The organism is Herbaspirillum sp. SJZ099, assembly GCF_007828355.1.
Taxonomy (GTDB): Bacteria; Pseudomonadota; Gammaproteobacteria; order Burkholderiales; family Burkholderiaceae_D; genus Herbaspirillum.
Genome location: NZ_VIUO01000004.1, coordinates 115,344 through 346,029, shown reverse-complemented (window position 1 = coordinate 346,029; position 230,686 = coordinate 115,344). Strand labels below are relative to the sequence as shown.

The window sequence follows — 230,686 nt, the reverse complement described above, 5'->3', positions numbered from 1 at the left end:
GAAGAAAGAATAGATCCGCGTGTACTGGCCATAGAACAACTGGCGGTTCATCCATTCATAGTCCAGCGCCAATCCTATCGCCTGCCGTACGCGCCGATCCTTGAACTGGTCGCGCCGCAGGTTCATGACAAAACCCTGCATGCCGGCGCCATTGGAATGCCTGAACTCCTTCTTGATGATGCTGCCGTCGCGAAACTGTGGGCCGGTGTAGCTGCGTGCCCAATTCTTGGCGCTGTATTCGACCACCACGTCGAACTCCCCGGCCTTGAAGGCCTGCAGCCGCGCCACATCGTCCGAATAGAAGCGGTAGACGACGCGCTCGAAATTGTAAAAGCCCCGCCGGCTCGGGATCTCGTTGCCCCAATAGCCCGGATTGCGCCGGTAGGTAATGCTGCGGCCGACGTCATAGCTGTCGATCAGATAAGGCCCCGTCGTGATCGGCGGCGTCAACTGGATCTGGTCGAACGGCGTGCCTTGGGCCCATTTCTTTGAAAACACCGGCACGCTGCCCACGACCAGGGGCAGCTCGTGGTTCTTGCTGGCGAAATCGAAACGCACCGTGGCCGCATCGACGACCACGCAGTCCTTCACGTCCGCAAACACCGACTTGAATTGCGGCGCCCCCTTGGCCATCAGCGTATCGAAGGAATACTTGACGTCCCCGGCCGTCACCTTGTCGCCGTTGTTGAACCGCGCTGCCGGGTTCAGGTGGAAAGTCACGGACATGCGGTCTTCCGCCAACCGGATATCGTCGGCCAGCAGACCATAAACGGTCGCCACCTCATCCGCGGAAGCGGTCACCAGCGTTTCGAACATCAGTTCGGACACGCCTGCCGCCGCCACGCCCTTGAGCGAAAACGGGTTGAACTTGTCGAAACTGGTGCGGCGGTCCGGATTGGCGAGATACAGCGTGCCACGCTTGGGCGCGTCCGGGTTGACGTAGTCGAAATGGGTGAAACCGGCGGGATACTTGGGAGTGTCGTAGAGCGAGAAGGCGTGTGCGGCGGCGGCGGGATTGCTGTGGATCAGGACAGCGGCCAGCAGGCAGGAGAAAAGGGGTTTGACCATGCGGTGTTTGTCTGTGCTCTCGGTGGCATTGAGTCGTTTCGCAAGCCGGCGGCAAGCCGCCAACAACAGGCAAGTCCCATGCCCACCCCGCCGGAAACGATTACGTTCGGGGAATTGTAAATAGATGGGCGATTACAGGGAAGCAATTAAAACAATTAAGCAATTGCGCACCGGACCGAGGGAGACAGCCCGATGGCCGCAAGACTGCCCCGGCGCCGCAAAGGTTGCCCCGGTTGCCGCAAGCCCCTACAATCTTGGCCTGTCCCAGCCCGGCGCCCGCGCCGCTACCACCACCGGCCGCAACCGGCGCCCGCCCGACAAGGCGAAAGGCGCCTGCGGCGGACCATACGGAGTCATCATGGCATTTCTGCAAGGCAAAAAAATTCTGATCACCGGCTTGCTGTCCAACCGTTCCATCGCCTACGGCATCGCCGAAGCGTGCAAGCGCGAAGGCGCCGAACTGGCGTTTACCTATGTGGGCGAGCGCTTCAAGGACCGCATCACCAAGTTCGCCGAAGAATTCGACAGCAAGCTGATCTTCGACTGCGACGTCTCCAGCGATGAGCAGATCAATGCCCTGTTCGCCGACCTCGGCAAGTCCTGGAGCCAGCTGGACGGCCTGGTGCACGCCATCGGCTTCGCCCCCAGCGAGGCGATCGCCGGCGACTTCCTGGAAGGTTTCTCGCGCGAAGGCTTCAAGATCGCCCACGACATCTCGGCCTACAGCTTCCCGGCCATGGCCAAGGCCGCCATGCCGCTGCTGTCCCCGAACGCCGCCCTGCTGACCCTGACCTACCTGGGTTCCGAGCGCGTGGTGCCCAACTACAACACCATGGGCCTGGCCAAGGCCTCGCTGGAAGCCTCGGTGCGTTACCTGGCCGAAGCGCTGGGCCCCAAGGGCGTGCGCGTGAACGGCGTGTCGGCCGGCCCGATCAAGACCCTGGCCGCCAGCGGCATCAAAGGCTTCGGCAAGATCCTGGGCGCCGTCGCCGCGACCGCTCCGCTGCGCCGCAATGTGACCATTGAAGACGTCGGCAATGCCTCGGCCTTCCTGCTGTCGGACCTGGCCTCCGGCATCACCGGCGAAATCACCTACGTCGACGGCGGCTTCTCGCGCGTGGTGGGCGGCATCGCCGAATAACCACAGGATATCGGGGCTGGCCAAGAACACCTGATGCCAAACTCGATGTTTTACTGTATGATTCTGCTTGTGCATCGCAATATGCGGTGCGCAAGCGAGTCAGGCAGTGAGAACCTATTCAGTTCAGCGTACTCAAACCGACCGCTTAAGTTAGCTTCGCAAGCCTTACCTGTCAGTAAGACAAGTTTTCAGTAAAAGCCCTCCCGCCTCTGGCATCGTTCAATGATGCCGTCCCGGCGCAAAGCTTTTGTGCCGAAATTTCTTTGTATTTTTTCATAGTCATTTCGTCGGTTGGCGTTGCTTTTTTTCGTTCAGGCCATTGATGCCCGGCGCGCTTGTGCGCGCCTGCCGAATTGTGTCTGACGTTCACATTCACGAAAGAGATTATGACTTTTGAAACACTTGGCCTGAACCCTTCGATCATCAAAGCATTGACCGAGGCAGGCTATACCGTCCCGACCCCCGTCCAGGAAAAAGCCATCCCCGCCGCCATCGAAGGCCAGGATCTGCTGGTGTCCTCGCAGACCGGTTCGGGCAAGACCGCAGCCTTCATGCTGCCGTCGCTGCACAAGCTGGCAGACCTGCCGCAGGCAGCGCCCGCAGCCCGTACCCCCAACCAGGAACGCCAGGCCAACCGTGCCCGCGGCGAGCGTCCGCGCTTCACCCCGGCGCAACCCAAGATGCTGGTGCTGACCCCGACCCGCGAACTGGCCCTGCAAGTGACCACCGCCACCGACAAGTACGGCTCCTACATGCGCCGCGTGCGCGTGGTGTCGATCCTGGGCGGCATGCCTTACCCCAAGCAGATGCAATTGCTGTCGAAGAACCCGGAAATCCTGGTGGCCACGCCGGGCCGCCTGATCGACCACATGGAGTCCGGCAAGATCGACTTCTCGCAACTGCAGATCCTGGTGCTGGACGAAGCCGACCGCATGCTGGACATGGGCTTCATCGACGACATCGAAAAGATCGTCGCCGCCACTCCCGACACGCGCCAGACCATGCTGTTCTCCGCCACGCTGGACGGCGTGGTCGGCAACATGGCCAAGCGCATCACCAACAACCCGCTGACGATCCAGATCGCCGGTTCGGCCACCCGCCATGAAAACATCATGCAGCGCGTGCACTTCGTCGACGACCTGTCGCACAAGAACCGTCTGCTGGATCACCTGCTGCGCGACACCACGATGGACCAGGCCGTGGTGTTCACCGCCACCAAGCGTGACGCCGACACCATCGCCGACCGCCTCAACATCGCCGGCTTCGCAGCCGCCGCGCTGCATGGCGACATGCACCAGGGCGCGCGCAACCGCACCCTCAACGGCATGCGCCGCGGCCAGGTGCGCGTGCTGGTGGCCACCGACGTCGCCGCGCGCGGCATCGACGTACCGGGCATCACTCACGTGTTCAACTACGACCTGCCCAAGTTCGCCGAAGACTATGTGCACCGTATCGGCCGTACCGGCCGCGCCGGCCGCAAGGGTGTGGCGATCTCGCTGGTCAACCACGCCGAAGGCATGCATGTGAAGCGTATCGAACGCTTTACCAAGCAGACCATCCCGGTTGACGTCATCGAAGGCTACGAACCGAAGAAATCGGCTGCCCCGCGCAGCAACACGCGCAAGCCGGGCGGCTGGCGCCCTGGCGATGGCGGCCGCAGCAACGCCGGCGGCGGCAATCGCTTCGGCAACGGCAGCCGCGAAGGCGGCGCGCCCCAGCGTGAAGGCGGTTTCGGCAACCGCGAAGGCCGCAGCTTCGGCGGCGCCAAGCCGCAAGGCAGCGGCCCGCGTCGCGAAGGCAGCGGCGGCGGCTACAAGGGCAACAACGGCGGCGGTTTCCGCTCCGACAGCAACGGCCCGCGCCGTTCCTATGGCGACCGCTGATCGGCCGCTTTAGCCAACAGCAAACAAAAAACCGCTTCAATTGACATTGAAGCGGTTTTTTTTCGTCCTGCCAGGCTTCACGCCTGCCTGATCATCACTCCAGGCACTTGGCTGCCTGCCCCGCTTGCAAGGCGCGTACATTGCCGGCGATCGCATCGGCGGCAGCAGCGACTACCTTCTGCGTCGCCACCACCACATCGCTGATCGCATTCCCGGCCACGGGCTCCGTCACGGCCAGGCGGCACACCGCCGTCTTGCGGTCGTCCGAACGCGTGACGCTCCAACCGAAGCTGGCCCTGACCTGGCCGTTGCGCACCGCATCGAGGTCGCGCAGTTCGACCGCGATGCGGTAACTGACCTGGCCCGGCGGGCGAGCGCTGCGCGAAATGTCGATGGCGTCCAGGCGGCTGGCAATGCCTGCGGCCAGGGCGTCGCGCAATTCATTGTTGAACGGCGAGGACCAGCGGTCCTGCTCCAGCACATCGAGCTTGGCGGCATCGCTGCGCACCACCACTTGCGGGCGCGCCAGGCGTTCCGGCACCGCCACCGGCAGCATCTCGATGAAGGTTTGGGCGCCCGGCGCCGGCCGGGCGTCGACGGCCGACGCAGCCGACGCAGCCGACGCAGCCGATGCCGGCGTTGCCGCCAGCGTGTAGAACTGCGCCGGCGGCGTAGTGCCGCAGGCGGCCAGCAGCATCGCCGCCACCGAGGCGGCGGCCAGGCATTTGATGGGACTGTTTTTGTTCGGGGACATCATGGCTCCTGTTTGCCGCGGATCAGCGATTCCGGGTGCTGTTGCAGGTAATCGGTCAGGACGCGGATCGAAGCCGCGGCGCGCGAAAGCTCCTGCATGGTCTGGCGGATATCCTGCTGCAGCGGGGCGTCGTCGGACAAGGTGCGCTCGGCCGCGTTCAAGGTCTTGCGCGCATCCTTCATGGCCGCCGTCATCTCCGGCGCGATATCGTTGTTGATATGGGCCGCGGTCTGCTCGGCCGTCGCGAGCGTCTTGTTGAGCGTCTTGACGGTGGTCTGCAGATCGCGTCCGATCTCATCGAACGGCACCTTGGACAGCTTGGCGGCGATATCGGCGATCTGGCTTTGGATTTCATCCAGGCTGCCCGGGATCGTGGGCAACTCCACCGGCACCTTGCTGGCATCGATCTGCACCGGCTTGGCCTTGGGGAAGAAATCGATGGCGACATACAGTTGGCCGGTCAGCAGGTTACCGTTGCGCAGTTGCGCGCGCAGGCCGCGCTTGACCAGGAACTTCAGGCGTTCGATATGGGAATACTGGGTATCCGAGATGCCCTGGTTGAACCTGCGGCCCAGGCGATCCGGATAGATCTGCACCATGACAGGCATGCGGAACTCGCCCTTGGCGCGGTCATACTCGATGCCCACGCTCTTGACTTCGCCCAGCACCACGCCGCGGAAGTCCACCGAGGCGCCCGGCTGCAGGCCGCGCAGCGACTGGTCGAAGTACAGCAGCACGGTCTGCGGCACACCATCCGGTTCCTTCATGGCGGTGGCTTCGTCGTCGGCCAGCTGGAACTGCGCCCCTTCCTTGGCCGGCTCGCTCTTCTCCTCCTCATTGCGGTCGCGGAAAGCGATACCGCCCAGCACCACGGTCGACAGCGCCTGCGTGTGCAGCTTGAAGCCGCTGGCGTTGAGTTCCATGTCGAAGCCGCTGGCGTGCCAGAAACGCGAATTGGGCGTGATGAACTTGTCGTAGGGCGAGTCGATGAAAATACGCAGCGTCACGCCGCGCCCGTCGGCATCGAGGTCGTATGCCATGACCTGGCCGACCTTGATGCGGCGGTAAAACACCGGGGAGCCGATGTCGAGCGAACCGAGGTCATCGGCATGCAGCACGAACTGGCGGCCGGAAGCGTCGCGCGTGACGATGGGCGGCTGCTCCAGGCCGACGAACTCCTTCCTGGTGTCGCCCGAAGCGCCGGCGTCGGCGCCGATATAGGCGCCCGACAGCAAGGTGCCCAGTCCCGAAATGCCGGAAGCGGCAATGCGCGGGCGCACCACCCAATAGCGGGTGTCCGCGGCATCGAAGCCCGAGGCTTCCTTGGTCAACTGGATCGAAACCAGCACGTGCGAGCGATCCTCGGCGAGCTTGATCGACTGCACCTGGCCGATGTCCACATCCTTGTACTTGACCTTGGTCTTGCCGGCTTCCAGCCCTTCGGCGGAACGGAAGCTGACGGTGACCACCGGCCCGCGATCGATCAGGATCTTGGCCGCCAGCGTCAGGCCGACGATGGCCGCGACGATGGGCACCAGCCATACCAGCGAAGGGAGCCAGTTGCGCCGACGCACGCGCCTGGGCTGCTGCAGGGCGGGGGTTTCTTGGTGCGGATCAGTCATTGCGTTTCCTGTTTCTTGTTCAATTCATCATCGATGCCCGCTTGCGCCGTCAGCGCCGGATGCTCGTCCTCATCCCAGATCAGGCGCGGGTCGAAGGTCAGCGACGCCAGCATGGTCAGCACCACCACCGCGCCGAAGGCGGCAATGCCGATGCCGGCATGGACATCGGCGAAGCCGTGGATCTTCACCAGGCCTGTGAGCACCGAGACCACGAACACATCCAGCATGGACCAGCGTCCGATGGTCTCGATCACGCGATACAGCTTGGCGCGCTGCGGCCGCTGCCAACTGCTGCGATGGCGCGCGGAAATCACCAGGATGATCAATGCCGCCAGCTTGAACAACGGCACCAGGAAGCTGGCCACGAACACCACCAGCGCCAGCCCCCATTCGCCCGACGTCCAGAAATAGATGACGCCGCTCATGATGGTGTCGCGCTGCTCGTCGAACAGCGTGCGGGTGACCATCACCGGCATCAGGTTGGCGGGGACGTACATGATGCAGGCCGCGATGAGCAGCGCCCAGGTGCGGTTCAGGCTGTCGCGCTTGCGTACGTGCAGCGGCGCGTCGCAGACGCCGCAGCGATCGTCCTGGCGGGCGCCCTCCCACACCGTGCCGCAATGATGGCAGCCGATCACGCCCAGCGCGGCGGCATCCGGCACCCTGGCCGCTGCCTGCGCCGGGAGGTCGCCCGGCAAGGGCAAGGCATCGGAATGCGCGTGGCGGCTCACGAAGAATGCCCTTCTCCGGCCTCGCGCAGCGCCTGCTTGCGCTCGCAGATATGCCAGATGTAGCGCGGATTGAATGACACCACCGCCGTCAGCAGCACGGTCAGCGCGCCGAACGACCATAGCGCCGGGCCCGGGATCACCTCGGCCATGTTGGACAGTTTGATCAGCGCCACCAGCACACCCAGCATGAACACCTCGATCATGCCCCAGGGGCGCGCGGCCTGCATCATGCGCAATAGGAAGACGAATCCGGGCGGACGTTCCAGCCGCGAGGACGGCAGCAGCAGGTAGAACAGCACCAGCATCTGGATCAGCGGGAACAACAAGGTGGTGGCCATCACCAGCAGCGCGACCTCGCTCATGCCATCGCGCGTCAGCGCCGCCACCGCGCCGATCAGCGTGGTATCGCTGGAGAGGCCTTGCAACTCGATGGTAACGATGGGAAAGGCATTGGCGACCACGAACAGGATCAGGGCGCCCACGGTCAGCGGCAACAGCCGCTCCAGGCGGCGGCCGGTATCGCGGTCGAGCTCGGCCTCGCAGCGCAGGCAATACGCCACCTCGCCATGGCCCAGGACGGGCCGGGGATAGACGGCATCGCATTCTTCGCAAACGATCAGGTCCGGACGTTTCTGCATGGAGGAATAGTTCTGTTTTCTCGCTTTTGTGATTTTGTCTTGTGCCGCCGGGCGATGCCGCTTGGCGCTGGGCGCATGCGCCGGCAAGCATGTTGCAGCGCCCCAATAGCCCCATTTTGAGCGAAATCGGCGCATGGCGTTCACTTCCGGCATCATTTACTTCTTGCAAACACGCATCTTAATGACCAGCCGGTAATTAATTAGCGATTCTAGCAACAAATAGTTTGCAGGACGGAACGCATTTACGCTTGCAAAGAAGATAGCGCTTGACAAGCCCGAGGGCAATCTTCTACATTCTTCGAATGACTTCCGCTGCAAAATTCCTCCTGCTACTGAACAGCGCCAGCGCCCTGCTAGCGTTGCTACCAGTGTCGCTACTACTAGCCTCGCGCTAATCCGTTTTTCCGCCGAAGTTCGCTGAGTCCAGGCATCCCGTCCCCGACCACCCGCGAAACGGCACACAAAAATCACTCCGGCAGTACCGAGCAGTACCAACCAGCAGCAACGCGTTTTTCAACGGTTGCCGCAATCATCAAGCGAAGCGATCATGCACTCCAAGCCGATCACCACCTGCACCGCATACGCACCTGCCGCAGTCGGCGCCTGCCTGCGCCCGGAGATCCCGCTTCTGGCTCTATGACGGGTTGCCTGGCCATGCGCGAGTGGCAGCCAGGCAACCCGATCGCCACATCAGACAGCGTTTTAAAGAATTAAAGCATTCCACGAATCACCGAGACCAAAGAGGTTCATCATGATGTTAAACAACCCAGCCGCCAAGTACCGCCCGTTCCCCGCCATCGACCTGCCCGACCGCACCTGGCCCGGCAAGGTCATCGACACCCCGCCGATCTGGATGAGCACCGACCTGCGCGACGGCAACCAGGCCCTGATCGAGCCGATGAACGCCGAACGCAAGCTGCGCTTTTTCGAATTGCTGCTGAAAACCGGCCTGAAGGAAATCGAAGTCGGTTTCCCCTCCGCCTCGCAGACCGACTTCGATTTCGTGCGCAAGCTGATCACCGAGAACCGCATCCCCGACGACGTCACCATCATCGTGCTGACCCAGTCGCGCGAAGAGCTGATCCGCCGCACCGTCGAATCGCTGGAAGGCGCCAAGAAGGCCATCGTCCACCTGTACAACTCGGTGGCCCCGGCGTTCCGCAAGATCGTCTTCAACATGTCGCGCGACGAGATCAAGAACATCGCCGTCACCGGCACCCGCCTGGTCAAGGAACTGACCGATGCCCGCCCGGGCACCGAATGGCGCTTCGAATACTCGCCCGAGTCCTTCAGCACCACCGAACTGGATTTCTCCAAGGACATCTGCGACGCCGTCTGCGAGACCTGGGGCGCCACGCCGAACCGCAAGATCATCCTGAACCTGCCCTCCACCGTCGAGTGCAGCACTCCCAACGTCTACGCCGACCAGATCGAATGGATGTGCCGCAACCTGAAGCACCGCGACAGCGCCATCATTTCGGTGCATCCGCACAATGACCGCGGCACCGCGGTCGCCTCGGCCGAGCTGGCCGTCATGGCCGGCGCCGACCGCGTCGAAGGCTGCCTGTTCGGCAACGGCGAACGCACCGGCAACGTCGACCTGGTGACCCTGGCGCTGAACCTGTACACCCAGGGCGTCAACCCCGGCCTGGACTTTTCCGACATCGACGTGGTGCGCCAGGTGGTCGAAGAATGCAACCAGATCCCGGTGCACCCGCGCCACCCGTACGTCGGCGACCTGGTCTTCACCGCCTTCTCCGGCTCGCACCAGGATGCGATCAAGAAGGGCTTCGCCAAGCAGCAGCCCGACGCCATCTGGGAAGTGCCGTACCTGCCGATCGACCCGGCCGACCTGGGCCGCAGCTACGACGCCGTGATCCGCGTCAACAGCCAGTCCGGCAAGGGCGGCATGGCCTACCTGCTGGAACAGGAATACGGCCTGGCCCTGCCGCGCCGCCTGCAGATCGAATTCTCGCGCGCCATCCAGCGCGAGGCCGACGCCACCGGCAAGGAAATCAACGCCGCCGACATCTACAGCATCTTCACGCGTGAATACCTGGAGCGCACCGAGCCCTACGTCTACCGCGCCCACCGCATGACGGAAGACTCGTCCAAGGCGGAGTCGATCAACATCGAAGTCGACATCGTGCGCAACGGCCAGAACACCACCGTGCGCGGCAGCGGCAACGGCCCGATCGACGCCTTCGTGCATGCGCTGGGCCTGGACATCAAGCTGATGGACTTCCATGAGCACGCCATCGGCGCCGGCGCCGATGCGAAGGCGGCCAGCTACATCGAACTGCGCCTGAACGAAGCGCCGACCGGCTTCGGCGTGGGCATCGACGCCAACATCGTGACCGCTTCCTTCAAGGCGGTGATCAGCGCCATCAACCGCCAGATCGCCATCGGCGAAAGCGCCAACCAGGGCGCTTCCTCGCAAGCCAAGGCAGCCTGACCAAGGAAAACCGCCGGCGATCCCGGCGCAGCTCCCCAATAAGAACGCCGGCCTATCCGCCGGCGTTTTTTCATTTCTGGCCCGCCCGTTTTTCCCGGCCGTTTTATTCAGCCTGCGCGCGCCAGGCGGATACCGCTGGCCTGCCAGCGCGCACAGGCCGGGAAGAAGTTGCGGTAAGTCAGGCGCGCATGATTCAATGGCGTGGCGCTGGAAGACCCCCGCAAGACGTACTGGTTCACCATGAACTTGCCGTTGTACTCGCCCACCGCGCCTGCCGGCGGCACATAGCCGGCATACGGCGCGTAGCTGCTGCTGGTCCATTGCCAGGCCACGCCGAAGAATTCGCGGCCGCAACCCTGCAGGAGGTCGGCGGCGTGCTCCCATTCGGCTTCCGTCAACAGCCGCGCGCCGGCCCAGCGCGCGTAGGCATCGGCCTCGTAATAAGACAGGTGCACGGCGGCGCGATGCGGTTCCAGCGGCTGCAGGCCATACTCGGTGAATTCGCGCCAGTCGCCGGCTGCGTCGCGCTGCCAATAGATCGGATATTCCAGCTTGAGCTGCCGCTTCCACTCCCAGCCTTCGGACAGCCACAGCGACGCATCCCGGTAACCGCCCGCTTCGACGAAGGCACAGTACTCGGCATTGTTCACCAGCCGCGAGGCGCACTGGTAGGCCTCGACGAATTGCCGATGGCGCGGCTTTTCATTGTCGAAACAGAAGCCCGGCCCGTCATGACCGATCTCCACCACTCCGGCCTCGATGTGATGCCAGTCCAGCGGCAACCGGGCCGGTTCGGCAATGCGCAAGGACTCCGGCATTTCCTGATACGCCGGCTGCAAGGGATTGAGGGAGAGCAGATGCTTGATGTCGGTCAGCATCAGCTCCTGATGCTGCTGCTCATGCTGCAAACCGAGTTCCAGCAGTTCCATGAACCCCTCCGGAGGCGCGTGCTCGCCCGCCTCCAGCGCATCGATCAGCAGCAGCATGCGATGGTCGACATCGGCCCGATAGGCCAGCACCTCATCCAGTGCGGGGCGCGTCAACAGGCCGCGTTGCGCACGCGGGAACCTGTCGCCGACGCCTTCGTAATAGGAGTTGTACAGCACGCGGAACTGCGGATGGAAAGCGCGGAAACCCGGCTCGAACCGCTCCAGGATGAAGGTTTCGAAAAACCAGGTGGCATGCGCCAGGTGCCACTTGACCGGGCTGGCATCCGGCATCGACTGCACGCAACAGTCCTCGGCCGACAACGGTTCGGCGATCGCCCGCGATTGCCGGCGCACGCGGCGGAAACGGTCGCTCATGCGGCCGTGCGCTCGGTGGTTCACTTCCTGGATAGCGGCGTCGATTACTGCATCGATGGCGGCCTCCATGGCCGCATCGGCAACTCCGGTTTCATGGCGCATGATGATCCCCCTCAAACATTGGCGCGCACCTGCGCATGGCATACCGCGAACCAGCGCCGCGGGTCGCACCACATCCGGACTTCGCCGAAGCCGGCCTGCTCCAGCAGGTCGCAAATATCCTGCTGCCTGAACTTGTAGCTGTTTTCGGTATGGATGCGCTCCCCCTGGCCGAAGGCGCGGCTCCCGCCATCCCAGCACACGATCAGGTCGCGGCGCGCCTCAAGGTGCATTTCGACCCGCTGCCGCGCGGCGTTGTAGAAGCCCACGTGCTGCCAGTCGCGCGCGTTGAAGTCGGCGCCCAAGAGCCGGTTCACATGGTTGAGCAGATTGAGGTTGAACGCGGCCGTCACTCCCAGCTCATCGTCGTAGGCGGCGTCGAGCACATCGGCATCCTTGACCAGGTCCAGCCCCAGCAACACGCCGCCGGCCTCGCCGGTCTGCAGCGCATGGCGCATGCGGCGCAGAAACGCCAGCGCCTGTTGCGCATCGAAGTTGCCCAGCGATGAGCCCGGATAGAAAAACAGCCGGCGGTCGCGGCCCACGCTCGCCGGCAGCTCCAGGCCGGCGGAGAAATCCAGCGCCACCTCATGCATGGGAATGTCGGGGAATTGCTGCCGCAGCCCGGCCACCGCTGCGCGCAGGAATTCGGCCGAAATGTCGACCGGCACATACTGGCGCGGCTTCAAGACGGGAAACAGCCGGGCCGCCTTGGCGCAATTGCCCGCCCCCAGGTCGATCAGCGTGACGCCGGTACCGATGGCGGCGGCGATGTCATCCGCATGCTGCGCGAAGATGGCCGCCTCGGTGCGGGTGGGATAGTATTCCGGCAGCTCGCAGATGGCTTCGAACAGCTTGCTGCCCAGCGGATCGTAAAGATACTTCGGGGAAATGGCGGCATCTTGCGCCATCAGGCCGGCTTCCAGTTCGGCGCGGATCGCCCGGTCTTCCGGGGCCTGCTGCCGGGGTTGCCGGATCAATCGAGCGAGTTGGGCCAAACTGGTCTCCCTGCCGTGGATGCTGCGTGGATAAGAGGCTGTGCGACGATCCGGATCCGAAGCCATGCAGGCACTGTAGCAGACCCTGCGCTACACTGGCGAGCCGCATTCGAACATGCCAAGCAGGCAATGCGGCTTAAATAGCTGACAAATCATGGCTGGCATATCGGCCGAATATACTTATGAAGCTATCGACTTGGCCGCACCGCAGTGGTTCAACCCGCATCGACGTTTTTCACCCCGGCAAGCTAAAGTGAGCGAACCGGCAAGTTTTCGTTGACTGCCATGCGCGGCCTTGCCGCACCAACAACATACATCCAGAACATGCCAACAACGCCAAGCTCATCCGCCGCCAGCGACACCGCCGACCTTTCCCCCACCGCAAGAAAAAGTACCCTGGCAGCGCTGCGCGGCCTGGCGCCTTTCCTCGCGCCCTACAAGAAGCAGTTCCTGCTGGCCGGCCTGGCGCTGCTGGTGGCCGCCGGCGCCACGCTGGCGGTGCCGTATGCGTTCAAGCAGATGATCGACCTCGGCTTTGGCGCCGCCGGCGACAAGAGCGCTTCCCACATCAACCTGTATTTCCTGGCATTGTTCGGCGTGGCCTGCGTGCTGGGGGTGGCCACGGCGCTGCGCTTTTACATGGTGTCGTGGCTGGGCGAGCGCGTGACGGCCGACCTGCGCCGCGAAGTCTATGCCCATGTGGTGCTGCAAAGCCCGGAGTTCTTCGAAACCACCAAGACCGGCGAAGTGCTCTCGCGCCTGACTACCGACACCACGCTGATCCAGACGCTGGTCGGCACCAGCATCTCGATGGCGCTGCGCAATGCGCTGCTGTTCCTGGGCGGGCTGGCGATGCTGTTCATCACCAGCGCAAGGCTGACTTCCATCATCATCGTCATGCTGGGCGCGGTGGTGCTGCCCATCGTGTTCTACGGCCGCCGCGTGCGCAAGCTCTCGCGCGCCTCGCAGGACCGCGTGGCCGACGCCTCGGCCATGGCCGGCGAGATCCTCAACGCCATGCCGACGGTACAGGCCTTCACCCACGAAGAGATCGAAGCCAAGCGCTTCGGCCACTCGGTCGAACGCGCTTTCGACACCGCCATGGAACGCATCCGCGCCCGCTCGCTGCTGACCGTGGTGGCCATCCTGCTGGTGTTCGGCGCCATCGTGTTCGTGCTGTGGCTGGGCGCGCACTCGGTCATGCAAGGCAGCATGAGCGGCGGCGAACTCGGCCAGTTCATACTGTATGCCTCGCTGGTGGCCGGCTCGCTGGGGGCGCTGTCGGAAGTCATGGGCGACACCCAGCGCGCCGCTGGCGCCACCGAGCGCCTGCTCGACCTGCTGGCGGCGCAGTCGCCGGTGCAATCGGTGCTGCTGCCGGAACGGTTGCCGCCGCGCACCGCCAACGGCGCTGCGCTGGAAATCTCGCACCTCGATTTCCATTACCCGTCCCGTCCGGGCAGCCGTTCGCTCTCGCAACTGTCGCTGCAGATCGCCCCGGGCGAAACGGTCGCGGTGGTCGGCCCCTCCGGCGCCGGCAAGACCACGCTGTTCCAGTTGCTGCTGCGCTTCTACGATCCGCAACAAGGCACGATCAGGCTGGATGGCGTCGACATCCGCCAGCTGACGCTACAGGACCTGCGCGGCGCCATCGGCATCGTGCCGCAAGACACCGTGATCTTCTCCGCCAACGCCATGGAAAACATCCGCTTCGGCCGCCCCGGCGCCAGCGATGCCGAAGTGATCGCCGCGGCCCAGATGGCGGCTGCGCATGAGTTCATCGAACGCCTGCCGGACGGTTACCAAAGCTTCCTCGGCGAACGCGGCGTGCGCCTGTCCGGCGGCCAGCGCCAGCGCATCGCGATCGCCCGCGCACTGCTGAAGAACCCGCCGCTGCTGTTGCTCGATGAAGCCACCAGCGCGCTCGACGCCGAATCCGAACGGCTGGTGCAGGTGGCGCTGGAAGCGGCCATGGTCGGCCGCACCACGCTGGTCATCGCGCACCGCCTGGCGACGGTGCAAAGCGCCGACCGCATCATCGTGCTGGAGCATGGGCATATCGTGGAGACCGGCACCCACGCCGAACTGATCGCCCGCGAGGGACTGTATGCCAGCCTGGCGGCATTGCAGTTCAATGTGCAATGACACATCGGACTCCGGATGTGCCGGGGACGGCTGAAAAGCGTCCATCGGCGCGTTTCCTGAAAATCCAATAGACTGCCAGCTCCAACCCGACATCCCATAAAAAACCAGCCAACAACAGGAGCAATCCGATGAGCAGCAAACTGTTTTCGCCGCTGACCCTGCGCGGCGTCACCCTGCCCAACCGCATCGCGGTCTCGCCGATGTGCCAGTATTCGGCACAGGACGGCTTCGCAAACGACTGGCACCTGGTACACCTGGGCAGCCGCGCCGTCGGCGGCGCCGGCGCCGTGATCATGGAAGCCACCGCGGTGGTGGCCGAAGGCCGCATCACCGCCGCCGACCTGGGCATCTGGAAGGATGAACATATCGCCCCCCTGCAACGCATCACCCGCTTCATCGAGCTGCAAGGTTCGGTACCGGGCGTGCAACTGGCGCACGCCGGCCGCAAAGCCAGCGCCCTGCGCCCCTGGGACGGCGCGCCCGGCAGCGTGCCGGTCGCCGAAGGCGGCTGGCTGCCGGTGGGGCCATCGGCGGTCGCTTTCGACACCGCCTACACCGAACCGCATGCGCTGACCGTCGACGAGATCAAGGGCCTGGTGCAGGCCTTTGCCGATGCCGCCACACGGGCGTACAAGGCCGGCTTCAAGGTGGTCGAGCTGCATGGCGCACACGGCTACCTCGGCCATGAATTCCTCTCTCCTTTCAGCAATCAACGCACCGACCAGTACGGCGGTTCGTTCGAGAACCGCATCCGCTTCCTGCTGGAAGTGACCGCCGCGGTGCGCGCGGCATGGCCTGAAGAGCTGCCGCTGTTGGTCCGCCTGTCGGCCACCGACTGGACCGAAGGCGGCTGGACGCCGGACGAGACGGTGGCGCTGTCGGCCCGCTTGCGCAAACTGGGCGTGGACCTGATCGACGTCTCCAGCGGCGGCAACCTGCCCAGCGCCGCCATCCCGGTCGGCCCCGGCTACCAGACCGAATTTGCCGCGCGCGTGAAGGCCGAAGCCAGGATTGCCACCGGCACCGTGGGCATGATCACCGACGCCACCCAGGCCGAGCATGTGCTGCGCACCGGCCAGGCCGACCTGGTGCTGCTGGCGCGCGAACTGCTGCGCGACCCGTATTGGCCGCTGCATGCGGCCGACCAGTTGCGCGAGAACGTGGCATGGCCGCCGCAATACGTACGGGCGGCATCGAGCAAGACGCCGCTGCGCCCGGATGTGGACTACGGCATCGAACTGGATTGAATTGAATTGAATTGGACTGATCAGCACCTGCCGAAAAAAACCACCGCATCGCGCGGTAATGCCGTTCAGTTAAAGCTGACTCTCGCTCAATCATCAGAGTCCGTTCGAGCTGAGTAGGCCCGCCAGGGCCGTATCGAAGCCAGCGCATCAGCGTTAGCGGTCTTGCCTGCCTTTCGATACGCTGCTGCGCAGCTACTCAGGGCGAACGGAGCCTGGACTCACAAACAAAAATGCCGTTCAGTGCTTCACTGAACGGCATTACCGCATCATGCGGTGTTTTTTATCGCTGCGGCTACCTCATCCGGAGCGGCGGCGCTGGCGGAAATATTCGATGATGCCCGGCAGGATCGACAACACCACAATCCCCACGATCAGCAGGCTCAGGTTCTGCTTGACGATGGGCAGGTTGCCGAAGAAATAGCCGGCGTATGAAAAGCTGGTCACCCAGACGATGCCGCCTACCACGTTGTACATGAAGAACTTGGGATAGGTCATCGCCCCCACTCCGGCCACAAAGGGAGCGAAGGTGCGCACGATGGGCGCGAAGCGGGCGATGATGATGGCCTTGCCGCCGTGCTTCTCGAAGAAGGCATGCGTCTTGTCCAGGTATTCCTTCTTGAAAATCCGCGAGTCCGGATTATCGAACACCTTCACGCCCACCATCTTGCCGATCTGGTAGTTGGTGCTGTCGCCGAGGATGGCGGCCACGATCAGGGTCAGCACCATCAGGTGGATGTCATAGGCGCCGGTCGCGGCCAGCGCGCCGGTCACGAACAGCAGCGAGTCGCCGGGGAGGATGGGCGTGACCACCAGGCCGGTTTCGCAAAAGATGATCAAGAACAGGATCAGGAACAGCCAGGGGCCGTAGGACACTGCCAGTTCCGACAGGTGACGGTCGATGTGAATGATGAAGTCGACAAGAAACAGAAGGATATCCATGACGCCCGGTTGAAGAGAAAAAACGCATTGTACCAACAGCCCGCCGGCGCCCCGCCATTCCTTGTGCCGTGCAGCATCCTCCCTCTCCAACGCCGCGTGCGACGCGGCATCCAGCCCTCCTTCAGGCTTGCAAAGCAGCGCCCACGCAATCTTACGTTTCTTTACCGGCCAGCTCCCGCAAGTTGTCCGCCGACCTTCCGATATCTAAGAACCTGCTCATGATCTCCCGGGGAAATCATGAACAGGTTCTGATGCAAGCGGCCACGATGCAACGCTGCAAAGCGTAGTGCGGCCGTGATGGCGAACCTTCTTTCTTTTCGGAACCACTGGAGCTGACCATGAAAAGCAAACTTCTGAGCATGCTGGACAAGACCCTCGATACCCTGCCGATGACCGGCGCTGCGATTGGGGTGACGATGCTGGCTTGCGTATTTTCGGGCACCTTGCGCGACATCCTGCAGCGCGCCAACCTGGATCTGCTGGCGGCTGCCGTGGCGCTGTTGCCGCTGTCGGCGGTGCTGCTGGCCTTCGGCTACGGCATGCGCGCCGATCCGGCCAGGCTCAAGGAACGCGCCCGGCGCGAGCGGCAACTGGAACGTCGCAAGGCGATGCTGCGCGCCACCTACGACCTCGACAACCGGCCCTGAGGCCAGGGCTTGCATCACTCACAGGAAGCACCGGAAGCATCGGCGGCGTTGCGCTGCCCGTCCGCTTCAATCGGGCAAGCCGTCCCCCGCCAGGATCATTTGCGCGGCGCTCAACAGATCGCCGGAGAGGCCTTCGCGCGCCTTTTCCGGCGAGCCTTCCTGCAAGCCTTTGAGCAGCACCCCGTGATGGAACAACGCCGGCGCCTCGGACAAGCGGCGCGAGCCGGCGCGCAAGTCGAGGTTGATCACCGGCCCCACCTGCAACCACAAACCCTCGATCAGCGCCACCAGCGTCGGCATGCCGGAGCCCTGGTAGGCGGCGAAATGCAGCTCCTTGTTCTGGCGGATGATCACGTCCACGTTGGGGTTCTTGCGGTGCATCTCCACGCACAGGCTGTCGTGCAGTGCCGCCACTTCCTTCAAGCCATCCTTGCCGATGTTAGCGGCGGCATGCTCCACCGCCAGGCCTTCCAGCGCCAGGCGGATCTTCAGCAGCTCGCGGAACTTGTCCTTGGTCATCAGCGGCACGCGCATGGCGCGGTTGGGCAAGATCTCCAGCGCCCCTTCGGCCGCCAGCTGGCGCACCGCCTCGCGCACCGGCATCGGGCTGGTGCCCAGCGCATCGGACAGGCCTTTCAACGTTAGCTTCTGCCCCGGCCGCACCTGGCCGGCCTGGATCAGTTCGCACAAATCCTGGTACACGCGCTCGGAGAGCGTGGCGTGCTGGATCTTGCGCATGTTGGAAAGGTCGGCAAGTAAGGTTGGGTCCATGGCGATACGTGAAAAATTTTCGCGGATTATACAGAGCGCACAGGGGAGACCTGGAAAAGCCTTGCTTGCAGGCCCTCCGGCCGGCGAAGCGGCGCCGTCCCGGATCGCATGCGGCTGCGCTCCCGGTTGACGCCTTCAATTCTATCGAATACATTTGATCACATGTCAAATAAATGACATCAGCAACATAAAAAACGGATCGGCGCGGCAGGATGAGGTTTTCACCCCACATCCCGATACTCATGTCGCAGCGGTGAAGGCCCGAAGGAGATACCCCGCCCGGATAGCCCCCTGCCACGCATGCATGGCAGCGTTACCCATCTCCTCCAGCCCAGCCCGCGACGTGCCTCCCTGCATCGTTGAATCCTGTTGCTGCAACAAGCCGGCGCCAGTCCGGCCGTAACGCTCAAAACAGCAGTTCCCACGAGACACCGGCCCCGGCCGGACCATTAGGAGGATCGCACCATGGAGCAAGACAAGAGCAAAGACAGCAGTATCGCCTCACCCCAACGCCGTACCGTCCTCAAAGCCGGCGCCGCGGCAGTCGGCGCTTCGGCATTGGGTTTTCCGGCGATCGTGAAGGCCCAGTCGGACAAGATCATCATCGGCCACCTGACGCCGCGCACCGGCTTCCTCGGCCCGATGGGCGAGTACGCCGTAATGAGCATCAACCTCGCGGTGGAAGAAGTGAACAAGTCCGGCGGCCTGCTGGGGCGGCAACTGACCTTGATCTCGGAAGACTCGGTCAACCCGCCGACCGCTTCTTCCAAGGCGCAGCGCCTGCTCGAGCGCGACGGCGCGGCGGTGCTGATCGGCGAGATTTCGTCGGCCTCGGCATTGGGCATCGCCCAGGTCGCACAGCGCAACAAGAAGCTGTTCATGAATACCGGCTGCAACTCCGACGAGCTGCGCGGCAAGAGCTGCAACAAGTTCATGTTCCACATCGAGGCGGCCAACTCCACCTATGTCAAAGCCTGCGGCCGCACGCTGCTGCAAAACGGCCTGATCAAGGGCAAGAAGCTGTACGCGCTGACCGCCGACTACGCCTTCGGCCACGACCTGCTGCGCACCGCCAAGATCTTCGTCTCGGCCAACGGCGGCACCATCGCCAACGATGAGCTGGTGCCCACCGACGCCACCGATTTCAGCCCCTATCTGCTCAAGATCCGCCAAGCCAAGCCGGACCTGGTGATCTCCAACCTGGCCGGCAACCAGATCACCAACTTCATCAAGCAATACTCCGAATTCGGCCTGCCCTTCCCCATGTCGGGATTCGGCTTCGACACCGTGGCCGCATGGGGCGCCGGCGCCGACAATTTCGCCGGCACCTGGCCCACCACCTGGCACCACGATGTGGACGCACCCTCGGCCAAGGCCTTCGTCGCCGCCTTCATCAAGAAATACGGCAAGCCGCCCGAGAACCAGGCCTGGGGCGAATACGTGGCCTTCCGCTCAGTGGTGCAGGCGATCACCGAGACCAAGTCGCTCGACACCATGAAGCTCATCGAATACTTCGAAAAGGGCGCGCAGGTCGACGTGCTCAAGGCGCGCAAGGGCACCTACCGCGCCTGGGACCACCAGTTGCTGCAGGAAATGTACACGCTCTCGCCCAAACCCAAGGGCAAGGCAAAAGACCAATGGGATTTCCTGCAATTGGGCGCATCGGTGCCGGGGCCGAACGAATCGCTGGAGGCGATCGCGCCGACAATGCAGGAAAACGCCTGCAAGTTCACCTAAGACAGGCAAAGGCTACTGCGCGCGCCAATCTCGGCGCTGCGATGCTCACCGTACACCGCCACACCAGTACGGCTGTGCCGCTCGCACCGACCTTGGCGCGCCCGCTACGCTTTTCCTGCCTGACGTACGGTCATATGTTGCACGCCTCATCGGAGCATCAATGCAAATCGTTTTCCTGCTGGAACAAATACTCAACGGCCTGCTGGTCGGCGGCTACTACCTGCTGATCGCGCTGGGCCTGTCGCTGATCTTCAGCCTGGGCGGCATCGTCAACCTGGCGCATGGCGCCTTCTACGCCATCGGCGCCTACCTGGCCGTGGAGATCACCAAACACCTCGGCTTCTCCGGCGCACTGCTGATCTCGCCGGTGCTGGTGGCGCTCCTGGGCATCCTGTTCGAACGCTTCCTGCTGCGCCGTTTCTATTCGGCCGATCCGATCCTGGGCCTGCTGCTGACCTTCGGCCTGTCGATGGTGGCCGAACAGCTGATCCGCATCATCTGGGGCGCTTCGCCGCTGCCGGCCTCGATCCCGTCCGCCCTCAAGGGACAGATCATGATCGGCGACTTCATATACTCCAAGTACCGCCTGCTGATGCTGGCCACGGTGCTGGCCGCGCTGGTGCTGATCTGGCTGCTGTTGAACAAGACCTCCTTCGGCCGCGTGGTGCGCGCCGGCGTGCAAAAGCCCGACATGGTGGCGGTGCTGGGCATCAAGCTGCAGCCCTACATGACCGCCATCGTGATGCTGGGCGTGGGCCTGGCGGCCCTGGCCGGCGTGCTGTTCGCGCCGATCTCGGGCGTGCATCCGGCCATGGGCGCCGAGATCATGACCGCCGCCTTCGTGGTGGTGGTGATCGGCGGCCTGGGCAGCTTCTGGGGCGTGGTGCTGGCCGCCGTGCTGGTGGGCGTGGTGCGCGGCATCACCATCCAGTTCTACGCACCGGCCGGCGAAGCCTCGATGTACCTGCTGATGCTGCTGGTGCTGATCTTCCGTCCGCGCGGCCTGTTGGGCGAGCGCATCGAACGTTTTGAATGACAGGCGGATCATGAACAAAAAATACCAACCCTTGCTGATCGGCGCGCTGGCGCTGGTCGTCGTTCCCTTCTTCCTGCAGTTGCTGGGGCTGACCACCACCTCGGCCACCGACGTGGTGATCTACGCCATCGCCGCCATGGGCCTGAACCTGCTGGTGGGCTACACCGGCCTGACCTCGTTCGGCCACGGCGCCTGGTTCGGCGTGGGCGCCTACGCCGCGGCGCTGTCGCAGAAATACTGGTTCCCCGGCCAGATCGTGCTGCCGCTGCTGTTCACCATCGCCTTCATCGCGGTGTGCGCGGCGGTGGTCGGCTTCCTGATCCTGCGCCGGCGCGGCGTCTACTTCTCGCTGCTGACGCTGGCGCTGTCGGCGCTGACCTTCGCCATCGCCTTCCGCTGGACCGAGTTCACCGGTGGCGAATCCGGCCTGGGCGGCGTGGTGCGTCCCGTGGTGGCGGGCATCGACCTCGACCAGTCGGTGTCCTACCTGGTCTTCGTCAGCGCGATTGCCTGGCTGGTGCTGTACTGCCTGCACCGCCTGATCCGCTCGCCCTTCGGCCACACCATCGTGGCCATCCGCGAGAACGAGCAGCGCGCGCGCTTCCAGGGTTACGCCACCATCGTCTACAAGCTGCAGATGTTCATCATCTCGGCCAGCGTGACCGGCCTGGCCGGCGGCCTGCTGGCCTTCCACCACCGCTTCGCCTCGGCCGAGCCGACCTCGGTGGCGTTCTCCGGCGAGTTGCTGGCGATGGTGGTGATCGGCGGCATGCGCAGCTTCCTGGGGCCGGCGCTGGGCGCGCTGTTCTACATCCTGTTCCGCGAATGCCTGTCGATCTGGACCGAGAACTGGCTGCTGTGGTTCGGCCTGGCCTTCGTCGCCTTCATCCTGTTTTCGCCCACCGGCCTGGTCGGCATCTGGCAGCAGGTGCGTCGCCGCTTCCAGCCGCCGCCGGAAGTAGGCGCGGCCATGAGCGCGCGCCAGATCGTCGACGGCCTGCCGCTGCCGGCCTTCCTGCAGCCGCCGGCACAGCAGGGCCTGGTGCTGGAAGCCAAGGACATCGAAATCCGTTTCGGCGGCATCCAGGCGGTCAAGAACGGGCAGATCGCCCTGCATGCCGGCGAGATCCACGCGTTGATCGGCCCCAACGGCGCCGGCAAGACCACCACCTTCAACCTGATCTCCGGCATGTTCGCCCCCAACGGCGGCACCGTGAAACTGAACGGCGAAGAAATCCAGGGCCTGCCGCCCAGCGTGATCTGCCAGCGCGGCCTGGCGCGCTCGTTCCAGATCACCAACCTGTTCAAGGGCCTGTCGATCTACGAAAACCTGCGGCTGTCGCTGCAGGCGCGCCACGCCTCGCGCTACAACATGTGGACCGATATCGACAGCTACCCCGAGATCCACGCCGAGACCGAGGAGCTGATGCGTTTCCTCGGCCTGAAGGGCATCGACGACATCGAAGGCGGCGCGCTCTCCTATGGCGGCCAGCGCCTGGTGGACCTGGGCATTGCGCTCGGCTCCAAGCCGCACGTGCTGCTGATGGACGAACCGCTGGCCGGCCTGGCCGCGGCCGAACGCGAACGCGTGTCGCGCCTGGTGAAGATCATCGCCAGCAATATCCCGGTGCTGATCGTCGAGCACGACATCGACCGCGTGCTCGGCTTCTCGCACAAGGTCACCGTGATGAACCAGGGCAGCGTGCTGATGGCCGGCACGCCCGACGAGGCGCGCGCCGACACCCGCGTGCAGGAGATCTACACCGGCCACGGCACGCCGCCGGTCACCGGCCGCATCGCCGGCGATGCGCAGGAGCGGCCTCAGTTGCTGGCCTTCGAACAGGTCAACGCCTTCTACGGCAAGAGCCACATCCTCAACGACGCCACGCTGGAAGTACGGCAAGGCGAGATCGTGGCGCTGCTGGGCCGCAACGGCGCCGGCAAGTCGACCTTGCTGAAAGCGCTGACCGGCCTGCTCAAACCCGCCTCCGGTTCGATCCGCTACAACGGCCGCGACATCGCCGGTATGAGCGCGCCCGATATCGCGCGCCTGGGCATCGGCTACGTGCCGCAAGGCCGCGGCCTGTTCGCCGGCATGACGGTGGCCGAAAACCTGGCGCTGGGGCGGCTGGCGCGTAAAACCGACAGCAGCGATGGCGTGGCCTGGAGCGAGGAAAAGATCCTGCATTACTTCCCGCGCCTGAAGGAACGCCTGCACACCCATGCCGACTTCCTCTCCGGCGGCGAACAGCAGATGGTGGCGGTGGCGCGCGCCCTGTCGGGCAACGTCAAGCTGCTGCTGCTGGATGAACCGTTCGAAGGCCTGGCGCCGGCCGTGGTGCAGGAACTGTTCACGGTGTTCGACCAGTTGCGGAAAGAGGTTTCCATCGTCATCGTCGAGCACAACCTCGACCTGGTGCTGGCGCTGGCCGACCGCGTGTTCGCGCTGGAGCGCGGCGCGGTGTTCCACACCGGCCCGGCCGAACCGCTGCTGACCGACCTGGCCTATCGCAAGAAAATTCTCTGGCTGTAATTTCCCTTACCGTACAAGGACTCACGCATCATGGATCTGAATCTCAAGGACAAGAAAGTCATCGTCACCGCCGGCGCCCAGGGCATCGGCCTGGCCATCACCGCCGCCTTCGTGGAAGCCGGCGCGCAAGTGCATATCTGCGACGTCAGCGATGCATTCCTCGACGACGCGCGCCAGCAGTTCAAGAACGCCCCGGTCAGCTACAGCCGTACCGACGTCACCGACGAAAAGCAGGTCGACGCCATGTTCGCCGAGCTCTCCGGCAAGTGGAACGGCCGGCTCGACGTGCTGGTCAACAACGCCGGCATCGCCGGCCCGACGCTGCCGGTGGAAGACGTCGACCTGCCGGCCTGGGACCAGACCATCGCCGTCAACCTGACCGGCCCCTTCCTATGCGCGCGCCGCGCGGTGCCGATGCTCAAGAACAACGGCGGCGGCTCCATCGTCAACATCTCCTCGGTCGCCGGCCGCCTGGGATTTGCGCTGCGCACGCCCTACTCCGCCTCCAAGTACGGCGTGATCGGCCTGACCGAAAGCTGGGCCATCGAACTGGGCCCGGACAACATCCGCGTCAACGCGGTGCTGCCGGGCGTGGTGGCCGGCGCCCGCCAGGAGCGCGTGATCGCCGCCAAGGCCGAGGCATTCGGCATCGACCATGAAGAGATGCGCGCACGCGTGCTGTCGAAGGTATCGATGCGCAAGATGGTCACGGCCGAAGACATCGCCAACCAGATCATCTTCATCTGCTCGCCGGCCGGCGCCTCCATCAGCGGGCGCAGCCTGTCGGTATGCGGCAACGTCGAAACCCTCGGCTGAAAGGAAAACCCATGAGCGAGAAAATCGCAGTCATCGGCGCCGGCCTGATCGGCCGCGCCTGGGCCATCGTATTCGCCCGCGCCGGGTTCAGCGTCGCCATCTGGGACGCCATTCCGCAAGCGCTGCAATCCTGCCAGCAACTGCTGCGCGAAAACGTCGCCGACCTGGCCGGGCATGGCCTGATCGATGAAAGCGTCGATACCGTGCTGGCGCGCATCAGCCCGGCCGCGAGCCTGGCCGACGCCTTGCAGGGCGCGGTGCTGGTGCAGGAGAACGTAAAGGAGACGGTAGAGGTCAAGCGCGAGATCTTCACCGAGATGGACCGGCTGGCCGCCCCCGACACCATCCTCACCAGCTCCACCTCATGGATCCCGACCTCGGAATTCTCGGAACACCTGCCGGGCCGCGAACGCGTGCTGGTAGCGCACCCGGTCAATCCGCCCTACCTGGTGCCGCTGGTGGAACTGGCCCCGGCGCCATGGACTTCAGCCAAATCGGTCGAACGCGCGCGCGACATCTACACCCGCGCCGGCCAGTCGCCGGTACTGCTGAAGAAAGAAATCACCGGCTTCCTGCTCAACCGCATCCAGGGCGCGGTGCTGAACGAAGCCTTGAACCTCTACGAAAACGGCTATGCTTCCTCCGAAGACCTGGACAAGGTACTGAAAGACGGCCTCGGCCTGCGCTGGTCCTTCATGGGCCCGTTCGAAACCATCGACCTCAACGCCCCGGAAGGCGTGCTGGACTACGCCAAGCGTTACGGCCATACCTACCGCGACGTTGCCAAGACGCAGCAGCCTAACGAATGGCAAGCGGATACGCTGGCAAAGATCGAGAAGGAAAGGCGCACGGCACTGCCTGCGGAGAAACTCGGCGAGCGTGCGCGCTGGCGCGACAACCGGTTGATGGGATTGGTGGCGCACAAGCGCAAGCAGCCGGGCTGAATGAAAAGATGAATCGTCGTCCAGACGAAAGTCAGGACCCAGCGTCGTTTAACGGCCGCTGCAGTGCGACGAACGCCACTGGGTCCCGGCCTGCGCCGGGACGACGGAAATGGAAGATAGTGATCCTGCCAATCGAAACCGCAGGCGAGCAGCAAGCACCGCGAGGCCGAAGGCGAGCATGCGACAAGGCAAAGCCGAAGGCGAGCCGGACAAGAAGTCCGCTTCTGACCAGCCCCGAAGGGGCTGGGCGGTAGCCTTGTTGGAGCAGTGCTCCAACCCTTTCTTTGCTTACTTTCTTTGGCGAAGCAAAGAAAGTGAGCGGCTGCCGGGCCGCCCCCGGCGCTCCGCTTCGACCGGAGAAAGAAAAGAATCAAGCCAGTACACCGATAAGCAGCAAGATCAGACTCACAAACAAGCGGCATCAAAAATCAGCAACACAACAAACATTCAACAGGAGCACACCACCATGGCCAAACCCCGCAAAGTCATCATCACCTGCGCCGTCACCGGCGCCATCCACACCCCCTCGATGTCACCGTACCTGCCGGTGACCCCCGATGAAATCCGCGACGCCGCCCTGGGCGCGGCCGAAGCCGGCGCCGCCATCGTCCACCTGCACGCACGCGACCCGCAAAACGGAAAACCGACCCAAGACCCCGACGAATTCCGCAAATTCCTCCCCGCCATCAAGGCCAAGTCCAACGTCGTCATCAACCTGACCACCGGCGGCGCGCCGACGATGGGCGTACAGGAACGCCTGCAACCGGCGCTGCAACTGAAACCGGAAGTGGCCTCCCTGAACATGGGCTCGATGAACTTCGGCCTGTATGAAATGCTGGGCCGCTTCAAGGACTTCAAGTACGACTGGGAAAAACCCTACCTGGCCGAGTCCGACGACCGCATCTTCCGCAATACCTTCAAGGACATCGCCTACATCCTTGAGTCCTGCAGCGCCAACCAGACCCGCTTCGAGATCGAGTGCTACGACATCGGCCATCTCTACACCGCGGCCCACTTCATCGACCGCGGCCTGATCAAGCCGCCGTTCCTGATCCAGTCGGTGTTCGGCCTGCGCGGCGGCATCGGCAACGACATGGAAGACGTGATGCACATGAAGCGCACCGCCGACCGCCTGTTCGGCGACGACTATTTCTGGTCGGTGCTGGGCGCCGGCCGCGGCCAGATCCCGATCGCCACCATGTCGGCGGCCATGGGCGGCCACACCCGCGTCGGCCTGGAAGATTCGCTGTGGGACGGCCCGGGTCAACTGGCCAAGAGCAACGCCGACCAGGTCAAGCGCATCCGCACCGTAATCGAGGCGCTGTCGCTGGAAGTGGCCACGCCTGATGATGCGCGTGAAATGCTCAAGCTCAAGGGCGGCAATAACGTGGCGTTCTGAGCGACAGTACCCGCCACAGGAAAAGCCGGCGGCTGCGATAGCCGCCGGCTTTTTCATTACCGTCCGGAAACGGCAGTCTTGATCAACCGGCAACACCGCGCACCGAACCGGAAGCCGACGGCGGCATAGGCTACAATCTCTCCCATCCGATTCAGCCCCGCCGCGTCATTTCCCTGTGCCAATGGCCGGCCTTGCACCGTACCTCCGATGAAACAATACCAAGACCTGATCCAAGACGTCCTCGACAACGGTAGCTGGCAGGAGAACCGCACCGGCATCCGCACCTTGAGCGTGCCGGGCGCCATGATGCGCTTCGACCTGCAAAAGGGTTTCCCGGCCGTCACCACCAAGCGCCTGGCGTTCAAGTCGGTTGTCGGTGAACTGGTGGGCTTCTTGCGCGCCACCCGCAGCGCCGCCACCTTCCGCGAACTGGGCTGCAAGGTGTGGGATCAGAATGCCAACGAAAACGCCGAATGGCTGGCCAACCCTTTCCGCGCAGGCACCGATGACCTCGGCCCCGTGTATGGCGTGCAATGGCGCCAATGGCCAGCCTACAAGGTGATCGACGCCGCCAGGAACGACCAGATCGAAGCGGCGCAACGCAAGGGTTTCGGCATCGTCTCCAGGCTCATCGACAATGGCCAGGACAAGGTCCTGCTATACAAGGCCGTCGACCAGTTGCGCGAATGCCTCGACACCATCGTCAACAACCCGGCCAGCCGCCGCATCCTGTTCCACGGCTGGAATTGCGCGGTGCTGGACGAAGTCGCCCTGCCGGCATGCCACCTGCTTTACCAATTCCTGCCCAACCAGGCGACCAGGGAAATTTCCCTTTGCCTGTACGTGCGCAGCAACGATATCGGCCTTGGCACGCCATTCAACCTGGCCGAAGGCGCCGCCCTGCTGCACCTGGTCGGCCGCCTCACCGGCTACAAGCCGCGCTGGTTCACCTATTTCGTCGGCGATGCCCATATCTACGAGAACCACATCGACATGGTCACCGAGCAGTTGAAGCGCGATCCCTTCCCCGCGCCCAGGCTGGTGATTTCCGACCGTGTCCCCGACTTTGCCGCCACCGGCAAATACCAGCCCGAATGGCTGGAAAAAGTAGAGCCAAGCGATTTCAGCCTGGAAAACTACCAGCACCATGCGCCATTGACCGCGCCGATGGCGGTCTGAAAACCACCGCTGCACAGCAAAACGCCCGGCGTTTCCGAGGAAACGCCGGGCGGCATCATTTCGCCCTGCAATACTGCGCGGCACTACATTATCGGATCGCTTCCTTCAATGCGGCGACCGGCGCGCGCGGCTTGCGACTCAACACCAGCAAGATGGTGACGCTGACCAGCGACATCAGCACCAGCGGCAAAAGCGCGAGCGAATAACTCCCGGTAGCATCCTTGACCCAACCGTAGACGTTGACCATCAGCCCGCCGCCGATCAGGTTGGACACCGCATTGATGCCCGCCAGGCCGGCGGCCGCCGAACCGGTAGCCAGCCAACCGGTCGCCATCGCCCAGAACGGCCCCTTGAAAGAGTACGCGCCGATCAGCACCAGCGACAGCAATATCACTACCGGCGCCAGCGAATGCACTATCGAAGCCAGCCCCATCCCTGCGCCGATGAGCAGCAGCGGAATGGCGGTGTGCCAGCGGCGCTCGCGGGTACGGTCGGAATGACGCCCCCACCAGACCATCAGCACGCACGCGACGGCATACGGAATGGAATTGATGAGACCGATCTGCATCACGTTCAACCCAAAGGACTTGAGCAGCTGCGGTTGCCACACGTTGAGCACCGACCCGGCTGCCGACGCGCAGGAACATACCAAGGCCATGCCCCAGACATGGGGATTGCTGAACAGCTTCCAGAGCGGCACGTGCGCCTTGGCAGTACGCTCCGCAGCCTCTGCCGCCATCGTCCGGGCCAGCCATTCGCGCTGCCGGGCGGTAAGCCAGGCCGCCTGTTCCGGCCGGTCGGTCAGGAAGAACAGGCAGACGATGCCCAACAATACGGTCGGCAAGCCTTCGATGATGAACAGCCAGTGCCAGCCGCGCATTCCGCCGATACCATCCATCTGCAGCAATAGCGCCGACAGCGGCGAAGCGATGAAACTGGCGGCAGGAATCGCCACCATGAACAGCGCCACGATACGGGCGCGGTAGGCCGACGGGATCCAGTAAGTCAGATACAGCACGACGCCCGGAAAGAAGCCGGCTTCCGCTGCCCCCAGGATGAAGCGGACGAAATACAGGGAGTACGGCCCTTGCACCAGCGCGGTACAGGCTGAAATCAGGCCCCAGGTAATCATGATGCGCGCCAGCCATTTCCTGGCGCCAAAGCGCTGCAGCGCCAGGTTGCTGGGGACTTCGAAGATGAAGTACGCGATAAAGAACAGGCTGCCCGCAAACCCGAACATCCTGGATGAAAGGCCGATGTCCTGGTTCATTTGCAGCGCCGCCATACCGATGTTGCCGCGGTCGATGAACGCGAACAAATAGCAGAGCATCAGGAAAGGCAGCAGGCGCCAGGTGACTTTTTTCACCGTCTCCCGTTCCAGCTGCTTTTCATCCGTCACTGTTGTCTCCATGTGTTTTCTCTTCAGGAAAATGGCCGCCGCCTATTCATGACGGCTGGCCTTTGATCATTATGAATCAGGCGAGCGCCTGCTCGGCCTCCACCACCGCCAGCACGTTACTGGCCGCGCTCGTTCCCATGGCGATGTAGGCACGGTCGGATACGCCGCCGATATGGGGGCTGAGAACCACGTTGCCGATGTCTTGCAGCGGATGCGGAGCGGTGAACGGCTCCTGCGCGAAACTGTCCAGCCCGGCGGCACGCAGCTTGCCGCTGTTCAATGCCTCCACCAGCGCCGCTTCGTCAATGAGGCCGCCGCGCGCGGTGTTGACCAGGATGGCGCCGTCCTTCATGCGCGCCAGCGATTGCGCGTTGACCATGCGCTTGTTCTCATCAGTCAGCGGGCAATGCAGGGACAGGACATCCGATTGGGCGAAAACCGTTTCCAGATCGGCCAGCTCGACGCCGGCCGGCGCCTGGCTGGCGAACGGGTCATGGGCGATGACACGCATGCCCAGCGACAAGGCCGTCAGCGCCACCCGACGGCCGATGGCGCCAAGGCCCACCTGGCCGAGGGTGCGCCCCTGGAGCTCGACGCTCTTGTGGGTCGACTTGTCCCAGTGCCCCTGGCGCATGCGGCGATCCAGGCCCGTCACGTTCTTGGCGCAGGCGAAAATCAGCGCCCAGGTATGCTCCGCCACCGCCGGCGCGTTGGCGCCCACCGCCGCCTTCACGGCAATGCCGCGTTCCTGCGCCGCCTTGCTGTCGATGGTGTCGATCCCGGTGCCGTGCTTGGAAATCACACGCAGCGCCTTGCTGGCGTCCATGATGCGGCCGGTAACGCCGCCGTAGCGCACGATGATGGCCACCGGCTGGTGTTGCGCCGACAGCGTCAGCAAGTCGTCCTCGGTCGGCTTGGCGCCGGCGAAGACCAGTTCATAGTCGCGCAGGATGTCGATGGCTTGCGGCGCCAGGTCGGCACCGGTCACCAGCACCACGCCTTTCTTGCCGGCCGCACTCACAGGGTTTCCCCTTCCTGCAGCGCGCCGGCCTTGCGCAGCGCGCTGTCCAGCCAGCCGGGACGCAACGGGCCGCCGGTACGGATTTCGCTCAGGCGCTTGGTCTCGTCCTGTACCTTCTTGGCCGCCGCCGCCAGCAGGGTCGGCGCCTTCTCGCGCTCGACCACGACCACGCCGTCGGCGTCGCCCACGATCAGGTCGCCCGGCTGCACGCTGGCGCCGCCCACCGAGACCGGCCAGTTGACGCGGCCGGCGATGTTCTTGGTGGGGCCGTTAGGATTGGCGCCGACCGCATACACCGGAAAGCCGATTTCACGGATAGCCTCGGTATCGCGCACGGAGCCGAAGATGACGATGCCGGCCATGCCGATGGCCTTGCACTGCGACACCATGATCTCGCCCAGCAGAGCGCAGGTTTCATCGCCCTTGCCGTCGATCACCAGCACGTCGCCCGGTTTGGCGATGGCCATGGCGGCGTGGATCATCAGGTTGTCGCCGGGGCGCACTTCGACGGTCAGCGCCGGGCCGGCCACCCGCATGCTCGGCGACAGCGGGCTGATGCGGCTGCACAGCGTGCCGCGGCGACCGGCGACGTCGGCCAGGATGGAAGCAGGGAATTCGGATGCCTGGGCGACGATGGCGGCATCGACGCGCTCGATGTCGCGGATGAGGTCTGGTTTAGTGGTGCTCATGATGATCCTTTGCTAGGCAATTGCGGGATAGGTTGATGGCTGATGATTGATGATTGATAGTTGGCGTCAGGCGTGCGAATACATCGGCAGACCGGCTGCCGGCACATCGGCGCACAAGATGGAACCGGTCTGGGATTCGGTAATGAACAGGCGCTTGCCGTCCGGGCCGCCGAAGGCCAGGTTGGTGGTCGAGATACCGGCATTGGAGCGGATCCGCAGCAACGGCTCGGCAAACCTGGATAGCCGCCAGATGGAGCCGAAACCGGTGTGGGCGATATACAGGCAGCTCTCGGAATCCAGCGCCAGGCCGTCCGGCCCGGCCATGCCGCCATGCAGGTTGGCGAACACGCCGACCTTGCCCACCACGCCGCTGTTGTGCAACGGGATGCGCCAGATCTGCTGCGCGCGGGTCACCGCCACCAGCAGGTGGTTCAGCGCGGGGTCGTAGACGATGCCGTTCGGGCTGGGGATGGTGTTGATCAGGCAGGTCAACTGGCCTTCGGGAGAAAGGCGATAGACGCGGCCGGTCGGATCCTGCAGGCCGGTCTGCCCCTGGTCGGTGAAGTAGATCTCGCCGGACGGCCCGAACACCAGGTCGTTGACGCCCTTGAAGCCTTCCGAGCCTACCGTTTCCAGCAGCGGCGAGACTGCGCCGGTGTCCGGGTTCAACTGCACCAGCCCGCGCTTGTAGTCGGTGATGACGATGCGGCCGTTCTTGTCGATCTTCAGGCCATTGGGCCAGCCGTCGTACTCGGTGACCAGCTCCCACTCCCCTTCCTGCGAGATGCGGAAGATGCGGCCGTACGGAATGTCGGTGACATACAGGCGGCCCTGGCGATCGAACGACGGTCCCTCCAGGAAGGAATCGATCGGCAGGCCGCCGCGGTTGGCATCGCTCCAGGAATTCTTCCTCGGCTTGCGGAAACTGTCCGGCAGCCGCGTGAAGATCGTCGTTTCAACAGTGGGAGGTGGTGCGAAGAAGCTCATGATCGGTTTGTCCTGACATTTATTTCTCGGTCTTGGCGGGATCGCCCAGCACGAGGGTGATCACCGCCCCCAGCAGCAGCGCCCCGGCCACGAAGATCAACGGATAGGTAAAACCCTGGGTCGCTTCCCGGATGAAACCGATCATCGACGGGCCGACGAAACCGCCCAGGTTGCCGATGGAGACGATCAGCGCCAGCCCGCCTGCCGCCGCGCGGCCGGTGAGAAAGCCGGAGGGAATGGCCCAGAAGGTGGCCTGGAACGAGAGGATGGAAGCCACCGCCACGGTGATGGCCAGCATCTTCAGCAACGGGTCATGCATGAAGGCCGAGATCGCGATCGACGCTGCCGCGATGGCGATCGCACCGGCCACGAAGAACAGGCGCTTGTCGCTGTTGTTGGCCAGCCTGGCCCACAGGGTCATGGCGATGGCGCCGACGATGTAAGGAATGGCGGCGACCAGACCGACCTGATGCGACGGCAAGCCGAACTCCTTGATGATCTGCGGCAGCCACAAGCCGATGCTGAGCGAACCGATGATGCCGCAGAAGTTGGCGCCGGCCAGCGCGAACACGCGCCAGTTGGAGAAGGCGTCGCGCAGCTTGTTGCCGTGGCGCGCAGCCAGGATGTCTTGTTCGGTCGCCAGTTCGGCTTCCAGCCATTGCTGTTCGCGCGGGGTGAGCCAGCGCGCCTTGGACGGACGATCCGGCAGCAAGAACAGGCAGGCCACGCCCAATAAGACCGCCGGCAGCGCCTCCAGCAACAGCAGAACCTGCCAGCCCTTGAAACCCCACAGGCCGTGCAGTTCCATCAACGCACCGGACAGCGGCGAGCCGATGATGTTGGCCACCGGAATGCCGATCAGGAAGAAAGCCGTGGCCTTGCCGCGCCACTGTCCGGGGAACCACTTGGTGAAATAGAGGTAGATGCCGGGCGTGAAACCGGCTTCGGCCATGCCCAGGAAAAAGCGCGCCAGCGCGAAACTCTTGGGGCCGACCACGAAGGCCGTCGCCATGGAGATCAGCCCCCAGGAAATCATGATGCGCGAGATCCACATGCGTGCGCCGAAACGATGCAGCGCCAGGTTGCTGGGAATCTCGAAGAAGAAATAGCCGATGAAGAACAAGCCGGCGCCCAGGCCGAACTGCGACGGCGTCAGGCCCAGGTCCTTGTTCATGGTCAGCGCGGCAAAGCCGACATTGATGCGGTCCAGGTAGCTGACCACATAGCACAGCAGGATGAAGGGAATCAGGCGACGCATCACCTTTTTCATCGTGGACTGTTCGTCGACGGATTGTGTTTCTGCCGCAGATGCGCTGTGCGTCATCAGGACTTCCTGTGCCTGGCTCATTGTGTTTTCCTCAGAAGCGGTAAAGACGCGCAGGGTTATCCGCCAGCAATGCCTTGAGTTGCTCGGCGGAACCGGCCCATTCGGCCATCAGATTCAAGAGGAGCGCATCGTCCGGTTTATGCTTCTCGGTCGGGTGCGGCCAGTCGCTGCCCCACAGTACCTGCGTCGGGGCCGCGCTGATGAGCGCGCGGGCCAGCGGCGCGACGTCGCCATATGCGGGGGCGCCGGCCTTGCTTGCCAGGTAGGCGCCGGACAGCTTGATGTAGGCGCGCTTGTCCTGCATCAGGCCGACGACGAATGCATAGACAGGATGGGAAGCGCTGTCCTGCAATGGAATGCGGGCGAAGTGATCGAACACCACGGGAACCGGCAGGCGCGACAGCATGTCGCGGTTGGCAAGCAGCTCGTCGTTGGACATGTTGACCTGCATGTGCCAGCCCAGGTGCGCCACGCGGCGCGCCAGCGGTTCGATCATGGCCGCGCTGGTCACGGAACCGATGGCCAGGTTGAAGCGCAAGCCCCTGATGCCGGCCTTGTCGAGCCGCGCCAGCTCCGCATCGCTCACGCCGGTATCCAGCACGGCGACACCGCGCGCCGAGGCCCCCAGTTGTTCCAGCGCATCCAGGGTGCAGCGGTTGTCGGTGCCGTAAGCCGAAGGCGTCACTACGACATTGCGCGAGGTTCCCAGCCGCTGCTGCAACCTGCGGTACATCGCCACGGTGGCCGGCGGGTGCAGCAGCTTGGCGCCGGGCGCCCAGGGGAAGCGGTCGTCATAGATATGCATGTGGCAATCGCATGCATCGGCCGGCAACTTGATGGAGATGCGCTCGCTGCCGGCGGAATGGGGAAACGCTTCATCGCTTGCCATTGCGGATGCGCCGGATGCGCCGTATGCGGCTGTGCCCAACCCTGCCGCCAGCGCCGTTGCCCGGCGCAGGAATGCACGACGTGTCTGTACTGTCTCCAACATCTTCGTCTCCATGTTTTTTCCGCGCCGGCGATGAGCCGGTGCATCGTTTGGAGGGCAGTCTACGCGCCGGTTTTTTTAATGTATATTTGCTTTTATTTTGCATTCCATAACTTTCAGGAATGAATCATGGACTATCGCGATCTCAAGTATTTCGAGGTGATTGCCGAGGAAGGACATGTCGGGCGCGCGGCGGAGCGGCTCTACAAGACGCAGCCGGCCCTGACCAAGTGCATCGACCGCCTGGAAGAGCAACTGGGTGCGCCGCTGTTCGAGCGCGCAGGACGGGGAATTCGCCTGACGGCGGTGGGGGCGACGCTGCTGGCGCGATCGCGCCAGATCACGTTGATGATGGACGACACCGCCCGCGAGATCGGCGACTATGCCAATGGACGGGCGGGCAACATCCGGCTGGGATGCATTCCCACCCTTGCCGAGCACATCCTCCCATCGTTCTGCGAAGAACTGCTGCTGGAGGCGAACAAAGTCACCATCGACCTCAAGGTCTCGATGAACGATGCGTTATTGGAAGGCCTCAAGACCGGTGAACTGGATATCGTGCTGGGACCGGTGATCCAGAGCGATGATGTGTTCCAGACCGAGGAGATCATGCATGACCAGATGGTCGTGATGGCCAGCGCGCACCATCCCGTCTTCAAGCGCAAGTGCACGCTGCGCACTCTCCTCGACTATCACTGGGTGCTGCCGGCGCAATCGGTGCTTAGCCGGCAATGGCTGGACAACGTCTTCGACCGCCATCACCTGGCGCGGCCGACCGTGCAAATCACGCCCACCGTACTCAACATGATCATGCCGCTGATCGAGCGCACCAATCTGCTGGGCTTCGCCTCGAAGTTGAACCTGGATGCCGGCCGCGGGAACCTGCGGGAAGTCGTATTGAAAGAAACCACGATGCTCAGGCGCATGGGGGTAACCTATCGCCGCGACATGTACCTGTCTCCGGCGGCCCAGCGCCTTATCGCCATCATCAAGCGTCGCTACGGCGCTGAATGACCAGCAGGTTTCCAGGGTCTGTTTGCGATGCCAATTGCGATGCCAATGCCGGCCCTGCGGCAAAGACAACTTGCTGCTCGGGTGCGCCAGCCAGCTTGAATTGGCTGACGACTTCGGACAAGCGGACGGCCTGCTCCTGCATCGCTTCGGCTGCGGCCGCCGCCTGTTCCACCAGGGCGGCGTTCTGCTGCGTGGCCTGGTCCATCTCGACGATGGCCCGGTTGACCTGGCCGATGCCATCGCTCTGCTCGGCGCTGGCGGCGGTGATCTCGCCGACGATATCGGCCACGTGACGCACGCTGGCGACCACCTGCTCCATCGTGCTGCCGGCCTGGCCCACCAGGGCGCTGCCGGTGCCGACCTTGGCCACCGAGTCGTCGATCAGGCCCTTGATCTCCTTGGCCGCCGCCGCCGAACGCTGGGCCAGCGAGCGCACCTCCGACGCCACCACCGCGAAGCCGCGCCCCTGTTCGCCGGCGCGGGCCGCTTCCACCGCGGCATTCAACGCCAGGATATTGGTCTGGAAAGCGATGCCGTCGATCACGCTGATGATGTCGACGATCTTGCGCGAAGACTCATCGATCGCGCCCATGGTCGAGACCACCTGGCTGACCACGCCGCCGCCCTGCTGCGCCACCGCCGAGGCCGAGGCCGCCAACTGGTTGGCCTGGCGCGCATTGTCGGCGTTCTGGCGCACGGTGGAGGTCAGTTCTTCCATGGCTGACGCGGTTTCCTCCAGCGAACCGGCCTGGCGCTCGGTACGCGCCGACAGGTCGAGGTTACCGCTGGCGATCTCGCGCGAGGCGGTGGAAATGGCGTCGGTGCCGCTGCGTACCTGGCCGACGATGCGCGCCAGGTTGCCGGTCATGGCCTGCAAGGCATGCAGCAGCTTGCCGGTTTCATCGCGGCGCGATGCCATGCGCGCGTCCACTTGCACGGTCAGGTCGCCGGCGGCCACGGTCTCGGCCACGTCGACCGCCCGTTCCAGCGGGCGGGTGATGCCCAGCGCCAGGCGCCAGGCGAACAGCCAGCCCAGCACCAACAGCAACGCGCCCAAGGCCAGCATCAGGTTGCGGCTGTGCTCATAGATCGCCTGGATGTCCCCGGCGATCCGGTCAATGCCTTCCCGCTGTACATTGAGCAATTGCTGCAGCAGGTCGAGGTAGCCCTTGGCCGCCGCATCGTAAGGACCGGCCAGGATCTTCTCGACCTCCTCGACCTGGCCGTCGGCCTTGGCCTTGGAGATGGCGTCGCGGTATTTGATGTAGTCCTTGCGAACGGCCGAGAGTTTGTCGAAGACGGCCTTCTCGGCATCCGAACTCAGGAGCGCCTCGATCGCCTTCTGTTGCCCGCTCGACAACTTGGTTGCGGCAGCGGCATCTTCGGCGAAAAAGGCGGCCAGGCTGGCGTCGGAACTCTTGGCGATTGCCGTGGTGCGGCGCACGCTGGTATGGATGGTGCGGTACCAGTCCGACACCAGGCGCTCCTTGGTCAGCGGCTGCTGCATCATGGCGGCGGTGGCTGCGGCGATGCCATGCAGGCGCCAGATGGAAAAGGCGACCACCACGCAGGCGGCAATCAGGATGAAAGCGAAGCCCAAGGTCAGGCGCCGGCCTATCTTCATATTGGCGAAGTAGCTCATTTTTTCTCCTTCCGGAGTTGTTGATTTTTCATGTCGGGGGAAGAAGCTTGCCGGCCACCGGATCGTGTTGTCGCACCGCCGTTGTGGACCGGCAGCATGGTTCCGATAGCCGCGCCGCCGGCTCTCGCTCTCGTCTCCCCTCTTGCGAAACTGCCACCCGGCGCGCCGGTATTGTGTCCGTGAACGCCTGCCGGCAGATATTCGTATTTCTACCTAGCACGCAGTTCCGAGCAGCCAACGCGCCGGCGTTTCCCGCGCGACCCGCCTATGCTGCGGCAATCGGCCTGCACCAGACGATCGGCCATGAAAAAAGGATGCCATGGCATCCTTTTTTGCATTTTCGTCATTTGACTGGCACAAAATCCTCAATCGTCTGGCTGGCCGGAAAGTGTACGGTAAAGGTGCTGCCCCGATCCGGCACGGACTGGATGTCCAGCACGGCGCGGTGGCGCAACAACACATGACGCACGATCGCCAGGCCCAGGCCGGTGCCCTGGGTTTCGCGCGAGCGGCTCTTGTCGACGCGGTAGAAACGCTCGGTCAGGCGCGAAATATGCTCGGGACTGATGCCGATGCCGGTGTCCTGCACGGAGAAATGCGCGCCCTGTTCGTCGCTTTTCCAGCGCAGCATGATGCGCCCCGACGGCGGCGTGTAGCGCACGGCGTTGGTCACCAGGTTGGTAAAGGCGCTGCGCAGTTCATCGATGTTGCCCTTCAGGTCCGGGCCGTCGACTTCCAGCGTGATGTCGTGCTTGCCGGCCGACAGCGCGCGCGCTTCTTCGGCGATGCCTTCGAGCAGCGGCCGCACCCGCACCACTTCCGAACGCAGCGGGTAATCGATCGATTCCAGCCGGGTCAGGGTCAGCATGTCATCGATCAGGTTTTGCATGCGCTGGCCCTGTTCGGTCATGAGCGTCAGGTGCGCGGCGCGGGTCTCGGGATCGAGCTTGGGCTGGGCCAGGGCGATTTCCAGGAAGCCGTTGATGACCGTCAACGGCGTGCGCAGTTCATGCGAGGCATTGGCCACGAAATCGCGCCGCATCATGTCGATGCGCTCGGACTCGGTGGCGTCATGGGTGACCAGGATCTGGCGGCGGTTCTCGAACGGGATGATCTGCACGATCAGCTTGCGCTCGTGCAGCGTCAGCGTCAGCGGCTGCTCGTAGCGGCCCAGGATGATGTAGTCGATGAAGGCCGGATTGCGGATCAGGTTGGTCACGCGCATGCCCTTGTCGCGCTCCAGCTTCAAGCCCAGGTGCTGCTGCGCGGCCGGATTGCACCATTCGAGGAACAGCACATCGTCCATGATCACCACGCCATCGGGCAACAGGCTCATGGCCTGGCGAAAACGCGCCAGCCACTCGGCAAGTTCGGCCTGGTTCTTTTCGTCGTCCCGGCGCATGCGGTACAGGCGGGCATAAACGTCGGTCCACGCCCCCCAGCCGTCCGGCAGGCGGGACTGGCCGGAATCGTCCAGCCAGCTGGAAAGGCGGAACAGGTAATGCAGGTGGGTCACCATCATCGCCCCCACGCCCAGCACGGCGACGACCAGGCCGGCAATAATGCCGAAGAAGAAACCGACGACTCCCGCTCCGGCCAGGCACAACACCAGGCGCAAAATGGCGGGAATCCAGAACAGCAGTTGTGGACTCATTGAAATCGAAAGAAAGACGTGGAGCGCTGTGCGCTTATTATGGGCCCGATTATGTCACCGGGTCCTATTCTCGCTCTATTTTGTCGACAGCATGTAACCGACGCTGCGCACGGTCTTGATCAGGAATTCCGCATCGCGCAACGCCTTGCGCAGGCGCAGCACGTGCACATCCACCGTGCGCTCTTCAATCACCACATGATCGCCCCACACTCTATCCAATAACTGGCTGCGCGAAAATACCCGGTCCGGGTGGGCCAGGAAGAACTTCAGCAGCTTGTACTCGGCATGGCCGATATCGATCTTGCCGCCCGACAAGGTCACCGAGCAACTGGCCGGATCGAGCGTGATCGGGCCGGCCGACATGATTTCCTGCGCATGTTCGGGGCTCTTGCGGCGCAGCAACGCCTTGATGCGGGCGGTGAGCTCGCGCGGGGAAAACGGCTTGGTGATGTAATCGTCGGCGCCATTGTCGAGGCCGGCGATCTTGTCTTCTTCCATGCTCTTGGCGGTGAGCATGATGACCGACAATTGCTGCAACTGGCGGTCGGCGCGAATGCGCGAAAGCAGGTGCAAGCCGCTGCGGTCGGGCAGCATCCAGTCCAGCAACACCAGTTGCGGCGCGCGGTGCTGGACGAAGTCCCAGGCCGCGGCGGCATTCGACACGACAAAACTGGACCAGCCGGCTTCCTTGAGCGTGAAGGCAATCAGCTCGGCAATCGACGGTTCGTCTTCGACGATCAGGATAGTGGTCATTGGGTCAACGTCTTCTCAAGTTTGCGGGTCTCCCACCGCACTGCGGATTTCCGCGCGGGCCGGCAATTCAGCGGTACTGCTGCCGTTTTTCTCCGCGCGGATCCTGGTACCGCCTGTTCAGTCAGCCGCTTCGTCAACCACCTTGGCCGAACCGACGTCGGTATGGCGGATGTCGACGCCGCCCACCACATACACCACATACTCGGCGATGTTCTTGGCGTGGTCGCCGATGCGCTCGATGGCCTTGGCCACCCACAAGGTGTCGATGGAACCGGAAATGGTGCGCGGATCTTCCATCATGAAGGTGATCAGGCTGCGGGTGATCGAGCGGAAGCCGTGGTCGATGCTGGCGTCCTGCTTGATCAGCTCCAGCGCCTGCTGGTCGTCCAGGCGGGCGAAGGCATCGAGCGCGCTGCGCAGGATGTCGCCGGCCTGTTCGGCGATCATGCTGACCGTCTCGTAGTGATTGATCAGGCCGATGCTGCGCTGGTGCAGGTGGATCGCGGTGCGCGCGATCTTGGTCGCCTCGTCGCCGACGCGCTCGAGGTCGGTGATGATCTTGATGGTCGCCATCACAGTACGCAAGTCGTTGGCGGTCGGCTGGCGGCGCACGATCAGGTGGCTGCAGGCGTCGTCGAGTTCGACTTCCAGGCGATTCACCGCCTCGTCGTCCTTCATCACGCGCTTGGCCACTTCAAGGTTGCCGGTGCGGAAAGCCGAGATCGCATCCTGGAACTGATGCTCGACCAGCCCGCCCATGGCGAGCACCTTCGAACGGATGGCTTCCAGATCGCTGTCGTATTGCTTGGAGGAGTGATCGCCTGTCATGTGACGTTCCTAATTAATATAAAAATATGATGTTCTTACTGCGCTGTTGAATCGTCGGATCGGCGTAGCGAGCGCTTCGAATTCGCGTCGAGAAGCGCAGCCGTACGGATGTACGGTGAGCATCACAGGCGCGAAGTCGGAGCGCGCAGTAGCCGAGACGATGATTCCAACCTAGCCAAAACGACCAGTAATGTAGTCTTGGGTTTCCTTGCGCGCCGGATTCATGAAGATCTGGTCCGTCTCGCCAAACTCCACCAGCTCGCCCAGGTACATGTAGGCGGTGTAGTCCGAGCAACGCGCGGCCTGCTGCATGTTGTGGGTGACGATGGCGATGGTGTAGTCGTTCTTGAGCTCGCCGATCAGCTCCTCCACCTTGGCCGTGGAGATCGGATCCAGCGCCGAGGTCGGCTCGTCCAGCAGCAGCACTTCGGGCTTGACCGCCACGCCGCGCGCGATGCACAGGCGCTGTTGCTGGCCGCCGGAGAGCGACAGGCCGCTCTTGTGCAGCTTGTCTTTCACTTCGCCCCACAGCGCGGCCTTGTTCAGCGCCCATTCGACGCGCTCGTCCATCTCGCCCTTGGGCAGGTTCTCGTACAGGCGGATGCCGAAGGCGATGTTGTCGTAGACCGACATCGGGAACGGGGTCGGCTTCTGGAACACCATGCCGACCTTGGCGCGCAGCATGTTCAGGTCCTGCCCGGCGTCGAGGATGTTGCGGCCGGCGTACACGATCTTGCCCTCGGCGCGCTGGCCGGGGTACAGGTCGTACATGCGGTTGAAGGTGCGCAGCAGGGTCGACTTGCCGCAGCCCGAGGGGCCGATGAAGGCGGTGACCTTGCCTTCGTAGATGTCGAGGTTGATGTTCTTCAGGCCCTGGAATCCGCCGTAGTAAAAGTTCAGCTGCGAGATCTCGATCGTGGACTTCTTGGCCGCAGCGGCGTTGGCGGATGCGGTCGGAGCAGAGTTTGCCATTTGAGCAGTAGTCATGTCGGTCACTTGAAAAATTAGCCGGGGATTTGTTGCTTGAACAGGGTACGGGACAACACGTTGAGCAGCAGCACGCTGAAGGTGATCAGCAGCGCCCCGCCCCAGGCCAGCGAGACCCAGTTGTCGTACGGGCTCATCGCGAACTGGTTGATCACCACCGGCAAGTTGGCGATCGGACGGTTCATGTTGGTGCTGAAGAACTGGTTGTTGAGCGCGGTGAACAGGAGCGGCGCGGTCTCGCCCGAAATGCGGGCCACCGCCAGCAGCACACCGGTCACCACGCCAGCCTTGACGGCGCGCAGGCGCACGATCACGGCCACCTTCCAGCGCGGAGCGCCGAGCGCGAAAGCTGCCTCGCGCAGGCCGCTGGGAACCAGCTTGAGCATGTTGTCGGTGGTGCGCACGATCACCGGAATGGCGATCAGCGAAATGGCGAAGGTGCCGGCCCAGCCCGAGAAGTGCCCGACATTGGCGACGTAGATCGCGTAGATGAACAGGCCGATGACGATGGACGGCGCCGACAGCATGATGTCGGTCACGAAGCGGGTCACCTGGGCCAGCTTGCTCTCTTCGCCGTACTCGGCCAGGTAGACGCCGGCCAGGATGCCGATCGGGGTGCTGATCAGGGTGCTGAGGCCAACCATCAGCAGGCTGCCGACGATGGGGTTGAGCAAACCGCCGCCCTCGCCGCCGGGGCCCGGGGTATTTTCGGTCAGCAGGCCGAAATTGAGCGCGGCCACGCCCTTGACCACCAGCGTCAGCAGGATCCAGGCCAGCACGAACAGGCCCAGGCCCATCGCCAGGAAGGAGAACAGCATGCCGATGCGGTGCTGGAACAGGCGGCGGCGGTACACCGGGTTCATCGCCTCCGGCTTTTCCATGCCGCCGGTTGCGGAAACTTGATTGGTCTGGCTCATTTGGTACCTTCCTTGCGGGCCATGCCCATCAGCATGATCTTGGCCGCGGACAGGACGATGAATGTGATGACGAACAGGATCAGCCCCAGCGCGAACAGCGAGGAGACGTGCAGCTTGCTCGACGCCTCGGCGATTTCATTGGCCAGAGTGGAGGCGATACTGTTGCCGGCGGAGAACAGCGACCAGGACAGGCGGTGCGAGTTGCCGATCACGAAGGTGACGGCCATGGTCTCGCCCAACGCGCGGCCCAGTCCCAGCATGACGCCGCCGACCACACCGGTCTTGGTGTACGGCAGCACCACCTTGCGCACCACTTCCCAGCGGGTGCATCCCAGGCCATAGGCCGACTCCTTGAGCACCGCCGGCACCACTTCGAACACGTCGCGCATGACCGAAGAGATGAACGGGATGATCATCACCGACAGGATCAGGCCGGCGATCAGGATGCCGATGCCCATGGTCGGGCCGGAAAACAGCATGCCCAGGCCGGGGATCTGGCCCAGCGTCGCCTTCAGGAAAGGCTGGCCGTATTCCGAGAACAGCGGCGCAAAGACAAACAGCCCCCACATGCCGTAGATGATGCTGGGCACGCCGGCCAGCAGTTCCACCGCGGTGCCCAGCGGGCGGCGCAGCCTGGCGGGGCAGATCTCGGTCAGGAACAGGGCGATGCCGAAGCTCACCGGGAAAGCGATCAGCAAGGCGATGATCGACGTCGACAAGGTGCCGACGATGGCGATCATGGCGCCGTATTCGTCATTGGTCGGATCCCACTCGACGCGCGTGATGAAGCCCGGGCCGAACGCATGGAAAGCCGGCCAGGCGCCGATGAAAAGGGAAACGATGATGCCGCCCAGCATCAGCAGCACGGTCAGTGCGAAGATGAGCGTCACCTTGTGGAACAGGAAATCTTGCAGGCGCTGCCTGCGCATGACGGCCAACAGCTGCCCGTGCGCGGCCTGCGCGCTTTGAGCATCTGCCGCGGATTTTTTTACTTCGGAATTCGACATAGCCGTAGCGGGGTAATTTGCGCTCATTTTGAATTCACCATGAAAACAGGCCATCGCCGCGAATGCTCTGCTGCCCAGAGTTGCTCGTTCTCGCTTCGATGGCCCATGTGCTTCGTTGAAGGAAGCTTTCTTTTCAGCTTGCCAGCCGTCCTGGCGAGGATGCCTTGCGGCATCCCGTCAAGGGTTCGGCGATAAAGCGATTACCAGATCGCCTTGCCGCTGCTGTCCTTGATGTTGGCTTTCCAGGAATCTTCCACCAGCTTGGTGACCGAAGCCGGCAGCGGGACATAGTCCAGCTCGGATGCCGACTTGGCGCCGTTCTTGAAAGCCCAGTCGAAGAACTTCAGGACTTCCTTGCCCTTGGCGCCATCGCCAGCCTGCTCCTTGTGCAGCAGGATGAAAGTAGCGCTGGAGATCGGCCACGAAGCCTTGCCGGCTGCATCGGTGAAGTCGACGGCGAAGCCCGGGGTCTTGGCCCAGTCGCCGGCGGCGGTAGCGGCCTTGAAGGATTCGTCGTCAGGCGACACGAACACGCCGTCCTTGTTCTTCAGCTGGGTGAAGTTCAGCTTGTTCTTCTTCACGTAAGCGTATTCGACATAGCCGATTGCGCCCTTGACCTTCTGCACGTTGGCGGCGACGCCTTCGTTACCCTTGCCGCCCACGCCGGTGGGCCACTTCACGGCCGTGCCTGCGCCGATCTTGCTCTTGAAGTCTTCGTTGGCCTTCGACAGGTAGCTGGTGAACACGTACGAGGTACCCGATGCATCCGAACGGTAGACCACGGTGATGTCATCGGCCGGCAGCTTCAGGCCCGGGTTCAGGGAGGCGATTTCAGCGGCGTTCCACTTGGTGATCTTGCCGGCGTAGATGTCGCCCAGCACGTGGCCCGACAGCTTCATCTGGCCCGGGGTGATGCCGTCCAGGTTGACAACCGGCACCACGCCGCCGACGACTGCCGGGAATTGGGTCAGGCCGGCTTCGGTCAGTTCTTCCTGCTTCAGGGGAGCGTCCGATGCGCCGAAGTCGACGGTCTTGGCCTTGATCTGCTTGATGCCGCCGCCCGAGCCGATCGACTGGTAGTTCAGGCTGTTGCCGGTAGCCGCCTTGTACAGCTCCGCCCACTTGGCGTAGATCGGATACGGGAAGGAGGCGCCAGCGCCGGTGATTTCTGCTGCATGCACTGCGCCGCTGAATACGATGGTGCCGGCGACGGCGACTGCAACAGACTTAATCAGTTGGTTAAACCCCATTTCTGATACTCCTATGTTTTTGAGAGATTGAGTGTCACTGAGACATCGCGATTGGAAGGATGCCCTTCTGGGACAGGGCGAACTTTAACCAGCAAATGTGACGAGTTTATGACGGAGTCTTGTCATGCAGCCCAGAGCGGGAATTTGTAAAAATCTCGAAATCCGACAACCATCCGGGCAACCGGAAAGCCACCGGAAAAGATGCGCCGATTGCCCTGGCGTCATGAAAAACGCCGTACCGGCGCAGGGTGCCGGCTTGCTGAAAAAACACAGCCGGCGATATCAAAAAGACATTCCTTCGAAAAAATATCTGTGAAGCAATAAATATCATCCCCACCTCAGCGCAATTCTGTGACAAAGGCCTTCGAGAGTTGTCATAAACTCGTCACACATCCTAAATACACTGCCCGGAAAACAAGGATGGACAGGGAACATTGAATGACCAGAAAAGCAAAACCGGAAACCAGAGACCTACCTGAACTTCCTCCCCATACGATTTACCTCAATCGCGAACTGTCGCAGTTGGCATTCAACCGCCGCGTGCTGGCCCAGGCAGAAGATCCCAGCGTGCCGCTGCTGGAACGGCTGCGCTACCTGTGCATCTGCAGCAGCAACCTCGACGAATTCTTCGAAGTGCGCATCGCCAGCCTGCTGGCCAACCGCATCGAGGGCGAAAACATCGATCCGCCCGAACTGCGCGCCGCGCTGGAACACACCAGCGTCGAATGCCACCGCATCGTGGCGCGCCAGTACCAGTTGCTCAACGACGAGATCCTGCCCCAGCTGGCCGCCAACGGCATCCACCTGCTGCGCCACGAAGACCGCAACGAAGCCCAGCGCGCCTGGGTCAAGGGCTATTTCGACCAGAACGTGCGCCCGCTGCTCACGCCCATCGGCCTGGATCCGGCCCACCCGTTCCCGCAGGTGGTCAACAAAAGCCTGAACTTCATCATCGAACTGTCCGGCAAGGACGCCTTCGGGCGCGGCACCGGCGTCGTCATCGTCAAGGCGCCGCGCGTGCTGCCGCGCGTGATCCGCTTGCCCGACCACCTCTCGGCCAAGGGCGCGGCCTCGTTCTGCCTGCTCTCTTCGGTCATCCACGCGCATATCGCCGAACTGTTCCCGGGGCGCGAGATCACCGCGTATTCGCAATTCCGCGTCACCCGCAATAGCGACCTGTGGGTGGACGAAGAAGAAGTGAAGAACCTGCGCCAGGCGCTGGAGACCGAACTGCAAAGTCGGCAATTCGGCGTGGCCGTGCGGCTGGAAGTGGCCAGCAACTGTCCCGAGCACCTGGCTCAGTTCCTGCTGAACCAGTTCAACATCGAGCGCAATCGCCTGTACGCGGTCGAAGGGCCGGTCAACATGGTGCGCCTGGGCGAGATCGCCAACCTGGTCAACCAGCAAGAGCTGCGCTTCCCGCCCTTCTCGCCCACCCTGCCGCACCAGCTGATCAGCGATAACATCTTCCGGGTGCTCGACAAGAAGGACGTGCTGCTGCATCACCCCTTCCAGTCCTTCCAGCCGGTGGTCGACTTCATCCGCACCGCCGCGCACGACCCCGACGTGGTGGCAATCAAGCAGACCATCTACCGCACCGGCATGAACTCGGACCTGATGGAGGCCCTGATCTACGCCGCCCAGCACGGCAAGGAAGTGACGGTGATCGTGGAACTGATGGCGCGCTTCGACGAAGAGGCCAACATCAACTGGGCGGTCAAGCTCGAACAGGCCGGCGCCCAGGTGGTATACGGGGTGGTCGGCCTGAAGACGCACGCCAAGCTGGCGCTGGTGATCCGCCGCGAAGAGCAGGCGCTGCGCTTCTATGCCCACCTGGGCACCGGCAACTACCACCCTACCACCACCAAGTTCTATACCGACTTCGGCCTGCTGACTTCCAACCAGGAACTCACCTCCGAGGTCAACGAGGTCTTCATCCACCTGACCAGCCTGACCAAGCCGCGCCATCTCACGCACCTGTGGCTGGCGCCGTTCTCGCTGCAAAAGGAAATCATCCGCGCCATCCGCAACGAGGCGCAGATCGCGCGCGAAGGCCGGCCGGCGCGCATCATCGCCAAGATGAACGCGCTTCTGGACGAATCGGTGATCCGCGCGCTGTATGCGGCGTCCAGCGACGGCGTGAAGATCGACCTGATCGTGCGCGGCGCCTGCGCGCTGCGTCCGGGCGTGCCGGGCCTGTCGGAACACATCAAGGTACGTTCCATCATCGGCCGCTACCTGGAACACTCGCGCATCTATTACTTCCGCAACGACCTGGCGCACGACGTTTACCTGGCCAGCGCCGACTGGATGAACCGCAACCTGTTCCGCCGCATCGAAGTCGCCTTCCCGGTGCTGGACAAGGCGCTCAAGAAACGCGTGATCACCGAGGGCCTGAACCCGTACCTGAAAGACAACGCCAATGCCTGGCATCTCGATGCCAATGGCGCCTATACCTTGAAAAAGCCACGCAACAAGCAGCATACTTTCAGCGCCCAGCAGCATCTGATGAACACCTTAGGCATTCCGGCCACGTTGCCGGAAGAATGAAGGCCCACAGGCCATACGCTAAACAGACGGGAGCCTGAAATGGATTTGATTTTGTGGCGGCATGCGGAAGCGGAACTGGGCGAGCCCGACGAAGGCCGCGCCCTCACGCCCAAAGGGCACAAGCAGGCCGGCAAGATCGCCGACTGGCTGGATCGCAACCTGCCGGAAAGCTGCCGCATCCTGGTCAGCCCGGCCACCCGCACGCTGCAGACGGTCGAGGCGCTGGGGCGCAAGTACCGGGTACACCCGGAACTGGCGCCGGACAAGTCGGCCGAGGATCTGCTGCGCGCGGCGAACTGGCCCGACAGCCGCGAACCGGTGCTCATCATCGGCCACCAGCCGACCCTGGGCCTGGTAGCTTCGCAGCTGATCTGCGGCCAGCCGCAGGAATGGTCGCTGCGCAAGGCCAACGTCTGGTGGATCGCCCAGCGCGAACGCGGCGACATCACCACCAACTACCTCAAGGCGGTCATCGCGCCGGAACTGATCGCCAGCTCGGGCAAACACCACCCGCGCTGATCCGGCGTCCATCTGACCCGGCGTCCATCCGATTGCCCCGCTGAAGCGCAAAAAAACGGCCCGGTCATCCGACCGGGCCGTTTCGCATGCAGAGGCATCATACCGTCGGCGCTTAAAAGGTCTCCCATTCGTCGCCGTTGTCCGACGCCGGCGCGCTGCGTGCCGGCTTGGCGGCAGGCGCCGCCGCCTTCGGCGCCGGCCTGGGGGCAGGCTTGGCCGGCGGCGTTGCGGCAGGACGCACAAGTTGCGCAGGTTGCGCCTTGGCTGGCGCTGCAGTCACCGCTTGCACCGCATAGGAACGGGAGGATTCGGCGCCGTCGATGCGGAAGATCGACACTTCCTGCATCAGGCTCTGCGCCTGCTGCTCCAGCGCCTTGGCGGCGGCACTGGCCTGTTCCACCAATGCGGCGTTCTGCTGGGTGGCTTCATCCATCTGCGATACCGCGCGCGATACCTGGCCGATGCCGGCGCTCTGTTCGCTGGAGGCGGCCGAAATCTCGCCCATGATGTCGGTCACGCGCTGCACCGCATTGATCACGTCGCTCATGGTGGTGCCGGCCTGGCCGGCCAGTTCCGAACCGGCCTGCACCCGGTCCACCGACAGCATGATCAACTCCTTGATTTCCTTGGCGGCGCTGGAAGAACGTTGCGCCAGCGCGCGCACTTCCGTGGCCACTACCGCAAAGCCGCGGCCCTGTTCGCCGGCGCGCGCCGCCTCCACCGCGGCGTTCAGCGCCAGGATGTTGGTCTGGAACGCAATGCCGTCGATGATACTGACGATGTCGGTAATCTTGGTGGAGCTCTCGCGGATCTCTTCCATGGTCTGCACCACGCGGCCGACCACGGCGTTGCCGTCGGACGCAATGGTCGAGGCGTTGACCGCCAGCGTCGAGGCCTGGCGGGCATTGTCGGCATTGTGCTTGACGGTGCTGGTCAGCTCTTCCATGCTGGAGGCGGTCTCTTCCAGCGAGGCCGCCTGCTGCTCGGTACGGGAAGAAAGGTCGAGGTTGCCCGAGGCGATCTCGCGGGTGGCCGTGGCGATGGCGTCGCTGCCGCTGCGCACCGCGCGCACGGTGCGCGACAGGTTTTCCTGCATCCGCGACAGGCCTTCCAGCAACTGGCCCATTTCGTCCTTCGAATGCACGCGCACTTGCTGGGTCAGGTCGCCGGCGGCGATGGCGTCGAAATGCCGGAGCGCGCGCTGCATCGGTTCAGCGATGGCGCGCCGCAGCGACAGCCAGCTGTACAACGCCAGGATCAGCCCAAGGGCGATGGCCACGATGGAGAAGGTGCGCGACGCCTCATAGCGGCGGGTGGCGGCGGCCAGGCTATGTTCGGCCTGTTCGCTTTCATATTTGCCCAAGGCCCGCCCATCGCCCTGCATGGCGGTGTAGATGGTGCCGACCAGGCGCGCCTGGTCGCCGATCGCCTTGCGGTCGCCGGTCTTGATGGCTTCAGCGAACTTGACCAGCGCATCCTCGGTCTTTTCGATGCCTTCCGAGACCTTCTTCACCAGCACCTTGCCCTCTTCGGTCTGCGGCAGCGCGGTGTACTGGGCCCACCAGTTCAGCGCTTCCTTGCGGCTGTTGGCATCCATGCCGAACATGCGCTCGGCCCAGGCCGGGTCATCGGTCAGCGCGGCCTGGTCCAGCGAGGTGCGCTGGCGGCCGATCCAGATCAGCACATTGTCAGCGGCGACGGTCTTGGGAATGCGTTCTTCGGTGAGTTCGCGGCTGATGCCGACGGCGGCCGACATGCCGAGCAAGCCGGAGGTGCCGATGGCCACCAGCAACAGCGACAGGATAAAAATGGCAATGGCGAGCCGTGCTTTTATGGAAATATTTTTGAAGGACATAAGAGACAGTGTTCCAGTGGATGAGAAAAAACACGGCAAGCCGTGCTACAGCCCAAAGAGCGCATATAACGCACGAAGGACAACCCCTGCTCTCTCAGGACATGATGCTTGAACCTTGCAGGCCTGTTCGCATTCAATCCACGCCTGTCGGCAGTTCCCGGAAGCTTGCTTGCGGATTCGAGGCGAACCGGCTCTGGCTAAACGTGCTCCCCTTGATACAGCAATGCAAAGAGCGCGCCATTGGCTGTTCTATCTTAACGGCAACATTTCAGGAAACTTCAGCTCCCGTCCATCGTCCCTGCCAGAAAAAAAAGCGCCGCAAGCAGAGGCTTGCAGCGCTTTTTACATCCATTGATTCCGATTTAACTTTTTTCACATCGCCGCCGCCCGATGGGCGCCATGGCTTGCCTTTTTGACATGTGAACGAATCAAAACTCTTCGAACTCGTCGTCGCGCACCGCCTGCCCCGGCTTGCGGGCCGGCGCGGCCGGCGGCAAGCCGGCAACCGGCTTGGCTGGCTTGGCGACCACATCGATGGCGGCAGGCGGATTGACCGGACGCATCGGCATGGCGGCCAACGGCGCACTGGCGCCAGGGATTGCTGGCTCCCCCATCTTCAGCTTGAAGATGGCAACCGCCTGGGCCAGCACATCGGACTGCTCCTGCAGGCTTTCGGCCGCCGCCGCGGCCTGTTCCACCAGGGCGGCGTTCTGCTGGGTGATCTCGTCGATCTGCGCGATCGCGTGATTGACCTCGGCGATGCCGGCGCTCTGCTCCTGGCTGGCGGCGGTGATTTCGCCCATGATGTCGGCCACGTGCTTGACCGAGTTCACGATCTCGTTCATGGTCGCGCCGGCTTCATCGACCAGCTTGCCGCCGGCATCGACCTTATCCACCGAATCGCTGATCAAGCCCTTGATTTCCTTGGCCGCGGTCGCCGAACGCTGGGCCAGCGAACGCACTTCCGAGGCCACCACCGCGAAACCTCGCCCCTGCTCGCCGGCACGGGCTGCTTCCACCGCCGCATTCAAGGCCAGGATGTTGGTCTGGAACGCGATGCTGTCGATCACGCCGATGATGTCGACGATCTTGCGCGAGCTTTCCTTGATCGAGCCCATGGTCTCCACCACGTCGCCGACCACCCTGCCGCCCTTGGTGGCGAAATCCGAGGCCGACACCACCAATTGATTGGCCTGGCGCGCATTCTCGGCATTCTGTTGCACGGTCGAGGTCAGTTGCTCCATCGAGCTTGCGGTTTCTTCCAGGCTGGAAGCCTGCGACTCGGTGCGGTTGGACAAGTCGACGTTGCCGCGCGCGATCTCATGCGAGGCCACGGCAATGATGGCCGCGCTTTCCTTCACTTCGTTCAGGGTGGCCGCCAGGTTGGACTGCATCGCCCCCAATGCGTTGACCAGCGTCGCCGCCTCATCGCGGCCCCGGTCACGGAAGTCTTGCGTCAGGTCGCCGCTGGAAATGGTTTCGGCGATATTGCCGGCGCGCTTTAACGGATTGACGATGGAACGGGTGATCACGAAGGTAAAGAAGAATCCCAGCCCCAGCGTCAGCACGCCGATCACCAGCATGCCGATCTGCGCCTTGCGGTAGCTTTCCTTGGCCTCGGCATGGGCGGCATTCATGTCGTCTTGCTGGTAGACCGCCAGCGCAGCCACGCCGGACATCCATTTTTCATGGGCAGGCAAGAAGTCGCTCTTCAGCAATTGCGCCGCATCGAAATAATTGCCGCTGCCGACCTGCCCGCGGATGGTTTCGACGATGGGGAACAGCTTCTTGCGCTCGGCCACCGCCGCATCCAGCAGCTCCTTGCCGCGCCCGCTGCTCGACAGCGAGGTCAGTTGGCCTTCGAAGCCGGCATACGCTTGCAGGATCTTGGTCAGGTGTTCATTCTCGGCCGTGCCTTCGGCGGCGTCGGTAGGCGTGACCACCTTGCGCAGCGCCAGCGCCAGCTGGCTGCCGGCTTCGCGCATGTTCATCGCGGTGGTCATGCCGGCCACCTTCTTGTCGATCACGTATTCGCTGCTGGTTTCCAGTTCGGCCATGCGCCACAAACCGATCAGCAGGATCGCGGTCGCGCACAGCAGAATGAGGCAAAAGCCGAATGCAAGGCGTGTGCCGATCTTGAGATTTTGGATCATGAATGTGTTCTTCCCTGTTAGAACAACCACTGTAGTGCAGGCGCCGCTCCCATGACGGCGCACCGGCGTTCCCTCTTTTCTTCCCCCATGCATGCCGACCTGCATGATTCATGCCTGCCGCCCCACCATCCCGCAGGCGACACGCACCAAGGCATACGACAACAGGCGGCGCGCCGAAACCGGCGCGCCGCACAGCGAACATCTTGTTTTTTCTGAATGATTTGGCCGGAACCCAGCTCAGGCTGGCAATGTGCGCCGTTGCAACTGGCAAGCGGCATATTTTTGTGACGAACCGACGTGCCGCATCTTAGAAGACGCCTCAGCAGCCAGCAAATGCTTTGTCTGCATGCATTTATGTGGCTTTTGCATAGTTTGTTCAATTCGGGGCACGCGCCCCGAATAAGGGCATGCGCCTCATGTCTCCATACAACGCATTGCCGCTTCTGCAATGCCTTCTCGCCAGTGCATCAGAACTCCTCCCAATCATTGGCGCCGCCATTCGCCTTGGCCATCCTGGTCATTTCTGGCGCGTCCGTATATTGCGGCGTCGCCTTGGCAACGGGTTGCGTAGCCGGTTTGGCCGGCGGCGCAATCCACGGAACCGCTTTCAATGCCGGCTTATGCGGCGCAACCACCGCTGCCGGAGGAACCGCCTTGCGCTGCCGGGCTGGCGGAGCCGCCATGGTTGCCGCTTCAGTGTCGACCATCTTGAACACGCTGACCGTATCCCATAACAGCTCGGCCTGCTTCTGCAGGCTTTCCGACGCGGCGGCGGCTTCTTCCACCAGCGCGGCGTTCTGCTGGGTGATGGATTCCATCTGCACGATCGCATCGTTGACCTGGGCGATGCCGGTGCTCTGCTCCTGGCTGGCCGAGGTGATTTCGCTCATGATGCGCGCCACCTGGCGCACCGAGTTCACGATCTCCCCCATGGTGGCGCCGGCCTCATCGACCAGCTTGCCGCCGGTGTCCACCTTTTGCACCGAATCGCCGATCAGCTCCTTGATTTCCTTGGCCGCCGTGGCGCTGCGCTGGGCCAGCGAACGCACTTCCGAGGCCACCACCGCGAAACCGCGGCCCTGCTCGCCGGCGCGGGCCGCCTCCACCGCCGCGTTCAAGGCCAGGATATTGGTCTGGAAGGCGATGCCGTCGATCACGCTGATGATGTCGACGATGCGGCTGGAACTGTCCTTGATGGCCCCCCATGGTCTGCACCACGCTGCCGACCACGTCGCCGCCGCGCACCGCCAGTTGCGAGGCGGAACTGGCCAACTGGTTGGCCTCGCGCGCGTTCTCGGCATTCTGCTGCACGGTAGAGGTCAACTGCTCCATGGCGCTGGCGGTCTCTTCCAGGCTGGAAGCCTGCGATTCGGTGCGGCGCGAGAGGTCGGCGTTGCCGGTGGCGATCTCGCGCGAGGCAATCTGGATGACGTCGATGCTGGAGCGCACATTGCCGACGATGCCGCCCAGGCTGCCGGTCATCTCGTTGAGCGAACCCAGCAACTGCGCCGACTCGTCGCGTCCCTGCGCCTCGCTGCGCGCGGTGAGGTCGCAAGCCGCCACGCGCCTGGCCATGTTCACCGAGTCCTGGATGGGCGCGGTGACCGAACGCGTGATGAGCATGCCGATCCAGGTCGCCGCCAGCGCCAGCAGCAGGATCGAACCCAGTATCATCATCTGGCGGCTGCGCAAGACCTTGTTCTGCTCGCCGAGTTGGGCGGCGAGCACTTCGGTCACCTGCCCGATCGCCTTGAACTGGTCGTCGATCGCAGCGGTGAACGCCTTGAAGTAGGCATCCGCGGCATAAGTCACTTCCTGCGGCAGCAGCACCTGCTCGCGGGCCAGCTTGATGACGCTGTTGCCGCCACGGTTGGCGACGTCGAAAGTCGCGCCCAGTTTTCCTTGCAACGCAGGATTGGCTTCCACCGCCTTGGCAAAGGACTTCTGCGCGGAGTTCAGGCGGTCCTGCGCGCGTTCCAGCATGGCAACCAGTTCCAGGCGGTCTTCGCGCTTGATGTCTTTCCTGATCAGCAAGCCGGCGCCGCGCGCGCGGGCCCGGCCAAGATCCTCTGTCAGGGCGGGCATGGCGATGAAGGCTGCGTTGATCAGTTGGGTACTGTCGAAATCGGGGTCGGTGCTGTATTTGAAATAATCCAGCATCCGCTCGTTGAGCTCGAACAGGCCGGCGACGATCGCACTATGGCCGGCGAAACTGTCGGGGGCCGCGATGCTGTTCCCCGCCACGGCATCGCGTATCCTGACCCAGGCGGCCTGTTGCGCCTTGAAGGCATTTTCGGCCCGGCCATCGTCCCGCATCACCTGATGCAAGCCGTCTGCCAGCGCTTGCAATGCCTGGTCGACTTCCTTCGCCTTGCCTTCCCGGGTCGGCGCCATGGCGGCATCGCCGCTGAGCAGCACGGCCGACATGCCGCGGTGCTGCTGCACCAGTTGCACGCTGCGCAGCAGGCGGCGCACCGGTTCGACGCCTTCGATCTCCATCTTCTTGAAGGCGATCACCCGCTCGGTACTGCTGACAAACAACGCGGTAGGCACGCCGAACAAGACCAGCGCTATCCCGCCCAGCAAAGCAAATTTCTGCCAAAGCATCAGGTTGGCAAGCAAACGTTTCATCACATCCCCCCCAGCAACATGTTGAAAAGTGACCGCTTAGCGGAAGATTGGACATCCCCCCTTTTTTCATCGGAGGGGCTGTGGATGACCAGGCAACCGTTTCAGTTTTAGCAAATTTCGTTCCAATGGCAAGGCCGGCAAGCGCAAAGCCTTGCCTGTAACGGACATTGATGGGGAAGGAAAACCAGGAAGGGGAATGGAGAAGGAAAGCCGCATCCGCGGCCGGCCATACTGCACAAAGGCGACATCGCGCTGCCGTCATCCGTCAAGGGGCGCGAAAGACAGCACGCAAGACGGAATGCAAGACGATTCGTATCGAGCCATCCCAAGAGGCCATCCCGCGCCCCGACCGGCCGATGATCTGGCCGGCCGAAGGCTTCAGCGCGATTCGCGCGCCGGCGCGATGGCGACGGCTACCTTGCCCGGTTCGGAAAGGTGGACATGGCGTACATGGTGCAGGTGCTGCAGGAACTGCTGCGTGGCCGACTCCCATGAACGGCGTTCGGCGTGCGAACGCACCACGTCCTTGTCCAGCCGCAGCGCCTGCAGGCAGGCCTGCCGCAGGTCGTTCTTCAATATCCCGGAGACGCCGTTATCGACCACGTCGATCGGCCCCTCCACCGGATAGGCCGCCACCGGAATGCCGCAGGCCATCGCCTCCAGCAGCACCAGGCCGAAGGTATCGGTCTTGCTGGGGAACACGAAGGCATCGGCGCAATTGTAGTAAGCCGGCAGTTCGTCATGCCCCTTGGCGCCGAGGAAGCGCACCTTGGGATAGCGCTGCGACAGTTCTTCGTACTGCGGGCCGTCGCCCACTACCCACTTGGTGCCGGGCAGGTCCAGCTTGAGGAAGGATTCGATATTCTTTTCCACCGCCACGCGGCCGACGTACAGGAACAGCGGACGCTCGATGCAGGCATGGTCCTCCGCCGACGGCCGGAAGTGCTCGGTATCGACGCCGCGCCCCCATAGCACGACATTGCGGAAGCCCTGCTCCTCCAGCGCCAGTTTCATCGCCGGCGTGGGCGCCATCACTGCCTGCGAACGACCATGGAACCAGCGCAGCAGGCGGTAGGTGATGGCCTTGGGCAGCAGCTTGCGGGCCGCCAGGTATTCCGGGAAGCGGGTGTGGTAGGCGGTGGTGAAGTTGAGCTTGCGGCGCACGCAATAGCGCCGTGCCGCCAGGCCCATCGGGCCTTCGGTGGCGATGTGGATGCAATCGGGCTGGAAGCGTTCGAGCGCCTCGGTGATGCGCGCATAAGGCTGGTAGGCCAGGCGGATCTCCGGATAGGTAGGGCAGGCGAATGTGCGGAAATCGCGTGGCGTGAGCATCAGCACTTCGTGCCCCGCCGCGCGCAGGCAGCGCACGGTGGAGCGCAGGGTGTTGACGACGCCGTTGACCTGCGGCTCGCCGGCGTCGCTGATGATGGCAATGCGCATAGAACGTTGATCCTGGAGGTGCGGTTCAGGCAAGAACCAGGTCCCTGGCCGCGGCCTTGGATTTTCCGGCTTTCTTGAGCTGCATGATTTCCTGCCACGACACCAGGCGCAGCTCGCCGCTGGGTTCTTCGACCAGCGCCGACAGGCTTTCCACCCAGTCGCCGTCGTTGCAGTAGGTGACGCCGCCGATGTCGCGGATTTCCGGCTTGTGGATATGCCCGCAGATGACGCCGTCCAGGCCCTTCTTCCTGGCCTCGTCGGCCAGCGCGTCTTCGAACGAGGAGATGTAGTTGACCGCGTTCTTGACCTTGGACTTCAGGTATTGCGAAAGCGACCAGTAAGGCAGGCCGGCGCGCGCGCGCCAGCTGTTGAACCACTGATTGAACTTGAGGATCATGGTGTAGAGCGAATCGCCGACATAGGCCAGCCACTTGGCGCAGGCGATGACGCCGTCGAAACGATCGCCGTGCAGCACCAGCATGCGGCGGCCGTCGGCGGTGACGTGCACCAGTTCGTCGCGGATCTTGATGCCGCCGAAATCGAGGTCGATGAACTGGCGGATCACCTCATCATGGTTGCCCGGCACGAAGATGACGTTGGTGCCCTTCTTGGCTTTCTTGAGCACCGTCTGCACCACGTTGTTGTGGCTTTGTTCCCAGTACCAGCGGCGCTTCAACTGCCAGCCGTCGATGATGTCGCCGACCAGGTAGAGCGTGTCGGATTCGGTGGCGCGCAAAAACTCCAGCAGGCGCTCGGCCTGGCAGCCCGTGGTGCCGAGGTGGATGTCGGAAATCCAGATGGTGCGAAAGCGCAGCGGATCGCGCTTGTCGTCGCCATCGGCCGCATCGCCGAACAGGCCGTGGGCATCGTCCATGAACTGTTCGCGTGGCTTCATGCGGTCCTCGTTTCCTTCAGGTAGTGGCGGGCGTAGCGGTTGTCCAGCTTGGACAGCGGCAACAGAAGGAAGAAGTCGGCCGAGTGGAAATCGGGATCCCATGCCGGTTCGCCGCATACCCATGCGCCGCTGCGCAGGTAGCCCTTCAACAGCGGCGGCACTTGCGGCTCGTGGCCCGGCTCGCGCTCCTCGATCGGGAACGGCAGGTGCGGCGTGACGCGATAGTCGGGCGGCGCCATGTTCTTTTCGGCGAACGCATGGTACAGCGCGGCGGCGTTATGCCCGCCATCGGCCAGGCTGACGCTGGCGCAGCCCATCAGGTATTCGCAGCGTTCGCGGCGCATGTAGGCGGCCAGGCCGGCCCACAGCATCATGATCACGCTGCCGCTGCGGTAGTCGGGGTGGATGCATGCGCGGCCGGCTTCGGCGATCGCGCCGCGGATGTTGTCCAGGCGGGAGAGGTCGAACTCCTGCTCCGAGTAGAACTTGCCCATGCGACGCGCGCCATGCGGGCTGAGCACGCGGTAGGTGCCGACCACGCTCAGGGTCTTGGAGTCGCGCACGATCAGGTGGTCGCAGTAGTTGTCGAAATCATCCTTGTCGAGGCCTTCGGCGTTGGCGAGCGCCGACAGGTTCATGGCTTCGATGAAGACTTTGTAACGCAAGCGCTGCACTTCACGCACTTCTTCCGGGGTGCTCGCGAGGCTCAAGCTCAGCTTGGAAAAACTCGGGTTGGCATCGGCAGGAATGGTAAGCAGTCTCATGCATCGTCCTTTATAGGTCATGGGATAACGCTGCACAGACTAACGATTGATTATTTCAGCCACATGACGTATGCGCCGACTTTGGCGGCGCAACAACAGCGCCGCGCGCGGCGTTACAATTGCATGACAAAGACGGCGCGGCAGTCGCGGAGGAGAATGGCGTTGGATGCCTGGAACCTGCGCGCCGTCCGGGCTTCGGAGACACAGGGAAGCGCCGGGATACGGCTGCCGGCCGCTGAACTTTGCGGCACAGGCATCATCGAACCGGCATCGTGTCCGGCGCCGCTGCAGGCCCGACCGTCAGTCCGGCGTCAGTTTCGTTTCGCATGTCCATCAACTCGAACCATAAAAGGAAACATATGCTACTCAAGGATAAAGTCGCGCTGATCACCGGTTCGGCCAGCGGCATCGGCAAGGAGATCGCCCAGGAATACGCCAGGCAAGGCGCCAAGGTGGTGATCGCCGACCTCGCGCTGGAGGCCGCCCGCGCCGCCGCCGATGAGATCGTCAAGGCCGGCGGCACCGCCATGGCCGTGGCCATGAACGTCACCGACGAAGCCCAGGTCAACCAGGGCGTGGCAGACGCCGTCGCCGCCTTCGGCGGACTGGACGTGCTGATCAGCAACGCCGGCATCCAGATCATCAGCCCGGTGGTCGATCTCTCGCTGGACAACTGGCGCAAGATGCTGGCGATCCACCTGGACGGCGCTTTCCTGACCACCCGCGCGGCGATGAAGGCGATGGTCAAGCAAGGCCGCGGCGGTTCGATCATCTATATGGGTTCGGTGCATTCGCACGAAGCCTCGCCGCTGAAGGCGCCGTATGTCACCGCCAAGCACGGCCTGCTGGGCCTGGCCAAGGTGGTGGCCAAGGAAGGCGCCAAGGACAAGATCCGCTCCAACGTCATCTGCCCCGGCTTCGTGCGTACCCCGCTGGTGGAAAAGCAGATCCCCGAACAGGCCAAGGAATTCGGCATCAGCGAAGACGACGTGGTCAAGAAGATCATGCTGAAAGACACCGTGGACGGCGAATTCACCACCACCCAGGATGTGGCGCAGACGGCCGTGTTCCTGGCCGCCTTCCCGACCAATGCGCTGACCGGCCAGTCGGTCGTGGTCAGCCACGGCTGGTATATGCAATAAGCCGCCGGCATTACCGGCACCGGCAAGCCGCCCCATGTGGGCGGCTTCGTTTTTCCTGCCAGGCGCTATCGGCTATCATGGCAGCTTCATCCCCCTCCCCGCTATTGCCGGATTGCCATGCCCGCAATTTCATCCGAACCGCTCCGTGCCACCCAGCCGCCGGCCGAACTGCACCTGCGCAGCTACCGCGCCGAGACGCTCACGCACAGCCATGATTTCCCGCAGGTGGTGCTGCCGGTATCGGGACGGATCGCGCTCGACATCGCCGGGCGCCAGGGCATGGCCGACGCCGCCAACGCCGCCTTTGTGGAACCGCACGCCCGGCATGCCACCAGCGCCGCTGGCCTCAACAGCGTCATCATCCTGGATCTGGCGCCGTCGATGCTCACCGCCGAACTGATGGAACGGCTGGCGCCGCGGCCCTTCATGCCGCTGTCGCAGGCGGCCGGCAAGCTGGTCGATTTCATGGCACTGGCGATGGGGCAGCAACACAAGATGGCGCCGGCGCAATTGCAGCATTGGGTGCCGCTGCTGCTGGACACCCTGGCGATGGCGGCGCCACGCCCTCACTCACGGCTGCATGCATTGATGGCGAAGATCGAGGCCGAACCCGGCCTGCCGTGGGCGGTGGCCGACATGGCAGCGGCCGCGGCAATCAGTCCCAGCCGCCTGCATGAATGGTTCCAGCAAGAAATCGCTACCTCGCCCCGCGCCTGGCTGGCCGAAGTCCGCGTGCGCCGCGCCTGCGAACTATTGAGCACGAGCGCCCTGCCCTTGTCCGAAATCGCCCTGCGCTGCGGCTACACCGACCAGAGCGCCCTCTCCCATGCCATGCGCAAGCTGCGCGACACCACGCCTGCCGCCTACCGGCGCGCGGCACACGCCGCGACGGCTTGAGGCTTATTTCACGAAAATGATGCCGACCGGCGTCGGCCCATCGGCCGACTCCCCGGTATCGGCCGGCATGCCGCTGGCATGATCGATACTGAACACATTCACTTTCCCGCTGCGCTGGTTAGCGACCTGCATCCACTTGCGCGAAAAATGGACTCCAAGCAATGGACTCCAAGCCATGGAATCAGCGCAATGGCATCAGAGCTTCTCGGTCTCGCCGCTCTTGGGTTGCCATTTCATCAGGCGCTTCTCGATCACGCCCACGGCCAGGTCGAGCACCAGCGCGAACACCGTCAGCACGACGATGCCGGCGAACACGGTATTGATGTCGAAGGTGCCTTCGGCCTGAAGGATCAGGTAGCCGACGCCGCGCGCCGAGCCCAGGTACTCGCCCACCACGGCGCCGACGAAGGCCAGGCCGATCGAAGTATGCAGGCTGGAGAACACCCACGAGGTGGCCGACGGCAGGTACACCGTGCGCAGCAGCTGGCGCGCGTTGGCGCCCAGCATGCGGGCATTGGCCAGCACCACCGGGCTGACTTCCTTGACGCCCTGGTAGACGTTGAAAAAGACGATGAAGAACACCAGCGTGACCGCCAGCGCCACCTTGGACCAGATGCCCAGGCCGAACCACATGGCGAAGATCGGCGCCAGGATCACGCGCGGCATCGAGTTGGCGGCCTTCACGTAGGGATCGAGGATGGCCGAGGCGGTCGGCGACAGCGCCAGCCACAGGCCGATGCCAAGGCCGGAGACGGTGCCGATGATGAAGGCCAGCACGGTTTCGGTCAGGGTCACCAGCAGGTGCGAATAGATTTCGGCCGGGAAGGACAGCGTGAAGAAGGTGTAGTCGCCGAAGCCCACTTCCAGCGAACCGCTGCCGACCGTGAACCACGCCCAGATGCGCTGCGCGACCTTGATCGGCTCGCCAAAGAAGAAGGCGGTCTGCGGATTGCGGGTGGCGACGTGCCAGACGATGAGCACCACCACCAGCACCAGCAGTTGCCAGAAGCGGATGTTCTTGTGATTCGGTTTCAGGTATTTCCACATGATCGGCGACTTTCTTACGCTGCGCGCTTTTGTTGTTGATAGCCCTTGAGCACTTCATCGCGCAGGACGTTCCAGATCTGCTGGTGCAGTTCCACGAAACGCGGATGCGTGCGGATTTCCGCCACATCGCGCGGGCGCGGCAAGTCGATCTTGAATTCGCCGATCGGATGGGTGCCGGGACCGGCTGCCAGCACGATGACGCGATCGGACATGGCGATCGCCTCGTCCAGGTCGTGGGTGATGAACAGCACCGCCTTCTTCTTGGCGTTCCACAGGTCCAGCACTTCGTTTTCCATCAGCTGGCGGGTCTGGATGTCGAGGGCGGAGAACGGCTCGTCCATCAGGATGATGTCGGGGTCGAGGATCAGCGTCTGCGCCAGCGCCACGCGCTTGCGCATGCCGCCGGAGAGCTGGTGCGGATAGCGGTCGCCGAAACCTTGCAGCCCCACGCGCGCCAACCATTGTTCGCCCAGTTGCTCGGCTTCTTTTTCATCGTGGCCGCGGTATTGCAGGCCCGCGATGACGTTCTGCAAGGCGCTGCGCCAGGGCATCAGCGCCTCGCTCTGGAACATGTAGCCGGCGCGCTTGTTGATGCCGGTCAGCGGTTCGCCGAATATCTTGACGCTGCCCGACGACGGCTGCAGCAGCCCGGCGCCGACATTGAGCAAGGTCGACTTGCCGCAACCGGTCGGGCCGACCACGGAGACGAACTCGCCGGGCGCGATCGCCAGGGTGGTGTTGGCGACCGCGGTGTAGCGCTGCGATCGGTCGTCCTTCGAGATGAAGGTGCAGGTGATGTCGTCGAAAAAGAGTGCTGGGGTCATGACTGATACGGGCTATGTGGCAAACCCGGGTTGATGGATCGTGTGTTGCCTGGTTTTACTGCTGTTCCTGCTTCTTTGGTGCTGCGCTTGCCGACGCATTGCTGCGCAGCCGCTTTCCCTTTTACGCCGCGCCAGATGGACAAATGCCCGTTGCCGGGCATTTGTCGTCCATTCGCGTTGTACGGGAATCAGGCTGTCCTGCGCCTCATTTGTACTTGGCGTTGGCCTTCGCCACGAACGCGTTGGTGAAGGTCTTGGACAGGTCGACCTGCTTGTCGGCCAGCGAAGGTTCGAAGGCCTTCAGCGTGCGCAGCGCGGTGTCCGGGCCGCCCGGCGGGAAATAGCCGTCCGGCGAGATGGCCTGGCGCACCTTCATGAAGGCATCGATGTACAGCGAACGGTCGCCCAGCAGGTAACTTTCCGGCACGGCCTTGATGATGTCGGACGGGCCGGCCTTCTGGATCCACTTCAAGGCACGCACCATGGCGTTGGTCAGGGCCTGGGTGGTGTTCGGGTACTTCTGGATGAAGGCCGCCGGCGCGTACAGGGTGGCGGCCGGCATCGGGCCGCCGAAGACGTCATTGGTGTCTTTCAGGGTGCGGGTGTCGGCGATGACCTTGATCTCGTTGTGCTGTTCCAGCATCGAGATGACCGGGTCCAGGTTGGCGATGGCGTCGATCTGGCCGGAGCGGATCGCCGCGATCGCGCCGGCTGCCGCGCCCACGCCGATGAAGGACACGTCGGTCGGCTTCAGGCCGGCCTTGGCCAGCACGTAGCTGGCCATGATGCTGGTCGAGGAGCCCGGCGCGGTGACGCCGATCTTCTTGCCCTTCAGGTCGGCCACGCTCTTGTAGTTGGGCATGGTCTTGTTGCTGGCGGCCAGCACGATCTGCGGCGCGCGGCCTTGCAGCACGAAGGCCACGATGGGCTGGTTCTTCACCTGCATGTTGATGGTGTGTTCATAGGCGCCCGAGACCACGTCGGCGCTGCCGCCCACCATGGCCTGCAGCGCCTTGGCGCCGCCGGCGAAGTCGGAGATCTCGACCTGCAGGCCTTCATCCTTGAAATAGCCGAGCTGTTCGGCAATGGTCAGCGGCAAGTAATAGAACAGGTTCTTGCCGCCCACCGCGATCGAGACCTTGGGCTTTTCCAGGGCCTGGGCCGAGGCCTCGCCATTGAAAGAAAAATAGCCGGCCAAAAACAGGCCCGCAGCGATTATCAACTGCTTCCAGCTTAATTTCATTATGTCTCCTCCGTGGATTGGTGCTTCGTCTTCGTTCTTGCGGCGTATCAGGCTTGGGCGGGACGCGCGCCGCGCCGTAGCGGCGTCTGCTCGCGCCTCCCTTATTATTGGCCTGGATTTGTCAGATCACGCGCTCCTCGCGCAATCGTTTAATTTGGGCATCATCATACCCCAGCGAACGCAGGATTTCATCGCTGTGCGCGCCCAGCTCCGGACCCAGCCATTTGGTCTGGCCGGGGGTTTCGGACAGCTTGGGGGTGATCGCCGGTAACTTGATCGGGGTGCCGTCGGCGAAACGGTGCTGTTCGAACATGCCGCGCGCCAGGAATTGGGCATCGTCCATCATGTCCCTGACCGAATAGATCTTGCCTGCAGGGACATCGGCCGCCTGCAACGTGGCCAGCGCCTGCTCGATGGTTTGCGTATCGCACCATTGCTGGATCACGGCGTCGATTTCCTCGGTGCGCGGCACGCGGCCGTCGTTGCGCGCCAGGCCGGGATCGTTGGCCATGTCGTCGCGGCCGATGGCGCTCATCAGGCGCTTGAAGATGGCGTCGCCGTTGCCGGCGATGACGATGTTCTTGCCGTCGCCGGTAGTGTAGGTATTGGAAGGCACGATGCCCGGCAACGCGCCGCCGGTGCGCTCGCGCACCACGCCGGCGTGGTCGAACTCGGGCACCATCGATTCCATCATGTTGAACACCGCTTCATACAGCGCCACATCCACCATCTGGCCCTGCCCCGCCACGCAGTCGGCGCCGGATTTTCCGTTCCAGCGGCCGCCGGTGACGTCGCGGTGGCGCAGCGCCATCATGGCGCCGATGACGCCATGCAGCGCGGCAATCGAGTCGCCGATGGAAATACCGATGCGTACCGGCGGACGGTCCGGATGGCCCGACACGTAGCGGATGCCGCCCATCGATTCGCCGATCGCGCCGAAACCGGGCAAATCGCGCAGCGGGCCGGTCTGGCCATAGCCGGACAGGCGCACCATGATGGTGGCGGGGTTGAGTTTTTTCAGCGCCTCATAGCCGAGGTTCCATTTCTCCAGCACGCCGGGGCGGTAGTTCTCGATGATGACATCGGCTTCCAGCGCCAGCTGGCGGGCAATTTCCTGGGCCCGTTCGTCCTTCATGTTGAGAGTGAGGCTTTTCTTGTTGCGCGCCTGCACCGACCACCACAGCGAAGTGCCGTCCTTCAGCACGCGCCACTGGCGCAGCGGGTCGCCGTTCTCGGGCGCCTCGACCTTGATGACATCGGCGCCGAACTCGGCCAGCATGCGCGAGCAGAAAGGGCCGGCAATCAAGGTGCCGAGTTCGAGCACCTTGACGCCTGCCAGCGGGCCGGGACGTGCGGCGTTTTCCTGGTTGGATGCGGTTGTCGTCATTGTTCATGCACCGGATGCTGCGCTCGCGCATGGGGCGCGGTTCCGGTGTTCTCCTCATTTGTCTTATTGCCGGAGCGGGCTCTGCGGCCCGCGTCCATCGTTCGTTCCGTGCCTGTGCGCCGATGTCTGCGCAGACGCAGGCATGTTGCGCCGCCATATTGCCTGACATCGTACGTGCCAGCCGGCAAGCTGCCTATTCTATTGCAGCGGGCAGCCGCTGTCGCGCCTTTCAAGATCTTTTACGGGCGCAAATTTTTCATCAGAAGATCCGTTGCCTGTTGCCCGATCAGGTGCTGCGCCGGTCCAGCATGGCGCGTGCGATGGTGCCCGCATCCACGTATTCCAGCTCGCCGCCGACCGGCACGCCGCGCGCCAGGCGGCTGGCCTTGAGGCCGCGCGTCTTGAGCGTCTCGCTGATGTAGTGGGCGGTGGCTTCGCCTTCATTGGTGAAATTGGTGGCCAGCACCACTTCGGCCACCACGCCGTCGGTGGCGCGGGTGATCAGCTTTTCAAGATGGATGTCGCGCGGGCCGATGCCGTCCAGCGGCGAGAGATGCCCCATGAGCACGAAATACAGTCCCTTGTAGGTGAGCGTCTGCTCGATCATCATCTGGTCGGACGGCGACTCGACCACGCACAGGAGCGTGTGGTCGCGCTGCGGATCCTGGCAGGTTTCACAGATGACTTGCTCGGTGAAGGTATTGCACAGCGCGCAATGGCGGATGGTGTCGAGCGCGTGGGCCAGCGACTTGCTCAGCCCGAGCGCGGCGTCGCGGTCATGCTGCAAGAGATGATAGGCCATGCGCTGCGCGGTCTTGGGGCCGATGCCGGGAAGCTTGCGCAGCGATTCGGTCAGCAGGGTGAGACTGGATGGAGTTTTCAACCTGGATCCTGCAGTTGAATGCGTTCGCCCACACGGGAAACGCTATCGATACTGTCAATGCTTGTTTTGATACGACTCTCCAAATGATAGCAAGCGGTCAACCAGGTTTAATTGCGGTCAACCGAATAGCGGAAGGCTTCCAGCGCCTCCGCCGTCATCGAGGGGACAAATTCGATTATTTCATACTCGGCCACGCCGGCGATGTAAAAGGGATCGAGTTCGATGATCGCCTCCATTTCGGCACGGTCCGATGCATCCGCCAGGATGATACCGCCGGTGCGCGGCACCTTGCGGCCCGACATCAGGAACACGCCGTCCGCATATTGCTGGTTGAGGAATTTCTTGTGCGCGGTCAACAGGCTGTCGATTTCGCTCGCCGGCTTGGTGTACGTGATCGAGATAATGAACATGTTCCCTCCACAATGCGGTTCCTGCCATCCTGCCGGACATCGTTGCGACAACATCCCTGCGCCGGCGCATGCACATCATCGGGCAAGGCGCGCCGGCATGCGCACTTGCCCGGCTGCCAGGCGATCAGAACGGCATCTTGAAGCCCGGGGGCATCGGCATGCCGGCGGTGACGCTGGCCATCTTTTCCTGGCTGGTGGCTTCGGCCTTGCGCACTGCGTCGTTGAACGCGGCGGCGACCAGGTCTTCCAGCATGTCCTTGTCATCGGCCAGCAGCGACGGATCGATGGAAACGCGCTTGACGTCGTTCTTACAGGACATGACGACCTTGACCAGGCCGGCGCCGGACTGGCCTTCGACTTCGATCTGCGCCAGCTGGTCCTGCATTTTCTTCATGTTGTCCTGCATGGCCTGCGCTTGCTTCATCAGACCTGCCAATTGACCTTTCATCATCGCATTGCTCCTTCATCTTTCAATTCACGGAATTCTATCTTGTTTGCCCGCGGCCCCGGCGAATTCGCCGTCGGCCCCGGATCACAAGGGATGTATCGATCCCGGCACAATCGAGGCGCCGAACTCGCGCATCATGGACAGCACGAAGGGATCGTTCTGCATCTTTTGTTCGGCCTTGCGCTGGCGCTCGGCGCGGTCGGCTTCGGCCACCGCGTTGGCGGTGTCGGCCACGGCGCCGATCTCGGTTTCCACGCGCACTTCGCGGTTGAAGCGTTCCGACAGCGCCGCCATCAGCTTTTCCACGCTGCCGGAGGAACGCAGCGTCTCCAGCGGGATACGCAGATGGAAGCAGACATTGCCGCCGGCCAGGCTTTCGCAGCGCACCAGCTCGCTCTGGAACGCCATCTGGTGCACCACCCCGCGCAGCGGCAGGCTGGCGGCCAGGCTGGGCCAGTGGCCGTCCCAACCGAGATCGGCGGCGATACGCAGGGTTTCCTGCTTCTGGGCGGGCGTCGCCGCGGGGCGCTGCGGCGCGGCTGGCACCGCAGGCGGTGCGGGGGCAAAAGCCTCTTCGCTTACGTCTGGCGGGCGGGAGTATTCAGTTTTTTTTTGAGCGTCGATGCCGGCCGGCATCGCATCCTCTTCCCACGGCGGCATGGAATCGAATGGCGGCGGTTCCGGCATGGATGGCGGCATCTCCGGCGCGGCAGATGCCACAGGCGCGGCTGCGGGCGCAGGAGCGGGTACTGGCGCAGCCGGACGCGGTGCAGAGGGCGCCTTGCCATTCTTGCCGATAGACGCGCGCGCGGCCATCAATGCAGCTTCGCGGGCCGAACTCGGCGCGGCGGCGGGGGCCGCGGAGGGTGCGGGTCGCGCTGCCGGCGCCACTGGTGCCGGGGCCACCGGCGCACGGACCACAGGCGCCCTGGTCACCGCCGCTTGTGGCGCGACCAGGGGCGCCGCCTGGCGCGCAGCGGGCGGACGCGGCCCCGGTGCGCCACCGGCTGCCGGTACCGGCGCCGCGGCGTTCGCGCTGACCGGCCGGAAGGCCAGCATGCGCAAAAGCGTCATGGAAAAGCCGGCGTATTCGTCGGGCGCCAGGCCCAGCTCATTGCGGCCATGCACGGCGATCTGGTAGAACAGCTGCACATGCTCGGGACTGAACTGGGACGACAGGCGCAGGATGTCTTCGCGGTTGGGCACATCGTCGGCCAGTGCCGCCGGCACGCTCTGCGCCAGCGCAACCTGGTGCAACAAGGTGCCCAGGTCCTGCAAGGCGGCGTTATAGGACAGGCTGCGCGCGGCCATGTCGTCGGCCACGCCGAGCAGGGCCGCGCCATCTTGCGCCGCCAGGGCGTCGAGGATACGGATCAGGTAGGACTGGTCGAGCGCGCCCAGCATGCCTTGCACCGCTTCCAGCGTGACCTTGCCGGCGGCATAGGCGATCGCCTGGTCGGTCAGCGACAACGCGTCGCGCATGGAGCCGGAAGCGCCTTGCGCAAGCAGGCGCAAGGCCGGCGGGTCGAATTCGATGCCTTCCTGGTTCAGGATGTTGTCGAGGTGGCCGATGATGTGGCCCGGCGGCATCTGCTTCAGGTTGAATTGCAGGCAGCGCGACAACACGGTCACCGGGATCTTTTGCGGGTCGGTGGTGGCCAGGATGAACTTGATGTGCGCGGGCGGCTCCTCCAGCGTCTTCAGCATGGCGTTGAAGGCGTGGTTGGTCAGCATGTGCACTTCGTCGATCATGTAGACCTTGAAGCGGGCATTGGACGGCGCATAGACCGCCTGCTCCAGCAACTGCGCCATTTCGTCGACGCCGCGGTTGGAGGCCGCGTCCATTTCGATGTAGTCGACAAAACGCCCGGCATCGATGGCCACGCAAGCCTCGCACACGCCGCAGGGCGCGGCGGTAATGCCGCCGTTGCCATCCGTGCCGACGCAGTTGAGCGACTTGGCCAGGATGCGCGAAAGCGTGGTCTTGCCCACGCCGCGGGTGCCGGTGAACAGGTAGGCGTGATGCAGCCGCTGTTGCTCCAGCGCATGCGTCAGCGCGCGCACGACGTGCTCCTGGCCTACCAGGGTGTCGAAACTGCGGGGACGGTACTTGCGGGCGAGAACTTGATAGGACATGACGATGGCGGCGGTCGGCTTTTTGGCTCAGGTGGGCATTTTATTCTATTTCGCCGCCGGCATCGCCTTTGACGTGGTCGCGTCCTGAGATGCACGCCAAAAACGGCAATCCCGCCAAAACGGGATTGCCCGGTTGCCCGCGGTTACTTCTTGGCGGTTTCCGCCGGCTTGTCGCCGGCCGGCGCTGCCTTGCCGCCCTTGGCCGGCTGGCCGGAAGCCTCCGGCCTGGACTTGCCATTGACGGTCAGGCCATTGGCCGACAACTTGGCCGCGCTCTTTTCCTTGATGCCCTTGACGCGGTTCTGGAGGTCGTCCCAATCCTTGAAGCTGCCGCCCTTCTGGCGTTCTTCGAGGATACGCTTGGACATGGCCGGCCCGATGCCGCGGATGCCGTCAAGCGCAGCCTGGTCGGCCTTGTTGACGTCCACCTGGGCGAAAGCGAAGCCGGCGGCCATCAAAGCGGTAGCGATGAACAATAGAAATTTCTTCAACATGTCAGGTTCCTTTCAAAATTGAGGTCTGAAAACAAAAGGCAGTTGCACCATGGGATGCAACTGCCTGTGCTAACGTGACCTCAAGACCTGCGTTGACAGAAATATAACGAGAAATGACCGTTGAAAAATCAGCGCCCGATTCAGCCTGCCAGCAACTCATCGCGCGTGACGGTCGCCGTCCCCAGCTTGCCGACGACGATGCCGCCGGCGCGATTGGCCATGGCAACCGCATCGACCAGCGAAGCGCCGGCGCCCAGCATGACCGCCAGCGTGGCGATGACGGTGTCGCCCGCGCCGGAGACGTCGAACACTTCGCGCGCCATGGTCGGGAAATGCTGCACGTCGCCCTCCTGGTACAAGCTCATGCCTTCCTCGGAACGGGTCAGCAGCAATGCCTCCAGGTTGAGCGAAGCGCGCAGGTTCTGGGCGCGCGCGGTGAGGTCTTCTTCGTTTTTCCACTGGCCGACGATGCGCACCAGCTCGGACTTGTTCGGCGTCAGGATGCTGGCGCCCGCGTAGCGCTTGAAATCGTCGCCCTTGGGGTCAACCAGGATGCGCTTGCCCAGCGCGCGCGCGGCGGCGATCATCTCCGCCACGTTGACCAGGCTGCCCTTGGCGTAATCGGAAAAGACGATGACGTCGTAGTTGCCGACCAGCGAATTGAACTGCGTCAGCTTGTCGCGCAGCACGGTGTCGGTGGGCGCTTCCTCGAAGTCGATGCGCACCAGCTGTTGCTGGCGGCCGATCACGCGCAGCTTGACGATGGTGGAGATGGTGGCGTCGCGGTTGAGATGGCTGCTGATGCCCATCTCGCCCAGCATGCCTTCCACCACGCGCGCCGGCTCGTCGTCGCCGGTCACGCCCAAAAGCGCCGTCTGCGCGCTCAGGCTGGCGGTATTGCGCGCCACGTTGGCGGCGCCGCCCAGGCGCTCTTCCTTGCGCTCCACGCGTACCACCGGCACCGGCGCTTCCGGTGAGATGCGGTTGACTTCGCCGAACCAGTAACGGTCCAGCATCACGTCGCCCACGATCAGGATGCGGGCGGAATTCCAGGCTGCTGCGATATCCATGCTCATCTTATTGTCCACGGGTCAGGATGGAACGGCCGATGCCGTAATACTCGATGCCGCTGTCGGCCATCACTTGCGGTTCGAACAGGTTGCGGCCGTCGAAAATCACGGGGTTCTTCAAGGCCGCCTTGACGCGGTCAAAATCGGGGCTGCGGAAGGCCTTCCATTCGGTCACGATGGCCAGCGCATCGGCGCCCTCCAGCGCCGCCATCGGATTGGCCGCGAAGCTGATGCGCTCGAACAGCTTGGCGTCGTCGGCGCAGTCCAGCTTGAGCACGCGCTGCGCTTCCTTCATCGCCACCGGGTCGTACACCGACACGGTCGCGCCGCGGCGCACCAGTTCGCCCACCAGCACGCGCGAGGAGGCTTCGCGCATGTCATCGGTATTGGGCTTGAAAGCCAGGCCCCAGATCGCGAAGCGCTTGCCCGACAGATCTTCGCCGAAACGCTGGACCACCTTCTTGCCCAGCACATGCTTTTGCAGATCGTTGACCTGCTCGACCGCGCGCAGGATCAGCAGATCCTGGCCGTAGTCGCGCGCGGTGCGTTCCAGTGCCTGCACGTCCTTCGGGAAGCAGGAGCCGCCGTAACCGCAGCCGGCATACAGGAAACTGTGGCCGATGCGCGGGTCGGAACCGATGCCGTGGCGCACCGCCTCGATGTCGGCGCCGACCTTGTCGGCCAGGTTGGCCAACTCGTTCATGAACGAGATGCGGGTGGCCAGCATCGCGTTGGCCGCGTACTTGGTGAATTCGGCCGAGCGCACGTCCATCCAGAAGGTGCGCTCGTGGTTGCGGTTGAAGGGGGCGTACAACTTTTTCATCAACGCGTAGGCGCGCTGCCCTTCGGGCGTCTGGTCGTGGCCGATGACAATGCGGTCGGGGCGCATGAAGTCTTCCACCGCCGCGCCTTCTTTCAGGAATTCGGGATTGGAGACCACCGAGAAACTGGCGTCGGACTGGCCGCGCCTGGCCAGCTCATCCGCAATGGCCGCCTTGACGCGGTCGGCAGTGCCGACCGGCACGGTGGACTTGTCGACCACCACCTTGAAGCCATCCATGTAGCGGCCGATGTTGCGGGCTGCCGCCAGCACGTATTGCAGGTCGGCGGAACCGTCTTCATCGGGCGGCGTGCCGACGGCAATGAACTGGATCTCGCCATGCGCCACGCTGGCGGCGATGTCGGTGGAAAACTGCAGGCGGCCGGCGGCGCGGTTGCGCGCCACCACGTCTTCCAGGCCCGGCTCATGGATCGGGATGCCGCCGTTGTTGAGGATATCGACCTTGGATTGGTCGACATCCAGGCAAAACACGTCGTTGCCCAGCTCGGCCAGGCAAGCGCCGGTCACCAGGCCTACGTAGCCGGTGCCGATGATGGTGATTTTCATAGTGGATCCAGATTCAAAAAGTTGGCGTTCTCACGCCTCAGTTCATGACGTTGAGCTCTTCAGTGCGGCGCGGCGGGTAGGTTTCCCAGCGGCTGCAGCCGGGGCACTGCCAGTAGAACTGGCGCGCCTTGAAGCCGCAATGGCTGCACTGGTAGCGGGCCAGCTTCTGGGTATAGCCGTGCACCAGGGTCTTGACCACCGACAGCTCCGGCCGCACGCTCAGCGGCGCGGTCATCATGCGCGCCTCCAGGAACTTGTCCAGGCCCAGCAGCGTTGGGGTGCGGCGCAGTTCTTCGCTGACCAGGTTGTTGGCCGCTTCGACGCCCTCGGCATCGAGCACGGCCTTGAACACCACTTCCAGCAGGTCGATGGAAGGCGCTTCAGCCAGGTAGGCGCGCAGCAGGTTGATGCCTTCCTGCGGGCGGCCGATGGCGATATAGCCGTCCATCAGGCGCTGCGCCACCAACGCCGTATGCGGCACGCTCTGGTGTTCGACCCGGCGCCAGGCTTCCAGCGCGCCTGCGATGTCTCCCTTGGCGCGCAGCGCATCGCCCATCAACATGGTGGCGCGCACGCTCTTGCGGTCGGTGGCCAGGGCCTTGTCCAGCAGCGCGATGGCGGCATCGGCATTGGTGCGCACCAGTTCATCGGCGGCCAGTTCGCAATAGAACTGGGCGATCTCGCGCTGGCGGCCGCCGGCGCCGGTGGCTTGCAGGATCTCGGCGGCGGAAATGGCGCGCGTCCATTCCTTTTCGCGCTGGTAGATTTCCAGCAGCGCGCGGCCGGCCTGGGCGCTGTATTGCGTATCGATGAGCTTGTTGAAGCTCTCTTCAGCGCGATCCAGCAGGCCGGCCTTGAGGTAATCCTGGCCCAGTTCATACAGCGCATGGCCGTGGTGTTCGGCCGGCAGGTCCGGGCGCGCCAGCAGGTTCTGGTGGACGCGGATGGCGCGTTCGGTCTCGCCGCGGCGGCGGAACAGGTTGCCCAATGCGAAATGCAGGTCCACCGTTTCGGGATCGAGCTTGACGATTTCGATGAAGGCGTCGATGGCCTTGTCGGGCTGTTCGTTGAGCAGGAAATTCAGCCCCTTGAAATAGCCGCGCGGCAATGTGCGCGACTCGGACAACAGTTGGTTGATATCAACCCGCGCGGCAATCCATCCCAATCCGAAGAAGACAGGAATACCGAGCAACCACCAGAATTCAAATTCCATGACGAGAGGAGAAAATTAAACCTAGATTCAGCAGTTGAATGCCTTCGCCGGCACCGTGATCGGCGTGCCAGGCAAGGCGCGACGACGCGGCGCACTTAATGTGCGCAAGGAGGAGCAACGCCGCATGGCGCGGCGAGCGCGGTGCCGGAGAAGGCATAGCGCTCTCACCAGCAAGGTGAGCGGTATTGATACAGATAATGCTTGTGTTCATGCGGCTTTCCAAGGGATAGCAAGCGGTCAACTGCTGAATCTAGGTTAAAGGATGTGCTGCGCCGTGATCACGCTGTCGGGCTGCGGCGGCTGCGCCTGGGCCTGAGCGATCTCTTCCTGTTGCTTCTGGATCTGGGTCAGCGCCTTCTTGTAGCGCGCCGCTTCGCGGCGATGGCGGAACACGATGGGCGTCATGGCCAGCACGCCGAGAATGGCGCCGACCACGAAGAACGCGAGCAGGACCAGCACCAGCGGGTCGGTACGCTCATAGCCGAGGAAGAAATGCAGCGTGACTTCCTGGGTATTGCGCAGCGCGAAGAAAAAGAAGCAGACGAACAGGATGGCCGCAATCAACCGGGAGATTATTTTCATGGCGCTTATCCTTTTTTGGGCTGGTCGATAGTATGGGGTGAAGCTTGTTCATGCGCCTTGCGCCGGATCAGGGCGCCTTGCGGCGGTCGCAGGCGTGCATGTCAGAACCTGTTCAAAGAGGTAACGAAATTGTACGTGAAAAAAAACGGCATCCAAAGATGCCGTTCATTTTGTTGATAAGCCTTTACACCCATCCTTCATGAAGTTTCAGGGCCGGGCTGACCAACGGATGTTGCTCAAGTACTGCCTGCGGGACAATGACAGCCGGTTCAATCCTCTCGAATAGGCTGTCCGACCATCGCATCCACGCGCTCGCGCAATTCCTTGCCCGGCTTGAAGTGAGGAACCCGTTTTTCAGGAACCATCACCTTGTCGCCGGACTTGGGATTGCGGCCGATGCGCGGCGGACGGCGATTCAGCGCAAAGCTGCCAAAACCACGGATCTCAATGCGCTGCCCGGTCGCAAGCGCGTCGACCATCGCATCGAGTATGGTTTTGACCGCGTAATCCGCATCCTTTGCAACCAGTTGCGGATAACGCTCAGCCAAGCGGGCAATCAGCTCCGACTTTGTCATGTGGCCCGAAGAATCAGTTCTTGTTATCGAGCTTGGCCTTCAGCAGCGCGCCCAGGCTGGTGGTGCCCGAAGCAGCGTTGGAGTCGGCCGACATCTTCTGCATGGCTTCCTGGGTCTCGGCGTTGTCCTTGGCCTTGATCGACAGCTGGATGCTGCGTGCCTTGCGGTCGATGTTGATGACCAGGGCTTCGACGGCGTCGCCGACCTTCAGGTGGGTACCGGCATCTTCCACGCGGTCGCGGGAGATTTCGGATGCACGCAGGTAGCCTTCGACTTCATCGTTGAGCTGGATCACGGCGCCCTTCGGCTCCACCGACTTGACGGTACCGGTCACGATCGCACCCTTGTCGTTCAGGGCGGCGAAGTTGTTGAACGGGTCGCCTTCCAGTTGCTTCACGCCCAGGGAAACGCGCTCGCGCTCGACGTCGATCGCCAGCACGACAGCTTCCAGTTCGTCGCCCTTCTTGAACTTGCGCACGGCTTCTTCGCCGGCTTCGGTCCAGGACAGGTCGGACAGGTGCACCAGGCCGTCGATGTTGCCGGTCAGGCCGATGAACACGCCGAAGTCGGTGATCGACTTGATCGAACCCTTGACCTTGTCGCCCTTCTTGTGGCTCACGGCGAAGTCGTCCCAAGGATTCGGCTTGCACTGCTTCATGCCCAGGGAGATACGGCGACGCTCTTCGTCGATTTCCAGAACCATGACTTCGACTTCGTCGCCCAGCTGGACAACCTTGTTCGGCGCCACGTTCTTGTTGGTCCAGTCCATTTCGGAGACGTGCACCAGGCCTTCGATGCCTTGCTCGACTTCAACGAACGCACCGTAGTCGGTCAGGTTGGTGACCTTGCCGAACAGGCGGGTGCCTTGCGGGTAGCGACGCGACAGGCCGGTCCACGGATCGTCGCCCAGTTGCTTGACGCCCAGCGAGACGCGGTTCTTTTCCTGATCGTACTTGAGGACCTTGGCGGTGATCTCTTGACCGACCGACAGGACTTCCGACGGGTGACGCACACGACGCCATGCCAGGTCGGTGATGTGCAGCAGGCCATCGATGCCGCCCAGGTCGACGAACGCGCCGTAGTCGGTGATGTTCTTGACGATACCGGTGACGACTGTGCCTTCCTTCAGGGTTTCCATCAGCTTGGCGCGCTCTTCGCCCATCGAGGCTTCGATCACGGCGCGGCGCGACAGCACCACGTTGTTGCGCTTGCGGTCCAGCTTGATGACCTTGAATTCCAGGGTCTTGCCTTCGAACGGGGTGGTGTCCTTGACCGGACGGGTGTCGACCAGCGAACCCGGCAGGAAGGCGCGGATGCCGTTGGTCAGGACAGTCAGGCCGCCCTTGACCTTGCCGTTGACGGTGCCGGTAACGATCTCGCCGGACTCCATCGCCTTTTCCAGCGAGAGCCACGATGCCAGACGCTTGGCCTTGTCGCGCGACAGGATGGTGTCGCCGAAACCGTTTTCCAGCGATTCGATCGCAACGGAGATGAAGTCGCCGACATTGACTTCGACTTCGCCGTTGTCGTTCTTGAATTCTTCAACAGGGATGAAAGCTTCCGACTTCAGGCCGGCGTTGACGATCACGAAGTTGTGGTCGAGACGGACGACTTCTGCGGAGATGACTTCACCCGAACGCATGTCCTGACGCGACAGCGATTCTTCAAACAGAGCAGCAAATTCGCTGGCGGTATCAACACCTGCAGCGATAACGGTAGTGGTAGACATATGAGAAAAAGAAAGATTTTGCCAATATTCGTCGATGCAATCAGACCGCCTTGCACTGCCGCCCTCGTTGCCGGGATGGCATGAAATATTGGGTTAGGTTTATCAACACCCGCCAGACTTTGCATCTGCCGGGCACCAATGGCACTACGGGTACTGCAACTTGCCTCTGCCCCATATGCGCCTGCCATGCCGGTAAATCAAGCGCGACAGTCGCATGCGAGCCGTATTACATGCTTTATTACATGCTTCAATGACCCAGGGCAGCGTACCAACCGAGCACCTGCTGCACCGCTTCATCAGCGGTCATATCCGAGGTATCCAGGTGATATGCGCCTTCCGCAGGCTTCAAAGGCGCCGACGCGCGATTCATGTCGCGTTCGTCCCGCTCCTCCAAATCCCTCGAAAGGTCGTCGATATTAGCAGAAAAACCCTTGTCAATCAATTGCTTATAACGCCGGGATGCGCGCGCCGCCACACTGGCGGTCAAAAACACCTTCAGGCGGGCATTCGGAAAGATCACCGTGCCCATGTCGCGCCCGTCCGCCACCAGGCCGGGCGGCTGGCGAAAGCCCAGTTGCAGGCCGTACAGGGCCTGGCGAACCGTTGTCAATGCCGCAATCTTCGATGCCGTATTGCCGACTTCCTCGGCCCGGATGGCCTGGGTCACATCCTCGTTGGCAAGAAAAATATGGGCGCCGTCGAAATGGCAGTGCAGGTGCTCGGCCGCCTTGGCCAGCGCGTGCTCGTCGTTGAGCGCGATATCGCGCCGCAGGACCGATAGCGCCGTCAGGCGATACAGCGCCCCCGAATCCAGATAATGGAAGCCCAGTTGCTGGGCCACTTTCTGGGCCACGGTGCCCTTGCCGGATGCGGTCGGGCCATCGATGGCGATAACCGGGATTTTTGCCTTTTCCATGCAAACCTGTCTGTGAAAATAATTTACGTCAATAACGGATACAAACCCTTGAAAAGGGTTTATCAGATCAAGGTTTGCTCGGCAATCCTTTGGAAGACCGCGAAGTAGTCCGGAAAGGTCTTGGCCACGCACTTGGGGTCATTGATGCGGATATGGTTGCCGCGGCGCAACACGCCATCCAGCGATGCCAGCGAAAAACACATCGCCATGCGATGGTCGTCATAGGTATCGATAGCGGCCGTGCCGATGGCGGCCGGCGGCGTCACCTTGAGGTAATCCGCGCCCTCCTCCACCTCGGCGCCCAGCTTGCGCAGCTCGATGGCCATGGCCGCCAGACGGTCGGTTTCCTTGACGCGCCAGCTGCCGATGTTGCGCAAGGTGCTGGGGCCATCCGCATACAGCGCGGCCACCGCGATGGTCATGGCGGCGTCGGGAATGTGATTGAAGTCGGCGTCGATGGCTTTCAACGGGCCATTGGCCGACGCCTCGATCCAGTTTTCGCCCATGCTGATGTTCGCCCCCATTTGCTGCAACGCTTCGACGAAACGCACGTCGCCCTGGATGCTGTCGCGACCGACGCCTTCGACGCGGATCGGGCCGCCGGCAATCGCGCCTGCGGCCAGGAAGTAGGAAGCCGAGGAGGCATCGCCCTCGACATGGATGCTGCCCGGGCTGCGGTAATGCTGGCCCGGCTTGACCGTGAACTGCTGCCAGCCCTGGCGCTCGACCTCGACGCCGAAACGGCGCATCAGGTTCAGCGTGATCTCGATATAGGGCTTGGAAATGAGTTCGCCTACCACCTCGACCGACATCGGCTCGTCGCGCGCCATCAAGGGCGCGGCCATCAGCAGCGCCGTCAGGAACTGGCTGGAGACGTTGCCGCGCACCTTCATGCGGTGCGAATTGAGCGTGCCGCGGCGGATATGCAGCGGCGGATAGCCGGGGTTGCCGGTATATTCGATGCGCATGCCGACCGCATTGAGCGCATCGACCAGGTCGCCGATCGGCCGCTCGTGCATGCGCGGCACGCCATGCAGCGTGTAGTCGCCGCCCAGCACCGCCAGCGCCGCCGTCAGCGGACGGATCGCGGTGCCGGCATTGCCCATGAACAGGTCGGCCTGGTGCACCGGCAGCACGCCGTTGACGCCATGCACGATGTAATCCTGGGTGCCCTCGACCTGCTCCCATTTCACGCCCAGCGTCTGCAAGGCCATCAGCATGACCAGCGTGTCGTCGGAGGCCAGCAGGTCGAAAATGCGGGTAGTGCCGCCGGACAACGCCGCCAGCAGCAGGATGCGATTGGAAATGCTCTTGGAGCCCGGCAGCTTGACCGTGCCCTGCACATGCGGCACCGGCGCGAGATCGATATGGCGGGGATAGGAAGGCTGTTTCATCGGGATCGGAAATGAAGGTTGATCGTCACAAGCGCCGCAGGTGCGGCGGATGATGCATTGTAGCCGCGGCGGACGCGACCTCAGGATTCCTTGCGCTCGGCGGCTTCGATGGCCGCGGCCCATTGCAGCCGGGCATGCCGGGCGCTGGCGTAGATCTTCTCCAGCGCGGCACCGTCGCTGTCGGCGATCATCTGCCGCATCGATGTGAGCTGGGCCAGATAGGCATCGACTTCGATCAGCAAGGCGTCGCGGTTGGCCAGCGTGATGTCGCGCCACATTTCCGGCGACGAGCCGGCGATGCGCGTGAAATCGCGGAAACCGCTGGCCGCATACTGGAACAGCGTGGCCGCATGTGGCTTGCCGGCGATGTCGTCGACCAGCGCGAAAGCCAACACATGCGGCAAGTGACTGACCGATGCGAATACCGCGTCATGCTCTTGCGGCGAGAGACGATGGATGAGCGCACCGCAGGCCCGCCAGGCGGCAGCCACGCGTTCGACATCGTCGGCCCGGTTTTCCGGCAAGGCGGTGAGCACCACCTTCTTGCCTACATAAAGGTCGGCCAATGCCGCTTCCGGGCCGTGCATCTCGCGTCCGGCGATCGGGTGGCCCGGCACGAACTGCCCGATCTTGCCGCCCAGCGACTTGCGCGCGGCGGCGACCACGTCGCCTTTGGTGCTGCCGACATCGGTCACGATGGCGCCAGCCGGCAGGTGCGGCGCGATGGCGGCGAGGATGGCTTCCGTCTGCGCAACCGGGGCGGCCAGCAGGATCAGGTCGGCGCCGTCGACGGCGAGCGCCGCATCGGTGGCGACCGTATCGATGATGCCCAGCTCCCGGGCGCGCGCCAGGCTCGCCGGCGAGCGGCCGACGCCGACGATCTGTTCGACTTTACCGGCATGGCGCAACGCCAGCGCGAAGGATCCGCCGATCAGGCCGACGCCGAAAATGACAACCTTTTTGAACACGGCGGACTCAGGCAAGGACGGTTTTCAGGGCGGCGATGAAAGCGGCGTTCTCTTGCGGCAGGCCGATCGAGATGCGCAGCCATTGCGGCAAGCCGTAGTTGCCCACCGGGCGCACGATGATGCCCTTTTTCAGCAAGGCCAGGTTGACCCGCGCCCCGGCGCCGTCGTCCTCGCCGACCTTGACCAGCACGAAGTTGCCGTAGGACGGCACATAGCGCAGGCCCAGTTCGTCGAACGCGGCCGTAAGCTGGCGGTAGCCGGCGCTGTTGATTTCGGCGCTCTTCTGCAGGAAGGCCTTGTCATTGAGGGCGGCCACCGCGGCCGCCTGCGCCAGCGAGTTAACGTTGAACGGCTGGCGGATGCGGTTCATCAGGTCGGTCACCTCCGGCTGCGCGATGGCGAAACCGACGCGCAGGCCGGCCAGGCCATAGGCCTTGGACATGGTGCGCGAGACCACCAGATTCGGGAACTGGCGCACCCATGCCGTCGATTCGTACTGGTGCTCGGCGGCCAGGTATTCGTTGTAGGCTTCGTCCAGCACCACCACCGCCTCGGGCGGCACCGACTTCAGGAACGTTTCCAGTTCAGCGGCAGGCACGAAGGTGCCGGTCGGGTTGTTGGGGTTGGCCAGGTAGACCAGGCGGGTGTCGGCGGCGATCGCTTTGGCCATTGCTGGCAGATCGTGGCCGAAATCCTTGGCCGGCACTTCGATGGCGCGCGCGCCGACCGCCTGCGTGGCCAGCGCATAGACCAGGAAACCGTACTGCGCATACACCACCGACTGGCCCGGCTGCACGAAGGCGTGCGCGGCGATCTCAAGGATATCGTTGCTGCCGTTGCCCAGCGTGATCCAGCTTTGCGGCACATCGTACTTGGCGCTGATGGCGGCCTTCAGTTCGAAACCGTTGGCGTCCGGATAACGGCCCAGTTCGGCCACTGCCTGCTGCATCGCCAGCTTGGCCGACTCGGGCATGCCCAGCGGGTTTTCGTTGGAAGCCAGCTTGACGATGGCGGCCTCGTCCAGGCCGAATTCGCGCGCCACTTCGGCAATCGGCTTGCCGGCCTGGTAGGGCGCGATGGCGCGGACGTAATCGGGTCCTAACTGCGCGGGTGCTAACTGAGCGGGTGCAAATTGTTTGGACATACTGGTCTTTCCGGAAAATAAGGGTGCGCCGCCTGGGCGGCACGATGTTCGTCAATCGTCGTCGGTATCGCTTACAGGCCCAGCGGATACGAGCCCAGCAGCTTGAAGAAAGCCGCGTTCTGCTTCAGCTCGGCCAGCGCCTGCGCGACCTTCTCGTCCTGCTCGTGGCCTTCGAGGTCGACGTAGAAGTAATACTCCCACGCCCCCATGCGCGCCGGGCGCGACTCGAAGCGCGTCATCGACACACCGTGCCTGGCCAGCGGCGCCAGCAGGTTATACACCGCGCCGGCCTTGTTGGGCACCGACAGCACGATGGACGTCTGGTCGCGGCCGGAAGGCGCGGTACGCAGGCGGCCGATGATGGCAAAGCGCGTGCGGTTGTGCGGGTCGTCCTGGATATGGGCATTGACGGTCTGCAAGCTGTATTTCTGCCCGGCGATCTCGCCGGCAATGGCCGCCACGCCTGGGTCTTCGCCTGCCATGCGCGCCGCTTCGGCATTCGACGCCACGGCCTGGCGCTCGATGCCCGGGTAATTCTGGTTGAGCCAGGCGTTGCACTGCGCCAGCGCCTGCGAGTGGGCGCAGATGCGGGTCACGCCGTCCATGCTGCCGCCCTTGGTCATCAGGCTGTGGTGCACCGGAATCGCCACCTCGCCGCTGATGGTCAGCGTCGTCTGCAGCAGCAGGTCCAGCGTGCGGTTGATCACGCCTTCGGAAGAGTTCTCGATCGGCACCACGCCAAAATCGGCGGTGCCGGCCTCGGCGTCGCGGAACACTTCATCGATGGAGACGCAAGGCAGTCCCTCGATCGCGTGGCCAAACTGCTGGTAGACGGCCTGTTCGCTGAACGTGCCGGCCGGGCCGAGATAGGCGACCACCACGCGCTTTTCCAGCGCGCGGCAAGCCGACATCACTTCACGGAAAATGGTCTGGATATCGGCGCCCTGCAAGGGGCCGGGATTGCGCTCGGCCGCGCGGCGCAGCACCTGCGCCTCGCGCTCGGGACGGAACACCGGCGCGTTGGTCTCGGCCTTGACATGGCCCACTTCCTGCGCGACGCGGGCGCGCTGGTTCAGCAGGTCGAGAATCTGCGCATCGATGGCATCGATTTTCTGGCGCAGTGGCAGCAACTTGTCGTCACTCATTTCGCTCTTTCTTGTTCAATGGCTTGCGCCCCGCCCTGCCTTGCACAGGTGACGGCATGGCGCCGCTATCCGGCGGCAGCCATCGCCGCACCGGGAAAGCGGCCCGCCCGCAGGCAAAAATCAGCCGTGCTTGCGTTCGAATTCTTTGAGGTAATCGACCAGGGCCTGTACGCCCTCGATCGGCATCGCGTTGTAGATCGATGCGCGCATGCCGCCGACCGACTTGTGGCCTTTCAGCTGCAGCAGCCCACGCTCCTTGGCGCCGGCGAGGAATGCGTCATTCAGCGACTCGTCGCGCAGGAAGAACGGCACGTTCATCCGCGAACGGCAATCTTTTGCAATACGGTTGCTGTAGAAATCGGTGCCGTCGAGATAGCCGTACAGCAGTTCGGCCTTGACGATGTTGCGCTGTTCCATCGCCGCCACGCCGCCCTGGCGCTTCAACCACTGGAACACCAGGCCGGCGATGTAGATCGCGTAGGTCGGCGGGGTGTTGTACATGGAGTCGTTGTCGGCCACGATCTTCCAGTCGAAGGCCGAGGGACAGATCGGCAGCGCGTGGCCCAGCAGGTCCTCGCGCACGATGACGATGGTCACGCCGGCCGGGCCGATGTTCTTCTGGGCGCCGCCGTAGATGACGCCGTACTTCGACACGTCGACCTCGCGCGACAGGATGTGCGAGGACATGTCGGCCACCAGCGGCGCGCCGTTGGTGTCGACGGCCACATCCGGCGTGTATTGGTATTCGACGCCGTCGATGGTCTCATTGCTGCAGATGTGGACGTAGGCCGCATCCTTCGACAATGCCCAGTCGGCACGCGCCGGGATGCTGGAAAACTTGTGGTCGGCCGACGAAGCGGCGACGTTGACGGTGCAGTAACGGGCCGCCTCCTTGATCGACTTGGTCGACCACGAACCGGTGTTGATGTAGTCGGCCACGCCCGGCGCATGCTGGCCGGCAGGAGAACGCAGCGCCGCCAGGTTCATCGGGATGATGGCGTTCTCGGCGATCGCCCCGCCCTGCAGGAACAGCACCTTGTAGTTCGAGGGCACCGCCAGCAGATCGCGCACATCGGCCAATGCCGCCTCGATGATGGACATGTATTCCTTGCCGCGATGGCTCATCTCCATCACGGACATGCCGCTGCCATGCCAGTCCAGCATTTCATCGGCTGCCTGCTGCAGCACTTCCTTGGGCAATACCGCCGGGCCGGCGGAAAAGTTGTAAACCATATCTGCGATCACAATCAAAAAAGGCGGCTCACCTGATATGAACCGCCTTGCGTTGCAACGTATTACGCGTCTGCGGCTGGTGTTTCGCCACCGGCAGCTTCCGTCCCTTCCGCGCCTTCGGCAGTTTCGCCGCGCTCGTCCTCGACATCCGATTCGACCACGCGCTGCAGGCCCGACAGCTTGGTGCCGTCTTCCACCGCGATCAGGGTCACGCCCTGGGTGGCGCGGCCCATTTCGCGGATCTCAGACACGCGGGTGCGGATCAGCACGCCGCCGGTCGTGATCAGCATGATCTCGTCGGTCGGCTCGACCAGGGTAGCGGCCACGACCTTGCCGTTGCGCTCGCTGGTCTGGATCGCGATCATGCCCTTGGTGCCGCGGCCGTGGCGGGTGTACTCGGTGATCGGGGTACGCTTGCCGAAACCGTTCTCGGTCGCGGTCAGCACCGACTGCTGCTCGTTCTCGGCCACCAGCAGGGCGATGACCTGCTGCGTTTCTTCCAGGTTCATGCCGCGCACGCCGCGCGCGGTGCGGCCCATCGGACGCACGTCGTTCTCGTCGAAGCGCACCGCCTTGCCGGAGTCGGAGAACAGCATCACGTCATGCGCGCCATCGGTCAGCGCGGCGCCGATCAGGAAGTCGCCCTCGTCAAGGTCGACCGCGATGATGCCGGCCTTGCGCGGATTGCTGAAGTCCGACAGCGGGGTCTTCTTGACGGTGCCCAGGCTGGTCGCCATGAACACGTAGCGGTCTTCCGGGAAGGTCCGATTCTCGCCCGACAACGGCAGCACCACGGTGATCTTCTCGCCGTCCTGCAGCGGGAACATGTTGACGATCGGCTTGCCGCGCGAGTTGCGCGAACCCTGCGGCACTTCCCACACCTTCAGCCAGTACAGGCGGCCGCGGTTGGAGAAGCACAGGATGTAGTCGTGCGTATTGGCGATGAAGAGCTGGTCGATCCAGTCGTCATCCTTGGTCGCCATGGCCTGCTTGCCGCGGCCGCCGCGCTTTTGCGCGCGGTATTCGGAGACCGGCTGCGACTTCATGTAACCGGTGTGCGACAGCGTCACGACCATGTCCTGCGGCGTGATCAGGTCTTCCGTGCCGAGGTCGGTGGCATTGAGTTCGATGGTCGAACGGCGCTCGTCCTTGGCGCCGATGCCGTAGTCGTTCTTGCCGGCATTGAGCTCGTCGGTAATGATCGCGGTCACGCGCGCCGGCTTGGACAGGATGTCGAGCAGATCGGCGATCTGCGCCATCACATCCTTGTACTCATTGACGATCTTGTCCTGCTCCAGGCCGGTCAGGCGTTGCAGGCGCATCTGCAGGATTTCCTGGGCCTGCTCGTCGGACAGCTTGTACAGCCCGTCGGACTGGATGCCGTAATGGGCCGGCAGGCTTTCCGGACGGAAGGCCTCGATGCCGCCTTCATTGGTTTCGCCTGCGCGCGCCAGCATCTCGCGCACGGTCGACGAATCCCAGGCGCGCGCCATCAGCTCGGTCTTGGCGATCGGCGGCGTGGGCGCGGCGCGGATGATGGCGATGAAATCGTCGATGTTGGCCAGCGCAACCGCCAGGCCTTCCAGCACGTGGCCACGTTCGCGCGCCTTGCGCAGCTCGAACACGGTACGGCGGGTGACCACCTCGCGGCGGTGCGACAGGAAGCATTCCAGCAGTTGCTTCAGGTTCAGCAGGCGCGGCTGGCCATCGACCAGCGCCACCATGTTCATGCCGAAGGTGTCCTGCAACTGGGTCTGCTTGTACAGGTTGTTGAGCACCACTTCCGGCACTTCGCCGCGCTTCAACTCGATGACCACGCGCATGCCCGACTTGTCGGACTCGTCGCGCATGTCGGAAATGCCTTCCAGCTTCTTGTCGCGCACCAGCTCGGCGATGCGTTCCAGCAGCGCCTTCTTGTTGACCTGGTAGGGCAGCTCGTCGACGATGATGGCGGTACGGCCTTCGCGCCCGAATTCCTCGAAGTGGGTCTTGGCGCGCATGATCACGCGGCCGCGGCCGGTGCGATAACCGTCGCGCACGCCGGAGACGCCGTAGATGATGCCGCCGGTCGGGAAGTCGGGCGCCGGAACCAGCTCGATGAGTTCATCGATGGTGCAGTCGGCATTGCCCAGCAGGTGCAGCGCGGCGTTGATGACTTCGGTGATATTGTGCGGCGGGATGTTGGTGGCCATGCCCACGGCGATGCCGGAGGAGCCGTTGACCAGCAGGTTCGGGATACGCGTCGGCAGGACCGAGGGTTCCTTTTCCTTGCCGTCGTAGTTGGGCACGAAATCGACGGTTTCCTTTTCGATATCGGCCAGCAGTTCGTTGGCGATCTTGTCCAGGCGGCACTCGGTGTAACGCATCGCCGCGGCGCCGTCGCCGTCGATCGAGCCGAAGTTGCCCTGGCCGTCCACCAGCGTGTAGCGCAGCGAGAAATCCTGCGCCATGCGCACCAGCGTGTCATAGATCGAGGCGTCGCCGTGCGGGTGGTACTTGCCCATGACTTCGCCGACCACGCGGGCGCATTTGACGAACGGGCGGTTCCACACGTTGTTCATCTCATGCATCGCGTACAGCACGCGGCGGTGTACCGGCTTCAAGCCGTCGCGCACATCCGGCAGTGCCCGTCCCACGATCACGCTCATGGCGTAATCGAGGTAACTCTTGCGCATCTCTTCTTCGAGGGAAATGGGGATGGTTTCTTTAGCGAATTGATCCATTGGAGAGTCGAAAGATGTTTCCCGGTCTTAAAAAAACCATACCGGGCGGGCCATGCCCTTGGACGTAATCTGAACAGTGCATTCTAGCATGCCGCAGGGCTGAACCACCTGCTTGGGAACCCCGCAGCCGCATACCCGTCATCGCCTCGCGCCATGGATCGGCCGCAACCTGCCCGCTGCGAACGATGGCCTATATATTATTAGCGGCCAGATAGCCTGGAGGACCCGGATTGCCGGCAAAACATTTTCCATAAGACAACATCGCGACGGGAATGAGGCTTCCGGGAGGTTTCTTTGAAATCGGATTCCCTGAACCCTGAAACGGGAGGGATCTGAACCTTCACTCGCATCGATATGGCATGCAAAAGGCAACTTCCATGGTCATGCAAGGATTGGCGAACTACATGAAAAATAAGGATTTTCTTGCTGAAAAGGTGATTTTTTAAGCTCTTCGGCGACAAAAATGCCGCTAAAAAAGCGCGTTGCGCGGAAACAACACAGTCCCAAAAACGTTGTCTGGACCAAATAGCAAGCATCACTCAAGGGCAATCCCTGTGGCAGAATGGCGGCTAAGTTCATCGCATGCCACCTAGGAAACAAGGGGCTGTGACGACCTGAACACATGATATTATTCATTTTTTTGATGTCGTAATCTTGTAGCGCAGTTTATCTGCGGATATCTCACCCGAGAGGAGAAACATGAACAAATTAGCAAAACTCGTCTTCGCTGCTGCGTCCGCAGCCATCGCTCTGTCTGCCACCGCTCAGGAAATCAAGGACATCAAGGTCCGTCCGGGCAGCGCATACCTGCAAGATGGCCGTGACGTCGTTACCCGCAGCGGTTACGGTCTGTGCTGGCAAACCGCCTATGTGAACGGCCCTTGCGAAGAGCCGCCTGCACCGGCACCGGTTGCTGCTGCCGCTCCTGCTGCTCCTGCTGCCGCTCCTGCTGCTCCGACATCCGAAAAAGTGACCTACGCTGCTGACGCGTTCTTCGACTTCGACAAGGCAGTCCTGAAGCCTGCCGGCAAGGCCAAGCTGGACGAGCTGGTCGGCAACCTGAAGGCGATCAACCTGGAAGTCATCATCGCTGTCGGCCACACCGACTCCGTTGGCTCGGTTGCCTACAACCAGAAGCTGTCGGTTCGCCGCGCTGAAGCTGTCAAGGCATACCTGGTTTCCAAGGGTGTCGAAGCCAACCGCGTCTACACTGAAGGCAAGGGCAAGTCGCAACCGGTCGCAGACAACAAGACTGCAGCTGGCCGCGCCAAGAACCGCCGCGTGGAAATCGAAGTTGTGGGTACCCGCAAGTAATCGATTGACGCTACAAGGCCTCAATGAACCCCGCTTCGGCGGGGTTTTTTTATGCCTATTTGATTTCCGGCCATCCGACACCCGCTCCTGTTTCGGCTATCATTGCGCCTATGAATGCGACCAATGCCGACCCCCAAGAACTCCAGAAATTCAGTGAGCTGGCCCACCGCTGGTGGGATCCCGGCTCCGAATTCCGCCCCCTGCACGAGATCAATCCGCTGCGCCTGGAATGGATCAATGCCCGCGCGCCGCTGGCCGGCAAGAAAGTGCTCGATATCGGCTGCGGCGGCGGCATCCTGGCCGAATCGATGGCGGCCAAGGGCGCCAACGTCACCGGCATCGACCTGTCCGACAAGGCCCTGAAGGTTGCCGACCTGCACAGCATGGAATCCGGCGTGCAGGTGCGTTACGAAAAGATCGCCGCGGAAGACATGGCCGCACGCGAACCCGGGCAATTCGATGTCGTCACCTGCATGGAAATGCTGGAACACGTGCCCGATCCGTCTTCCATCGTGCGCGCCTGCGCCACCCTGGTCAAACCCGGTGGCAAGGTATTTTTCTCGACACTCAACCGCAATCCCAAGGCTTACCTGCTGGCGATCATCGGCGCCGAATACCTGCTGCGCATGCTGCCCAAAGGGACCCACGATTACGCCAAGTTCATCACCCCGGCCGAACTGGGGCGATATATCCGCCAGGCGGACCTGGATATCGATGCCTTCAAAGGCATGAGCTACAACCCGATCACCAAGATCTATTCGCTCAACAACGATACCGACGTCAACTATCTGGTCGCCTGCACCCGGCCGCTCGCCTGAACGGCCGCAGCAGTTGCCGGGCGCCGCTGCCCATGCGCGGCGCCCTTCCTCCAACCCCATCCTGTGACGCACCATGCCGCTACGCCCACCGCGCGCCATCCTGTTCGACCTCGACGGCACGCTTGCCGACACCGCCCCCGACCTCGCCGCCGCGGCCAATTTCCTGCGCAGCGAACACGGCCTTGAACCGGCGCCTTACGAAGTGCTGCGCCCTGTCGCATCGGCCGGCGCGCGCGGACTGATCGGCGCCGCGCTGGATATCCACCCCGGCCACGCCGAGTACGAGTCCCTGAAAGTACGCTTCCTGGACCGTTACGAAGCCAACATGGCCGCCCACAGCAAACTGTTCGACAATATCCCCGACATGCTGGCCCAGCTGGAAGCGCGCGGCATCGCCTGGGGCATCGTCACCAACAAGGCCGCCCGCTTTACCGATGCGCTGGTGCCGCAGATCGGCCTGGGGCATGCCGCCTGCGTGGTCTCGGGCGACACCACGCCGCATCCCAAACCGCACCCCGCCCCCCTGCTGGAAGCGGCCAAACGCTTGCAACTGGCGCCGGAGGATTGCTGGTACGTCGGCGATGACTTGCGCGATGTGCAAGCCGGCAAGGCTGCCGGCATGCCCACCGTGGCGGCGGCCTGGGGCTATTGCGGCCACTCCGCACCGGCCTCCTGGGATGCCGACGCGCTGCTGCACGAGCCGCAAAAACTGCTGGAACTGCTGGGGCCTGCGCCGATCTGATTTGCGCAGGGCCGATGGCAAGCCCCGCCCCGTTCAATCGGCTGCCGCGCGCAGCCGATTTGCATTCCGCCACCACGCTTGCTTGCCCCTATTTCGAGATCTATGCTCCACGCTTGCCGATGCCGCATTAGAATGATGCAAGTGGCCAACCATACCGCCACCTGTTCTTCGCACACATAACAAATATCGTTGAACGCACCGGTGCCGCCCGCCTGCTCCTGCGCAGCGCCTTCGCCGCCCGGTTGCATCGAGAAGGAACATCCAGCATGGCAAATCCAGGCATTGCAGCAACCCTCAACAACTGGAAATCGCAGCAGCGCTTGCGCCGCCCGCTCAAATGGCTCGCCTGGATCCTGGTTGTCCTGCTCGCGCTGGCCGCCGCCAGTTGGCTGGCGCTGCCGTCCTTCATCAAAAAGATCGCCATCGAGCAGACCCAGGAAAAGATAGGCCGCAAGCTCGACATCGGCAAAATCGACTTCAACCCGTTCCGGCTGGCGCTGACCGTCTCCGATGTCACGCTCTACGAACCGGACCAGAAAACGCCCTTCTTCGCGGCCAGGAGCCTGCTGGTCAACGCCTCTTCCGCCTCCCTCTTCCGCCTGGCACCGGTACTCGACGAAATCAAGCTGACCGCGCCCGACGTGCACGTGGTACGCCTGGACGCCGAGGGCATCGGCCACTACAACTTCTCCGATATCCTCGAGCGCATCGATGCCATGCCCAAGAGCGATTCGAAGTCGCAGTTCTCGCTGGCCAACGTGCAACTGCAGGACGGCAAGATCCGCTTCGAAGACAAGGTCACCGGCAAAGACATCAACGTCCAGGCGCTGCAGATCGGCCTGCCCTTCATTTCCAACCTGCCCGGCAGCATCGACAGCTCGGTGCAGCCCCAGCTCTCGGCCGACATCAACGGCACGCCCTTTCATCTGCAGGGACGCAGCAAGCCTTTCGCCAGCACCCAGGAATCGACCTTCGCCATCGACATCGACCAGCTCGATGTGGTCAGCTACCTGCCCTTCGTCCCCGTTGCGCTGCCGGTCAAGCTGCAAAGCGCCAAGCTCACGACCAAACTGGACCTGGGCTTCGTCCGCACCGACGGCAAACCCAAGGTGGCACTGAGCGGCGATCTCGCCCTGGAAGACATCTCGGTGCAGGACAAGAGCCAAGCCCAGTTGTTCAAGGCCAAGAAACTGGCCGCCAACATCAAGCAGTTCGATGTGCTCAATGCCAGCGGCGAGATCGCGCAAATCAGCCTGGAAGCGCCGCAAGTGTGGGCAGCGATGAATGCGCGCGGCGACATCAACTGGGTACGGGCGCTGGCCTCGGGCCAAACTGCCAAACCCGCCAAGCCCGCCCAGGCAAGCGATGCGCCGGCGGCGCAAACTCCCGCCCCCAGCGCCGCTGAAAAGAAAGACGCCGCCATCCTCGTCCAGCAACTCAGCGTACGCGACGGCGAAATCAACTGGCGCGACGAAGCCAACGCAGCGCCCGCGCAAAACGTACAACTGAGCCAATTCAGCGTCGACGCGTCCCAACTCTCGACCGACGCCGACGCCAAACCCGCCGCGCTGAAAATCTCCCTGGTCGAGAACGGCCGCGGCAAGCTGGCGTTCGACGGCGACATCGCACCGCTCAAGCCGCAGCTCAACGGCAAGCTGACGCTGGACGGCATCGACATCGCCGGCTACCAGAATTACCTGAACCGCTCGCTGGCAGCCAATGTATCCGGCGCCTTGTCCGGCGCTTCAACGATCCAGTTCCAGGATAAGCAACTCAAGCTGAGCGATACCAGCCTCGACCTCGCCAACCTCAAGCTGGCGCCCAAGGTAAAAAATGCCAACGCCATCACGGTCAAATCGATCGCCTTGCAACAAGCCTCGCTCGACCTGGCCGCGCATCTGGCGCAAGCCGACGCCATCCGCATCAGCGGGCTGAGCGGCGATATCCGGCGCGAAGGCGACGGCAGCTTCAACCTGCAACGGCTGCAGGCGGCAGCCCCTGCCCCCGCCGCCGCGGAGCGCGCACCCGAGCCATCCGGCAACAAGGCGCCGGCCAAGGGAACGCCGCCATCGCCATGGGTGGCGCGCCTGAACACCTTCAGCCTGGCCGACAGCAGCCTCAACTTTGAAGATGCGGCCGCCGGCGCCAAGTCCCGCTTGAAGATCCACGGCATCAACCTGCAAGTGCAGAACCTTTCCAGCAAGCTCGACCGCGACACCAAGTTGAGCCTGCAAGCCCAGTTCGACAAGAGCGGCAAACTCGACATCAACGGCCAGGCCGCGCCGCAGTTAAAGGACATCAACCTCAACCTGGATGCGAAAAGCCTGCCTATCGCCCCCTTCCAGGGCTACTTCGCCAATGCGCTCAACGTCACGCTGACCAGCGGCTTGCTCAGCGCCAAGGGCAAGCTGGCCGTCACGCCGCCGCTGGAGCAGCGGAAGTTCGCGCTCAGCTACAACGGCAGCGCCGCCGTCAACAACCTGCGCATGCAAGACAAGATCACCTCCACCGACTTCCTGCGCTGGCGCGCGCTCGACCTCAGCGGCATCCGCGCCAAGCTGGGCGGCCGTACGCAAATCTCGCTGGACAAGATCGCGCTGACCAACTTCTACGCGCGCACCATCCTGTCCGAGAAAGGCCGTCTGAACCTGCAGGACATCCTGGTGTCCGACGCGCAATCGCAAGGCTCGATCACCAATGCCGACAAGCAGGACAACAAAGAACCCAAGGACACCGCCAGCGCGCCCAAGACCGTCACCTCGGCCGCCCCGGTAACCGCCGCCGCCGATCCGAATGCGCCGATCGTGCGCATCGGGCAAGTCGTGCTGGCCGCCGGCAACATCAACTACACCGACAATTTCGTCAAGCCGAACTACACCGCCAACATGACCGACCTGGCCGGCACCATCGGCGAAATCTCGTCGGAGAAACCGCAACCGGCGCCCGTCAACATCAGCGGCAAGATCGACAACGACGCCCCGTTGCAGATTTCCGGCTCGCTCAATCCGCTGTTCAAGCCCATGTTCCTCGACATCAAGGCCAGCGCCAACGGCGTGCAGTTGCCGCGCCTGACGCCCTACTCGGCCAAATACGCCGGCTACCCGATCACCAAGGGCAAGCTGTCGATGGATGTGCAATACAAGATCGAGAACGACAAACTGGTCGCCGAAAACGACGTGCGCATCGAACAACTCACCTTCGGCGAACGCGTCGACAGCCCCGACGCCACCAAGCTGCCGGTGATGCTGGCGGTTTCGCTGCTCAAGGACCGCAATGGCAACATCAACCTCAACCTGCCGATCTCGGGCTCGCTCTCCGACCCGCAGTTCTCGGTCGGCGGCATCATCTTGCGCGTGTTCGTGAACCTGATCGTCAAGGCCGTCACCTCGCCGTTCGCGCTGATCGGATCGATGTTCAACGGCTCCGACGACATCGGCGAACTGCGGTATATCGAATTCGCTCCCGGCTCGGCCGAGATCACCCCGGAAATCCGCAAGAAGCTTGACGCCCTCGGTTACGTCCTCAACGAACGCCCCGGCATCAAGCTCGACATCACCGGCCGCGTCGATCCCAAGATCGATGACCAGGGCCTGCGCCAGGAAGCCCTGAACCGCCAGATGCGCACCCTCAAGCGCAAGGATCTGATGGACAAGGAAGGCCAACCTGCCGGCGCAGTGCAAATCAGCGATGCCGAGCGCCCCAAGTATCTCGAACGGGTCTACAAGGACGCGAAGTTCAAGAAACCGCGCAACATGATCGGCCTGGCCAAATCGCTGCCGCCGGAAGAAATGCAAAAGTTGATCACCGACAACACGGAAGTCACGCAAGACGACCTGCGCAACCTGGCCCAGCGCCGCGCCGACCAGGTCCGTAATTACCTGCAGGAACAAAGCGTGATCCCCGCCGAACGCATTTTCCTGATCGCCCCCAAACTCAGCGCCGACGGCATCCCGGACAAGGAAGCCACCACCCGGGTCGACCTCGGCATCCAATAAGGCAGGAAACAGCACCGGAAGACTTGATAAAACCGAAAGCGCCCCTACAGTAGGTTATAATTCCCTTTCTGCGTTTCTGCGGGGGCGACTTGGTTTCGACGTGGGTTGCAAAGCAGCGCGGGGCATACCGAGGCCTGATTACCTCGTAAATACAGTCAGAACGTAAATAACTGCTAACGATAACTCGTACGCACTGGCCGCTTAATCGCGGTTAGCTCCACACCATCTCGTCTCTGGGGTGGGCTGGCAACAGCAGTGGAGTCATTTACAGAGAATCGCCTCGGAACGGGTCACTTGAACCGGGGTTAAATCCAAGGTGACTAGCCTTGCCGCAGCGTGTGCGTCCGCGGCGGCCGGGTTAAATCAAATGACAGCACTAAGTATGTAGAACCGTCTGTAGAGTGCTTGCGGACGCGGGTTCGATTCCCGCCGCCTCCACCAACAAAAGGAAATGGCCCCGATGGGGCCATTTCCTTTTGTTTTTGATGCTCCGGGAACCGCATCCGCGTCCGGCACGGACGCGGGGCGAGCCGAGGGTTGCGCGACGCATGCGTCGCGCCCGGCGAGCGGATTGCGCTTGCAAGCGCAATCCCGGGAGATTCCCGCCACCCTGGCCCCATCGGGGCCATTTCCTTTTGTTTTTGATGCTCCGGGAACCGAATCCGCATCCGGCACGGACGCGGGGCGAGCCGGGGGTTGCGCGACGCACGCGTCGCGCCCGGCGAGCGGATTGCGCTTGCAAGCGCAATCCCGGGAGATTCCCATCAAGCCCATTCCGGAGAACCGCGCAAACCAAGTCAGCGGATACCGAAACGGCGGTCCAACGACCACGCGCCGCCGCCGCGCGCCACCAGCAACAGCAGCAGGCCGGCCCATGACAGGTGCGTGGGCCATGCGTCCGGGTAGACGAATATCTCGATCACGGCCGTCATCCCGAGCAGCGCCAGTGCGGCGCCGCGCGTGAACAGGCCCAGCACCAGCAGCAGCGGGAACAGGTGTTCGGCATAGGCAGCCAGGTGGGCGGCGATGTCGGGCGGGACCAGCGGCAGGCGATATTCCTCCTGGAACAGCACGTAAGTGCCGTCCTTGATCGTCAGGAAACCGCTGACCTTGGTGCGACCGGACAAAAAGAAGATCGCTGCCATCGCCACGCGCGCCACCAGCGCCAGCAGCGAATCGCCGATCAGGCGTTCGGCCATGCCGGCGCCGCGCGACCAGAGGGAATTCCGGCAATGCTCCGTCTCGCCGGTACGGGTCAAGGTAGTGTTGTTCATGTCGCTCTCCATCAATGAAAAGAAGTGAAGGCACCGGCCTGCACCAGCTCGCCCAGCATGACGGCCACGTCCAGGCCGGGCTCGGCAGCCTGCGCCAATCCTGCCGCTGCGGCCACACCCATGCCGGCCCGGCAGGCATCCAGGAAACGGCAGGCGCCAAGGCCGATCGGCTGCCACTGCACCTGGCCTTCCGGCCGCGTCAGCAGCGCGCCTTCGCCGTGCCATTCGAGTCCGGATAGCGGTCCGGCGCCGGGATCGCGGTTGGCATTCCAGATCGAATAGCCCGGATACGCCGGCTCCCAGTGCCAGCGCGTCGCTGCCTGCGGCGCCAGTTGCACATCGCGCCCGGACGCCAGCACTGCATGCAAGCCGGCGGTATCGAGCGGCGCATCGTCCGCCGCCAGGTGCGACTCGCTCCAGTAGCGGTCGAGTCTCGCCACGCCCGGCAAGTAAGGCAATTCGCGTACCGCATCGACACTGTCGAGAAAATCCGGGAAGCCGTCGCCATAAGCGATCAGGCAGGCGTCGTCGGGCATGTGCCGGCGCGCATAGGCCAGCGCCGCGCCCTGGAACCACTGTTCGCCGACCAGCCGCCGTACCGCCGGGTAATTGGCAGACAAGGCATCGACGCAACCCTTGAAAATCGTGTTGCGGTAAACCGCGAAGGCAGGCTGCGCCAACAGCGAAGCCACCAGCGGATGGCCGCTTTCGCCATGCCATACGGCATGCAGGAATTGGCTGAAATAATCATGACGGCTCACGATGCGCACGCCTCCTGCAGCTGCCGGCTGGCGGCGAGGATTTCCTGCGCGGTGTCGCGCTCGGCCAGCAGTTCATCGAAAGCCGGCACGTTGCCGTCGCGTTCGATCAGCGTCGGCCTCGGACCGATGCGCGCCACCAGGGCGCGATACAACGCCCACACGGATGGCGCCACCGCGGCGTCATGCGAATCGACCAGCAGGCCGGGCAGGTTGCTGTCGCTGCTGTGGCCGGCGAGGTGGATTTCTTCGATGGCATCGACCGGCAATTGCGCCAGGTAAGCAGCCGCATCGATGCCCAGGTTGGCCGCGCTGACGTGCACGTTGTTGACGTCCACCAGCAGGCCGCAGCCGGTGCGGCGCACCAGCTCGCCCAGGAACTCCGGCTCGCTCCATTCGTGGCAATCCATATGCAAATAGTGGGACGGATTCTCCAGCGCGATGCGGCGCTTGAGTACATCTTGCGTGCGTGCAATGTTGGCCGCCAGGCGCGCCAGCGTTGCGCCGGTGCGCGGCACCGGCAGGAGATCGGGGAAATAGCGGCCATCGGCCCGCGACCAGGCCAGGTGCTCGGACACCAGCACCGGCTCGATGCGGGCGATCAGCCTGGCCAGCCGCCGCAGGTGAGCGGCGTCCGGCGCATCCGGCCCTGCAAGAGAAAGCGACACCCCGTGCAGCGCGATGGGATGGCGGCCGCGCACGGCGTCCAGCCAGGCCAGCCTCGGGCCGCCATCCATCATGTAGTTCTCCGGATGGACCTCGAACCATAAACCCGGCGCCGTACAGGACAGCGCCGCATCGAAATGCTGGGGCTTGAGGCCGAGTCCGGCGCCTGCCGGCGCGGAGGTCGCTTCCATTTTTACGGCTCCGGATCAGAACGGCTTCAACGAACCCATGCCGTGCGGGGTCTTGATCGAGGTGCAGGTGCCGGCGGGCACGTTCTTCCAGGCGTTGCCCTGGTAATCCATCTTGGCGGTGCCGGCGCAGGTGGTGCCTTCGCCTGCCTTGCAATCGTTCTGGCCGGCCATCGAGACGCCATAACATTTTTCGACTGCGGTCTTGGCGGCAGGCGGCTGGTTTTGCGCCATGGCGACGCCGGAGGCCAGGGTAGCGAGAGTGAAGGCGGCGGTAGCGAGGGTACGGGTATGCATGGTGTGACTCCTTATGGGGTTGAAAGTGGATACGACCGGCGGCGCCATCATTGCCGCGCCGTGACTGCCGATCTGTACGTTATTTCGCCGCCCCATGCGCTGCGGTTACAGCGTACGGCGCAAATTCCGGATAAATATTTTTTGCGCGCCCTGTAACCGAACCGGCCCGGCCAACGAATAGGTAGGAAAGCGGCGCCCAGTGCGCCGATGGCGAAAAGGAAATCGGATGAAGACAATGGAGTTGGTCAACATGCTGGCCGCCGGCACCGCTGGCAGCAGCAGCCTGCCCGGCGGCGTGGGCGCCCGCATGGCGGTGGCGCTTGCGGCGGGCCTGGGCGGCTCCGCGCTATTGCTGGCCATCATCTACGGCGTGCGCAGCGACATGCCGGAACTGCTGTTACAGCCGCTGTTCTGGCTCAAGGTATCGTTCCCGCTGGCGGTATTGCTGGCGGCGCAGGCGGCGGCCTCGCGGCTGGCCCGTCCCGGCGTGCGCATCGGCATTGGCCCTGCCGCCGCCCTGATGCTGCCGCCGGCAGTGCTATGGCTGGCTGGCGCCGGCTGGCTGGCGCTGGCGCCGAACTCGCAACGCCTGGCATTGCTGCTGGGCTCGACCTGGGAAGTCTGCTCGCTCAACATCGCCCTGCTGTCGCTGCCGACGCTGGCCGCCATGTTCTGGTTCATGCGCGGCCTGGCCCCGACCCAGCTCGCGGCCGCCGGCGCCGTCGCCGGCCTGGTGGCCGGCGCCCAGGGCGTGCTAGTCTATTCGCTCTACTGCGTGGAAATGGCGCCGCCATTCTGGGGCGTCTGGTATGTATTGGGAATGCTGGCGCCGACGCTGCTGGGCGCGTTGGCCGGCCCCATACTCCTGCGCTGGTGAACCTGCGGCATGCCCATGACAAAAAGCCAACCGTTCTTTGCCCATGAATTGCCCTCCTTCGAGGACAACGCGGCCGGCCGCGCCATGAAACCCCTGGCCGGCAAGGAACCTGCCTATCCGGCCGAGGAACGTCTCCGGACCTTGCTCCTGGCCGGGCTGGAGGGCAACGCGGACGCCTACCGCAACTTCCTGTCGGAACTGAGCGGCCGCCTGCGCGCCTTCCTGCGCAAGCGGCTGCAACACATGCAGGACGAAGTCGAGGACATTGTCCAGGAAACCCTGCTGGCAGTGCACAACGCGCGCCACACCTACCGCGCCGACCAACCGCTCACGGCCTGGGTGCACGCCATCGCGCGCTACAAGCTGATGGATTTCCTGCGCGCCCGTTCGCGCCGCGAAGCCCTCAATGATCCGCTGGACGACGAGCATGAGTTGTTCGCCGCCTGCGACGAGGAACCCGCGCAAGCGCGGCGCGACGTCGGCTCGCTCCTGGAGCTGTTGCCCGACAAGCAGCGCTTGCCGATCGTACACGTCAAGCTGGAAGGCTTGTCGGTGGCGGAAACCGCGCAATTGACCGGCATGACGGAGTCAGCGGTCAAGGTGGGAATCCATCGCGGCCTCAAAGCGCTGGCGGCGAAAATTAGAGAGAAAATGTGAATCATGAAAACCGATGACCTGATATCGATGATGGCCGCCGGCGTCGCCCCGGTCGACCGCGGCTTGCCGGCGCGCCGCATGGCGCAGGCGCTGGCCCTGGGCATGGCAGCCTGCGTGGCGTTGATGCTCCTGCTGTTCGGCCCGCGCCCGGATTTGACAGCCATGCTGTCGACACCGCTGTTCTGGATCAAGCTGGCCTTTCCCACCGCGCTGGCGGCAGGTTCGTTGCTGGTGCTGCGTCGGCTGCTGCGCCCCGGCCTGCGGGTGGGCTTGCGCTGGAGCGGCATCGCCGCACCGAGCGCAGCTCTCTGGGTTGCCGGCGCACTGGTGCTGCTGTCCGCCCCGGCGGCCGAACGTATGGCGCTGCTGATGGGATCCACCTGGCGCACCTGCCCTTTCAACATCGCGCTGCTGTCGCTGCCGCTGTTCGCCGCCATCGTCTGGGCGGTGCGCGCCATGGCGCCGACGCGGCTGCGCTTGGCCGGCGCCATCGCCGGACTGCTGGCCGGCGCCACTGCCACCATGGTGTATTGCCTGCATTGTCCGGAAATGGGCGTGCCGTTCTGGGGACTGTGGTATTTCCTCGGCATGCTGATCCCTGCGATGGCGGGCTTTTTATTCGGCCCTCGCCTGCTGCGCTGGTAAATCCCTTGGAGACTTCTGTTCCAGGCCGGCAATAGGGTAATGGGATTTATTCTCAAACGTCTGGAATCCATCCGACTTTCCTGCGATACGACGTGCGCCGGCCGCAACATCGCAACCGGCAGTCCGCGCCTGCGCTGGTTATAATGCGCGTCATGGAAAATCAGACCGAATTCGTCAACTGGCTGCGCTCCGTCGCGCCCTATGTTCACGCCTTCCGCGGCAAGACCTTCGTGGTCGCCTTTCCGGGCGAACTGGTCACGGCCGGCGGCCTGCAAGTGCTGGCCCAGGACCTGTCGCTGTTGCATGCGCTGGGCATCCGCATCGTGGTGGTGCATGGGTCGCGCCCGCAGGTAGCCGAACAGTTGGCCTTGCGCAACGTCGAGGCGCACTTCCACAATGGCTTGCGCGTCACCGACAGCGCGGCCCTGGAATGCGCCAAGGAAGCCGCCGGCGAACTGCGCCTGGATATCGAGGCCGCCTTCAGCCAGGGCTTGCCCAATACGCCGATGGCGCATTCGGCCATCCGCGTCATTTCAGGCAACTTCGTGACCGCGCGCCCGATGGGCGTGATCGACGGCGTCGACCTGCAGCTGACCGGCGTGGTGCGCAAGATCGCCGCCGACGTGATCCAGCCGATCATGAACGCGGGCGGCATCGTGCTGCTCTCGCCGCTGGGTTTCTCGCCTACCGGCGAAGCCTTCAACCTGACCATGGAAGACGTGGCGGTATCGGCCGCCATCGCGCTGCGCGCCGAGAAGCTGATCTTCCTGTCTGAAACACCGCTGATGAAGGATGCCGGCGACGCCGATATCCGCGAACTGTCCTCGCACCAGGCCGAGGCCGTGCTGTCGGCGGGCTTCCTGCCGGCCGACGCCGCCTTCTACCTGGGCAGCGTGGTCAAGGCCTGCAATGCCGGCGTATCGCGCGCGCATATCGTGCCTTTCGCCACCGACGGCTCGGTGCTGCTGGAGCTGTTCACCCACGACGGCATCGGCACCATGGTCACCTACGAGAACCTGGAAAGCCTGCGCCAGGCTACCATCGAGGATGTGGGCGGCATCCTGAAGCTGATCGAACCGCTGGAGGCCGACGGCACCCTGGTCAAGCGCGGCCGCGAGCTGATCGAGCGCGAGATCCATTACTTCTCGGTGATCGAGCACGACAGCGTGATCTTCGGCTGCGCCGCGCTCTACCCTTTCCCCAAGGAACGGATGGGCGAGATGGCCTGCCTCACCGTCAATCCCGAAGTGCAAGGCCAGGGCGACGGCGACCGTATCCTGAAACACATCGAAACGCGCGCGCGCGAAGCCGGACTGACCAAGCTGTTCGTACTCACCACCCGCACCTCGCACTGGTTCTTGAAGCGCGGCTTCGTGCTTTCCGGCGTCAGCGACCTGCCGCAGGACCGCCAGCAGATCTACAACTGGCAGCGCAAGTCGCAGGTGCTGATCAAGAACCTGTATTGAATTTTTCCGGGAGCGGGCAGGCTCGACGCACAACAGATCGCAGAGCCGCCGCCTCCGGCGCAACAACCCTAACCGAACAAGGAATCGACATGGCACGCATGGTCCACTGCATCAAACTGAACAAGGAAGCCGAAGGTCTGGACTTCCCGCCGTACCCGGGCGAACTGGGCAAGCGCATCTATGAAAACGTCTCCAAGGAAGCCTGGGCCGCCTGGCTCAAGCACCAGACCATGCTGGTCAACGAAAACCGCCTGATGCTGGCCGATGCCCGCGCGCGCAAGTACCTGGCGGTGCAAATGGAAAAGCATTTCTTCGGCGAAGGCGCCGATGCCGCACAGGGGTATGTGCCGCCGAGCGAGTAAGCGCTGCCTTCTTCCGAACAAACGCCGTCGCGGGTCTGCCTGCTGCGGCGTTTTTTATCGCCCGCGGATTTCCCTGGAATCCGTGTGCGATCTTTTACAATGGCTGCCTGGCCGCCATCTTTGGCGCCATCTTTGTCGCCATTTCCCCCATACATCGCAGGAGAAGAATTTGCCCTTCCGTGCATCACGCATGTTCATTGCCGCCCTCAGCCTCGCTACTGTGCTGTCGGGCCTGTCCATCCCGCCTTCTTATGCTGCCGACACTACTGTATCCGCCTCGCCGGCGGCGCCGTTGCCGCCCGGCGTGGTACAAGGCCCATCGGCCGAGGGCATCACCGAATACCGCTTCGCCAACGGCTTCAAGCTGCTGATGTTCCCTGACGACTCCAAGCCTACCGTTACGGTCAACATCACCTACCTGGTCGGCTCGCGCCACGAAAACTATGGCGAAACCGGCATGGCCCACCTGCTGGAGCACCTGATGTTCAAGGGATCGCCGAATTACCCGGCAATCCCGCAGGAGTTCAGCAAGCGCGGCATGAACTTCAACGGCACCACCTGGCTGGACCGCACCAATTACTACGAGACCTTCCAGGCCAGCGACGACAACCTGCGCTGGGCCATCGCCATGGAAGCCGATCGCATGCTGCATTCGAACATCGCCAGGAAGGATCTCGACACCGAGATGACGGTGGTGCGCAACGAGTTCGAAAGCGGCGAGAATTCGCCCACCAGCGTGATGTTGAAACGCATGCAAAGCGTGGCCTACGACTGGCACAGCTATGGCCGCTCGACGATCGGCAACCGCAGCGATATCGAGAACGTGAAGATCGAAAACCTGCAAGCGTTCTACCGCACCTATTACCAGCCCGACAACGCCGTGCTGCTGGTGGCGGGCAAGTTCGAGCCGGCCAAGGTGCTGCAATGGGTCAACCAGAGTTTCGGGCGCATGCCCAAACCCAAGCGCACGCTGCCGCCCTTCTGGACGGTGGAGCCGACGCAGGATGGAGAACGCCAGTTCACCATCCGCCGCAAGGGCGATATCCAGCTGGTGGCGGTGGCTTACAAGATGCCCTCCAGCCTGCATCCGGACGCCAACGCCCTGGCCTTCGCCGGCGCCATCCTGGCCGATACGCCCAACGGCCGCCTGCACAAGTCGCTGGTCGAAACCGGCAAGGCCAGCGCGGTCTACCACATGCAGTTGAACGGCGTGGCGCCGGGGCTGCAGATCATCGCTGCGATGGTCAAGGCCGGTGCGGATATCGCGCCGGTCAAGCAGGAACTGATCGCCGCCATCGAATCCTTCGCCGCCACCCCGCCGACTGCCGAGGAGATGGAACGCCTGCGCCGCGAAAGCGCCAATGCATTCGAAAAACTGCAGAACAATCCGCAACAGCTGGCGGTGACCATGTCCGGCGCCATCGCCTTGGGCGACTGGCGGCTGCTGTTCGCCGACCGCGACAGCGAGCAACGGGTCAGCCCGGCCGATGTCGCCGCCGCGGCCGCCAGATACTTCCGTCGCGACAACCGCACCGTCGGCCTGTACCTGCCGGAAGACAAGCCGGAACGCACCGACGTGCCGGCCGCGCCCCCGGTCGAGTCGCTGCTGGCGCAGTACCAGCCGCGTCCGCCGGTGGCAGCGGGCGAAACCTTCGACCCGGCGCCCGGCAACATCGAACGGCGCACCACGCTGGTAACATCCGGCAGTGCGCCGCACACCGCGCTGAAGCTGGCCTTGCTGCCGAAGAAGTCGCGCGGGGCCACGGTCTCGGTGCGACTGAACCTGGAGTTCGGCGACGAAAAGACCCTGTTCGGCAAGAAAGCCGTGGCCCAACTGGCAGCGGCCATGCTCATGCGCGGCAACCAGCAGTTCAATCGCCAGCAACTGGCTGACGAATTCAGCCGCCTGAAAATCAGCGGCAGTGTCTACAACTTCCAGACCACGCGCGAGAACCTGGCGCCGGCCCTCAGGCTGGTGGCCGATGTGTTGCGCCATCCGCGCTTCGACGCCGCTGAATTCACCCAGTTGAAAAACGAAACCCTGGTCTCGCTGGAAGCCTCGCGCAATGAACCCGAAGCGCGCGCGGCCGAGGCAGTGGCGGGGCACTTTAACCACTACCCGGCGGGAGACTGGCGCGCCGCGCAAACGCTGGATGAACGCATCGCCGCCATCCAGGCCGTGACGCTGGAACAGGTCAAGGATTTCCATCGCGACTTCTATGGCGCCTCCAACGGCGAGCTGGCGGTAGTCGGCGACTTCGACCCGGCCATGGCGCGCCAGGCCATCGACGAAGGCTTCGGCGGCTGGCACAGCGCTGCGCCCTATGCGCGCGTGCTGCCGACCTGGGCTGACATTGCCGCCACGCGCCAGGCGGTCAACACGCCCGACAAGGAAAACGGCGTGTATTACGCGCGCCAGAACCTGCGCCTGCTCGACAGCGATCCGGACTATCCGGCGCTGGTCGTGGCCAACTATCTGCTGGGCGGCGCCAGCCTGAAGTCGCGCCTGGCCGACCGCGTGCGGCAGCAGGACGGCCTGTCCTACGGCATCGGTTCCGGCCTGAACGTGGGCGCCGTCAGCGACGCCGGCAATTTCGTGGTGCGCGCCATCGCCGCGCCGCAGAACCTGGACAAGGTGGATGCGGCGGTGCGCGAAGAGATCGCGCGCGCGGTCGCACAGGGCTTTACCCAGGACGAGCTGCTGCGCGCCAAGTCCGGCATCCTGCAGCAACGCAACCAGCAGCGCGCGCAGGATGGCGGCATCGCCAGCGGCTGGACTTCATTGCTGAACCTGGGGCGTACCTACCTCTGGCAGCAGCAGATGGACGAGAAGATCGCCGGCCTGACGCTGGAACAGGTCAACGCGGCGGCGCGCAAGTACTTCGATCCGGCCAAGATGAGCGTGGTGGTGGCACGCGACGAAGCCAAGGCGGCGTCATCCCAATAAGCCCCCTCTCCTTCCCAACGAAAAAGGCCGTGTCCATTGAGGACACGGCCTTTTTCAATTCCGGTGGCGACAAGGAAGTACGTCAGAACTCCAGCTTCTTCACGCCTTCCGGCGTCCCCAGCAGACAGACATTGGCGCCCTGGCGCGCGAACAGGCCGTTGGTGACCACGCCGACGATATTGTTGATCTTGTCTTCGATATCGGCCGGTTCGGTGATGGACAAGCCGACCACGTCGATGATGTAGCAACCGTTGTCGGTCACCACCGGCTTGCCGTCCTTGACGCGCAGGCGCGGCTCGCCGCCCAGCGCGCCCAGCTTGCGGGCGACCACCGCCTGCGACATCGGGATCACCTCCACCGGCAGCGGGAACTTGCCCAGCACCTCCACCAGCTTGGAACCGTCGGCGATGCACACGAACTTCTGCGCCACCGAGGCGACGATCTTCTCGCGCGTCAAGGCCGCGCCGCCGCCCTTGATCATGGCGCCAGCGGCGTTGATCTCGTCGGCGCCGTCGATGTAGACCGGCATGGTGTCGACGTCGTTGAGGTCGAACACCTTGATGCCATGCGAGCGCAGGCGTTCGGCCGTGGCTTCCGACGAGGCCACGGCGCCCTTGATGCGGTCTTTGATCTTGCCCAGCTCATCGATGAAGAAATTGGCCGTGGAGCCGGTGCCCACGCCGATGATCTCGCCATCGACCACATATTCGATCGCGGCCTTGGCGACCGCTTGTTTCAGTTCATCTTGCGTCATGATTTTTCAGTCAGGTAATAAATACTTTGTATGGCGGCGTCAGTGCACGTCCTCGGGTTGCTCGTCCAACGTCTCGAAGAGGGCGATCTGCAGCCGCGAATGCAGCTTGACCAGCTTGCTCCACAGCAGCCACAACAGCCCCGCCGCCCCCGCCAGCACGAACGCCAGCAGGTTCAGCGGCGGCAGGATGCTGGCCGAGAGCACGAAGATCAGCAACATGATGCCGACAATGGACATGATGGGCAGGATCTCGGAAATGACGCGCCGCACCCCCGAAGTATACGCTCCCGCGAACTCCGGCTTGACGCCGACCTCGGCCAGCAGCATGGACAACGCCTGCAGCTTGCGGTAAGTGGCGATCAGGAACGGCAGCGACACCACCAGCGCGCAGCCCCAGATGATGGCCTTTTGCACGTCGGGATCCGGGGTCCAGTCCGACAGGTACTTGCTCAAGCCGTCGACGAAGAAGGCGCCGGCCAGGAAGAGTGCGATCACCAGCGCCAGATTGACCAGCACCTGCATCAGGATGCGGCGGATGATCTTGGAGAGCTCGGCACGATCGCCCTGCGGCTGCAGGCTTTCCAGCCAGCGCGAATACATGCCCAGCAAATTGGAGACCTTGGACGGCACCAGCGAGACCGCCTTGGCCGACAAGGGATCGGCGGCCTTGATCAGGTACGGCGTCAACAGCGCGGTGACCGCGGAAACCGCCACCACGATCGGGTACAGGAATTCGCTGGTGACCTTCAGGCTCACCCCCAGCGCGGCGATGATGAAGGAAAACTCGCCGATCTGCGCCAGCCCCATGCCCACGCGCATCGGCGTGCGCCCGCTCTGGCCGGCCAGGAAGGTGCCCATGCCGCAACTGAACAGCTTGCCGAACACCACCGCCAGGGTGATGACGGTGATCGGCTGCCAGTACTGGACCAGCACGTTGGGGTCGAACATGAGGCCGATGGCGACGAAGAAGATGGCGGAGAACATGTCGCGGATCGGTTCGACCAGGCGCTCGATGCGGTGCAGCTGGCGCGATTCGGCCATCACCGCGCCGACCAGGAAGGCGCCCAGCGCCACGCTGTACTGCAGCTTCATCACCAGCAGGCAGAAGCCGAACAGGATGCCCAGCATCGCCACCAGCAGCATCTCATTGCTCTTGAAGCGCGAGATGAAGTTGAGCAGGCGCGGCACCGCCAGGATGCCCACCACCAGCGAGACGGTCATGAACAGCACCAGCTTGCCCACGGTGGTGAAGACATCGCCCGAGTTAACCGAGCCGCTGGTGGCGATGCCCGACAGCAAGGCGATCATGCCGATGGCGAGGATGTCTTCCACGATCAGGATGCCGAAGATGATCTGGGCGAATTTCTCGTTCTTCATGCCCAGCTCGTTCAAGGCCTTGACGATGATGGTGGTGGACGATACCGCCAGCATCGCGCCCAGGAAGATGGCGTCCATACGCTTCCAGCCGAAATACAGGCCGATCTCGTAGCCGATCCAGATCATCAGCAGGATCTCGGCGGCGGCGGCGATGAAGGCGGTGGCGCCGACCTTGGCCAGCTTTTTCAGGCTGAACTCCAGCCCCAGCGAGAACAGCAGGAAGATCACCCCGAGCTCGGAGAGGATGTGCACGGTCTTCTCATCCTGGATCAGGTCGTACGGCGGGGTATGCGGGCCGATGATCACGCCTGCCACGATATATCCCAGCACCACGGGCTGCTTCAGTTTGTTGAAAAGCACCGTGACGATGCCGGCGATCAGCATGATGATCGCCATATCCTGGATGAATAGCTCGACTTCGTGCATCGTGCGGGGTTTCCTTTCAGTTTCAGGTAAGGGTTGCCAAATTTGTCGCGGTCCGGACGTGCGCCACTTTGCAGCGGCGCTGCACCATCAGGCGCCGGCGCCCCGCATTTCCGCTTGCTGCATGGGCAACACTCCCTCTGCATCCGGAGCTCGGCTCCTGACGCGGCTTGGGATACGGCTGTTGCGCCGCACAAGGTGGATGATGCTGGATGGTTCGGCTGATGCCGGCGCGGCTGGCGACTGGTTCTGCTGATCTGCGTCCGCTCTTGGTGCGTATGGCCTGAATGACAATGCCGGGCAGAACAGTCGCCCGGCAACGCCATCGGATGCCTCGAAAATAACACAGGAGGCTTGTCGGCCGCAACGGCGCATCGTACCGGGGCAGCCGGCGCGGTGCTCCGGCGCCCGCATCCTCGGCCATACGGCGGCCGTGACGGCCATGGCCGCTCAAATGATGATCACTCCAGCTGGCAAGCAGGCAGTAAAGCCCTGCTCTGCGCAGGCATGAAAACTGCTAAACAAGGTTCGCGCGTATTGGGCCGGGCTACCGGCCACGACGGCGGCTCAGCCCGGTACGCGCACCAGTACTTCGGCCGCCTTTTCATCGAAGGCGATACGCGTCGTGAACTTGGCGCGCTTCATCGGGAAGCGCGACTGGAAATGGCGCACATTGCCGGAGCCGGAAATGACGCGCCGCACGAACTGGTAATAGGCATCCATATCGATGACATGCACCGCCAGGAAATAGTCGTATTCGCCCGAGACGAAGTAGCACTGCATGACCTCGGCCTCCTTGGCCATGCGTTGCTCGAAGTCCTGCATGTGCTGGTCGGACTGGTTATTCAGCGAAATCTCCAGGAAGGCCAGCATGCCGTAGCCCAGGGCGAAAGGGTCGACCATCGCCACCTCGGCGCTGATGATCCCCGCCTCCCGCAGCTCCCGGATACGGCGCAGGCAGGTCGGCTGGGAAATATGCAGTTTCTCGGCCAACACGCGAGTCGAGATCTGATTGTCTTTCTGCAGCATGTTGAGCAGCTTGCGATCAACCTTGTCGAGCGTATGGTGTTTGGCGGGCATGGGCAAATGATATGGAAATTTTTAGGCGAGCCGCTAAAAAAAACTTGGCGAAGCCGAATCTTATGTTGTACCGTCTGCATTATTCAGAAAGTCGGGGACGAAAGCAAAAGCGGGCCGCCCAATCCCCGCAACAAGGATCTGGATAAAGCTTGAGTAGTGAGACAAAACATCAAAAATGGTCAATTCAATCTACAGAGGAATTTTATGAAACTCAAGAGCGCAATTATTCCATTAACCGCAGCTATCGGACTGGCCTTCGCTGGTGCAGCCTATTCCCAGGAAGTCGTCAAGATCGCGCACGTCGGTCCGCTCTCCGGCCCCAACGCCCACATGGGCAAGGACAATGAAAACGGCGCCCGCATGGCCGTGGATGAATTGAACGCCAAGGGTTTCACCATCGGCGGCAAGAAGGTCAAGTTCGAACTGATCGGCGAAGATGACGCCTCCGATCCGAAGCAAGCCACCGCCGTCGCCACCAAGCTGGTCGACCAGAAGGTCGCCGCCGTGATCGGCCACCTGAACTCGGGCACCACCATCCCCGCCTCCAAGATCTACAGCGACGCCGGCATCCCGCAGGTTTCGCCTTCGGCCACCAACCCCAAGTACACGCAACAAGGCTTCAAGACCGCCTTCCGCGTGGTGGCCAACGATGCGCAACTGGGCGCCGCGCTGGGCAAGTATGCCGTACAGAAGCTGGGCACCAAGCAGATCGCCGTGATCGACGACCGCACCGCCTACGGCCAGGGCGTGGCTGAAGAGTTCGCCAAGGGCGCGCAAGCCGCCGGCGGCACCATCGTCGGCAAGCAGTTCACCAACGACAAGGCGACCGACTTCAACGCCATCCTGACCTCGATCAAGTCCAAGAAGCCTGAAGTCGTGTTCTTCGGCGGCATGGACGCGGTCGGCGGCCCGATGCTGCGCCAGATGAAGCAACTGGGCATCACCGCCAAGTTCATGGGCGGCGACGGCATCTGTACCGGCTCCCTGCCGGGTCTGGCCGGTGACGGCCTGGGCGACGACCAGGTGGTCTGCGCTGAAGCCGGCGGCGTCGACGAGGCCGGCAAGAAGGGCATGGACGACTTCCGCGCTGCCTACAAGAAGAAGTTCGGCATCGACGTGGTCTACAACGCCGCCTACGCCTACGACGCCACCATGACCGTGGCTGACGCCATGGCCAAGGCCGGCTCGGCCGATCCGAAGAAATACCTGCCGGAACTGGCCAAGGCCAACCACAAGGGTGTGACCGGCACCATCGCCTTCGACGCCAAGGGCGACATCAAGGACGGTTCGCTGACCCTGTACACCTACAAGGGCGGCCAACGCACCCTGCTGGCGGTGACCAAGTAATCGCCGTACCTTGCCCGCAACCTTTCGGGGAACCGGGCAAGCCGGCCTGATTGCAAGGCTCACAGCAACAATGAGAACGCCCCCGGTATATTGCCGGGGGCGTTTTTTTGCATCGGCATGGTTTCAGTCAACAGGGGCGACACTGCCCAAACCGGGCATCCTCCATCCGTTTTCATGCCGCGGTCGCCATCAGCGCCTCAGCGCCCTCTCCAGTTCCGCCTTGTTCATCGCCGAACGCCCCTTGATATTGGCACGGGCCGCCTCGGCATAAAGTTGGCGGTAAGTGCGGCCGCCAGCCCCCTTGTGCGAGCGCAATCCGCCTCGCCGGGATGGCGCCAGGTCTTGCGTCGACGTCTTGCTGGCTTGCCTGGCCTCGCCATGTTGCGCACGCTCCTTATTGACGGTGCGCGCCGCAATCTCTTCCGCCCGCTCTTCATTTCCCTCGCGTTTCAATACGCCGGACTTGATGTGCTGGTACTGGCGTTCACGTTTATTGCTCCATGTGGTCTGCGGCATGACAATCTCCCTAATCTGCACTCCGATGCTTCATCATAGAAAGCAAGCGATGCCCGGGCCATCCTCCGGCCGCTGATCCTGCTGTCAGAAATGGGGACGCGCCTTGCAGGCGCCGGACTACATGACCAATCCCCCCGCCCGGATCGCCGGAATTCCCCGGTTTTGACGCGCATGCGAGGCCATTCCATGGATTTGCGCCGCCGAATTGGCGATAGATGCAGAGGAAGTATTGGCGAAACCGAAGTTTTTGATAGAATACCGCCCTTGCGCTGATGTAGCTCAGTTGGTAGAGCAACTGATTCGTAATCAAGTTTCGCGCTTCAGCAAAGTCCGGCAACGTCTCAGACAATTACGGAAAACTAAATTTCAATAAAAAAGCCCGCGCAAGCGGGCTTTTTCACATCTGGGGCAAATCATCCGGGGCCATCAGCATTACTCACATCACTTGAACGACTCGTTCCTATAATCCCGTCAAGGAACGCCTCCTCTCCGCGTGCGCCCAACACCCCTCTTGAGATTTGGACGCGGGCCTTTAGTTGATGCTCCTTCATCACCGCGGCCCCTAGTTGAATCCGTGCATCGTTATCCTCCTCGGAAAAACCGCTCTCCGCCAATTTCATATTCACTTCTTGCTCGAAGTTCGGCAGCATATCCGTCAACATCGCATTCTCTCGCTCACGCCAATTGGCGTCGAGCCGGGTCAGCATTGCCTCCCAAGGCGCCCATTCGACGAGGAAGTACTGGGGGAACTCGGCCTGCTCTCGCATTTGAACCTCAGTAACAGCATCATCCAGGTCCTTCTGTCCAACACCCGACACACGGAAGAATTTCATTTTTGCAAGACCGGTGTGCAAGCCCAACCGCTCACGCAATTGGACCCGATAAGCCAAGTAGACTTCAATTTCGTCCACCAACCGCAACGATTGAGCCTTCCTTCGAGAGATCTTCTCCAGTGCATCCACGCGAAATGCGCTACGTCCAAGTTTGGCGAGCGCATCAAGCCTGCCGTCATACGCACCGCCACTGACATCGTGCGCATCAAAGAGATTCGTTAGGCTGTTATAAACCAGCGCAACCCGGTCTTCACAAGATGCGGTCGATCCCTTGGTAATCTCAAAGGTAAGCGCTCGAAGCTTACTATCTCCTGCGACTTTGGATAGCCGCTTGGCAACTGCAGCCTTGCCCTCAGGATTGTCCTTGAAGTTAACGGATTGTCCTAGTCGATCCAAAAACCGTGAAAACGCCTCTGCCCCAGGTTCAGTGCCGAGCTTTCGCCATTCTTCTTCCTGAACCTGGTCACTGCTATTGAACCAGTCCGCAACCGCCTCGTGAAGAGCCCGCGCCTGAAAACCCTCATCGCCGGAGTCCATAGACAAGTCATTGTCCGAGTCCAAGTCCATGGAAAACCTGATTTGAGGGCCGTTGTACCCTGGTGCGGATGTAATCTCCATCATCCGCTGCAGAACCGTCTCCGATATTGAATTGCCTTCAATATTCACCGAGCACTCTGGCGGCAGAGAGAAAACACTTTCCGGCAAGGAAGTTAGTCGGTTGTTTTGAAGGGAAATAAATCGGAGGCTCCCAGGCAACAAGGGCGGCAACAACATCAACTCGCAGTCCCGTACATTAAGCTCGTAGAGGCCCGCAGGCAAGAGCGGCAACGCTGTCAAGTCGCAGTCGTCTACACAAAGCGTGTAGAGGCCCGCAGGCAAGGGCGGCAACGTCGTCAACCTACAGTCCCGTAGACGAAGCGTGTGGAGGCCAGCAGGCAAGGGCGGCAACGTCGTCAACTCGCAGTCCCGTACATTAAGCTCGTAGAGGCCCGCAGGCAAGAGCGGCAACGCTGTCAAGTCGCAGTCGTCTACACAAAGCGTGTAGAGGCCCGCAGGCAAGGGCGGCAACGTCGTCAACCTACAGTCCCGTAGACGAAGCGTGTGGAGGCCAGCAGGCAAGGGCGGCAACGTCGTCAACTCGCCATTCTGTATATCAAGCTTACGGAGACTCACGGGCAAGGGCGGCAACTCAGTTAGCGGGTTGAAATGTATCTTAAGGACCTCAAGGCTCACGGGCAACGGCGGCAACGTCGTCAATTCGCCACCCCGTATATCAAGCTTACTGAGACTCGCGGGCAAGAGCGACAACCCAGTTAGCCGCTCGCAATTTATCTCAAGGAACCCAATGCTCTCGGGCAATGTCGGTAACGTTAGCTGCTCACCATGTATCGTAAGGACCTCGAGGTTTGCGGGCAACGTCGTCAACGCCGTCAACTCATCACCCTTTATATTTATAAAAAGCTTACGGAGACTTGCGGGCAAGAGCGGCAACCCAGTTAGCGGGGTGCAATGTATCTCAAGGTGCTCGAGGTTCGGAGGCAAGGCCGGAAACGCTATGAATTCGCTGACCAGATAATTAAACTCACGGGAGATTGCTAGCATCATGCCAAGCATCCTCGTGCTCGCGGGCAAATCCGGCAACACAGCCAATTGGTTGCCATTTAAGGTACATTCTTTGAGGCTCGCAGGCAAGGTAGGTATTTCAGACAGTTGGTTGCCCACTAGGGCAAATCTGGTGAGTCGCTCAGAAAAGGGCGGCAACGGCCCCAACCTGCAGCCTACCACGTAGAGCTTGGTGCAGTGATCGGGCAGGAGTGGCAGGCTACGCAACTCCATTTTTGAAAAATACAGTTCCCCGTCCCTCATACTTAGAATTTGACCCCTTATTTGCTCACGGATACCTGCTTCGCCCTGCCGCGCGACTTTCTCCCATGCGTATAGGGCATAACGATAAAACTCATCGCAGCCACTGCCAATTTGTTCATGCGGTGCCGTTGAACTCTCGACCAGAGAGTCCAGAAACTTCTTCGTCTTCACTCGAGTACCTAGCATAGCGAGCACTTCACTGGTGAGTTGCACGTGAGCCTGCGAAAACTCGGGCGATTTACCACCGTTCGCATTATCCTGCCAAAGCTCCAGGAGATTTTCGGTCAAAGCCTCGACGTCCATGCCTTCTCTGCATGCACGCATCAAATTCTGCTTGAGGTCCCGACGCACTTCCCCAATATCAGGAACGTACGGTTGAGTGAACTGATGGCGGGTCCAGGCTATGGCTGCCAGTAAGCGGGTGCAGCGTAACTCATGATGAGAAGTGCCTCGCCGCCCCGCATATTCAAGTATCAGTTTTTTAACTCTTGCGAGTGGATGGGGTGGCGTACTTGATGAACTGGCTAGCACGCTCAGTGGAGTATTGGGACCAAAGCCGCCTTGAATTAACCCTGGGTTGTCCCTCACTCTCCGTAGCAAATCAATACTGATGACTGGCTTTCCGTTGGTTCTTTTTACCGGAGGAGACATGAACATCGCATCCGTCGCATTGCCCGCGCTCAGCCCCCTCATTTCAAGAGACTGCTCGCCTTGGTGGGGATCTCTAATGATTGGTCGCGTTTCTGACGACGATGGACATTGCGCTGACATCAAGGGTCGCGCTCCTAGCAGGACATCTCTAACGCTTGGCGGCATTTCCTGCGGTAGCGGACGGCGCACTGACGTCGAGGGCCCAGCAGGCTGCTCCCCAGCGGAAACATCACTCAGATTTCGCCACGTTTCTGGCTGGAATGGCCCTGGCTCCACGCTCTCCATATCAAACGTGATGACCGGGACGGAGTGCGCAGCCTGTACATTCTGCGCAAGGGGCCTCTGCGGAGAGGAAGCTTCCTCTAGCGGCGGCGTTGCCTGATCAGGCGTACGTGCCAGACCTGGATATCGGAGGGTCGAAAAGGGGGGGAGACGCATATTTTCTCCTGGCGTCGTGTTGCCACACGCGCCTTTTTTCATTGATCAAAATATCCTCCGCACACTGGGTAATAGAGGAAGGTAGGCCGCTACTCTATAAAATAAGATGGCCGCCATCTTTCACATTTCGCGCAAATTCCGTTTTTAATAGAAGGACGCCATGACATTGCAAGATGCCATGGATCGAGCAATCGGTGAGCGGACTGTTAATTTGCTCGCAGATTTGCCCCCCACCCCATTTGCCCCCCCATTGCCTGCTGAGGGCAGCCACCCGGTCATACGGCCCTTCATCTCCCAGTTCTCTCAAGTCCAGGAACATCTGTTTCAGGGTTCTTCTTTGCTTCCGAGAGTTGACCGCTTCCGCACTGAGTCAAGCGGAGAGCCTGGCGGTGAAGTCATCGAGCGAGCTTGGAGAACCCCCTTGGGGTTCGCGTACGCGGGCATTGCATGTTCACCTAAAAGTCGCTGGATGAATTTCAAATTTCGCTCATTTCAACGCAAGAGGGCCGCATCATCGTGGGAAGATTCGCTGCAAAAGTAGAAAGATTAAGTTGAGAAAAATGGGCGTATCTACGTACCATTTCAGCCGACTCCCATCCCCCTAATTCTTGCAACGCCAGAAGCGGAGTACCACTTTGCACATGCCAGCTCGCCCAAGTGTGGCGTAAATCATGCCATCGAAAATCCTGAATCCCAGCACGCTCCAACGCCTTATACCAAGCCGCTGTACTTGCTTGGACGATCTTGTTTCCCTTGTAGGTGAACACATAGACTGGATGCGTCCTATGCCGGGCTATCAGCACGCGCATCGCATCGTCATTCAAGGGGACGGTTTGCGGATTGCCGTTCTTCATATCTTCCCCGTCGAACCACGCTATCCGTCTTTTCATATCGACCTGCTCCCACCTCAAGCCTGTAACGTTGGCGCGTCGTAGACCAGTCGCAAGTGAAAATGCAGCCATAGCAGCTAAATGGGGAGGAAGTTCAGCAAGCAGCCGAACAGCCTGTTTAGGAGACAAGAAGCGAACCCGACGAACAGGCTCACGAAGCAATCGCACGTGAGGAGCCGCCGGCATCCACTCCCACTCAATCACAGCCATGCGCAAAATCGCTCGCAGCAGAGCCAGCATACGATTGACAGTTGCGTTTGATGCGCCACTAGCGATTTTTTTCGTACGTAAAGAAGCCACAACTTCGCGGTCAATATCCCGCAGGGGAATCCCACTAAGGAACCTGTTCAGCCAACGAATATTCGACTGGTCGGACTTCAACGACCGCTTGTCAGCCTTATCCTCTAGCCACTTATTGACAGCATCGTCCCATGTTTTACTGCCCATCACTTTTCAATCTCCATCCAAACAGCCCCAAAGAGTATTTCCATAATGGAACATAAGACATGAGAACAAAGCAATGTTTTCAAATTCCGAGAAATGGAGGTGACCGTTAACGGCGTCCCGAGTTGAGCATAGAAATTCTGTAGCTTTTAAGTTACAATGCGGGCATGATTGAATTGTTCCGATACCAGCGTGCCGATGGCCACGAACCACTCTCCGATTGGCTAGATAAGTTGCGCGACAAGATTGCCCAAGCCCGTATCCGAATACGTTTGCGCCAGATACAGGCCGGCAATTTCGGCGACTGCGAACCGGTCGGGGATGGCGTGATGGAGCTACGCGTGCATGTTGGAGCTGGATATCGTGTTTATTGCGGTCGGCACGGAAAAGCAGTTGTTATTTTGCTATGCGGTGGCGATAAGAAATCGCAGCAAACGGATATCAAGCTGGCCAAGGAATATTGGGTTGAATGGAAACGGAGGCAAACATGAACAAAGTGAAAGCAGCTACCTCTCATCATGACCGCGAGGTGGCCGAATTGCGTGCCGATCGTGAACTGGCCGTGGAATATCTAAAGGCGGCAATGGAATCGCTCGACAATCCGGATGATCGTGCTGCTGGTTTACTGGCGTTGCGCACGGTGGCGGAAGCTTACGGTGGTCTGGCCGCGGTGGCGGCTGAGGCTGGCATAAGCCGTGAATCGCTATACCGTACCCTTTCGCCGAAAGGTAATCCGACGCTGAAAACACTGCTGGCAGTTCTCAAGACAGTGGGAATGCGCTTGTCGGTCGAGCCGGAAAACCATGTGCATGTGTGATATGGCCCCTGACGTTGAAATCGAGAACTCTCCTTTTCTGTCTGCAGTCTATTCATGGCGCTGAAGGCAAACCATAGATGTGGCGGGATTCACTCCAAGTCTAGATCGTTCCAGCAGCAAACCAATAGAACGAATTAAGCCGGTCGTAGTATTGCGTGTAATCGCCGAAACCACGCATGGCGAACTCCTGCGCCACCAGCACCACGATGTCGAACGTATCCGTATCAGGCTTGAAGTAAATCTTGTACTGCCTCGGCTTGGGGATGCCCCTTGAAGACCAGTAGCTTTTCTTGTTGAAACGCGCCTCTTCCAGATTCTTGGAGACGTACTTGCTGATATAGCTGGCGATGCGATGCGCCGAGTTACGGCCACGCGGTCGTGTGAAATCAACATTGCCATTGTCCTTTCCGACGACACGACGCCACATCGAACGAATCAGGTTCCAACTCCGCACCCGGACACCGTGTTCGTTCTTCAACCATGCGGGGAACTGCTGGCATGCGATATGGACATGCAAGGCACCTCTCTGCTGCACTTCCAACGTGGCGACATAGTGGAACTCGCCCAGCGTACGCAGACGCTCCCGGAATGCCTTAAAGTCTGCCTCTACCCGTGCGTAATCCGTCATGCACTCCCGATAGGTCAGCGTGAGCAGGCAATCAGCCTCCAACATCTTCGCCAGCCTACGCACTTTTGTCTTTGCGCGGCGTGCCGCCACGGCCTTAGCTTTCTCATGATCACCCTCACCGCGCTTGGGCAATTCCCCGGCTTCCGTTGAGTGGTCAAATATCTGGCCATCGCTGTATGTCTGGTAGCCCTCATCAAGAAACACCTCGATACCCTTTGGAAATTCCGTTACTGTGAGCGTTTTCCAGCTGCGTTCGTCAACTCCGGAAAAATAGGAACCCAAAGACGCTTTCAGAGTTGCATTCGCTGCTGCCTTGTCTATACTCGCGGTAAGCACAATCCCTCCTAAATGCTTGGTTGTGTGAGCCCGGCAGCGTTGGCGCGCTGATCCGGGTATTTTTACGTCCCTACAAAGTCACTTCCCAACTCCCCGCAAAAGCGGTGTTTTCTCTCTTTTTCCTTAAGTGTTCTAGGTACAAGTCTAGGCGCTCGCTTCGCTCGCGCCGTCCGCGCAAGCTGCGGTCGGCGCGAGCGTTCGAGCACATGCAAGCACTCACCGCAACATCAACGACAACCCCGTACACCCTAATCAGTCGGCACAAGTGCCGATCCGGTTAGCCCGGTCCTCTCTTCGAACAAGCACCGCCGTTTTCCTGAGTTCCTCGCCTTATCGGTCAACGATAGGCGGCGCGTCTTTTGCTGCAAGGGGGTATTCGTAAAAGCGCATACCCCCGCGCTTTTACAAACCTTCCCCCTTGCAGCAAAAGCCTATTGCGCCGCCTATTCGATGACCGGGCGAAGAACTCGGGAAAACGGCGGCGGCATAGCGCAAACATGACCGCTCTAACCAACCCCAACGCGGGGCTCCGAATCTAGGAACCCGGTCAGCTTGAAAGGCGAACACCATGGAACAGATTGAATTGCCATTGCTTCACTTCCCTTACCAGCCTTACCTCGCGCACTTCAAGCGCACCCACAAGCCGCTGGCGCCATCGAACTTTGTCGTGCCCTGGAAGCAGCTTCGCTTGACGCTGTACGTGCGCAATCTTGTGCGCAAGGGCGCGGCCTTCATCTGGACACGTGCCGATGGCCGGCAATTCTTCTGCAAGACCATGCGCCAATTGGTGGCGCGCATAATGGACTATGATGGTCACATCTTGCATAGCATTTTTAAAGGGAATGGCAGGCTCATTAAGACGGTTTGAAGTAGGGATACTTGCAAAATGAGAAGAACCTCGTTTTCCCCTTCCCCTCTGGTGGTTGAGCGTATCCAATCCTGCAGGAACAAGAAGTCGGCATGCCCGTCACTCTCTCGGTTCTCGGTAAGCCTACCAATCACGACGATGCCCCCAAACGGGGAGCGAGAACGATATACGTACCCCTAGCTCGCCCGCTCGATCCGATTCTTGGCTCGCGGCCTCATTTTTCCATTGGTCGTCAAATAATTGCCCAATGATTTATACGTGACGCGCTCTTGCGCAGCAAAGTTCGCCAAGCCACCTGCCTTTTTAATTAGCCCTGGATTGGCCTCCACTTTCCGTAGCAGGTCGATAGTGATAGGGAGAAAATGCGATCCGTTCGCCGTGTCGAGTCGATTCCTAGCGTGCGGCTTCAGACTGCCATCTGCAGTGAAATAAGCGGTCAATGCAATATACGAGACGTTCTCCTGCGCAGCAAAGTTATCCAAGCCACCTGCCTTTTTAATTAGCCCTGGATTGGCCTCCACTTTCCGTAGCAGGTCGATAGTGACAGGAGGAAAATGCGATCCGTTCGCCTTTTTGAGTCGACTCCTGGCTAGCGGCCTCAGACGGCCATCAGCATTGAAATAAGTGGTCAATGTTTTATAATTGACGCGCTCTTGTACAGCAAAGTTCGCCAAGCCACCTGCGTCTTGAATTAGTCCTGGGTTGGCCTCCACTTTCCGTAGCAGGTCGATAGTGATAGGGAGAAAATGCGATCCGTTCGCCTTTTTGAGTCGATCCTTGGCTGGCGGCCTCAAAGTGCCATCGGCACTGAAATAATTGCACAATGATTTATATCTGACGCCCTCTTGCGCAGCAAAGTTCTTCAAGCCACCTGCGTCTTGAATTAGTCCTGGATTGGCCTCCACTTTCCGTATTAGATCAATGTTGATAGCAGCATACCTTTTGGAAATTTTTACAGGCGAAAGCATGAGTTGCGCATTCTCCGTATTGTCTGCGCTCCGCTTTCTCATCTTGGGCGGTGGCACTCCTTTCAGGGCATCTTTAATGACCTGAGGCGTTTCTGTCCGTGCCGGTCGTTGTGCTAACGCCGAGAGTTCAGGAGACTGGCATTCCGGTAAAACATCACGCAACATTTTCCGTGTTTCTGGCAATGGCGCCACGTTCTCCAGTCGCGCAGCAAAGTTATTCAAGCCACCTGCTTTTTGAATTAGCCCTGGATTGGCCTCCACTTTCCGCATTAGATCAATGTTGATAGCAGCATTCCTTTTGGAAATTTTTACAGGCGGAAGCATGAGTCGCGCATTCTTCGTATTGTCTGCGCTCCGCTTGCTCATCTCGGGAGGTGGCACTCCTTTCAGGGCATCTTTAATGACCTGAGGCGTTTCTGTCCGTGCCGGCCGTTGTGCTAACGTCGAGAGTTCAGGAGACTGGCACTCCGGTAAAACATCACGCAACATTTCCCGCGTTTCTGGCAATGGCGCCACGCTCTTCAGTCGAAACGGGGCGGAATGCGCAGCGAGTGAGCCTTTCGAAGTACCAGCCCTGTTTGCACTGTTGAGCAGATCTAGGCCTGGCTGCATCAGGTTGCCATTTGAATCCAAATAAGTAACCAATGTTGCATACATAACGCGCTCCTGCGCAGCAAATTCAGCGAGGCCACCTGCTTTTTGAATCAGCCCTGGGTTGTCCCGCACTTTCTGTAGTAGTGCAGTACTGACGTGAACAAAAGCGAAGCCATCCGCCAGGTGGATTCGATTCTTGGCTTTCTCCGTCAGGTCGCCATCTGGAGTTAAATAAGAGGCCAATTTTTCAGGCATAACGCGCTCCTGCGCAGCAAACTCATCGAAGCCACCTGCTTTTTTAATTAGCCCTGGGTTGGCCTGCACTTTCCGTAACAGGTCAATGCTGATAACAGTATTCCTTTTGGGAATTTTTACAGGCGGAAGAATGAGTGGCGCATTCTCCGTATTGTCTGCACTCTGCTTTCTCATCTCGGGAGGTGGCACTCCTTGGAGGGCGGCTTTAATGACTGGAGGTGTTTCTGGCGGTGACGGGCGTTGCGCTGACATCTCAGATTGCTGAGACATCCACTGCGCAAAAAGATCTTCCCCACGTTGTTGTGACCCTGGCTGGAAATACAACGGTTCAATGCCCAGCGGGACGGAGTTCACATCGCGTACGTTCTGCGCAAGAGACATGTGCGAAGAGGAAGCTCCCGCCACTGTCGGCAACGTTCCATGATTGGGCGCGTATGTTGGGCTTGGAAATTGGGGAATTGGAATGGCGGAAAAATACACACTCGCTCCTGACGCCGTGCTCACTACACAGCTTGTTTTTTATTGATCAAAATTTCCCCATCCATCTTTGAGTAACAGAGGGGGCATCCCCCCCATCCTATAAAATAAGATGCCTACCAGCTTTCATATTTCGCTCAAATCTTGTGTTTTGTATTGACGTGTTGAGGCACGTTGTCACGTTAAAGCCTCAGCACCTGCAACACCAATAGCACTTCCGTACGCCCCTTCGATGCGCTATGCCCGTCGAGGAAGCGTGGCAGCCAGCCGGGGCTATTCCTGGTCGCTGCATCCGTGTCCTGCACCAGACCACCCAACACGATGACTTCGCCGTCTTTCATACTCACCGTCGTTTGCATCTGCCGCGTGTTCTTCGTCGGCGAATTATTCACGCCCGTTGTCGTCGCCACGAAACTCGACATTTGTTCTTGCAACTCGACCTGAATCGCATCGGCCATGACGGTTGGCCGCACATCGAAGATTAATCCTGCATCCTGATACTGCACCGATTGCACCGGCGTCCCGCCCTGCCCCTGATAGCTGATACTGCCGAGCGTCGGCACCTGCGAGCCGACATTGAGCCGCACGCGGTCGCCCGACAGTACCCGGACATGCGGATCGCTGATTTGCGTGAATCGCGTATCAGCGTTGAGCGCCGAAATCACAAAATTCAGAGAACTGGACGAGAACCGCAGCGCAGTCGGATCGGTATCCGTTGGCCCGTTCGTGGCCGACAACGAACCGCCCACGCCGTTAAATAGCTTCGCCACCAGAGAAAACGCCGAGTTCTTGTCGGCCGTGTTGCTGACCTCGAACACCCAGCCACGCACCATTACTTCTCCCGGCTTTTGATCCAGTTCGGGTAGCAGCTTGACCAGGTCACGCACTTCCGAAGCTTTACCGGTGAACACCAGCTCATCGGCCTGCGACAGTTTGTCTTGAGGGAGGCGGAGTAAATCAGCCGAGGCCGCTGCGTCAGGTGTTTCTGCTGAAGGCGGCACCGCATCCGAGGCGGGCAGCATTCCGACTACTGTATCCGACGCATTAAAACGCCCAGCAAACAACGGCTGTAGCGCCTTGGCCAAGTACGCAGTCGTGCGGTAGCGAGGCCGATACACGAAGGTTTCCCGATCCACTGGTTCGCCTTCATTAGCGGGTTTCTTTGACACGAAATCTACGCCGTCGCGTGTTTCGACCTTGAACCCTTGCGAATCAAGGAACACCTTCACGAACGCACGTAAATCGCCCGCGGTGGCGTCATAGTTGAACGACACCAGCCGCGTGTCTTGTAAAACGTCTGAGTCGATCACGTGAGGCGTGCGCATCGCGTCGCCGTATAGCAAATCCACTAGTTGGCCGACGCTGACATAACGCAGATCGAACGCGCCGCTCTTCATGCGGTGCAGCGGCTTCAATGGGGACATGGGCGCAGCCTCGATTGCGGTGGGCGTCAGCACCGGCAGGGCCGGAACCGCTGTATTTGATCCCTGAGGTAACGGCGGCACGTCCGCTGCCATGACCGAACACGCCACCCAAACTCCGCACACTACCCCGATCAACCGTTTCATTTACCTACCTCCATTGCGTTCTTGCCCGCCCCGGTCCAAGTGGTCACCCGCTCACCGTCAACCACACCCGTGACGCCCAGCGTCTCACCCCGGAAACCTTGTGCAGATTCGCGCCGCAAGCGCCCTTGTGAATCCGTCAGCAGCACATACCCGCGCCCATCGATGGCGTACTGGCCCGCTACCCGCCATGTACCGGATGCCTTGCTCTTGTCCGTCCCGGCCTGCCCGGTTCCTGTGCCACCAGAAGCCCCAGAAACAGCCTCCAGCGATCCAGCACCACCCACGACGCCGAAGCCCGTCGAGACGCTATTAAATCCCTGCCACGCCATCGTCACGGCCACGACCAATGCAATCGGGATGATGAACAGCGCTTTCGGGATCACCGCCTTGGGCTTGGTGTGCAGCTCGGCGCTGGTGTACAGATCGAACACGTTCTTGGGGTAGCGCCATGGCGTCTTGACCGCATCGCGCAAGCCGCTATTGGGGTTATGTGCGTGATCCCATTGGTACAGCATCGCCCGATTCCCACCGAACAAGCGCCGCACGTGCACGTGATGCCCGACCAAATCGCGGATGGTCTTATTCATCCGGTTCGGATGCTGCGTAATGACGATCATGTCCACGCCAAAGTGGCGATGTACGTGCAGTTGCTCGATGGCCTCGGTCGGCTTTACTGAGGAGGAAACATTGGGCCAGATACGCTGCACTTCATCGATCACGATCAGATCGTTCGGTTGGCAATGCCGATGCCATTCCCGAATCCAATCGTCATCGACGGGTTCGTGATCGATCACCAGATCGCGGATGCCGTTGACAATGACCCGCCGCCCGGCCTTGACTTCTTTCTGTAACGACGAGACCGCCCACAAGGTCTTGCCGCTTCCCGGCACTCCGGTAACGAGTGTGATTGCCATTATTTGATAAAGAATTTCTTGAAGCCAGACGCACCTGCCAACGCGACACGTGCACTGATGCCGCCGCCGATGTAGCCCAACCCCTGAAAGATGCCGCCCAGCGCCAGCACATTGGCCAGATCGACCGGTAAGCCACCCACCGATGCGGTGAGCCAGCCCATGGCCTGATTCACGGCCAGATCGATGCCGCCTACGGTCAGTACACCGACGCCCAGCGCGATCAAGGCCCGAACGATCAACGGGCCGACCAGACTCAACAGCCATGATGCCCAGGTCATGCCGCCACTCCCAGGGCAACGATCAGCACGGCGCCTAGCGCGCACAGTGCCAGCACCAATGGCCGCAGGTCACGCACGACCGAGCAGAGCGGATCGAAGGAAAATGAATAGTCCTTGTCGAGGATGGTGACGACCTTTGGAGCGGGACATGCGCCATTGGCAGGCCCGATCTTCCAAGGCGTCATCGACACCTCGGTTGAGCTCGACGGAAGCGCAGGCGTATCGGGCGGCGGATCGCCCAGCGGCGCGCATGCCGAAATGAAGGGGAACAACTTGCACAATCCGGGACTGGGCGTTGGAGTTGGATCAGGTCTAGGATCAGGATCGGGCCAGGAATTGCGATTCACATTGATACCAATCGGAATGATTTTCGAACCCTCCGGCGAAATACGCTCTTGGACTACGTCATTCCAAGACAACATCGGCGCCGCAGATGCGATATCCGCCTCCGACACCGGATTGGCAGCTTCATAGGGCAGCCCGTCATAATCCGGTTGTGCGGCCGCTCGTTCCCAAAGCTTATCGACTACCGTCGCTAACAACACTGGCGGAACCGGTTCCCGCAACATCCCCGGCGCCAGCCGCAAATCCTTGAGATCGCCTTCCTGTTCGCCGATGTAAGCGAAATTGCGCCGGATGCTAGCAAAGCCCGTTTTCTCATAGGGATACCACCCCAATTGCTCCCCATCCGAATCAATCGCCAATGTTTCTCCTGAAACGTCGATTTGATACGTACCAGTCGAATACACACTCACCTGGTAAGTCATCTTGCGATATTCGTCTTTTGGGAAAAAATCAGGATCGGCAAGCCACTGCCTCGCATACTGAGCGGCACAATCTGATTCATCCACGCACCCGGCTACCCCATAGGAATTGCGCCAATGCCGTGCGTAATACTTGAACTGCGCAGGAACAGCGCGCTCTTCAAAATTGGTCCACGATCCGGGGTCAATCGGCTCGGTCGGTTCTTTCGGTGTCAACTTGAATTGCGGTTTTTGTGGTGTTCCGGTTTGCGTCAGCGTATAAATCCCCCAGCCTACTCCGCCCACCACGGCAAGCGCACCTAAACCAATCAGCGCACTCGCCCATACGGGCGCACCGAACAACGTTGCCGCAGTACCCGCTATAAAACTCGCATCGTTAGCCGCCTCACCGATAAAATTCGCCGTGCGAAGAAACTTGGCATCATTCGCAGCAACGTCCACTGCGCGACGCGCAAGATTTGACCTGACCGCACGCGCTACGAGTCGATTCATCGCCCCGCCAAACACAGGTTCGACCCACTGCGCTACCTGCGCTTGTGCGGCCTGCTGTTGCACCAGCATCGCTACTAAGGCAAATGCCATTACGATTTTTTTACACATGGCGCTCAACCAAACAGGATGAAACCGACAAGCCAGCACGTCGCAACCACAATCGCCACACATTCGTAAAACCATGTCATTACGTCTCTCCTGTCGAATTCAGAAAATCGCGGATCACCCTGACGCCCCACGCCACCGCCAGCACCCCGAGCATCGCCCCGCCGATTTGCAAACCAACCAACTCGCCACCCGGCACCGGTTGATCGCCGGCCAGCGTCGAAACTTGCACGTACAGCGTGTTGCCGTTCGAATCGTTGCCGCAGCTCACCTGCTGCGCATTGACGTAGGCATACGTCACGCCATCCACGCCACCCGGCCCGCATACGATTCCCGACATCGCCATCCACACCCCCACTCAGAAAAAAGGCGTCTAGTTACCCAGACGCCTTGCTCCTTCTCACACCACCGATTAACGGCCAATAAAACCCTTGACCGTGCGATAGCCCCACGCCACCACCACGACACTGAGCACCGCCGCGCCAATGGTCACGAGGGACACGCCTACGCCAGTGAGCGATGTAACAGCACTCGTCACATCCACTGTCGGCGCTGCGTCACCCGCCGCAAACGCTACCGTTGACACGCCTGCGGCACCTGCGGCTACCGCCGCTTTGTTGATCCAACTCTTCATCTAATCTCCTCTAGGTTACGGCCCCATCAAACATCGTTCCCGTGGGCCAAGTGAGAACGACGAACTTTCTGAATAGGTCAGGCGGTATCGCCGACACCAGGTTTATACCGAGAGCGGCCAGTGCTAATTTGACGAGCAGACTGCTGATGTAACCGATGAACAGGGAAAAGACGCACGCCACCCTCACGGCGATTTTCACGTCACTTCCCTGCATTCGATTTTCCGTTCTGCACCCCGGTATTGAAGCAATTGGACTGGCCGTTGCCGGAACTCGCGCTGAGTTTGCACATTGGATTTAGGAGCCAGAGTTGGTGGACGCCCATGACGCTTCGCTCCGAACATGTCCATCGTGAACTTACCCGCCGGTTGCTTCATTCCTCGTCCGTCTCGATCTTGCCGGCTGGAATAAGAGAGAGGATGCGCGGCACCACGATCCGATCATGAGTAACTTCCAGCTCAATATGGGCAAAGTAGAATCCTGACTGGGCCGTTTTCAGACCAGCAGCCAGAATCATCTCTCCACGTCTTTCGCCATCCTCAAAACCACTCACCACGCACTCCGCACGTAGCGAATCGAACGGCAATCCAGTTTTGGAATTGGTAGCAACGACGCTACGGACCTCCAAAATTTGAATCAGATGTTTCCTATCAATGTTGAGCACCTAAGCCTCCTAAAAGGAGCAGTGGGCAAAACGACCCGCTGCGGTTGATTACGCCTTTGCCGCCTCTCCTGCTGCTTCTTTCCCAGTGGGCTTTGCCCCATAGGGATGCAGCCCAATGACGACCGGCACCACTTCGCATTCCCAGTTCACATCAAGGCCAATTTCAGCCAAATACTTGCCCGGACGAGTTTCTTTCAGCGTATTCGGCAACAGAAGTTGACCGATGCGCACGCCCTTATCGGGGCCGGTCACGACGCACTGCGCGCGGTACATATCCCAGGGCTGCCCGGTTTTACGGCTGATGCCAGAAGCATGAGCGACGGCGACGATATCAATCAGATGAGAGTTCACGATTGCGGACATAGCAGTTCCTTTCGATGTTAATGAAGCGTTTAGTTGCCGTTCTGAAAATGTTTACTTGTATAGAGTTTGTATAGATAATGTTTATCCATTCGGAGTAACGCCAAAACATGCTACTCCACACAGGGTAATCCGAGATTACTCCGTTCGAGGTATATTTGCAAGAGGAAAATCGATGAGCTATACAGAAATTTTGAAATTGGCCTTGGACGGCAAGTCGGTGAATTCGCTTGCGAAACAATGGGGCATCCCGCAGCAAACGCTGGACAAGTACGCACGGGGTGAGCGTTTGCCAAGCTTCAAGGCAGCAAAAGCCCTCGCGCAAGCTGCTGGAATCAGTGCCGAAGAGATGCTGGAGTCGTTAGCACTAGAAGAGGAGGCAAGAAAGGGCTATAATCGCGGACTTTCCGCTGATGTAGCTCAGTCGGTAGAGCAACTGATTCGTAATCAGTAGGTCGACGGTTCGATTCCGCCCATCAGCACCAAAACAGAAGCGGCTCACAGCGATGTGAGCCGCTTTTTTCTTTTTCGGTCGGAGCCAACGTCGTAAAATGCAGTCCGCATAATTCAGCGCCTATATCTCCTATTTACAAGCCATTTCCGATACTGGTCAAAAATGGAAAAACTTCCGAACCTCTCTGTGGGATGAGATTCGAGGCTATAGGTGCGATCACACAACACCTGAAATGGGCAAGCCACTGCCCAATGTAGCGTGGCTAAAAATCAATGCATGATCCCAATATGGTCGATGCACCAAAACAAAAAACTAGGGAGAAAATACTATGTCAAATTATTTCCACTGCGCGCCACTCCCGTTAGAACCAGGCAGCATCATTCAGCCTGGTAATTTTGGAAGAATGCTCAACTGCTATCCGCTAAATCAAAATACCAATGCCTGGATGCTGGTTCGAGAATTGGCGTTTGAGAATGCCAGGTTGAACCTAGCGCGCGAGCGCCCCAGCCGCCTAGAATGTGCCTTTGTCATAGATACCATCGAAGATGCTAAGTGGTATCAATATACACACGGCCGATTCAATATCATTTATGAAGTTGAAGCACTAGATGATGTCAGTAATTCTCATAGCACCCCAATCTCACTACTGGACGCACTACCTCAAGAGGCACTTGTTCTGTCGTCATGGCGTTTACGCGCACAGGAATATTGGAGTGGCCGTGGCGACGGCCCCCGTGAGCGACTGATCAATTCGCGACTTCGGATCATCCAACCAATTTCCTGAAGCAACGTTCATCGTCCGTCAGCCGTGAACAGGTTGCACAACCAGGCGCACGCCGAGCGCGACGCATACGCGGTTGATGGTATCAAAGCGAGGGGCAGCATCAGGGCGCAGCGCCTTGTAAAGGGCCTTGCGACTGATACCCGCCGACTTTGCAATTTCTATCATGCCGCGCACGCGGGCGATATCGCCCAGCGCCGAAGCCAGCAAAGCACCGTCGTTCGCTTCCAAAATGTCAGTCAGGTACGCGGCAATATCCTCCTCGCTGTCGAGGTAGGATGCCGCATCGAAGTCGGGTAGATCGGCAATTTTCGTGCGTTCAGTCATTTTCATTCCTTCCATTATTCCAGAGTCGCGGCAAGCGCCTTTGTGCACTTGATGTCCTTGTCTTGCGTGCGCTTCGAACCGCCTACCAACAGCACAACGATTTGCGTTCCGCGCTGATCGATGCGCGGTGCAGCAATGGCGGCCTGAGATCAAGCCGATCGCGCTGAATCGTCTTGAATCGAAGCCAAAGATGGAACCGGCGCGCATGCGGATCCACTCATCGATATTGGTGTAGGCGACATGCGTCGCGCACTCGAGGGCCAACAGTGCCCTGGACGGGGGTTCGATTCCCCCCACCTCCACCCGATGGCATCGCGATGCCTTGGCTGGCCTGACGGGCCGGTGCCATTCGGTGGGGGTGACCTGGTTTCGACAGGGTAGCCAGTAACCCGAGATACATCACGTCAGGCGACCGACGTTAATTGCGCACAACCATAATTGCAAATGACTCGCAATTCCTTGCCTACGGTACTTACTCCTAAGACCCGTTAGCCGAGTTTCCGGCCCCTTCGAAAGAAGGCTTGTGAACAGAAAGGCCGGACCTACTCTGTCGTTAGCAGCGAGAGAAATGTCGAGCGCAAGCGGGGGCTTCGGAAGTCTCCATAGTCGGCAACCGTAGAGGGCGCCACCTGTAGACTGGGGGCACGTTAAAGCTCCCGGCCCGCCTTCGCAGGGCCTTGAAACTCAGGGCGGCAACACCTCGAACGCCAGGACCTGGGTGACTTGCGAAGGCTGGAAATTATTATCCGAAATAAACACCAGGCTATCGTGACCGTTGGCCAGCTTCGGCCCCCATGCCACGCCTTCCAGGTTGTCTACCTTGTCGATGCCCAGCGTGTCGAAGTCCAGCACCAGGCGCTTGGCCGCAGGGGTCACATCGGTGGCCGTCTCCAATGATGGTATCCGGCCAATATCGCTGGCCTGGCTGACGTCCATCTCGTAGAGCCGGATATGAAACTTGAACACCCCGTCGCTGCCCTGCACGCCAGAGCGTTCCAGCGCCAGCAGCCGCCGGTCGTCCACCGCCAGGATTTCGGACAAGCCGTTGTCGGCATAGCGCCCGCCCGGGGCGAAGCGGATAGCGTCGAGCATGTAGGCGTACTGCGCCAGCAGGAGGCCATCGCGGCCGTAACGACTGATGCGCACCGGCGCTCCCTGTTCCAGACTGGCCGGCGCGCCGTCCTGGTACAAGGGACCTTCCATGCCCAGCCACAGGTCGCGGCCATCGGATGAAAAGCTGATCCCCTCGAACGACAGGTTGTTGCGCGAACCCAGTCGCTGCCCGGGATGAACGTCGAACATGCCGCCTACCGGAAAGTGCGCAAGGAAATTGCCGTTGCGGTCGGCCCGCCGCACGAATGGCGACATGCCGTGCGGCCGGCTGCCCTCGCTGGCGTACCAGATGCTGGCGTCGCGGGGATCGATGCGGATCGATTCGAGATCGGGGATATCCCCTGCCCGCCCGGGCCAGTCGGACTTGCCAGGATAGAGCGAGCCATCCGGCTGCCTGAAGAACCTGACGTCTTCCACCGCCAGGCGATGAAAACCGGCCAGGTCGTATTGCAGGCGCAGCACGTAGAAGCGGGCCGGGCTGATCTCGGAGCGATCATCGCTTTGCGCCACCCAGGTATCGGTGGCGGCATCGTAGTCGATACCCGACAGGCCACCGATGACGGTGCCGCGAAATGGCTGGTTCAGCGCAATGCGCTGCTCACCCAGAAAGCGCAAGCTGCCGACACGATGGTCGGCTTGCGTCTCGTGTGGCGCCATCTGCGCGCAGGCCGCCAGCCAAAGGCAGGACGCCATGAGCAACAAGCGCATGCACCAGTAAGAGCGTTTCATAAAAAACTCGTCAAAAGAAGACAAACACCATCAGGGCAACGTGGCAATGCGCTCCAATACCAGCGCCAGCAATGCCGGATTATCGACACCCGTGGCGGCTTGCAGCACCGGGCCCGGGCCGGCGGCGACGCCGAAATGGGCCAGCGCCTTCCCCTCGTCGGGCCCGGCACGAAAATCCACCTCCACCCGGCAGGCTTCCAGGCTGAACAACTGCTCGCGCAACAGGTAAGCCACCGGGCAGACATCGTGCAGCAACGGGTCCATCGCGGCGTAGGCCTGCAGCATGGCGGCGGCGGCCCTGCCGCTGCGGCTGTCCAGATCCGAAAACGAGGCGATCCATGGCCCGCTCATGATGGCCTGGTGCGTCACATCCAGCGCGAACAGCGTAATCGGCGCGCCACTGCGCATGACGATGTCGGCCGCCAGCGGATCGGCATAGAAGTTGAATTCCGCCGCCGGCGTGATATTGCCCGGCACCCGCAAGGCGCCGCCCATGATCGCCAGACGGCCGGCCCGCCGCAAGATCCCGGGCGAGAGCAACTCAGCCAGCGCCAGGTTGGTCAACGGCCCCATGGCCACCAGGTCGATACTAGCGGGCGAATGTTGCCGCAGTATGTCCACCAGCGCGACGGCGGCATGGCCGGCGGCAATCGCGCCGGGCTCGTCCAGCGGCACGCCACCGAGCCCATCCTCGCCATGCACCAGGTTGCAACGCGCATCCCCACCCATCAAGGGGCGTTCGGCGCCGGCATGGACCGGCACCGCCACGCGCCCGGCCAGGTCGAGGATCTTGCGGGCATTGCGGGCCGTGATCGGCGCCGGACGATTGCCGGCCACCGTGGTGACGGCCAGCAAACCGAGTTCGGGGCTGCCGGCGGCCAGCAGCAGCGCCAGGGCGTCGTCTATCCCCGGATCGCAGTCGATGATGGTTGGTTTCACGCAGGCTCCTCTGGCAACATGCCATGTTGCAGCACCAACGCCACCCGGTCCCGGTCGGCCAGCCCGGCGCGGGCGCCCAGCGCGGCCACCGTACAGCTGGCCGCGGCGCAAGCAAAGCGCAGCGACGCGGGCAGCGCCTGCCCCTCCAGCCGGGCGCACAGGTAAGCGGCATTGAAGCTGTCGCCGGCGCCCGTGGTGTCCAGCACCGTTGCCGGAAAAGCGGCATGGCGCGTATGAGCGCTGTGGTCCATCGCCACGGCGCCATCAGCGCCGAGCGTCACCACGACTTCACTGGGCCCCAGCGCCAGGACCTGGCGCATCGCCTCCGGCGTGGGCGCCTGGCCGGTGCCTGCAAAAAAGCCGGCCTCGTTGAAGAAGACGATATCGGCCAGCGCCGCGCGGCGCTGCATCTGCCCGGCGTCGGGCGCGACCGCCGCTTCGAGATCGATGGCGATGCGCACCCCGGCCTGGCGGGCGTGATGGCACAAGCGCGCGAACTCGTCGTAGTCATAGGGCATGGCATACATCCATCGGGCCTGCGCCATGGCCTGCGCCAGGCGCTCGTCCCGCAGCGGCGCGACCGGCATGGGCAGGTAGATGATCGACTTCTCGCCCGACGGCGCCAGCACCGCAATGGCCGAGGCCGAAGGCGTATGCGCGGCGGTCGACAACCATTGCGTTGCCACCGCATGATCGCTCAACGAACCCCGCAGCAGCGCGGCATAGGCATCGTCGCCGGTGCGGCCGAACAGGGCCGAACGCAGTCCCAGGCGCGCGGCGGCGCAGGCGACGTTGGCGGTGGTGCCGCCGGGCCAGATGCCCAGCGACTGCCCAAGCGCCTTGCCGCCCGCCGGCGGCAGCGCATCGGCGCGCAGCATGATATCGGCCACCGGGTCGCCAAAGGCCAGCAGGTCGTAGGGACGCGACGCCGCCATCATCGCAATGCCCCGAGATTGGCAACGGCAATGCGATGCAAGCCATCGGCCATTTGCTCCAGGTCGAAGTCGGCCCGATTGACCTGCAGAAATTCCTCCAGCAGATCGGCCGGCAATGCCGCCGAACCGCGCAGGGCGCCGGCCACTGCCCCGGCCATGGTGGCGATGGAATCGGTATCGTTGCCGATCGACGAACACAGGGCGATGGTGCGCAGCGGGTCGCCCTGGGCATAGCGCAGCACACCCAGCGCGGCCGGCACCGATTCGGCCGCCAGTACCGAATTACCGACCATCTTTTCCATGTCGACCAGGAATGCGTAATCGTCATGCGCCTCGTCGGCGATGCGCAAGGCCATGTCCAGGCGCGCCAGGTAATTGGGGCCGGCCACGCTGCGCGCCTGCTGGCGCGCCAGTTGCTCGCCGATGCGCCCGCCCTGCACCGCCGCCGCGATGACCTCGGCCAAATCGCCTGCCACCAGCGCCTGGGCGACAGCCGCGGCAATCGAACAGGCGGCCGAGATCGCCACATCGGTATCGTGCGAAGGCAGGCAAGTGACCAATGCCTGGGCGCAGGCGCCCTCGATATCGCCCGGGTGCACCAGCCCCGCCGGCGCCACCCGCATGGCGGCGCCATTGGTGATGCCGATGGTGGTCATCTTGCGCCGCGAGCGGCCGATGATGCCGACATCGTTGACGTCGCCCCCCTCCTGCAACGCCTTGACCATCAAGGCCGTGCTGGGGCCCATGAATCCGGCCTTGGGGCTGGTCGCGGCCCAGTCCAGCAGGCACGCTACCCATCCATCGTAGTCGAGCTCGCCGCCGGCCGCGATCAGTGCGCGCGCCAGGTAGTACATCTGGCTGGCATCGTCGGTGACCTCGCCGCGCAGCCCGGCATTGGCGCCGGCAAAGGTGTCATCGGGCGGCGTGCCGAAACGGGTCACCAGGCCGCCGTGGCGAGCGGCGATCTCTTCGATGCTCCATTGTTCGGTCTGCGCGCCCAGGGCGTCTCCCATTCCGGCCAGCGCCAGCGAGGCGAAGATCCGGTCCCTCAAGGTAATACTGCTCACATGCGTCTCCAGTTATGTGTTGCGCTTGCCATTACATGCCTGCCCGGCGGCGGCGAACCCCGGCCACTGCCAGCGCCAGCAAGGTCACCAGTGGCGGCAACAGGTAAATCAATTGCGGCGGGATGCGCGACGCCCCCAGTTGCGTGGCCAGCACCGCGCTGGCGCCGAACAGCACCGAAGCGACCACCGCGCCGCGCATGGCGCGGGCGCCGACAAACACCGCCGCCAACGCCAGGAAGCCGCGCCCGGCCGTCATGTCGGCCTGGAACAGGCTGAGGTAGCCCAGGCTCAGGTAGACGCCGCCCAGCCCGGCCAGCACGCCCGACAGCAGCAGCGCCAGATAGCGCATGCGCTTGACCGGGATCCCGGCCGCGGCTGCCGCCAGCGGGTTCTCGCCGACAGCGCGCAGCCAGACTCCCCAGCGCATCCTGCGCAAGAACCACCACAACGCAGGTATCGCCAGCAGCGCCGCATACAACAACACGTGATGGCCGGTCCGCTGCTCGCCATTGAGCAACAGGTCGAGCACCGGCCAGTCTTGCAGCCCCGGAACATGCACAGCGGGCAACACCGGGCTGTCGAGGCTGGCGGTGGAGCCCTTGTCGCCGGTCACGGACGCCATCAGCAACACCGTCAGGCCAGCCGCGAGGATATTGATGGCGATGCCTGCGACAATCAGGTCGGCGCCCCACTCCAGATGAAAAACCGCCAACAGGCCCACCATCAGCAGCGCCGCCAGCAAGCCGCCGCCGCACCCGATCCAGGGATAAAAAACAGGAGCGAGACCGGGAAACCAGTGTGCCGCCTGTACCGACACCAATACGGCAAAGAACGCCGCCACCAGCATCAAGCCTTCAAGGGCGACGTTAATGCAACCGGCGAGGTCCGACACCAGCCCGCCCAGCGCCGCCAGCAGGATGGGGGCAGTAGCGCGCAGGATGGCCGGCAACAGTCCGGCCGCCAGCAGCATCCAGGCCTCATGCGCCATGGCGTCCTCCCCGTCGGGCGCGCCAGTCCAGCCACAAGCCGGCCAGCGCCGGCCCCATGCGCTCGGACACAACGAACAGGATCATCAGCGCCTGGATCACCAGCACCATCTCGCGCGAGACGTCGGTGCTGCGTTCCATGGCCAGCGCGCCGGTGCGCAACCAGGCATACAGCAGCGCCGCCAGCGGCACCGCACGCGGATTGTTGCGCGCCAGCAGCGCCACCAGCAGCCCTTCGTAGCCAAGCCCGGTGGGCAAGTCCACCGGCAGCCGCTTGAGCAAGCCATGGCTGACATGAACGCCAGCCAGCGCGGCGAACGCGCCGCCCAGCGCCATCGACAGCCAGATGGTGCGCTGTACCGGCAGCCCGGCCTGGCGGGCAAAGGCCGGCGCCTCGCCCACCACGCGGATCTCGTAGCCCAGCGTGGTGCGCATCAACAGCACCCAGGCCAGCCATACCATTGCCGGCAGCGCCAGCAGCATCACGGTGACGTTGGTATGGGCCAGCAACACCGGCAATTGCAAACCCGGCGCCAGCATGGGCGTGACGATGAAACCGGCCGCCGGGTCGCGCAGGATGTCGGTGACGACCCAGCGATAGAATTGCACGGCGATGATATTGAGCATCAGCGTGCTGACGATTTCATTGATGTCGAAGCGCACCTTGAGCAGGCCCGGCACCGCCCCCCAGGCAAAGCCGGTGATGCAGGCGGCGGCAAACGCCAGCGGCAGCGCCGCATACCAGGGCCCGGGCCACCACAGGCTGGCGGCGGTGGCTGCCAGCGCCCCGAGAAACAGCTGGCCATCCGCGCCCAGCGAGAACTGGCGCGCCCGAAACGGCAAGCTCACCGCCAGGCCAAGCAGGCACAGCGTGATGGCGTCTTCGATCACGGCCCCGAAGCGCACCATGCGGGTCAGTTGCCAGCCGTCCGCCGCGCTCCAGTCCAGGCGCGGCATCGGACCGGTCAACAGCACCAGGAACGCCCGCAGCGGTTGGTCGCTCACCGCCAGCGTGATGACAAAACCGACGGCCAGCGACGCCAGCAAGGCCAACGGCAGGCGCCAGCGCTGCGCCAGCGCCTGCCGTTGCAACTGCTGCTGCAAGAGCGGATTGGCCGGGGTCATGGCGCAACGCCTGACAGCGTAAAGGGCGCATCCAGGGTCGCCGCCGCATCGGCTTGCCGGCGTGTTCCGGTCATGTAGGGCCCAAGGGTTTCGGCCGCCAGGCCGCGGCTGGCAAAGTGCGCTACCAGCTCGCCGCCGGCCATGACCGCCACCCGGTCCGACAGCGACAGCAATTCGTCCAGGTCGGCCGAGATCAGCAACACCGCGCTACCCGCCTCGCACAGCGCCGCCAACAGCGACTGCAGGCTGCGCGCGGCGCCGATATCGACGCCGCGGGTGGGCTGGCTGGCGATCAGCAGGCGCGGCGCGCTGGCGGTCTCGCGCCCCAGCACCACCTTTTGCATGTTGCCGCCGGACAGCGTTCCGATCAGGTCCGCGGGCGATGCCGCTTTCACACCGCAGCGTTCAACCACCTGCCGGGCCGCCGCACTGATGGCGGCCGGGTCCAGCCAGCCGCGCAGCGACAGCGGACGCCGGTGATATTGCGTGGCGATGACGTTGTCGGCAATGCTCATGTTGAGCGCCACGCCGTCGTGCAGGCGGTCTTCGGCGATGGCCGCCACGCCGCAATCGCGTACCGCCCGCACATCCAGGCCGGTAATGCGCCGTCCGTCGATACTGGCCTGCCCGCCCTGCGCTGCATGCTGCCCCAGCAAAACCCTGGCCAACAGGTCCTGGCCATTGCCTTCGATGCCGGCGATGCCGAGGATTTCACCGGCCGCGATATCGAACGACAGCGGACCCATTGCATGCCCGCCGTGGGCATGCGCCTGCAATGCGCGCACCGACACCAGCGGCACGCTGGCGCGTGCGCCCGGATCGCGCAATGGCAGCGGCGCGGGCGCCGTGCCGACGATCATGTGGTCCAGTTGCGCCGGCGTGGTATCCCGCAGCGACCCGGCGCCGCTCACGCGTCCCCGGCGCAATACCGTGAAGCGGTCGGCGACGGCGCAGATGTCGGCGGTCTTGTGCGAGATCAGCACCACCGTCAGCCCTTGGGCCACCATGTTGCGCAAGGAATCGAACAAGGTATGCGCCTCCTGCGCCGCCAATACCGCCGTGGGTTCATCCAGCAGCAGGATGCGCGCGCCGCGGTACAGCGCCTTGAGAATCTCGACCCGTTGCTGCACCCCGATGGCCAGGCTGCCGGCCTTGGCAAGCGGATCGACTTGCAACCCGAAGTGGCGCGACAGCGCGCGTACCCGCTCTACCGCTGCGCGCCGGTCGAGGCAAACGCCACGCACGGGCTCCGCGCCCAGCACGATATTGTCGGCCACGCTGAATGACGGCAGCAGTTGCAGGTGTTGCGGCACCAGCCCGATGCCGGCAGCAATGGCCGCCGCCGGATTGGGCAGGTGCAGTTCCTGTCCTTGCATCCGCAACTGGCCGCTGCCGGGCTGTTCCAGGCCATAGAGCATCTTCATCACGGTTGACTTGCCGGCGCCGTTTTCGCCGACGATGGCGTGGATCTCGCCGGCATGGATCGCCAGGCAGACATCGTCGCTGGCCAGGGTACCGTTGGGATAGACCTTGGAGACATGCCGCAGCTCAAGCAAAGGGACGCGCTGACTGTGGTTCACCCGGGACTCCCCGCTCGCGCCAGGGCGCTGGGTATCTGCAGCCTGCCCGCCACGATATCGGCGCGCACCGCGTCGAGCCGCGCGCCAATGGCGGCAGGCGCACTGTCCATCACTTGCGAGTGCGGCGCCAGCCCGACCCCGCCTTCGGCCAGCCCCAGCGAGCGGGCGCGTCCCCACGGCAGCTGCCCTTGCAAGTGCTGGCCCAGCGCGCCGACGATGGCCACGTCGATGTTCTTCATCACCGATGTCACGATGGCGCCGGCGCGCTGGGGATTGCTGCGGTAGGCCAATGCGTACTGGTCAAGATCAACGCCGATGGCATAGCGGTGCGCCTGGCTGACCGCTTCGTTGACGCCCTGCCCGGTGGCGCCGGCGGCGTGGAAGATCAGGGCCGCGCCTGCGGCCATCTGGGCATTGGCGATGTCCTTGCCGGCCGCAGGATCGGAAAAACCGTTGGCATACTGGCTAGCCACCACGATGGCGGGGTCGAAGGCGCGGGCGCCGGCCCGAAAACCGATCATGTAGTCCTCGATCACGGGAAACTGCATGCCGCCGACAACGCCCAGGCTGCCATTGGCGGCCACGCCCGGCAGTACCCGCTCGCGCAGCAGCATTGCAGCCAGATAGCCGGCCAGATAGGCGCCTTCGTTCTGGCGAAACAGGATGGAGTGAACATTGGCGCATGCGCAGTGCGCATAATCGACGGCGGCATCGAAGACGATGAAGCGCATGCGTGGAAACTGCGCCGCCAGCTTTTGCACATAAGGCACCATGGTGAAGGTGCCCGCGACGATCAGGTCATACTCGCCGCTATCGGCTAGATCGGCCAGGGCCGATTCCCAACGGGTCGGATCGGCGCCGCCCTCGACGATTCTGGTCGTCACCGGCAACGTCTGGCGTGCCTGACGCATGCCGGCCGCCGCCGAATCGAAGAACGATTTGTCGCCCAGCGTGCCATTGACGAACAACACAGCCCGCAACCGGCTGCCGCCCGCGCCCGCATCGACGCGGTCGGCCAGGCGCCCCAGCAGCGACAGCGCGATCACGGCGGCAATGCCCCACGCCATGCGTTTCAACAGGATATTCAGTGTCTGTGTCATCGATGGCGGGAGTGGCCGCTTCAGCTCATGCCGCCGCTATGCTTGGCGATGCGGGTACGGTAACGATACGTGGAGACGTATTTCATCAGGCAGTATTCGATCGGCTGGCGGCGATCCGACAAGGTGATGCGCTCGCACACCAGCAACGGGTCGCCCGCACCGATGCCGAGCAACTGCGCGTCCTCGGCATCGGCGGCGCCCGCGCACAGGTTCTCGACCGCTTCGGCCGGCTCAAAGGCAAACTCTGCCGTCAGCAACTTGTAGAGCGACCCGGCCTTTTCGATCTGGCTGCGACTGATCCTGGCGCCGCGCGGCAACACCAGGTAGGCATCATGCAGGCCCACCGGCGCATCGTCGATCAGGCGGATACGGCGCACCCGCACCAGCGGCGTGCCCGGCTCCAGGTTGAGCAGGTTGGCGATGGCCATGCTGGCGCCGACCGTTTCGATGGCCAGGATACGCTGGCCGGGTACGCCGCCGCGGTTGCCCGTATCTTGCGAAAAGCTGTCGATGAAACGGGTAGTACCGCGCACGATCGCCGGCGACACGAACGTGCCTCGACCATGATCGCTGTAGATGATGCCGCGCTCTTCCATGAAGCGCACCGCCTTGCGTACGGTGTCACGACTGACTTCATAACGCTCTGCCAGTTCACGCTCGGGCGGCAAGGCCTGGTTGTCGGTGAGCACGCCGCGGTCAATGGTGTCGCGGATGATATCGGCCAGCCAGCGATAACGCGGCTGCACTGCTTCGGTGGTGTCCATAGATTTTTTCATGACGCGGATATTACATTGGTACGTACCAATTGTAAATCGCGACCTTCCCGACAGGATCTCAACCCACAGCCTGCATCGGATGCCGTTCCGGGCGCCCGGTCTGGCTCTCCCGTTCTTCGCCATGCACCACGCCGGCGGCGCGCAGCAGCAGTTCCTTGAGCTGGTCGTTGAGGCGATCGGCGCACTCCCGCAGGTAGTTATAGAACAGCAGGCCGAACAGCGCAATGGAAATGCCCAGCGCCGTCGCATAGAGCGCCGTGCCGATCCCTTTGGACACGCCCGACGGATCCGAGATGCCGGATGACGCCAACACCGAAAAGGTATCGATGATGCCCAGGATGGTGCCCACCAGGCCCAGCAGCGGCGCGGCCGTGACGATGGTGTCGAGCACCCACAGGCGTGCATTGACGCGCGACTTGCCGGCGATGTAGATGGCCTCGCCCAAGTCTTGCAGCCGAGTCTGGTCCGACACTGCCGCATGCGCCTCCAGCGCTTCGCGCACCAGTTGCACGGGCACCGTCTTGCGTTCCAGCATGGCCGGATCGAGTTGCGGCTTGAAATGGGTATGCGCGCTCATCGAATGCAGCAGTTTTCCGGCATCGCGCGAACCGAACCAGAAAAATAACTGTCGTTCGACGATCAGAAACACCGCCAGCGCGGCGGCCGCATACATCGCATAAAAGGTCAGGTCGTGAAACAGCTGGATGGCGTTCATGTGAATTCCTTGTAAAGGATGCGCCGCTGACCGCGCGGCGCATCGGACAAATCAGGCCCGGCTCAGAAATCGCTGCTGAACGAAACCTGGAAGGTGCGCGGCGCCCCGGTATAGAACACTGGCGCCGACGCCGCGGCAATGGCAGCGCCGTTGGTGCCGGTGGTGGCGTTGGCATTGGTGGTGAAGCTCGATCCGCTGGGGCCGTTCATGCTCAGGTACTTGCGGCTGAACAGGTTGAACAGCTGGAAGCGGATGGTCGGGTTCTGCATGAACATCGCCTTGTTGAAACGGTAGCCTGCCCCGAGATCGAACAGGGTGTAGCCGCCCACGGCATCGTCGTTGACCAATGTGGTGTAACGCCGGCCGACATAGCGTCCCTGCGCGGTGGCATAGAACGGGCCGCTGTTGTACTGCAGCGCCAGCGAACCAAGCCAGTCGGGCGTATCGGGCATCTTCTTGCCGGAAGTCGACAAGGTGGTCGCAGTACCGTTGGCGGCACGCACCGCCACCTTGTCGTCAAGCATGCTCGAATCGGTACGGGTCAGCGAGCCATACAGGTTCCAGTTGCCGTTCATCTTGTAGCCGGCTTCCAGTTCGAGGCCAAAGGTGCGGGACTTGCCGACGTTGAACTGGGTGGTCAGGTTGGACGCCGGATCGTACTGACTGGCGATACGGTCGCGGAAATCGACATAGAACAGCGAACCGGAGAACGTCAGCTGGCTACCCGCGTAGCGGTATCCCAGATCGAAGTTGTTGGACTTCTCGGCGCTCACGCGAGGCGAGCCGATCCGCACCGGAATCACGGCGCCTGCCGCATTGCGGGCCACCAGCACGCCATTGACAATCGATGTCGTGTAATTGGACGAAGCGGCGGTCTGGGCCAGGCCGGTATTGGCATTGTTTTCCGGCGCGCGGGCATTCTGGCCGGCGTTGAAGAAGGCCGACTGGGTTTCGGTCAATTGCAGCCGCAAGCCGAGGTTGCCCAGCGTATTGGTAAAGGTCTGGTCGACCGTATAGTCAGCGCCATTGCCATTCGCCGTCACTCCGCTGGCGATGTTATTGAAATTGCGCTTGACCTCCTGGCGCTTGACGCCCAGTTGCACGTTAAGGCGATCGTTCATCATGGTGAAGCTGTCCTGCAGGAAAATGGTATGCGCGTCGACCTTGGTCTTCCAGTTTCGTGCCGCGTTGTAGGGTGTGCCGTCTGCATACTTCAGGTAGCCGCTGGTATTGCGCAGCCAGTAATCGGAACTGTTGCCGTTTCTGTCGATGGACACGAACGGACTATATTGCTTGGAGGTGCCGCTATCGAACCACAGGCCGGCAGACAGGTTGTGATTGGCCAACTGATAGTTGACCTTGGTGGTGACGCCCCAGCGATCGGTCTGGCTGATGTTGCTGCCATAGCCGAGGATGGTGTCGAGCGTGTCGCCGTCGCCGTTGATGTCGCCAATGCCGCCATGCAGCAGGCCCGCGCCGCGCGCTTCCGACACGCTTATCAACTGGTTGCCGCCGGTGCCGTAGCCGTAGATGTAATAGGGATTGAAATCAAGACTGGCCTTGGGTGACAACTGCCAGTGGTTGATCATCGACACCTGGTAATTCTCGAACGGGTTGTTATTGAAACCCTGGAAGTTGTTGAGAATGGCAGCGTTGGCAGTGGCTTCATTCTGTGCCGTGCCGGCCACCGGCGTCAGATGCCTGGGCGGCGTGGTGCCGTATTCGTAGTTATAGCCAAAACGCGCCAGGTCGGCCTTGCTGGCGGCGCGGTAGTTGGCGTTGTCCATCCTGTTCCACAAGAAAGCCAGCTTCGAATAGCTGCCGCCGCCGAAGTCGAACACCAGCTTGGAATCGACGTGTTCGCGCCTGGCGCTGCCGCTTCCCTTGAATTTGTCGGCGGACGCCTTGGACATCGAGATAAAGAACTTGGCGCGCCCATCGGCGAACTTGCCCGTATCGATACGAACGAACTGCTTGTTGTAGTTATTGGCGCCCACAGCGAAATTGAACTTGCCGCCCAGCGTATCGCGCGGATCACAGGTGTTGATGCCCAGGTTGCCGCCGCTGGCGCCTACGTGCGGCGCTTCCATGTCGCCACTGCCCTGGGTCAGGAACACGTCGCAGGTGTTCTCGGGATCGGCGAACTCCTGGATGCTGATCGAGTAGTTGAGCGAGTCGTTGAGCGGCGCGCCATCCAGCGTCAGCCCCATCTGGTTGGCGTTATAACCGCGCACCCGCAGCGTGCCGCCGAACAGCCCTGTGCCATCCTGGTCGAAGGTCGACACCCCTGGCAGGTTCTGGATCATCTGGAACGCGGTCGAGGTCGATCCCATCTTCTCGATCGCTTCGCGGGTGACCGAGCTGCGCGCCTTGGGCGCGTCGTCCTGCTGGATCAGGCCGGCGCCAGGCGCCTGGTTCTGCCCCTGCACGGTGATCTGGCCGAGATCGCTGGTTTCCTGGGCGACAGCCAATGTGGCATCCGCCAGAAACAGGCTCGACACCAGTAGCGCGAGCTTCTTGACTTTCAATTTCATGTTGTTACTCCCCGATAGGTTTGTTCTTGGTAACCGCGCCGGATACGCGGACGTGTGGATCCGGATGCCTAAGAACCGCCAACAAAACGCCGCTGGCCGCGTTGCGCCTCCTTGCCGCACCTTCGTACTGCCTGCGTCGGCGCGCCTTGCCAGCAGCGTTTTTTAGCGGCTCTAGATTCCGGCAGGTGTGAACTGCAAATCGACGACAAAACGGTGTTGCGACTGCCCCGGCCGGAACTGCTCTGGAAAGGCCGGAAAACTTCCCATGCCCACGCTCTTGCGCGCGGCCTGGTCCAGCAGCATCGAATTGGATGACTCTTCGATCCCCATCTCCACCACCGATCCATCGCGCCTGAGGACGAACCACACCTTTACCGTGCCCTGCGGCCGCTGCAGGCTGGCTTCGCGTCCGGTCGGATAGCGCTTGACCGAATTGAGGTAAGCCCGCACGCGGCCGATGAATTCGGCATCGACATCAACCTTGGGTGCGGCCGGTACTGGCGTCGTTACTGGCGTCGTTACTGGCGTTGGTGCTGGCGTCGGTGCGGTCGACACCGGGGCCGCCGGCGTCGGGGCGACCGGCATCGGCTTGCTTGCCGGCTGCGTGGGCGCCGGCGTGGATGTGGCTGGCTCTGCCGCCGGCGCCGGCTTGGGTGGCGCCGGCGGGCGAGCCGGCTGCACCTGCGGCTTGGGCGGCACGGGTTCAGGAGGAGACGGCGGCGCCGGCTTGGGCGGCTCCAGCTGGGCCATGTCGATGATCTCCAGCTTGACCGGCGTCTCTTCCCTGGGGGTCAGCGGCTTGAGCTCGCGCAGGCCGGCCGCGGACAGAAACAGCACCAGCCCCGCCGCCGGCAACATGGCGATCCAGTCCCGCTGGCTGTAGAGGATCTGCATCGTCGTCACTTGCGCCTGGACACGAAAGAGATGGCATCGAAGCCATTGCCCTTGAGCGTATCCATCAGGTCGATCACACGCTGGAATTCGACCTTCTGGTCGGCATTGACGATCAGCGTGAGCTTCTTGCCAGGTTCGCCGGCCTGCAACTGCTGCAAGCCCGGCACCAGTGCGCCTGCGGCGATGTCTCGTCCCTCCAGTTGCAATTCGCCATCCAGGCCCAGCGTGATGCGGGCGATGTGCAACGTCTGCAGGTTGCTGGTGCTGGAAGACGATGGCAGCGACGTCTTCACCCCCATCGCCGGAATCACGTTCAGGCTCAACAGCACGAAGAACACCAGCAGGAACATCATCACGTCGATCATCGGAATGATCTCGATACGCGCCCTGCGTTTTTCGGTTTCGCCCCAACTTCTCATCGCCACCCCTCCATTGATCAGCTCACCCGCGCCGGCCTGCGATCCGGTTTTTCCGGCGGTGAAATTGGAGTGGATTATGCGATCGCACAAAACGCGTGTCAACAACTGGTACGTACCAGATTTTTATATTTTTTAAGTTTATGAATTTAATACGCTTGTCATAAAAATTCGCTATTTGCGAATAGAACTACCTTTAATATCGGTAATGCAACTATTCTTTGCACCATATTGGTACGTTCCAATAGCTGGATTATTTTTCATTTTTTTATTACCGGAGAATGACATTTTGATGACATCGGAACATCGACGCGCGCACTGTTACCCACGGGAGAATTTTTCTTTTGCGGCGCCACTTCCCGTGACGGCGCGTGCCCTCCTACACCCTATCGATATTTCATCATGGCCAACATCAATACCTCCTCCCCGCCCATTCACGATATGGCCGCGCTCGGCATCGCCGCCCAAGAACCCGCCGAAACACACGAATTGCGCGACCTCCCCGCGCCCCCGCCCGGCGGCACGCCGGCCGCGCGTGTGCGCGACAGGCGTCCGCCGAACCTGCAAGCCGAGCCTTCCCACGAGCCGTCGCTGGCGTTGACGCATCTGCATCACGACGTCCCCGCAGACCCGCACATGGAAATCGCCCCCAGCCAGACCATGATGGCCGAGTTGAGTTCGCCGCATGCCGGCCGTTCGCCGGCGCTGCGCCAGTTGCACCAGGACATGCGCGAGATCGGTGTGGAGCGCGCCGAATTCGACAGCATCATTGCCGCCCTGGGCGGACGCGAAGTGGCCTCGGCCTCGGCCGGCGTGTTGCTGGCTTCACTCAACGACCACGTCGCCATCGTCAGTTTCCCCTTCAAATTCCGCACCTCCACTGTCACCACCCACCTGCTGGTCGTCAAGGACAGCGTGGACGACGAACACGGCAAGACCGATTTGTATTTCCTGAAGGGATATGCGGATCGTGTCGTGGGCGCACGCGACCTGTTGGCATTCGATCAGCGCCGCGCCGAACTGGTACAAATAGAACAGGAGCAGGCCAACGCCGCCCGCAAAGGAAAGGACAAGGGAAAAGGCAAGCAAAAGGCCGATGCGCACGATCAGCCCACGATGATGGAAACCTACATCTGCACCTACCTGCTCGAGCTATCGAAGAAATCCTCGCTGTTCGCCCGTCGCAGCCTTGATGAGAGCAACACCATCATCATGCCGGTGCCGCTCAATGCGACGCCATTTCCACGTCAGTTCGCGTGGGCCGCGGCAGAAAACTACATGGCCGAGGGCTTCGGCCCGCGCCCCGCCGTCAACCGCGGCGACGGCCGCGAGAAAAGCGATTTCAGGCTTGGCTACAGCGACCTCAACGGCCCCGAGAACCGCAACATCATCTTTATCACCGAACAGAAATACCATGATCGCGCGCGACCGATGCAACATCGCGCATACGGCGATTATCCGGCCAGCCTCAATGTGGGGGGCGGCGCCATCGCCGAGGTCACCGGCTTCGACGAGCACGGGGTGGAGATCATGGGGCCGGCAGGCAAGGTGGCCGGCGTCAAGCTGGCGACCATGCGCGAGGTCGTCGACAAGTTCATGCGCGACAAACCGCGCGACCGGACCTTGATCGTGCGCACCGAAGACCAGTACCGGCACCAGTTCGTCTACACGCCGCAGGGCCTGCAGATGATGCTGCTGGACCAACACGGCGAACCGGTCAAGGCGCTCGCGCCGCTGCCCGGCTCCGACGTTTCGACCTACGGCTGGCGCGGCGCCAATACCGGTCCTTTCGGCAGCCTGCCCGGCTACGCCAACTCGATGATCGTGGTCTCGACCGGCGAGGCGATTCCGGCCGGGCCATTCCTGAAGGATCGCCATAGCTTGAAGGGGATTGCCACGGCGGCCTCGCATGCGCTGGTCGACGTCATCCTCAACGACATGAATCCGGCCGTCAAGGGCACCACTGCCAACGCCGCCCTGAACACCGCCATGCGCGCCGCGGTCACGGCCGCCACCGTGTACGGCATGACCTCGCTGATCAACACCTTCCGCGACGAGAAGACCCATGCGCTGTTCGAAGGCGCGCAACCATTCAGCGGTTCCGGCGCGGGACTGGTGGACGCCAAGACACTGGCCGGCGCCATCGCCGTCACGGTGCTGGCGCAGGACGTGGTCAGCATGGCGTATCGTTTCGCCTATAAGAATTTCGTCAAGGACACCGCCAAGGGCCGTGAGAAATTCAGTGGACAGGTCTTCAACGAGGCGATGCTGCCTTTCCTGGGTGAGTTGGGACGCCTGTTGGTCAACTACGGCATCCAGAAGGAAATGGGACTGCCGCGCGGCAACGAAAAGGACATTGCCAGCCTGGTCGGCGTGGCGACCTTGTTGACGGCGGTGAATTTCCTGCGTGGCCGCTCGGGCGACCCGGACAACCATTTGCTCCTCAGTGCGACGTACAAGACCATGGATTTCTTCGCCGCCGACCTGGTGTTTCGCACCATCGGCGCGGTGTTTGGCTCGGACGTTCCGGCGCTCGATACTGGGAGCGGAGAGCATGTCCATACCGATCTTGGCAAGAACTTCCTGGAAGCGTTCGTCACGCGCATGGGGGCGCGCGGTCCTGACAAGTGGCTGCTGCCCGTGGTCGGACTGGTATTCTCGGCAGCCGGACTGGCCGGCGCCAATGCGCGCGCCGGCGAAGACCAATTGGCGCGCGAAAATGCGCCCAACAACCTGGTGGCGCGAATACGCGACGCAATCAACGTGCTTTCGGTCGATGGCGAGCGGCTCATCGAGACCGGCCGCGACAAGCTGGAAGACGTCGAAGGACTGCGTCGTACAGCCGTGCTGCTCAAGCGCGGCGTGGAGCATATGCGGCGCGCCATCAACCATCTCAACCTGGATGAACCCCAGACCCATGCCGGCGAGCTGGCCCAGGTGCGCGACGCGGCACGCTTCCATGACATGACTGCGCCGCAACAGGCGGCACACCTGGATGCAGTGGCCAGACGCTATCAAGGCATGATCGCGGCTTCCGACGTGTTCGCCGAGCGCAATCTCCCCGCCTCATCTGCCGTGCCGGATGAAGCGCAGGGTTCCGAAGCCGCCCCGCCGGACCTGAGCCTGGCGGTGTCCAACAGCAGCGCCAACCTGCCCCAGCGCATCCGCGAGCAGGTCGAGTTGTTGATGAAGAGCTTTCCACAGGCCTATGCCGAAAACCGTGAAATCATCTATCCCACCGCGGTGGCGCCAGACTTCATCGCCGCCACCCTGCCCCACACCGCCAAGCCCGGCGCCCCATTCGCCAAGACCGAACGCATGCCGCGCGACCATACCACGTTCACCGACGCGCAGGTGCCCTATGTCAAGGAGATCCAGCGCGCCCTGGCCGAAGCGCCGGGCATGCCGCGCCGGGTAGAAGACAGCAATGCGCTGTACCTGCAACTGAGCAACCGCATGCTCGACGAAGGCGACCATTCGGTGCACGCCTACTCGCTCGAATCGCAACTGTTCCACTATCTGTTGCGCTGGGCGCAGACGGGCCAGGAAAAGTACCTGCGACTGGCGTCGGGGGTATGGTTCAAGATCGCGGCGATGAACCATCGCGGCAACGTCACCGGGGAACGCGACAAGTTCGTCACCGCCATCTCGGTGCTGATGGTCAACCTGATGGCCTTGCATGGCAAGCCGGCGGCGCACGTAGTGCACCGAGGCGTCGTAACCGACGCCCATTACATCGAGCAGTCGCGCCAGGAAGAGGCGCGCGAACGCTATGGCGATGATGCCGTGTTCATCGGCGAGGGCGCGGTGGTCGCCATGAGCGAGATCATGTCGGTCACCAGCTCGACCCAGATGACGGCCACCTTCCTGCAGGGGCTGGGCCACGGCGCCGCGCCGATCGATCGCAGCCAGCATATGGTGATCCGCCAGGAAACCGCCTTGCCGGTGCCGCGCCAGACCGAGCATATACAGGTCGAAAGCCTGTTGATGCCTGGTACGGTGGCCACCATCGATCGCATCGACCATAACCCGCCACCGCAGAGCAACCGCGACATCAAGCAAAAACGCAAGACTGGCGAATTGATGAACTCCGCAGAGAGCCAGGAATTCAATCTGGGGCAGGTGCTCTATACCAGCGTGGTCGATACCTTCCTGGCTGAGGTGCGATACATGCAGTACCTGCAGGCGCAAGCCAGCGGCAAATCGCTTGAGCCGGATATCGAAGATGGCGCACTGTGCTGCCATCCCGAGACTTCGCAACTGTACCGGTATGACAGTGCGCAGCGGAAGATGGTCTTCACCGGGGGGACGCTGAATTACTTCCATGGCGGTCCGCAAGAACCGAAGGAGCACGAGCAGGCACGCTGGCGCGAGCCCTACACCTCGCCGCTGAGCCCGGCGCAGATTCGCATCGGCATCCAGGGGGCGATCCTGATCGGCCACCCCGTCGTCCCCTATCTCAACGATATGGTGCGCAACGTGTCCCACGAGATCTATCGGCGGCTGGGCGGCTACTATGATCCGGCCAGCCCCAACCATCAATACAAACTGGCCGACGACGCGCGCCGGTCGGCCATGAAACAGGCGGCAAAGCGTCCTATCCAGGAGATCCAGGCCTGGACGCCGCAAACCCTGTTCACGCTGCCCGCGTCCGGGCGCGCATTCGTCCCGGGACAGCCGTTTCCAGGCGAACTGATGGCACGGGTGTTGAGCTCGGCGCTGCACCGGGCCATGATGATCATGGAGGTCGACGCCAGCGGCGAGCTGGTCATGCAGCAACGCTCGCGCATCGACCATAACAACCGCGCGCGCACGGAGGAGGTGCCGCTGGTGCATCGTCACTTCCTCAAGACGCACGATCATTTCGACCTGACCTACGATAGCCAGCGCGCACCGATGCTGGGCGTCGGGCCCAATGGCTACTATCTGGTGGCGCTGCACCAGGGCCAGTACCGGGCGGTGCCGGTCAACATCGCCGGCCCCGGCCTGCGCGCGGGCAACCTGATGCATGCATTCCTGGCGCAGGCCTATCCCAATCCCAACCGCAGCCGCTACACGGTCAAGGGCAACGAGATCAAGAGCGCCACCGCCACGCCGCGTGGCTTGCGCCGCCTGCTGCCGGGCCAGAGCGACCATGTGGCCAATTCAGCCACGAACATGCTCAAGCGGCTGAAGAACTTTGCCAAGAGCGACTATGACCCTGTGGATAAATGGTTGGGCGAGATTTATACGGAACTGCACGGCGGCACAGGAAAATGAGGCCGGCAACTGCGCATGCTTAAGCAAGCTCGGCGCACGGTGGAACCATGACGCCGTGCGCCGCCACTCAAACCGGCCATCGAGCTTATCTCGCCAGGCATTCCGACATCACCTCACCGGAGTTCGCCATGATCAACAAGTTCATCGCCATCGTTTCGCCGCTGCTGTTAGTGACCGCCTGCGCCAACGCCCCCGTGGCCAGCCTGATGCCATTGGAAGATGGCAGTTACCGCAGCCTGGCCTACTCGGAAAGCGAGCAGCAGGCCCTGGGAAGTTCACTCAAGCTGGCTGAAACCACCTGCCGCGAGCGCAACCTGCGCCATGCCATCGTCAATGCCGACACGCGATACCGGGGCCTGCCGCTACGCCGGACCGAGCCGCAGGAGACAGCCGCCGAACTGGCCGCCTACGTCAATTCCCCCCGCTTTCCGGCGCTCGATGCCAACGATGACTATGAGGTCAAGGTGCTATTCAAGTGTGTCTGATGAACGCGCCGATGGAACCGGCAATAGGCTGCGCGACACCCAAGCTCAATAGCGGATTAAACGGCGCCTGGCGCCACCCGATCCGCGCCGGGCGTATTTCGTGACGCCGGGCCGCGGTAACCTCATTGTCTTGGAACACATCATGCAAGTCTCATCGAACAACACTACCGTCCCCGTCGATGGCGCTCATCCCGACGCCATCACCCCCGCACCTGCGCGCAACAAGCCTACGCTGCCGCCGCCTTCAGAGGGAATTTCAGAGCAGGCCGTACGCAGCGGCAACATCATGGAACTGAGCTTGCGCTCTGAACATGGCCGCACCGCCGGCGCCGGCGCGCTGGCCAACGAAACGCCCGAAGCACGCCTGGAACGCTTCAATGACCTGGTCACGGTGGCGCGCAAGCACATGCTGGTCGGGCGCCACGAAGACGCCGAACAATTCGAGGTACGCGTGCAACAGCGCGCGCAACGCTTGCTGGAACGCGGCGAAAACCCGCGCCAGCTGGAAGCCCTGTTCACCTTCTCCAATTTCGGCATCGACCTGCCGGCTGACGCCGTCCAGGGCGCCCTGCTGGGTGCGCCGTTCGCCTTCGCCAACCTGATCGCCAAATTCCTGCCGGCCTTGACGCCGGCCAACAGCGGTGCGCTGTCGGGTGCGATCACCATCCTGCTGGTGCACGCCGGCTCCAACGCCATCAACCAGGGCGCCTCTAACGTGCCGCGCTGGGGCAATACCACCAAGTCGCTGGAAGATATCCTGCCCGAGCAAGACCCGCGTGGACCGCTCACGGCCGTCGACGTGTTCAAGAAGATCGGCTCCACCTTCCAGCTGTTCCCGGTATCATTTGCCGCCACCGGCGGCCTGGCCTCGGGCATTGCCCTCGCCGACCTACCCACCGCGGTCAACGCGACGTACGGTATCGGCCCCGCCACCGCCGTCGTCGGCAGCAGCGTCGTCAGCGCCGCCGGCCACGCGGTGGACCGCTATTACAACCGCATCGACAGCGGCCATATCCTGTCCGAGGATGACTGGGAAGGCTCGCTCGACGAGCTCAAGCGCGCCACCTTCAAGGGCGCCGCGGCCAATGGCCTGAATCATGTATTCAACAAGGATACCCTGGGCCTGGTAGGCGAAGGATTGAAGCAGGCGGTCCTGACCCTGCCCAACCTGTCGACACTGGCGCAGGGCGCAGTATGGACCGGAGGCTTGTCGCTCTACAGCGTGGTGACGGCCGAGTTGAACAAAAATCCCAATCTGTCCGATACCGACAAATTCATCAGGCAGCAGATGATGTTTGCCGCGGCCTTAGTCCCGATCACCTTCTTGTGGACCGCTGCCATCGCGGTGGGCCCGTTGCTCGACAAGAAGGCCGGCGCGGTGCTGTCGGCCGTATGGGAGAGCCTGCCCCTGCGCAGACATGAAGCGGCGCAACTGGCGCAGCTGGCACAGTTGCCGCAGCAATAAAGCCTTACTGCCGGCGCCGCCAGCGGCGCCTGATTCGATCCAGTAGCACGCCCAGCAAGCCGCCCGACGCCCCCCGCCGGTGCGGCTTGCGGTCTTTTTGACAGTCCTGGACTGCGTCGGCGCAACGCAACAGCAACTCGCCTTCGGTCGATCCCTTCATGGTCGCGCTCCCGGTGCAGGTCAATCCTGCCGTTTGTAATATCCGCAGACAAAAAACAGCTTGTCCAACTTTTCGAAGTAAGCCGACTTGAGCTGCACCTTGCGCGTCAACGGATGGACCCATTTGTAATCGGTCCAGCCCGAGTTGGCCACTTGCAGCTTCTGCGTCATCTCTTTGTTGAAGAACTTGCCATCGGCGTCGGCGATACGAGTCCAGTCCGCCCCCCAGAGACGACGATTGGCGCCGTGGGCGACGATCTCGCCGTCGAACGAATACACGATGAGGTACAGGTCGCGGTCGATGAAACTGCCCTTGGCCAGCTTGCGCACCTCATCCACGGCCGCAGCCACGCCCTGCTTCCGGGCAAAATCAATGGCCCGCCGCACCATCGCACGGGCCTCGTCGGCGTTGCCGAGTTCGCGTTCACCCAGCACGAACGCCTGAACCGCATGCGACAGCGACAATGCCTGGTCCTTGAGGCTGTCTGCCACGCGCGTGGTCTCCAGCACCATCGCGGCGTTGCGCTGGGTAGCATCATCCAGCTGCGTCAGGGCCGCACTGACTTCGGCGATGCCGATGCTTTGCTGGCCGCCGGCGGTGGCGATCTGGCCGATCAATTGGGCTACCTGGCGCACTCCCAGTGCGATCTCTTGCATGGCGTGGCCGTTGCCGCCCACCAGCACGTTACCACGCTCGACCTTGTCCACCGAATCGGCAATGAGCGCCTTGATCTGGCGCGCCGCCGCCCCGGAATGGCGCGCCAGCTCCCGCACCTCGGCCGCCACCACGGCGAAACCACGGCCCTGCTCGCCGGCCCGCGCGGCTTCGACCGCCGCATTGAGTGCGAGGATATTGGTCTGGAAGGCAATGTCATCGATCACGCCCACGATCTCCTTGATCTGCTCCGAGCTGTCCCGGATCTCACCCATGATGCGCACCAGGTCGCCGGATACGCCCTGGCCCTGCGTGGCAAGGCGGTCGGCTTCCATGGCCAGGCGATTGGCCTGGCTCGTATTGTCGGCGTTATGGCGCACATTGGCGCTCAATTGCTCCAGTGACGCCGCGGTCTGCTGCAGCGAGCTGGCCTGCGCCTCGGTGCGCCCGGACAGCGCGGTGCTGTCGGCGACGATCATGTCGGAGGTCGCCGCCAACGTCATGGTGCCCAGGCGCACGTCGGCCACGACCTTGAACAGCATCTGGTTGATCGTGTCGAGGTGCCGCGCCAACTGGCCCATGTCACCTCGTGCCTGGATCACCAGGCGCTGGCTGACGTCACCTGTCGCCAGGCGCGCGGTATGCGCCGTGATCGCATCGAAAGGCCGCGCCAGGGCCCGCAGGTTCCACCAAGCAATAACCAGGCCAAACAGCAGCATCAGCGCCGCAGCGCCAGCCTGGATATCTGCGCCCGGGGCCTGCCAGGCCAGCAAGCCAGCCATTACCCCCATCAGGCACAACAGGACAGCCTGGCTGACCACCAGACGGGTACGGAGATCGAATGCGCGCACGGCGGGGACTCCAGGCCGAAGTGGCCGAATCAATCGGCGGCGCGGGTAACGGCCAGTTGCGGCCGCTCCTCGACCACCAGCTTGAACACATCGGGCCGCGCATAGTGACCGGCGACATCGAAGTCGAACTTGCCGCGCACCACATCGTCCATATCCAGCTCGGCGCACAGGATGGTCTCGCCGGTGAAGTCGGGGCCGGCCAGGATCTGGCCCAGCGGATTGATGATCACGCTGCCGCCGCGCATCAGCACCTGGCCATTGTCGTCGCTGATCAGGTTACGCATGTTCGACGGAAAATCGGCACGGGTCAGGTATTGGCAGGCCGATAGCACGAAACAGCGGCCCTCCAGCGCCACATGGCGCATGCTGGCCGCCCAGCTGTCTCGATCGTCGGCGGTCGGGGCGCAATACAGCGATACTCCCTTGTCGTACATCACCATGCGCAGCAGCGGCATGTAGTTTTCCCAGCAGATGACGGCGCCCATCTTGCCCCAGGGGGTGTCGATTGCGGTCAGCGTGGAACCGTCCCCAAAGCCCCAACACAAGCGCTCGGCAGCAGTCGGCATGAGCTTGCGGTGCTTGCCCAGCAAACGGCCATCGGGACCGAAGAACAGCACCGTGCAATACAGGGTGCCGCCGGCGCGCTCGATGACGCCGATGGTCAGGAAGATCCCGGCTTCGCGTACCGCCTCGCCCAACGCCTTGGTCGCCGGGCCGGGGACATCGACCGCACACTTGTAGTACTGGGCAAACTCTTCACGTCCCTCGGGCGTACGCATGCCGATGCGAATGTCGAAACTGGCGCCCTTGGGATAACCGCCGATGAAGGCCTCCGGGAACACCGCCAGTTGCGCCCCCTTCCTGGCGCACTCGGCAATCAGGCCCGCGGCCTTGGCGATGGTGGCGATGGTGTCCCCCGCCACTGGCGAAGCCTGCACTACACATGCTGTCATTTTTGTCATTGCTGTTCTCCGTCAGATTCCAAGATAAGTCCTGCGTATATCGTCATTGCTGGCCAACTCGGCCGTGGTGCCGGCCACCGCGATGCGCCCTGCTTCCAATACGTAGCCGCGACTGACGATCTTCAGCGCGGCCGCCACGTTCTGCTCGACCAGCAACACGCTGATGCCGCGCTGGTTCACCTCCGAGATCGCTGCGTGCACCTCGGCCACCATCAGCGGCGCCAGGCCATGGCTGGGCTCATCCAACAGCAGCATCGCGGGGCGCGACATCAGCGCGCGGCCAATGGCCACCATCTGCTGCTCGCCGCCCGACAAGGTGCCGGCCTTCTGCAACTGGCGCTCCTGCAGGCGCGGGAACAGCCGAAAGCAATCCTCGATATCGCGCTGTTCGATCTGGCGGCGGCGGTGATACCCCCCCAGCAGCAGGTTGTCCTGCACCGTCATGTCGGCAAACACATGGCGGCCCTCGGGCACGCAGGCCAACCCGTGCTCGACCCGTCGGTGGGCCGGTACCGAAGAAATATCCTTGCTACCGAATTCGATGCGCCCGCTACAACGCGGCAACAACCCCAGGATGGCGCGCATCAGCGAGGTCTTGCCGGCGGTGTTGGCGCCCAGGATGGCGACTGTCTCGCCGGCGCGCACCTGCAGCGAGATATCGTCGAGCACAGTGCGTCGGCCGTAGCCGCCCGTCACGTTATGCAGGCTGAGCATGTTCACTCCCCAGATAGGCTTGGATCACTTTTTCGTTGCGCGAAACCTGTTGCGGCGAACCGTCGGCGATGAGCTTGCCGAAATTGAGCACCAGGATGCGTTCGGAAAGGTTCATGATGGCGCGCATGTGATGCTCCACCACGACCATGGTCAGGCCGGTGCGGTCGCGCAGCTCGCGCAAGGTATCCATGACGCGATCCATCTCCAGCGGCGTCAGTGCCGCCATCACCTCGTCGAGCAACAGGATGCGCGGACGCGTGGCCAGGGCCCGCGCCACCTCGCCCAGCGCCTTCTGCGGAAAGGTCAGGTCGTCCACCATCAGTTGTGCGGCCTGGGCCATGCCGACCCGCTCCAGGCAATCGTGTGCCAGCTCCTGGGCTGAAGCGACGGTATTGTTGAGCAAGGCCGCCGTCATCACGTTGTCGAGCAGGGTCATTCCCGGGAACAACGCCGTGTTCTGGAAGGTCTTGGTCACGCCGGCCCGCGCCACGACATGCGGGCGTCGACCATGCAATGGCTTTCCTTCGAGATGGATTTCTCCCGCGCTCAGTCGCTGCAGGCCCACCAGCGAACTGAACAGCGTGGTCTTGCCGGCGCCGTTGGGGCCGATCAGACCGACGATCTCGCCCCGGCGCAATGAAAAACTCACATCCGACACCGCAGTGAGGCCGCCGAAGCGCACCATCAGGCCCTGCGCCTTGAGTAATTCGCTCATTTGGCCGCTCCTGCTGTGCGTGACGGCCACAACGACAGCGAGGCCAGACCTTGTGGGCGCACCAACACCACCACGATCAGCACCACGCCGAAGATGAACGGCGCCACACCCGCAGCCTGGTTGGAGAATCCGGCATTGAGCAGTTCCTCCACCAGTACCACGAACACCGCGCCGATGACCGGCCCCCACAGGCTGCCGACACCGCCGACGATGGCAATGAGCGCCGCCCGAATCGAGATGCCGGCCACGCTGAAGACGCTGTCGGGATCGAAAAAGGCTGTGAACTGGGCAAACAGCGATCCTGCCAGTGCGGTCAGCGATGCCGACACCACACCACCGATCAGCTTGACTCGCAAGGTATTGACGCCGGACATCTCGGCGGCATCCTCGTTTTCCCGGATGGCGCGCAGGTAATACCCCATGCGTCCGCTGGCCATGAACTGGTAGACCGCACATACCAATACGAAGAATGCCGCCAGCACTGGCACATAACCCCCGGCTCCACGGAACTGCAACATGCTCCATGAATTGCCGATGAAGGGAATCGATACTCCTTGCGGACCGCCCGTCAATTGCGGAAACGATACGGCCACGATATGGCAGGCTTCACCGAAGGCCAGGGTAGCCAGCGCAAAATACGGCCCCTTCAAGCGCATCGTGGGCAGCGCAATCACCCAGGCCGCGACACTGGCCAGCAACATGCCCACCGGCATCCCGAACCAAGGGCTGATGCCCCAACGGATCTGCAACAGCGTGGAAGCATAGGCGCCAATACCGAAGAATGCCGCATGGCCTAGCGAAACCTGGTTGGCCAGGCCGCCGACGATATTCCAGCACTGGCCCAGGGAGGCCGCCATCAGCACCAGGCACAGCACCCGCACGGCATAGCCAGTTGGCTGCAGCAGCGCGCCTGCGGCGACACAGGCCACGCCGCACAGGACGATAAGCAACAGGGATTTCTTCATTTTTTCGCTCCTCCGAGCAGCCCTTCCGGCTTGAACGCCAGCAGCGCGATGAAAAACACGAACAACGTAAGGTTCTGCATCTGGATCGGCATGAACAGCGCCGAGAACGCCTGCACCACCCCCACCACCAACCCTCCTGCCAACGCCCCCATCACGCTGCCCAACCCGCCCAGTACCACCACCGTGAACATGAGGGTGACGAACTGCGAGCCCGAGGTCGGATTGACCGACGAATACGACAGGATGATGCCGCCGCCGAAGGCGGTCAGCCCGGTGCCCAGGCCAAATGCGACGCCGTAGATCAGATTGGTATCGATGCCGAACAGACGTGCCGCCATGGCGTTCTGCGAAGTCGCCCGAATCGCTCTTCCGGTCCAGGTATAGCTCAGAAACAGCCACAACAGCACACACACCGCGGCCCCTAGTGCAAAGGCGATCAGGTACGGCACCGAGATGAACAGGTCGGCCACTTCAATGGCGGCAGTCTGATAAGGCGTGGTGACACTACGAAAGGTAGAACCGAACAACATCAAGGCGCCATTCTCGAGCACCGCCAGCAAACCTACCGTCAGGAATATCTGCGCCACCGGAGAGGCATTGATGACGCGCCGGATCAGCAGCCACTGGCAGACGAAACCGATGGCAAAACCGACCACCAGCGCAATGAAGGCGCCGACGATGGGATCGATACCCAGGTAGTGCGAGGCGAACCATGCCGCATACATGCCCAGCATGAGGAACTCGGCCTGGGCGAAGTTGACGATGCGCAGCACGCCGAACACCAGCGACAGACCAACCGAGATGACACCGTAGACGCCGCCGATCAGCAGGCCATCTATCAATGATTGGAGCAAGGCATTCATGTCTTCCCCGATATCGGCTTATTTGACTTCATGGCCAAGCCAGCGCGGCGCCTGGCGTGCGGCCGAGGCGGGAAACACCGTGACCAGGTCAGCTCCGCGCCATTGCACGAAGATCGGATAGGCGCTGGACGTCAGGCCGTTGGCATCGAACGCGGTACAGCCGCCCGGGATACCCGTGGCCAGCCCCTCACAGTTACGTACCTGGGCGATGGCATCACGTATCTTGGCCGGGTCACGCGACTTGGCTCGGTCGGCGGCTGCCACCATGTGCTGCAAGGCGGCGCCGTACATGATCGATTCGTGCGCCATGAACATGCCGTACTTGGCCTTGTAGCGTGCCGCCAGTTCTGGCACGTTGTCGTAGTTGGCCGGCGCGATCGAGAACACGTCTTCGGCATAGGGGCCGAGCGCCTTCTGGAAGTCGGGGATGATGTAGCCGGCAGCGCCGCCGACGATGGGCAAATCCACCTTCTGCTGCTTCATGGTGCGGATGATCAGGATGCCGTCATTGAAATACGACACCGGAAAAACCACCTGTGCCTTGGAGCGACGCAATTTGTTAATCAGCGGCGCGACGTCGGTAATGCCCAGCGGATAGGCGTCGTCGATCACTACCTCCACTCCAGCCTTTTGCGCAGCCTTGCGGATTCCGTCTGCCTGTGCAGTGCCATAGGCCGTATCTTCATAGAAGATGGCAATGCGCTCGATCTTGGTGCCGGCTTGCTTGGCCAGGTCAACCGCATAGCCGAACTGTTTCTCACCGAAGGTGGAAGCCTTGGGCGCCACCTGGAAAATATATTTATAACCGCGGCCAGTGATCTGGTCCGCAAACGAGTGGGTAATCATCGGGATACCGAGTCGCTCGGTCGCCTCGGAGGCGGCCAGCGTGATCGAGCTGACGAACGACCCTATGATGCCGACCACGCCATCCTGGCTGACCAGCCGCTGCACCGCAGCTGCGGCGCCGTTGGGAGCCGGGACGTCGGCAAACACCAGTTGCACCTTGTCAGCCGCTGCCCGATTCTTGTTGATGTCTTCCAGCGCCAGCTCCATGCCGTTGCGCGCATTCGCGCCGAACTGCGCGTTGGCGCCCGAGAGCGGAAATACGGCGCCGATCTTCAGCACTTCGGCGTTGACGTTAGTGAAAAATGCGACAGACACGGCCATTGCGATGGCGGGTACGGCGAACAAAGTCTTCATGATCATCCCCAAAATTTAGTCGGCGATGAAAATATAGAACCAGTAAAAATTTATGTCAAAGAATTTCGACACAAATATCAATAAAATTTAAAAAATACCGCAATCATTATTTACAAAGGCAGATACCACGCGATATATTTCTGTCGAACATTATCGACATGGAGAGTGGGATGCACGAAAAACTTGCCGCAGTCGGGCTGGACGAAAAGGAACAGCGCTTCTACCTGGCGGCCCTGCAACTGGGCAGCGCACCGGTGACGGTTGTAGCGATGCGGGCGGGGGTGACGCGCACCAACGGTTACGACCTGCTGAACCGCCTCGAGCGCCGCGGGCTGCTGGCACAAGTACACGGCGAGGAAGGCATCCGCCAGGTGATACCGACCGATCCCAATGTCCTAATCAAGGAATGGGAGCAAACGCGCAGCATGCTCGACGACCTGGTGCCGGAACTACGCTCGATGTTCAACAGCACGCCGCGCAAGCCGCGCATCCGGTTTCATGAGGGAGAGGAAGGTATACAGCGCGCGCTATGGAGCACACTGGATTGCCAGTCGAAACACCTGTACGGCATCCTGTCGATGCATGAACTGCTTGAAATCCCAGGCCCGGCCTGGATGGATAGCTATATCGCCGAACGCATCCAGCGCGGCATTCAGCTTGATGTGGTGCGCTCGTACTCGCGCGAGACCGAACCGATCTGGCCAGCCGCCCGCAGCGAGTTGCGCGAACTGCGCCTGGCGCCCACGGAACTGGACCTGGGCATGACCGCCTATATCAGCGACGACACGGTGGTCTACATTTCATCGAAGAATGAAAACTACGCACTGACCATCGAAAGTCGCGAACTGGCCTCCTTGCAGAAAAGCCTGTTCCAGTCGCTATGGAAGCTATCCAAACGACATAAATAAAGTCCTTGGCGCCAGAACCCGGAACAAAAAAGGAGAGGCCCGGAAAATCAAGCCCCTCCAAACCAGAGTCATTCACCCGCCTGCACGCGTAACGCACGCGCGTAAGGCAGGATGCCCGTCATCGGATGGCAATTGATATATTCGAAGACGTTGCCCAACTGCGGCACGAACAGCTCATGCCAGGTCACCACTTCGCGCTTTTCCTTGTGCAGGCGATTCATGGCAATGGCGTGCCGATAGATATCAAGGTGCGTCTCGTGCGATGCCGCCCAAGTCTCGAGCTGCGCCATTGACATGAAACCGGCATACACCGAAGTCTCGGAGCGCGGACTGCCGTCCTCATTTACATTAGTCATGATACGCAGCGACAGGCACCCGGTTTCACTACGGGTGGACATCAGGTGCTGCATGCCGCGCATCAGCTTGGGCTGCAGGCGCTCAAGGTAATCCTCGAGCTGCTCCTGCCCCGCCCCCTCCCAATACTGCCCCGAGCGCAGCAGGGTGGCGTTGTGCGGCAGCTCCGCAATCCAATGACCGCGCGCCGAGGCACGCGTGGCCGCCGGAGGCAGGACACCATGCACGGGACTGTCCAGCACATCCACCGCCGATAGCGGCAGCCGATCACGGGCCGCACCAAAGAAACCATTGGTGGTAATAGACACGATCTCGGCGCCAACCGTGCGCGCAAAACCCACCCTGTAGTTGGGTGCCGAATAAATGGTTTCGTGACGATCGTAAGGCACCACTACCGGCTCCAGCCAATAGCCCGGCGCCCCATTCGCAGCCGCATGCGCCTCGAACCAGGAACGGAACCCGGACGTTGCCAGCCACCGCGCATAGAGGGTGGGATCAGTCCAATAAGCAACCACGATGGCATTATCAAGACCAGCCTCATCGATGCACTGCATCACCTCGTCAGCCTGAGGCCCATCGGCCTGCGCCAGAAAGCCCCTGATCTGCGCAAAGAACGCCAGCTTGTCCGCTCGCGACAATACGCCCTGCTGCATGCCGAAATACACACTGACCAATGTCAGGTGCGGCGTTGGCCAGCGCAATGAGAAACGGGGCGCCGCAGGCTGATGCCCCTCAGGCCGGCGCTCGGGCACCGATCGCGGATACGACACTTCAAACATGAACTCTCCTCTCTTATCAAAGACCGATCACCGATCGCATGCAACACACCCCGGCCGACCCGCCAAATACCCAAAACAATGCACCGCACAATAAAATTGCACCATCATGTGTCGAAATGGCTCGACGAAAATGAAAACACCCCGTCAGCACCATGAAAATCGCACCATAAACGCTCAAGCCTGCATTTCCTGCACCGCCGCAAATACAGCGAAACACTGGAATTATCAGACAAAATAAAAACCAGAAAAAATAAATCAGTCCATAACAACAGACATAAATATATCAAAAAATATTCTTAAATATCAATAATTTAAACCAATATATATAATTTATTGATTTATATTGTCGATCTTTATTGACAATATAAATGGCCGAATTTATGATGCGCTCATTACGCAGACGAACAGACCGAAAATAAGCACCCCAACCGATCTGCCGCAATACAAAAACAAAAGATTACCGCCCCGGAGTTGCAGCAAGACAAGCATAATTGTCGATTATTTTCGACGTTAAGTTTGACGACCAGCACGCGTCGTTCCGCAGGCCGCCGGGCCACTGACATTTCTTCTTCAGGAGAGTAGCCATGCCAGTACCAACACCGAACCAGGAGCAGATCGTCCAGATCGCCAGCGAGTTCGGCATCACACTGTCCGAATCGCAACTGCAAGCCTACCGGCAGCAATTTGAATCCGTCGCGCATACCTACGAGGTACTGGACCAGTTGCAGGTCGAGCTGCCGCCGGTCAAATATGCGCGCAGCGCATGGACCTTTCCGAGCGCCGAAGAAAATCCCTTCAATGCCTGGTACGTCAAGACCGATATCAAGGGCGCTGCCGGCGGCAAACTCAAGGGCAAGCGCTTCGCCGTCAAGGACAACATCGCCGTGGCCGACGTACCGATGATGAACGGCTCCGCGGTACTGGAAGGTTATGTCCCTGAAGTCGACGCCACCGTCATCACGCGCCTGCTCGATGCCGGCGCCACCGTTGCCGGCAAGGCGCACTGTGAATACTACTGCCTGTCGGGCGGCTCTCATACCGGCGCCAAGGGCGCGGTACACAACCCGCTCAAGCATGGATACTCGGCCGGCGGATCGTCGTCCGGCTCGGCCGCACTGGTAGCGGCTGGTGAAGTTGATTTTGCGCTGGGCGCCGACCAGGGCGGTTCGATTCGCACTCCCTCTTCCTTCTGCGGCCTGGTCGGACTCAAGCCAACCTGGGGCCTGGTACCCTACACCGGCATCATGCCCATCGAGTCGAGCGTGGATCACGTCGGACCGATGACCCGTACCGTCGCCGACAATGCGCTGGTGCTGGAAGTCATCGCCGGCCCGGACGGTCTCGATCCCCGCCAGAGCGCCCTGGCACAGGCCAAGTCCTATACCGAAGCGCTCGGTCGCGGCGCCCGCGGCATGCGCGTGGCAGTCATCACCGAAGGCTTCGGCTGGGACAACTCCGAACCGGAGGTCGACAACAAGGTGCGTGAAGCAGCGACGACTTTGCGTCGCCTCGGCGCCACCGTGGATGAAGTCTCGATCCCGATGCACAGAGTAGGCACCCATATCTGGGCCGCACTGATCACCGAAGGCTCGACCCAGCAGATGATGAAAGGCAACGGCTTCGGTTTCAACTGGAAGGGGCTATACCTGCCGTCGATGATGCAGGCGCATGCCCGATGGCGCGAGCGCGCCGATGATCTTTCCGAGACGCTCAAGTTCTCGATGGTGGCGGGCGAATTCATGACCCGCGCCGGTGGCGGCACCTACTACGCCAAGGCCCAGAATCTGGTGCGCCCATTGCGTGCAGCCTACGACCAGGTGCTGGCTGATTACGATGTGCTGCTGATGCCGACGCTGCCGATGAAGGCAACGCCGCTTCCGCCTGAAGATGCGCCATTGCCGCTGGTATTCCAGCGCGCCTGGGAAATGATGGCCAACACGTCGCCGTTTGACATCACCGGGCATCCTGCCCTGCAAGTGCCCTGCGCATCGGTCGATGGCCTGCCGATCGGCATGATGTTGATCGGCGCGCATTTCGAAGAGAGTCGTTTGTACCAACTGGCCGCGGCATTCGAACGGGAAGCCGACTGGCGCCGGGCCTGATCGCAGCACCGCAGTGAGATCAACAATAAATCGTCGCAGTCCCACCACTCATCTTTCAGGAGATCCAACGTGAGCTTCACCCGCAGAAACGCGCTGAAAACCCTGGCCGGCGCTGCCGCCCTTGCCGCCGCCCCGCTGACCTCGCTGGCCAAATCAGATGACATCGTCATCGGCAGCCTGCACGACCTCTCCGGCGGACTCGACATCCTGGGAAAACCCATGCAGGACGCCATGCTGCTGGCCGTGCAGGAAATCAACGACGCCGGCGGCCTGTTGGGCAAGAAGGTCAGTATCGCGACCATGGACCCACAGTCGAACATGCAACTGTATGCCCAGTATGCCCAGCAGATGGCCTTGAAAGACAAGGTCACGGCGCTGTTCGGCGGGATCACCTCGGCTTCGCGCGAAGTGATCCGTCCGGTGATGAAGCGCTTCAATACCCTGTACTTCTACAACACCCAGTACGAGGGTGGCGTGTGCGACCGCAATACCTTCTGTACCGGACAAACCCCGGCACAGAACGTCGACAAGCTGATCCCTTACGTCACCAAACGCTGGGGCAAGAAGATCTATGTGGTCGCGGCCGACTACAACTATGGCCAGATCACCAATGACTGGATCAAGAAATATGCCGCGCAGTCGGGCGCAACCGTGGTCGCCAGCGACTTCTTCCCGCTCGACGTCAACCAGTTCGGCCCCACCATCCAGAAAATCCAGGCGGCCCAGCCGGACATGGTGATCTCGGTGCTGGTGGGCGGCGCGCACATGGCCTTCTATCGCCAGTGGGCCGCCGCCGGCATGAACAAGAAGATCCCGATGGCGTCGACTACCTTCAACAACGGCAACGAGCATATTGTCCTGTCGCCGGCCGAGGCCGACGGCATCGTCACCGCTTTCAGCTACTTCGAGTCGATCGACACGCCGACCAACAAGGCTTTCGTGGAGCGTTGGCACAAGAAGTTCGGCGCCAACTATCCCTATATCGGCGAACTGGCAGCCGCCACCTATCAGGGCGTGCACCTGTGGGCGCTGGGAGTGAAGAAAGCCGGCTCGGTGGATCGCCTCAAGACCATCCAGGCACTCGAAACCGGGATCTCGTTCGATGGTCCCAGCGGCAAGGTCACCATCGACCCGGCCACCCATCATTGCACGCTCGACATCCAGATCGCCGAATGCCAGAACAAGAAATGGAAGATCCTGGAAAGCTTCAAGCAACAGAAACCAGTCGATACTGCCGCGGTATGCGACCTGATCAAACACCCTAACGAAAACAAGCAATTCGTGATCAAGGTTTAAGCGCAGATCATCGCCCCAGAGGAGGAGTTCGTGGATTACATAGCCGTTGTAAGTCTTGAGGTGTTGAATGCGATTGCCGCGCTGCTACTGGCCAGTGTCGGCCTGGCGATCGTGTTCGGCATGATGAAGGTCATCAATCTCGCGCATGGCGAGTTCATCATGATGGGCGGGTACGCCGCCATTACCGCGTCCGGTCTTGGCATCAATATCTGGATCGCCACGCTGGTGGTGGCGCCCTTGGTGGTGGGCCTGATCGGGTTCGTGGTCGAGCGCATCGTCATGCGCCACCTGTATGGCCGCATGGTCGATACCATGCTGGCCACCTGGGGGCTCTCGCTATTGTTCATCGGCCTGGTGACCTCCATCTACGGCAATACCACGATAGGCTTGTCTTCTCCTCTGGGTTCGATGACCGTCGGCGCCTACCAGGTCAGTCTGTACACATTGTTCATCCTGGCCGTGGCGGCGGCTGTCATGATTGGCCTGTTCCTGCTGCTGACCCGCACCAGCTTCGGACTGGTCGCACGCGGGGTCATGCAGAATCCCGGCATGGCTGCCGCACTCGGGGTCAACCCGGCCCATGTGTATTCAGCCACATTCTCGCTGGGCGCGGCGCTGGCCGGCCTGGCCGGCGGCGTGCTGGCGCCGATCACCGGCGTGGTTCCCACCATCGGCGTGGCCTATGTGGCAAAGTCGTTCATCACCGTGATCGGCGGCGGCGCCTCCATCATTACCGGCACCCTGGCGGCATCGGGCCTGTTCGGCGCGGTCAACCAGCTCACTACCTTCGCCACCACGCCTGTCATCGGCGAGGTCGGCCTGCTGCTGGTAGCCATCGTTCTGGTCAGGTTGCTTCCGCAGGGCATTACCGGCCGCTTCTTCCGAGGACGTATCTGACATGAATAACCGTATTCCCATCATTGCCTGCCTGCTGCTGGGCGTAGCAGCCATCGCTGCCCTGCCCTTGCTGCTGGAAACATTCACCCTCATGGAACTGTCGGTCTACGTGATCATGTCGATCCTGGCACTGTCGCTCGGTTTCGTGTGGGGCTATGGCGGCATCCTGTGCTTTGGCCAGGCTGCATTCTTCGGGCTTGGCGCCTATGCCTATGCCATCGCAGCGATCAATTTCGGCGAGTCGACCGGCGCCTTCCTGGTCGCCATCGCAGTGCCGACGCTGTTCGCCCTGGCGCTGGGTTACTTCATCTTCTTCGGCCGCATCAGCGACGTCTACCTGGGCGTGATCACGTTGACCGCGACCCTGATCCTGTTCAACCTGGTCAACTCGACCTCGGGCGAACAGTACAAGATCGGCCAGGCGGCTATCGGCGGCTTCAACGGCATTCCATCCATTCCGACCCTGAACATCCCGTTCCAGCCTGACCAGGTACTGTCGCCGGAAGTCTTCTTCATGGTATGCGTGGCGTTCCTGATGGCCTCCTACATCGGCTTGCGCCTGCTGTTGGCCAGCCACTTTGGCCGGGTCGTGGTGGCGCTGCGCGAGAACGAACTCCGCGTCGACCTGCTGGGCTACGACTCGCGCAAATACAAGCTGGCCGCATTTGCCATCAGCGGCGCGCTGGCGGGTGTAGCCGGCTGCCTGTTCGCCAACTGGGGCGCCTTCACCAGCCCGACCGTGTTCAGCCTGACGCAATCGGCGCTGGTCATCATCTGGGTGCTGGTGGGTGGCGTCGGTACCTTGCTGGGGCCCATCATCGGTTGCTTCTTCGTGCAGTGGCTGACCAGCTATATCGGCGGCCTGGGGTTCATCAACCCCAACCTGATGCTGGGAGCGGTACTGATCGGATTCGTGCTGCTGCTGCCCAAGGGCATCGTGTCACTGTTCGGCGACCTGGGTAAATTGTTCATCGGCGGCCGCCGCGCCGCGCCAGCCGAGGTCCGCCCGGCCAGCCAAGGAGGCAAGCCATGAGCGCATTGGTCCAGGCCCAGGGACTGGGCGTCAGTTTCGGCGGCGTACATGCCGTCAACAGCGTCGACTTCACCTTGCAGCCAGGCGAACTGCGCTGCCTGATCGGCCCCAACGGCGCCGGCAAGAGCAGTTTCTTTCGCCTGCTGTGCGGCCAGTACAAACCCACGCGCGGCAGCGTCTCCATCAAGGGGCAATCTATCGCGGGCATGCAGTCCTACCAGATCGCCCGGCTCGGACTGGGCATCAAGACCCAGGTGCCAAGCGTGTTCGATGGACTGTCGGTGGAAGAAAACATCTGGCTCTCGGCACGCCGCGTGCACAGCGCCCGCGAGGCCCGCACGGCCGTCAACGAAACCATGGACATGGTGCGCCTGTCATCGATCGCCGGCAAGCAGGTCGGCACCCTCTCGCACGGCCAGCGGCAATGGGTGGAGCTGGGAGTGGTCAGCGCCGCCCGTCCTGACCTGATCCTGCTGGATGAACCAGCCGCCGGCATGAGCGACGAAGAAGTGGTGCGTACGGCCGAGCTGATCAAGGCTGCCAACCAGCGCAGCGCACTGATCGTGGTGGAGCATGACATGGAGTTCATCCGCATGATTGCCAAGACAGTTACCGTCTTTAACCGCGGCAGCGTGCTGATGGAAGACTCGCTGGACAACGTCCTGGCGGATCAGCGGGTCAGGGATGTTTACCTGGGCAAAGAACTGGAAATGAGGGGATAAGCGATGTTGCAGATCAAGGACGTGCAATCCGGCTACGGCGACATCCGCGTACTGCGGGGAATCAACCTGCAACTGCGCCAGGGCGAATTCGTAGGCCTGTGGGGACATAACGGCATGGGCAAGTCGACTCTCATGCGTACCATCCTGGGCTACCTGCAGGCAAAGTCGGGCAGTATCAGTTTTGAGGGCAAGGACATCACCGGCCTGCCCATCCATCGCCGTGCGCGCCTGGGCATCGGCCTGGTGCCGCAGGGCCGCGCGATCTTTCCGCACCTGTCGGTGATGGACAACCTGCGCATGGGGGCCGTTGCTACCGGTGGCGAACGTGAACAGATCGTCATGTCGGTGTTGAAGCACTTCCCGCGGCTCAACAATTACCTGGACCGCGCCGGAGGCTTGCTGTCGGGCGGCGAGCAGCAATTGCTGGCGCTGGCGCGGTGCCTCTGCGCACGTCCCAAGCTGATGCTGCTGGATGAACCGACCGAAGGTATCCAGCCGTCAATCATCTCCGAGATGGTCGACACGCTGCACCAGATTCGCAAGGAAACCGGACTCACCCTGCTGCTGGTCGAACAGAACCAGGCCTTCATCGGCAGCCTGGCCGATCGGGTCATGACGATGCAAAAAGGCGTGCTGACCAATGAAAGCAGCACCAGTGACTTCCTGAAGAACACGCACGCGTTTTCATAAGTCGATCTGCGCGCAAACCCGCGCGGCATCGTCCGACACCATCCACGTCACCATTTGAGCGGACGCCTCGCGCGTCCGCAAGGGAGGGTATTGCCTGAACATTAACCAGACGCCGCCTTTTCAGTAATCCGCGCACGCCATCCTGGCGCAGCGTCCATCCGACAAGCAGCCATCAAAACGGGACAGACCCCCGGGGGACTTTTTTTGCTCAAAAAAAGCCCCTGACAAGAAGAAGGCTGTTGCAGCACGGCGAAAGCCGCCAGAGAACGGTCGCTTTGTGCATTCCGGTGCACGGCGATCTTTGAGGTCCATCATTGATTCACAACAGGGAGAGGGTAATGAAACAGCAGTTCAAGCATCTTGCAGCACTCGCAGTACTGGCCGCGACCGCCGGCGCAGTCCACGCACAAAGCTCGGTTACCATTTCCGGCTTGCTCAACGTCGGTATCGCACGCGGCAACAACGGACAGACCCAGCTTGACGGCACCAGCGCCAATGGCAAGTTCGCCATGAATGACTTGTTGTCCAACTTCGCGTTGTCCGGCAAGGAAGATCTGGGCGATGGCATGTGGGCAGGTTTCCAGCTGGTGTCGTTCTTCCAGGTCGACAATGGCGCACTGTTCCAGAACGACAGCTTCTTCAGCTCGCGTTCGGTATTGCGCCTGGGCGGCCGCTTCGGTGAAGTCTATATGGGCCGCTCGCTGACTCCGGCCAATTTCCAGATCCTGTTCTACGATCCATGGGGATGGAACGCCAGTTCGGCCCAGGTCGGGTGGCAGATACAGACCGCGAACTACAAGAGCACCTCTTATCTGCGGACTAACAATACGGTGGGTTACGTCTCGCCCGAACTGCATGGCTTCACGCTTTCGCTGGCGCACTCCACCGGCGAGAACGTGGTCTCCAACGACGATGGCGCAGCGCTCGACTACAAGAACGGCGCGCTGTCGCTGGGTATCGGCTATGACCAGAGCCACGGCATGAACAATAGCCCCACCAAGGACCACATGGCCGACGTGGTGGCCGCCTACGACTTCGGTTTCATCAAGCCGATGGCGACCTACACCACATCCAAGGTCAACAATGTCAGCTATCGCGCCTACTCGCTGGCCGCCACCGCACCGGTCGGCGTCCAGGGCACCCTCAAGGCTGCCTATGGCCGGCTCAACGACTGTGCCTGCGTAGCCGGGGAGCGCGCGGCACTGTCGAAGGTCTCGTTGGGTTACCAGCATGACCTGTCCAAGCGCACTGCATTGTTTGCCAACCTGAGTCGCGCCAAGGCGCGCACGCTATCGGCTACCAATACGGTGGAACTGGGCATCCAGCACGGCTTCTGAAAAAAGCAGGGGATCGGCGAGCGCAACTCGCCGATCCCCTGCGCCAGCGCCTTACTTTTTTCGGGTTGGGGTCATCTCCGAGATGGCCCACAATCCCTCGAACATGGCCCGGTTCAACGCAGACAGCTCCTGGCTTTCAATCACCAATCCATAATTTTCACGTTTCGAGGACAGGTACGTCACCTTGTCATCATGGATGTACATGGTCATGCCCAGGTCGATCGACGGCGGCGCGTAACGCAGTTCGCGCATATCTTCTGGCGAACTCGGCCAGACCGTCTCGACGTCGCGCGACTGCGAGCGCAAGACCCGCAATACGATGCCACGGCGTACCCGTTCATCGATGATCGCGGCCATGGCGTCACGCCCTGGGACTTCGTTCAGTTCGTGCATCGACAGGATGCCCAGCAACGGCCCGGAATGGCATTCGAGGGTGCCTTGCAGCGCCTTGACGATCCCTTCCCTGCCCTCGTAGAAATGAATACGAGGCTTGAGCTCGGATGCATTGAACATCGACTTCAGCTGCGGCACCACATCGTCGAGCAAAGCGCGACTGCGCTGCCATTGGGCGATCAACACCTCCGGATCCTCGGCGACCACATGCATGACCCCGTTATCCTTGGCCAGTTGCGAGACCAGCCCCCGGCTCTCCAGCTTGGCCAGCAAGGCATAACCGTTAGTGCGTGAGACGCCGGCCCGCTCCGCGATCACCGTTACCGGAGCCGAGCCGCATTGCAGTACTGCCAGGTAGAAACGCATCTCTTTCTGGTCCAGGCCCAATTCTTCCAACTGCGATTCGATCTTGGACATGACATTGGTGACAACAAAAATGTAAGGACTCGTATTATGCCAACTAACTCGCCACCCCATAAGTACCAATGACGCATCCTGGCAATCCGGGTGTACGGCTGTGCGAACCGACGGAATCGCCCGCTGGCGACGCGGGCGGCCATAATGTTATTCGTTTTGCGTCAAATTAAAATGGCTTGGCGAATTTGATGAGTATAAGCAAGCGATTTAGTCTACTATATCCGTTCCCGAAATTCGGGCGGCGTACGTAGCTTGCAATCGCCTTTCAAGCCCAACGCACCATCACCGGCGCAGCGGCAAAGTGGCCATAACAACGACCGATTGTCAGCAAATGAACATCGCATGTTATATCCGCAATTCCAACATATATGACCAGGTCAAGAATGCCTTGGTCAGGGTCGGCTATCTGCCGACCCAATTCGATTCCGAAACCACCCTGCTGCGCACCCTCAAACGCAAGACCTTCGAGTTCGTCATCATCGACCTGTCCAGCGCCGAAAGCGAAGACAGCATCTTTTCGTGGCTGAGCTTGCGCAGCGGCGACCCGATTCCGACCCTGATCCTGTCTTCGGGCCGGTCTGCCGACATGGTCGCGCAGGCACTCGACAATGGCGCCGACGACTTCTTGCAGCGTCCCTTCGAAGCGGTCGAGCTGGTTGCTCGCATCAATGCGGTAATGCGCCGCTGTGCCCCCAAGAATAATCGTCGCGTCATCGAGTACGCAGGTTTTCAGCTACAACGCGATGCTGCCAAACTCAGTTACCTGGGATCCCCCATTTCGCTTACCCCGCGCGAATTCAGCATGGCCTGGCTGTTCTTTTCTTCGCCTGGCGTCTATATCTCACGCGAAACGCTGGGTTCGGTCATCTGGAGTACCGATAGCGAAATAGCCGGCCGCACCATCGAACAACACGTCTACAAGCTGCGCAAGAAGTTACAGATCGACAACCGCAATATCGTCGTCATCCGCACCGCCTACAGCCAGGGTTACCGCCTGGATCCGGTCGATACCGGGCAGGACCAGACGATTCCATCCCCCTCCTATCGCGAAGCGTAAGCAATTCGTCATTTATTTCCGACAAATAAAATTCCAAAAAAATGGCACAAATAAGCCAATCAAAGCTTGTTACGAATTACATTGCAACAAAATGTTTTTAATTGTCGAAATTTATTGACACAAAAAACAGGCTCCATCTATAGTGACTGTGAAGGCAGGCGCAAGCTGCGGGATTTTTTTACCGGCACCACCGATGCGCTGATCTGTCCGCCTTCCTTGTTAGGGCTTTGCCTCGCATAACCAATCATGGCCACTGCCCGCCGGTTGCCATCGCGGCTCGCATGCCGCAGTCCTGTTTCGCGCATTGGACAAGCACTCCATGGCGCCGGATCGGGCTGCAATGGCAAGCAGGCTCCCGCGCACCCAGCAGATGCAATTCTTTGCCAACCGATGGAAATCACGATGACTGCACGTGTCAATTCTCCCTGCATCGATATCGAAATGAAAAACCACGGCCTGTCGCGGGTCGGCTGGATCTGGATCAATCGTCCCATCGATGGCAACGCCATTGATCGCAGTATGGTGCAGGAGATCATCCGTGCTGTCGCATCGCTCAATAAGAATCCGGAAGTGCGCGTGATCGTGTTGGCCGCGCGCGGCGAAAGCTTCTCATGCGGCATCGAATCGGGATGGCTGCACGCGCAGGCCAGCGCGTCGATGAACGATGCGCTGGATGATGCCCGCAAGCTGGCGCAGCTGTTGCAGGTCCTGGCCGAATGCGAAAAACCGACCATCGCCCGCGTACAGGGCAACGCCGTCGGCATCGGCGCAGGGATGATTGCGGCCTGCGATATATGTATCGCTGCCGACCATGTGCGCTTCACGATGGTCGACGACAATCTAGGCATGGCGCCTGCTGTCATCACGCCGCACCTGGTGCGCGCCATTGGTGCCCGCCAGTGCCAGCGCTATTTTCAAACCAACGAGCAACTTACCGCGGCGCGGGCGGCCGAACTCGGCCTGGTCCATGAAGTCGTTGCGCCTGAAGCGCTCGATAAACATATTACGGCCCTGATCGCTTCACTGCTGCTGGGCGATGCCCAGGCACAGCAAGCATCCAGCAAGCTCATTCGCGCCATTGCGGTGGCGCCCGGCGCGGCCGACATGACCGCCGACGCGGTGCGCGTGGGCGCCCGCCTGCGCGCCGGCCCGTCACTGCGCGCCCGCGCGCTGCCGGCTGAACGACCGCTGCTGTCCGTGCATCGCATCGTACTCGACGGCTGGATGCAGGAAGCGGACTGAGACACCCTGCTGGCGTCATCGACCGGCACTGCCCCAAACAGCCCCAAACAGCCCCAACGAACCCAAACGGAAAACGGAAAATGGCGTGAAGATCTTATCTTCACGCCATTTTCACTGTTTAACCGGTTCAGGGCGCCGGACTGCTACCAGCCTGCCTCTCCGTGCGGCTAATGCTACCGACGCGGGGTGGTGTGGCGCAGGGTCTTTGCCGGAGTCTCTTCGGCGAACGCCTTGGCCCTAGCGTAGACCGCTTGATGGATGTGCAGCGGATAATCCACGAAACGGGCGAACAGCTTTTCCTGGCTGGCCGGATTGAATTTCGGCAGAGAGCCCTTCTTGCCATCGTATTCAACCCCGGCGGCAACGAAAGCACGCATGCGCTCGTCGTCCGCCACACCGAACTTGTCGGGGTCGTTAGCCATGTGCTTGGCCACTACGGCGGCGGCGTCGACACCCAGCTTGCTGGTGGCAAACAGGTGGGCCAGCCCGGCGAAGGTATCGCCCTTCTTCAATGCTGCCGGATCCTCCTTCACCGCTTTTTCCACCGACTTGACGAACGCGGTCTTTTTCTGCCCCGACTCGAACGCGTCGGCAAACTTGCTGACTTCGGCGCGGAATGCATCGGCGTCGATTTCAGCCTCCTCGTCATACATGCCTTCGACCACATTGAACGCTCCGGTCAAGCCGGCAGCGAACAGATGTTCCTGGGCCATCCGGCGCAGTGTCAGGCCTGGACTCACATCGTAGGCCGAATCACGGTTGTTGACGTCGTACGACACCAGCCCGACCTTGTTGCGGCCCAGCATTGCACCCGCACCGTTGTAGCCAAAGTCCTGGATCGGCAGGCGGCCTTCCTGGCTGTTGACCGAATCCGGGCGCAACATCAGGCGGTTGCCGGTCAATTCAGGCAGGTCAGCCACGTCCTTATGGACAGACTTGACCTGGCCTGCCAGCGATGTCAATGCAGGTTCAGCCTTGCGATCAAAGGTAGGCGACACGACGAACGCATCGAACTTGGCCGGCGCATCCATTTCACGGCCCTTGAATTCAAGCTGGTTGTCGCCGGGCTTGGCCTTGAAGTCGTTATAGCTGCCTGGTTCGTACTTGACGATACCTGCCTGCTGCAGCATTACCGCGAAGTAATGCACACGGAACGGCGAAGCGGTGATGTCGTTGGTCAATGTGGTCAGCACATTCATCTCTTCCCGGTTGCCTCGGCCTGTGGCCACCTCGGCCGTGGTGACACCTGCAGGCTGGGCACGCTCCATCAGGTAGCCGGCACGCCCCTTGAAGGTCAGCGGCGCCAGTTCATTCATGCGGGCGATGGTGGCCTCGGGATTCTCGGTCGCGCCGTAACCCAGGATCATCGGCAGGTAAGCCTGACGACGGGCGCCTTCCAGCGTCCAGGTGGCTTCCTTCAATGCCTGTTCGCGGGCCGGGCCGGTCAGCGTGGTGGCTTGTGCCAACTTTTCCATGTGCTTCAGGGTCGAATCGCCCTGCTCCTTGAGCAAGGCCTCGGTGGTCAGGCCGTTCTGGTGCACCTGCTCCGGTGTCAAGCCCAGTGTGGCCGCCACCGACGCGATGGCCAGGTCGGCAAAGGTCTTATATACTTCCTGACCATCTTCGTGCAGGAACATCGAGTGCAGCTCTTCGGCGGTGCCCAGCGGTTTTTTCTCCTGGGTCCATTCGGCGCTGTTGGTATGGCGTGGCGAGATCCACTTGCCGGGGGTGAAGCTGACCACGGTCAGCGCGCCCTGGTATTTCTCCTTGGCGGCCTCGGTCAGCTTGTAGCCGAACGGCGCCGTTTCGTCGACTTCCATCAGCTTCATCGAGCCATGCAGTGCGATCAGTTGATCGTACAGCGACAAGCCGGTACCGCCGACCAGCAGCTTGGCGCCCTGCTTGAGTTCACCGTTGGCATCGAGCAGGCCCTTGGCATCAAGGAAGCTGGCCAGACGCTCCTGGTTCATCGGTTCGGCGAAGGTATGCTTCTGCACTTCAGGATCCGAAATCGGATTCTTGACCGTGGTGCCGGTATTGAGAACCACACCACGGGCGGCCAGCGCAACCAGCGGCGAGCTCTTGCCGTTGGCACGTACCAGGACCCTCGGGTTTTCCGGATCCGAGACGTCGATCTTGTCTACCGAGGTTTCGGTGATCACGTTGATCTTCAGGAACGGAAAGGTCTGGTGTGCCAGTTCGCACAGTGCCGTGAAATATTCCTGCTCTTCCTGGCCCTGGTCTGTGCGTGTCAGCGAGGCGCGGCCGGTGGTGGGATTTTCGTCAGTGCCTTCCGGATCCTGGAAAGCGGTCTGCAGTGCAGCGTGGGCGATCGGGTTCTTCTCGGCGTACTTGGCGCCGAGGGTGTCGCGATTCTTCTTGAGCAATTCGCTGATGCGTTCCTTGTGGAACTGGGCCTTTTCCGGCGATGTATTGACGGTACCCACGCCCTGGTCTGGGCCCCAGCCGTTACCGCGCGCGACCCAGTCCTTGCCCTTGCGTTCGATCAGCGTGGTTTCCATGCGGTAGCCAGGCTTCTGGCCCAGTTTATCGAAGTCTTCCTTGTGTTCCAGCATGAACAGCAGGTCTTCGGTGACCTGGGCCGTGCCGCGTGGACCGGCGCCGACGATGATGCGGTGGTTGACCCGTGAACTGGGCTGATGGGCGACAAATTCGTCCAGCGTGACGTACAGCTTCCTGGGACCTTCGGAGGCAGCGGAACTGGAAGCGGCGGCCGAAGAAGAGTTGCTGTCGTAGGACTGCAGCGATTGCAGCGACGCGGCGCTATGCAGGGTCGGGTTGGTATTGAAATGAGCCATGATGTTGAATTCTTTCGTATGCGTTGATAAAGGCGCAGTGTGGCGCCGATGGTCGCATCAGGCATGGGTGCCGACGATGCGAAAAATTGTTCGGGGACAGGGCCGCGAAACCGGATTTGCGATTTTCAAGCTGCCTGTCTGAGCATAGGTAACGACGACCGGCATCACAGTTCCACCAAAAACGACCCCACGCGCAATCACGACAAGACAAAAAGCACATAGGCGCCCAAAGGCGCCCATGTGCATCAGTACAATCAGTGATCTGGATGACAATAATCAGTGCTCCGCGAGCGCCCCGTCCTGTCCGGGCATCTCGCTTTCGACCTGGTACTCCCAGGGCCAACGCAGGTAATGGCGAGGATCTGCATCCATGCTGAAATCGGGCGCGAACATGCCGGGCGCGTCGCAGCGAAACACACTGAAAGTGCCGACCTGGTTGCCCAGCCTTTCGCAGTAGCGCCGGCAGCGTTCAAAGGTCCAGCCACTGCCGCAGACATCGTCCACCAGCAGGATCCGACGCCCGTGCGGCGCCCGCGCCGGACCATCCAGGAACTGCGGCTGGGGATTGCGCCGGCTGCAGACCAGATAGTCGATGGGCAAACCGGTACTGCGGGAAATCAGGGCTGCGACCGGGCTGCCGGCGCGCAAGATCGCCACCAGCAGGTCATAGCGCGCCGCGATCTCGGCCTGGTGCCGCTGCACCATGGCCTCGATCTCGTGCCACCGCACGTGGCGGGTGTGTTTAAAGGCCATCCACGATGGCGGTTGCGATTGGCTCAGGTCAAGCATGATGGTCCTCAAGCTTCTTCGTCATCGCGCGGCGTGGGCCGCGACTGCCACGGCAGGTCATCATGCACCCTATCCTGGGTCGGGAACGATCTGTCCAACATTTCTCGCATCTCTGGTTTTGCCAGGGTCTCGATCAACGTTCCCTGCAGCAAGGAACGGCGCGCCACATACTTGTGGCCAGCTTTGTCATAGGCAGTGGCACTCTGCTCCATCTTTCGCATGGAAGCGGCATTCTGTTCATCGCTGTTGATCCCATTGAGCTTGACCGCAGCCAATAACATATCCCCGCCGGCCTTGTGCACGGCGCGCTTGTTGCGAAGATTGCTTGTGGCCAGGGCAAAGCGCGCCAGGCGTCCAGGCTTGCGTGGCATCCCCTGTTCGGCATCAGGCTGCTGGCGGAGCTGATTGATACGGCGCTCCCAGGAGCGCGTCTGCGGAGGCGCCTTGCCATCCTCCGCAGACGCGCGAACCACATAACGGGGTTGATCCGGGTTGTCGCTGGGCGCGAACCTGGCACGGGCCGACCTGGCCTGCTCCTCCACTACATCACGATAGGCCTGCTTGAGCACTTCATTTCCCTTCAGGGAAGCCTGCAACATGGTGCGCTTCTGCTCGCTACGCGCCGCCCGCACATCCATGCGCGCCCGCCCACCGGCGTCCAGGTACTTGCTCTCGGCCAGGCTGCCCGCCACCGCCCCTTTGACGGACAAGGCCGCCCCCTGGATCCCTACCAGCGCATGCTGCAGCGTGCTGAGAGTGCGGCTGGCGACGCCGCTTGCGCCGCGATCATAAGCGGCGCTAACCCGATTGGCGACATAGCTGGCCAACTGGGGGGGGCCATCGGAATGCACCTTGATGCGATGGTTGTCGTTAATCTCGTTCAGATACCGGCTCCGAACGCTCTCGGGCTTGGCATCGCTCAAGCCCGACAAGGGAACATAGTCTTTCCCTTTCAGATGCGATTGCAGGGCCTCATTGAGCTCACTGACAGTTTGATGGTCCAGGCGGCCGGCCTTGGCATCCTGGCCGATGAGCTGCTTTCCGTTCAGGCGACGAATGTTGTGCTCGCGCTGTTCCACCTGCTGTTCCGCGGCGCGCTGGCGTTGCAAGTCAAAGGCGCCAGGCTTTTCTTCCGCTCCGGTCATTTTTCCAAGCTTGCTCCGGGCGCTGTCGAGCCGTCGCTGGTTCCAGGACTTGCGGATCGATAGGTCCAGGTCGCGCACCGCGTTGACCATGCCGGCCGCACGCGGCATGTGGTGGCGCGCCAGCATGTTGGTGATCTTGTTGTTGGGACTTGGATTAAAAGTCGAGCGCAGCGCAGTGGCGGTCTTGCTGGCGTCGTCACTGCGATGAAAGTAGCCCGGTGAATTGACTGGCTTGTTGTCGATGGGACCCATGATGGCTCCTGGTTGAATACGGTTGTCTTGGGGGCGCCGACGATATGCTCAGGCGTCCAGGAAATGGTCGGTGCGCCAATCCCTGGCCTGTTCGGCCAGGTTGAGCAGGATGGTCATCAGTTCCGGAGCGCGCAGTTCGTTGAGGCGGCACTGGTAGCCGAAGGTCACGCGCCGGTCCGGACCCAGCATGAAGGCGGGCGAATTGGCCGCGTAGATCAGCATGTTGGTTTCGAGCAGGGCCTGGTAGGCGTCCAGCAGGCGCTCCTGGGGAGGCATGCCAAAATCGCAATAGACGATGAGATGATCGGGAGCGAATTCCTCATCGTACTGGACGAAAAAATCGATGCCATCGACTTCGATGGCGTTACCTTGCACCATCAGTTCTGGCTGATCGATATTGGCGATCGCGCAGAAGTCATTGGTCAATTCAATAAAGCGGCTTCTGGACATGGGTTCCTCTTGTTGTGGTTTCACCCATGGGTGCCCGGTGCGACAAGTGTGGTTCCTGACATTGAGGATCATTGAAAGAAAATTCTTTCTCCAGGACACAGGAACAGGTGGCCGTGCGCCCATCCTGTCCCGGTTAGCCCCTCGATATGCGAAAGGCATAAAAAAAGCGACCTTCATTCGAAGGTCGCTTCCGGGCATGACGCCGTGTACGCTGGCTAGCGCTTGGCGCTGTTGAGCATTTCGTGCAGTTCCAGCCGGTTGTAGGCCACCCGCAGCGCATCGCGCGCCGATACGCTCTTCTTGTGCACCAGTTGCAACAGCACTTCATTGAGGCTGCGCGACATGTTGTCTTCCTTGCGCTTCATGAAGTCATTGATCATGTGCAGCTTGGCCGGGTCATTGATGTAGGCGGCAATCTGCTGGTTATTGTTGAACACCATTTCACTGGCCATCACATGATGTTCACCGTCTTCGGACGGCAACAGGCTCTGGAAGATCACTCCTACCAGGCTCTCGGCCAGCGTGGCAGCCCGCTGGGCGCGCTGGTCTTGCGGGAAGAATCCCAGCAGCTTGGTAATGGCGCGCACGGCGCTGCTGGTATGCAGCGTAGCCAGCACCAGGTGGCCCGATTCCCCGGCGTGCAATACGGTGTCGGCGGTATCGAAATCACGGATCTCGCCGACCATCAGCACGTCCGGCTTTTGCCGCAACGCCTCGCGCAAACCTGACGAAAAGCTTTCAGTGTCGGTCGGGACCTCTTTTTGCGAAATCATCGACTGCTTGCGTTGCAGCTCGTATTCGATCGGCTCTTCGATGGTGATGATGTGGCCATGCCGGGTCGAATTGATGTAATCGAGCATCGACGCGATGGTGGTCGTCTTGCCGGCCCCCGTGGGCCCGGTCACCAGGATGATGCCCTTGGTCGCTTCGAGCACCGTCTTTACGTAACTTGGCAAACCGGTGCGCTCCAGCGCCAGCGGCTCAAGCGGAAAACGCCGGATCGAGACGGCGACCTTGCTGCCGCGGCCCATGCGGTAGATATTGCAGCGCAAGCGCCATTCCCCCAGCACGAACGGGCAGTCCAGCGCGCCATCGATGATCTTGTCTTCCCAGTCTTCGTCAATGGCCGCCAGCAACGGCGCCAGGTTTTGGATCGATACAGGCATATCGTGCACCTGCTGCCAGCCGCGTGGCGTCTTGAGCATCAGCGGTTGGTCTTGCTCGATATGAATGTCCGAGAAAGTCTGCGTAGAGTTGACAAGCGCGAGCAATTCCCGTTGGAGATCGCGTGCGTGGAAATGGTCATTTGACATTCGGCCACCTGATTTTTGTAAAGCGCTTTTTAGTCTTGATGGAAGAGCGACGGACTGCTGCCTGCTGCTTTCCCCGACATGTTTGACCGCCGCGAACCCGGGCTGTGCAAGGATTTGACCGCCCACCAAAGATGCTTTCCATGATCGGTCCGACAACTGACATGATGAGAGGGGAGTCTACTATACCTGCTCGCGCCGTCGCAATTGTTCGCAAAAACTAATATTTTATGCACACACAACGGTATTCCACCTGCGGAGTCTCAACTTGCCAATTGAGCGAAATATCGTAGGCCGAGCGAAAATTCAATCGAAGGATGCATGCCCTCTCCCTTTCACGTTTAAATCATTTTCACATTGCATTCAAGCTCGGGGCCGGATCCCATTATCGTTATCTGGACGCCTGCACCAGTATCTCCTGGGGTATGTTTTTGTATACCTTCTGGGCATATTTGATACGCAGTTGCGGATTACGCGCGTTGTAAGCGCCTACCGCCTCCCAGGTCAGGCCCATGCGCGCCATGTTCTGGGCCAGGATCCAGGCCCCTACCTGCAGATTCACGCAGGGATCCTTCAATTGTTCTTCGGTAACACCGTACTTGCGCAGTGTTGGCAGCCAGCTGCTGTTGATCTGCATCATGCCGATGTCGTAACTGCCATTCTTGTTCTTGTTCATGGCCTTGGGGTTCAGGTTGGACTCGGTCTTGGCGATCGCGTACAGCAGGTGCACGTTGACGCCGTACCACGAAGCCACCTCATTCCAGCAAGCCAGCGCCGGCGCGCACGCCAGGCAGGCCAGGATCAGGGCGGCGGTCTGCAGCAGCAGGCGCGCCAGCCAGCGATTGGGTTCACGGGGAATAGGTTCCATTTGCGTATCTCATTGTCTTGTCTGCGCCGCAAATCAGCGGTCGGTAATTACTGTCCATGACGATCGTTCCGACGGGGAACGTGATATGGGTCGTGTTTTCCCAGGGGTCATATTCCGAATAGTGGCAAGCCGCGCCGGCGACAAAGTAATTGATACCGACCGAAAAGGCCGGAGACGATGTCCAGCGGTTGACCTGCAACCCCTCGGTAACCACGTTGTGGGCGACATAGACGTCCTTTGCATTGACCGCACGGGCGGCGTTGACATCCAGATCTGCCGAAACGGAGTTACTAGTACTAATGTCTCCAGTGGCATGGATAGTTCCACCAGCCACCATATTTCCCGAGGCGTTGACGTTGCCGGTACTGACGTTGCCGGCGGTCAGGGTGCCTGGAACGCCCATGTTGCCGTTCTGGTCCACCGCCAGCGCGACCCAGTTCGCGCCGTTATAGGTGAAGGCGCGCGACAGGCCCCTGACCATGCGCACGTCGCCCGCCGTATTGCCGGCGCCGGGAAGGTCGGCGTAGTTCTGTACCGGCTCTTTCCACTGCGAGGGCGAACTCCATACGTTGTTCGTGCCGCATACCAGCAAGCCGCGCGTGGCGGAATCGATGGCCACGGCGGCCCGGTTGACGCCATCCGAGTCAAGGCAACTGGCCCCGGAGCTCACCAGAGCAATGTCCGCCATGCGGATCGGTGTGTTCATACGATTCAGCTCGGGACGCCCTGGAACCGCATTGCGATAGAGATAATCGGCGGAAGACTGCCCCGGCCCATCAAAAAAGAGATTGGATGCCAGGTGGCCGCCGTCGCTGGCGCTGCCGCTCAGGTTGGTTCCCCCGCTGCAAGTGGTCGAGCGATAAGAGGCGGTGCTGCTGCTCCAGTTGCTTCCCTTGGCATTGTTGAAGTCGGAGGTGCTGATATACCCCCCATTGGGACCGGCATTGGCGGCAATCACCGGCAGCACTTTCTCGGGAATCTGGTCGCCACCGCTGGTGACCACCAGCGCATCGAACTTGCCCGGATTGCCGCTGGGATCAGGCTGGCGAATCAGCACGCACGCGGTCTGGCCATAGATATTCTTGGCAGCCGTCCCGGCGGACAGGAATTTCCCGGTCTTCAGTTGCGCCACGCCTATTGCCACCAACGACCCCGCTGCCGGCAGCGAAGTCGTCAGCGTGGCGGCATTCGCGGCGATGTATTTTTGCCCGGCCGCCGCGATCTGCGACTGGTAATAGGCCGCCTGCTGGCCCTTGGTGTCTTCCAGCGAGGTATCCATCATGCTGGCCAAACTCATCACGAGGATGGCGCCGATGGCGAGCGCGCCGAGGATTTCGAGCATCGCGACACCGCTCTGGCGACGCATGGCAGAAGGAGGATGGATCGGCATCATGTTCATTTGATCATTGCGATCCACACCGGCGCACCGTTGGGAATCGACATGGCGGAAATGGCGGAGGTCGGGATATTGGTATTGCCGGCGACCGGCGACTGCAATTTGTTGGTAGTGCCGTCATAGACGCCGAACAGGACCGAGTTCTGCGCCAGGCTGGCCAGTTCGGCCACCAGGTTGCGGTCCGGCAGCGCCGTGGCGTAGATGTAGATGATGCCGGCGGCATCGCGGTAATTGCTCCATGCCAGCGGCGTGCTCTGCTGGTACAGGCGGCTCCACGACGGCAGGTAGCCGCCGCTCTTGAGGGCAGCCGTGGTGACCACGCCTGGGCTCGTATCGTGCGCGGTGAAATAGTTGATGACGGCGTTGCGATAGATACCCATCTCGGCCGCCGTGCTGGCGGCCAGGCCAGCCTGAACGCCGTCGAGCGTCCGGGCGTTTCTGGTCGCATATACTCCGGCCACCGCGATCAGGATGGCCACTACTGCAGCGTTCCACATGAGGAGCCCTCCGTTAGGTCGGGCTGGCGAGCGCAATTGCGCCCGCCAGCGCATTCGTCACCGCGTCGGCAATCAGCTCGATGTATAGACGATGGAGTTATCGGCCGCCGAACACTGGGTCGTGGCAATATCGGCCGTGACCGGGAAGGTAGTCACGGTGGTTCCGCCGTTGGTCTGCACCGAGGTCCAGCCATTGGCGCCCGACAACATGCTCACGCAAACGTCTTTTGGCACCGACGGATAGGTGATCTGGAAGCCGGTTCCGGATCCGGCGATGGCAACCGTGCCGCCCCAGCTGTTCTTGAGCGTGGTGCCGTCGGCGGCCAGCGTGCCGGGCGCGGCCTTGGCGGTTTGCAGCAGCTCCGGGATGCCGGCGGTCGGATACGTCTGTCCCATATACAGCTTACGCACCGCGGTACGCAGACCGATCACTTCTTCATTGGCCTGGTTCGACTTGGCGCTGCTGAAGGCGCCGGTCAGCAGAGAGATCGCCCCCATCACCACGATGGCGGCGATGCCCAGATAGGCGATGCCTTCCAGCAGCGATGCGCCTTGCTGGCGTGCGACCTTGCTGTTGGAGCGAATTTCCCTGGCGTGTGAACCACTCATTTTTTCGACGTGCATGATTGACCCCTGTTGTGAGAAAGAACTGCGTTAAGACCATCAATGAGCGCGGGCAAGTGCCGCAATTTCCTGCTGAATCCCGAAGAACCCGATCACCAGCCAACCGATGACTACCGCCATGGTGACCACCGCCAGTCCGTTGACCAGCTTCATCCGCAGGGAAATGATGTCCACCCCCTGCTCCATCCATTCATCCGCCAACAGTTGCAAGGCGTCGGCGAACCCCTTGTACTCCGCATAGACGCAAAGATCGTCGATGACCTCCTTCGACGGAAACTGATACCCCGTATTGCGCAACGCCTCGCCACAGTTCAGGCCCGAACGCACCCCCAGCAAAGCGCCGTCCAGGCGTTCGCGCAACCAGGGCTGGGCGCCGCTGGACAAGCGCATCAGCGCCTTTTCCACTGTCACGCCGGCGCCTTGCAGGGCCGAAAACGCCATCAGGAAACCGCTGCCCACCATCAGGCGATAGATCGAATAAGGCGGCGCACGGTCGGCCCAGATGCGCAGGCTGCCGCGCCAGCGGGGCAGAGACGCGAACAGGATCACCAGCGCCACGGCGATGCCCAACAGCGTCCATCCCATCCAGTTCTGTACCCACAACGACATCAGGTACAACGAGCGCGCCGCCCCTTGCCACTTGTTGGGATCCATCATGGTCGTGAATTGCGGGATGACCTTGGCCCCGAACAGGTAGATGTACGACAGCACCAGGCCCAGGATCGCCAGCGGATAAGCCATGCCGCCCACGATCACCGCGTTGATCTTCTTGCGCGCCTGGACCACGTTGACCACCGAGATCAGGGTCGGCTCCAGCTTGCCGGACTGCTCGCCGGCCATCAGGATCATCTGTTCCGACTTCGGCACCCAGCCGTCCAACGCTTCCGACAGCAGCCGGCCGTTCTGCACGCTGCGGCGGCAATCGTCGAGGATGATCGCCAGCGGCTCCTTGGGTTTCTTGCCGTGATGCGATTCGCGGTCGCGCAGTTCTTCCAGCACCTTCAACAGCGGCAAGCCGTTGCTGAGCATCTTGGACATCTTGCGATACAGCCGCAGCCGCGCCGTATCGGTGAATTGCGTCTTGGCCCACAGGCGGTTGATATCAGGTAGCACTGCGCCCCTCCACCACGGTCAGAAAGGGCAACACCGGTGCGTGCTCATAGACCAGGTGGCCCACTACCCGCTCGGCCATGCGCGGATCGAGCTCGCCCCGCGCCACTTTCTCGATGGCGTGCTCCAGCATGGTCCTGCCGCCCAGTTCGTTGACCCAGTACTTCAGCGCCTCGGTCTTCTCGCCCTGGCGCACCAGTCGGAAGAAATGGTCGTCCGGGATGATGATCTCGGCCACCACCGAACGTCCCACCGTTCCCTGCCCCTTGCATTCGTCGCAACCAGGCCCGGTCACGCAAACGCCTTCCAGGTTGGCCGACACCGCCTGGCGCACCCGCGCCAGCATGGCCGGCGGCAACGCTTCGGGATGCTTCGCCAGCGGCTGCCGGCAGCACTGGCACAGCTTCTTGACCAGGCGCTGGCTGATCAGGCCGGTGACCACGTGGTGGTCGGCCACCAGGCTGGCCGGCAAACCCAGGTCCAGCAGGCGGTCGACGATGGCCAGGGCGCTGTTGGCATGCACCGTGGTCCACACCTGGTGGCCGGTCATCGAAGCGCGCAGCGCGTTCTGTGCGGTGGCCCGGTCGCGCACTTCGCCGATCATGATGGTGTCGGGATCCAGCCGCATGGCGTTGGAAATGGCGGCGGCAAAGGCGCGCGATCGCTCTTCTTCGCTGCCGGCATTGGTCACGGCCGTCTGCACCGCGCCTTCGATCGGGTATTCGACCGGATCCTCGATGGTCAGCACGTGCAGCTTGCCTTCGGCTTCGATGATCTCGCCGGTCAGCACCCGCTGCAGCGTGGTCGACTTGCCCGAGCCGGTAGGGCCGCTGATGATGTTCAGGCCGACCGGTTGCTCCTTCAGCTTTTGCAGCGCGGCGGCATGGGCTTCGGAAAAGCCCAGCGGACGCAAATCGATGTTGTCGCCGGCATCGTTATAGAGCAGGCGCATCACCATCACCGATCCTTCGCTGGTGGGTACGGTGGCAATGCGCACGCCGTACAGCGCCGGCGGCAGCTTGTCGCGGTCCGCGATGGCGGCATCCTGGCGCTCGGTGGGCTTGTAGGAGCTGTCCGAGACCGAGGTCATGGCGCCATACAGGGTCGCCAGCAGGCGCTCGCCGTATTCGCGGGTCTGGCCGCCGACCGGCACCAGGTCGTTGTGGATGCGAAAGTAGATTTCGGTGCAGTTCTTGCGTACCCGGAGATGGATATCGGAGGCGCGCGAACGGCAAGCCTTGTTGAGCAAGTCCTTGGCGGTGACCTGCATCATGGTGTGTTCCTGGTGGCGCTCTTCGGGCAATACGCCGCCGATGCGGTTGATGCGGTAGATCACCTCGACCCCGCTCGACTCCACCTGATACGGCTGCCCCAGCCGCTCCAGCCGTCCCTGGTAGGACATGACATGGGGATTGAGCTCTTGCCCGGCCACGACCAGCAGACGGCCGTCACCCAACAGGCACAGCAGCTTGCGCTCTTCCTGGCTGGCCTCGAACAGGCCGCTGTGGCTCAGCACCTGCAGGCCGTCGAAACGCGGCACGTCGTCATGGGCGCCGGCGGGCGTGCCTTGCGGCTGCTCGCGGCGTCGTGGCAGGCGCAGTTTCATCTTGCTGCTCCTCGGGCAACCGGGGATACGCCCGGGCCGGGGAAATTCGGATTGAATCCGGTCAGCGCCGGCGCATAGGTGCCCAGGCGGAACTGGCGTCCCTTGCTGGATGCCAGTACCTCGCGCGGATGCACCGCGACGATCTTCATGCCGCCGGGCAGCGTGTCGCCCTGCTGCACATCGACCAGGCTGCCATCGCTCAATTGCAAGGTGGCGTACATGCGGCTGCCGATGCCTTCGATGGCGCGCACCACCGGATCGCCCACCACCTCGGGCTGGTTCAGCGCCGCCGTCACGCTTTGCCGGGCGGCGATCTCGTTTTGCTTGGTGACGATGCTGGCCTGCACTTCGAGCTGCTTTTCGCGCGCCTTCAAGACCATGGTCTCGGCTTCGATCCGGGTCAGGCTCTCGGAGGTGCTCTCGGCGTGGGCGGGAGACGCCGTCCAAGCGGCCACGGCCAGCATTGCGATAGCGGTCCTGCGTGCAATAACGGTCTTATTTTGCATATATCGTTCCCTCCATGATCCACTGGGATCCTTGATAAACCACCTTGTCGACCCGCACACCCGGCCGGTTGAGAATCTCGGCGATCTCCAGCGGCTCCATGCCGCCGGCGACGAGTTTAAAAAGGTAACTGCGCCAATTGGGCTGCCACTGCTGGTCGCCCGCATTCAATTGCGGTGGCGGCGCGGTCGTGACCTTGATCGGCACCCCCATCATCTGCAGCCGCGACAACAGCGGCTCGAGCGTCTTGCGGCTGTCCTGCAATTCTTCGTTCTGCGGCGCCTGCAATTTCAGCGGACGCACGTAGCTGGCACGCTCTCCCGTCGCTTCCACGGTGGCATCCGGCATCTGCTCGCGCAGCATGGCCACGGTCGACATGCCTCGGCCCCAGGCATAGGTCTGCGCCTCCTGGGTGCAGGTATAGGACTCCAGCACCCAGCCGCCTGCCGTGGGATGGGTGAACTGTTTCTGGCAGCTCTGCATCAAGCTCACCGGCGAAGCCTTCTTGGCCCAGGGGCGCGCAGCCACCGAGGCTTCGCGCGCCAATCTTTCGCGCACCTGCTGCATGGCGATCTCGCGTTCACGCTCTTCCTTCTTCTGCTGGTAGATCTTCCACCCGTAGGCGCCGCCCAGCGCCACGGCGCCAATCACGGCAGCCGCAGCGGCCATCGGCACCCAGCTGGGACGGCCGCCGATCTGGCGCATGCCCCACCACTTGTGGATGCGGATGCTGCCGTCCTGCCGTTGCGGGATGAAGCTCTTGATGTCGCGCGGCTGGAAGTTGTGGAAACCGAACGAGCGCAACTCGTCCTCGCCCAGCACCACGTTCCAGCCGCCCAGCGCGTAATCGTTGTGCAGGCGGTCGAGCACCTCTTCCTTGGTGCCGGCGAAGTCGCCATTGGGCAAGAAGTTGGCGTCGCGCACCGCGAAGTAGACCCAGTGGTCGTCAGGCAGCTTGAAAGCGCCCAGCCAGTTGTGCACCGGTTGCTGCTCGCCGTCGTAGAACGCGCCTTCGATGGCCAGCGTCTTCGACACCACCGCGGCCAGCGAATACATGCCGCGCTTGACACCGTCCCTGGTCTGGGCAAAACCGGCCTGGGCCGTGGTGTGATCCATCCGGACCACCATCAGGTCGGAATCGATCCGGCGTCCCAGCTCGGCGGCTTCACGGTTGAGTTCGCGCGGCTTGGACAGCGATTGCCAGAACAGGCCGCAGACGAACTTGTGCTTCTCTAGTGTGGTGATATAGCCGGCCATGTCATCTTCCTCAGGACGCCGAACCCATGGTCACCGGGGTAATCAGCACCACGATCACCTCCTTGTTGGTGGATGCCGAGAAACCGCCGCCCAGCACCATGTTCCTGGCCTCGCCGACACCCGAGCGGCCCAGGTCGTCGTCGGTCTGCTCGAAGCCGCTGATGATCAGGGTTTCGTTGGACTTCATCGCCACGCGCTGCAGGAAGTTGCGGGTATCCAGCTCGGGCGACTCGATCTGCGAGGTGACCCTGCCGTCGGAGTCGCTGGTGCCGACGATGGTGCGGATGCGCCGCAGCGTCGAGATGTCGGTGGAGAACTGCAGCATCACGGTGCCATTGGTCAGCATATGCGGCAGGATGCTCATGTTGAAACCGGCCGTCACCACGCCAGGCGTGAGCGAGGTGGTCGAGCCGACCTGCGCCACCAGCGAGGTTTGAAGCGATTGCAGGTAGGTGGTCTGGCGCGCCACCTGCACCGGCACCGGCTGGTTGTTCAGCGTCACCACCGAGGCGGTGGTCTGGCGCCGCACCCGGCCCTGCTCGGACAGCGCCTGCATCACCGCCTGGCTGCCCGCGAACTTGGAGGTCCCGGTGGCCGGAACGCCGGCGGTGAACGACACCAGGCCGGTGGTCGCGGCGCCTGCATAGGAATTGGAGATGCCGAAGTTGCTGTTGAGACTGCGGTAGACGGCATTCCAGTTGATGCCGTACTGGTCCGAATCGCTCAGGGTGACCGACAGCACGGTCACGTTGATGGCGATCTGGCGCGACAGCGACTTGTTCTCGCCATCGATGTAGGACGCGATGCGTTCCAATGAATCGGGCGTATCCACCACCGTGATGGAACCGGTAGCAGGCGAAGCCAGCACCTTGCCATACGGCGACAGCATGACCTTGATTGCCGACTCCAGTCCGGTATAGACCGACAGCTTGGAGGCGACCTGGGTATTCTGGGTATTGTTGGCGTTGACGCCCGAGGACGAGCTACCGCCGCCACCGCCATTGGAACCGCCACCACCGCCGCCGTTGCCGCCGCCGGTGCCGCCAGTGGAGGTTGCGCCACTGGTGACGGTGGCCGAGAAGGTCGAATCCCCCGGAATGGCGCTGATCTGGAAATTGCGCGATTCGGTGTGGAAGAACTGGATCACGCCATCGCTGAACTTCCATGACACCCCGAAACGGGCGGCGGCGGTATCGAGCAAGCCCTTGAGCGAACCGCTGTTATAGGCAATGCGCACGCCATTGGGCAGGTCGGTGAAGGTCGGCTGCGCCTGGCCGGTATTGGCGGCCGGGCCGCGGCCGGGCTGCACCGGGCTGCTCTGGCCTTCGCCGGGCGTGCCTGCGGGCAACGGCAACATCGGACCATTGGCTTGCGCCATCATGCCCGGGGCTGCCCGCAACGCCGGGATAGGCAGGCCGGGGGCGCCGCGTGAACGGAATGCGCCTGCGGACACTTCCAGCGCGTCCGGGCTGACCTTGCTCGGTATGCCGGAGCGCAGGGTGATCCGTTCGGCCAGTTCGGTCAGCGAATTGATGGTGCGATCGAAGGTTGTCGGTTCATAGAAGATCGGCGGCAGCGAAGGCTGGCCCAGCTTGATCGCCGTCTTGCCCAGCCAGATGCCGGATTCGTGCTTGACCAGCGGTGTCGACGGCATGACGCTGCCGGGTGCGGTGCGGCCGACGTCACGGCTCAGGCGGCTGGCGCGTTCGCCTTCCTGGTCGACCTGGCCTTCGAGCTTGTTGGCCAGTCCGCTGCAGCCGGCGATCAGGATCGCCAGTGGCAGCAGCAGCGGTAATTTGCTGGAATACGCCTTCATCATTCACTCCCCTTGGCCATGATGCGCAACACCTTGTTGCCTTGATAGAAGACCGCCTTCATCGGGATCTCCGCGCTTTCCATGCTGCTGGCGACGATCGACACCGCTTCTTCGAACGTGCCGCGCACACGGGTACGTGCTTCCACGGCGTAGTCCACCGGCAGTTCCCACAACAGTTGCCAGCCGGCCGATGCCGCCCAGCGCGCCATGGTGGCGTTGAGGGTCTTGTCGGAGACGATAATTTCCCATTCGCGGCTGCCATCGGCGGCCAATCCCAGCGCGGCCGGCGCAGCGGGCGCGGCGGCGGCCATCGGCACGGCATCGATCAGGGTGGCCGGCTGTTCGACTTCCTTTTTGGCGCGCTTGCCGTTGCGGGGCTTCTTTTCGTCATCCGCCTTGGCCAGCACGATGGTGTCGGCGGAGCGCGCGGAAGCGGCCAGCGGCAGCGGGTTGCAATCGTCGCCCAGCTCGATTTCGCCGGCCAGCAACTGGAACCGCTGGTCCTCGGCGGCGGCGAAGGTCGGCGTCGGGGCATACTTCATCACCGCCGCCGGCTCGGCAGCGGCAGCCGCCTGCAAGCCCCCCTGTCCCAGGCATAGCACAACCAGGCCGGTGAGCATCCGGATCTGCCGCAAGGGGCGCTTGACTTCAAGGTGTGAGCGATACATAAATGCTTCCCATCGTGAACATCGTCAATAAAAAGGCGAACACCGTCCCCTTGCGCCTCCCGCAACGAGAGGCGCATCGCTGTGAAACGCACGGTTGCCCAAAGCACCCGGCCTCACCTGGAATCACCTGACTAATCTGTTACCGAACTGCGGATGCTGCGTGAACCATTTTCATTTTTTCTCACCGCCTCGCACACCATTGCAGTGTGCGGCGACCCCGGCGCTGCGCGCCTAGCGGTGAGTGACAACCCAATAACGGAGCGCCTTTCGCGGCGTTTCCGTTCAAGATTGGAATAGATAGTAACGAAAAGCTGACAGGGAAATTCTCAACAAATATGACCACCGCGAAACTGGACGAAACGACAATCCTGGCGATCTTGCATGGCTGATATTTCCTCCCCGGCCATTGCGCCGCGCCTTACGGCCCGGTACGATCCCGTGGTACTGATGATGAGTGAAAAAGGCTTGCGCTCCGGTTCCACAAAGGCGCAAAAAAACGCTACCCGGCCAACGAAAAAAGGAGCACCCCCGGTGCTCCTTCCGACTGCCCGCCGCCTTTCGGAGACGACCTCGACAGTGCCCTACATTATCCCCACCGCTCCCGGCCGCAGGCATCGGTTCTTGGTCTTGCGCAGCGGCAAATGCACTCCCATCAGCGATCCTTCGTGCGGCATGTTGCTGGCCTGCTGCGGGTCGGACGACGGTGGCCTGGGTGTAGCGCCAGGGGCATTGGCCGGTAGCGGCAGCAGGGCCGGCGGCGTTCCCGACGAGGTGGCCGCGTCGGCCGGCGCCGGCAATACCTGGGAATTAGGCATGGGCCCTGGCACCGGCACGCTGGGCATGCCTGGCGTCGGCATGCCTGGCTGGCTCGGCGCCGGCGCTGCTGGCGTTGCATTGCCGCGCGCCTTGTTGAGCGCCAGCCGGGTGCCGTCGAACCCGGTGATGCGCGGCGTGATCAGGAACAAGCGTTCACGGGTGCTGTTGGAGCGCGATTCGCTGCGAAACAATCCGCCCACGACCGGCAGGTCGCCCAACACCGGCACTTTCTGCTTGTTGCGGATCAACGATTCGGCGCGATAGCCGCCGATCATCAGCGTCTGCTGCGCATCGATGATGGCCTGGGTATTGATGGTCGAGCGCGTCACGTTGGCGGCGATGGTGCCGCTGCCGTTGTTATTGGTCGAGCGCGATGAATCGGACTCGGTATTGTTGAGCGAACCGTCCTCGATATCCACCTCCAGCCGAACCCGGGTCTCACCGGCATCGTTGATGATGCGCGGGATCACGCGCAGCATGGTGCCGGCGGTGATGTCGGACATGTCGGCCACCCGCTCCCCCACCAGCGACACATAGGCGCTCTGGCTCAGGTCTAGCACTGCCGCCACGTTGTCCAGCGTCAGCACGGTCGGCGTGGCCAGCACGCGCGCCTCGCCATTCGACTCCATGGCCTTCAGGCGGGCATAGAAGCGTGCCGCATCGCTGATGAGCAGGGTTGCGCCCGGCAACGGCAGGTCGGTACCGCTGGACTGGGTGGTGGTGCCGTTGACGGTGGTATTGACCACACCGGCGCGAGCGCCCCACTCCACGCCCATCTCGGCCAGCCGGCTGCGGTCGATGTCGACGATCAGGGCTTCGATCTCGATCTGCTGGGGCTTGATGTCGAGCTGGGCGATCAGCGACTCGTAGACGCTCTTCTTGGCGATATCGTCATAGATCATGATTGCATTGAGGGTGGAATCGGCCTCGATGCGCGGCCCCTGCTGCTTGCCTTCGCCATCCTGCGCGCCACCGGCGCCGCTGGTATTGTCGTAGCCGCCCGGCGACGCCGCCTGGCCGGCGCCCGGCGCCATCAGGTTGTTGCGTCCGTTGGCGCCGGGCGCGGAAAACAACGGCGAAAAACGCTCGCCGGACTCCTGGCCGTCGCCCGGTTCGGCGCGGTTGATCTTGCCGCTGCGCGAGCGCTTGCGGCTGTCGACATCGAACCGGTTGTTGCCGGTGACCTTCTCGCCGCCGCTACCATGCCCGCCCATCAGCAGATTGGTCAGGATGGTCTTGATGCCGGGGATAGTCTCGGGCTTGCCGCGGGTATTGATCACCCGATCGTTGGCGCTGGCATACTTGAGACGAAACAGCATGACCTGGCGGCCGCGCAGTTTTTCCTTCTTGGCGCCGGCCGGCATCAGCACCTCGCGCGCCAGGTCCACATAGGCGCGCGGGCCGCTGACGATGACCACCCCCTCATCGGGCAGCTCGCCCCAGCCGAAACGCTCGTCGAACAGGCCCAGGCCCACCAGCGCGGTCTTGGCGTCCATCACGGCGTCCTCGCCCACCTGCATGCGTTGCGAGGTATTGTCGGTGGCCGAGACCACGTACAGCGTATCGTTGTAGACGAACCAGCGCATCTTGTTGGCGCTGGTCAGCCGGTTGAGGAATTCGACGCCGTTCTCGGCCTTGAGCCGGCCCTTGACGATCTGGCCGCCCTCGGCGCTCAATTGCAGCCGCACTCCATAGGTGCGGCTGAATTCGTCGAGCACGCCGCGCACGGTCATGCCGTTGGCGTTGATCGAGAAACCGCCTTCCTTCCATGCCGAAGGCACGGCGGCCTGCAAGGTGCTGCTCCACAACAGCAACATTACCAGGAGCATTCCAAGGCCCCATGACTGGATGGTTTCACGTACATTCATGCTGCTCCCCCGTTGAGGGCCGTGCGCAGACGCTGCTCGGCCCGACTGCTGTCTTCGGCCTGACGGCCATTGGACGGTTTCATCGCGGCTCGCCACAAGCCGGCCTGATTCAAAATGTTTTCCAGCGCATCGGCCGCGTCGGCCCAGGTTTCGGCGTCCGGCAACCAGCGGTTGAGCACCAGCGCATCGCCATCGTCGGGAATCGCCAACCCGGCCTCGAATTCGAGCGCACACTGGAACCCGCATCGCATCGACTCGGTGATCTGGGCGTCGGTCGGCTCGCGCACCAGGATCACGCCCAGTTCGGCGCCGCCGTCGCCGACCTGCAGGTAGACGCTCTCGCCGCCAATATCAAAGGGTTCGCCCAGCGGCAGGCCTTGCAACCATTGTTCGAGGTCTTCGGACAACATCGCGTCAACGCGTTTCATTCAGGACGGTCTTGAGCGGCTTTTGCATCAACCCGAACTGCGCGCTCATGGCAGTGCGCGTGACCGATTGCTTGCTCAGCAGGTCCATGAATTCGGAGGGATCCGGATGTTCGCCATCGGCCTGGCGACGGTTGAAGTCGCTGATCTGCTCAGCGGTGGATTCGAAGCGGTTATTGAGTTGACGCAGGTTCTGCAGGTAAGGATTCTGATTGTCCGACATGATCTTGCTCCTTTGGCATGAACGGTCCGGGCCGTATGCACCCGGCTCCGGATTGACTGATGGGAATCACTTCGATATGTGACTCCGGCCGCCGCCCGGTTCGCTCAATGCCCGCGGAAAAGTCTCAACTTTCATCTCCATCGATGGCATCGGTATCCGCTTCCAACGCCCCGGCCTGCCCGAAGTCCTCGCCAACGGCAACAAGGTCGTTGGCATCGGGCGCCGGCGCGGCCGGGATGAATTGCGCCAGCGACGCCCGCAGGGCCTCGCTGGCCAATCCGAATTCGGCGCGCCATTCGCCGTTTGACGCCTCCAGCCGGCAGGTGCCTGGCTGCAGGCGCTTGTCGCCCTTGATTTCCCAGGGCAGGCCGGCCGTACCGTCGATACCGGCGGCGTCGTCCGGGTGCATCCAGGCCACCGCAGCGTTGAGCTTCGGCGGGGCCTCTTCCAGCACCCGCCGGCAGGCCGCTTCCAGCCGCTCCTGCGGCGTGGTGTCGAGCACCAGCCGGTCGAAGATCCGGCGCGCCAGTTCAATGGCCAAGCCCGCCGCCTCATCGAGCACGCCGTCCTGCATCTGCTGCAACAACGCCAGCATGCGGCCGGCCTCTTCGGCTACCCGTTCCTGTTCGCGCCGCACGGCGCTGTCGGCCTCGGCGCGCGCATGCGCCAGGATGCCGTCGGCTTGCGCGCGCGCCGTGGCCAGCAGGTGCTGCGCCGCCAGGCCTGCGTCGTCGGTAATGAAGAAGGCATCGCTGCGCACTACTCCCTGGCGGGCGCGCAATCCCGGCGGCATGTGCAGCGCCGCCACGCAAAATGAGTTCATCGATTGCTCCACGTTATTGCTCGCTTCGGCCAATGGGATCATGCGCCTGCCCCGCGCGCCTGCGCCAGGCACAACTGCCAGCAATTGCGTTCACGCTCGCGCAGGCGGGCCGACTCGGGCGTGCCCAGCGCCAGGCGCCGGCCCAACTGGCCGGCCTCGTCGTCCGGCAGCAGCAGGCGCAGACGCGACCACATGCCGGGCAACGCATGCTCCAGGCGCATCGCCGCTTCCAGCAGGCCGCGCGCGCGGGCGGTGGCCAACGCCTGCGGCAATTCGCCGGTCCAGGCCAGCAACGGCTGCGTCAGCGCCACGCTGAGGCACCATCGGCGGCGCGCCGGCGATAGCGCGGCCAGTTCGTCGTGGTTGCGGGCGCGGGCCGCGAACAGGCCGCCGAACAGCTCGGCAGCGCGGCCGAACTCGTCGCCATCGCGCACCGTCATCTGCCAGCGCAGGTCGCCGGCGACCGGCAAGACCGGATCGACGGCCGCCTGCCGGCACCAGTCGCGGTAGGCATCGCGCGCGCCCAGCGTACCGGCACATGGCGGCGCGGCATGCCGGCGGGCATACGACCAGGGCGCAAACCACCAGTCCAGGAAATCGGCGCTGGGCGGCAAGTCCATCATGTGCCCTGCCCACCGGCGACTTGCGCCTGGGCTGCGGCCTTGGCCTTCTCCTGCGCTTTTTCCTGCGCCTTCTTGATCCGCCGGGCGGCGAAGTTGGCCAGCATATGTGCGACCTTGGGATGGCGCAGCACACGCTGCAGGCCGATATAGCCGAGGCTCGACAGCGCAATCAGGAACAAGCTGCCCATCGTCAGCGCCAGGCCGGTGGCAGAGGCCGCCGCCACCGTGAACGGCCCGAACATGGTCCATTCGATGCCGGGAGTGGGCGGCTCGCCCGGCATCATCACCACCGACACCTTGTTGCGGCCGTCGTCTCCGGATAGCCCGGGAATGCTGGACGCCACCAGCCGGCGGATGCGCGGCATCACCGCGTCCTCGTCCAGCGGCGGGCGATACTTGACGAACACGGCCGCCGACGAGGGCTGGATCGGCTCGCCCGGGGCGATGCGTTCGGGCAGCACCACGTGCACGCGGGCCGACACCACATTGTCGAACTGCAGCATCGTCGACTCGAGTTCCTCGGACAGGCCATGGATGTAGCGAATGCGCTCCTCCATGGGCGAGGAGATCATGCCCTGCTTCTTGAACACTTCGCCCAGGTTGGACAGGCTGCGTCGCGGCAGCCCGGCAGCATTCATGGTCTCGGTGGCGCGCGAGAGTTCGACATCCTTGACCAGCAGGGTCACGCCCTCCTTGCCTTTCTGCTTGTCGACCTCGATGCCCTTGCGATTGAGCACCAGGATGATCTCGTTGGCGTCGGCATCGTTGAGCGCGGCCTGCAGGATGACCATCTTGGAGCAGGCGGCCAGCATTACCAGCAGCAGGAACACGCAGCTCACCCGCAACAGACGCCATGGCCTGCCTGCGCGCGGCGGATTGAAGAGTATGGGAATCACGATGCCTTGATCATTGGAGTTTGGTCAGGGAGTCGACCGAGGTGGAAGCCTTGGCCACGCATTTCGAGATGGTCTGGACGCGGATCTGATAGTCGCTCAGCGCCATCATCGCCTTCATCAATTGCATCGAGTCGCCGGCGCGGCTGGCCTGCTCCAGCAGCTTGGACACATACAGCTGGTCCTGCTTGACCTCTGAGGCCAGCGACGAGGTACGCTGCGCCAGCACGCTGCCCAGCGAATTGGTATTGGGCTTGTGGCGCATCGCGTCCTTGTTCATGTATTGCTCGAACATGGCCTTGAAGTGCTCGCCGTCTGCATTGCCGGAGCGGATGTCCATGTGCAGTCCCGGTCCGGTCGCATTGCCGCCGGCGGGGTCGTTCAGGGTGATACTTTGCTGCAATGATGCCTGTTGCATGTTTCGGCTCCCTCGAAGATCTGGACTGAACAGGCATAGGTGGGGGTTCGATGGCAGGCGGTTCCCCCTCCACGCGCTCAGAGCGCCTCGCGCATGATCGGGTTGCCGCAATGGACGCCGCCGCAGCCAAGGTCCGAAGACGGATCGCAAAAGCCGTTCCTGCCGCAACGGCGCCGGCAATCGGCGCGCGACTTCGGCGCCGCTCGCGCAATCAACGGTTCGCGCGCGGGGCGCAGCGGCTGCGGCGCCGGCGCCGGCGCGCCGGCGATCAACGCCAGGTGATGGGCGCGGTCGCCGCTGCCGATGATGCGTTCGTCGTCGGCAGAGCGCTGTTCGCCGTCTTGCTCGCCGATGGCCAGCACCGCCATGAACCGCTGCAACAGCGACGACGCCTCCCTGTCGGCGGTGCCGGTGGTGGTCGCGGCGCCGGCCTGGCCGATCACCACCTGCGGCTGGCTGCCGGCCGATTCGATCACCGGCTCGGCCACCGGCGGCGCCGTCACGTCGCCCAGCGGCAATTCGCACTCCGGCCTGGATTGCAGCACCTGCGCGCGTAAGGCCACGCTGCGCACTTCGCAATCCTGGCGCAAGCGCCGCTGCCGGTTGTCCAGCGCCGGGGACGGCACTGGCGCCGGGCAGTTGGGAGACGCGCCGTTCAGTTCGACGATCTCACGGTTTTTCGCCATGGCCCGGCCCCTCCAATGGTTCGGGTTGCGGCGGTTCGCCGAAAGACTCCAGCTCGACTTCCCGCTGCACGTCGCCACTGGCGACCAGCTCATGCACCACCGCATATACCTGGGCCACGGCCTGGTAGCTGGAACGAGGCACCACCATGTCGTCGCGGCAGGTGGCATACAGGGTGCGCGCCAGCCATACGTGCCGCACTACCGGGATGCCGCATTCGTGGGCGCGCTGGATCATCGCCTGCGCCACCTCGTCGCGTCCCTTGGCCAGCACCACCGGCACCTGCGTATCGACCGCGTCATAGAACATGGCCACCGCAAAGTGGGTCGGGTTGACCACCACCGCATTGGCTTTCTCTGTCTTGGCGGCCGGCGCTTCGTTGGCCCACTGGCGCGCCAACTGCTTGCGCTGGCCCTTGACCATCGGATCGCCCTCGGATTCCTTGAACTCGCGCTTGATCTCTTCGTGATCCATCATGAGATCCTTCTTGTGGAAATACTTCTGTATCGCAAAGTCGATCACGCCCAGGATCAGGCAAACCACGATGATCCCGTGGAAGATATTGCGCAACAGGGTCATGAAGGCGTCGTAGACGTCCTTCGGCTCGCCTCCCGCCAGCGTCAGGATGGTGCCCAGCTGGCCGTGGATGGCGCCATACATCATGAAGGCGATCAGCGCTGCCTTGCCCACCGTGATCAGCAGCTCGAACAGCTTCTTCTTGGAAAATATCTGCTTGATGCCGTTGACCGGATTGAGCTTGTCGAGCTTCGGCTCGAGCGCCTCGGTCGCCACCAGGATGCCGAACTGGCCCCAATGCCCGATCACCGCCGTCACCGGGCAAATGATGAAGGCGGCGAAGAACACGATCGCCAGGAAGATCACGGCCGACATCAGCTGGTTGTTCATGGCGGTCGAAAAATCCTGGCCCACGCCCGCGATCCCGCCTTCCATCAGGTTCAAGATAGCCCCGCGCCATAGCGATTCGGTGGCGAGAACGACCTCCATCACCACCACCAGCGTGACCAGCCGGGCCAGGTCGCGACTGACCGCGATCTGGCCCTTCTTCTTGGCGTCTTCTATCTTCTTGTCGGTGGGTTCTTCGTTTTTTTCGTCGCTCATGACCGCTCCTGAAGCCTCAGCGCGCCGCCGGCACTTCCATCATGCTCTTCAACAGGTCGAGCACATGGGTAAAGTCGCCCGCGACGTAATGCGAGAAGGTGGACCAGTACAGCAACATGATCAGCAAGCCGGCCAGGCTCTTGACCGGCGCCGATGCGAACGACACCTGCAAGTTCGACGCGAATACGCCGACGATGGCAAAACCGAACTCGATCAGCACCAGCGGGATCAGCACCGGCGCGCCGTAGACCACGATATACCAGAGCAATTCGCCGAAGCGCTTGATGAGAATGTCGAAGTGGCCCGGCTCGAACGGCGGCAGCAGCGAAAAGGCCGGCCAGATCGCATAGCTCTCGATGAGTATGCGGGCCATCGCCACGAACATCCCCGCCTGCACCATCACCAGCACCACCGCCTGCAGCAGCATGGCGCCGATGGCGCTGGCGTCACGGTCGACCGAGGCATTATTGGCCTGGATCTGGATCGGCGAGCGCTGGCTGTCGAAAATGGAGCCGATCGACTGCACCACCCATAGCGGGATCGCCATGATGACGCCGAACATCAGCCCGATGATGGCTTCCTTGAAGATGATCACGCCGGAGGTCAGCATGTCGGGCGCATTGGCCTGCACGAAATAAAAGGTCGGCAGCGCTGCCGGCAGCGCAATGGCCATGGCGGCGGTGTTCTTGGCCATGCCGGTCAGCACGTTCAGGCCGAAACCGGGCAGGATCACCAGGCACACCAGCACCCGCGGCGTGATCAGCGCCATCGTCACCAGCACCGCCTGGATATCGAGTAATAGCGAGGCAGGCATCGGATCAGCGCCCGATGTCCGGCACCATCGTGAAGGCCAGGTCGGCCAGGCGCAGCAATTCGACGCCAATCCAGCGCCCCATGCCGGCCAGCGTGACGGCCACCGCGACCAGCTTGACCACATACGGCAGGGTCTGGTCCTGGATCTGGGTGACGGCCTGGATCAGCGACACGCCCAGCCCGCACAGCGTGGCAATGAGCAACGGCGGCGCGGACATCATGATGCATATCCACAGGCCCTGCTGGAAATAATTGATGGTATCGGCCATGGCCGTCTCCTCGGTTTGGACTGGATCAAAGTGCGCCCATTGCGGCGCAGGCAGGTCAGACGTAGGACATCGCCAGCGCGTTAAGCAACTTGGCCCAGCCGCCCACCAGCGTAAACAACAGCAGCTTGAGTGGAATCGTGATGGTCTGCGGGCTCACCTGCTGCATGCCCAGCGCCATCAGTAAATTGGAAATGAGCAGGTCGATCACCACGAACGGAATGTAGATCAGGAACCCGATCTCGTAACCGGTCTGCAGTTCGGACACCACGAAGGCCGGAATCAGGATCAACGCATCGGTGGGCTGGGCATCGCGCGCGGCTTCCTTGGGCCACAACTTCTTGGCCGACGCCAGGAACATCTCGCGCTGCTCGGCGTGGCTCATCTTGAGCATGAACTTGCGCAACGGCTCGAACGAATCCTGGGCGCGCTGCAGGATCGGGGTAGTGCGCGAGGCGGCCGGGTTGGTGGTGTCGATGAGCATGGCGCGCTTGCCGACTTCCTGCACCGTGGGCGCCATGATGAACACCGACAGTGCCAGCGAAATTCCGTAGATCGCCAGCGTCGGCGGCACCTGCTGCACGCCGATGGCATTGCGCAGCACCAGCAGCACCAGCGAAATCTTGAGGAAGGATGTCGTCGTTACCACCATCAACGGCACCAGCGCCATGAGCGCCAGCAGCACCGAGAACGAAACGACATCGAACTGCCCGCTCAGCACGCCGGGCCCCAGCGGGTAATGCGCACGCCCAGCCGACCATCTACCGACACCACTTCGCCGCGGCCGACCTCGGCGCCCGAACTGGTGATGGCGATCGACTGCGCCGACGCATCGTGCAGCGTCAGCACAGTCTGCTCGCCGAGCGTGCGCAACTGGTCCAGCGACAGCTTGAGGCGGCCCAGTTCGAAGCGCAGCGTCAGGCAGATCTCGCCCGGCGCTACGGTTTCACCGTCCGCGGCCAGGCGCTCGTCGCCTGCCACCGGGTCTTCATGCCCGTTGCCGTAGGCGACGTCTTCGGGCTCCCGGGCCGGGGCTGGCGCGTCGGCCTCGTATTCATCCGGGTCGATGCCGTCGATGGCCGTATCCGGATCTGCTTCATAGTTCAAGGCGTTCTCCTCTGATAATAGTTGCAGGCGTTGATGGTCCGTGTAGCGCACGCGCCAATGACGCGCGGCCAACAACAGACGCCCGTTTCCTTCGATATCGAATAGCGGGTTGTCCGGCAGGATCAGATCGCCCATGCGCAGCGCGTCGAAGGCCGACCGCGCAAGGCGGTGGCTGGCCAGCGGCACCACGCTGGAAAACCCCAGCGACAACCAGCGCGCGGCCGGCATGCGCAACGGTTCGGCGTCGGCCAGCAGGGTCTGCCAAAACGCTGTGCTGGCCCAGGCGGTGGTTTCGATCGCATGCTCGCCATCGCGCAGGCGCAACTGGAGCGGCACCATGCCGGGCGCGTCGGACTGGCCAGCCGTCGGCAGGTCGATTGCCTGCAGCGCCGCCAGCGGCGTGTGCTGCAAGCGCCCGGCCAGCGCCCCAGCCAGCCAGTGCGGCCACTTGCCGTCGGCGTCGCGCGCAGATGCCGGATCGATGCCGGTCAGGCCGGCCAGCAGCCGCTCGCCTTGGCACAGCAGCAAGGGGCCCTGCGCCAGCACCAGGCGCAGGCCCGGTTGCAGCCCGGCAACCGGGGGCGCCGGCAGCACCAGCAGTTCCAAGGCGGGGTCGGGCAGCGCAATGCGACGCCCGCGGCCCAACTGACGGCTCAGGTCTGCTTGCCCGGCGTCGATGCTTGGCGCGAGTTCGAGCAGGTCGTAATGTCCGGCACGGGATGAAGTGGATGCGGTCGAGAGATCGGACATGAAAGCCTGTTGGGGTCGCTGGATGGTCGCGCCAGGCCCCGGATGAACAGTCAGGCCGAAGTCGCGATACCCCCGCGACGGTAGCCTGCCCCTCTACAGCACCGTAAGCCTGACTTGTGTCTCCATACGTCGTTCCAGGGCATTTTCCAGTTCCATTTTTTTCTTTTTTATTTGACCGCGCAGCCGCTCGGTAGACGGCATCAGCAGGAACGAGGTAGTACGCTGGCCGAGGTCGACGGCCACGCCGAGCCTGGCGCCGCCCGGCAGCAGGAGCTCGAAGATACCGTCGTCGGCGCCGGTGGGCAGCAAGCCGGCCAGCAGATGGCAATCGAGTTCGTCGGCGGCCAGCTCGGCCATGCCGGCGCCGCCAGCGCCGGCCAGTGCATCATCGCCGCCGCGGCCGGGTTGCCGTTGTCCACCGCTGTCGCCGCTGCCATTACCGCCACCGCCGCCCTGCCCGCCTTGTCCTTCGTAAGGGAGGACGGTGGCCTGATCGGCCTGTTCCTGTGCGCGTTCGGCGCTGGCCTGGCGCGCATCGCGCTCGGCCTGCTGGCGCGTGATCGTGCGCACATTGGCTACGGCGGCCTGCTGCTGGCGTCTTGGCTGCGGCTGGGGCTGTGGCGTGCGCGGCGCCGGCCGCGCCTCATTGGCATCGTTGCGCGTCAAGGGCAGCCGGGGCGGCAACTTCAGTTGGCGCGGTTTGGGCGGCGGCGCCTCGCCCGGCTTCTCGCCCAGCAGTTGCGACACCGGGAAGATGGACATGTCAGGCCTCCGCGTTCTGGGCCAATGCCAGCGCCTTCATTTCATCGCGCAGCACGGTCAGTTTCTCTTGCTGTTTATTGGCCCCCTGGACCCGGTCGCGCGCGGCGAAGAAGGCAGTGCCGGCCTGGCGGCAGGTGCGCGCCAGCGCCAGGCATGCCAGCCGCATTTCGCCGGCTTCCAGCTTCATCCGCTCATACACCGACTTGGCCCGCTTGAAGTCGGCATTGGTGAGGCCCATGCTGAAGAAGGCAGTACGCGCGCTCATCCACTCGGATTGGGCGCGCGACTGCAACTGGCGCCAGTCCTGCTTCTTGCCGGACAATTGCTGGCGTATCTCGCGCCACGCCTGGCGCGCTTCGTTGCGTTCCCGCTCCAGGCGCGACAGGCGCTGCTTGTGCACGTGCAGCAACTGGTCCAGCCGCCGATCCGGCTTCTTCATCTCGGCCACATCGATCACCTCGCGCTTGCCAGCCCGCGCGCCGAAGCCGGCGCCGATTCTCATCGGGCCATCTCCATCAGGGTATCGAGGGTTTCCTGGAAGTCGGAGCTGCCGCTGGTGTCCTGGCGCAGGAAGCTCAGTTGTTCGGGGCGCAATTCCATCGCGCGGTCGGCCACCGGATCAGCGCCGGACTTGTACTCGCCGAGGCGGATCAAGAGTTCCATCTCCTGGTAGCGCGCCATCAACTCACGAAATTGCGAAGCGGCCTTGCGATGCTCGCGCGAGGTGACATTGCTCATCACCCGGCTGATGCTGGCCAGCACGTCGATGGCCGGATAATGGCCCTGCTCGGCCAACTTGCGCGTCAGCAGGATATGCCCGTCCAGCAGCGACTTTGCTTCGTCGCCGATCGGATCCGATGCCGACTCGCCGTCGACCAGCACCGTGTACATGGCCGTGATCGAGCCCTGCGGCGTGCTGCCGGCGCGTTCGATGAGCCGCGGCAGCATCGTGTAGACCGATGGCGTAAAGCCGCCGCGCGCCGGCGGTTCGCCTGCCGCCAGCCCGATCTCGCGCTGGGCCCGGGCAAACCGGGTCAGCGAGTCGACCAGCAGCAGCACCTTCATGCCGCGATCGCGGAAACCCTCGGCAATGGCGGTGGCGGTGAAGGCGGCACGCGAACGTTCCATCGAGGTGCGGTCGGAGGTGGCGCAGACCACCACCGTCTTGCGAATCAGCTCTTCATCGAGCTCGTGGTCCAGGAATTCGTTGAGCTCCCGGCCGCGCTCGCCGATCAGGCCGAACACGATGGCCTCGGCCTGGCAACCGCGCGCAATGGCCGCCATCAATGTGGTCTTGCCGCAACCGGGGCCGGCAAACACGCCGATGCGCTGTCCGGTGCCCATGGTCAACAAGCCGTCGATGGCTCGCACGCCAGTGGCCAGCGGGGTCGAAATACGGGGCCGGCTGGTCGCCGCGGGAGCGTCGCGGATCACCGGCGACATCGCACGCCAGGTCGATACGTTGTCGCGCGCCGCCGGCGCCTGGAACATCCAACGGCCAAAGCCGTCCAGCACGCAACCGAACAGATGGTCGCCCACCTCGATCGAATGCGAACGCCGCAGCGGTTCGATCACGGTACGGGTCGACACCCCTTCCAGCGGGCTCAAGGCCGACAGGATGGAGGCCTTGTCGGTAAAGCCGACTACCTCGGCCAGCATGGTCTTCTCGGGCTGCTCGGGATTGAACAGGTTGCACAGCTCGCCGATCTGCACCGGCGGCATATGCGCTTCGATCAGGGTGCCCAGCACCTGGGCCACCCGGCCCTGGCTGGAAAATCCCGGGCGCCGGGGCAGCCCCGACTGCCATTCGGGGATCCGCGCGCGCACGTCGTCGAGCCGTGCGCGCACGTCGTCCTGGAACACGCGAGGGTCCATCACCATGACACGTTCAAGGCATGCTTGCCGGTGAACTTGAGCTGGTTGCCGGCCACGGCGGCGAGCCGCATGCCGCGATATTCGTCGCCCACGTAGAGGCGCCGCCCGTCGTCGGTGACGATGCTGGGGTCGTTGCCGGTAATCACCTGGATGATGCGAAACGGCAGCATCGATTCCGGCGAGCCGATCTTGACGTTGATCGGGAAATCGATCACATAGGTCTTCGAGAATGTCGTCAGCATGCGTTGCAGGCGGTCGGCGTCGTCTTCACTGAGGGCGCCGCGAATGGTCCATTCGCGGCGATCGACCTCGAACATGACACGATGGAGCAGATCGACCTCTGCCAGCCGCTTGCGCAGCGCCGCCTCCAGTTCGTCTTGCGGCAACTTGCGCGGCAACGACGCCAGGCGCTTGATCTCGGCTTCGTTGGCGCGCGCCTCGGCGGTCAGCTCCTTGGGATGGCTGGTCAGGCCGTAGGCGGCCGCGCCGGTCAGCGCAGTGGCAATGAAAAACGGCAGCAGCACCATCTTGTAGCCGCGCGAGCGGCGACTAGCCGGCTCGCTGCCATGCGCCGGCATGGCCTGTGCCAGCGGCTGGGGCGCGGTGTCTTGCGGCGCCGGTTCGACACGCTCGCCCTCTGCGGCAAAGTCCGGGTGCTCGGGATGGCCGTTAGCACCAGCAGCGGCAGCAGCGGCACCGTCGGCAGCCTCCGCAGGCTCGTCCGGCGCCTCGTCGGAAGCCGCTTCCTCGCTATCGGTGGGCTCCGGCGGCGGGTCGCTCCAGGGCGCGTCCTCCTCGACCACGGTGATCCAGATATGATCGACGCGGGCCAGTGTGCCCAACGCCAGTTGCACCACCTCGGTGGGCCGGTTCGACTCGGCGCGACGAATGCGGCCATCCAGCGCCGACAGCGTCCAGCCGCCATCGGCCAGCACCAGGCTGGCATGACGGCCGACGATGCCGGGGTCGGCCAGCACCACATCGGCGTCTTCATCCGCGCCCAGCAGGCGGGCGCTGCCATCCAGCAGGGGCAGCGTGGCGCCCCGGTGATAGCCATTGAGAATACGCAGTTCTTGCATGATCTTGCTCCATCAGACATTCAACCGCGTGGGCGGCGACCGCCGGCCACGCTCTGCTATCTGAGTGCCCGGCGGCTGGGCGACGGTTCCACCGCTTACTTGAAGGCGCTCTTGAGCAAGGCCATGAAGAAATTGTCGGTGGTGTGACGTGTGGCCGGGTTACGTGGATCCCAGTCGGGATTGTCCATATTGGCCAACGCGCCCATCACCATCGCTTCGGCCAGCTCGCGGCGCTTGCGCGCGGCCTCCTCGCGTTGCTGACCCGCAGCCCGCAACGAGATCGCTGTCACTTCCTGCTCGGGACGGCTCTTGAGCAGCGCCGGGGTGCGTTTTTCCTTTTCGGCCAGCGTCTGCGTGACCTCGTCCATCATCGCATTGACAAACGAGAAGCATTTGTCGCGCAGTAGGTCGAGATCGCGCGCGAGATGCTTGTCGCGGGCGGCGCGTTCGATGATCGCCATCGCATCTTCATGCGACATCGGTGCGATGGGCTCTTGAACGTGCGATTGTTTAGCAGCCAGGCTCATGTGTTAGCTCCGTTTTCACCACGATTGAGTACTTAGATCCGCGCCAGTAAAGCGATATGTGACCGGGATCTGGTCGGATTCATGCCGCGCTGCGGCGATCAGGAACGACGCGTAGTCGGCGACGAACCGGACGTTCCCGCACGCCTCTGCTCTTCAGTTTCATCTTGCACTGTCGCTTGCCGATTCGGTCGGTTCTCCGCCGTGGGCGACGGCGTGCTGTTGCGCCGGTTCTCATATTGCATCGAGGGCTCGAACCCAGCCGACTCCTCGAACAGCGGTTCGCCATTGGGCGCCAATTCCGGTTCGTAGGCGTTGCCGCCATGGCCGTGTTCATGGCGCAAGTTTGGCCTGGGTGCCGTGCCGATGTTATTGTTTATCTGGTCACGCGTCCTTTGCTGGAACTGACTGTCGTTCATCACCAGTTCATAGATCTGGTGACCGAAGTTTTCGTCGGAAGGATCGAGCATGGCAACGTAGTCCCTGAGATGCGACGGAATCGAACTAGGCACGACCGGCGGGGGGCCGTTCATGTTGTTACGCAGATACTCTTGCTGGTCCAGCTGGTACGTTCTGAGTTCCTGGTGGATGTGGTCGCTGTCCATCCGGTCGAAGATGCGTTGCAGGCCCGACATGATTCCGTGCTGGAACATGTGCAGCATCGGTTCCATCTGCGTACCGATATTCTCGCCGGAGAACCTCGCCCCCACGCGCTGATGCCCATGCGTTGCGTGCGGCGGGACATGCGCCGGGTCTTGCCGCGGCGGTGCGCCGTACACACTCTCGACCGCCCTAAAAAAGTTGTTGTAGCTGGGACCAATACTGAACACACTCCTGGCCAGGCCTGCAGCCAGGCGCATCGGATTGACCCCCGACGTTTCGTTTCGCAGGCCTTGCCCCGCGCGCTCCCAGGAGGGCGGCCGCCGCTGTGTACCGGCATGGTGGCCGTTGGGTGGCGTCGGTGCGCCCGTCGGATCGATATTCGTATTGATTCTGTTATTTCCACCTAGTGAAAATCCGTTTGGAAATGGCATGTCGTTCCTTTTGCGCGTCGGTGCCGGCGCATGCGCCAGGCGCGCCCCGCGCGCATATCAATCGGGTTGGTGATAAGGTCTTCGGCTTGGGACCGAAGCAGGCGAACGTTCGTCACCTGGTTTCTCTTATGTATGTTCGGGACCTGTGCGCCGGTTCCGCGACAACCGGAAATATTGGTCTCACACCTCAATCATCCCCACCGGCTTGACCTTGGCATGCTGGGTCAGCTCCGAGAACGCGAACACCGGCACCGGGAAGAACTCTTCCTCGATCAGCTTGCGCACCGAACGGCGGATATCGGCCGCCGTCACCAGCACCGGCGGCACGATCGGCGTGCTGACATTGGTCGACAGGTCGTTCAGTCGGTCCAGGATCATCTGCTCCAGTTCGGAATCGATGTCGAGGTAGCTGCCCTGGCTGGTCTGGCGCATGGCGTTGCGCAGCTGGTCTTCCAGCTCGGGCGACAACAGGATCACTTCGATCAGGCCGTCGCGCGAGGCCTCGAAGCACAACTGGCGCTTGAAGGCCAGCCGCACATAGTCGGCGATGACGTCGGGATCGCGCTCCTTGGGCGCCCAGTCGAGCGTGGTCTCCAGCAACAGCCGTGCATTGCGCAGCGACACGCCTTCCCGCGTCAGGCGCTGCACCACCTCGGTCAGGCGCGGCAAGGTCACGGTCTTGACCACTTCCTTGCCCAGTTCCGGATAACGCCTTTCGGCCCAGCGGGTAAAGCGGATCACTTCGTTCACGCCGACGAACATCTGGCAGTTGCGCAACATCTCGACCTCGATGTCGGAGGCGAACACCTTTTCCCAGGGTTCGGCCAGCAGGCCGGACTCGGCCAGCTGTTCGGGACTGTCCGCCTTGACCCACACGCGGCGCCGGCGGGAACCGGGGATGTTGCGCTCGAACGCCTGGAAGCCAAGCTCCTGGACCCGTTCCAGCGATTCGCGGGTGGCGCTCCAGCCAAGCATGATCTCGGCATCCACCAGCGGCACTTCGGACATCATGAAAAACACGCGTCCTTCCGGCACCGCGGCGGTGAATTCGAAATCGATAGGCTTCAGGTCGGGGATCCCGCGCCGTTCCAGCATGGCATTGCGCATCAGCCGCACCGCCGTGCGGATCACCTCGGCCTCGGCCCGGGTGCGCATCGACTCGTGCATGCGCAAGATGAACGGCGTCACGGCGGCGAAGCTGGTCAGGTCGACGATACCGGCGTTCTTGCGCTCGGATTCTTCCGATTCGCGCGCCATCTCGGCATCGGCGATCGGTTTGAGAATGCCGACCACGCCGGCCACGCAAAGTCCGACCGCCAGCGACACGAAGATCGCCGTGGGCATGCCGGGGATCAGGCCGAACAGCAGCATGATGCCTGCCGCCGTCAGCAGCGCCTTGGGTTCGCCGAACAATTCACCGGCGATGTCGCTGCCGATGTTGGTTTCCCCCTCCTGATTGTCGTCGCCGACCCGGGTGGTGATGATACCGGCGCCCAGCGAGATCAGCAGCGCGGGGATCTGCGCGATCAGCGCGTCGCCGATCGACAGGATCGAATAGACCTGCATCGCCTGGCCGGCATCCATACCGCGCTGGATGATACCGATCGAAATGCCGCCGATCAGGTTGATGGCAACGATGCAGATGCCGGCGATGGCGTCGCCCTTGACGAACTTCATGGCGCCATCCATGGCGCCATGCAGCTGGCTTTCCTGGCCCAGGTGGGCACGCTTGGCCTTGGCTTCCTCTGGCGTGAGGATGCCGGCGCGCAGGTCGCTGTCGATCGACATCTGCTTGCCGGGCATCGCGTCCAGCGAAAATCGCGCCGATACTTCAGACACGCGCTCCGACCCTTTGGTGATCACGATGAATTGCACCACTGTCAGGATCAGGAAGATCACCAGGCCCACCACCAGGTTGCCGCCCACCACGAAATTGCCGAAAGTCTCGACGATGTGACCGGCATCGGCTTCAAGCAGGATCAGGCGGGTGGTCGATACCGAAATGGCCAGGCGAAACAGCGTGGTCAGCAACAGCACGGCCGGAAACGTGGAGAAGGCCGTCGGGCCCGGCATGTACATGGCCACCACCACGATCAGGCCCGAAGCACACAGGCTGAACGCGATCAGGATATCGAGCAGCCAGATCGGCATCGGCAGCACCAGCATGAAGACGATGCCGATCACCAGGCCTGCCGCCATCAGCTCGGCGCGCTTGCCGAGCTGGATGGCGATCTTGTTGAGCAGCATGACGACGCTCATGGCTTTCATTGCAGTCCCCCTGCCAGGTCGCCCTGGATGCGATTGTGTTGTTGATATTGCAGCCGGCGCAGCACCAGGTCGACCCAGGCCGCGTTGTCGGGAGTGCGCATGGCGCGCAGGCGTCGCTGATCGACCGGCTCCAGCACTTCGGCCGCCGCGAGGTCGTGCATCAGGCGCAGCTTTTCATGTTCCGGCCACAGCTGCAGGCAGCCGGCTGCCAGTTCGAAGGCCTCTTCGTACTGATAGGCATTGAGGTGTCCCCACACCAGTCCGAGCGCGGTCAGCAGCTCCGGCTGCATGCCGTCAGCGGGTCTTTTCCGGCGCATCCTGCCCCTCTCCTTCGACGATCGTCGATTCTGCTTCGCTGCGCTTCATCTGCAACCAGCGCAGTCGCATCTGGACTGCCTTCTCGACCTGGCGCAGCGCCGCCATCATCGGTCGCCGCGGCTCGCCCTCGGCCAGGCTCAGCGCATGTTCGACCATCATCCGTTGCAGGCCGCGCATGGACGGCACCGGGTCGCCGCGCCAGACCGGATTGTCAGAGGTCAGCGCCGGCCCCAGAAATTCCTTGAGCATCTGCTGCAGCGGATCGACAGGCAACTCCAGCGCCGGCAGCGAAACCGCTTCTTCCTCCTGCGACAGCAGCGGGCGCGCCTTGAGCAGCGGCGTGAGCCCGCTGGCGCTATGTATCTCGGCCAGTTCGCCGGGGTCGATCGGCTGCGGGCTGCCGACCCCGGAGGAGTTGATGCGCGCGTTCAATTGAGCAGCTCCAGCGCCGCTTCAAGCTGGCGGTCGAGTTCGTCGCCACCGTCTTCTTCTTCCGAGCTCAGGCGCCTGATCACATACATGCCGCCATCATTGAACAGCGCCGGCAACCAGCCGCCGAATGTTTCCAGCTCGGCGCCGCGCCGGCGCAACAGGTCTTCCGGCCGCATCGGCGCCTCGGCGCTGACGCCCATCGCAATCAGCATGCTGGCATCGAGCGGATAGGCGAACACGTGGATCCCGTTGTCGAGATGGCTCATGGCGACGGCACGCTGGATGCGCGCCTCGCCGATCAATTTCATGACCAGTTCTTTCATCATTACCCGCCTTTTCTGATTTCACACCCCGTGTCATCGCCGCCCGCCCCGTCAACCCGGCCGCGCCATCGATTTGCTCCGTGCCCGTGCCGCATTGTTGTTCTCGCTGCGATACTGGGCATCGAGCTCGACGCGCCACGCGTCCTCGCGCAACTCTTCCTGGGTCGGAAAATTGGACATCCCGGCCTGCAGCACCGTGATCTGCCGGCTCAATTCATCGAGCAGCTCACGCCGGGCGTTGAGCTTGTCCTGCGCCCAGATCGTCAACGGCAACTCGGCGATCGCGTCGCGCACCAGCCGGTAGGCGCGCGCCCGCGTATTCTTGTCGATGCCGGAGATATCGACGATCTGCGCCATCAGTTGCGGCACCTTGCCCTTCCCCCAGCCTGCCTCCGCCGCCGTCAGCAGGATCACGGTCAGGCCCACGGCATCCACCTTGATTTGCATTTCTCACCTTTTCAGAAGAAGACCGCCCAAAGGCGTGCGGCGGCGCGCATCGTCCCTGTGTCAGTGCTTCAGCTCCGAGAGATTCACCAGCAGCCGCCTGGCCACGCCCCAGGTCGAGCGCAATTGCATGAAACATTTACTGTCCGAGATAGCCAGCGCATAGGCGCCCCGATTGCGTACCGGATTCTTTCGCAGGTTTTCCTGGTTCAGCGTGGAGCCGACCATCTGGCTGCAAATCACGTCGGCCATCTCGATGAAGCAATCGGGCGCGTTGCGTTGCAGCGCGCGCGCCATGACCGCCACCGACAGCTCGGTTTCGATTTCGCTGTCGCGCGGGGCTCCGACGATGATCCGCATCTCGCGCCGCAAGGCTCGCGGAGGTTCGAGGCTGGGGTCGCCGGTCTCGGCCACCTCCATCACTTTCTTGAATTCGCTCCTGATCTCGCCCATGCGGCTGCGCACCAGCGAACTCAGGATCTGCGATACCGAGTTCTTGACCTTGCCGGCCTTGAATCGATCGGCAGCTTGCAGATCCGGTTTCTGCTGCTTCGCTTCGAGCTCGATCCTGGCGCGCAGCATGGTGCCAACCGCGTCCAGCACGCTGGGCTGCGCCGCCATCCGCCTCTCGACTTCTTCCCGCGTTTCGCGATCTTTTTCACGCGACTGCCCCAACTGGCGCTCGAGCAGCGCGGTCGGGTTGAACATGGCCGGGGCATGACGGGCCACCGTCTCGACCGGCGAATCCAGCAGCGACCACTCTTCCTCGCCCTCTTTCTTTTCGCTTTTATCCTTGCTTCCGCGCCGCGCGGATTGCTGTTCGCGTTGCTGTTGGCGCGGGTTCGCCGGAACCACGAAGTGCCTCAGCGTCTTCTTGCTGAAGCTCAGGTTGCGCCAGCCTGCAGACGAGTCGACCGACTCCATCGGCACGACTTCGGTATTGCCCAGCGTGCCCGGCGCCTGTCGTAGCTGATGCTGCTTCTGGGTCAGTATGCGCGACGGCGTCAGTCCCGTCTGGCCGGGCTGGCCAGTCTGCGGCTGCGGTTGCGGCTGCGATATCGAGGGATTGAAGGATTTGAATGTCGCCATGATGCCCTTGGGTGGTGCCGTCGCGGTGAGCGGTTCCATCGAGGCAGTTGGCCGGTTTGGGGCACCGATCCGGTTCCATGCGCAATCACGTAATTCCTCAACATTCTTCAAAGTCTCACGAATGTTCAAAGATTGCATGTGCCCGTCCGGCGCGCTGCTATCTTCCGTCCCATGCCAGACGAGCGATGCGAAAAAAGCGCGGCGCTCACCCCACCAGACACCGTATTTCGTTCAAGGAGAACGCTATGCAAGCAACAGTTGAATTCGAAGCGATGGAGCTCGACGTACATCGTTTCGCCCTCGGGGCTGCCGCGCAGGAATCGCGTGAAGGCAGCAATGAAGACGAGCCCCAGGCCACACCGCAAGACCGGCACGCGACGACGCAGCATGTTCAGGCCGATGCCGGCCAGGAGCAGCAGGAAGGCGCCGACGACGCGGCGCCGGTGGTGCAGATCGATATCCTGGCGCTCTATACCAAACACCGCACCCACCTGCTGCGATTCGTGCAGCGCTATGTCGGCAACTTCGAAGATGCAGAGGATGTCGTGCAGAACACGTTCATCGAAGCGGTCAAGTGCGCGCATCGATTCTCAGGCCTGTCCAAGCCATCGACCTGGTTATTTGGCATTGCGCTGAACCTGGCGCGCAACCAGGTCCGCCGCAACAGCGCCGATCGTTATGAAATGGTCGATGAAAACTTCATGGAGCAACTGATCGACGCCAGCGCCGATCCCGCCAAACTGTACGAACTGCGCCAGATCGCGCAGAAGGTCGATGACCTGCTCGGTGAATTGCCGCCGCATATCCGCAATACCTTCGAAGCCGTGCTGGATGGCGACGCCACCTACGAAGAAGCCGCGCAGCAGCTGAATATCCCCATCGGCACCGTACGTTCACGCGTGTCGCGAGTGCGCGCAGCAGTACGCAACGAATATGGCAATACGGCGACGGCCGAACAGAGCCCCGCACGCACAAGCACCCGCAGTACCCAGAATTCGCAACGCCGCTGATGATGCCGATCGCGCGGCCTAGGGGCGGCGCGGCGGCTGAGGCCGGATCTCGTCCAGACATTGCGCGGCGAGATCGGCAGTCACCAGTATTTCGTCCATGACTGCGCGCTCGTCGGTGAGCGTATGCAACGCAATCTTGCGCACCAGGACGTACCGGCCCTCGTCGGCATGCCACAGGAAGTCGCAGGTCCCTGGCGCGGTCTGGCTCAACGCCGCCGGCGCCGACATCGAAGCGATGACCGGCGCGTCGCACGGCGGCAAGGTGGCCGTGACCGACAGGTAAAGGTCGATCCCGGCAGGCTCCACCGAGGTGCGCGTGAGGATCTCGCCGATCTCCAGTTCCAGCACCGGGCGCGCAGCCCGCTCCTGCCCGCAGTACTGCATCAGGTCGAGCAGCAGTTGCCTGACTTCCTGCCCAGAAATATCGTCTTGTTGTTCTTGCAAGATCGTTACCCTATCCGAATGACTTGTCTGCCGATGCGGCGCACCTGCGTGATGGGGCCATTCTAACAACGAAAACGGCCCTTTCAGGCCGTCTTCCCGGTGGGCGGTGTATATCAGGCTGCTTGCCACGGTTTCACTCCGGTTGAGACGCCACATGCGGCGCCATATTCAGGTTTTTCCATACGTGCAATCGCTGCTCGCTGATCGCTTGCGCCAGCGCCAGCAATTCGGTGTGGATTTCTTCGCGCGCCGACAGCGGTACGCCGCCGCGATGAATGTGCGTGCCTTGACGGTGAATGGCCAGCGCCATCGGCGCCACCCACTGTTCCGGCTGCGGCATCGATTGCGATAACTGGTCGAAGGCTACCCGCTGCAGCAGGCCCGACGGCACGCCATTGCCCAGCAGCGGCGACGCCAGCGCCTGGTAACGGTCGGATTCGCCGGAATGCGAGGCGATCAGGCGGTTCAGCCGTTCGGCAGCGCCGCGCGGCTGTCCGGCAGCCGACAAGAAGAACGGCGCTGCCTGGCGCGATGCCGACAACAGCATCGCCATCGCCGCCACTTCGCGCAAGCCACGTCCATGCTGGCGCAGCGCCGGCAGCGCTGCCAGCTCGGCAAATGAATGCGGGCGTTTGCGCAGCGCTTCGATCATCGGCATGTAGGTGTCCTGATCGGCATGGATGTTGCCGATGGCCAGGGGCAGCTCCAGTGTGATGCGCGAGGATGCTTCGGTCAGCGCGATGCCGCAACGTTCCAGCCAGCCGTCACGCTCACGCGGCGTCAGCCGGCGGGCGCCACGCACGAAGATGTCTTCGCGGAAGCTGCTGTTGCAGATCTGGTCCCACACCAGTTCGCGCAGACCGGCATTGGGCTGCTGGGCCAGCAGGTCCTGCTGCGCGCGCGTCAGGTAGAGCGACGGAAAACCATAGGCCAGTTCGGCCGAACCGACGTAGTCCATCTTGGCCTGCGCCATATCCTGGATCACATCGATGGAAAACAGCGCATCCCAGCCCTGGTTCAGGTATTCGTGCGCCAGGTAGCCCGGATCGTCGGTGTCCAGCGCCTGCAATCGGCGTTGCAAGCCATTGAACTTGCCATTGGCAAATGCCGCGGCGCCGCCATCGACCAGCGAGTGCACGAGCGCATTGCCCTGGCTCAGCTGGGCCTGGCGGCCGTAGATGTCGTTGCGGCCGAATTCGCGCAGCATGCGCTGTAGCGACAGTGCCGAACTCCATCCAGGCAAGGCGTTGTAGTTGAGGTAGACGATGCCGCCCGGTTTCAGGTGGCGGCGCAGGAACTCGACGATGAAGCCGCGGTTCTTGCGGTCTACCCAGCTGTAGACGCCATACATCGTGACGAAGTCGAATTGGGGCAGCGCGATCTCGCCCTTGGCCATCGCTTCGAAGCTGCACTCCAGGACCGTCAGGTTATCCAGCCCGGCCGCCGCCGCCATGTCCTGGGCGGTGCGTACCTGGGTTGGGAGGAAGTCGACCGCATAAAAGCGGCCCTGCGGATTGGCCGCGGCCAACACGTTGGAGGTCAGGCCCTGTCCGCATCCCAGTTCCATGTAAGTGAACTCGCCGTCCAGCGGCACCGGCTCGATGCCTTGCGCCAGGCAGGCAAAACTCAGATGCACCGGGCTTTGTTCGGGGAAGAAACCCACCGGATAATCGATGCCGTGCACGTAACCGTTACTCCACTCCATTTTGTTCTCCGGTTGTATTCGTCAAAAGTCGCCGCCAACGGCCTCGCCGCAGGCCAGGGTCACTTGCGCGGCATGCGCCGGATGCGGTGCCAGTGAAAGTGTTCGTCCAGGTCAGCCCCGGTTTCGCTGGCCGTCAGCGCACGTCGCAACGGCGAGTCGACGCCGAAAGGATCGCTAAGGGAAAAGTCATTGCCAAATGGGAGATCGTCTTTCATCGCATTCATCCTTTTGTCAAAAATTGCCGATTTCCTGGACCCGTTGCATGTATGCCTCTTTATGCCGCATACGGCCCCATGAATTGGTGGTATGCCGGGGAAAAGCCCTTCAGCAGGGTCACCATCACCCGTTCCTTGTCGCGCAAAGCGCGCTTGGTGTCGCTGCCCATCGTCGCCGCCGGGGCGCTCGATACGGATTGGGCCTGCTTTTGCGCCGGTGTCGTCGCGGCACCGGGAATCCTGGTCCGGTGCGCAAGCTGTGCTTGCATCGGATTGTCCGCTGGCACTTCTTGATGGATCGCATCGATGGCATTGTCGCCATGCGTCATCGATTGCAGTGGCGGCACTTCTGCGGCAGCCATCGGGGGCGCGCGCAACATGTCTGCGTGGCTGCGGGCGCTCCTGCTTCCGGACGACTGCAGCGACTTGTAAAGCTTGTTACCGATCGTGCCTATGTATCTCGGATTCAACACCACGAGCGTCGATGGCTTTCGGGGCTGATCGTTGACCGGTGATTCGGCTGGCGCATCTGTATTGGCAGGCGAATACCGGGCGTCCATATAGGCGCCGTATTGTTTGAAAAAATTGGCGTTGGACCGGGCGTTTGATGCGTACGTCACCGTTGCCAACGTGGGTCGGATTGCGCTGATCATTGTGCTTCTCTCATGCTGCGCGACCCGGCTCACCGGGCCGCGCTACTCTAGCCGTGCCGCCGTCAGGCAGACACGGTGCCGTCCTCGACGGCATCTTGGGCGTCGGTCGTGCTCAACTGGCCGTCATGCTTGCCGGTATGGGCCGATTCGATCTTCTTGAACAGCTCGGCATCGTTGGCCATGTAGGCCTGGGCGGCTGCCTGGACTTCAGGCGTGACCTGCTTGGTGTTGCCGTCCTTGTCGGTGAAGTAGCCGGTCTGGGCCATCTGCAGCATCTGCTGCGACGACAGCAGATCGATCTTGTTGTCCTTCTGGTACTGCTCGATCGTGTTCACCGCACTGGAATCGGTTGGCAGGTTATTGCCTTGTCCATTGCCATTACCGAAGCCATAACCGTTGCCCTGGCCATTGCCGTAACCATTGCCCTGGCCGTTGCCGTAACCATTGCCATTACCGGTGCCCAGCGTGCCATCCTTGCGCGCCTCGTCCGGATCGCCCTGGCCCAGTTGGCCATCATGCTTGCCGTCGGTGGCTGCTTCGATCTTCTTGAACAGCTCGCCGCCATTGGCCATGTAGGCCTGTGCAGCGGCCTGCACTTCAGGCGGCACCTGCTTGGTGTTGCCATCTTTGTCGGTGATATAGCCGGTCTGCGCCATCTGCTGCATCTGCTCGACCGACAGCAGGCCGATGTTGTTGTCCTTCTGGTACTTCTGGATGGTATCGACGGCGCTGGAATCGGATGGCAGGTTGTTACCCTGGCCAAACTGCGACGGATCGAAATTGAAACTGTTGCCCTGCCCGAACTGGAAGGGCGAACCATTGCCGTAACCGTTGCCCTGGCCGTTGCCATACCCATTGCCATTGCCGTAGCCTTCGGCGATGGTGCCGTCCTTGACCGCTTCGGTGAAGTCGACCTGGCTCAGCTTGCCATCGTGCTTGCCGTTGAGCGCCGACTCCAGTTTCTTGAACAACTCGCCGCCGTTATCCATGAACGCCTGGGCCGCCGCCTGCACTTCGGGCGGCACTTGCTTGGTATTGCCGTCCTTGTCGGTGAAATAACCGGTCTGCGCCATCTGCTGCATCTGCTCCGACGACAGCAGGTCGATGTTGTTATCTTTCTGGAACTGGTTGATGGTCTTGGCCGCGTCGTAGTCGTCCGGCTGGTCCTTGGTGACGTGGCCGTTCATCAGCGCCTGCAGGATGAAATCCATCGGCAGGCCCGGCTGATACTGGCCCGAGCCCTGGCCGGGAACATTGGACAGGCTGCCATCCTGGAGCGCGTCGCTGTAGTCGACCTGGCTCAGCAGGCCATCGTGCTTGCCGTTGTGGGCCGACTCCAGCTTCTTGAACAATTCGCCGCCGTTGTCCATCATCTTCACGGCGGCCAGTTGCACCTCGGGCGGAACCTGCTTGGTGTTGCCGTCCTTATCGGTGAAATAGCCGGTCTCGGCCATTTGCTGGACCTGTTTCGACGACAGCAGGTCGATGTTGTTATCTTTCTGGAACTGGTTGATGGTCTTGGCGGCGCCCGATTCCGACGGCAGCCCACTACTACCATTTCCATTCGCGCGTGCCTGCCCCATCAGTTCGCGCAGGATGTTCTTGAGGACATCCGGGATGTTCAGGTTGTCCAGGAAAGCACTATCCTGCTGTTGCGACGAATTGCTGAAGAGGTGGATATCGCAATACTCCTGCGAGTTTCCATTACTTGGCCTGTAGTTACCGGGGTTGCCGGTAGGGCCATCGGTCACGTAGGTCTGGGTGGTGGTAATGGTGACTGTTGTCGACATACTGATCTCCAAAAATTGAGGGCTCGAACTACAATGGCGCCGCGCTACCGCGCGTTACCTGCGGACCTCGCCGTTGCCTGTCGACGACGTGCGAAAAACCAGGGATAGCGGACTCGTTTCTTGAGTGACAGGGCGAGTTCGTTAGTTCCGGCCTACCTACGGCGCGCGTACCGGCGCGCCCGATGTCGCCGGCGAGCCGACATCCGGCTCCCTTGGCGATCGGTATGCAGCCATGACAAGCGCCCGGCGTTCCCCAGTGGGGAAAGCCGGGCGCGGCATGGGCATCGCACCTCAGATCGCGGCCTGCGCCGTCTCTTCAGCCTTCTTCATGAATTTGGCAAAGACGTTGACGTTGTCCACGTCGGTCGCGGCTTCGTTGGTGGCGCGCACCGTGCTGGCTGCGTCCGATGCGGCACGGCGGATCTGGCCGCGTGTGTTCACGGATGAGTCGAATGAATTCTGCATGATGTCCTCATGAACAAAACCAGACACATGGGATGCGCCGCATCCAGTGCCTTATTGCTGATCGTTGATGTTCTTCGCCATGGTGCTGAACACCTTGAGCTTGGCCAACGAAGTCGCTTGCTGGGATACCCACAGCTGGAATTCCATGGCCTGCTCCGAGCCCGCCTGGGCACTTTGCACCGACGAATTGACCGCGCCTTGACGCAGCGTGGGATTGCCCGATGTTTGGGCGCCGTTCATCTGACTTTGAAATGTGGCCATGACCAGAAATCTCCTGCAAGGAAAAAAATAAACGAGGGCGGCCTCTGGCGAGGCTAGCGAAAGCGGATCAACTGCAATCCGTCTGCGCCGCCCTCAAAAAGCAACTCTTTAGATGAGCTGCAACGCGTAGTCGCGACCCTTCTTATCAAACTTCGCATAAGCATTGGCCGCATCGACCATGCCACTCATTTCATTAGTCGCCAAAACGTCGCCAGTCGCCTTCAACGCACCGGCGCCAGAAGCTGCGGTCTGCATACTCATAGAAACCTCCAATAAGATAAGAAAATTAACAAATACCGCGCTGCACCTTCACCAGGGCGGTCCACCTTATGTGGAACCGACCCGAATGACAGTTCCACCCTGTTTTCAACAAATGCGGCGGCTTTTCTTGCAGTCCCGCCGTATGGGGATTTTCCGGATTGCAGTTTCGAATTGCCGGATGGCGGAACTTTGTGTCCGGCCACTGTCACCCACGATGGCAGTCCCCGGCTTTCCCCTAACATTTTTCTCGTAAGGATTTAGCATGAGCATGAATATCAGTTTCAATGGCGGTCCATCCGGCGTTCCGACCAATAACGACACGCCTTCGCAAAGTCAGATCGACGGTTTCAAAAAGGGCTTGGAAGGCAAGTCGAACGAAGACCTGATGAAAGGCCTGCTGGATCCGAAGACTCCCCAATGGCAGAAAGACGCCATCCTGCAGGAGATGCTCAACAAGGGCGCCAAGTCGGACGAAGCGTCGGGCGCCGGTCCGGAAGCCGGCGACGAACGGGAAAAACTGCTCAAGAAACTGATGGATGGCACCATCTCCGACGAAGAGCTCAAGAAACTGGCCGGCCTGATGGGCATGAAGCCGGAAGACCTGAAGGCCATCCAGGGTGCATTGCAAGGCCAAAGCGTTGGCCAACAGGACGCCGACATCAGCGGCGGTTGATATCGTGGATCGGGCCAGCCGCCGGCAGGCGGCGCCCGCTGCATGCGCGATGACATGCCCCGCCTGGCGCGGGGCATGTGCATTTGAGGCCGGAAAAACGGCAGAAAAACGGCAAGAAAAAGCGCACACCTGACCAGGTGCGGCGCGACATGGCAGCTAGCGTTCGATGAAGTGATCCGCGCCCCAGCGCTTGGCCATGGCGGAAAAGAATTGCAGCAGTTCTAGGGTAGACCGCGCCTGCTCGTCGTCCTGCAGCGGAAACCGGCACATCAAGGTGATGCGATCGTTCGACGCGTCATGTGAAAACACTGGCGCGCATACGCCGAACAGGCGGCTCTGGGTGTGCAGCAGGCGCAGCAATATCGACTCGCGCGAGGCCACCGGCAATACGCCGAAGACGCAATGCATGATGACGCTGTCCGGCGCCAGCAGACCGCCGTGGAACAGGTGGAATTCGATGCCGTCGATGCTCAGATGCGCGGCCTGTGTCATCCCTGGTGCGGCATCGATACCGAGCGTGACATACAGCCGCTCTACCAAGGCCCGATAGCGTTCTATCGACATACCCCTTCTTTCTTCTTATTGATCTGGCATAAGGAGCGCCGCAATGGGCGCCAGGCGCGCGTTGCGCATTCAGCCTGCGCAAAAAAAATCCCGCCCCGGCGCGCACCGAGACGGGAATACCTCACGACATCATTGGATATCGGTGTTTTCCTTCTTTTTTTCACCACCACCTAAGACAGCCTCACCAGCTTTCATAGCGAGGTCCACGCCAGGAAGCATCTTCAGCAAAGGCAGAGCAGGCAACATAATGATTCTCCTAAAAGGGTGATTGGGACCTATCTGTCGTAACGCAATGAATGTTAGTTCCGCAAACGCCGATGATCGATGATGCAATCGGGCGCCCGCCAATTGCCCTTCGTGTCTGCCCACGCAGGCGGCGGACATGGCCTCTGTGCATGCGCGCGGCGGCGCCGGCAGATCGCACAGCAGGCCGACACTGTGCGCGCCTGGTGGAGCGACTGTGGGGCTTTATCGGGCCTTTACAGGGGCCGACGCTCGTTCGGTCGACGTCGACAGGAATGGCCGGCGGCATCCACCATGGCGTCGACGCGAAGACCCGGCCCGGACGTGGCCGGACATGCGACTGGCGCCCACAGGATGGCATCGAAGGTGAAGCGGACGAGAGACAGTACCGGGGATGCGACGTGACGCGGCGCAGACGTGGCGGTAAGGGAAACGATGCGATACCGGGCAATGCCACACCCGATCAGGGAATGGCATGCCGCTCAAACGGAAGGGGATGACAGCAGTACGGATAGCAGGTTGCCGCCCTCTTCGGCGTAGGACACCGGATTTGCCGGATCCCAGCCAATTTCATTGAAGTTATGGATGCCCGCCACGGCGAGATACTGCGCCATCAGGCGGCGTTCGTCATGATTGCTGCCGGAGCCGGCGAGATTGCGCCGCGAAGCCGCCATCAGGTCTCGCACCTCCATCGCGGCGCCCATTCTCAGGTTACCGGACACGGCGCTGGAAACGCCGACCGGCACCCACTGCTGCGCGTCGTTGAGCAGGGCCGTGAAACCCTGTTCTGCCTCGCTGCGCAGACGCTCGAAATCGTCAGCGAAGCGAGGATCGCCGATCATTCCGGCCAATACCTCCGGTCGCATCAGCGCCTCGTCCGGCCCGGGTTCAGGCAGCGCCGCCAACGGCGCCGCGGGCACCGCGGCCAGGTCGCCCGCCTCATCCTCCCCGGCCTCCAGGAGGGGGCGCTTCATGGAAGAAAACAGCTCCTCCAGCATCGCAGCCATGTTGTCCGGTAGCTCACCGGACACGTCATTATCTTGCATGATTTACCTTATCGTGTGCGCATCGCGGCCTGAGACGCCACTGCGCCGATACGACCGCAACGCATGGTTGGCCTCAGGAAGCGCGCCCTCCGGCCGCAGGCGGCCGGCGTACCAGCTCCTGTGAGAACGATGGCGGGGGCTCGATCTGCTTGGGTTTTGTCTGCTGTGCGGGCACATCGTCATCGATCTCCTCGATCACGGCGGGCCTCGCTTCCTGTCTCTTGATGACGGCGCTTTCACCGTGTTGTCCGTTGGTCCCGGCTCGCCCCGGCGTCGGCATGATATTGCCGTCGGCATCGGTATACAAAGTCCTGGGCACCGGTTGGCCGCCTGCGGCCGGATAAAGAAATGCCTGGTGTTGCCTAATCCCGCCCTCAAGCGGCTTTCCGGCATCCATGGCGAGCATATGGCCATTGGAATTCCTGATCCAATCCCAGGTCTTCTGCTGGGCGGGCTCCCATGTCTTGCACCGCTGGAAGCCACGTTTGTCGGGACCTGACCATTCGGTCTGCGTGACCCTGTGGCTCTCACCCGCCACCTGAATCGCGTGCCACCGTTGCTGCCCCACCATGGCGCTGATGCTACTGGTATTGCCACTGAAGATCTCGCGCGACAGCGAGTGCACGCCAGGCGGGAACAACGTCTTGCGAAATTCCTTTTTCTGTTCGTCGCGTGCGCTGTTGATATGCGACAGACCGTGCTCTCTCACATAATTTTCCGCCTGCTCGCACAATTTCTTGAAAGATGGGTTATTCCGCATCAAATCCATCATTCTCCGGACCCTCGGCATCACGTTCTGCATGGCAGCGCTCATCCTGGGATTACCGGAAAGCGCCTTCGCCGCGCTGGCAGGATTGACATTGCGAAACACCGCAGAATGCCGCGAGATTTGACTGGAAACACTCTTGGCCAGTGGCGCCAGCGCGCTCGATATCGCACTGCCGGCAGCCCTGACGGTCATTGGATTGACAATTGCCACGATGACTTCCTTTGAAATGGGTGGAGACCGCAACGAAATGCTGGGAACGCCTTTCTGTCGTCAGCCGGGGCGATCCGGTTCCATCAGCGGCGGCAGCGCCATGACTGGCTGCCGGCCATAGTGCTGATCCAGCATCAGCTCGACCAGCCGTCGCGCGCATGCCCGGGGCGATTGCAACTGTCCGGATCGATGCAATTGGTCGAATTCGCCGCGCAGCGGAAAGGCAGCGCCGTCGGCATGGCGCAGCTGGCTTTGCATGTCGGTATCGATCACGCCGGGGCTGACACTGGCCACGCGCAATCCGGGGCGAGGCCCTCGGCTCTCCTGCCACAACGCGCGCGCATGCTGGTCGAGCGCCGCCTTCGAGGCGCAATACACGCTCAGGGCGGCATATGCATCGGTGCCCACGCCACTGGAGATGTGCATGATCCGGCGCTCGTGCGCGGCCAGCGCGAGCACCCGTTCGGCCAGCATCAGCGGCGCCTGGACGTTGAGCGCCAGCGCCTGTGCCACCTGGCGCGCGCCGAGCGTTCCCGCATAACCCAACGGCCCGGCGCAGGCGGCATTGTTGATCAGCAACACGGGCTGCGCGGCGTCGGCGAATTCGGCCAGCAACGGCGTTTGCAATACGGCCGCAAGCGCGCCGGTATCGCTCAGGTCGATGCTGATCTGGCGCAGCCTGGCCCCGCATTGCGCCGACGCGGCGGCGCCGCGCGCCAATCCCAGCACATCCACGCCGCGTGCCAGCAGTTCATGCGCCAGCGCCTGGCCAAGGCCACGACTGTGACCGGTGATGATTGCCTTCAATGCCGCTCCTGTTCCAACGTTGCCATGTTCGGGAACCCGGCCCTGCCGACGTTCCACCTATCTGCTGTCAGTGCGGCGCCGCGCGCCGCGCATCGCCCATGTATCAGCTCTCGCCGACAGGACAATCATGAATCATTTCATCGGGCACGCATTGGCCCAAAAAGATTACCGTGAGATCCATACCACCCGCCATCTGCTGCCGTACGAAGACCATGCTCACATCGACCCCGCGCAAACGCGCGTGATGGTGCGCGGCCGGGGCCTGTATCTGTGGGACGATCGGGGTAACCGGTTCCTCGATGGCATGTCGGGCATGTGGTGCACCGCCGTCGGTTATGGCAACCGCGAACTGGCGCAGGCGGCCTCGACCCAGATCAAGGATCTTTCCTATTGCGGCCAGTTTTTCAATACCACCCATCCCGCCGTGGCGGAGCTGTCGGCGAAGCTGTTCGACCTGTTGCCGGGCACCTATAGCCGGGTGATGTACGCCAACTCGGGCTCCGAGGTCAACGAGACGATGATGCGCGTGGTGCGGCGCTACTGGCAGGTCGCCGGGCGGCCATCCAAGCGCATCTTCATCGGCCGCGAGAACGGCTATCACGGCTCGACGCTGGCCGGCTCCTCGCTTGGCGGCATGCCATCCATGCATGCCATGGATGGCGCGTTGCTGCCAGGATTCAGCCATATCGCCCAGCCCTACTGGTACGGCTATGACGGCTATCTCACCGAATACGAATTCGGCCAGGCCGCGGCGCACGAACTCGAGATACGCATCCTCGAACTGGGGGCCGAGAACGTTGCCGCCTTCGTCGCCGAGCCGTTCCAGGGCGCCGGCGGCATGATCTATCCGCCTTACAGCTACTGGCCCGAAATCCAGCGTATCTGCGACCAGTACGACGTGCTGTTATGTGCCGATGAAGTCGTCGGCGGCTTCGGTCGCACCGGAAAATGGTTTGCGCACGAGCACTTCCGCTTCGAACCCGACACCATCTCGCTGGCCAAGGGCTTGACCTCGGGCTACGTTCCGATGGGCGCCCTGGTGCTGTCACGGCGCATGGCCGAAGCCATGGCAGATCACGGCGGGGTCCTGGCCCACGGCTTCACCTACCAGGGTCATCCGGTTGCCGCAGCGGTGGCGCTGGCCAACCTGCGCCTGCTCGATGAAGGCGGGCTTGTGCGCCAGGTCGAACACGAAACCGGCCTTTATTTTCAGCACTGCCTGCGCGAGCAATTCGACGGCCACCCGTTGGTGGGCGAAATTCAGGGCAGCGGCATGATCGCGGCGTTGCAGCTCTCGCCCAACCCCGGCGACAAGGCCCGTTTCGTCAACGAAGCCGAAGTCGGCTTTTATTGTGCCCAGCAGGCACTGGAGCAAGGCCTGATCATCCGTGCGTCGGCCGCGCGCGTGATCATGGCGCCGGCCCTGATCGCCACCCGCGCCCAGCTGGAATGGATGGTCGACAAACTGGCCGTGGCGGTGGACGCCACCGCGCGCGCGGCCGGAGTGATGTAGCCTGGAACCCGACGTTGCCGCTGCGCTACTCATGTATACCGGCCGCACGGTATGGCCGCCATACATCAACCGCAAGCGGGGAGCGTCCATCATGTTAGATCCGACCTATTCCGACCATCGCGCCGAACCCCGCCTGTGGGGACTGGTAAAAGCCGCCGACGGCTGCCTGCCCGGCGAAGAGAGCCACAAGACGTTCTATATCCGCAACGGCGACCAGGCCGGAGTGCTGGCCTTTGCCTCGGCATTGGACGCCGAGATCTATCGCCAGCAATTGCTGGGGCTTGGCCTGCCGGGCTGGCAACGGGCTCCGCTGGAGAACATCGACCTGGACCGCATCATGTCCGGCCAACCGCAACAGCAACGCAAGTTGATGCTGGCGCTGGGGTTCTTCGCATCGGATACCAACGACCTTCTGCTCGACGATCAGCAGATGCTGATCACACCGTTGTTGCCGGTGCCGGTGCGCCTGGCACATACGCTGCATGGCCTATCGCAGCTGCACATCGAGCGTGAGGTGCTGGACTTCGTCGAACAGTGGTGGGATCGCGTGGGCGGCGAGCACTACAGCGGCCAGGTGCGGATAGCCGCCTGCTGGAGCGATCTGCAACTGGCGCAAAGCGCGCGCAATGCGCTGGCGTGCGCAGCCATGGAAAGTGTGCGGCGCTATCACGCGATGTGGAAGGAAACCGGCGGCGGCGACGAGTGCGCTGTATTTTCGCCGGATACCGGCGTCTGGCATTTTTCGACCTTGCACGGGCCGCGCCAGCGCGCGCTGCATTAAATCGATTTTCCGCCTTCCATCGAATCCGGCTCTGCGGCCGGAAGCGCTTCATAGTGTTCGCTGGAACCAGCGCACCGCTCCCGGAGACAGATGGCTACTACACGTATGGCGCCATGCGCCGCGTGTAGCGACGCACCGGTCGATATTGCATCGTGCGTCTTTTCATCGAACGAATATATCGCGCCATTGACCCGTTCGGTTCCCGATGGCCACTTTCTCCGGTTCACCGCGCGACTGCGCGAAGCCATACAGCAGGAATCCATATCATGCAAAGAAACAATTTCCCGTATCCAAATGGGCATATCCCGGGCTACCACACGAACTACCCGAACAGTCCAGCCCCAGCCTATCCAGTTGTCCCGGCTCCCTATGCCAACCCCTCGGTTCAGGACTATGCAGGACCGGTCGCGCGCCCGGTGCACAGGCGCGTGACGCCTCCGGATGCGACGTTTTACGGCAGTAGTCAATACCAGCGGCTTTCGGCCAGGTTTACGCCTTCGTCTGCCAGGTCTGAACAGCAAAATCCTTTCACGCCGCTGGCGCCGTTACCGCCGCCAAGCCACTATCTGCAGGCCCCTCCAACGCTGCTCCACAACCCTTTCTTCGTTCGCTCTGCCGCCCCGGACCCATTGCAGTTCGAGTACACCACGGACGAGATAACTCTTTTACGCTCTGCCGGATTCCGTCATGCAGACCGGCAGCGCCTGGGCAACTGCCCCGACGCCCAGTTCCGGTTTGTGATGCGTCATGCAACATGGCTCGCCGAACATCGGTTCACGCCCAGCGACATGCTTGGAACGGCACGCCTGGCGCCCGCCCAACGCCATTTCGTGGCGCAAAAGGCCCGCTCTCTGCGGAATATGGGCTTTACGCCCATCGACATGAACGACCTGGCGATCATGTCGGATAGCAAGCGGGAGTTCATCCTCAGCCATGGCATGCGACTGCGCGCCACCGGATTTTCGCCCCTGCAAATGATGCTGCTGGCCAACCGCCCCAACGATGAGCGCCGTTATGTCGTGGTGTACGGCGTAGAGTTGCACGAGCGCGGCTACAATTCGGTGCAGATCCGGCAGCAGGCGATTCGTCCGGAACTGCGCCCCGACCTGACTCCGCGCCAGGCACACGCGGTATCGTCGAGGGCGCAACAGGGCACGGCTTATGCCCCGCATCGGACAGCTCGTCCCGCCGCCATCATCGGCCCCCCCATCCAGCCGACGTTGCCGCCGCCGCGGCGAGTCAGCACCTCGGAAATGGCGCTCAGACAACGCCTCGTCGCGCCGGCCGTGGACGGTAGCTCTCCCCGTCGCGGGCACGTGCAGCTGGAGGAGCAGCCACGCAGGCGCACGACGCCTTCGGCCAATTCGCTCACGTCGGCTGAACGTGAAGGGTTCCTGGCCATCGGGCTGGCGCCGGAAGCGCTCGACCGTCTTGCCCGCTGCAGCGCCACCGTGAGGACCTATGTACTGGCCTATGGCGGCAACCTGTTGGCAGGCGGCATGGCGTTCGAAGAAATCCTGACCATGGCCGAACAGACCTCCGGTGCGGACAACACGCCTGCCACCGGCACAGGTCAACACCCCGGCGCCCAACAGACGCACGGCGGACACGACGAAGAACTGGCGCAGATCTTCTCCCGTCTCTCGACCGAACAAATCAATCAGGACCCGTGGCTGGCGGACTCCGGGAGTGTCCTCCCGCGCTCTGCATCACCCGGGCCTATGGAGAACCCGGTTGTCGCCTATCCCCGAAATAATGCACAGCTGGACGGTACCCAGCTGACGGCGCTTGAGCATGCCCATACGCGGTGGTCATCCCGTCATACCCCCCATGTGACACGCACCAGCGGCGAAGATTTTTATCGCGATACAGTGCCGTTGGCGCTGACGCAGAAAATGGCGACAGCGGATGATCATCCCAACTTGCGTCTGCTGTTGGCCGGCCTGGCTTATGCCGAGGACAACCGCCATGCAGACACGGCGCCGGGCCATCGAGAGCGAGTCAAAGCGCTCACCTCCTACCTGACCAGCACCGATGATCCCGATCTGCTGCGCAATTGCGACTCTGCTGCGGCCGAAGGTGTCACGCATTGCGGTGATCGTGTGGCCTACGGCCTGACACGAGTCGAACAGACCATCCTGCAACGCAAGATCGAACACGGCGAAATGCCTCCGCGCAAGCTGTTCGAGAGCATAGAAAGCGTTTTCCTGCAGCCACGCGTAGAAAACATGGCAGCCTATCTGGCCAATGCGCGCAAGGCACGCGGCAACATACCTGCAACGCGGGCCAATTTTACTCCCGAGAGTTTTGCCGAACAGCTGGAACAGGCGGCCGAGGCCAACTTCACGCGCACCAGAGGCAGTGCCAGGACGACATTGTTCAGTTCAGTTCGAAGCATGATCTTCGGCACTTCAACAACCAACAACGACATCACGATAGACAATTCGGCCTCGGAAAGCCTCGAAATGTATGCAGCGCTGGCGCCGGTGCTGATCGGCGAAGGCATCCATCTGGTGGAATCGGCGCGACGCAGCACTTATGGGGCCATGTATTCGATCGATCCGTTGGAGAAGGAGTATGCCCTCAAGGAGATCCGGCGCCATGTTCGCAACGGCAGCGATGACTTCCTCCAGGAATTCGAAGGAAACACTGCGGTAGAGACGATCCTTCGACGCCGGTTCCAGGATGATTTCCGCAATATGCGATCCGAACGGGAACAACTGCAGGATCAGGCAGATGACGCGTTGTTCGATGCCGACGCGCCTCCTGGCACACAGGAAACCGTGCGCGAAGCCATGACGGCACTGGCCACGATGGAAAAGGAATGGTATCGGGAGAAACTGAAGGTCGTGCTGCGCCAGCGCCATCTTCTGAATAATCTTCCACCGCTGGCGCCAGATTTGGCCTTGGATTGAACGGAACCTTTTCTTCATTGGCGACATTCATGAACATGGCAAGCGCGACACTCTTCAACCTGTTGTCGAACGGCGTCTCCGAAAAAGAAATCCCCCCGTTTCGATTCCGGACCGATGACCGCGCTTCCCGCCGAACAGCCACGTTCACCTGGCGCTCCGTTCGGCGGCAAGTAGAAGAAGGCCGCGCCACCTGGTCAGGCGCCTGACCCTAATAGCGCATCCGGCCGCGGCAGAATATCGCCGCGGCCTGTTCCCCGGCATTGGCCGAAACATGCAAGAGACCGGCCCCTTGTTCGCAAGGCTTGGGGGAACGCAACGGCCGGACCAGACAAGCCAGACTCACCGATCAAAGGAGCAAAGTGAAACCGCAGACGACATCGCCGGTCTTGCCTGACGCTTCGCGTGAGGAAGATCAACACTACACGGCTGCAGCGCAAGCGCAGCCAGGCAACCCGGCCCCTGCTGCCGGCGCCCACCGGAAATACGACGTCGACGACCTGTTCGGCGTCTATCCATAACATTATTTCAGCATGTACTGAACTTGATGACGGCGCCCGCGGGCGCCGTTTTTTATTGGAGGCTCGAACATGTTCCGCTCCATACCTATCCGCAATACCCCTCCGGTCGGATCTGCCGACGTGTCCTTGGCCGTCGTCCAGTCGGCGCCGGCGCCGCGGCCGCAGGCTATCCGTGCGCTGTTCGAGACGCTGCCGCCGCTGCAGCAGCAAGAGATGGAACTGGCCATACATGCCTATCTGCAATGCGGGCGCTCGCCCAACTTCGATGCGCTTGTCGAGCTGCGTCGGGCAATGGATGCTATCAAGGAAGAACTGATCGAATCCGACAGACTGGACGGCACCGATTTCGCCAAACCGCTGTTTGCCCATGCCGAACAGAGCCTGGCGGTCGATAACGACTCGCCACAAGCACCGCAACTGTTGCTGTCGCACCTGGAAGCCACGCTCATCCAGTACCAGCGATGCGACATCGGTCTACGCCAGGATTTGACGCCGCAATTGCATGTGGCACTAAGCCGCTATCTCGACCTGATCAACGATCGTCATATGCAGGCCCCGGCGGACGATCATACCGAACTGGAGCAACGCCACGAGCAGACCCGCAATATCCTTTTCGAGCCGCAGCGCCAGCGCATCGTGCGGGAGTTTGCACGGCGCGCAGCCGGGGACGATGGGCCTGTGTTCGATGTCTTCGCCCATCTTGGCATCTCACCCGGCTACCGTGCCAGCGAACAGGACCGCGAGGACTTTCGCGCTTTGTTCGAAAGCGGTCGCATCCTGCGCCACAAGATGGTCTACACCCCACCCGCAGAATGCCGAAAACTGTATGAGCAATATGCAAAAGAAGTCGAGGAGGCGATGCGGAACGACGGCATCGACGGCGACCTGCGCGACATGATTGCGGTGCGCACCTATACCGTCAGCTCCAATGAATTGAACCAGGCGTTGCGTGAGCAAAACCTTGAGGTCATCGACACTTTCGCGCCTTACTTCAAGACGTTCGTTTCGGGACTTGCTAACCTTCGCACCAGCAGTTCCACGATGTATCCCGATGCTGACGGTTTCATCACCCTGCTGCGAGCAGTGCGGTTGAGCGAAGAAGAACTCTTTCGGGCTGGTTACGTCCCGGGAGTCGTCTTCAGGCAACCGACGCCCATGAGTTGCAGCGATAACCCCAACGTGAGCTATTGGACGCTGCGCGGCAATTACAACGTCCATATCAAGGTGCGCTGCAAGGTTGCCCATCGCACCGGAGAAATCTCGCGTCATGCCCATAGCGAAAGCGAGTGGATTGCCTCCCTGCATCTCTGGATGGCGGTCAAAAGCCTGCGCTGGCTGCCGGGAGGCACGCCATCCCATCCCAATGTCGACCTGGTGTTCGAGGAATGCGACCAGCCGCGTCCGGCGCCCTCCAGTGCCGTGCGATAGCACTTTTACATCGGTTCCCCGGCGTGAGGAATGTTGAGACATTCGATTGGCGAATTGTCCTACAGTATTTTCACGCCAGCGCCTCGACGCGCCGGCCCTGAATAAACAGGCGCAACAAAACCGGCAGTGTCGACAGCCAGGCTTTCTCGCCCGGCGATAAAAAGGGGAAGCGACGTGGTTGCCTCAATCAACACAACAGGGGAGTGGTCCGCCGGCTTGCGTGCGGATGATCGCAAAAGGTTCCGACGCACGTTATGGGCCATCGGCCCGATGCTGAGCCTGGCCGCCTCGGCGGCCCACGGACAGAGCCTGCCGGGCGCCGGCGAACTGCTACGCGACCTGCGCCCGGCGCAGCCATTGGTCGCGCCGGGCAACCAGAGCCTGCCGGCCGAAGCGCCGCTCGGCGCCGCACCGTTGCCGGCAGACATCGGTCGGGAAAGATTTTCCGTGAGCGGTTTTCGTATCGAAGGCGCCATGGCATTTTCACCAGACCTCCTGGCCCGGCTGTTGCAAGACCTGGTCGGCCCGGAGCGCAGCCTGGCCACGCTCGATGAAGCCACCGTTCGCATCACCCGCTTTTACCGCGAACATGGCTACCTGCTGGCGCGCGCCTATCTGCCTGCCCAGCAACTGGACCAGGGCCTGGTGCGTCTGCGGGTGCTGGAAGGACGTCTGGGCGAAATCCGGCTGCATAACGCATCACGGATGGACAACGCCGCGCTGCGGCAACGACTGGACCGGATCGGCCTGGGCTTGCCGCTGGTCGGCACCCGGCTGGAACGGGAACTGCTGCTGATCAACGACCTGCCGGGCGTGGCGCTGCGCTCGGCCTTGACCCCGGGCAGCTCGGTGGGCAGCACCGACCTCGAAGTGCAGGTGGCCGATGAGCGCAATGCCGAAGGCGAAGTCAGCCTGGACAACCACGGCAATCGCTACACGGGCGCCGTGCATGCCAATGCGGCATTGGCACTCAACAATCCGCTGGGCATCGGCGACCAGTTGCAGTTCAACGCCATCAGCGCCGGCAGCGGATTCAACTACGGCCGCCTGGCTTACCAGTTGCCTCTGGGCGCGGCCGGCGCCACCGTCAATGTTTCGTATGCGGTCATGGCGTATCGGGTGGGCGCCGACTTTTCACGGCTCGATGCATCCGGTAGCGCGCGGCTGGGATCTGCAGTCCTGGCCTATCCACTGGTACGCAGCCGCCGCCTCAATGTGGGATTGCAGTTGCGCCTGGAAACCAAGCGCTTCAATGATCGCATCGGCCTCATCGATTCGCGTCGTAACAAACGCATCGATACCGCCACTACCGCAGTGACGGCAGACAGCGCTGACGGCTGGCTGGGCGGCGGGCAAAGTCGGGCACTGCTGGGCGTGACGCTGGGCCGTCTGCAACTGCCCGCTGCGGATATCGCCGACGACCGGGTCGGGTACCGTACCGAAGGCCGTTTTTCCTATGGCAGCCTGCAGGCCACCCGGCTGCAGGCGTTGGGATCGCAATGGGAGGGCTTGCTTCAACTGAGCGCCCAATATGCCGCAGGCAATCTGGATTCGGCACAGAAATTCTCGATGGGCGGCCCCTACGCCGTGCGTGCCTACCCCTCCGGCGAAGCCCCGGCCGACGACGCCGTCATGCTCAACGTCGAGCTGCGCCGCGCGCTGGCCCTCCAATGGCAGGCGTTTGCCTTTGCCGATGCCGCGCGCGGACGCCTGAACCACAGCCCGCTGGCCAGCGATGGCGCCAACCTGCGCAATCTTTCCGGTGTCGGACTGGGAACGCGCTGGAGCCACCCGCAAGGATACCGCTTGCAAGCGACGCTGGCCTGGCGCACCGGCCTGCCGGCCACTTCCGAACCCGACAAGTTGCCGCGCTTCTGGCTGCAACTGGCAAAGAGTTTCTGACTCCCCTCCGATCGCCCCTCACAGGAATACATCATGCCTCGACTCCCTTGTGACGCCGGCCGTGCCTACGGCTACCCCGCCCTGTTTCCCCTGCTACTGCTGGCCGCCGCCGCCAACGCCGCCCCCACCGGCGGGGCGATCAGCGCAGGCAGCGGCAATATCGCCAGCAATGGCGCCGTCACCACCATCACCCAGGGCAGCGACAAGCTGGCCATCAACTGGAACAGCTTCAACATCGCCGCCGGGGAAAGCGTCAACTTCGTGCAGCCCTCGCGCGAGGCGATCGCACTGAACCGGGTACTGGGCAGCGGCGCCAGCGAGATATTCGGCAATCTCAACGCCAACGGCAGGGTGTTCCTGATCAACCCCAACGGCATCCTGTTCGGCGCCGGCGCCAGCGTCAACGTCGGCGGCCTGGTGGCCTCCACCTTCGGTCTGTCGGACCAGGATTTCATGAATGGCAAACTGCGCTTGAGCGGCAATGCCGGCAACGTCACCAATCGCGGCCGGATCACGGCCGCCGATGGCGGTTTCATCGCCCTGCTGGGCGGCCAGGTCAGCAACGACGGCACGCTCACGGCGCGGCTGGGCAATGTGACGCTGGCCGCCGGCAGCGCCATGACGCTCGATTTCAATGGCGATGGCCTGCTGCAGGTGCGCATCGACCGGGGCACCGCGCAGGCGCTGGCGCAGAACCGCCAGCTGATCGTAGCCGATGGCGGCACCGTGCTATTGAGTGCGCAAGCGGCTGACGCGCTGACGCAGGCGGTGGTCAACAACACCGGCGTGATCCAGGCGCGCAGCGTCGAGCGGCGCCACGGCGAGATCGTCCTGATGGGCGACATGCAGAACGGCCTGGTCAAGGTAGGCGGCACACTCGATGCATCCTCCAGCGATGGCAATGGCGATGGCGGCTTCATCGAGACCAGCGCCGCCCGCGTGCAGGTGGCCGACGATGTGCGGATCGACACTCGCGCCGCCGCCGGCGCCACCGGCACCTGGCTGATCGACCCGGTGGATTTCAAGGTGGCCGCCAGCGGCGGCGACATCAGCGGCGCCGCCTTGGGCGCCAGCCTCAACGCCAGCAATGTGGTCTTGCAGAGCAGCAGCGGCAGCAGCGCCGGACGCGGCGACCTGCTGGTGGCCGACCGCGTCAGCTGGAGCGCCGACACCACGCTGACACTGACGGCGGCCAACGATGTCAAGGTGCTGGCCGATGTCACGGCCACCGGCAACCATGCCGGACTGGTCATCAATCCCAACACCGCCAACGGCGGCAGTGCCGCCAGTGGCTCCGGTCGCTTCATCGTCAGCGACGCCGCTGTCACGCTGTCGGGCAGCAATCCGACCTTGTCCATCGCCGGCAACAGCTACACCGTGATCAATGACCTGACCACGCTGCAAGCCGTCAACGCCAGCCTGGACAATGTCACCACTCGCTACTTTGCGCTGGGCAGCAATATCGATGCGAGCGCCACGGCCAGCTGGAACGGCGGGCTGGGCTTCGTCCCGCTGGGCGCCTGGGGCGCGGAGTTTCGCGGCGTCTTCGATGGCCTGGGACATACGGTGTCGGGCCTGACGATACAGCGGCCATCCAGCAACGCGGTAGGCTTCATCGGCTACACCAGCGGCGGCAGCATGGTGCGCAACCTGAACCTGGCCAACGTCAACATCAGCGGCAACGAAAACGTCGGCGGCGCCGTCGGCAGCAGCTTCGGCGAGATCTATAACGTGCGCGTGAGCGGCAATGTCTCGGGCGGCAACAACGTCGGCGGCGTGGCCGGGCAAAACTATACCCGCAGCGAACACATCATCAACACGGCGACCGTCTACGGCGTGACCAACGTAGGCGGAGTAGCCGGCGCCAGCTCCGGCTGGATCGTCGATTCGGTGGGCGGCGGCGCCGTCGGCGGCGGGCGCTTCGCCGGCGGGCTGGTGGGTTCCAACAGCGGCACGGTGGTCAACAGCTACGCCTCGGGCAACGTCAGCGGCGATGAATACGTGGGCGGGCTGGCAGGCTACAACGTAGCGGGCGCCACCATCTCCACCAGCTACGCCAGCGGAGCAGTCCATGCCGCAGTCGCTTACCAGGGTGCGCTGGTGGGCTACAACGGAGCGGTTTCAAGCATCCGGTCATCGTTCTGGCTGGATGCCAATGGCCCCGGATACGGCGGCAACGACGGCGCCATCGATGCCCTCACACGCGGCCTGACGGCGGGCCAGGCCAGCCTGGCCTCGACCTACGCTGCGGCCGGCTGGGACATCGGCAACAGCACCGGCAGCAGCCAGTGGCGGATCTATGACGGCAATACGCTGCCGCTGTTGCGCAGCTTCCTGCGCCCGACCACCGTCACCCCCGTTGACGGCGTGCGCGACTATGACGGCACCGCCGGCGGCACCCTGAGCTATACCGCCAGCAATGGCGCAGTCCTGTCGGGCGCATTGACCTATACCAGCGCCGCGCGCGACGCGGGCTACTACAGCACCGGCGCCGGGACGCTCAGCCTGGGGGGCCTGTATTCCGGCCAGGAGGGCTACGACATCGCCATCGCCGGCGCCGGCCTGCGCATTGCCCCCGCCACCCTGATCGTCACCGCCAATGATGCAGCCGCCACTGCCGGCACGCCGTGGGCCGGCGGCAACGGCGTGGGCTACAGCGGCTTCATCGGCGGCGACAACGCAGCTTCGCTGACCGGCGCCCTGGTATATGGCGGCAATGCGCAAGGCGCAATCCAGGCGGGACAATACCGCATCGGCGTGTCGGGCCTGAGTTCGAACAACTATGTGATGCGTTACGTGGATGGCAGGCTCACGCTGCGCGCCGCTCCCGTGAGTGTCGCTCCCGTGAGCGCCAGCGCCGCGATCGCCAGCGAGCGGGGCTCCCGCACCGAATCCTATAACGCGCCGGTGGCCCTGCTGCCGCAAGGTAGCGACCCGGCCCACAGCGGAGAACTGTTCCTGCGCATCGTCAGTGGTGGTATCCGGCTACCGCAGGGCATCACGGAAACATTCTGAACGCGGGCGCCGCCTTGATCGACGCGCGGCCGTGACGACTTGAAAAGGAGAATGACGATGGGAAAAGTATTTTCGGCGGCGTTTGCCATGCCTTTGATGGACTGCCTGTTCGACGCCGACCAATCTGCCACGCACTGCATGTACCAGGTCGACCCCAGGGACTATGGCAACATTGATAACGTCTATGTGGTCTGTATCGCCGACAATTCGGCCGTCACCCAGATCCGCGCCGGGCTGGTGATGAAATCGGACCTGGCGCACACCGATGCGATCTTTCCCTACGCGGTGACGGCGGCGATTTCCGCCAGCCCCATCCTGGCGGGCAAGATCGAACCCCAACGCTGTACGTTCTTCCCGGCCCGCATCAAGGTCGACGGCCCGCCCTTGACCGAACCCGAGATGCTGCAACTGCTGGCGAAACATTATTCGCAGTTCTCGTTTCGACGCGCCTGCTGACCACTCGAATCTCTGTTCACCGGAGAACTGGCGCCGCGACCTGCCCTTCCACTATCGCCCACTATCGGTCGAGGCAAGCACAAGTATCATGAACTCCCCGCTTTGCGAATGTGGTTGGTCCTTGCAGATCAGGATCGTTCATGCCAAAAACAGCCGGTCAGCCGCGCTCGTCACGTCCTCACCGGCGCGAGAAACGCCAGCTTTTCCTTCAGTGCGGCGATATGCTGGCGATTCTCTTCGGGCGCCTGTTCCAGTTGGCTCAGGCGGACGTGATAGCGTTGGGCCAGATAGTCCATGTCATCGATGGCGGGCTTGGGCGGAGGCACCGCCGCCAATGACGCATATCCTTGTTGCCGCAAGGACGTCAGCTTATCGTCGAGCATGGAATACAGGGTATGTTCGCTTAATTGCCTCAGCTCGCGATTGCGCTGGGCCATTGCCTGCAAGGCAGGCATTTCCGCATCTTCCACGGCTTGCAGCGCAACATAGTTTGCCTTGGCCATCGCCATCTGCCGCTCCAGATCCTGGGTGTCGCTGACAAGCCGTGCCTCGACAGGTCTCCCGCTTTCAATAGCATTCCTCTTCGCCTGCCGCAGGCTCACGTAGGCCTGGCGATGCCTTTCCTGTTGTTCAACGTAATGGCTGCGGGCCTTGGTCAGTTCAATGGGTTCGCGCCGTATGGCGCTATGGTCTTCGTAATGCACCATGCGGGTACTCAGACTCTTCGCTGCTTGCGGCGAATAGACGATCCCAGGTGCAAGACCGTTGGCATGCGCTTGTTCCAGCATATGTGTGACATACCCGTATTCAGCCTTTCCGGCCGCCTCCAGCGTTTGCCCGATCTGCTTGCGCAATATGACCAGTTGCCGCCGCTCGGGAGTAGCGGCGCCATCTTCCGGCAACAGCCGCTCAAGTTCCTCGCGCAATGCATGCAGGTGAGGTCTTAGCGGTTCATACTGCCGACTGAGGTAGCGTGCCACCGCCTCGGTAGTCATTTCTGACGCGGCTTCATCGGCGGGGATACGAACAGGCGGTACGCGGCGTTCCAATTCCGTGATCCGTCTTGCCAATGTATCCACCCGTTCCTTGAGCTGCTCGTGCGCCTGCCATTGCTGCTTCCCCTGCTCGACGAGCTGATGCAGCTGGTGCTGCGCCTGCGCCAGTTCCGCGCGCCCGGACATCAACTGCGCCCACAGCTCGGGTTGCGGCCGGGCCTGGCTACCGGGAGGCAACGCAACCGCGCGCTCCAGGGCCGCAACCGTCCCACGAAGCCCCTCGATTTTTCGTTCCAGGGCCTGCTGCGCCATTCCGTTGCGCTCCCGCTCCACGCTCATCCCGCTGAGTTCGCGGCGAAGCTGCATCTGGCGATTGCGATTCACCTGCAATTCCAGCGGCTCGGTGTCGCTAAGGTAGATATTGAGCGTATCGCGGGTCTCTTGCGAACCCATCAGCTGTTGCGCCAGCCAGTTCGCCGCAGGATGAGAAGATACCTGCACCATGTCATGCGCCCGCAGGGCGGCGATCGCGTCGGACCGCTCATTGCATCTGGCGACCAGGTCTTCGATCTGCCGTTCCGAATCGGCTACCGAAAGACCTCGCGTTTGCATCGCCTGCACCAGCTGGCTATCCATGTCCAGCTTATCCAAATAGCCTGAAATCTTCTTGCGCAATGTCTTGATTTCAGCAAACTGCTCGGCCAGGCGTTGTTGCGACGCGGGGGTCAGGTGGTGCGTTCCCGTCACGAACTGCGGCCTGGGAGCATCCAGTACGGGGATGCCGGATTTCCTGGCGCGCAGCAATGTCTCGATTGCAGCTGCGATTCCCTCGGGCGTGGAATCGTCCACCGGCGAGGCCGAGCGCGCGGCAGCCGGCAGAGGCGACCAGAAATGCAGCTCATCGCGATCGCCGGATGGCGCGCTGGCGACCCCGTAGGTCACGCGGGGAGTTCCCCGGTCACTCAGGCCATGGCTGCGCTGTTGTCCTTCCCGGGTCTGGTCGCGACGGACCTGTTCGATGAAATTGCCTCGCGCGCGATGCCCCATGGCCTGGCTCAGTCCGGATCCGGGTACAGGTACGGGTACGGGCTTACGCACGACAGGCTGCGGCGGCTGGCGCGTGCCGGCATTGGCGTGCGGCTGATTGATGCCTGCCATCTGATCGTTGGCCGGATAGGCTGGCGTGAAGTTGCCGATATAGGGATGTACCATGCCTTGCTCTCTTTCATGTGTACAGACCGCACGCTGCCCTCTCGGTCTCGTGGAAGATTCAGTGGT

Annotated in this window: 205 protein-coding genes, 1 tRNA gene, 2 other RNA genes and 2 pseudogenes (1 of these 210 running past the window's edge); 59 read left to right on the top strand and 151 right to left on the bottom strand. The window is 62.4% G+C overall.

Annotation, left to right across the window (positions count from 1 at the left end; all coding sequences use genetic code 11):
- A protein-coding gene (locus FB597_RS11740; RefSeq protein ID WP_144769617.1) for an extracellular solute-binding protein crosses the window boundary here: on the bottom strand, positions 1 to 1,068 show its 5' portion. Its footprint begins 741 nt before the window's first position; only the first 1,068 of its 1,809 coding nucleotides appear in the window; it begins with the start codon at positions 1,066 to 1,068; its stop codon lies off the left edge, out of view.
- 358 nt (positions 1,069 to 1,426) lie between these two features.
- Here FB597_RS11740 and fabI point away from each other — a divergent pair, with 358 nt between their 5' ends.
- Together fabI and FB597_RS11730 are read left to right on the top strand one after the other, a co-directional pair.
- Positions 1,427 to 2,209 (top strand): enoyl-ACP reductase FabI, encoded by a 783-nt coding sequence (fabI, locus tag FB597_RS11735; RefSeq protein WP_050467021.1) that lies wholly within the window; start codon positions 1,427 to 1,429, stop codon positions 2,207 to 2,209.
- Positions 2,210 to 2,595: 386 nt separating this feature from the next.
- Positions 2,596 to 4,092: a DEAD/DEAH box helicase gene (locus tag FB597_RS11730; protein WP_141912428.1), complete on the top strand. Its 1,497-nt coding sequence runs from the start codon at positions 2,596 to 2,598 to the stop codon at positions 4,090 to 4,092.
- Positions 4,093 to 4,186: 94 nt separating this feature from the next.
- On the opposite strand, the gene FB597_RS11725 is transcribed toward FB597_RS11730, so the two are convergent.
- Genes FB597_RS11725 through FB597_RS11710 form a run of 4 tightly spaced genes read right to left on the bottom strand, consistent with a single transcriptional unit; the run spans position 4,187 to position 7,837 of the window.
- A complete protein-coding gene (locus FB597_RS11725; RefSeq protein WP_144769616.1) occupies positions 4,187 to 4,849 on the bottom strand; it encodes a membrane integrity-associated transporter subunit PqiC in 663 nt (220 codons plus the stop codon).
- A complete protein-coding gene (locus FB597_RS11720; protein ID WP_144769615.1) occupies positions 4,846 to 6,468 on the bottom strand; it encodes an intermembrane transport protein PqiB in 1,623 nt (540 codons plus the stop codon). The genes FB597_RS11725 and FB597_RS11720 overlap by 4 nt, the downstream gene beginning before the upstream one ends.
- Positions 6,465 to 7,199, bottom strand: coding sequence for a paraquat-inducible protein A (locus tag FB597_RS11715; RefSeq protein ID WP_144769614.1), 735 nt, complete (start codon positions 7,197 to 7,199; stop codon positions 6,465 to 6,467). The genes FB597_RS11720 and FB597_RS11715 overlap by 4 nt, the downstream gene beginning before the upstream one ends.
- Positions 7,196 to 7,837 carry a paraquat-inducible protein A gene (locus tag FB597_RS11710; protein WP_144769613.1) on the bottom strand — a complete coding sequence of 214 codons (642 nt, stop codon included), beginning with the start codon at positions 7,835 to 7,837 and terminating at the stop codon, positions 7,196 to 7,198. The genes FB597_RS11715 and FB597_RS11710 overlap by 4 nt, the downstream gene beginning before the upstream one ends.
- 751 nt (positions 7,838 to 8,588) lie before the next feature.
- Between FB597_RS11710 and leuA the strand changes: the two genes are divergently transcribed.
- On the top strand, positions 8,589 to 10,292 hold the full coding sequence (gene leuA / locus FB597_RS11705) for a 2-isopropylmalate synthase (protein ID WP_141912413.1): 1,704 nt from the start codon (positions 8,589 to 8,591) through the stop codon (positions 10,290 to 10,292).
- A gap of 107 nt (positions 10,293 to 10,399) precedes the next feature.
- Here the strand turns inward: leuA and egtB are convergent, their stop codons facing one another.
- Both egtB and egtD read right to left on the bottom strand, forming a co-directional pair.
- Positions 10,400 to 11,698 (bottom strand): ergothioneine biosynthesis protein EgtB, encoded by a 1,299-nt coding sequence (gene egtB, locus FB597_RS11700; RefSeq protein WP_144769612.1) that lies wholly within the window; start codon positions 11,696 to 11,698, stop codon positions 10,400 to 10,402.
- Positions 11,699 to 11,709: 11 nt separating this feature from the next.
- Positions 11,710 to 12,693 (bottom strand): L-histidine N(alpha)-methyltransferase, encoded by a 984-nt coding sequence (egtD, locus tag FB597_RS11695; RefSeq protein ID WP_255517153.1) that lies wholly within the window; start codon positions 12,691 to 12,693, stop codon positions 11,710 to 11,712.
- A 324-nt stretch (positions 12,694 to 13,017) separates the two neighbouring features.
- Between egtD and FB597_RS11690 the strand changes: the two genes are divergently transcribed.
- A complete protein-coding gene (locus FB597_RS11690; RefSeq protein ID WP_144769610.1) occupies positions 13,018 to 14,838 on the top strand; it encodes an ABC transporter transmembrane domain-containing protein in 1,821 nt (606 codons plus the stop codon).
- Positions 14,839 to 14,966: 128 nt separating this feature from the next.
- Positions 14,967 to 16,085, top strand: coding sequence for an NADH:flavin oxidoreductase/NADH oxidase (locus FB597_RS11685; protein WP_144769609.1), 1,119 nt, complete (start codon positions 14,967 to 14,969; stop codon positions 16,083 to 16,085).
- A 297-nt stretch (positions 16,086 to 16,382) separates the two neighbouring features.
- On the opposite strand, the gene FB597_RS11680 is transcribed toward FB597_RS11685, so the two are convergent.
- A complete protein-coding gene (locus FB597_RS11680; protein ID WP_144769608.1) occupies positions 16,383 to 17,024 on the bottom strand; it encodes a DedA family protein in 642 nt (213 codons plus the stop codon).
- Between the two features lie 338 nt (positions 17,025 to 17,362).
- On the opposite strand from FB597_RS11680, the gene FB597_RS11675 reads away from it, so the two are divergent.
- Positions 17,363 to 17,671: a hypothetical protein gene (locus tag FB597_RS11675; protein ID WP_144769607.1), complete on the top strand. Its 309-nt coding sequence runs from the start codon at positions 17,363 to 17,365 to the stop codon at positions 17,669 to 17,671.
- A gap of 66 nt (positions 17,672 to 17,737) precedes the next feature.
- Here the strand turns inward: FB597_RS11675 and FB597_RS11670 are convergent, their stop codons facing one another.
- Entirely contained in the window at positions 17,738 to 18,442 is a 705-nt protein-coding gene (locus tag FB597_RS11670) for a GntR family transcriptional regulator (RefSeq protein WP_141912396.1), read from the bottom strand.
- 465 nt (positions 18,443 to 18,907) lie between these two features.
- Here FB597_RS11670 and FB597_RS11665 point away from each other — a divergent pair, with 465 nt between their 5' ends.
- From FB597_RS11665 to FB597_RS11635, 7 genes are all read left to right on the top strand, one after another.
- On the top strand, positions 18,908 to 20,179 hold the full coding sequence (locus FB597_RS11665; protein WP_141912394.1) for an ABC transporter substrate-binding protein: 1,272 nt from the start codon (positions 18,908 to 18,910) through the stop codon (positions 20,177 to 20,179).
- Positions 20,180 to 20,339: 160 nt separating this feature from the next.
- Positions 20,340 to 21,215 carry a branched-chain amino acid ABC transporter permease gene (locus tag FB597_RS11660; protein WP_144769606.1) on the top strand — a complete coding sequence of 292 codons (876 nt, stop codon included), beginning with the start codon at positions 20,340 to 20,342 and terminating at the stop codon, positions 21,213 to 21,215.
- A gap of 10 nt (positions 21,216 to 21,225) precedes the next feature.
- Positions 21,226 to 23,748, top strand: coding sequence for a branched-chain amino acid ABC transporter ATP-binding protein/permease (locus FB597_RS11655; protein ID WP_144769605.1), 2,523 nt, complete (start codon positions 21,226 to 21,228; stop codon positions 23,746 to 23,748).
- A gap of 30 nt (positions 23,749 to 23,778) precedes the next feature.
- On the top strand, positions 23,779 to 24,564 hold the full coding sequence (locus FB597_RS11650) for an SDR family oxidoreductase (RefSeq protein ID WP_144769604.1): 786 nt from the start codon (positions 23,779 to 23,781) through the stop codon (positions 24,562 to 24,564).
- Positions 24,565 to 24,575: 11 nt separating this feature from the next.
- Positions 24,576 to 25,508: a 3-hydroxyacyl-CoA dehydrogenase gene (locus tag FB597_RS11645; protein WP_144769603.1), complete on the top strand. Its 933-nt coding sequence runs from the start codon at positions 24,576 to 24,578 to the stop codon at positions 25,506 to 25,508.
- A gap of 466 nt (positions 25,509 to 25,974) precedes the next feature.
- On the top strand, positions 25,975 to 26,907 hold the full coding sequence (locus tag FB597_RS11640; RefSeq protein WP_141912382.1) for a 3-keto-5-aminohexanoate cleavage protein: 933 nt from the start codon (positions 25,975 to 25,977) through the stop codon (positions 26,905 to 26,907).
- Between the two features lie 207 nt (positions 26,908 to 27,114).
- On the top strand, positions 27,115 to 28,086 hold the full coding sequence (locus tag FB597_RS11635; protein WP_144769602.1) for a thymidylate synthase: 972 nt from the start codon (positions 27,115 to 27,117) through the stop codon (positions 28,084 to 28,086).
- 88 nt (positions 28,087 to 28,174) lie between these two features.
- Here FB597_RS11635 and FB597_RS11630 read toward each other — a convergent pair whose 3' ends face one another.
- From FB597_RS11630 to FB597_RS11605, 6 genes are all read right to left on the bottom strand, one after another.
- Positions 28,175 to 29,497 (bottom strand): MFS transporter, encoded by a 1,323-nt coding sequence (locus FB597_RS11630; protein WP_144769601.1) that lies wholly within the window; start codon positions 29,495 to 29,497, stop codon positions 28,175 to 28,177.
- Positions 29,498 to 29,561: 64 nt separating this feature from the next.
- Complete coding sequence (locus FB597_RS11625; RefSeq protein WP_144769600.1) at positions 29,562 to 30,506, bottom strand: hydroxyacid dehydrogenase; 945 nt, start codon at positions 30,504 to 30,506, stop codon at positions 29,562 to 29,564.
- Complete coding sequence (locus tag FB597_RS11620) at positions 30,503 to 31,195, bottom strand: RraA family protein (RefSeq protein ID WP_141912372.1); 693 nt, start codon at positions 31,193 to 31,195, stop codon at positions 30,503 to 30,505. The genes FB597_RS11625 and FB597_RS11620 overlap by 4 nt, the downstream gene beginning before the upstream one ends.
- A 66-nt stretch (positions 31,196 to 31,261) precedes the next feature.
- Positions 31,262 to 32,182 carry an SMP-30/gluconolactonase/LRE family protein gene (locus FB597_RS11615; protein WP_144769599.1) on the bottom strand — a complete coding sequence of 307 codons (921 nt, stop codon included), beginning with the start codon at positions 32,180 to 32,182 and terminating at the stop codon, positions 31,262 to 31,264.
- A gap of 19 nt (positions 32,183 to 32,201) precedes the next feature.
- Positions 32,202 to 33,530, bottom strand: coding sequence for an MFS transporter (locus tag FB597_RS11610; RefSeq protein ID WP_144769598.1), 1,329 nt, complete (start codon positions 33,528 to 33,530; stop codon positions 32,202 to 32,204).
- A 10-nt stretch (positions 33,531 to 33,540) separates the two neighbouring features.
- On the bottom strand, positions 33,541 to 34,500 hold the full coding sequence (locus FB597_RS11605; protein WP_183405760.1) for an amidohydrolase family protein: 960 nt from the start codon (positions 34,498 to 34,500) through the stop codon (positions 33,541 to 33,543).
- Between the two features lie 126 nt (positions 34,501 to 34,626).
- Between FB597_RS11605 and FB597_RS11600 the strand changes: the two genes are divergently transcribed.
- On the top strand, positions 34,627 to 35,511 hold the full coding sequence (locus tag FB597_RS11600) for a LysR family transcriptional regulator (RefSeq protein WP_144769597.1): 885 nt from the start codon (positions 34,627 to 34,629) through the stop codon (positions 35,509 to 35,511).
- On the opposite strand, the gene FB597_RS11595 is transcribed toward FB597_RS11600, so the two are convergent.
- From FB597_RS11595 to pstS, 8 genes are all read right to left on the bottom strand, one after another.
- Positions 35,486 to 37,153: a methyl-accepting chemotaxis protein gene (locus tag FB597_RS11595; protein WP_141912362.1), complete on the bottom strand. Its 1,668-nt coding sequence runs from the start codon at positions 37,151 to 37,153 to the stop codon at positions 35,486 to 35,488. The two genes, FB597_RS11600 and FB597_RS11595, sit on opposite strands and share 26 nt — an antisense overlap.
- Before the next feature lie 343 nt (positions 37,154 to 37,496).
- The gene (phoR, locus tag FB597_RS11590; protein WP_144769596.1) at positions 37,497 to 38,807 is read right to left on the bottom strand and encodes a phosphate regulon sensor histidine kinase PhoR; all 1,311 of its coding nucleotides are present in this window, start codon (positions 38,805 to 38,807) and stop codon (positions 37,497 to 37,499) included.
- A gap of 75 nt (positions 38,808 to 38,882) precedes the next feature.
- On the bottom strand, positions 38,883 to 39,560 hold the full coding sequence (locus FB597_RS11585) for a response regulator (RefSeq protein ID WP_141912356.1): 678 nt from the start codon (positions 39,558 to 39,560) through the stop codon (positions 38,883 to 38,885).
- 117 nt (positions 39,561 to 39,677) lie between these two features.
- A complete protein-coding gene (gene phoU / locus FB597_RS11580; protein WP_141912354.1) occupies positions 39,678 to 40,388 on the bottom strand; it encodes a phosphate signaling complex protein PhoU in 711 nt (236 codons plus the stop codon).
- 171 nt (positions 40,389 to 40,559) lie between these two features.
- A complete protein-coding gene (gene pstB / locus FB597_RS11575) occupies positions 40,560 to 41,360 on the bottom strand; it encodes a phosphate ABC transporter ATP-binding protein PstB (RefSeq protein WP_141912351.1) in 801 nt (266 codons plus the stop codon).
- 32 nt (positions 41,361 to 41,392) lie between these two features.
- Positions 41,393 to 42,292, bottom strand: a complete 900-nt coding sequence (gene pstA, locus FB597_RS11570; RefSeq protein ID WP_141912349.1) for a phosphate ABC transporter permease PstA — start codon at positions 42,290 to 42,292, stop codon at positions 41,393 to 41,395.
- Entirely contained in the window at positions 42,289 to 43,299 is a 1,011-nt protein-coding gene (gene pstC / locus FB597_RS11565; protein ID WP_370454681.1) for a phosphate ABC transporter permease subunit PstC, read from the bottom strand. Before pstC ends, pstA begins: the two co-directional genes overlap by 4 nt.
- Positions 43,300 to 43,499: 200 nt before the next feature.
- Positions 43,500 to 44,549, bottom strand: a complete 1,050-nt coding sequence (gene pstS / locus FB597_RS11560) for a phosphate ABC transporter substrate-binding protein PstS (RefSeq protein ID WP_144769594.1) — start codon at positions 44,547 to 44,549, stop codon at positions 43,500 to 43,502.
- Positions 44,550 to 44,987: 438 nt separating this feature from the next.
- Here pstS and ppk1 point away from each other — a divergent pair, with 438 nt between their 5' ends.
- Together ppk1 and FB597_RS11550 are read left to right on the top strand one after the other, a co-directional pair.
- Entirely contained in the window at positions 44,988 to 47,099 is a 2,112-nt protein-coding gene (gene ppk1 / locus FB597_RS11555) for a polyphosphate kinase 1 (protein ID WP_141912341.1), read from the top strand.
- A gap of 39 nt (positions 47,100 to 47,138) precedes the next feature.
- Complete coding sequence (locus FB597_RS11550; RefSeq protein WP_141912339.1) at positions 47,139 to 47,618, top strand: histidine phosphatase family protein; 480 nt, start codon at positions 47,139 to 47,141, stop codon at positions 47,616 to 47,618.
- A gap of 112 nt (positions 47,619 to 47,730) precedes the next feature.
- Here FB597_RS11550 and FB597_RS11545 read toward each other — a convergent pair whose 3' ends face one another.
- From FB597_RS11545 to FB597_RS11520, 6 genes and pseudogenes are all read right to left on the bottom strand, one after another.
- Complete coding sequence (locus FB597_RS11545; protein ID WP_144769593.1) at positions 47,731 to 49,473, bottom strand: methyl-accepting chemotaxis protein; 1,743 nt, start codon at positions 49,471 to 49,473, stop codon at positions 47,731 to 47,733.
- A gap of 428 nt (positions 49,474 to 49,901) precedes the next feature.
- Positions 49,902 to 51,626 (bottom strand): methyl-accepting chemotaxis protein, encoded by a 1,725-nt coding sequence (locus FB597_RS11540; RefSeq protein ID WP_144769592.1) that lies wholly within the window; start codon positions 51,624 to 51,626, stop codon positions 49,902 to 49,904.
- A 467-nt stretch (positions 51,627 to 52,093) separates the two neighbouring features.
- Positions 52,094 to 54,257 (bottom strand): annotated as a pseudogene (locus FB597_RS11535) (methyl-accepting chemotaxis protein).
- A 378-nt stretch (positions 54,258 to 54,635) separates the two neighbouring features.
- Positions 54,636 to 55,697, bottom strand: a complete 1,062-nt coding sequence (locus tag FB597_RS11530) for a glycosyltransferase family 1 protein (protein ID WP_141912328.1) — start codon at positions 55,695 to 55,697, stop codon at positions 54,636 to 54,638.
- Between the two features lie 25 nt (positions 55,698 to 55,722).
- Positions 55,723 to 56,592: a UDP-2,3-diacylglucosamine diphosphatase gene (locus FB597_RS11525; protein WP_141912326.1), complete on the bottom strand. Its 870-nt coding sequence runs from the start codon at positions 56,590 to 56,592 to the stop codon at positions 55,723 to 55,725.
- On the bottom strand, positions 56,589 to 57,356 hold the full coding sequence (locus tag FB597_RS11520) for a GNAT family N-acetyltransferase (RefSeq protein WP_144769591.1): 768 nt from the start codon (positions 57,354 to 57,356) through the stop codon (positions 56,589 to 56,591). Before FB597_RS11520 ends, FB597_RS11525 begins: the two co-directional genes overlap by 4 nt.
- 359 nt (positions 57,357 to 57,715) lie before the next feature.
- On the opposite strand from FB597_RS11520, the gene FB597_RS11515 reads away from it, so the two are divergent.
- Positions 57,716 to 58,498, top strand: coding sequence for a 3-hydroxybutyrate dehydrogenase (locus tag FB597_RS11515; RefSeq protein ID WP_144769590.1), 783 nt, complete (start codon positions 57,716 to 57,718; stop codon positions 58,496 to 58,498).
- A gap of 117 nt (positions 58,499 to 58,615) precedes the next feature.
- Positions 58,616 to 59,395, top strand: coding sequence for an AraC family transcriptional regulator (locus tag FB597_RS11510; RefSeq protein ID WP_144769589.1), 780 nt, complete (start codon positions 58,616 to 58,618; stop codon positions 59,393 to 59,395).
- A gap of 3 nt (positions 59,396 to 59,398) precedes the next feature.
- Here the strand turns inward: FB597_RS11510 and FB597_RS11505 are convergent, their stop codons facing one another.
- From FB597_RS11505 to FB597_RS11385, 25 genes are all read right to left on the bottom strand, one after another.
- The gene (locus tag FB597_RS11505) at positions 59,399 to 59,527 is read right to left on the bottom strand and encodes a beta-propeller fold lactonase family protein (protein WP_255517159.1); all 129 of its coding nucleotides are present in this window, start codon (positions 59,525 to 59,527) and stop codon (positions 59,399 to 59,401) included.
- 63 nt (positions 59,528 to 59,590) lie between these two features.
- The gene (locus tag FB597_RS11500; protein ID WP_141912311.1) at positions 59,591 to 60,442 is read right to left on the bottom strand and encodes an ABC transporter permease; all 852 of its coding nucleotides are present in this window, start codon (positions 60,440 to 60,442) and stop codon (positions 59,591 to 59,593) included.
- Positions 60,443 to 60,456: 14 nt separating this feature from the next.
- Complete coding sequence (locus FB597_RS11495; protein WP_141912307.1) at positions 60,457 to 61,266, bottom strand: ABC transporter ATP-binding protein; 810 nt, start codon at positions 61,264 to 61,266, stop codon at positions 60,457 to 60,459.
- 205 nt (positions 61,267 to 61,471) lie between these two features.
- Positions 61,472 to 62,509 (bottom strand): ABC transporter substrate-binding protein, encoded by a 1,038-nt coding sequence (locus tag FB597_RS11490; protein WP_144769587.1) that lies wholly within the window; start codon positions 62,507 to 62,509, stop codon positions 61,472 to 61,474.
- Between the two features lie 121 nt (positions 62,510 to 62,630).
- Positions 62,631 to 63,896, bottom strand: a complete 1,266-nt coding sequence (locus tag FB597_RS11485; RefSeq protein WP_141912301.1) for a CaiB/BaiF CoA-transferase family protein — start codon at positions 63,894 to 63,896, stop codon at positions 62,631 to 62,633.
- A gap of 286 nt (positions 63,897 to 64,182) precedes the next feature.
- Positions 64,183 to 64,779, bottom strand: coding sequence for a recombination mediator RecR (gene recR, locus FB597_RS11480; protein WP_144769586.1), 597 nt, complete (start codon positions 64,777 to 64,779; stop codon positions 64,183 to 64,185).
- Between the two features lie 107 nt (positions 64,780 to 64,886).
- On the bottom strand, positions 64,887 to 65,189 hold the full coding sequence (locus tag FB597_RS11475) for a YciI family protein (RefSeq protein WP_141912292.1): 303 nt from the start codon (positions 65,187 to 65,189) through the stop codon (positions 64,887 to 64,889).
- Positions 65,190 to 65,313: 124 nt separating this feature from the next.
- Positions 65,314 to 65,640, bottom strand: a complete 327-nt coding sequence (locus FB597_RS11470) for a YbaB/EbfC family nucleoid-associated protein (protein ID WP_141912290.1) — start codon at positions 65,638 to 65,640, stop codon at positions 65,314 to 65,316.
- Positions 65,641 to 65,721: 81 nt separating this feature from the next.
- Entirely contained in the window at positions 65,722 to 67,773 is a 2,052-nt protein-coding gene (locus FB597_RS11465) for a DNA polymerase III subunit gamma/tau (protein WP_144769585.1), read from the bottom strand.
- Positions 67,774 to 67,916: 143 nt separating this feature from the next.
- Positions 67,917 to 68,267 (bottom strand): helix-hairpin-helix domain-containing protein, encoded by a 351-nt coding sequence (locus FB597_RS11460; protein ID WP_141912285.1) that lies wholly within the window; start codon positions 68,265 to 68,267, stop codon positions 67,917 to 67,919.
- 140 nt (positions 68,268 to 68,407) lie between these two features.
- The gene (rfaE1, locus tag FB597_RS11455) at positions 68,408 to 69,343 is read right to left on the bottom strand and encodes a D-glycero-beta-D-manno-heptose-7-phosphate kinase (RefSeq protein ID WP_141912283.1); all 936 of its coding nucleotides are present in this window, start codon (positions 69,341 to 69,343) and stop codon (positions 68,408 to 68,410) included.
- A 1-nt stretch (position 69,344) separates the two neighbouring features.
- The gene (locus FB597_RS11450; protein ID WP_144769584.1) at positions 69,345 to 70,724 is read right to left on the bottom strand and encodes a UDP-glucose/GDP-mannose dehydrogenase family protein; all 1,380 of its coding nucleotides are present in this window, start codon (positions 70,722 to 70,724) and stop codon (positions 69,345 to 69,347) included.
- Positions 70,725 to 70,761: 37 nt separating this feature from the next.
- On the bottom strand, positions 70,762 to 71,937 hold the full coding sequence (gene lapB / locus FB597_RS11445) for a lipopolysaccharide assembly protein LapB (RefSeq protein ID WP_141912278.1): 1,176 nt from the start codon (positions 71,935 to 71,937) through the stop codon (positions 70,762 to 70,764).
- Positions 71,927 to 72,148, bottom strand: coding sequence for a hypothetical protein (locus FB597_RS11440; RefSeq protein WP_144769583.1), 222 nt, complete (start codon positions 72,146 to 72,148; stop codon positions 71,927 to 71,929). Before FB597_RS11440 ends, lapB begins: the two co-directional genes overlap by 11 nt.
- A 44-nt stretch (positions 72,149 to 72,192) precedes the next feature.
- Entirely contained in the window at positions 72,193 to 72,519 is a 327-nt protein-coding gene (locus FB597_RS11435; RefSeq protein ID WP_144769582.1) for a lipopolysaccharide assembly LapA domain-containing protein, read from the bottom strand.
- A 269-nt stretch (positions 72,520 to 72,788) separates the two neighbouring features.
- Entirely contained in the window at positions 72,789 to 73,094 is a 306-nt protein-coding gene (locus FB597_RS11430) for an integration host factor subunit beta (protein WP_006462119.1), read from the bottom strand.
- A 13-nt stretch (positions 73,095 to 73,107) separates the two neighbouring features.
- On the bottom strand, positions 73,108 to 74,823 hold the full coding sequence (gene rpsA, locus FB597_RS11425) for a 30S ribosomal protein S1 (protein ID WP_082221371.1): 1,716 nt from the start codon (positions 74,821 to 74,823) through the stop codon (positions 73,108 to 73,110).
- Between the two features lie 247 nt (positions 74,824 to 75,070).
- Positions 75,071 to 75,739 (bottom strand): (d)CMP kinase, encoded by a 669-nt coding sequence (gene cmk, locus FB597_RS11420; RefSeq protein WP_144769581.1) that lies wholly within the window; start codon positions 75,737 to 75,739, stop codon positions 75,071 to 75,073.
- A 62-nt stretch (positions 75,740 to 75,801) separates the two neighbouring features.
- Entirely contained in the window at positions 75,802 to 77,133 is a 1,332-nt protein-coding gene (gene aroA / locus FB597_RS11415; RefSeq protein ID WP_144769580.1) for a 3-phosphoshikimate 1-carboxyvinyltransferase, read from the bottom strand.
- Between the two features lie 80 nt (positions 77,134 to 77,213).
- Positions 77,214 to 78,101: a prephenate dehydrogenase/arogenate dehydrogenase family protein gene (locus FB597_RS11410; RefSeq protein ID WP_144769579.1), complete on the bottom strand. Its 888-nt coding sequence runs from the start codon at positions 78,099 to 78,101 to the stop codon at positions 77,214 to 77,216.
- Positions 78,102 to 78,108: 7 nt separating this feature from the next.
- Positions 78,109 to 79,245 carry a histidinol-phosphate transaminase gene (hisC, locus tag FB597_RS11405; RefSeq protein ID WP_144769578.1) on the bottom strand — a complete coding sequence of 379 codons (1,137 nt, stop codon included), beginning with the start codon at positions 79,243 to 79,245 and terminating at the stop codon, positions 78,109 to 78,111.
- 71 nt (positions 79,246 to 79,316) lie between these two features.
- On the bottom strand, positions 79,317 to 80,390 hold the full coding sequence (gene pheA, locus FB597_RS11400) for a prephenate dehydratase (protein ID WP_141912256.1): 1,074 nt from the start codon (positions 80,388 to 80,390) through the stop codon (positions 79,317 to 79,319).
- Between the two features lie 120 nt (positions 80,391 to 80,510).
- Positions 80,511 to 81,623, bottom strand: a complete 1,113-nt coding sequence (gene serC, locus FB597_RS11395; RefSeq protein ID WP_141912253.1) for a 3-phosphoserine/phosphohydroxythreonine transaminase — start codon at positions 81,621 to 81,623, stop codon at positions 80,511 to 80,513.
- A 62-nt stretch (positions 81,624 to 81,685) separates the two neighbouring features.
- On the bottom strand, positions 81,686 to 84,346 hold the full coding sequence (gyrA, locus tag FB597_RS11390) for a DNA gyrase subunit A (RefSeq protein ID WP_141912250.1): 2,661 nt from the start codon (positions 84,344 to 84,346) through the stop codon (positions 81,686 to 81,688).
- Between the two features lie 381 nt (positions 84,347 to 84,727).
- On the bottom strand, positions 84,728 to 84,925 hold the full coding sequence (locus tag FB597_RS11385; protein ID WP_141912247.1) for a hypothetical protein: 198 nt from the start codon (positions 84,923 to 84,925) through the stop codon (positions 84,728 to 84,730).
- A gap of 120 nt (positions 84,926 to 85,045) precedes the next feature.
- On the opposite strand from FB597_RS11385, the gene ompA reads away from it, so the two are divergent.
- The 5 genes from ompA to ssrA (FB597_RS11360) all read left to right on the top strand — a co-directional run bounded on the left by ompA (position 85,046) and on the right by ssrA (FB597_RS11360) (position 91,656).
- Complete coding sequence (gene ompA, locus FB597_RS11380; protein ID WP_141912244.1) at positions 85,046 to 85,660, top strand: outer membrane protein OmpA; 615 nt, start codon at positions 85,046 to 85,048, stop codon at positions 85,658 to 85,660.
- 110 nt (positions 85,661 to 85,770) lie between these two features.
- Complete coding sequence (gene ubiG, locus FB597_RS11375) at positions 85,771 to 86,478, top strand: bifunctional 2-polyprenyl-6-hydroxyphenol methylase/3-demethylubiquinol 3-O-methyltransferase UbiG (RefSeq protein ID WP_141912241.1); 708 nt, start codon at positions 85,771 to 85,773, stop codon at positions 86,476 to 86,478.
- Between the two features lie 73 nt (positions 86,479 to 86,551).
- Positions 86,552 to 87,220 carry an HAD family hydrolase gene (locus FB597_RS11370; protein WP_141912238.1) on the top strand — a complete coding sequence of 223 codons (669 nt, stop codon included), beginning with the start codon at positions 86,552 to 86,554 and terminating at the stop codon, positions 87,218 to 87,220.
- Between the two features lie 266 nt (positions 87,221 to 87,486).
- Complete coding sequence (locus FB597_RS11365) at positions 87,487 to 91,215, top strand: DUF748 domain-containing protein (protein ID WP_141912235.1); 3,729 nt, start codon at positions 87,487 to 87,489, stop codon at positions 91,213 to 91,215.
- An 80-nt stretch (positions 91,216 to 91,295) separates the two neighbouring features.
- Positions 91,296 to 91,656: a transfer-messenger RNA gene (ssrA, locus tag FB597_RS11360) on the top strand.
- Between the two features lie 356 nt (positions 91,657 to 92,012).
- On the opposite strand, the gene FB597_RS11355 is transcribed toward ssrA (FB597_RS11360), so the two are convergent.
- The 4 genes from FB597_RS11355 to FB597_RS11340 form a co-directional block, all read right to left on the bottom strand.
- Positions 92,013 to 92,414, bottom strand: coding sequence for a DoxX family protein (locus FB597_RS11355; RefSeq protein ID WP_370454687.1), 402 nt, complete (start codon positions 92,412 to 92,414; stop codon positions 92,013 to 92,015).
- Positions 92,415 to 92,500: 86 nt separating this feature from the next.
- The gene (locus tag FB597_RS11350; protein ID WP_255517152.1) at positions 92,501 to 93,250 is read right to left on the bottom strand and encodes a DNA-binding domain-containing protein; all 750 of its coding nucleotides are present in this window, start codon (positions 93,248 to 93,250) and stop codon (positions 92,501 to 92,503) included.
- A complete protein-coding gene (locus FB597_RS11345) occupies positions 93,247 to 94,104 on the bottom strand; it encodes a DUF692 domain-containing protein (RefSeq protein ID WP_144769576.1) in 858 nt (285 codons plus the stop codon). The genes FB597_RS11350 and FB597_RS11345 overlap by 4 nt, the downstream gene beginning before the upstream one ends.
- Before the next feature lie 15 nt (positions 94,105 to 94,119).
- A complete protein-coding gene (locus tag FB597_RS11340) occupies positions 94,120 to 94,398 on the bottom strand; it encodes a DUF2282 domain-containing protein (RefSeq protein ID WP_141912188.1) in 279 nt (92 codons plus the stop codon).
- A 235-nt stretch (positions 94,399 to 94,633) separates the two neighbouring features.
- Between FB597_RS11340 and FB597_RS11335 the strand changes: the two genes are divergently transcribed.
- The 6 genes from FB597_RS11335 to FB597_RS11310 all read left to right on the top strand — a co-directional run bounded on the left by FB597_RS11335 (position 94,634) and on the right by FB597_RS11310 (position 101,352).
- Entirely contained in the window at positions 94,634 to 95,275 is a 642-nt protein-coding gene (locus FB597_RS11335) for a DUF1109 domain-containing protein (RefSeq protein WP_144769690.1), read from the top strand.
- A gap of 84 nt (positions 95,276 to 95,359) precedes the next feature.
- Positions 95,360 to 95,932 (top strand): sigma-70 family RNA polymerase sigma factor, encoded by a 573-nt coding sequence (locus FB597_RS11330; RefSeq protein WP_144769689.1) that lies wholly within the window; start codon positions 95,360 to 95,362, stop codon positions 95,930 to 95,932.
- Positions 95,933 to 95,935: 3 nt separating this feature from the next.
- Positions 95,936 to 96,577, top strand: a complete 642-nt coding sequence (locus tag FB597_RS11325) for a DUF1109 domain-containing protein (RefSeq protein WP_141912186.1) — start codon at positions 95,936 to 95,938, stop codon at positions 96,575 to 96,577.
- 152 nt (positions 96,578 to 96,729) lie between these two features.
- Positions 96,730 to 98,043: an amino-acid N-acetyltransferase gene (argA, locus tag FB597_RS11320; RefSeq protein ID WP_141912183.1), complete on the top strand. Its 1,314-nt coding sequence runs from the start codon at positions 96,730 to 96,732 to the stop codon at positions 98,041 to 98,043.
- An 89-nt stretch (positions 98,044 to 98,132) separates the two neighbouring features.
- Entirely contained in the window at positions 98,133 to 98,405 is a 273-nt protein-coding gene (locus FB597_RS11315) for an oxidative damage protection protein (protein ID WP_141912179.1), read from the top strand.
- Between the two features lie 190 nt (positions 98,406 to 98,595).
- Positions 98,596 to 101,352: a pitrilysin family protein gene (locus FB597_RS11310; RefSeq protein ID WP_144769575.1), complete on the top strand. Its 2,757-nt coding sequence runs from the start codon at positions 98,596 to 98,598 to the stop codon at positions 101,350 to 101,352.
- A gap of 82 nt (positions 101,353 to 101,434) precedes the next feature.
- Here the strand turns inward: FB597_RS11310 and rpiA are convergent, their stop codons facing one another.
- The 3 genes from rpiA to FB597_RS11295 form a co-directional block, all read right to left on the bottom strand.
- Positions 101,435 to 102,106 carry a ribose-5-phosphate isomerase RpiA gene (gene rpiA / locus FB597_RS11305; protein WP_144769574.1) on the bottom strand — a complete coding sequence of 224 codons (672 nt, stop codon included), beginning with the start codon at positions 102,104 to 102,106 and terminating at the stop codon, positions 101,435 to 101,437.
- A gap of 39 nt (positions 102,107 to 102,145) precedes the next feature.
- The gene (locus FB597_RS11300) at positions 102,146 to 103,909 is read right to left on the bottom strand and encodes a cation:proton antiporter (RefSeq protein ID WP_144769573.1); all 1,764 of its coding nucleotides are present in this window, start codon (positions 103,907 to 103,909) and stop codon (positions 102,146 to 102,148) included.
- Between the two features lie 564 nt (positions 103,910 to 104,473).
- The gene (locus FB597_RS11295) at positions 104,474 to 104,986 is read right to left on the bottom strand and encodes an Lrp/AsnC family transcriptional regulator (RefSeq protein ID WP_141912163.1); all 513 of its coding nucleotides are present in this window, start codon (positions 104,984 to 104,986) and stop codon (positions 104,474 to 104,476) included.
- 204 nt (positions 104,987 to 105,190) lie between these two features.
- On the opposite strand from FB597_RS11295, the gene FB597_RS11290 reads away from it, so the two are divergent.
- Positions 105,191 to 106,333 carry a branched-chain amino acid ABC transporter substrate-binding protein gene (locus FB597_RS11290; RefSeq protein ID WP_141912160.1) on the top strand — a complete coding sequence of 381 codons (1,143 nt, stop codon included), beginning with the start codon at positions 105,191 to 105,193 and terminating at the stop codon, positions 106,331 to 106,333.
- Between the two features lie 189 nt (positions 106,334 to 106,522).
- Here the strand turns inward: FB597_RS11290 and FB597_RS11285 are convergent, their stop codons facing one another.
- The 4 genes and pseudogenes from FB597_RS11285 to FB597_RS11275 form a co-directional block, all read right to left on the bottom strand.
- Entirely contained in the window at positions 106,523 to 106,849 is a 327-nt protein-coding gene (locus FB597_RS11285) for a plasmid stabilization protein (RefSeq protein ID WP_144769572.1), read from the bottom strand.
- 413 nt (positions 106,850 to 107,262) lie between these two features.
- On the bottom strand, positions 107,263 to 110,241 hold the full coding sequence (locus FB597_RS11280) for an NEL-type E3 ubiquitin ligase domain-containing protein (protein ID WP_183405761.1): 2,979 nt from the start codon (positions 110,239 to 110,241) through the stop codon (positions 107,263 to 107,265).
- Positions 110,242 to 110,884: 643 nt separating this feature from the next.
- Positions 110,885 to 111,052, bottom strand: a pseudogene (locus FB597_RS20500) (IS21 family transposase); the annotation flags it as partial.
- Between the two features lie 61 nt (positions 111,053 to 111,113).
- Positions 111,114 to 111,974, bottom strand: a complete 861-nt coding sequence (locus tag FB597_RS11275; RefSeq protein WP_183405762.1) for a site-specific integrase — start codon at positions 111,972 to 111,974, stop codon at positions 111,114 to 111,116.
- A 164-nt stretch (positions 111,975 to 112,138) separates the two neighbouring features.
- Here FB597_RS11275 and FB597_RS11270 point away from each other — a divergent pair, with 164 nt between their 5' ends.
- Entirely contained in the window at positions 112,139 to 112,462 is a 324-nt protein-coding gene (locus FB597_RS11270) for a type II toxin-antitoxin system RelE/ParE family toxin (RefSeq protein WP_141912153.1), read from the top strand.
- Positions 112,459 to 112,788: an addiction module antidote protein gene (locus FB597_RS11265; RefSeq protein WP_141912150.1), complete on the top strand. Its 330-nt coding sequence runs from the start codon at positions 112,459 to 112,461 to the stop codon at positions 112,786 to 112,788. Before FB597_RS11270 ends, FB597_RS11265 begins: the two co-directional genes overlap by 4 nt.
- A gap of 100 nt (positions 112,789 to 112,888) precedes the next feature.
- Here FB597_RS11265 and FB597_RS20265 read toward each other — a convergent pair whose 3' ends face one another.
- Positions 112,889 to 113,752, bottom strand: a complete 864-nt coding sequence (locus FB597_RS20265) for a hypothetical protein (RefSeq protein WP_183405763.1) — start codon at positions 113,750 to 113,752, stop codon at positions 112,889 to 112,891.
- A gap of 568 nt (positions 113,753 to 114,320) precedes the next feature.
- On the opposite strand from FB597_RS20265, the gene FB597_RS11255 reads away from it, so the two are divergent.
- Positions 114,321 to 114,620 carry a hypothetical protein gene (locus FB597_RS11255; protein WP_141912147.1) on the top strand — a complete coding sequence of 100 codons (300 nt, stop codon included), beginning with the start codon at positions 114,321 to 114,323 and terminating at the stop codon, positions 114,618 to 114,620.
- Positions 114,621 to 114,796: 176 nt separating this feature from the next.
- On the opposite strand, the gene FB597_RS11250 is transcribed toward FB597_RS11255, so the two are convergent.
- The 9 genes from FB597_RS11250 to FB597_RS11210 all read right to left on the bottom strand — a co-directional run bounded on the left by FB597_RS11250 (position 114,797) and on the right by FB597_RS11210 (position 122,694).
- Positions 114,797 to 116,917, bottom strand: coding sequence for a hypothetical protein (locus FB597_RS11250; protein ID WP_141912144.1), 2,121 nt, complete (start codon positions 116,915 to 116,917; stop codon positions 114,797 to 114,799).
- Positions 116,918 to 117,096: 179 nt separating this feature from the next.
- On the bottom strand, positions 117,097 to 118,482 hold the full coding sequence (locus tag FB597_RS11245; RefSeq protein ID WP_141912142.1) for a type II secretion system protein GspD: 1,386 nt from the start codon (positions 118,480 to 118,482) through the stop codon (positions 117,097 to 117,099).
- Entirely contained in the window at positions 118,479 to 119,396 is a 918-nt protein-coding gene (locus FB597_RS11240) for a zonular occludens toxin domain-containing protein (protein ID WP_141912139.1), read from the bottom strand. Before FB597_RS11240 ends, FB597_RS11245 begins: the two co-directional genes overlap by 4 nt.
- Positions 119,396 to 119,674, bottom strand: a complete 279-nt coding sequence (locus FB597_RS11235) for a DUF2523 family protein (protein ID WP_141912137.1) — start codon at positions 119,672 to 119,674, stop codon at positions 119,396 to 119,398. The genes FB597_RS11240 and FB597_RS11235 overlap by 1 nt, the downstream gene beginning before the upstream one ends.
- Entirely contained in the window at positions 119,671 to 121,113 is a 1,443-nt protein-coding gene (locus tag FB597_RS11230) for a virulence factor TspB C-terminal domain-related protein (RefSeq protein WP_144769571.1), read from the bottom strand. The genes FB597_RS11235 and FB597_RS11230 overlap by 4 nt, the downstream gene beginning before the upstream one ends.
- 4 nt (positions 121,114 to 121,117) lie before the next feature.
- Entirely contained in the window at positions 121,118 to 121,375 is a 258-nt protein-coding gene (locus FB597_RS11225) for a hypothetical protein (protein WP_141912132.1), read from the bottom strand.
- A gap of 72 nt (positions 121,376 to 121,447) precedes the next feature.
- Complete coding sequence (locus tag FB597_RS11220) at positions 121,448 to 121,669, bottom strand: major capsid protein (protein WP_141912129.1); 222 nt, start codon at positions 121,667 to 121,669, stop codon at positions 121,448 to 121,450.
- A 371-nt stretch (positions 121,670 to 122,040) separates the two neighbouring features.
- Positions 122,041 to 122,331, bottom strand: a complete 291-nt coding sequence (locus FB597_RS11215; protein ID WP_141912127.1) for a hypothetical protein — start codon at positions 122,329 to 122,331, stop codon at positions 122,041 to 122,043.
- Between the two features lie 48 nt (positions 122,332 to 122,379).
- A complete protein-coding gene (locus tag FB597_RS11210) occupies positions 122,380 to 122,694 on the bottom strand; it encodes a hypothetical protein (RefSeq protein ID WP_141912124.1) in 315 nt (104 codons plus the stop codon).
- Positions 122,695 to 122,866: 172 nt separating this feature from the next.
- Here FB597_RS11210 and FB597_RS20575 point away from each other — a divergent pair, with 172 nt between their 5' ends.
- From FB597_RS20575 to FB597_RS11195, 3 genes are all read left to right on the top strand, one after another.
- Positions 122,867 to 123,145, top strand: a complete 279-nt coding sequence (locus FB597_RS20575) for a helix-turn-helix domain-containing protein (protein WP_141913323.1) — start codon at positions 122,867 to 122,869, stop codon at positions 123,143 to 123,145.
- Positions 123,101 to 123,176, top strand: a tRNA-Thr gene (locus FB597_RS11200). The genes FB597_RS20575 and FB597_RS11200 overlap by 45 nt, the downstream gene beginning before the upstream one ends.
- Positions 123,177 to 123,473: 297 nt before the next feature.
- Entirely contained in the window at positions 123,474 to 123,929 is a 456-nt protein-coding gene (locus FB597_RS11195) for a DUF2441 domain-containing protein (RefSeq protein WP_144769570.1), read from the top strand.
- Positions 123,930 to 123,947: 18 nt separating this feature from the next.
- On the opposite strand, the gene FB597_RS11190 is transcribed toward FB597_RS11195, so the two are convergent.
- A complete protein-coding gene (locus FB597_RS11190) occupies positions 123,948 to 124,253 on the bottom strand; it encodes an addiction module antidote protein (RefSeq protein WP_186442772.1) in 306 nt (101 codons plus the stop codon).
- A 213-nt stretch (positions 124,254 to 124,466) separates the two neighbouring features.
- On the opposite strand from FB597_RS11190, the gene ssrA (FB597_RS11180) reads away from it, so the two are divergent.
- Positions 124,467 to 124,806: a transfer-messenger RNA gene (ssrA, locus tag FB597_RS11180) on the top strand.
- A 131-nt stretch (positions 124,807 to 124,937) separates the two neighbouring features.
- On the opposite strand, the gene FB597_RS11175 is transcribed toward ssrA (FB597_RS11180), so the two are convergent.
- The 13 genes from FB597_RS11175 to FB597_RS11115 all read right to left on the bottom strand — a co-directional run bounded on the left by FB597_RS11175 (position 124,938) and on the right by FB597_RS11115 (position 139,165).
- On the bottom strand, positions 124,938 to 126,095 hold the full coding sequence (locus FB597_RS11175; RefSeq protein WP_144769568.1) for an esterase-like activity of phytase family protein: 1,158 nt from the start codon (positions 126,093 to 126,095) through the stop codon (positions 124,938 to 124,940).
- A gap of 30 nt (positions 126,096 to 126,125) precedes the next feature.
- Positions 126,126 to 127,034 carry a nucleoside hydrolase gene (locus FB597_RS11170; protein ID WP_183405764.1) on the bottom strand — a complete coding sequence of 303 codons (909 nt, stop codon included), beginning with the start codon at positions 127,032 to 127,034 and terminating at the stop codon, positions 126,126 to 126,128.
- Complete coding sequence (locus FB597_RS11165) at positions 127,031 to 127,972, bottom strand: carbohydrate kinase family protein (protein ID WP_144769566.1); 942 nt, start codon at positions 127,970 to 127,972, stop codon at positions 127,031 to 127,033. Before FB597_RS11165 ends, FB597_RS11170 begins: the two co-directional genes overlap by 4 nt.
- Positions 127,969 to 129,036, bottom strand: a complete 1,068-nt coding sequence (locus FB597_RS11160; RefSeq protein WP_255517150.1) for an ADP-ribosylglycohydrolase family protein — start codon at positions 129,034 to 129,036, stop codon at positions 127,969 to 127,971. The genes FB597_RS11165 and FB597_RS11160 overlap by 4 nt, the downstream gene beginning before the upstream one ends.
- Before the next feature lie 31 nt (positions 129,037 to 129,067).
- Entirely contained in the window at positions 129,068 to 130,024 is a 957-nt protein-coding gene (locus FB597_RS11155; protein WP_144769565.1) for an ABC transporter permease, read from the bottom strand.
- Entirely contained in the window at positions 130,014 to 131,147 is a 1,134-nt protein-coding gene (locus FB597_RS11150) for an ABC transporter permease (RefSeq protein ID WP_144769564.1), read from the bottom strand. Before FB597_RS11150 ends, FB597_RS11155 begins: the two co-directional genes overlap by 11 nt.
- The gene (locus tag FB597_RS11145; RefSeq protein ID WP_144769563.1) at positions 131,144 to 132,727 is read right to left on the bottom strand and encodes an ABC transporter ATP-binding protein; all 1,584 of its coding nucleotides are present in this window, start codon (positions 132,725 to 132,727) and stop codon (positions 131,144 to 131,146) included. The genes FB597_RS11150 and FB597_RS11145 overlap by 4 nt, the downstream gene beginning before the upstream one ends.
- Positions 132,724 to 133,827, bottom strand: coding sequence for a BMP family protein (locus tag FB597_RS11140; RefSeq protein WP_144769562.1), 1,104 nt, complete (start codon positions 133,825 to 133,827; stop codon positions 132,724 to 132,726). The genes FB597_RS11145 and FB597_RS11140 overlap by 4 nt, the downstream gene beginning before the upstream one ends.
- A gap of 20 nt (positions 133,828 to 133,847) precedes the next feature.
- Positions 133,848 to 134,591 (bottom strand): GntR family transcriptional regulator, encoded by a 744-nt coding sequence (locus FB597_RS11135; RefSeq protein ID WP_255463917.1) that lies wholly within the window; start codon positions 134,589 to 134,591, stop codon positions 133,848 to 133,850.
- A gap of 70 nt (positions 134,592 to 134,661) precedes the next feature.
- Positions 134,662 to 135,318, bottom strand: coding sequence for a MotA/TolQ/ExbB proton channel family protein (locus FB597_RS11130; RefSeq protein WP_144769561.1), 657 nt, complete (start codon positions 135,316 to 135,318; stop codon positions 134,662 to 134,664).
- Positions 135,319 to 135,380: 62 nt separating this feature from the next.
- Entirely contained in the window at positions 135,381 to 137,852 is a 2,472-nt protein-coding gene (locus tag FB597_RS11125; protein WP_144769560.1) for a TonB-dependent receptor, read from the bottom strand.
- Between the two features lie 171 nt (positions 137,853 to 138,023).
- Positions 138,024 to 138,746: a TonB family protein gene (locus FB597_RS11120; protein WP_255517149.1), complete on the bottom strand. Its 723-nt coding sequence runs from the start codon at positions 138,744 to 138,746 to the stop codon at positions 138,024 to 138,026.
- Between the two features lie 5 nt (positions 138,747 to 138,751).
- Positions 138,752 to 139,165 (bottom strand): biopolymer transporter ExbD, encoded by a 414-nt coding sequence (locus FB597_RS11115; RefSeq protein WP_144769559.1) that lies wholly within the window; start codon positions 139,163 to 139,165, stop codon positions 138,752 to 138,754.
- Positions 139,166 to 139,564: 399 nt separating this feature from the next.
- On the opposite strand from FB597_RS11115, the gene FB597_RS11110 reads away from it, so the two are divergent.
- The 3 genes from FB597_RS11110 (at position 139,565) to FB597_RS11100 (ending at position 146,371) form a co-directional block, all read left to right on the top strand.
- Positions 139,565 to 144,421 carry a hypothetical protein gene (locus FB597_RS11110; protein WP_144769558.1) on the top strand — a complete coding sequence of 1,619 codons (4,857 nt, stop codon included), beginning with the start codon at positions 139,565 to 139,567 and terminating at the stop codon, positions 144,419 to 144,421.
- A 128-nt stretch (positions 144,422 to 144,549) separates the two neighbouring features.
- Complete coding sequence (locus FB597_RS11105) at positions 144,550 to 144,906, top strand: hypothetical protein (protein ID WP_183405765.1); 357 nt, start codon at positions 144,550 to 144,552, stop codon at positions 144,904 to 144,906.
- A gap of 142 nt (positions 144,907 to 145,048) precedes the next feature.
- Complete coding sequence (locus FB597_RS11100) at positions 145,049 to 146,371, top strand: hypothetical protein (protein WP_144769557.1); 1,323 nt, start codon at positions 145,049 to 145,051, stop codon at positions 146,369 to 146,371.
- 180 nt (positions 146,372 to 146,551) lie between these two features.
- Here FB597_RS11100 and FB597_RS11095 read toward each other — a convergent pair whose 3' ends face one another.
- From FB597_RS11095 to FB597_RS11065, 7 genes are read right to left on the bottom strand one after another with little or no spacing between them, the layout of a single operon-like run.
- Positions 146,552 to 148,036: a methyl-accepting chemotaxis protein gene (locus FB597_RS11095; RefSeq protein ID WP_141912086.1), complete on the bottom strand. Its 1,485-nt coding sequence runs from the start codon at positions 148,034 to 148,036 to the stop codon at positions 146,552 to 146,554.
- Between the two features lie 29 nt (positions 148,037 to 148,065).
- On the bottom strand, positions 148,066 to 148,998 hold the full coding sequence (locus tag FB597_RS11090; RefSeq protein ID WP_144769556.1) for a nitrilase-related carbon-nitrogen hydrolase: 933 nt from the start codon (positions 148,996 to 148,998) through the stop codon (positions 148,066 to 148,068).
- 12 nt (positions 148,999 to 149,010) lie between these two features.
- The gene (locus FB597_RS11085) at positions 149,011 to 149,712 is read right to left on the bottom strand and encodes an ABC transporter ATP-binding protein (protein WP_141912081.1); all 702 of its coding nucleotides are present in this window, start codon (positions 149,710 to 149,712) and stop codon (positions 149,011 to 149,013) included.
- Positions 149,696 to 150,427, bottom strand: a complete 732-nt coding sequence (locus FB597_RS11080) for an ABC transporter ATP-binding protein (protein WP_141912079.1) — start codon at positions 150,425 to 150,427, stop codon at positions 149,696 to 149,698. Before FB597_RS11080 ends, FB597_RS11085 begins: the two co-directional genes overlap by 17 nt.
- Positions 150,424 to 151,392: a branched-chain amino acid ABC transporter permease gene (locus FB597_RS11075; protein WP_141912077.1), complete on the bottom strand. Its 969-nt coding sequence runs from the start codon at positions 151,390 to 151,392 to the stop codon at positions 150,424 to 150,426. Before FB597_RS11075 ends, FB597_RS11080 begins: the two co-directional genes overlap by 4 nt.
- Positions 151,389 to 152,255, bottom strand: a complete 867-nt coding sequence (locus FB597_RS11070; protein WP_141912075.1) for a branched-chain amino acid ABC transporter permease — start codon at positions 152,253 to 152,255, stop codon at positions 151,389 to 151,391. Before FB597_RS11070 ends, FB597_RS11075 begins: the two co-directional genes overlap by 4 nt.
- An 18-nt stretch (positions 152,256 to 152,273) precedes the next feature.
- On the bottom strand, positions 152,274 to 153,455 hold the full coding sequence (locus FB597_RS11065) for an ABC transporter substrate-binding protein (RefSeq protein WP_141912073.1): 1,182 nt from the start codon (positions 153,453 to 153,455) through the stop codon (positions 152,274 to 152,276).
- Positions 153,456 to 153,625: 170 nt separating this feature from the next.
- Between FB597_RS11065 and FB597_RS11060 the strand changes: the two genes are divergently transcribed.
- Positions 153,626 to 154,363, top strand: a complete 738-nt coding sequence (locus FB597_RS11060; RefSeq protein WP_183405766.1) for a TrmB family transcriptional regulator — start codon at positions 153,626 to 153,628, stop codon at positions 154,361 to 154,363.
- Between the two features lie 68 nt (positions 154,364 to 154,431).
- Here the strand turns inward: FB597_RS11060 and FB597_RS11055 are convergent, their stop codons facing one another.
- Positions 154,432 to 155,496 carry a phenylacetaldoxime dehydratase family protein gene (locus FB597_RS11055; RefSeq protein WP_141912068.1) on the bottom strand — a complete coding sequence of 355 codons (1,065 nt, stop codon included), beginning with the start codon at positions 155,494 to 155,496 and terminating at the stop codon, positions 154,432 to 154,434.
- Between the two features lie 584 nt (positions 155,497 to 156,080).
- Between FB597_RS11055 and FB597_RS11050 the strand changes: the two genes are divergently transcribed.
- The 7 genes from FB597_RS11050 to FB597_RS11020 all read left to right on the top strand — a co-directional run bounded on the left by FB597_RS11050 (position 156,081) and on the right by FB597_RS11020 (position 163,573).
- Complete coding sequence (locus tag FB597_RS11050; RefSeq protein WP_141912065.1) at positions 156,081 to 157,598, top strand: amidase; 1,518 nt, start codon at positions 156,081 to 156,083, stop codon at positions 157,596 to 157,598.
- 69 nt (positions 157,599 to 157,667) lie between these two features.
- On the top strand, positions 157,668 to 158,894 hold the full coding sequence (locus FB597_RS11045) for a transporter substrate-binding protein (RefSeq protein WP_141912062.1): 1,227 nt from the start codon (positions 157,668 to 157,670) through the stop codon (positions 158,892 to 158,894).
- A gap of 30 nt (positions 158,895 to 158,924) precedes the next feature.
- On the top strand, positions 158,925 to 159,791 hold the full coding sequence (locus tag FB597_RS11040) for a branched-chain amino acid ABC transporter permease (protein WP_050468539.1): 867 nt from the start codon (positions 158,925 to 158,927) through the stop codon (positions 159,789 to 159,791).
- Between the two features lies 1 nt (position 159,792).
- Positions 159,793 to 160,824 carry a branched-chain amino acid ABC transporter permease gene (locus tag FB597_RS11035; protein WP_144769555.1) on the top strand — a complete coding sequence of 344 codons (1,032 nt, stop codon included), beginning with the start codon at positions 159,793 to 159,795 and terminating at the stop codon, positions 160,822 to 160,824.
- Positions 160,821 to 161,546, top strand: coding sequence for an ATP-binding cassette domain-containing protein (locus FB597_RS11030; protein WP_141912053.1), 726 nt, complete (start codon positions 160,821 to 160,823; stop codon positions 161,544 to 161,546). The genes FB597_RS11035 and FB597_RS11030 overlap by 4 nt, the downstream gene beginning before the upstream one ends.
- A 3-nt stretch (positions 161,547 to 161,549) precedes the next feature.
- A complete protein-coding gene (locus tag FB597_RS11025; RefSeq protein ID WP_144769554.1) occupies positions 161,550 to 162,236 on the top strand; it encodes an ABC transporter ATP-binding protein in 687 nt (228 codons plus the stop codon).
- Between the two features lie 338 nt (positions 162,237 to 162,574).
- Positions 162,575 to 163,573: a porin gene (locus FB597_RS11020; RefSeq protein WP_141912047.1), complete on the top strand. Its 999-nt coding sequence runs from the start codon at positions 162,575 to 162,577 to the stop codon at positions 163,571 to 163,573.
- Positions 163,574 to 163,624: 51 nt separating this feature from the next.
- On the opposite strand, the gene FB597_RS11015 is transcribed toward FB597_RS11020, so the two are convergent.
- Complete coding sequence (locus FB597_RS11015; RefSeq protein WP_183405767.1) at positions 163,625 to 164,383, bottom strand: TrmB family transcriptional regulator; 759 nt, start codon at positions 164,381 to 164,383, stop codon at positions 163,625 to 163,627.
- Between the two features lie 331 nt (positions 164,384 to 164,714).
- Here FB597_RS11015 and FB597_RS11010 point away from each other — a divergent pair, with 331 nt between their 5' ends.
- Together FB597_RS11010 and FB597_RS11005 are read left to right on the top strand one after the other, a co-directional pair.
- On the top strand, positions 164,715 to 165,440 hold the full coding sequence (locus FB597_RS11010) for a response regulator transcription factor (RefSeq protein WP_141912042.1): 726 nt from the start codon (positions 164,715 to 164,717) through the stop codon (positions 165,438 to 165,440).
- 246 nt (positions 165,441 to 165,686) lie between these two features.
- Positions 165,687 to 166,682 carry an enoyl-CoA hydratase-related protein gene (locus tag FB597_RS11005; RefSeq protein ID WP_141912039.1) on the top strand — a complete coding sequence of 332 codons (996 nt, stop codon included), beginning with the start codon at positions 165,687 to 165,689 and terminating at the stop codon, positions 166,680 to 166,682.
- Positions 166,683 to 166,855: 173 nt separating this feature from the next.
- On the opposite strand, the gene FB597_RS11000 is transcribed toward FB597_RS11005, so the two are convergent.
- The 40 genes from FB597_RS11000 to FB597_RS10805 form a co-directional block, all read right to left on the bottom strand.
- A complete protein-coding gene (locus FB597_RS11000) occupies positions 166,856 to 169,501 on the bottom strand; it encodes a hypothetical protein (RefSeq protein WP_144769553.1) in 2,646 nt (881 codons plus the stop codon).
- Between the two features lie 276 nt (positions 169,502 to 169,777).
- The gene (locus FB597_RS10995) at positions 169,778 to 170,290 is read right to left on the bottom strand and encodes a phosphoribosyltransferase (RefSeq protein WP_144769552.1); all 513 of its coding nucleotides are present in this window, start codon (positions 170,288 to 170,290) and stop codon (positions 169,778 to 169,780) included.
- Between the two features lie 8 nt (positions 170,291 to 170,298).
- Positions 170,299 to 171,687, bottom strand: coding sequence for a hypothetical protein (locus FB597_RS10990; protein ID WP_144769551.1), 1,389 nt, complete (start codon positions 171,685 to 171,687; stop codon positions 170,299 to 170,301).
- A gap of 48 nt (positions 171,688 to 171,735) precedes the next feature.
- Positions 171,736 to 172,137: a CesT family type III secretion system chaperone gene (locus FB597_RS10985; protein WP_144769550.1), complete on the bottom strand. Its 402-nt coding sequence runs from the start codon at positions 172,135 to 172,137 to the stop codon at positions 171,736 to 171,738.
- 215 nt (positions 172,138 to 172,352) lie between these two features.
- Positions 172,353 to 173,450, bottom strand: coding sequence for a type IV pilus twitching motility protein PilT (locus FB597_RS10980; protein ID WP_141912024.1), 1,098 nt, complete (start codon positions 173,448 to 173,450; stop codon positions 172,353 to 172,355).
- A 388-nt stretch (positions 173,451 to 173,838) separates the two neighbouring features.
- Positions 173,839 to 174,315 carry a lytic transglycosylase domain-containing protein gene (locus FB597_RS10975; RefSeq protein ID WP_144769549.1) on the bottom strand — a complete coding sequence of 159 codons (477 nt, stop codon included), beginning with the start codon at positions 174,313 to 174,315 and terminating at the stop codon, positions 173,839 to 173,841.
- On the bottom strand, positions 174,296 to 175,732 hold the full coding sequence (gene pilV / locus FB597_RS10970; protein WP_255517146.1) for a shufflon system plasmid conjugative transfer pilus tip adhesin PilV: 1,437 nt from the start codon (positions 175,730 to 175,732) through the stop codon (positions 174,296 to 174,298). The genes FB597_RS10975 and pilV overlap by 20 nt, the downstream gene beginning before the upstream one ends.
- Positions 175,711 to 176,208, bottom strand: a complete 498-nt coding sequence (pilM, locus tag FB597_RS10965) for a type IV pilus biogenesis protein PilM (protein WP_141912016.1) — start codon at positions 176,206 to 176,208, stop codon at positions 175,711 to 175,713. Before pilM ends, pilV begins: the two co-directional genes overlap by 22 nt.
- Positions 176,209 to 176,280: 72 nt before the next feature.
- Complete coding sequence (locus FB597_RS10960; protein WP_255517145.1) at positions 176,281 to 176,817, bottom strand: type 4 pilus major pilin; 537 nt, start codon at positions 176,815 to 176,817, stop codon at positions 176,281 to 176,283.
- A gap of 54 nt (positions 176,818 to 176,871) precedes the next feature.
- Positions 176,872 to 177,945, bottom strand: a complete 1,074-nt coding sequence (locus FB597_RS10955) for a type II secretion system F family protein (RefSeq protein ID WP_144769547.1) — start codon at positions 177,943 to 177,945, stop codon at positions 176,872 to 176,874.
- A complete protein-coding gene (locus tag FB597_RS10950; RefSeq protein ID WP_144769546.1) occupies positions 177,935 to 179,548 on the bottom strand; it encodes a GspE/PulE family protein in 1,614 nt (537 codons plus the stop codon). The genes FB597_RS10955 and FB597_RS10950 overlap by 11 nt, the downstream gene beginning before the upstream one ends.
- Positions 179,545 to 180,054, bottom strand: coding sequence for a type IV pilus biogenesis protein PilP (gene pilP, locus FB597_RS10945; RefSeq protein WP_144769545.1), 510 nt, complete (start codon positions 180,052 to 180,054; stop codon positions 179,545 to 179,547). The genes FB597_RS10950 and pilP overlap by 4 nt, the downstream gene beginning before the upstream one ends.
- Positions 180,044 to 181,309 carry a type 4b pilus protein PilO2 gene (gene pilO2 / locus FB597_RS10940; protein WP_141912003.1) on the bottom strand — a complete coding sequence of 422 codons (1,266 nt, stop codon included), beginning with the start codon at positions 181,307 to 181,309 and terminating at the stop codon, positions 180,044 to 180,046. Before pilO2 ends, pilP begins: the two co-directional genes overlap by 11 nt.
- Positions 181,310 to 181,319: 10 nt before the next feature.
- Complete coding sequence (locus FB597_RS10935) at positions 181,320 to 183,125, bottom strand: PilN family type IVB pilus formation outer membrane protein (protein WP_141913320.1); 1,806 nt, start codon at positions 183,123 to 183,125, stop codon at positions 181,320 to 181,322.
- Positions 183,125 to 183,793 (bottom strand): toxin co-regulated pilus biosynthesis Q family protein, encoded by a 669-nt coding sequence (locus tag FB597_RS10930; RefSeq protein ID WP_144769544.1) that lies wholly within the window; start codon positions 183,791 to 183,793, stop codon positions 183,125 to 183,127. Before FB597_RS10930 ends, FB597_RS10935 begins: the two co-directional genes overlap by 1 nt.
- Positions 183,794 to 184,374: 581 nt before the next feature.
- Complete coding sequence (sctC, locus tag FB597_RS10925; protein ID WP_144769543.1) at positions 184,375 to 186,477, bottom strand: type III secretion system outer membrane ring subunit SctC; 2,103 nt, start codon at positions 186,475 to 186,477, stop codon at positions 184,375 to 184,377.
- The gene (locus tag FB597_RS10920; protein ID WP_255463920.1) at positions 186,474 to 186,905 is read right to left on the bottom strand and encodes a hypothetical protein; all 432 of its coding nucleotides are present in this window, start codon (positions 186,903 to 186,905) and stop codon (positions 186,474 to 186,476) included. The genes sctC and FB597_RS10920 overlap by 4 nt, the downstream gene beginning before the upstream one ends.
- Entirely contained in the window at positions 186,892 to 187,125 is a 234-nt protein-coding gene (locus FB597_RS10915) for a hypothetical protein (RefSeq protein WP_141911994.1), read from the bottom strand. Before FB597_RS10915 ends, FB597_RS10920 begins: the two co-directional genes overlap by 14 nt.
- A 124-nt stretch (positions 187,126 to 187,249) precedes the next feature.
- Positions 187,250 to 187,990, bottom strand: a complete 741-nt coding sequence (locus FB597_RS10910) for a FliH/SctL family protein (protein WP_141911992.1) — start codon at positions 187,988 to 187,990, stop codon at positions 187,250 to 187,252.
- Complete coding sequence (locus FB597_RS10905) at positions 187,987 to 188,571, bottom strand: hypothetical protein (RefSeq protein WP_141911989.1); 585 nt, start codon at positions 188,569 to 188,571, stop codon at positions 187,987 to 187,989. The genes FB597_RS10910 and FB597_RS10905 overlap by 4 nt, the downstream gene beginning before the upstream one ends.
- Positions 188,568 to 189,467 (bottom strand): type III secretion system inner membrane ring lipoprotein SctJ, encoded by a 900-nt coding sequence (sctJ, locus tag FB597_RS10900; RefSeq protein ID WP_255517144.1) that lies wholly within the window; start codon positions 189,465 to 189,467, stop codon positions 188,568 to 188,570. The genes FB597_RS10905 and sctJ overlap by 4 nt, the downstream gene beginning before the upstream one ends.
- Positions 189,468 to 189,477: 10 nt before the next feature.
- A complete protein-coding gene (locus tag FB597_RS10895; protein WP_144769542.1) occupies positions 189,478 to 189,882 on the bottom strand; it encodes an EscI/YscI/HrpB family type III secretion system inner rod protein in 405 nt (134 codons plus the stop codon).
- A gap of 77 nt (positions 189,883 to 189,959) precedes the next feature.
- Entirely contained in the window at positions 189,960 to 190,568 is a 609-nt protein-coding gene (locus tag FB597_RS10890; protein WP_144769541.1) for a hypothetical protein, read from the bottom strand.
- On the bottom strand, positions 190,552 to 191,685 hold the full coding sequence (gene sctU, locus FB597_RS10885; RefSeq protein WP_141911978.1) for a type III secretion system export apparatus subunit SctU: 1,134 nt from the start codon (positions 191,683 to 191,685) through the stop codon (positions 190,552 to 190,554). The genes FB597_RS10890 and sctU overlap by 17 nt, the downstream gene beginning before the upstream one ends.
- 16 nt (positions 191,686 to 191,701) lie before the next feature.
- A complete protein-coding gene (locus FB597_RS10880; protein WP_141911964.1) occupies positions 191,702 to 192,499 on the bottom strand; it encodes an EscT/YscT/HrcT family type III secretion system export apparatus protein in 798 nt (265 codons plus the stop codon).
- A gap of 4 nt (positions 192,500 to 192,503) precedes the next feature.
- Positions 192,504 to 192,767, bottom strand: coding sequence for a type III secretion system export apparatus subunit SctS (gene sctS / locus FB597_RS10875; RefSeq protein ID WP_141911961.1), 264 nt, complete (start codon positions 192,765 to 192,767; stop codon positions 192,504 to 192,506).
- A gap of 55 nt (positions 192,768 to 192,822) precedes the next feature.
- Entirely contained in the window at positions 192,823 to 193,485 is a 663-nt protein-coding gene (gene sctR / locus FB597_RS10870) for a type III secretion system export apparatus subunit SctR (protein WP_141911959.1), read from the bottom strand.
- Positions 193,479 to 194,621 carry a FliM/FliN family flagellar motor switch protein gene (locus FB597_RS10865; protein WP_144769540.1) on the bottom strand — a complete coding sequence of 381 codons (1,143 nt, stop codon included), beginning with the start codon at positions 194,619 to 194,621 and terminating at the stop codon, positions 193,479 to 193,481. Before FB597_RS10865 ends, sctR begins: the two co-directional genes overlap by 7 nt.
- A gap of 93 nt (positions 194,622 to 194,714) precedes the next feature.
- On the bottom strand, positions 194,715 to 195,383 hold the full coding sequence (locus FB597_RS10860) for a hypothetical protein (protein ID WP_144769539.1): 669 nt from the start codon (positions 195,381 to 195,383) through the stop codon (positions 194,715 to 194,717).
- A gap of 1 nt (position 195,384) precedes the next feature.
- Positions 195,385 to 195,885, bottom strand: coding sequence for a hypothetical protein (locus tag FB597_RS10855; RefSeq protein ID WP_144769538.1), 501 nt, complete (start codon positions 195,883 to 195,885; stop codon positions 195,385 to 195,387).
- A complete protein-coding gene (locus tag FB597_RS10850) occupies positions 195,882 to 197,264 on the bottom strand; it encodes a FliI/YscN family ATPase (protein WP_255517143.1) in 1,383 nt (460 codons plus the stop codon). Before FB597_RS10850 ends, FB597_RS10855 begins: the two co-directional genes overlap by 4 nt.
- Positions 197,258 to 198,337, bottom strand: coding sequence for an FHA domain-containing protein (locus FB597_RS10845; protein WP_144769537.1), 1,080 nt, complete (start codon positions 198,335 to 198,337; stop codon positions 197,258 to 197,260). Before FB597_RS10845 ends, FB597_RS10850 begins: the two co-directional genes overlap by 7 nt.
- Before the next feature lie 95 nt (positions 198,338 to 198,432).
- Complete coding sequence (locus FB597_RS10840; protein WP_255463922.1) at positions 198,433 to 198,864, bottom strand: hypothetical protein; 432 nt, start codon at positions 198,862 to 198,864, stop codon at positions 198,433 to 198,435.
- 98 nt (positions 198,865 to 198,962) lie between these two features.
- The gene (locus tag FB597_RS10835) at positions 198,963 to 199,895 is read right to left on the bottom strand and encodes a hypothetical protein (RefSeq protein WP_144769536.1); all 933 of its coding nucleotides are present in this window, start codon (positions 199,893 to 199,895) and stop codon (positions 198,963 to 198,965) included.
- A 180-nt stretch (positions 199,896 to 200,075) separates the two neighbouring features.
- Positions 200,076 to 202,154, bottom strand: a complete 2,079-nt coding sequence (gene sctV / locus FB597_RS10830; protein WP_255463923.1) for a type III secretion system export apparatus subunit SctV — start codon at positions 202,152 to 202,154, stop codon at positions 200,076 to 200,078.
- Positions 202,155 to 202,159: 5 nt separating this feature from the next.
- Entirely contained in the window at positions 202,160 to 202,480 is a 321-nt protein-coding gene (locus FB597_RS10825; protein ID WP_141911939.1) for a hypothetical protein, read from the bottom strand.
- A complete protein-coding gene (locus FB597_RS10820; protein WP_221292299.1) occupies positions 202,458 to 202,913 on the bottom strand; it encodes a hypothetical protein in 456 nt (151 codons plus the stop codon). The genes FB597_RS10825 and FB597_RS10820 overlap by 23 nt, the downstream gene beginning before the upstream one ends.
- Complete coding sequence (locus FB597_RS10815; RefSeq protein WP_255463924.1) at positions 202,910 to 203,239, bottom strand: hypothetical protein; 330 nt, start codon at positions 203,237 to 203,239, stop codon at positions 202,910 to 202,912. Before FB597_RS10815 ends, FB597_RS10820 begins: the two co-directional genes overlap by 4 nt.
- 48 nt (positions 203,240 to 203,287) lie before the next feature.
- On the bottom strand, positions 203,288 to 203,683 hold the full coding sequence (locus FB597_RS10810; RefSeq protein WP_141911937.1) for a hypothetical protein: 396 nt from the start codon (positions 203,681 to 203,683) through the stop codon (positions 203,288 to 203,290).
- A gap of 60 nt (positions 203,684 to 203,743) precedes the next feature.
- Positions 203,744 to 204,907 (bottom strand): hypothetical protein, encoded by a 1,164-nt coding sequence (locus FB597_RS10805; RefSeq protein ID WP_144769535.1) that lies wholly within the window; start codon positions 204,905 to 204,907, stop codon positions 203,744 to 203,746.
- A gap of 107 nt (positions 204,908 to 205,014) precedes the next feature.
- Between FB597_RS10805 and FB597_RS10800 the strand changes: the two genes are divergently transcribed.
- Entirely contained in the window at positions 205,015 to 205,779 is a 765-nt protein-coding gene (locus tag FB597_RS10800) for an RNA polymerase sigma factor (RefSeq protein WP_255517142.1), read from the top strand.
- Between the two features lie 18 nt (positions 205,780 to 205,797).
- Here the strand turns inward: FB597_RS10800 and FB597_RS10795 are convergent, their stop codons facing one another.
- The 8 genes from FB597_RS10795 to FB597_RS20250 all read right to left on the bottom strand — a co-directional run bounded on the left by FB597_RS10795 (position 205,798) and on the right by FB597_RS20250 (position 211,573).
- A complete protein-coding gene (locus tag FB597_RS10795; protein WP_255463926.1) occupies positions 205,798 to 206,223 on the bottom strand; it encodes a hypothetical protein in 426 nt (141 codons plus the stop codon).
- Positions 206,224 to 206,356: 133 nt separating this feature from the next.
- Complete coding sequence (locus FB597_RS10790) at positions 206,357 to 207,928, bottom strand: class I SAM-dependent methyltransferase (protein WP_144769534.1); 1,572 nt, start codon at positions 207,926 to 207,928, stop codon at positions 206,357 to 206,359.
- A gap of 59 nt (positions 207,929 to 207,987) precedes the next feature.
- Entirely contained in the window at positions 207,988 to 208,143 is a 156-nt protein-coding gene (locus FB597_RS20260; protein ID WP_186442771.1) for a hypothetical protein, read from the bottom strand.
- Between the two features lie 59 nt (positions 208,144 to 208,202).
- Positions 208,203 to 208,796 (bottom strand): hypothetical protein, encoded by a 594-nt coding sequence (locus FB597_RS10785; protein WP_144769533.1) that lies wholly within the window; start codon positions 208,794 to 208,796, stop codon positions 208,203 to 208,205.
- A gap of 62 nt (positions 208,797 to 208,858) precedes the next feature.
- A complete protein-coding gene (locus tag FB597_RS10780; protein ID WP_144769532.1) occupies positions 208,859 to 210,586 on the bottom strand; it encodes a hypothetical protein in 1,728 nt (575 codons plus the stop codon).
- A 291-nt stretch (positions 210,587 to 210,877) separates the two neighbouring features.
- The gene (locus FB597_RS20255) at positions 210,878 to 211,051 is read right to left on the bottom strand and encodes a hypothetical protein (protein WP_183405770.1); all 174 of its coding nucleotides are present in this window, start codon (positions 211,049 to 211,051) and stop codon (positions 210,878 to 210,880) included.
- A gap of 51 nt (positions 211,052 to 211,102) precedes the next feature.
- A complete protein-coding gene (locus FB597_RS10775; protein ID WP_141911928.1) occupies positions 211,103 to 211,312 on the bottom strand; it encodes a hypothetical protein in 210 nt (69 codons plus the stop codon).
- A gap of 108 nt (positions 211,313 to 211,420) precedes the next feature.
- On the bottom strand, positions 211,421 to 211,573 hold the full coding sequence (locus tag FB597_RS20250; RefSeq protein WP_183405771.1) for a hypothetical protein: 153 nt from the start codon (positions 211,571 to 211,573) through the stop codon (positions 211,421 to 211,423).
- A 262-nt stretch (positions 211,574 to 211,835) separates the two neighbouring features.
- Here FB597_RS20250 and FB597_RS10770 point away from each other — a divergent pair, with 262 nt between their 5' ends.
- Positions 211,836 to 212,246, top strand: coding sequence for a hypothetical protein (locus FB597_RS10770; RefSeq protein ID WP_141911925.1), 411 nt, complete (start codon positions 211,836 to 211,838; stop codon positions 212,244 to 212,246).
- Positions 212,247 to 212,402: 156 nt separating this feature from the next.
- On the opposite strand, the gene FB597_RS10765 is transcribed toward FB597_RS10770, so the two are convergent.
- The 4 genes from FB597_RS10765 to FB597_RS10750 form a co-directional block, all read right to left on the bottom strand.
- Complete coding sequence (locus FB597_RS10765; protein WP_141911922.1) at positions 212,403 to 212,810, bottom strand: type III secretion chaperone CesT; 408 nt, start codon at positions 212,808 to 212,810, stop codon at positions 212,403 to 212,405.
- A 725-nt stretch (positions 212,811 to 213,535) separates the two neighbouring features.
- Positions 213,536 to 214,099 (bottom strand): hypothetical protein, encoded by a 564-nt coding sequence (locus FB597_RS10760; RefSeq protein WP_141911919.1) that lies wholly within the window; start codon positions 214,097 to 214,099, stop codon positions 213,536 to 213,538.
- Between the two features lie 73 nt (positions 214,100 to 214,172).
- Positions 214,173 to 215,078, bottom strand: coding sequence for a hypothetical protein (locus FB597_RS10755; protein WP_144769531.1), 906 nt, complete (start codon positions 215,076 to 215,078; stop codon positions 214,173 to 214,175).
- Positions 215,079 to 215,138: 60 nt separating this feature from the next.
- Positions 215,139 to 215,885, bottom strand: coding sequence for an SDR family NAD(P)-dependent oxidoreductase (locus tag FB597_RS10750; protein ID WP_144769530.1), 747 nt, complete (start codon positions 215,883 to 215,885; stop codon positions 215,139 to 215,141).
- 127 nt (positions 215,886 to 216,012) lie between these two features.
- On the opposite strand from FB597_RS10750, the gene FB597_RS10745 reads away from it, so the two are divergent.
- The 7 genes from FB597_RS10745 to FB597_RS10715 all read left to right on the top strand — a co-directional run bounded on the left by FB597_RS10745 (position 216,013) and on the right by FB597_RS10715 (position 228,413).
- Entirely contained in the window at positions 216,013 to 217,398 is a 1,386-nt protein-coding gene (locus FB597_RS10745; RefSeq protein ID WP_141911912.1) for an aminotransferase, read from the top strand.
- A gap of 91 nt (positions 217,399 to 217,489) precedes the next feature.
- Positions 217,490 to 218,179, top strand: coding sequence for a hypothetical protein (locus tag FB597_RS10740; RefSeq protein WP_144769529.1), 690 nt, complete (start codon positions 217,490 to 217,492; stop codon positions 218,177 to 218,179).
- A 266-nt stretch (positions 218,180 to 218,445) separates the two neighbouring features.
- A complete protein-coding gene (locus FB597_RS10735) occupies positions 218,446 to 221,094 on the top strand; it encodes a hypothetical protein (RefSeq protein ID WP_144769528.1) in 2,649 nt (882 codons plus the stop codon).
- Between the two features lie 587 nt (positions 221,095 to 221,681).
- The gene (locus FB597_RS10730) at positions 221,682 to 223,040 is read left to right on the top strand and encodes a hypothetical protein (RefSeq protein WP_144769527.1); all 1,359 of its coding nucleotides are present in this window, start codon (positions 221,682 to 221,684) and stop codon (positions 223,038 to 223,040) included.
- 270 nt (positions 223,041 to 223,310) lie between these two features.
- Positions 223,311 to 224,942: a ShlB/FhaC/HecB family hemolysin secretion/activation protein gene (locus tag FB597_RS10725; RefSeq protein ID WP_144769526.1), complete on the top strand. Its 1,632-nt coding sequence runs from the start codon at positions 223,311 to 223,313 to the stop codon at positions 224,940 to 224,942.
- Positions 224,943 to 224,975: 33 nt separating this feature from the next.
- The gene (locus FB597_RS10720) at positions 224,976 to 227,957 is read left to right on the top strand and encodes a filamentous hemagglutinin N-terminal domain-containing protein (RefSeq protein ID WP_144769525.1); all 2,982 of its coding nucleotides are present in this window, start codon (positions 224,976 to 224,978) and stop codon (positions 227,955 to 227,957) included.
- A 57-nt stretch (positions 227,958 to 228,014) separates the two neighbouring features.
- Positions 228,015 to 228,413, top strand: a complete 399-nt coding sequence (locus tag FB597_RS10715) for a hypothetical protein (protein WP_144769524.1) — start codon at positions 228,015 to 228,017, stop codon at positions 228,411 to 228,413.
- A gap of 170 nt (positions 228,414 to 228,583) precedes the next feature.
- Here FB597_RS10715 and FB597_RS10710 read toward each other — a convergent pair whose 3' ends face one another.
- Positions 228,584 to 230,620, bottom strand: a complete 2,037-nt coding sequence (locus FB597_RS10710) for a hypothetical protein (RefSeq protein ID WP_141911896.1) — start codon at positions 230,618 to 230,620, stop codon at positions 228,584 to 228,586.
- Positions 230,621 to 230,686: the final 66 nt, after the last annotated feature.

Bases quoted from the DNA above. Each gene is read 5' to 3' on its own strand.
- fabI (WP_050467021.1), top strand. From the start codon at position 1,427: ATGGCATTTCTGCAAGGCAAAAAAATTCTGATCACCGGCTTGCTGTCC.
- FB597_RS11730 (WP_141912428.1), top strand. From the start codon at position 2,596: ATGACTTTTGAAACACTTGGCCTGAACCCTTCGATCATCAAAGCATTG.
- FB597_RS11725 (WP_144769616.1), bottom strand. From the start codon at position 4,849: ATGATGTCCCCGAACAAAAACAGTCCCATCAAATGCCTGGCCGCCGCC.
- FB597_RS11720 (WP_144769615.1), bottom strand. From the start codon at position 6,468: ATGACTGATCCGCACCAAGAAACCCCCGCCCTGCAGCAGCCCAGGCGC.
- FB597_RS11710 (WP_144769613.1), bottom strand. From the start codon at position 7,837: ATGCAGAAACGTCCGGACCTGATCGTTTGCGAAGAATGCGATGCCGTC.
- leuA (WP_141912413.1), top strand. From the start codon at position 8,589: ATGATGTTAAACAACCCAGCCGCCAAGTACCGCCCGTTCCCCGCCATC.
- egtB (WP_144769612.1), bottom strand. From the start codon at position 11,698: ATGCGCCATGAAACCGGAGTTGCCGATGCGGCCATGGAGGCCGCCATC.
- FB597_RS11690 (WP_144769610.1), top strand. From the start codon at position 13,018: ATGCCAACAACGCCAAGCTCATCCGCCGCCAGCGACACCGCCGACCTT.
- FB597_RS11685 (WP_144769609.1), top strand. From the start codon at position 14,967: ATGAGCAGCAAACTGTTTTCGCCGCTGACCCTGCGCGGCGTCACCCTG.
- FB597_RS11680 (WP_144769608.1), bottom strand. From the start codon at position 17,024: ATGGATATCCTTCTGTTTCTTGTCGACTTCATCATTCACATCGACCGT.
- FB597_RS11675 (WP_144769607.1), top strand. From the start codon at position 17,363: ATGAAAAGCAAACTTCTGAGCATGCTGGACAAGACCCTCGATACCCTG.
- FB597_RS11670 (WP_141912396.1), bottom strand. From the start codon at position 18,442: ATGGACCCAACCTTACTTGCCGACCTTTCCAACATGCGCAAGATCCAG.
- FB597_RS11665 (WP_141912394.1), top strand. From the start codon at position 18,908: ATGGAGCAAGACAAGAGCAAAGACAGCAGTATCGCCTCACCCCAACGC.
- FB597_RS11660 (WP_144769606.1), top strand. From the start codon at position 20,340: ATGCAAATCGTTTTCCTGCTGGAACAAATACTCAACGGCCTGCTGGTC.
- FB597_RS11655 (WP_144769605.1), top strand. From the start codon at position 21,226: ATGAACAAAAAATACCAACCCTTGCTGATCGGCGCGCTGGCGCTGGTC.
- FB597_RS11650 (WP_144769604.1), top strand. From the start codon at position 23,779: ATGGATCTGAATCTCAAGGACAAGAAAGTCATCGTCACCGCCGGCGCC.
- FB597_RS11645 (WP_144769603.1), top strand. From the start codon at position 24,576: ATGAGCGAGAAAATCGCAGTCATCGGCGCCGGCCTGATCGGCCGCGCC.
- FB597_RS11640 (WP_141912382.1), top strand. From the start codon at position 25,975: ATGGCCAAACCCCGCAAAGTCATCATCACCTGCGCCGTCACCGGCGCC.
- FB597_RS11635 (WP_144769602.1), top strand. From the start codon at position 27,115: ATGAAACAATACCAAGACCTGATCCAAGACGTCCTCGACAACGGTAGC.
- FB597_RS11630 (WP_144769601.1), bottom strand. From the start codon at position 29,497: ATGGAGACAACAGTGACGGATGAAAAGCAGCTGGAACGGGAGACGGTG.
- FB597_RS11620 (WP_141912372.1), bottom strand. From the start codon at position 31,195: ATGAGCACCACTAAACCAGACCTCATCCGCGACATCGAGCGCGTCGAT.
- FB597_RS11615 (WP_144769599.1), bottom strand. From the start codon at position 32,182: ATGAGCTTCTTCGCACCACCTCCCACTGTTGAAACGACGATCTTCACG.
- FB597_RS11610 (WP_144769598.1), bottom strand. From the start codon at position 33,530: ATGAGCCAGGCACAGGAAGTCCTGATGACGCACAGCGCATCTGCGGCA.
- FB597_RS11605 (WP_183405760.1), bottom strand. From the start codon at position 34,500: ATGTTGGAGACAGTACAGACACGTCGTGCATTCCTGCGCCGGGCAACG.
- FB597_RS11600 (WP_144769597.1), top strand. From the start codon at position 34,627: ATGGACTATCGCGATCTCAAGTATTTCGAGGTGATTGCCGAGGAAGGA.
- FB597_RS11595 (WP_141912362.1), bottom strand. From the start codon at position 37,153: ATGAGCTACTTCGCCAATATGAAGATAGGCCGGCGCCTGACCTTGGGC.
- phoR (WP_144769596.1), bottom strand. From the start codon at position 38,807: ATGAGTCCACAACTGCTGTTCTGGATTCCCGCCATTTTGCGCCTGGTG.
- FB597_RS11585 (WP_141912356.1), bottom strand. From the start codon at position 39,560: ATGACCACTATCCTGATCGTCGAAGACGAACCGTCGATTGCCGAGCTG.
- phoU (WP_141912354.1), bottom strand. From the start codon at position 40,388: ATGACAGGCGATCACTCCTCCAAGCAATACGACAGCGATCTGGAAGCC.
- pstB (WP_141912351.1), bottom strand. From the start codon at position 41,360: ATGGCAAACTCTGCTCCGACCGCATCCGCCAACGCCGCTGCGGCCAAG.
- pstA (WP_141912349.1), bottom strand. From the start codon at position 42,292: ATGAGCCAGACCAATCAAGTTTCCGCAACCGGCGGCATGGAAAAGCCG.
- pstC (WP_370454681.1), bottom strand. From the start codon at position 43,299: ATGTCGAATTCCGAAGTAAAAAAATCCGCGGCAGATGCTCAAAGCGCG.
- pstS (WP_144769594.1), bottom strand. From the start codon at position 44,549: ATGGGGTTTAACCAACTGATTAAGTCTGTTGCAGTCGCCGTCGCCGGC.
- ppk1 (WP_141912341.1), top strand. From the start codon at position 44,988: ATGACCAGAAAAGCAAAACCGGAAACCAGAGACCTACCTGAACTTCCT.
- FB597_RS11550 (WP_141912339.1), top strand. From the start codon at position 47,139: ATGGATTTGATTTTGTGGCGGCATGCGGAAGCGGAACTGGGCGAGCCC.
- FB597_RS11545 (WP_144769593.1), bottom strand. From the start codon at position 49,473: ATGTCCTTCAAAAATATTTCCATAAAAGCACGGCTCGCCATTGCCATT.
- FB597_RS11540 (WP_144769592.1), bottom strand. From the start codon at position 51,626: ATGATCCAAAATCTCAAGATCGGCACACGCCTTGCATTCGGCTTTTGC.
- FB597_RS11530 (WP_141912328.1), bottom strand. From the start codon at position 55,697: ATGCGCATTGCCATCATCAGCGACGCCGGCGAGCCGCAGGTCAACGGC.
- FB597_RS11525 (WP_141912326.1), bottom strand. From the start codon at position 56,592: ATGAAGCCACGCGAACAGTTCATGGACGATGCCCACGGCCTGTTCGGC.
- FB597_RS11520 (WP_144769591.1), bottom strand. From the start codon at position 57,356: ATGAGACTGCTTACCATTCCTGCCGATGCCAACCCGAGTTTTTCCAAG.
- FB597_RS11515 (WP_144769590.1), top strand. From the start codon at position 57,716: ATGCTACTCAAGGATAAAGTCGCGCTGATCACCGGTTCGGCCAGCGGC.
- FB597_RS11510 (WP_144769589.1), top strand. From the start codon at position 58,616: ATGCCCGCAATTTCATCCGAACCGCTCCGTGCCACCCAGCCGCCGGCC.
- FB597_RS11505 (WP_255517159.1), bottom strand. From the start codon at position 59,527: ATGCAGGTCGCTAACCAGCGCAGCGGGAAAGTGAATGTGTTCAGTATC.
- FB597_RS11500 (WP_141912311.1), bottom strand. From the start codon at position 60,442: ATGTGGAAATACCTGAAACCGAATCACAAGAACATCCGCTTCTGGCAA.
- FB597_RS11495 (WP_141912307.1), bottom strand. From the start codon at position 61,266: ATGACCCCAGCACTCTTTTTCGACGACATCACCTGCACCTTCATCTCG.
- FB597_RS11490 (WP_144769587.1), bottom strand. From the start codon at position 62,509: ATGAAATTAAGCTGGAAGCAGTTGATAATCGCTGCGGGCCTGTTTTTG.
- FB597_RS11485 (WP_141912301.1), bottom strand. From the start codon at position 63,896: ATGACGACAACCGCATCCAACCAGGAAAACGCCGCACGTCCCGGCCCG.
- FB597_RS11475 (WP_141912292.1), bottom strand. From the start codon at position 65,189: ATGTTCATTATCTCGATCACGTACACCAAGCCGGCGAGCGAAATCGAC.
- FB597_RS11470 (WP_141912290.1), bottom strand. From the start codon at position 65,640: ATGATGAAAGGTCAATTGGCAGGTCTGATGAAGCAAGCGCAGGCCATG.
- FB597_RS11465 (WP_144769585.1), bottom strand. From the start codon at position 67,773: ATGTCCTATCAAGTTCTCGCCCGCAAGTACCGTCCCCGCAGTTTCGAC.
- FB597_RS11460 (WP_141912285.1), bottom strand. From the start codon at position 68,267: ATGTTGAAGAAATTTCTATTGTTCATCGCTACCGCTTTGATGGCCGCC.
- rfaE1 (WP_141912283.1), bottom strand. From the start codon at position 69,343: ATGAGCATGGATATCGCAGCAGCCTGGAATTCCGCCCGCATCCTGATC.
- FB597_RS11450 (WP_144769584.1), bottom strand. From the start codon at position 70,724: ATGAAAATCACCATCATCGGCACCGGCTACGTAGGCCTGGTGACCGGC.
- lapB (WP_141912278.1), bottom strand. From the start codon at position 71,937: ATGGAATTTGAATTCTGGTGGTTGCTCGGTATTCCTGTCTTCTTCGGA.
- FB597_RS11440 (WP_144769583.1), bottom strand. From the start codon at position 72,148: ATGAACACAAGCATTATCTGTATCAATACCGCTCACCTTGCTGGTGAG.
- FB597_RS11435 (WP_144769582.1), bottom strand. From the start codon at position 72,519: ATGAAAATAATCTCCCGGTTGATTGCGGCCATCCTGTTCGTCTGCTTC.
- FB597_RS11430 (WP_006462119.1), bottom strand. From the start codon at position 73,094: ATGACAAAGTCGGAGCTGATTGCCCGCTTGGCTGAGCGTTATCCGCAA.
- rpsA (WP_082221371.1), bottom strand. From the start codon at position 74,823: ATGTCTACCACTACCGTTATCGCTGCAGGTGTTGATACCGCCAGCGAA.
- cmk (WP_144769581.1), bottom strand. From the start codon at position 75,739: ATGGAAAAGGCAAAAATCCCGGTTATCGCCATCGATGGCCCGACCGCA.
- aroA (WP_144769580.1), bottom strand. From the start codon at position 77,133: ATGAAACAGCCTTCCTATCCCCGCCATATCGATCTCGCGCCGGTGCCG.
- hisC (WP_144769578.1), bottom strand. From the start codon at position 79,245: ATGTCCAAACAATTTGCACCCGCTCAGTTAGCACCCGCGCAGTTAGGA.
- pheA (WP_141912256.1), bottom strand. From the start codon at position 80,390: ATGAGTGACGACAAGTTGCTGCCACTGCGCCAGAAAATCGATGCCATC.
- serC (WP_141912253.1), bottom strand. From the start codon at position 81,623: ATGGTTTACAACTTTTCCGCCGGCCCGGCGGTATTGCCCAAGGAAGTG.
- gyrA (WP_141912250.1), bottom strand. From the start codon at position 84,346: ATGGATCAATTCGCTAAAGAAACCATCCCCATTTCCCTCGAAGAAGAG.
- FB597_RS11385 (WP_141912247.1), bottom strand. From the start codon at position 84,925: ATGAACTTAGCCGCCATTCTGCCACAGGGATTGCCCTTGAGTGATGCT.
- ompA (WP_141912244.1), top strand. From the start codon at position 85,046: ATGAACAAATTAGCAAAACTCGTCTTCGCTGCTGCGTCCGCAGCCATC.
- ubiG (WP_141912241.1), top strand. From the start codon at position 85,771: ATGAATGCGACCAATGCCGACCCCCAAGAACTCCAGAAATTCAGTGAG.
- FB597_RS11370 (WP_141912238.1), top strand. From the start codon at position 86,552: ATGCCGCTACGCCCACCGCGCGCCATCCTGTTCGACCTCGACGGCACG.
- FB597_RS11365 (WP_141912235.1), top strand. From the start codon at position 87,487: ATGGCAAATCCAGGCATTGCAGCAACCCTCAACAACTGGAAATCGCAG.
- FB597_RS11355 (WP_370454687.1), bottom strand. From the start codon at position 92,414: ATGGCCGAACGCCTGATCGGCGATTCGCTGCTGGCGCTGGTGGCGCGC.
- FB597_RS11345 (WP_144769576.1), bottom strand. From the start codon at position 94,104: ATGGAAGCGACCTCCGCGCCGGCAGGCGCCGGACTCGGCCTCAAGCCC.
- FB597_RS11340 (WP_141912188.1), bottom strand. From the start codon at position 94,398: ATGCATACCCGTACCCTCGCTACCGCCGCCTTCACTCTCGCTACCCTG.
- FB597_RS11335 (WP_144769690.1), top strand. From the start codon at position 94,634: ATGGAGTTGGTCAACATGCTGGCCGCCGGCACCGCTGGCAGCAGCAGC.
- FB597_RS11330 (WP_144769689.1), top strand. From the start codon at position 95,360: ATGAAACCCCTGGCCGGCAAGGAACCTGCCTATCCGGCCGAGGAACGT.
- FB597_RS11325 (WP_141912186.1), top strand. From the start codon at position 95,936: ATGAAAACCGATGACCTGATATCGATGATGGCCGCCGGCGTCGCCCCG.
- argA (WP_141912183.1), top strand. From the start codon at position 96,730: ATGGAAAATCAGACCGAATTCGTCAACTGGCTGCGCTCCGTCGCGCCC.
- FB597_RS11315 (WP_141912179.1), top strand. From the start codon at position 98,133: ATGGCACGCATGGTCCACTGCATCAAACTGAACAAGGAAGCCGAAGGT.
- FB597_RS11310 (WP_144769575.1), top strand. From the start codon at position 98,596: ATGTTCATTGCCGCCCTCAGCCTCGCTACTGTGCTGTCGGGCCTGTCC.
- rpiA (WP_144769574.1), bottom strand. From the start codon at position 102,106: ATGACGCAAGATGAACTGAAACAAGCGGTCGCCAAGGCCGCGATCGAA.
- FB597_RS11300 (WP_144769573.1), bottom strand. From the start codon at position 103,909: ATGCACGAAGTCGAGCTATTCATCCAGGATATGGCGATCATCATGCTG.
- FB597_RS11295 (WP_141912163.1), bottom strand. From the start codon at position 104,986: ATGCCCGCCAAACACCATACGCTCGACAAGGTTGATCGCAAGCTGCTC.
- FB597_RS11290 (WP_141912160.1), top strand. From the start codon at position 105,191: ATGAAACTCAAGAGCGCAATTATTCCATTAACCGCAGCTATCGGACTG.
- FB597_RS11285 (WP_144769572.1), bottom strand. From the start codon at position 106,849: ATGCCGCAGACCACATGGAGCAATAAACGTGAACGCCAGTACCAGCAC.
- FB597_RS11280 (WP_183405761.1), bottom strand. From the start codon at position 110,241: ATGAGGGGGCTGAGCGCGGGCAATGCGACGGATGCGATGTTCATGTCT.
- FB597_RS11275 (WP_183405762.1), bottom strand. From the start codon at position 111,974: ATGGGCAGTAAAACATGGGACGATGCTGTCAATAAGTGGCTAGAGGAT.
- FB597_RS11270 (WP_141912153.1), top strand. From the start codon at position 112,139: ATGATTGAATTGTTCCGATACCAGCGTGCCGATGGCCACGAACCACTC.
- FB597_RS11265 (WP_141912150.1), top strand. From the start codon at position 112,459: ATGAACAAAGTGAAAGCAGCTACCTCTCATCATGACCGCGAGGTGGCC.
- FB597_RS11255 (WP_141912147.1), top strand. From the start codon at position 114,321: ATGGAACAGATTGAATTGCCATTGCTTCACTTCCCTTACCAGCCTTAC.
- FB597_RS11245 (WP_141912142.1), bottom strand. From the start codon at position 118,482: ATGAAACGGTTGATCGGGGTAGTGTGCGGAGTTTGGGTGGCGTGTTCG.
- FB597_RS11240 (WP_141912139.1), bottom strand. From the start codon at position 119,396: ATGGCAATCACACTCGTTACCGGAGTGCCGGGAAGCGGCAAGACCTTG.
- FB597_RS11235 (WP_141912137.1), bottom strand. From the start codon at position 119,674: ATGACCTGGGCATCATGGCTGTTGAGTCTGGTCGGCCCGTTGATCGTT.
- FB597_RS11230 (WP_144769571.1), bottom strand. From the start codon at position 121,113: ATGGTTTTACGAATGTGTGGCGATTGTGGTTGCGACGTGCTGGCTTGT.
- FB597_RS11225 (WP_141912132.1), bottom strand. From the start codon at position 121,375: ATGTCGGGAATCGTATGCGGGCCGGGTGGCGTGGATGGCGTGACGTAT.
- FB597_RS11220 (WP_141912129.1), bottom strand. From the start codon at position 121,669: ATGAAGAGTTGGATCAACAAAGCGGCGGTAGCCGCAGGTGCCGCAGGC.
- FB597_RS11210 (WP_141912124.1), bottom strand. From the start codon at position 122,694: ATGTCCGCAATCGTGAACTCTCATCTGATTGATATCGTCGCCGTCGCT.
- FB597_RS20575 (WP_141913323.1), top strand. From the start codon at position 122,867: ATGAGCTATACAGAAATTTTGAAATTGGCCTTGGACGGCAAGTCGGTG.
- FB597_RS11195 (WP_144769570.1), top strand. From the start codon at position 123,474: ATGTCAAATTATTTCCACTGCGCGCCACTCCCGTTAGAACCAGGCAGC.
- FB597_RS11190 (WP_186442772.1), bottom strand. From the start codon at position 124,253: ATGACTGAACGCACGAAAATTGCCGATCTACCCGACTTCGATGCGGCA.
- FB597_RS11175 (WP_144769568.1), bottom strand. From the start codon at position 126,095: ATGAAACGCTCTTACTGGTGCATGCGCTTGTTGCTCATGGCGTCCTGC.
- FB597_RS11165 (WP_144769566.1), bottom strand. From the start codon at position 127,972: ATGATGGCGGCGTCGCGTCCCTACGACCTGCTGGCCTTTGGCGACCCG.
- FB597_RS11155 (WP_144769565.1), bottom strand. From the start codon at position 130,024: ATGGCGCATGAGGCCTGGATGCTGCTGGCGGCCGGACTGTTGCCGGCC.
- FB597_RS11150 (WP_144769564.1), bottom strand. From the start codon at position 131,147: ATGACCCCGGCCAATCCGCTCTTGCAGCAGCAGTTGCAACGGCAGGCG.
- FB597_RS11140 (WP_144769562.1), bottom strand. From the start codon at position 133,827: ATGACACAGACACTGAATATCCTGTTGAAACGCATGGCGTGGGGCATT.
- FB597_RS11135 (WP_255463917.1), bottom strand. From the start codon at position 134,591: ATGGACACCACCGAAGCAGTGCAGCCGCGTTATCGCTGGCTGGCCGAT.
- FB597_RS11130 (WP_144769561.1), bottom strand. From the start codon at position 135,318: ATGAACGCCATCCAGCTGTTTCACGACCTGACCTTTTATGCGATGTAT.
- FB597_RS11125 (WP_144769560.1), bottom strand. From the start codon at position 137,852: ATGAAATTGAAAGTCAAGAAGCTCGCGCTACTGGTGTCGAGCCTGTTT.
- FB597_RS11120 (WP_255517149.1), bottom strand. From the start codon at position 138,746: ATGCAGATCCTCTACAGCCAGCGGGACTGGATCGCCATGTTGCCGGCG.
- FB597_RS11115 (WP_144769559.1), bottom strand. From the start codon at position 139,165: ATGAGAAGTTGGGGCGAAACCGAAAAACGCAGGGCGCGTATCGAGATC.
- FB597_RS11110 (WP_144769558.1), top strand. From the start codon at position 139,565: ATGGCCAACATCAATACCTCCTCCCCGCCCATTCACGATATGGCCGCG.
- FB597_RS11105 (WP_183405765.1), top strand. From the start codon at position 144,550: ATGATCAACAAGTTCATCGCCATCGTTTCGCCGCTGCTGTTAGTGACC.
- FB597_RS11100 (WP_144769557.1), top strand. From the start codon at position 145,049: ATGCAAGTCTCATCGAACAACACTACCGTCCCCGTCGATGGCGCTCAT.
- FB597_RS11090 (WP_144769556.1), bottom strand. From the start codon at position 148,998: ATGACAAAAATGACAGCATGTGTAGTGCAGGCTTCGCCAGTGGCGGGG.
- FB597_RS11085 (WP_141912081.1), bottom strand. From the start codon at position 149,712: ATGCTCAGCCTGCATAACGTGACGGGCGGCTACGGCCGACGCACTGTG.
- FB597_RS11080 (WP_141912079.1), bottom strand. From the start codon at position 150,427: ATGAGCGAATTACTCAAGGCGCAGGGCCTGATGGTGCGCTTCGGCGGC.
- FB597_RS11075 (WP_141912077.1), bottom strand. From the start codon at position 151,392: ATGAAGAAATCCCTGTTGCTTATCGTCCTGTGCGGCGTGGCCTGTGTC.
- FB597_RS11070 (WP_141912075.1), bottom strand. From the start codon at position 152,255: ATGAATGCCTTGCTCCAATCATTGATAGATGGCCTGCTGATCGGCGGC.
- FB597_RS11065 (WP_141912073.1), bottom strand. From the start codon at position 153,455: ATGAAGACTTTGTTCGCCGTACCCGCCATCGCAATGGCCGTGTCTGTC.
- FB597_RS11060 (WP_183405766.1), top strand. From the start codon at position 153,626: ATGCACGAAAAACTTGCCGCAGTCGGGCTGGACGAAAAGGAACAGCGC.
- FB597_RS11055 (WP_141912068.1), bottom strand. From the start codon at position 155,496: ATGTTTGAAGTGTCGTATCCGCGATCGGTGCCCGAGCGCCGGCCTGAG.
- FB597_RS11050 (WP_141912065.1), top strand. From the start codon at position 156,081: ATGCCAGTACCAACACCGAACCAGGAGCAGATCGTCCAGATCGCCAGC.
- FB597_RS11035 (WP_144769555.1), top strand. From the start codon at position 159,793: ATGAATAACCGTATTCCCATCATTGCCTGCCTGCTGCTGGGCGTAGCA.
- FB597_RS11030 (WP_141912053.1), top strand. From the start codon at position 160,821: ATGAGCGCATTGGTCCAGGCCCAGGGACTGGGCGTCAGTTTCGGCGGC.
- FB597_RS11025 (WP_144769554.1), top strand. From the start codon at position 161,550: ATGTTGCAGATCAAGGACGTGCAATCCGGCTACGGCGACATCCGCGTA.
- FB597_RS11020 (WP_141912047.1), top strand. From the start codon at position 162,575: ATGAAACAGCAGTTCAAGCATCTTGCAGCACTCGCAGTACTGGCCGCG.
- FB597_RS11015 (WP_183405767.1), bottom strand. From the start codon at position 164,383: ATGTCCAAGATCGAATCGCAGTTGGAAGAATTGGGCCTGGACCAGAAA.
- FB597_RS11010 (WP_141912042.1), top strand. From the start codon at position 164,715: ATGAACATCGCATGTTATATCCGCAATTCCAACATATATGACCAGGTC.
- FB597_RS11005 (WP_141912039.1), top strand. From the start codon at position 165,687: ATGGCCACTGCCCGCCGGTTGCCATCGCGGCTCGCATGCCGCAGTCCT.
- FB597_RS11000 (WP_144769553.1), bottom strand. From the start codon at position 169,501: ATGGCTCATTTCAATACCAACCCGACCCTGCATAGCGCCGCGTCGCTG.
- FB597_RS10995 (WP_144769552.1), bottom strand. From the start codon at position 170,290: ATGCTTGACCTGAGCCAATCGCAACCGCCATCGTGGATGGCCTTTAAA.
- FB597_RS10990 (WP_144769551.1), bottom strand. From the start codon at position 171,687: ATGGGTCCCATCGACAACAAGCCAGTCAATTCACCGGGCTACTTTCAT.
- FB597_RS10985 (WP_144769550.1), bottom strand. From the start codon at position 172,137: ATGTCCAGAAGCCGCTTTATTGAATTGACCAATGACTTCTGCGCGATC.
- FB597_RS10980 (WP_141912024.1), bottom strand. From the start codon at position 173,450: ATGTCAAATGACCATTTCCACGCACGCGATCTCCAACGGGAATTGCTC.
- FB597_RS10975 (WP_144769549.1), bottom strand. From the start codon at position 174,315: ATGGAACCTATTCCCCGTGAACCCAATCGCTGGCTGGCGCGCCTGCTG.
- pilM (WP_141912016.1), bottom strand. From the start codon at position 176,208: ATGTGGAACGCTGCAGTAGTGGCCATCCTGATCGCGGTGGCCGGAGTA.
- FB597_RS10960 (WP_255517145.1), bottom strand. From the start codon at position 176,817: ATGAGTGGTTCACACGCCAGGGAAATTCGCTCCAACAGCAAGGTCGCA.
- FB597_RS10950 (WP_144769546.1), bottom strand. From the start codon at position 179,548: ATGAAACTGCGCCTGCCACGACGCCGCGAGCAGCCGCAAGGCACGCCC.
- pilP (WP_144769545.1), bottom strand. From the start codon at position 180,054: ATGCAAAATAAGACCGTTATTGCACGCAGGACCGCTATCGCAATGCTG.
- pilO2 (WP_141912003.1), bottom strand. From the start codon at position 181,309: ATGGCCGGCTATATCACCACACTAGAGAAGCACAAGTTCGTCTGCGGC.
- FB597_RS10935 (WP_141913320.1), bottom strand. From the start codon at position 183,125: ATGAAGGCGTATTCCAGCAAATTACCGCTGCTGCTGCCACTGGCGATC.
- FB597_RS10930 (WP_144769544.1), bottom strand. From the start codon at position 183,793: ATGTATCGCTCACACCTTGAAGTCAAGCGCCCCTTGCGGCAGATCCGG.
- sctC (WP_144769543.1), bottom strand. From the start codon at position 186,477: ATGAATGTACGTGAAACCATCCAGTCATGGGGCCTTGGAATGCTCCTG.
- FB597_RS10920 (WP_255463920.1), bottom strand. From the start codon at position 186,905: ATGAAACGCGTTGACGCGATGTTGTCCGAAGACCTCGAACAATGGTTG.
- FB597_RS10915 (WP_141911994.1), bottom strand. From the start codon at position 187,125: ATGTCGGACAATCAGAATCCTTACCTGCAGAACCTGCGTCAACTCAAT.
- FB597_RS10910 (WP_141911992.1), bottom strand. From the start codon at position 187,990: ATGATCCCATTGGCCGAAGCGAGCAATAACGTGGAGCAATCGATGAAC.
- FB597_RS10905 (WP_141911989.1), bottom strand. From the start codon at position 188,571: ATGATGGACTTGCCGCCCAGCGCCGATTTCCTGGACTGGTGGTTTGCG.
- FB597_RS10895 (WP_144769542.1), bottom strand. From the start codon at position 189,882: ATGCAACAGGCATCATTGCAGCAAAGTATCACCCTGAACGACCCCGCC.
- FB597_RS10890 (WP_144769541.1), bottom strand. From the start codon at position 190,568: ATGGCGAAAAACCGTGAGATCGTCGAACTGAACGGCGCGTCTCCCAAC.
- sctU (WP_141911978.1), bottom strand. From the start codon at position 191,685: ATGAGCGACGAAAAAAACGAAGAACCCACCGACAAGAAGATAGAAGAC.
- FB597_RS10880 (WP_141911964.1), bottom strand. From the start codon at position 192,499: ATGCCTGCCTCGCTATTACTCGATATCCAGGCGGTGCTGGTGACGATG.
- sctS (WP_141911961.1), bottom strand. From the start codon at position 192,767: ATGGCCGATACCATCAATTATTTCCAGCAGGGCCTGTGGATATGCATC.
- FB597_RS10865 (WP_144769540.1), bottom strand. From the start codon at position 194,621: ATGTCCGATCTCTCGACCGCATCCACTTCATCCCGTGCCGGACATTAC.
- FB597_RS10860 (WP_144769539.1), bottom strand. From the start codon at position 195,383: ATGTCCATCTTCCCGGTGTCGCAACTGCTGGGCGAGAAGCCGGGCGAG.
- FB597_RS10855 (WP_144769538.1), bottom strand. From the start codon at position 195,885: ATGAGAATCGGCGCCGGCTTCGGCGCGCGGGCTGGCAAGCGCGAGGTG.
- FB597_RS10850 (WP_255517143.1), bottom strand. From the start codon at position 197,264: ATGGTGATGGACCCTCGCGTGTTCCAGGACGACGTGCGCGCACGGCTC.
- FB597_RS10845 (WP_144769537.1), bottom strand. From the start codon at position 198,337: ATGCAAGAACTGCGTATTCTCAATGGCTATCACCGGGGCGCCACGCTG.
- FB597_RS10840 (WP_255463922.1), bottom strand. From the start codon at position 198,864: ATGAGCCTGGCTGCTAAACAATCGCACGTTCAAGAGCCCATCGCACCG.
- FB597_RS10835 (WP_144769536.1), bottom strand. From the start codon at position 199,895: ATGCCATTTCCAAACGGATTTTCACTAGGTGGAAATAACAGAATCAAT.
- sctV (WP_255463923.1), bottom strand. From the start codon at position 202,154: ATGAGCGTCGTCATGCTGCTCAACAAGATCGCCATCCAGCTCGGCAAG.
- FB597_RS10825 (WP_141911939.1), bottom strand. From the start codon at position 202,480: ATGCGCCGGAAAAGACCCGCTGACGGCATGCAGCCGGAGCTGCTGACC.
- FB597_RS10815 (WP_255463924.1), bottom strand. From the start codon at position 203,239: ATGATGAAAGAACTGGTCATGAAATTGATCGGCGAGGCGCGCATCCAG.
- FB597_RS10810 (WP_141911937.1), bottom strand. From the start codon at position 203,683: ATGCAAATCAAGGTGGATGCCGTGGGCCTGACCGTGATCCTGCTGACG.
- FB597_RS10805 (WP_144769535.1), bottom strand. From the start codon at position 204,907: ATGCAATCTTTGAACATTCGTGAGACTTTGAAGAATGTTGAGGAATTA.
- FB597_RS10800 (WP_255517142.1), top strand. From the start codon at position 205,015: ATGCAAGCAACAGTTGAATTCGAAGCGATGGAGCTCGACGTACATCGT.
- FB597_RS10790 (WP_144769534.1), bottom strand. From the start codon at position 207,928: ATGGAGTGGAGTAACGGTTACGTGCACGGCATCGATTATCCGGTGGGT.
- FB597_RS20260 (WP_186442771.1), bottom strand. From the start codon at position 208,143: ATGAAAGACGATCTCCCATTTGGCAATGACTTTTCCCTTAGCGATCCT.
- FB597_RS10785 (WP_144769533.1), bottom strand. From the start codon at position 208,796: ATGATCAGCGCAATCCGACCCACGTTGGCAACGGTGACGTACGCATCA.
- FB597_RS10780 (WP_144769532.1), bottom strand. From the start codon at position 210,586: ATGTCGACAACAGTCACCATTACCACCACCCAGACCTACGTGACCGAT.
- FB597_RS20255 (WP_183405770.1), bottom strand. From the start codon at position 211,051: ATGCAGAATTCATTCGACTCATCCGTGAACACACGCGGCCAGATCCGC.
- FB597_RS10775 (WP_141911928.1), bottom strand. From the start codon at position 211,312: ATGGCCACATTTCAAAGTCAGATGAACGGCGCCCAAACATCGGGCAAT.
- FB597_RS20250 (WP_183405771.1), bottom strand. From the start codon at position 211,573: ATGAGTATGCAGACCGCAGCTTCTGGCGCCGGTGCGTTGAAGGCGACT.
- FB597_RS10770 (WP_141911925.1), top strand. From the start codon at position 211,836: ATGAGCATGAATATCAGTTTCAATGGCGGTCCATCCGGCGTTCCGACC.
- FB597_RS10765 (WP_141911922.1), bottom strand. From the start codon at position 212,810: ATGTCGATAGAACGCTATCGGGCCTTGGTAGAGCGGCTGTATGTCACG.
- FB597_RS10760 (WP_141911919.1), bottom strand. From the start codon at position 214,099: ATGCAAGATAATGACGTGTCCGGTGAGCTACCGGACAACATGGCTGCG.
- FB597_RS10745 (WP_141911912.1), top strand. From the start codon at position 216,013: ATGAATCATTTCATCGGGCACGCATTGGCCCAAAAAGATTACCGTGAG.
- FB597_RS10740 (WP_144769529.1), top strand. From the start codon at position 217,490: ATGTTAGATCCGACCTATTCCGACCATCGCGCCGAACCCCGCCTGTGG.
- FB597_RS10735 (WP_144769528.1), top strand. From the start codon at position 218,446: ATGCAAAGAAACAATTTCCCGTATCCAAATGGGCATATCCCGGGCTAC.
- FB597_RS10730 (WP_144769527.1), top strand. From the start codon at position 221,682: ATGTTCCGCTCCATACCTATCCGCAATACCCCTCCGGTCGGATCTGCC.
- FB597_RS10725 (WP_144769526.1), top strand. From the start codon at position 223,311: ATGCTGAGCCTGGCCGCCTCGGCGGCCCACGGACAGAGCCTGCCGGGC.
- FB597_RS10720 (WP_144769525.1), top strand. From the start codon at position 224,976: ATGCCTCGACTCCCTTGTGACGCCGGCCGTGCCTACGGCTACCCCGCC.
- FB597_RS10715 (WP_144769524.1), top strand. From the start codon at position 228,015: ATGGGAAAAGTATTTTCGGCGGCGTTTGCCATGCCTTTGATGGACTGC.
- FB597_RS10710 (WP_141911896.1), bottom strand. From the start codon at position 230,620: ATGGTACATCCCTATATCGGCAACTTCACGCCAGCCTATCCGGCCAAC.